Annotated in this window: 211 protein-coding genes, 2 pseudogenes and 1 other annotated feature (2 of these 214 running past the window's edge); of the genes and pseudogenes, 119 read left to right on the top strand and 94 right to left on the bottom strand. The window is 52.8% G+C overall.

The window, feature by feature from the left end; genetic code table 11:
- Together purU and MRY16398_RS15745 are read right to left on the bottom strand one after the other, a co-directional pair.
- On the bottom strand, positions 1-224 hold the start of the coding sequence (purU, locus tag MRY16398_RS15750; protein WP_039079171.1) for a formyltetrahydrofolate deformylase. The gene continues 619 nt to the left of window position 1, outside the view; only the first 224 of its 843 coding nucleotides appear in the window; it begins with the start codon at positions 222-224; its stop codon lies beyond the left edge, outside the window.
- A 36-nt stretch (positions 225-260) separates the two neighbouring features.
- The gene (locus tag MRY16398_RS15745; RefSeq protein ID WP_072039740.1) at positions 261-731 is read right to left on the bottom strand and encodes a YchJ family protein; all 471 of its coding nucleotides are present in this window, start codon (positions 729-731) and stop codon (positions 261-263) included.
- Between the two features lie 111 nt (positions 732-842).
- Between MRY16398_RS15745 and rssA the strand changes: the two genes are divergently transcribed.
- The 3 genes from rssA to galU all read left to right on the top strand — a co-directional run bounded on the left by rssA (position 843) and on the right by galU (position 3,970).
- Positions 843-1,754: a patatin-like phospholipase RssA gene (gene rssA, locus MRY16398_RS15740; RefSeq protein WP_039079169.1), complete on the top strand. Its 912-nt coding sequence runs from the start codon at positions 843-845 to the stop codon at positions 1,752-1,754.
- A gap of 93 nt (positions 1,755-1,847) precedes the next feature.
- On the top strand, positions 1,848-2,861 hold the full coding sequence (rssB, locus tag MRY16398_RS15735) for a two-component system response regulator RssB (protein ID WP_039079168.1): 1,014 nt from the start codon (positions 1,848-1,850) through the stop codon (positions 2,859-2,861).
- Between the two features lie 197 nt (positions 2,862-3,058).
- The gene (gene galU, locus MRY16398_RS15730; protein WP_039079167.1) at positions 3,059-3,970 is read left to right on the top strand and encodes a UTP--glucose-1-phosphate uridylyltransferase GalU; all 912 of its coding nucleotides are present in this window, start codon (positions 3,059-3,061) and stop codon (positions 3,968-3,970) included.
- A 267-nt stretch (positions 3,971-4,237) separates the two neighbouring features.
- Here the strand turns inward: galU and hns are convergent, their stop codons facing one another.
- Positions 4,238-4,651, bottom strand: coding sequence for a histone-like nucleoid-structuring protein H-NS (gene hns / locus MRY16398_RS15725; protein ID WP_125124754.1), 414 nt, complete (start codon positions 4,649-4,651; stop codon positions 4,238-4,240).
- Positions 4,652-5,202: 551 nt separating this feature from the next.
- On the opposite strand from hns, the gene tdk reads away from it, so the two are divergent.
- Positions 5,203-5,817 (top strand): thymidine kinase, encoded by a 615-nt coding sequence (tdk, locus tag MRY16398_RS15720; protein WP_039079165.1) that lies wholly within the window; start codon positions 5,203-5,205, stop codon positions 5,815-5,817.
- Positions 5,818-6,341: 524 nt separating this feature from the next.
- Here tdk and adhE read toward each other — a convergent pair.
- Positions 6,342-9,023, bottom strand: coding sequence for a bifunctional acetaldehyde-CoA/alcohol dehydrogenase (gene adhE, locus MRY16398_RS15715; protein WP_039079164.1), 2,682 nt, complete (start codon positions 9,021-9,023; stop codon positions 6,342-6,344).
- 473 nt (positions 9,024-9,496) lie between these two features.
- Between adhE and MRY16398_RS15710 the strand changes: the two genes are divergently transcribed.
- The 6 genes from MRY16398_RS15710 to oppF all read left to right on the top strand — a co-directional run bounded on the left by MRY16398_RS15710 (position 9,497) and on the right by oppF (position 16,511).
- Positions 9,497-10,144, top strand: coding sequence for a YchE family NAAT transporter (locus MRY16398_RS15710; protein ID WP_039079163.1), 648 nt, complete (start codon positions 9,497-9,499; stop codon positions 10,142-10,144).
- Between the two features lie 781 nt (positions 10,145-10,925).
- Complete coding sequence (gene oppA / locus MRY16398_RS15705; protein ID WP_039079162.1) at positions 10,926-12,557, top strand: oligopeptide ABC transporter substrate-binding protein OppA; 1,632 nt, start codon at positions 10,926-10,928, stop codon at positions 12,555-12,557.
- A gap of 84 nt (positions 12,558-12,641) precedes the next feature.
- On the top strand, positions 12,642-13,562 hold the full coding sequence (gene oppB / locus MRY16398_RS15700; protein WP_039079161.1) for an oligopeptide ABC transporter permease OppB: 921 nt from the start codon (positions 12,642-12,644) through the stop codon (positions 13,560-13,562).
- A 14-nt stretch (positions 13,563-13,576) separates the two neighbouring features.
- Complete coding sequence (gene oppC, locus MRY16398_RS15695) at positions 13,577-14,485, top strand: oligopeptide ABC transporter permease OppC (protein ID WP_039079160.1); 909 nt, start codon at positions 13,577-13,579, stop codon at positions 14,483-14,485.
- 11 nt (positions 14,486-14,496) lie between these two features.
- Positions 14,497-15,510 carry an ABC transporter ATP-binding protein gene (gene oppD / locus MRY16398_RS15690; protein WP_039079159.1) on the top strand — a complete coding sequence of 338 codons (1,014 nt, stop codon included), beginning with the start codon at positions 14,497-14,499 and terminating at the stop codon, positions 15,508-15,510.
- Entirely contained in the window at positions 15,507-16,511 is a 1,005-nt protein-coding gene (gene oppF / locus MRY16398_RS15685; protein ID WP_039079158.1) for a murein tripeptide/oligopeptide ABC transporter ATP-binding protein OppF, read from the top strand. Before oppD ends, oppF begins: the two co-directional genes overlap by 4 nt.
- A gap of 37 nt (positions 16,512-16,548) precedes the next feature.
- Here the strand turns inward: oppF and MRY16398_RS15680 are convergent, their stop codons facing one another.
- Together MRY16398_RS15680 and cls are read right to left on the bottom strand one after the other, a co-directional pair.
- Positions 16,549-16,878: an HI1450 family dsDNA-mimic protein gene (locus MRY16398_RS15680; RefSeq protein ID WP_039076909.1), complete on the bottom strand. Its 330-nt coding sequence runs from the start codon at positions 16,876-16,878 to the stop codon at positions 16,549-16,551.
- A gap of 34 nt (positions 16,879-16,912) precedes the next feature.
- Complete coding sequence (gene cls, locus MRY16398_RS15675) at positions 16,913-18,373, bottom strand: cardiolipin synthase (protein WP_039076985.1); 1,461 nt, start codon at positions 18,371-18,373, stop codon at positions 16,913-16,915.
- 144 nt (positions 18,374-18,517) lie between these two features.
- Between cls and MRY16398_RS15670 the strand changes: the two genes are divergently transcribed.
- The 3 genes from MRY16398_RS15670 (at position 18,518) to MRY16398_RS15660 (ending at position 19,730) form a co-directional block, all read left to right on the top strand.
- The gene (locus MRY16398_RS15670; RefSeq protein ID WP_125124753.1) at positions 18,518-18,691 is read left to right on the top strand and encodes a YciY family protein; all 174 of its coding nucleotides are present in this window, start codon (positions 18,518-18,520) and stop codon (positions 18,689-18,691) included.
- Between the two features lie 65 nt (positions 18,692-18,756).
- A complete protein-coding gene (locus tag MRY16398_RS15665) occupies positions 18,757-19,374 on the top strand; it encodes a LysE family translocator (protein ID WP_039076986.1) in 618 nt (205 codons plus the stop codon).
- A 17-nt stretch (positions 19,375-19,391) separates the two neighbouring features.
- A complete protein-coding gene (locus tag MRY16398_RS15660; RefSeq protein WP_039076910.1) occupies positions 19,392-19,730 on the top strand; it encodes a DMT family transporter in 339 nt (112 codons plus the stop codon).
- A gap of 55 nt (positions 19,731-19,785) precedes the next feature.
- Here MRY16398_RS15660 and MRY16398_RS15655 read toward each other — a convergent pair whose 3' ends face one another.
- Entirely contained in the window at positions 19,786-20,082 is a 297-nt protein-coding gene (locus MRY16398_RS15655) for a YciI family protein (RefSeq protein ID WP_125124752.1), read from the bottom strand.
- Positions 20,083-20,301: 219 nt separating this feature from the next.
- On the opposite strand from MRY16398_RS15655, the gene tonB reads away from it, so the two are divergent.
- Positions 20,302-21,024 (top strand): TonB system transport protein TonB, encoded by a 723-nt coding sequence (tonB, locus tag MRY16398_RS15650; RefSeq protein WP_107224638.1) that lies wholly within the window; start codon positions 20,302-20,304, stop codon positions 21,022-21,024.
- Between the two features lie 28 nt (positions 21,025-21,052).
- Here the strand turns inward: tonB and yciA are convergent, their stop codons facing one another.
- From yciA to MRY16398_RS15630, 4 genes are all read right to left on the bottom strand, one after another.
- Positions 21,053-21,454 (bottom strand): acyl-CoA thioester hydrolase YciA, encoded by a 402-nt coding sequence (gene yciA, locus MRY16398_RS15645; RefSeq protein WP_107224635.1) that lies wholly within the window; start codon positions 21,452-21,454, stop codon positions 21,053-21,055.
- Between the two features lie 126 nt (positions 21,455-21,580).
- Positions 21,581-22,120 (bottom strand): septation protein A, encoded by a 540-nt coding sequence (locus tag MRY16398_RS15640; protein WP_039076913.1) that lies wholly within the window; start codon positions 22,118-22,120, stop codon positions 21,581-21,583.
- A 41-nt stretch (positions 22,121-22,161) separates the two neighbouring features.
- Positions 22,162-22,905: a YciC family protein gene (locus MRY16398_RS15635; RefSeq protein ID WP_125124751.1), complete on the bottom strand. Its 744-nt coding sequence runs from the start codon at positions 22,903-22,905 to the stop codon at positions 22,162-22,164.
- Between the two features lie 33 nt (positions 22,906-22,938).
- A complete protein-coding gene (locus MRY16398_RS15630) occupies positions 22,939-23,334 on the bottom strand; it encodes a YkgJ family cysteine cluster protein (protein WP_125124750.1) in 396 nt (131 codons plus the stop codon).
- Positions 23,335-23,615: 281 nt separating this feature from the next.
- Between MRY16398_RS15630 and ompW the strand changes: the two genes are divergently transcribed.
- A complete protein-coding gene (gene ompW, locus MRY16398_RS15625; protein ID WP_039076916.1) occupies positions 23,616-24,251 on the top strand; it encodes an outer membrane protein OmpW in 636 nt (211 codons plus the stop codon).
- Between the two features lie 56 nt (positions 24,252-24,307).
- Here ompW and MRY16398_RS15620 read toward each other — a convergent pair whose 3' ends face one another.
- The 6 genes from MRY16398_RS15620 to MRY16398_RS15595 all read right to left on the bottom strand — a co-directional run bounded on the left by MRY16398_RS15620 (position 24,308) and on the right by MRY16398_RS15595 (position 31,362).
- Positions 24,308-24,562, bottom strand: a complete 255-nt coding sequence (locus MRY16398_RS15620) for a hypothetical protein (RefSeq protein WP_232034336.1) — start codon at positions 24,560-24,562, stop codon at positions 24,308-24,310.
- A gap of 269 nt (positions 24,563-24,831) precedes the next feature.
- On the bottom strand, positions 24,832-25,638 hold the full coding sequence (gene trpA / locus MRY16398_RS15615) for a tryptophan synthase subunit alpha (RefSeq protein ID WP_039076918.1): 807 nt from the start codon (positions 25,636-25,638) through the stop codon (positions 24,832-24,834).
- Positions 25,638-26,831, bottom strand: coding sequence for a tryptophan synthase subunit beta (gene trpB / locus MRY16398_RS15610; protein WP_079497527.1), 1,194 nt, complete (start codon positions 26,829-26,831; stop codon positions 25,638-25,640). The genes trpA and trpB overlap by 1 nt, the downstream gene beginning before the upstream one ends.
- Positions 26,832-26,842: 11 nt before the next feature.
- Positions 26,843-28,201, bottom strand: coding sequence for a bifunctional indole-3-glycerol-phosphate synthase TrpC/phosphoribosylanthranilate isomerase TrpF (trpCF, locus tag MRY16398_RS15605; RefSeq protein ID WP_125124749.1), 1,359 nt, complete (start codon positions 28,199-28,201; stop codon positions 26,843-26,845).
- A 3-nt stretch (positions 28,202-28,204) separates the two neighbouring features.
- Positions 28,205-29,800: a bifunctional anthranilate synthase glutamate amidotransferase component TrpG/anthranilate phosphoribosyltransferase TrpD gene (gene trpD, locus MRY16398_RS15600; RefSeq protein WP_039076921.1), complete on the bottom strand. Its 1,596-nt coding sequence runs from the start codon at positions 29,798-29,800 to the stop codon at positions 28,205-28,207.
- Positions 29,800-31,362 carry an anthranilate synthase component 1 gene (locus MRY16398_RS15595; protein ID WP_125124748.1) on the bottom strand — a complete coding sequence of 521 codons (1,563 nt, stop codon included), beginning with the start codon at positions 31,360-31,362 and terminating at the stop codon, positions 29,800-29,802. The genes trpD and MRY16398_RS15595 overlap by 1 nt, the downstream gene beginning before the upstream one ends.
- Positions 31,363-31,384: 22 nt before the next feature.
- Positions 31,385-31,479, bottom strand: a sequence feature (Trp leader region).
- A gap of 158 nt (positions 31,480-31,637) precedes the next feature.
- Here MRY16398_RS15595 and rnm point away from each other — a divergent pair.
- The 3 genes from rnm (at position 31,638) to rluB (ending at position 34,127) form a co-directional block, all read left to right on the top strand.
- Positions 31,638-32,519: an RNase RNM gene (gene rnm / locus MRY16398_RS15590; protein WP_039076923.1), complete on the top strand. Its 882-nt coding sequence runs from the start codon at positions 31,638-31,640 to the stop codon at positions 32,517-32,519.
- Entirely contained in the window at positions 32,516-33,136 is a 621-nt protein-coding gene (locus tag MRY16398_RS15585; RefSeq protein ID WP_039076924.1) for an L-threonylcarbamoyladenylate synthase, read from the top strand. Before rnm ends, MRY16398_RS15585 begins: the two co-directional genes overlap by 4 nt.
- A gap of 97 nt (positions 33,137-33,233) precedes the next feature.
- Positions 33,234-34,127, top strand: coding sequence for a 23S rRNA pseudouridine(2605) synthase RluB (gene rluB / locus MRY16398_RS15580; RefSeq protein WP_039076925.1), 894 nt, complete (start codon positions 33,234-33,236; stop codon positions 34,125-34,127).
- Between the two features lie 177 nt (positions 34,128-34,304).
- On the opposite strand, the gene cobO is transcribed toward rluB, so the two are convergent.
- Entirely contained in the window at positions 34,305-34,895 is a 591-nt protein-coding gene (gene cobO, locus MRY16398_RS15575; RefSeq protein WP_071194082.1) for a cob(I)yrinic acid a,c-diamide adenosyltransferase, read from the bottom strand.
- Positions 34,892-35,650, bottom strand: coding sequence for a YciK family oxidoreductase (locus MRY16398_RS15570; RefSeq protein ID WP_125124747.1), 759 nt, complete (start codon positions 35,648-35,650; stop codon positions 34,892-34,894). The genes cobO and MRY16398_RS15570 overlap by 4 nt, the downstream gene beginning before the upstream one ends.
- A gap of 229 nt (positions 35,651-35,879) precedes the next feature.
- On the opposite strand from MRY16398_RS15570, the gene sohB reads away from it, so the two are divergent.
- Positions 35,880-36,926, top strand: coding sequence for a protease SohB (gene sohB, locus MRY16398_RS15565; protein ID WP_039076928.1), 1,047 nt, complete (start codon positions 35,880-35,882; stop codon positions 36,924-36,926).
- Positions 36,927-36,971: 45 nt separating this feature from the next.
- On the opposite strand, the gene MRY16398_RS15560 is transcribed toward sohB, so the two are convergent.
- Entirely contained in the window at positions 36,972-37,223 is a 252-nt protein-coding gene (locus MRY16398_RS15560) for a YciN family protein (RefSeq protein WP_039076929.1), read from the bottom strand.
- Between the two features lie 399 nt (positions 37,224-37,622).
- Here MRY16398_RS15560 and topA point away from each other — a divergent pair, with 399 nt between their 5' ends.
- The 6 genes from topA to acnA all read left to right on the top strand — a co-directional run bounded on the left by topA (position 37,623) and on the right by acnA (position 45,124).
- Positions 37,623-40,220 (top strand): type I DNA topoisomerase, encoded by a 2,598-nt coding sequence (gene topA / locus MRY16398_RS15555; protein WP_039076930.1) that lies wholly within the window; start codon positions 37,623-37,625, stop codon positions 40,218-40,220.
- A gap of 186 nt (positions 40,221-40,406) precedes the next feature.
- Complete coding sequence (gene cysB / locus MRY16398_RS15550) at positions 40,407-41,381, top strand: HTH-type transcriptional regulator CysB (RefSeq protein WP_039076931.1); 975 nt, start codon at positions 40,407-40,409, stop codon at positions 41,379-41,381.
- 316 nt (positions 41,382-41,697) lie between these two features.
- Positions 41,698-41,859 carry a YmiA family putative membrane protein gene (locus MRY16398_RS15545; RefSeq protein WP_075203587.1) on the top strand — a complete coding sequence of 54 codons (162 nt, stop codon included), beginning with the start codon at positions 41,698-41,700 and terminating at the stop codon, positions 41,857-41,859.
- A gap of 1 nt (position 41,860) precedes the next feature.
- Positions 41,861-42,031 (top strand): hypothetical protein, encoded by a 171-nt coding sequence (locus MRY16398_RS30630; RefSeq protein WP_165158723.1) that lies wholly within the window; start codon positions 41,861-41,863, stop codon positions 42,029-42,031.
- Positions 42,032-42,169: 138 nt separating this feature from the next.
- Entirely contained in the window at positions 42,170-42,268 is a 99-nt protein-coding gene (gene ymiC, locus MRY16398_RS30950) for a small membrane protein YmiC (protein WP_334312449.1), read from the top strand.
- Between the two features lie 180 nt (positions 42,269-42,448).
- On the top strand, positions 42,449-45,124 hold the full coding sequence (gene acnA, locus MRY16398_RS15540) for an aconitate hydratase AcnA (RefSeq protein ID WP_125124746.1): 2,676 nt from the start codon (positions 42,449-42,451) through the stop codon (positions 45,122-45,124).
- A 49-nt stretch (positions 45,125-45,173) separates the two neighbouring features.
- On the opposite strand, the gene ribA is transcribed toward acnA, so the two are convergent.
- Positions 45,174-45,764: a GTP cyclohydrolase II gene (ribA, locus tag MRY16398_RS15535; protein WP_039076933.1), complete on the bottom strand. Its 591-nt coding sequence runs from the start codon at positions 45,762-45,764 to the stop codon at positions 45,174-45,176.
- A gap of 187 nt (positions 45,765-45,951) precedes the next feature.
- On the opposite strand from ribA, the gene pgpB reads away from it, so the two are divergent.
- The 5 genes from pgpB to yciH all read left to right on the top strand — a co-directional run bounded on the left by pgpB (position 45,952) and on the right by yciH (position 49,593).
- Positions 45,952-46,716 (top strand): phosphatidylglycerophosphatase B, encoded by a 765-nt coding sequence (pgpB, locus tag MRY16398_RS15530; protein WP_071194085.1) that lies wholly within the window; start codon positions 45,952-45,954, stop codon positions 46,714-46,716.
- Positions 46,717-46,857: 141 nt separating this feature from the next.
- Positions 46,858-47,166, top strand: coding sequence for a LapA family protein (locus MRY16398_RS15525; RefSeq protein WP_039076935.1), 309 nt, complete (start codon positions 46,858-46,860; stop codon positions 47,164-47,166).
- Positions 47,167-47,172: 6 nt separating this feature from the next.
- Entirely contained in the window at positions 47,173-48,342 is a 1,170-nt protein-coding gene (lapB, locus tag MRY16398_RS15520; RefSeq protein WP_039076936.1) for a lipopolysaccharide assembly protein LapB, read from the top strand.
- A 187-nt stretch (positions 48,343-48,529) separates the two neighbouring features.
- Positions 48,530-49,267: an orotidine-5'-phosphate decarboxylase gene (pyrF, locus tag MRY16398_RS15515; protein WP_125124745.1), complete on the top strand. Its 738-nt coding sequence runs from the start codon at positions 48,530-48,532 to the stop codon at positions 49,265-49,267.
- Positions 49,267-49,593: a stress response translation initiation inhibitor YciH gene (gene yciH / locus MRY16398_RS15510; protein WP_110294973.1), complete on the top strand. Its 327-nt coding sequence runs from the start codon at positions 49,267-49,269 to the stop codon at positions 49,591-49,593. The genes pyrF and yciH overlap by 1 nt, the downstream gene beginning before the upstream one ends.
- A gap of 112 nt (positions 49,594-49,705) precedes the next feature.
- On the opposite strand, the gene osmB is transcribed toward yciH, so the two are convergent.
- The 3 genes from osmB to yciZ all read right to left on the bottom strand — a co-directional run bounded on the left by osmB (position 49,706) and on the right by yciZ (position 51,213).
- Positions 49,706-49,924: an osmotically-inducible lipoprotein OsmB gene (gene osmB, locus MRY16398_RS15505; protein ID WP_039076988.1), complete on the bottom strand. Its 219-nt coding sequence runs from the start codon at positions 49,922-49,924 to the stop codon at positions 49,706-49,708.
- 258 nt (positions 49,925-50,182) lie between these two features.
- The gene (gene yciT, locus MRY16398_RS15500) at positions 50,183-50,941 is read right to left on the bottom strand and encodes a DNA-binding transcriptional regulator YciT (RefSeq protein ID WP_039076939.1); all 759 of its coding nucleotides are present in this window, start codon (positions 50,939-50,941) and stop codon (positions 50,183-50,185) included.
- 89 nt (positions 50,942-51,030) lie between these two features.
- Complete coding sequence (yciZ, locus tag MRY16398_RS15495; RefSeq protein WP_039076940.1) at positions 51,031-51,213, bottom strand: protein YciZ/DeoL; 183 nt, start codon at positions 51,211-51,213, stop codon at positions 51,031-51,033.
- Positions 51,214-51,407: 194 nt separating this feature from the next.
- Here yciZ and MRY16398_RS15490 point away from each other — a divergent pair, with 194 nt between their 5' ends.
- Positions 51,408-52,277, top strand: a complete 870-nt coding sequence (locus tag MRY16398_RS15490; protein WP_071194089.1) for a crotonase/enoyl-CoA hydratase family protein — start codon at positions 51,408-51,410, stop codon at positions 52,275-52,277.
- Here the strand turns inward: MRY16398_RS15490 and pdeR are convergent.
- From pdeR to fabI, 4 genes are all read right to left on the bottom strand, one after another.
- Complete coding sequence (gene pdeR / locus MRY16398_RS15485; protein ID WP_039076942.1) at positions 52,274-54,265, bottom strand: cyclic di-GMP phosphodiesterase; 1,992 nt, start codon at positions 54,263-54,265, stop codon at positions 52,274-52,276. The genes MRY16398_RS15490 and pdeR overlap by 4 nt on opposite strands.
- A 310-nt stretch (positions 54,266-54,575) precedes the next feature.
- Positions 54,576-56,510, bottom strand: a complete 1,935-nt coding sequence (locus MRY16398_RS15480; RefSeq protein ID WP_108701375.1) for an exoribonuclease II — start codon at positions 56,508-56,510, stop codon at positions 54,576-54,578.
- A 139-nt stretch (positions 56,511-56,649) separates the two neighbouring features.
- On the bottom strand, positions 56,650-57,807 hold the full coding sequence (locus tag MRY16398_RS15475) for a carboxymuconolactone decarboxylase family protein (RefSeq protein WP_125124744.1): 1,158 nt from the start codon (positions 57,805-57,807) through the stop codon (positions 56,650-56,652).
- Positions 57,808-58,049: 242 nt separating this feature from the next.
- Positions 58,050-58,838, bottom strand: coding sequence for an enoyl-ACP reductase FabI (fabI, locus tag MRY16398_RS15470; RefSeq protein ID WP_039076945.1), 789 nt, complete (start codon positions 58,836-58,838; stop codon positions 58,050-58,052).
- Positions 58,839-59,600: 762 nt separating this feature from the next.
- On the opposite strand from fabI, the gene MRY16398_RS15465 reads away from it, so the two are divergent.
- On the top strand, positions 59,601-60,782 hold the full coding sequence (locus MRY16398_RS15465) for a fimbrial protein (protein WP_172600659.1): 1,182 nt from the start codon (positions 59,601-59,603) through the stop codon (positions 60,780-60,782).
- Between the two features lie 179 nt (positions 60,783-60,961).
- Here the strand turns inward: MRY16398_RS15465 and sapF are convergent, their stop codons facing one another.
- From sapF to pspF, 6 genes are all read right to left on the bottom strand, one after another.
- The gene (sapF, locus tag MRY16398_RS15460; protein WP_039076947.1) at positions 60,962-61,768 is read right to left on the bottom strand and encodes a putrescine export ABC transporter ATP-binding protein SapF; all 807 of its coding nucleotides are present in this window, start codon (positions 61,766-61,768) and stop codon (positions 60,962-60,964) included.
- Between the two features lies 1 nt (position 61,769).
- On the bottom strand, positions 61,770-62,762 hold the full coding sequence (gene sapD / locus MRY16398_RS15455; protein ID WP_039076948.1) for a putrescine export ABC transporter ATP-binding protein SapD: 993 nt from the start codon (positions 62,760-62,762) through the stop codon (positions 61,770-61,772).
- Entirely contained in the window at positions 62,762-63,652 is an 891-nt protein-coding gene (gene sapC / locus MRY16398_RS15450; protein ID WP_039076949.1) for a putrescine export ABC transporter permease SapC, read from the bottom strand. Before sapC ends, sapD begins: the two co-directional genes overlap by 1 nt.
- Complete coding sequence (sapB, locus tag MRY16398_RS15445; RefSeq protein WP_071194092.1) at positions 63,639-64,604, bottom strand: putrescine export ABC transporter permease SapB; 966 nt, start codon at positions 64,602-64,604, stop codon at positions 63,639-63,641. The genes sapC and sapB overlap by 14 nt, the downstream gene beginning before the upstream one ends.
- Positions 64,601-66,244, bottom strand: coding sequence for an ABC transporter substrate-binding protein SapA (gene sapA / locus MRY16398_RS15440; RefSeq protein ID WP_125124742.1), 1,644 nt, complete (start codon positions 66,242-66,244; stop codon positions 64,601-64,603). The genes sapB and sapA overlap by 4 nt, the downstream gene beginning before the upstream one ends.
- 98 nt (positions 66,245-66,342) lie before the next feature.
- On the bottom strand, positions 66,343-67,323 hold the full coding sequence (pspF, locus tag MRY16398_RS15435; protein WP_039076952.1) for a phage shock protein operon transcriptional activator: 981 nt from the start codon (positions 67,321-67,323) through the stop codon (positions 66,343-66,345).
- Between the two features lie 166 nt (positions 67,324-67,489).
- On the opposite strand from pspF, the gene pspA reads away from it, so the two are divergent.
- The 10 genes from pspA (at position 67,490) to tyrR (ending at position 74,472) form a co-directional block, all read left to right on the top strand.
- Complete coding sequence (pspA, locus tag MRY16398_RS15430; RefSeq protein WP_039076953.1) at positions 67,490-68,158, top strand: phage shock protein PspA; 669 nt, start codon at positions 67,490-67,492, stop codon at positions 68,156-68,158.
- Between the two features lie 67 nt (positions 68,159-68,225).
- Entirely contained in the window at positions 68,226-68,450 is a 225-nt protein-coding gene (gene pspB, locus MRY16398_RS15425; RefSeq protein ID WP_071194093.1) for an envelope stress response membrane protein PspB, read from the top strand.
- Entirely contained in the window at positions 68,450-68,809 is a 360-nt protein-coding gene (gene pspC / locus MRY16398_RS15420; protein WP_071194094.1) for an envelope stress response membrane protein PspC, read from the top strand. Before pspB ends, pspC begins: the two co-directional genes overlap by 1 nt.
- Positions 68,810-68,826: 17 nt before the next feature.
- A complete protein-coding gene (pspD, locus tag MRY16398_RS15415; protein WP_039076956.1) occupies positions 68,827-69,045 on the top strand; it encodes a phage shock protein PspD in 219 nt (72 codons plus the stop codon).
- Positions 69,046-69,136: 91 nt separating this feature from the next.
- Complete coding sequence (gene pspE, locus MRY16398_RS15410; RefSeq protein WP_125124741.1) at positions 69,137-69,457, top strand: thiosulfate sulfurtransferase PspE; 321 nt, start codon at positions 69,137-69,139, stop codon at positions 69,455-69,457.
- A gap of 112 nt (positions 69,458-69,569) precedes the next feature.
- Positions 69,570-70,967 (top strand): YcjX family GTP-binding protein, encoded by a 1,398-nt coding sequence (locus tag MRY16398_RS15405; RefSeq protein ID WP_079497544.1) that lies wholly within the window; start codon positions 69,570-69,572, stop codon positions 70,965-70,967.
- Positions 70,964-72,025, top strand: coding sequence for a YcjF family protein (locus MRY16398_RS15400; protein ID WP_125124740.1), 1,062 nt, complete (start codon positions 70,964-70,966; stop codon positions 72,023-72,025). Before MRY16398_RS15405 ends, MRY16398_RS15400 begins: the two co-directional genes overlap by 4 nt.
- A gap of 96 nt (positions 72,026-72,121) precedes the next feature.
- Positions 72,122-72,424 (top strand): type II toxin-antitoxin system HigB family toxin, encoded by a 303-nt coding sequence (locus tag MRY16398_RS15395; RefSeq protein WP_125124739.1) that lies wholly within the window; start codon positions 72,122-72,124, stop codon positions 72,422-72,424.
- Between the two features lie 5 nt (positions 72,425-72,429).
- Positions 72,430-72,789 carry a helix-turn-helix domain-containing protein gene (locus tag MRY16398_RS15390; RefSeq protein ID WP_079497513.1) on the top strand — a complete coding sequence of 120 codons (360 nt, stop codon included), beginning with the start codon at positions 72,430-72,432 and terminating at the stop codon, positions 72,787-72,789.
- A gap of 141 nt (positions 72,790-72,930) precedes the next feature.
- Entirely contained in the window at positions 72,931-74,472 is a 1,542-nt protein-coding gene (gene tyrR / locus MRY16398_RS15385) for a transcriptional regulator TyrR (RefSeq protein ID WP_039076990.1), read from the top strand.
- A gap of 42 nt (positions 74,473-74,514) precedes the next feature.
- On the opposite strand, the gene tpx is transcribed toward tyrR, so the two are convergent.
- Positions 74,515-75,021 carry a thiol peroxidase gene (tpx, locus tag MRY16398_RS15380; RefSeq protein ID WP_039076959.1) on the bottom strand — a complete coding sequence of 169 codons (507 nt, stop codon included), beginning with the start codon at positions 75,019-75,021 and terminating at the stop codon, positions 74,515-74,517.
- 117 nt (positions 75,022-75,138) lie between these two features.
- Between tpx and ycjG the strand changes: the two genes are divergently transcribed.
- Positions 75,139-76,113: an L-Ala-D/L-Glu epimerase gene (gene ycjG, locus MRY16398_RS15375; RefSeq protein ID WP_125124738.1), complete on the top strand. Its 975-nt coding sequence runs from the start codon at positions 75,139-75,141 to the stop codon at positions 76,111-76,113.
- Here the strand turns inward: ycjG and mpaA are convergent.
- Positions 76,095-76,808: a murein tripeptide amidase MpaA gene (gene mpaA, locus MRY16398_RS15370; RefSeq protein ID WP_039076961.1), complete on the bottom strand. Its 714-nt coding sequence runs from the start codon at positions 76,806-76,808 to the stop codon at positions 76,095-76,097. The two genes, ycjG and mpaA, sit on opposite strands and share 19 nt — an antisense overlap.
- A 187-nt stretch (positions 76,809-76,995) precedes the next feature.
- Between mpaA and MRY16398_RS15365 the strand changes: the two genes are divergently transcribed.
- Together MRY16398_RS15365 and MRY16398_RS15360 are read left to right on the top strand one after the other, a co-directional pair.
- Positions 76,996-78,612: a peptide ABC transporter substrate-binding protein gene (locus tag MRY16398_RS15365; RefSeq protein WP_125124737.1), complete on the top strand. Its 1,617-nt coding sequence runs from the start codon at positions 76,996-76,998 to the stop codon at positions 78,610-78,612.
- Between the two features lie 204 nt (positions 78,613-78,816).
- Entirely contained in the window at positions 78,817-79,005 is a 189-nt protein-coding gene (locus MRY16398_RS15360; RefSeq protein ID WP_071194313.1) for a YdiH family protein, read from the top strand.
- A 55-nt stretch (positions 79,006-79,060) separates the two neighbouring features.
- Here MRY16398_RS15360 and MRY16398_RS15355 read toward each other — a convergent pair whose 3' ends face one another.
- Together MRY16398_RS15355 and MRY16398_RS15350 are read right to left on the bottom strand one after the other, a co-directional pair.
- On the bottom strand, positions 79,061-80,281 hold the full coding sequence (locus MRY16398_RS15355; protein WP_071194104.1) for a GGDEF domain-containing protein: 1,221 nt from the start codon (positions 80,279-80,281) through the stop codon (positions 79,061-79,063).
- Between the two features lie 143 nt (positions 80,282-80,424).
- Entirely contained in the window at positions 80,425-81,792 is a 1,368-nt protein-coding gene (locus MRY16398_RS15350; RefSeq protein WP_232034335.1) for an MHYT domain-containing protein, read from the bottom strand.
- A gap of 456 nt (positions 81,793-82,248) precedes the next feature.
- Here MRY16398_RS15350 and MRY16398_RS15345 point away from each other — a divergent pair, with 456 nt between their 5' ends.
- The 3 genes from MRY16398_RS15345 (at position 82,249) to ynaL (ending at position 84,988) form a co-directional block, all read left to right on the top strand.
- Positions 82,249-83,445: a methyl-accepting chemotaxis protein gene (locus MRY16398_RS15345; protein ID WP_039076964.1), complete on the top strand. Its 1,197-nt coding sequence runs from the start codon at positions 82,249-82,251 to the stop codon at positions 83,443-83,445.
- A gap of 133 nt (positions 83,446-83,578) precedes the next feature.
- Positions 83,579-84,562, top strand: coding sequence for a zinc transporter ZntB (gene zntB / locus MRY16398_RS15340; RefSeq protein ID WP_039076965.1), 984 nt, complete (start codon positions 83,579-83,581; stop codon positions 84,560-84,562).
- A 276-nt stretch (positions 84,563-84,838) separates the two neighbouring features.
- Entirely contained in the window at positions 84,839-84,988 is a 150-nt protein-coding gene (gene ynaL / locus MRY16398_RS31420; protein WP_272879234.1) for a proline-rich small protein YnaL, read from the top strand.
- A gap of 32 nt (positions 84,989-85,020) precedes the next feature.
- Here the strand turns inward: ynaL and ttcA are convergent, their stop codons facing one another.
- The 4 genes from ttcA to nifJ form a co-directional block, all read right to left on the bottom strand.
- Entirely contained in the window at positions 85,021-85,956 is a 936-nt protein-coding gene (gene ttcA, locus MRY16398_RS15330; protein WP_039076966.1) for a tRNA 2-thiocytidine(32) synthetase TtcA, read from the bottom strand.
- Between the two features lie 144 nt (positions 85,957-86,100).
- On the bottom strand, positions 86,101-86,196 hold the full coding sequence (locus MRY16398_RS30460; RefSeq protein ID WP_139153700.1) for a YoaK family small membrane protein: 96 nt from the start codon (positions 86,194-86,196) through the stop codon (positions 86,101-86,103).
- Positions 86,197-86,678: 482 nt separating this feature from the next.
- Positions 86,679-86,891 carry a KTSC domain-containing protein gene (locus MRY16398_RS15325; RefSeq protein WP_125124735.1) on the bottom strand — a complete coding sequence of 71 codons (213 nt, stop codon included), beginning with the start codon at positions 86,889-86,891 and terminating at the stop codon, positions 86,679-86,681.
- A 123-nt stretch (positions 86,892-87,014) separates the two neighbouring features.
- On the bottom strand, positions 87,015-90,539 hold the full coding sequence (gene nifJ / locus MRY16398_RS15320) for a pyruvate:ferredoxin (flavodoxin) oxidoreductase (protein ID WP_125124734.1): 3,525 nt from the start codon (positions 90,537-90,539) through the stop codon (positions 87,015-87,017).
- A gap of 558 nt (positions 90,540-91,097) precedes the next feature.
- On the opposite strand from nifJ, the gene MRY16398_RS15315 reads away from it, so the two are divergent.
- From MRY16398_RS15315 to MRY16398_RS15305, 3 genes are all read left to right on the top strand, one after another.
- Positions 91,098-91,568 (top strand): Hsp20 family protein, encoded by a 471-nt coding sequence (locus MRY16398_RS15315; RefSeq protein ID WP_039076969.1) that lies wholly within the window; start codon positions 91,098-91,100, stop codon positions 91,566-91,568.
- Between the two features lie 224 nt (positions 91,569-91,792).
- On the top strand, positions 91,793-91,999 hold the full coding sequence (locus MRY16398_RS15310) for a hypothetical protein (protein WP_039076970.1): 207 nt from the start codon (positions 91,793-91,795) through the stop codon (positions 91,997-91,999).
- Positions 92,000-92,293: 294 nt separating this feature from the next.
- Complete coding sequence (locus MRY16398_RS15305) at positions 92,294-92,560, top strand: putative hemolysin (protein WP_072039689.1); 267 nt, start codon at positions 92,294-92,296, stop codon at positions 92,558-92,560.
- On the opposite strand, the gene hslJ is transcribed toward MRY16398_RS15305, so the two are convergent.
- Complete coding sequence (gene hslJ, locus MRY16398_RS15300) at positions 92,554-92,982, bottom strand: heat shock protein HslJ (RefSeq protein ID WP_110294985.1); 429 nt, start codon at positions 92,980-92,982, stop codon at positions 92,554-92,556. The genes MRY16398_RS15305 and hslJ overlap by 7 nt on opposite strands.
- A 112-nt stretch (positions 92,983-93,094) precedes the next feature.
- Positions 93,095-94,084, bottom strand: coding sequence for a 2-hydroxyacid dehydrogenase (locus MRY16398_RS15295; RefSeq protein ID WP_079497506.1), 990 nt, complete (start codon positions 94,082-94,084; stop codon positions 93,095-93,097).
- Positions 94,085-94,292: 208 nt separating this feature from the next.
- On the opposite strand from MRY16398_RS15295, the gene MRY16398_RS15290 reads away from it, so the two are divergent.
- Complete coding sequence (locus tag MRY16398_RS15290; RefSeq protein ID WP_125124733.1) at positions 94,293-96,935, top strand: YdbH family protein; 2,643 nt, start codon at positions 94,293-94,295, stop codon at positions 96,933-96,935.
- Complete coding sequence (locus MRY16398_RS15285; RefSeq protein ID WP_039076974.1) at positions 96,932-97,126, top strand: YnbE family lipoprotein; 195 nt, start codon at positions 96,932-96,934, stop codon at positions 97,124-97,126. The genes MRY16398_RS15290 and MRY16398_RS15285 overlap by 4 nt, the downstream gene beginning before the upstream one ends.
- Before the next feature lie 6 nt (positions 97,127-97,132).
- Here MRY16398_RS15285 and azoR read toward each other — a convergent pair whose 3' ends face one another.
- Entirely contained in the window at positions 97,133-97,738 is a 606-nt protein-coding gene (azoR, locus tag MRY16398_RS15280; protein WP_039076975.1) for an FMN-dependent NADH-azoreductase, read from the bottom strand.
- Positions 97,739-97,940: 202 nt separating this feature from the next.
- On the opposite strand from azoR, the gene hrpA reads away from it, so the two are divergent.
- A complete protein-coding gene (gene hrpA / locus MRY16398_RS15275) occupies positions 97,941-101,843 on the top strand; it encodes an ATP-dependent RNA helicase HrpA (protein WP_125124732.1) in 3,903 nt (1,300 codons plus the stop codon).
- A gap of 155 nt (positions 101,844-101,998) precedes the next feature.
- Here hrpA and MRY16398_RS15270 read toward each other — a convergent pair whose 3' ends face one another.
- Genes MRY16398_RS15270 through MRY16398_RS15250 form a run of 5 tightly spaced genes read right to left on the bottom strand, consistent with a single transcriptional unit; the run spans position 101,999 to position 107,253 of the window.
- Positions 101,999-102,658, bottom strand: a complete 660-nt coding sequence (locus MRY16398_RS15270) for an O-methyltransferase (RefSeq protein WP_039076977.1) — start codon at positions 102,656-102,658, stop codon at positions 101,999-102,001.
- 15 nt (positions 102,659-102,673) lie between these two features.
- The gene (locus MRY16398_RS15265; RefSeq protein WP_125124731.1) at positions 102,674-104,062 is read right to left on the bottom strand and encodes an efflux transporter outer membrane subunit; all 1,389 of its coding nucleotides are present in this window, start codon (positions 104,060-104,062) and stop codon (positions 102,674-102,676) included.
- The gene (locus MRY16398_RS15260) at positions 104,059-105,141 is read right to left on the bottom strand and encodes an HlyD family secretion protein (RefSeq protein ID WP_125124730.1); all 1,083 of its coding nucleotides are present in this window, start codon (positions 105,139-105,141) and stop codon (positions 104,059-104,061) included. The genes MRY16398_RS15265 and MRY16398_RS15260 overlap by 4 nt, the downstream gene beginning before the upstream one ends.
- A gap of 25 nt (positions 105,142-105,166) precedes the next feature.
- Complete coding sequence (locus MRY16398_RS15255) at positions 105,167-106,822, bottom strand: MFS transporter (RefSeq protein ID WP_125124729.1); 1,656 nt, start codon at positions 106,820-106,822, stop codon at positions 105,167-105,169.
- Positions 106,822-107,253 carry a MarR family winged helix-turn-helix transcriptional regulator gene (locus MRY16398_RS15250; protein WP_039076981.1) on the bottom strand — a complete coding sequence of 144 codons (432 nt, stop codon included), beginning with the start codon at positions 107,251-107,253 and terminating at the stop codon, positions 106,822-106,824. The genes MRY16398_RS15255 and MRY16398_RS15250 overlap by 1 nt, the downstream gene beginning before the upstream one ends.
- A 215-nt stretch (positions 107,254-107,468) precedes the next feature.
- Here MRY16398_RS15250 and MRY16398_RS15245 point away from each other — a divergent pair, with 215 nt between their 5' ends.
- A complete protein-coding gene (locus tag MRY16398_RS15245; protein ID WP_125124728.1) occupies positions 107,469-108,266 on the top strand; it encodes a YdcF family protein in 798 nt (265 codons plus the stop codon).
- 198 nt (positions 108,267-108,464) lie between these two features.
- Positions 108,465-109,904 carry an aldehyde dehydrogenase gene (gene aldA, locus MRY16398_RS15240; RefSeq protein ID WP_039076983.1) on the top strand — a complete coding sequence of 480 codons (1,440 nt, stop codon included), beginning with the start codon at positions 108,465-108,467 and terminating at the stop codon, positions 109,902-109,904.
- A gap of 577 nt (positions 109,905-110,481) precedes the next feature.
- On the opposite strand, the gene MRY16398_RS15235 is transcribed toward aldA, so the two are convergent.
- Together MRY16398_RS15235 and gap are read right to left on the bottom strand one after the other, a co-directional pair.
- The gene (locus tag MRY16398_RS15235) at positions 110,482-111,372 is read right to left on the bottom strand and encodes an alpha/beta hydrolase (RefSeq protein ID WP_409349130.1); all 891 of its coding nucleotides are present in this window, start codon (positions 111,370-111,372) and stop codon (positions 110,482-110,484) included.
- 139 nt (positions 111,373-111,511) lie between these two features.
- Positions 111,512-112,513, bottom strand: a complete 1,002-nt coding sequence (gap, locus tag MRY16398_RS15230) for a type I glyceraldehyde-3-phosphate dehydrogenase (RefSeq protein WP_039079140.1) — start codon at positions 112,511-112,513, stop codon at positions 111,512-111,514.
- Between the two features lie 182 nt (positions 112,514-112,695).
- On the opposite strand from gap, the gene cybB reads away from it, so the two are divergent.
- From cybB to MRY16398_RS15215, 3 genes are all read left to right on the top strand, one after another.
- Positions 112,696-113,226, top strand: coding sequence for a cytochrome b561 (gene cybB, locus MRY16398_RS15225; protein ID WP_039079139.1), 531 nt, complete (start codon positions 112,696-112,698; stop codon positions 113,224-113,226).
- A gap of 216 nt (positions 113,227-113,442) precedes the next feature.
- Entirely contained in the window at positions 113,443-114,768 is a 1,326-nt protein-coding gene (locus tag MRY16398_RS15220; protein WP_125124727.1) for an MFS transporter, read from the top strand.
- Between the two features lie 365 nt (positions 114,769-115,133).
- Positions 115,134-115,370, top strand: a complete 237-nt coding sequence (locus MRY16398_RS15215) for a DUF1272 domain-containing protein (RefSeq protein ID WP_039079137.1) — start codon at positions 115,134-115,136, stop codon at positions 115,368-115,370.
- 4 nt (positions 115,371-115,374) lie between these two features.
- On the opposite strand, the gene MRY16398_RS15210 is transcribed toward MRY16398_RS15215, so the two are convergent.
- Positions 115,375-115,854 carry a tetratricopeptide repeat protein gene (locus tag MRY16398_RS15210; RefSeq protein ID WP_125124726.1) on the bottom strand — a complete coding sequence of 160 codons (480 nt, stop codon included), beginning with the start codon at positions 115,852-115,854 and terminating at the stop codon, positions 115,375-115,377.
- 180 nt (positions 115,855-116,034) lie between these two features.
- Between MRY16398_RS15210 and MRY16398_RS15205 the strand changes: the two genes are divergently transcribed.
- Positions 116,035-116,691, top strand: a complete 657-nt coding sequence (locus MRY16398_RS15205) for an MgtC/SapB family protein (RefSeq protein ID WP_079497497.1) — start codon at positions 116,035-116,037, stop codon at positions 116,689-116,691.
- A 61-nt stretch (positions 116,692-116,752) separates the two neighbouring features.
- Here the strand turns inward: MRY16398_RS15205 and MRY16398_RS31185 are convergent, their stop codons facing one another.
- On the bottom strand, positions 116,753-118,303 hold the full coding sequence (locus MRY16398_RS31185) for a methyl-accepting chemotaxis protein (protein WP_039079134.1): 1,551 nt from the start codon (positions 118,301-118,303) through the stop codon (positions 116,753-116,755).
- A 625-nt stretch (positions 118,304-118,928) separates the two neighbouring features.
- Between MRY16398_RS31185 and MRY16398_RS15195 the strand changes: the two genes are divergently transcribed.
- From MRY16398_RS15195 to MRY16398_RS15180, 4 genes are all read left to right on the top strand, one after another.
- Positions 118,929-119,204: a metal/formaldehyde-sensitive transcriptional repressor gene (locus MRY16398_RS15195; protein ID WP_039079133.1), complete on the top strand. Its 276-nt coding sequence runs from the start codon at positions 118,929-118,931 to the stop codon at positions 119,202-119,204.
- A gap of 32 nt (positions 119,205-119,236) precedes the next feature.
- Positions 119,237-120,355, top strand: a complete 1,119-nt coding sequence (locus tag MRY16398_RS15190; protein ID WP_039079132.1) for an S-(hydroxymethyl)glutathione dehydrogenase/class III alcohol dehydrogenase — start codon at positions 119,237-119,239, stop codon at positions 120,353-120,355.
- A gap of 154 nt (positions 120,356-120,509) precedes the next feature.
- Positions 120,510-122,207: a methyl-accepting chemotaxis protein gene (locus tag MRY16398_RS15185; protein ID WP_071194121.1), complete on the top strand. Its 1,698-nt coding sequence runs from the start codon at positions 120,510-120,512 to the stop codon at positions 122,205-122,207.
- A gap of 171 nt (positions 122,208-122,378) precedes the next feature.
- The gene (locus MRY16398_RS15180; protein ID WP_108701359.1) at positions 122,379-122,819 is read left to right on the top strand and encodes a lysozyme inhibitor LprI family protein; all 441 of its coding nucleotides are present in this window, start codon (positions 122,379-122,381) and stop codon (positions 122,817-122,819) included.
- A gap of 114 nt (positions 122,820-122,933) precedes the next feature.
- Here MRY16398_RS15180 and MRY16398_RS15175 read toward each other — a convergent pair.
- From MRY16398_RS15175 to MRY16398_RS15165, 3 genes and pseudogenes are all read right to left on the bottom strand, one after another.
- A pseudogene (locus MRY16398_RS15175) lies at positions 122,934-125,315 on the bottom strand (glucose/quinate/shikimate family membrane-bound PQQ-dependent dehydrogenase).
- Positions 125,316-125,572: 257 nt separating this feature from the next.
- Entirely contained in the window at positions 125,573-127,870 is a 2,298-nt protein-coding gene (locus MRY16398_RS15170) for an FdhF/YdeP family oxidoreductase (RefSeq protein ID WP_125124725.1), read from the bottom strand.
- A 141-nt stretch (positions 127,871-128,011) separates the two neighbouring features.
- Positions 128,012-128,935 (bottom strand): LysR substrate-binding domain-containing protein, encoded by a 924-nt coding sequence (locus MRY16398_RS15165; protein WP_039079126.1) that lies wholly within the window; start codon positions 128,933-128,935, stop codon positions 128,012-128,014.
- 292 nt (positions 128,936-129,227) lie between these two features.
- Here MRY16398_RS15165 and hglS point away from each other — a divergent pair, with 292 nt between their 5' ends.
- Entirely contained in the window at positions 129,228-130,571 is a 1,344-nt protein-coding gene (hglS, locus tag MRY16398_RS15160) for a 2-oxoadipate dioxygenase/decarboxylase HglS (RefSeq protein ID WP_125124724.1), read from the top strand.
- 42 nt (positions 130,572-130,613) lie between these two features.
- Positions 130,614-132,122 (top strand): carboxylesterase/lipase family protein, encoded by a 1,509-nt coding sequence (locus tag MRY16398_RS15155; protein ID WP_125124723.1) that lies wholly within the window; start codon positions 130,614-130,616, stop codon positions 132,120-132,122.
- Here the strand turns inward: MRY16398_RS15155 and MRY16398_RS15150 are convergent.
- On the bottom strand, positions 132,119-132,961 hold the full coding sequence (locus MRY16398_RS15150) for a LysR family transcriptional regulator (RefSeq protein ID WP_107223069.1): 843 nt from the start codon (positions 132,959-132,961) through the stop codon (positions 132,119-132,121). The two genes, MRY16398_RS15155 and MRY16398_RS15150, sit on opposite strands and share 4 nt — an antisense overlap.
- Before the next feature lie 111 nt (positions 132,962-133,072).
- Between MRY16398_RS15150 and MRY16398_RS15145 the strand changes: the two genes are divergently transcribed.
- From MRY16398_RS15145 to rimL, 4 genes are all read left to right on the top strand, one after another.
- On the top strand, positions 133,073-134,242 hold the full coding sequence (locus MRY16398_RS15145) for a pyridoxal phosphate-dependent aminotransferase (protein ID WP_125124722.1): 1,170 nt from the start codon (positions 133,073-133,075) through the stop codon (positions 134,240-134,242).
- Positions 134,243-134,254: 12 nt separating this feature from the next.
- The gene (locus tag MRY16398_RS15140; RefSeq protein ID WP_039079121.1) at positions 134,255-135,034 is read left to right on the top strand and encodes a transporter substrate-binding domain-containing protein; all 780 of its coding nucleotides are present in this window, start codon (positions 134,255-134,257) and stop codon (positions 135,032-135,034) included.
- A gap of 400 nt (positions 135,035-135,434) precedes the next feature.
- On the top strand, positions 135,435-137,090 hold the full coding sequence (locus tag MRY16398_RS15135) for a glucan biosynthesis protein D (RefSeq protein WP_039079120.1): 1,656 nt from the start codon (positions 135,435-135,437) through the stop codon (positions 137,088-137,090).
- A gap of 47 nt (positions 137,091-137,137) precedes the next feature.
- Positions 137,138-137,689 (top strand): 50S ribosomal protein L7/L12-serine acetyltransferase, encoded by a 552-nt coding sequence (gene rimL, locus MRY16398_RS15130; RefSeq protein WP_125124721.1) that lies wholly within the window; start codon positions 137,138-137,140, stop codon positions 137,687-137,689.
- Here rimL and ydcK read toward each other — a convergent pair.
- Positions 137,684-138,664 (bottom strand): YdcK family protein, encoded by a 981-nt coding sequence (ydcK, locus tag MRY16398_RS15125; RefSeq protein ID WP_125124720.1) that lies wholly within the window; start codon positions 138,662-138,664, stop codon positions 137,684-137,686. The genes rimL and ydcK overlap by 6 nt on opposite strands.
- A 137-nt stretch (positions 138,665-138,801) precedes the next feature.
- Here ydcK and tehB point away from each other — a divergent pair, with 137 nt between their 5' ends.
- Complete coding sequence (gene tehB / locus MRY16398_RS15120) at positions 138,802-139,395, top strand: tellurite resistance methyltransferase TehB (protein ID WP_107223070.1); 594 nt, start codon at positions 138,802-138,804, stop codon at positions 139,393-139,395.
- Here the strand turns inward: tehB and pepT are convergent.
- On the bottom strand, positions 139,392-140,621 hold the full coding sequence (gene pepT / locus MRY16398_RS15115) for a peptidase T (protein ID WP_125124719.1): 1,230 nt from the start codon (positions 140,619-140,621) through the stop codon (positions 139,392-139,394). The two genes, tehB and pepT, sit on opposite strands and share 4 nt — an antisense overlap.
- A 117-nt stretch (positions 140,622-140,738) precedes the next feature.
- On the opposite strand from pepT, the gene MRY16398_RS15110 reads away from it, so the two are divergent.
- Both MRY16398_RS15110 and MRY16398_RS15105 read left to right on the top strand, forming a co-directional pair.
- Complete coding sequence (locus MRY16398_RS15110; RefSeq protein WP_039079115.1) at positions 140,739-142,334, top strand: ABC transporter substrate-binding protein; 1,596 nt, start codon at positions 140,739-140,741, stop codon at positions 142,332-142,334.
- Positions 142,335-142,494: 160 nt separating this feature from the next.
- Complete coding sequence (locus MRY16398_RS15105; protein ID WP_039079114.1) at positions 142,495-143,157, top strand: DUF3313 domain-containing protein; 663 nt, start codon at positions 142,495-142,497, stop codon at positions 143,155-143,157.
- A 37-nt stretch (positions 143,158-143,194) separates the two neighbouring features.
- Here the strand turns inward: MRY16398_RS15105 and MRY16398_RS15100 are convergent, their stop codons facing one another.
- Together MRY16398_RS15100 and MRY16398_RS30625 are read right to left on the bottom strand one after the other, a co-directional pair.
- Entirely contained in the window at positions 143,195-144,091 is an 897-nt protein-coding gene (locus tag MRY16398_RS15100; protein WP_125124718.1) for a DMT family transporter, read from the bottom strand.
- 11 nt (positions 144,092-144,102) lie between these two features.
- On the bottom strand, positions 144,103-144,264 hold the full coding sequence (locus tag MRY16398_RS30625; protein WP_172600658.1) for a hypothetical protein: 162 nt from the start codon (positions 144,262-144,264) through the stop codon (positions 144,103-144,105).
- Here MRY16398_RS30625 and MRY16398_RS15095 point away from each other — a divergent pair.
- Positions 144,263-145,132: an AraC family transcriptional regulator gene (locus tag MRY16398_RS15095; protein ID WP_125124717.1), complete on the top strand. Its 870-nt coding sequence runs from the start codon at positions 144,263-144,265 to the stop codon at positions 145,130-145,132. The genes MRY16398_RS30625 and MRY16398_RS15095 overlap by 2 nt on opposite strands.
- Here MRY16398_RS15095 and MRY16398_RS15090 read toward each other — a convergent pair.
- Positions 145,112-146,278: a benzoate/H(+) symporter BenE family transporter gene (locus MRY16398_RS15090; RefSeq protein ID WP_039079111.1), complete on the bottom strand. Its 1,167-nt coding sequence runs from the start codon at positions 146,276-146,278 to the stop codon at positions 145,112-145,114. The genes MRY16398_RS15095 and MRY16398_RS15090 overlap by 21 nt on opposite strands.
- A gap of 90 nt (positions 146,279-146,368) precedes the next feature.
- On the opposite strand from MRY16398_RS15090, the gene MRY16398_RS15085 reads away from it, so the two are divergent.
- The gene (locus MRY16398_RS15085; protein WP_079497484.1) at positions 146,369-146,941 is read left to right on the top strand and encodes a helix-turn-helix domain-containing protein; all 573 of its coding nucleotides are present in this window, start codon (positions 146,369-146,371) and stop codon (positions 146,939-146,941) included.
- 309 nt (positions 146,942-147,250) lie between these two features.
- The gene (locus tag MRY16398_RS15080; RefSeq protein WP_039079157.1) at positions 147,251-149,215 is read left to right on the top strand and encodes a peptidase U32 family protein; all 1,965 of its coding nucleotides are present in this window, start codon (positions 147,251-147,253) and stop codon (positions 149,213-149,215) included.
- Between the two features lie 55 nt (positions 149,216-149,270).
- On the opposite strand, the gene MRY16398_RS15075 is transcribed toward MRY16398_RS15080, so the two are convergent.
- Positions 149,271-149,564: a hypothetical protein gene (locus MRY16398_RS15075; RefSeq protein ID WP_125124716.1), complete on the bottom strand. Its 294-nt coding sequence runs from the start codon at positions 149,562-149,564 to the stop codon at positions 149,271-149,273.
- 457 nt (positions 149,565-150,021) lie between these two features.
- Between MRY16398_RS15075 and MRY16398_RS15070 the strand changes: the two genes are divergently transcribed.
- Complete coding sequence (locus MRY16398_RS15070; RefSeq protein ID WP_125124715.1) at positions 150,022-151,989, top strand: methyl-accepting chemotaxis protein; 1,968 nt, start codon at positions 150,022-150,024, stop codon at positions 151,987-151,989.
- 70 nt (positions 151,990-152,059) lie between these two features.
- Here MRY16398_RS15070 and MRY16398_RS15065 read toward each other — a convergent pair whose 3' ends face one another.
- From MRY16398_RS15065 to MRY16398_RS15055, 3 genes are read right to left on the bottom strand one after another with little or no spacing between them, the layout of a single operon-like run.
- Positions 152,060-152,188: a DUF2474 domain-containing protein gene (locus tag MRY16398_RS15065; RefSeq protein ID WP_071194133.1), complete on the bottom strand. Its 129-nt coding sequence runs from the start codon at positions 152,186-152,188 to the stop codon at positions 152,060-152,062.
- Complete coding sequence (gene cydB / locus MRY16398_RS15060; RefSeq protein WP_079497482.1) at positions 152,188-153,198, bottom strand: cytochrome d ubiquinol oxidase subunit II; 1,011 nt, start codon at positions 153,196-153,198, stop codon at positions 152,188-152,190. Before cydB ends, MRY16398_RS15065 begins: the two co-directional genes overlap by 1 nt.
- A complete protein-coding gene (locus MRY16398_RS15055) occupies positions 153,198-154,604 on the bottom strand; it encodes a cytochrome ubiquinol oxidase subunit I (RefSeq protein ID WP_039079106.1) in 1,407 nt (468 codons plus the stop codon). The genes cydB and MRY16398_RS15055 overlap by 1 nt, the downstream gene beginning before the upstream one ends.
- Before the next feature lie 152 nt (positions 154,605-154,756).
- Between MRY16398_RS15055 and MRY16398_RS15050 the strand changes: the two genes are divergently transcribed.
- The 7 genes from MRY16398_RS15050 (at position 154,757) to MRY16398_RS15020 (ending at position 162,411) form a co-directional block, all read left to right on the top strand.
- The gene (locus MRY16398_RS15050) at positions 154,757-156,166 is read left to right on the top strand and encodes an aminotransferase-like domain-containing protein (protein WP_039079105.1); all 1,410 of its coding nucleotides are present in this window, start codon (positions 154,757-154,759) and stop codon (positions 156,164-156,166) included.
- Between the two features lie 347 nt (positions 156,167-156,513).
- Positions 156,514-157,656: a putative ABC transporter substrate-binding protein YdcS gene (gene ydcS / locus MRY16398_RS15045; protein WP_071194136.1), complete on the top strand. Its 1,143-nt coding sequence runs from the start codon at positions 156,514-156,516 to the stop codon at positions 157,654-157,656.
- Between the two features lie 17 nt (positions 157,657-157,673).
- Positions 157,674-158,687, top strand: coding sequence for an ABC transporter ATP-binding protein (locus tag MRY16398_RS15040; RefSeq protein ID WP_079497480.1), 1,014 nt, complete (start codon positions 157,674-157,676; stop codon positions 158,685-158,687).
- Entirely contained in the window at positions 158,687-159,628 is a 942-nt protein-coding gene (locus MRY16398_RS15035) for an ABC transporter permease (RefSeq protein ID WP_039079102.1), read from the top strand. Before MRY16398_RS15040 ends, MRY16398_RS15035 begins: the two co-directional genes overlap by 1 nt.
- Complete coding sequence (locus MRY16398_RS15030; protein WP_039079101.1) at positions 159,618-160,424, top strand: ABC transporter permease; 807 nt, start codon at positions 159,618-159,620, stop codon at positions 160,422-160,424. The genes MRY16398_RS15035 and MRY16398_RS15030 overlap by 11 nt, the downstream gene beginning before the upstream one ends.
- 25 nt (positions 160,425-160,449) lie before the next feature.
- Entirely contained in the window at positions 160,450-161,874 is a 1,425-nt protein-coding gene (patD, locus tag MRY16398_RS15025; protein ID WP_125124714.1) for an aminobutyraldehyde dehydrogenase, read from the top strand.
- Positions 161,875-162,183: 309 nt separating this feature from the next.
- Positions 162,184-162,411, top strand: coding sequence for a hypothetical protein (locus MRY16398_RS15020; protein WP_052249252.1), 228 nt, complete (start codon positions 162,184-162,186; stop codon positions 162,409-162,411).
- A gap of 196 nt (positions 162,412-162,607) precedes the next feature.
- On the opposite strand, the gene MRY16398_RS15015 is transcribed toward MRY16398_RS15020, so the two are convergent.
- A complete protein-coding gene (locus MRY16398_RS15015; protein ID WP_039079099.1) occupies positions 162,608-163,048 on the bottom strand; it encodes an ECs1072 family phage-associated protein in 441 nt (146 codons plus the stop codon).
- Between the two features lie 307 nt (positions 163,049-163,355).
- On the opposite strand from MRY16398_RS15015, the gene MRY16398_RS15010 reads away from it, so the two are divergent.
- From MRY16398_RS15010 to MRY16398_RS14990, 5 genes are all read left to right on the top strand, one after another.
- Positions 163,356-163,652: a hypothetical protein gene (locus MRY16398_RS15010; protein WP_039079098.1), complete on the top strand. Its 297-nt coding sequence runs from the start codon at positions 163,356-163,358 to the stop codon at positions 163,650-163,652.
- Between the two features lie 130 nt (positions 163,653-163,782).
- Complete coding sequence (locus tag MRY16398_RS15005; protein WP_125124713.1) at positions 163,783-164,040, top strand: hypothetical protein; 258 nt, start codon at positions 163,783-163,785, stop codon at positions 164,038-164,040.
- A 148-nt stretch (positions 164,041-164,188) separates the two neighbouring features.
- Entirely contained in the window at positions 164,189-164,389 is a 201-nt protein-coding gene (locus tag MRY16398_RS15000) for a hypothetical protein (protein WP_172600657.1), read from the top strand.
- Between the two features lie 251 nt (positions 164,390-164,640).
- Positions 164,641-164,814, top strand: coding sequence for a GhoT/OrtT family toxin (locus tag MRY16398_RS14995; protein WP_064572403.1), 174 nt, complete (start codon positions 164,641-164,643; stop codon positions 164,812-164,814).
- Positions 164,815-164,918: 104 nt separating this feature from the next.
- Positions 164,919-165,092, top strand: a complete 174-nt coding sequence (locus tag MRY16398_RS14990; protein WP_064572402.1) for a GhoT/OrtT family toxin — start codon at positions 164,919-164,921, stop codon at positions 165,090-165,092.
- A 61-nt stretch (positions 165,093-165,153) separates the two neighbouring features.
- On the opposite strand, the gene MRY16398_RS14985 is transcribed toward MRY16398_RS14990, so the two are convergent.
- Genes MRY16398_RS14985 through MRY16398_RS14975 form a run of 3 tightly spaced genes read right to left on the bottom strand, consistent with a single transcriptional unit; the run spans position 165,154 to position 171,684 of the window.
- Positions 165,154-167,325, bottom strand: a complete 2,172-nt coding sequence (locus MRY16398_RS14985; protein WP_125124711.1) for a virulence factor SrfC family protein — start codon at positions 167,323-167,325, stop codon at positions 165,154-165,156.
- A complete protein-coding gene (locus MRY16398_RS14980; protein ID WP_039079094.1) occupies positions 167,322-170,303 on the bottom strand; it encodes a virulence factor SrfB in 2,982 nt (993 codons plus the stop codon). The genes MRY16398_RS14985 and MRY16398_RS14980 overlap by 4 nt, the downstream gene beginning before the upstream one ends.
- Positions 170,304-170,307: 4 nt before the next feature.
- A complete protein-coding gene (locus MRY16398_RS14975; protein ID WP_125124710.1) occupies positions 170,308-171,684 on the bottom strand; it encodes an SrfA family protein in 1,377 nt (458 codons plus the stop codon).
- A 280-nt stretch (positions 171,685-171,964) separates the two neighbouring features.
- Here MRY16398_RS14975 and MRY16398_RS14970 point away from each other — a divergent pair, with 280 nt between their 5' ends.
- The gene (locus MRY16398_RS14970) at positions 171,965-173,563 is read left to right on the top strand and encodes an ABC transporter substrate-binding protein (protein ID WP_125124709.1); all 1,599 of its coding nucleotides are present in this window, start codon (positions 171,965-171,967) and stop codon (positions 173,561-173,563) included.
- Positions 173,564-173,574: 11 nt separating this feature from the next.
- Positions 173,575-173,808 (top strand): DUF2526 family protein, encoded by a 234-nt coding sequence (locus MRY16398_RS14965; protein WP_039079091.1) that lies wholly within the window; start codon positions 173,575-173,577, stop codon positions 173,806-173,808.
- A gap of 1 nt (position 173,809) precedes the next feature.
- Here the strand turns inward: MRY16398_RS14965 and MRY16398_RS14960 are convergent, their stop codons facing one another.
- Together MRY16398_RS14960 and MRY16398_RS14955 are read right to left on the bottom strand one after the other, a co-directional pair.
- Positions 173,810-174,259: a DMT family transporter gene (locus MRY16398_RS14960; RefSeq protein ID WP_071194147.1), complete on the bottom strand. Its 450-nt coding sequence runs from the start codon at positions 174,257-174,259 to the stop codon at positions 173,810-173,812.
- Positions 174,259-174,774 (bottom strand): GNAT family N-acetyltransferase, encoded by a 516-nt coding sequence (locus MRY16398_RS14955; protein WP_039079089.1) that lies wholly within the window; start codon positions 174,772-174,774, stop codon positions 174,259-174,261. Before MRY16398_RS14955 ends, MRY16398_RS14960 begins: the two co-directional genes overlap by 1 nt.
- A gap of 38 nt (positions 174,775-174,812) precedes the next feature.
- Between MRY16398_RS14955 and MRY16398_RS14950 the strand changes: the two genes are divergently transcribed.
- From MRY16398_RS14950 to MRY16398_RS14935, 4 genes are all read left to right on the top strand, one after another.
- Entirely contained in the window at positions 174,813-175,385 is a 573-nt protein-coding gene (locus MRY16398_RS14950) for a helix-turn-helix domain-containing protein (protein WP_039079088.1), read from the top strand.
- A gap of 70 nt (positions 175,386-175,455) precedes the next feature.
- Positions 175,456-176,493 (top strand): NADP-dependent oxidoreductase, encoded by a 1,038-nt coding sequence (locus MRY16398_RS14945; RefSeq protein ID WP_125124708.1) that lies wholly within the window; start codon positions 175,456-175,458, stop codon positions 176,491-176,493.
- Between the two features lie 259 nt (positions 176,494-176,752).
- On the top strand, positions 176,753-177,409 hold the full coding sequence (locus tag MRY16398_RS14940) for a GntR family transcriptional regulator (RefSeq protein ID WP_125124707.1): 657 nt from the start codon (positions 176,753-176,755) through the stop codon (positions 177,407-177,409).
- A 198-nt stretch (positions 177,410-177,607) separates the two neighbouring features.
- A complete protein-coding gene (locus MRY16398_RS14935; protein WP_125124706.1) occupies positions 177,608-179,539 on the top strand; it encodes a methyl-accepting chemotaxis protein in 1,932 nt (643 codons plus the stop codon).
- 52 nt (positions 179,540-179,591) lie between these two features.
- On the opposite strand, the gene pqqU is transcribed toward MRY16398_RS14935, so the two are convergent.
- Positions 179,592-181,706 (bottom strand): TonB-dependent receptor PqqU, encoded by a 2,115-nt coding sequence (pqqU, locus tag MRY16398_RS14930; protein WP_071194150.1) that lies wholly within the window; start codon positions 181,704-181,706, stop codon positions 179,592-179,594.
- 258 nt (positions 181,707-181,964) lie between these two features.
- Between pqqU and yncE the strand changes: the two genes are divergently transcribed.
- Positions 181,965-183,026 (top strand): 7-bladed beta-propeller protein YncE, encoded by a 1,062-nt coding sequence (yncE, locus tag MRY16398_RS14925; protein WP_125124705.1) that lies wholly within the window; start codon positions 181,965-181,967, stop codon positions 183,024-183,026.
- Between the two features lie 61 nt (positions 183,027-183,087).
- Here the strand turns inward: yncE and ansP are convergent, their stop codons facing one another.
- The gene (ansP, locus tag MRY16398_RS14920; RefSeq protein ID WP_039079082.1) at positions 183,088-184,584 is read right to left on the bottom strand and encodes an L-asparagine permease; all 1,497 of its coding nucleotides are present in this window, start codon (positions 184,582-184,584) and stop codon (positions 183,088-183,090) included.
- A 477-nt stretch (positions 184,585-185,061) separates the two neighbouring features.
- Between ansP and MRY16398_RS14915 the strand changes: the two genes are divergently transcribed.
- From MRY16398_RS14915 to MRY16398_RS14885, 6 genes and pseudogenes are all read left to right on the top strand, one after another.
- The gene (locus MRY16398_RS14915) at positions 185,062-186,078 is read left to right on the top strand and encodes an LLM class flavin-dependent oxidoreductase (protein ID WP_125124704.1); all 1,017 of its coding nucleotides are present in this window, start codon (positions 185,062-185,064) and stop codon (positions 186,076-186,078) included.
- Positions 186,075-187,196: an amidohydrolase gene (locus tag MRY16398_RS14910; protein ID WP_125124703.1), complete on the top strand. Its 1,122-nt coding sequence runs from the start codon at positions 186,075-186,077 to the stop codon at positions 187,194-187,196. Before MRY16398_RS14915 ends, MRY16398_RS14910 begins: the two co-directional genes overlap by 4 nt.
- Positions 187,197-187,259: 63 nt before the next feature.
- Positions 187,260-189,521, top strand: a pseudogene (locus MRY16398_RS30620) (NtaA/DmoA family FMN-dependent monooxygenase).
- A gap of 10 nt (positions 189,522-189,531) precedes the next feature.
- Positions 189,532-190,041, top strand: coding sequence for a GNAT family N-acetyltransferase (locus tag MRY16398_RS14895; RefSeq protein ID WP_107223090.1), 510 nt, complete (start codon positions 189,532-189,534; stop codon positions 190,039-190,041).
- A 9-nt stretch (positions 190,042-190,050) separates the two neighbouring features.
- Entirely contained in the window at positions 190,051-190,974 is a 924-nt protein-coding gene (locus MRY16398_RS14890; RefSeq protein WP_079497464.1) for an amino acid ABC transporter permease, read from the top strand.
- Positions 190,958-191,731 (top strand): amino acid ABC transporter ATP-binding protein, encoded by a 774-nt coding sequence (locus tag MRY16398_RS14885; protein WP_125124701.1) that lies wholly within the window; start codon positions 190,958-190,960, stop codon positions 191,729-191,731. Before MRY16398_RS14890 ends, MRY16398_RS14885 begins: the two co-directional genes overlap by 17 nt.
- 48 nt (positions 191,732-191,779) lie before the next feature.
- On the opposite strand, the gene MRY16398_RS14880 is transcribed toward MRY16398_RS14885, so the two are convergent.
- Together MRY16398_RS14880 and MRY16398_RS14875 are read right to left on the bottom strand one after the other, a co-directional pair.
- Positions 191,780-193,090, bottom strand: coding sequence for an MFS transporter (locus MRY16398_RS14880; RefSeq protein ID WP_125124700.1), 1,311 nt, complete (start codon positions 193,088-193,090; stop codon positions 191,780-191,782).
- Positions 193,091-193,671: 581 nt separating this feature from the next.
- The gene (locus MRY16398_RS14875) at positions 193,672-194,868 is read right to left on the bottom strand and encodes an L-talarate/galactarate dehydratase (RefSeq protein WP_039079073.1); all 1,197 of its coding nucleotides are present in this window, start codon (positions 194,866-194,868) and stop codon (positions 193,672-193,674) included.
- A gap of 316 nt (positions 194,869-195,184) precedes the next feature.
- Here MRY16398_RS14875 and MRY16398_RS14870 point away from each other — a divergent pair, with 316 nt between their 5' ends.
- From MRY16398_RS14870 to pptA, 4 genes are read left to right on the top strand one after another with little or no spacing between them, the layout of a single operon-like run.
- The gene (locus MRY16398_RS14870) at positions 195,185-196,198 is read left to right on the top strand and encodes a LacI family DNA-binding transcriptional regulator (RefSeq protein ID WP_039079072.1); all 1,014 of its coding nucleotides are present in this window, start codon (positions 195,185-195,187) and stop codon (positions 196,196-196,198) included.
- Positions 196,199-196,202: 4 nt separating this feature from the next.
- On the top strand, positions 196,203-196,733 hold the full coding sequence (locus MRY16398_RS14865) for an AAA family ATPase (protein ID WP_039079071.1): 531 nt from the start codon (positions 196,203-196,205) through the stop codon (positions 196,731-196,733).
- Positions 196,734-196,765: 32 nt separating this feature from the next.
- On the top strand, positions 196,766-197,383 hold the full coding sequence (locus MRY16398_RS14860; protein ID WP_107223093.1) for a glutathione S-transferase family protein: 618 nt from the start codon (positions 196,766-196,768) through the stop codon (positions 197,381-197,383).
- Positions 197,384-197,438: 55 nt separating this feature from the next.
- The gene (gene pptA, locus MRY16398_RS14855; protein WP_039079069.1) at positions 197,439-197,669 is read left to right on the top strand and encodes a tautomerase PptA; all 231 of its coding nucleotides are present in this window, start codon (positions 197,439-197,441) and stop codon (positions 197,667-197,669) included.
- A 151-nt stretch (positions 197,670-197,820) separates the two neighbouring features.
- On the opposite strand, the gene MRY16398_RS14850 is transcribed toward pptA, so the two are convergent.
- Positions 197,821-198,393, bottom strand: a complete 573-nt coding sequence (locus MRY16398_RS14850; RefSeq protein WP_079497459.1) for a flavin reductase family protein — start codon at positions 198,391-198,393, stop codon at positions 197,821-197,823.
- Positions 198,394-198,587: 194 nt separating this feature from the next.
- Between MRY16398_RS14850 and MRY16398_RS14845 the strand changes: the two genes are divergently transcribed.
- Entirely contained in the window at positions 198,588-199,682 is a 1,095-nt protein-coding gene (locus MRY16398_RS14845) for a malate/lactate/ureidoglycolate dehydrogenase (protein WP_125124699.1), read from the top strand.
- A gap of 36 nt (positions 199,683-199,718) precedes the next feature.
- On the opposite strand, the gene MRY16398_RS14840 is transcribed toward MRY16398_RS14845, so the two are convergent.
- On the bottom strand, positions 199,719-201,509 hold the full coding sequence (locus tag MRY16398_RS14840; protein WP_125124698.1) for a sensor domain-containing diguanylate cyclase: 1,791 nt from the start codon (positions 201,507-201,509) through the stop codon (positions 199,719-199,721).
- A 243-nt stretch (positions 201,510-201,752) separates the two neighbouring features.
- Between MRY16398_RS14840 and MRY16398_RS14835 the strand changes: the two genes are divergently transcribed.
- The 4 genes from MRY16398_RS14835 (at position 201,753) to nhoA (ending at position 206,029) form a co-directional block, all read left to right on the top strand.
- Positions 201,753-202,454, top strand: a complete 702-nt coding sequence (locus MRY16398_RS14835; protein ID WP_125124697.1) for an ABC transporter ATP-binding protein — start codon at positions 201,753-201,755, stop codon at positions 202,452-202,454.
- Positions 202,451-203,413 carry an ABC transporter substrate-binding protein gene (locus MRY16398_RS14830; RefSeq protein WP_125124696.1) on the top strand — a complete coding sequence of 321 codons (963 nt, stop codon included), beginning with the start codon at positions 202,451-202,453 and terminating at the stop codon, positions 203,411-203,413. Before MRY16398_RS14835 ends, MRY16398_RS14830 begins: the two co-directional genes overlap by 4 nt.
- Before the next feature lie 42 nt (positions 203,414-203,455).
- Positions 203,456-205,111: an ABC transporter permease gene (locus MRY16398_RS14825; protein ID WP_125124695.1), complete on the top strand. Its 1,656-nt coding sequence runs from the start codon at positions 203,456-203,458 to the stop codon at positions 205,109-205,111.
- 75 nt (positions 205,112-205,186) lie between these two features.
- Positions 205,187-206,029, top strand: coding sequence for an N-hydroxyarylamine O-acetyltransferase (gene nhoA / locus MRY16398_RS14820; protein WP_125124694.1), 843 nt, complete (start codon positions 205,187-205,189; stop codon positions 206,027-206,029).
- On the opposite strand, the gene MRY16398_RS14815 is transcribed toward nhoA, so the two are convergent.
- Positions 206,011-206,601: a TetR family transcriptional regulator gene (locus MRY16398_RS14815; protein ID WP_125124693.1), complete on the bottom strand. Its 591-nt coding sequence runs from the start codon at positions 206,599-206,601 to the stop codon at positions 206,011-206,013. The two genes, nhoA and MRY16398_RS14815, sit on opposite strands and share 19 nt — an antisense overlap.
- A gap of 112 nt (positions 206,602-206,713) precedes the next feature.
- On the opposite strand from MRY16398_RS14815, the gene MRY16398_RS14810 reads away from it, so the two are divergent.
- A complete protein-coding gene (locus tag MRY16398_RS14810) occupies positions 206,714-208,216 on the top strand; it encodes an MFS transporter (protein ID WP_125124692.1) in 1,503 nt (500 codons plus the stop codon).
- Here MRY16398_RS14810 and MRY16398_RS14805 read toward each other — a convergent pair.
- The 3 genes from MRY16398_RS14805 to yddG form a co-directional block, all read right to left on the bottom strand.
- Positions 208,200-208,676: an RES family NAD+ phosphorylase gene (locus MRY16398_RS14805; protein WP_039079059.1), complete on the bottom strand. Its 477-nt coding sequence runs from the start codon at positions 208,674-208,676 to the stop codon at positions 208,200-208,202. The two genes, MRY16398_RS14810 and MRY16398_RS14805, sit on opposite strands and share 17 nt — an antisense overlap.
- The gene (parS, locus tag MRY16398_RS14800; RefSeq protein WP_071194172.1) at positions 208,676-209,122 is read right to left on the bottom strand and encodes a type II RES/Xre toxin-antitoxin system antitoxin; all 447 of its coding nucleotides are present in this window, start codon (positions 209,120-209,122) and stop codon (positions 208,676-208,678) included. The genes MRY16398_RS14805 and parS overlap by 1 nt, the downstream gene beginning before the upstream one ends.
- Positions 209,123-209,187: 65 nt before the next feature.
- Entirely contained in the window at positions 209,188-210,069 is an 882-nt protein-coding gene (gene yddG / locus MRY16398_RS14795) for an aromatic amino acid DMT transporter YddG (protein ID WP_125124691.1), read from the bottom strand.
- A 332-nt stretch (positions 210,070-210,401) separates the two neighbouring features.
- Between yddG and fdnG the strand changes: the two genes are divergently transcribed.
- From fdnG to fdnI, 3 genes are read left to right on the top strand one after another with little or no spacing between them, the layout of a single operon-like run.
- Positions 210,402-213,449 (top strand): formate dehydrogenase-N subunit alpha, encoded by a 3,048-nt coding sequence (gene fdnG / locus MRY16398_RS14790; protein ID WP_125124690.1) that lies wholly within the window; start codon positions 210,402-210,404, stop codon positions 213,447-213,449.
- 11 nt (positions 213,450-213,460) lie between these two features.
- Positions 213,461-214,342, top strand: a complete 882-nt coding sequence (fdxH, locus tag MRY16398_RS14785) for a formate dehydrogenase subunit beta (protein ID WP_079497449.1) — start codon at positions 213,461-213,463, stop codon at positions 214,340-214,342.
- Entirely contained in the window at positions 214,335-214,991 is a 657-nt protein-coding gene (gene fdnI / locus MRY16398_RS14780) for a formate dehydrogenase-N subunit gamma (RefSeq protein ID WP_125124689.1), read from the top strand. Before fdxH ends, fdnI begins: the two co-directional genes overlap by 8 nt.
- Positions 214,992-215,074: 83 nt before the next feature.
- Here the strand turns inward: fdnI and MRY16398_RS14775 are convergent, their stop codons facing one another.
- The 3 genes from MRY16398_RS14775 to ppk2 form a co-directional block, all read right to left on the bottom strand.
- A complete protein-coding gene (locus tag MRY16398_RS14775) occupies positions 215,075-215,398 on the bottom strand; it encodes a CcdB family protein (RefSeq protein ID WP_125124688.1) in 324 nt (107 codons plus the stop codon).
- A complete protein-coding gene (locus tag MRY16398_RS14770) occupies positions 215,398-215,589 on the bottom strand; it encodes a hypothetical protein (RefSeq protein WP_039079051.1) in 192 nt (63 codons plus the stop codon). The genes MRY16398_RS14775 and MRY16398_RS14770 overlap by 1 nt, the downstream gene beginning before the upstream one ends.
- 169 nt (positions 215,590-215,758) lie before the next feature.
- Positions 215,759-216,577, bottom strand: coding sequence for a polyphosphate kinase 2 (gene ppk2 / locus MRY16398_RS14765; protein ID WP_039079050.1), 819 nt, complete (start codon positions 216,575-216,577; stop codon positions 215,759-215,761).
- 245 nt (positions 216,578-216,822) lie between these two features.
- Here ppk2 and araJ point away from each other — a divergent pair, with 245 nt between their 5' ends.
- Positions 216,823-217,998 carry an MFS transporter AraJ gene (gene araJ, locus MRY16398_RS14760; RefSeq protein ID WP_039079049.1) on the top strand — a complete coding sequence of 392 codons (1,176 nt, stop codon included), beginning with the start codon at positions 216,823-216,825 and terminating at the stop codon, positions 217,996-217,998.
- 41 nt (positions 217,999-218,039) lie between these two features.
- Here the strand turns inward: araJ and MRY16398_RS14755 are convergent, their stop codons facing one another.
- Together MRY16398_RS14755 and MRY16398_RS14750 are read right to left on the bottom strand one after the other, a co-directional pair.
- Positions 218,040-218,477, bottom strand: a complete 438-nt coding sequence (locus MRY16398_RS14755) for a VOC family protein (protein ID WP_125124687.1) — start codon at positions 218,475-218,477, stop codon at positions 218,040-218,042.
- 183 nt (positions 218,478-218,660) lie between these two features.
- Complete coding sequence (locus MRY16398_RS14750; RefSeq protein ID WP_125124686.1) at positions 218,661-220,376, bottom strand: ABC-F family ATP-binding cassette domain-containing protein; 1,716 nt, start codon at positions 220,374-220,376, stop codon at positions 218,661-218,663.
- 324 nt (positions 220,377-220,700) lie between these two features.
- Between MRY16398_RS14750 and MRY16398_RS14745 the strand changes: the two genes are divergently transcribed.
- Positions 220,701-221,006, top strand: a complete 306-nt coding sequence (locus MRY16398_RS14745; RefSeq protein WP_232034334.1) for a glutamine synthetase — start codon at positions 220,701-220,703, stop codon at positions 221,004-221,006.
- Positions 221,007-221,106: 100 nt separating this feature from the next.
- On the opposite strand, the gene MRY16398_RS14740 is transcribed toward MRY16398_RS14745, so the two are convergent.
- From MRY16398_RS14740 to MRY16398_RS14725, 4 genes are all read right to left on the bottom strand, one after another.
- The gene (locus MRY16398_RS14740) at positions 221,107-222,804 is read right to left on the bottom strand and encodes an NAD-dependent malic enzyme (protein ID WP_039079046.1); all 1,698 of its coding nucleotides are present in this window, start codon (positions 222,802-222,804) and stop codon (positions 221,107-221,109) included.
- Positions 222,805-222,980: 176 nt separating this feature from the next.
- The gene (gene sra / locus MRY16398_RS14735) at positions 222,981-223,115 is read right to left on the bottom strand and encodes a stationary-phase-induced ribosome-associated protein (RefSeq protein WP_039079045.1); all 135 of its coding nucleotides are present in this window, start codon (positions 223,113-223,115) and stop codon (positions 222,981-222,983) included.
- A gap of 167 nt (positions 223,116-223,282) precedes the next feature.
- On the bottom strand, positions 223,283-224,332 hold the full coding sequence (locus MRY16398_RS14730; protein WP_232034333.1) for a mannuronate-specific alginate lyase: 1,050 nt from the start codon (positions 224,330-224,332) through the stop codon (positions 223,283-223,285).
- A gap of 84 nt (positions 224,333-224,416) precedes the next feature.
- Positions 224,417-225,961: a methyl-accepting chemotaxis protein gene (locus tag MRY16398_RS14725; RefSeq protein WP_039079154.1), complete on the bottom strand. Its 1,545-nt coding sequence runs from the start codon at positions 225,959-225,961 to the stop codon at positions 224,417-224,419.
- 605 nt (positions 225,962-226,566) lie between these two features.
- Here MRY16398_RS14725 and MRY16398_RS14720 point away from each other — a divergent pair.
- Positions 226,567-227,784, top strand: a complete 1,218-nt coding sequence (locus MRY16398_RS14720) for a diguanylate phosphodiesterase (protein WP_125124683.1) — start codon at positions 226,567-226,569, stop codon at positions 227,782-227,784.
- A 281-nt stretch (positions 227,785-228,065) separates the two neighbouring features.
- Complete coding sequence (locus tag MRY16398_RS14715; protein WP_079497440.1) at positions 228,066-229,625, top strand: sensor domain-containing diguanylate cyclase; 1,560 nt, start codon at positions 228,066-228,068, stop codon at positions 229,623-229,625.
- A gap of 3 nt (positions 229,626-229,628) precedes the next feature.
- Here the strand turns inward: MRY16398_RS14715 and MRY16398_RS14710 are convergent, their stop codons facing one another.
- Both MRY16398_RS14710 and MRY16398_RS14705 read right to left on the bottom strand, forming a co-directional pair.
- Positions 229,629-230,054 (bottom strand): GNAT family N-acetyltransferase, encoded by a 426-nt coding sequence (locus MRY16398_RS14710; protein ID WP_071194184.1) that lies wholly within the window; start codon positions 230,052-230,054, stop codon positions 229,629-229,631.
- Positions 230,055-230,137: 83 nt separating this feature from the next.
- A protein-coding gene (locus MRY16398_RS14705) for a lipase family protein (RefSeq protein WP_232034332.1) crosses the window boundary here: on the bottom strand, positions 230,138-230,686 show its end. The gene runs 711 nt beyond the window's last position; the window shows 549 of its 1,260 coding nt (coding positions 712-1,260); the start codon falls outside the window, past its right edge; the stop codon is at positions 230,138-230,140.

The raw sequence follows: 230,686 nt of genomic DNA, 5'->3' as shown, positions 1-230,686 counted from the left end.
GAACCTTCCGGCAGCGCGCTGTCCAGGTCGGCCAGCAGGGTAGAGTCGTTAAAAATACCTTCCAGCTCGGTACGCATGAAAAAGCGACCGGTGCGGTGGTCAACAAACTCATTGTTTTGCACGATATTGAGTTCGTGTTTGTAACAAATGTTAGTAATCCGCGCGATGAGACCTTTTTGGTCAGGGCAAATGGTGCGTAATACTTTACGTTGTAATGAATGCATTGCCGGGTAAATCCTGTTGATGGTGTTTGCTATGAGTTATCGCTGGGCGTATTGCCCGCAGCACTTTTTGAATTTCTTACCGGACCCGCATGGGCACGGATCGTTACGGCCAAATTGCGGACGTGTGCCGTCAATATAATACCACCGGCCGTTCTCCTTTAAGAATCTGGAACGTTCAATAATTGCTCCCGCTTTGCCATCCTCATTGAAACGGGCAATAAAACTGACGTAACCTTCTGTGTCGTTTTTCCCGCTGGCATGTTCGAACACCGTCAAACCCAGCCACTGGGTACGGTTGAAACCGGCTTCAATGTCCGGACGAAACGTGGCGGCATGGCAAGTCGGGTGCCAGGTGCTGACCAAATAGTCGGCGTCTTTCATCACAAATGCGCTATAACGGGAGCGCATAAGATGTGATGGATCTGGCGCAACCTGTGAGCCAGACAGATAAGGCTGGCAACATAGGCTATACTCGACTGCGCTACCGCAGGGACAGAGTTGAGACAAAATCGGCTTCCTGTACAAAAATAACGGCACTATAAGCCAGAGTAGCGTTATGTTAACTGAGCTGTAGCTTCGTGGCTACGCCAGTCGTTCCGGGGGACAAAAATCCAGGTAATGAGAACGGTTAAAATTGGGTTGGCGCTGGGATCAGGGGCCGCCAGAGGCTGGTCACACATTGGTGTGATAAACGCATTGCAACACGCAGGGATCAAGATTGACGTCGTGGCGGGGTGCTCTATTGGTTCCCTTGTGGGCGCCGCGTACGCCTGCAATAAACTCCCCAGACTGGAAACGTGGGTACGCTCTTTCAGTTACTGGGACGTCCTCAAACTTATGGATCCGTCGTGGCGACGCGGTGGATTATTACGCGGCGAACGTGTTTTTAACCACTATCGGCAAGTCCTGCCCGAAACGCTGTTCACTGATTGCCAGTTGAAATTCGGTGCTGTAGCAACCAACCTCAGCACCGGGCGAGAGCTATGGTTTACCGAAGGCGATCTTCATCTGGCGGTGCGCGCATCGTGCAGTATGCCGGGTCTTATGTCACCCGTTGCCCATAATGGCTATTGGCTGGTTGATGGCGCGGTGGTGAATCCCGTTCCTGTCTCCCTGACGCGCGCGCTGGGGGCGGATATCGTTATTGCCGTCGACTTGCAGCATGACGCGCATTTGATGCAGCAGGATTTAGTGTCGACGACGTTGATGGAAGAGGCGCAAGAAGGTGTTGAGAGTGATGAGTTGCGCTGGCATGAACGTCTTCGGGACAGGCTAAGTAAAATGAAGGCCCGGCGCACTGTTGTTGCACCTACGGCAATGGAAATCATGACCACCTCCATTCAGGTGCTTGAGAATCGACTTAAGCGCAACCGAATGGCTGGCGATCCCCCCGATATTTTAATACAGCCACTTTGCCCGCAAATTTCGACACTTGATTTTCATCGGGCAGAGGCGGCAATCGCAGCGGGGCAACTTGCCGTTGAAAAGAAAATCGATGAACTACTACCGTTGGTAAGGACAATAGTCTAAGTATGTTTTTTTTATTCGAGTTCAGCAAATTCTGACAGGCGATTATTGATAGATCATGCCACTATTTATTTATCGTCGGGCAGGGGAGATAAGATGACGCAGCCGTTAGCAGGAAAACAGATACTGATCGTTGAAGACGAACCCGTCTTCCGCTCGCTGCTGGATTCCTGGCTCTCCTCTCTGGGAGCGGAAACACTGGTCGCAGATGACGGTGTCTCAGCGCTCGAACAGTTGGACAATGCTTCCCCTGATCTCATGATTTGCGACATTGCCATGCCGAGAATGAATGGCCTTAAGCTTGTCGAACATTTGCGCAATAAAGGCGACCAAATGCCGGTGCTCGTCATTTCTGCAACCGATAACATGGCAGATATTGCGAAGGCGCTGCGTTTAGGGGTACAAGACGTTTTACTTAAGCCGGTTAAAGATCTTAATCGTCTAAAAGAGACCGTATTCGCCTGTCTCTATCCCAATATGTTTAATTCGCGTGTCGAAGAAGAAGAACGTTTGTTCCAGGATTGGGATGCACTGGTTGAAAATCCCCAGGCCGCGGCCAAACTTTTACAGGAATTACAGCCGCCGGTTCAGCAGAAGATGTCGGGTTGCCGGGTTAATTACCGCCAGCTCGTGTCTGCCGATCAACCCGGTCTGGTGCTTGATATTGCGCCAATATCGTCACACGATCTGGCTTTTTATTGCCTTGATGTGACACGCGCAGGCAATAATGGTGTTCTGGCAGCATTATTACTGCGTGCATTGTTCAACGGCTTACTTCAGGAACAATTGTCACATCAGCATCAAAAACTCCCCGAAATGGGTAGCTTGCTTAAGCAGGTAAACCAGTTACTGCGCCAGGCAAATTTGCCCGGACAGTTTCCTCTGCTGGTTGGGTATTATCACAGCGAATTAAAGAACCTTATTTTAGTGTCGGCAGGCCTTAATGCGACATTAAATACTGGCGAACACCAAATTCAAATCAGTAACGGCGTACCGTTGGGTACTTTAGGAAATACGTATCTGAACCAATTGAGTCAACGGTGCGATGCCTGGCAATGTCAGGTATGGGGGGCCGGTGGCCGTCTGCGTTTAATGTTGTCTGCGGAATGAGCAATCGCAACGTATTACGCAGATAGCTTTACCTCCTTTTTAAAGCGAGTGGTACTATCGCCACAGTTTTGCGTATTAATCCTAATTAAACGTTATAGCGTCCTTTTCAGACCAGGTCATTACGATGGTACTGATATACTCAGATGCGAATTAATTCATGAACATGCTCAAAGCGTGAACAGACCAGGAGATTTTCAATGGCTGCCATAAATTCGAGAGTGACTAAAGCAGTTATCCCGGTTGCGGGATTGGGAACCAGGATGCTGCCTGCGACAAAGGCGATTCCTAAAGAAATGTTACCGTTGGTTGATAAGCCATTAATTCAGTATGTCGTGAATGAGTGTATCGCTGCGGGTATTACCGAAATTGTTCTGGTTACGCATTCGTCGAAAAATTCTATCGAAAACCATTTCGATACCAGCTTTGAGCTTGAGGCCATGCTGGAAAAACGCGTGAAACGTCAGTTGCTGGAAGAAGTTCAGGCTATTTGCCCGCCGCACGTTACCATTATGCAGGTCCGTCAGGGGCTGGCTAAGGGGCTTGGACACGCGGTGCTGTGCGCGCATCCGGTTGTAGGAAATGAACCGGTGGCGGTTATTCTTCCTGACGTTATCCTGGACGAATTCGAATCCGATCTTTCCCAGGATAACCTTGCGGAAATGATCAAGCGTTTCGACGAAACCGGAGCCAGCCAGATTATGGTTGAGCCGGTTGCCGATGTGACTGCGTACGGTGTTGTTGACTGTAAAGGCGCTGAACTCAAACCGGGTGACAGCGTACCGATGGTCGGTGTGGTTGAAAAACCGAAAGCGAATGTCGCGCCGTCTAATCTCGCTGTTGTAGGCCGTTACGTTCTCAGCGAAGAGATTTGGCCGCTGCTGGCGAAAACGCCTCCGGGAGCAGGCGATGAGATTCAGCTGACCGACGCTATCGATATGCTTATCGAGAAAGAGACCGTTGAAGCTTATCACATGAAAGGCAAAAGCCATGACTGCGGTAATAAGCTGGGTTATATGCAGGCTTTCGTAGAATATGGTATTCGCCATAACGTACTTGGTGAAGAATTTAAAGCCTGGCTGGAAGACGTTGTCGGTGTCGCTAAAGCGTAACCTGATTTAGTCCCAGGGAATAAAGCCGGATTGATGATTATCACTCCGGCTTTTTTATTGCCTGTAGACACCTTTGGCGTGCCAGACCAGGCGCCAGGAGAAATCTTTGTCCAAAGTGGGAATATCGATAGGGGAACGTTGGTGAGCAAATAGTATCAGCAATGCACGTTTATCTTCATCGTTACAGAATATTGCTCAGCAACAATGGCTAAAAAAATGGTCAAAAAAAATCCCGCCATCGGCGGGATTCTTCATAAAGGCTTAGGATTATTCCTGGATCAGGAAATCTTCCAGTTGTTTACCTTGTTCGTCCATCGCTTTTTTGATTACTGCTGGGGTACGGCCCTGGCCAGTCCAGGTTTTAGTTTCACCGTTTTCGTCAACGTAGCTATATTTAGCCGGACGTGCAGCGCGTTTAGCTTTAGTTCCGGTTTTAGCTGCGACCATGCTGTTCAGCAGTTCATTCGGATCAATACCATCAGCAATCAGCATTTCACGATATTGTTGCAGTTTACGAGTACGTTCTTCGATTTCAGCAGCTGCAGCGCTTTCTTCTTCACGACGCTCGTTAACTACCACTTCTAATTTTTCCAGCATTTCTTCGAGCGTTTCCAGAGTGCATTCTCTTGCCTGCGCACGAAGAGTACGGATGTTGTTCAGAATTTTAAGTGCTTCGTTCATTGTAGTAATCTCAAACTTATATTGGGGTGGTTTGTTGAGCTAATAATAGAGCGTTAATTTGAGTAGTGCAATAGGTGAGAATGTAAGGAATTCAAATTTCCTCTTTATTTACCACATTTTTAAAAACCGCTAACTTAAATTTTTCTTGAAGAACCGCACAAAAAAGCCATATAGAAAGCATTATCACCCGAACGGCTCAGGTGTTTAATCAGCGCTTTTAACTGATTAATCTCATACGAATTATAGTTTCGATGGATAAATATCAACCTTTTTTATTAGGGTTCACAACAGCGTCGTTTTGCATAAAACATTAATAATTTCTTGAGCCTGGCGCTGAAACTTCTTGTTTTTTATACCCAGAAAAGGCGCGGTGCGCTTATTGTCTGTTTCTTTGTCAGCAACAGCTTACGAGAGAAAAATAGCGTGAAGTATATCGCTGAAATCATGTCCGCAATGTAAGTAAAGTGTACGCCCGGCATTCTAGGTGGCATGTTAAAATATGATACAATCCTGCCGAGGAATATCACACTTTGATTGGGGTCTTGCGGGCAATGGCGCAACTTTATTTCTACTACTCAGCGATGAATGCCGGAAAATCCACGGCTTTACTGCAGTCTTCCTACAATTATCAGGAACGTGGCATGCGCACGCTGGTCTATACCGCGGAAATTGATGACCGCTTTGGGGCAGGGAAGGTAAGTTCACGTATTGGCTTATCGTCGCCGGCGCGTCTTTTTAACCAAAATACATCCCTTAAGGATGAAATTAATGCTGAGCACCAGCGCGAACCTATCCACTGCGTTTTAGTTGATGAAAGTCAATTTCTAACCCGCCAGCAGGTATATCAGTTGTCTGACGTTGTCGATGAACTTGATATTCCCGTGCTCTGTTATGGATTAAGAACCGATTTCCGTGGCGAGTTGTTTATTGGTAGCCAATATCTTCTGGCGTGGTCAGATAAACTGGTTGAACTAAAAACGATCTGTTTCTGCGGACGTAAAGCCAGCATGGTGCTACGCCTTGATCAGGCGGGTCGGCCATATAATGAGGGTGAGCAAGTCGTTATTGGCGGTAATGAGCGCTATGTATCCGTTTGCCGTAAACATTATAAAGAGGCCCTCACAGAAGGCTCTCTGTCCGCTATTCAGGCGCGAGTAAGAGGATAGTTCAACTGTAGCTACGTGCGCTGCTGATTGATTACGGGCTCAAAAACAACGCTTAAAAGCCTCAGGATTTGCGCCCGGGACAATAAGAGCGTCGTGTAGTGCATATCACCTTTATGCGGCGCTAACTGCTTCTACAGCGATATCAGGGCACACGGTCTGGTGGTTGGATACTCAGTGTGCCTCTCCGCATTCCCTTCGTTTATCCCCGCCACCTGTCTGCTCAGACGTATCTGTGCGTATGAAAATACTCGCATAGCCAATATCAGCCAGCCAGTGACCTCTGTGGGATGTTTACGCTTACGGCTGTGGACTTAAGTCGATTCGACAGAGATAGTCTGCTGTTAGCAGAAGAATGAGGCGGATTTAGCGCGGTTAGAGATTACATCAAGGTATGTTGAAACTATAAAAAAGCCCCATCAAAGAATTGATAGGGCTTTTGTCGTTAACCTGCCGGAAAGTTCAACCGGTCATATTGCTTTACTGACAGGCGTTACCCATCAGGCAGGTTATCGTAGCCAGGACAATTAAGCGGTTTTCTTCGCTTTTTTGTCTGCTTTATCCGCTTTTACTGCTTCGGCTTTCACTTCTGCTGGCGCGCCTTCTTTGAACTCACGTCCGTAGTAGGTATCCAGCAGGATTTGTTTCAGCTCAGAGATCAGCGGGTAACGTGGGTTAGCACCGGTACACTGGTCATCGAACGCATCTTCGGACAGTTTGTCAACGTGAGCAAGGAAGTCAGCTTCCTGAACGCCTGCTTCACGGATTGACTTAGGAATGCCCAGTTCAGCTTTGATGGTTTCCAGCCATGCCAGCAGTTTCTCAATTTTCGCAGCAGTACGGTCACCAACAGAAGTCAGACCCAGATGGTCAGCGATTTCTGCGTAACGACGACGAGCCTGCGGACGGTCGTACTGGCTGAATGCAGTCTGTTTCGTCGGGTTGTCATTCGCGTTATAGCGGATAACGTTGGAGATCAACAGAGCGTTCGCCAGACCGTGCGGAATATGGAACTGTGAACCCAGTTTATGCGCCATGGAGTGACACACACCCAGGAAGGCGTTCGCAAACGCGATACCCGCGATGGTAGCAGCACTGTGTACACGCTCACGTGCAATCGGGTTTTTAGAACCTTCATGGTAAGACGCTGGCAGGTTTTCTTTCAGCAGTTTCAGCGCCTGCAGAGCCTGACCATCGGAGAACTCAGACGCCAGTACAGAAACGTAAGCTTCCAGTGCGTGGGTTACTGCATCCAGACCACCGAATGCACACAGTGATTTCGGCATGTCCATGACCAGGTTTGCGTCAACAACTGCCATATCCGGGGTCAGAGCATAGTCTGCCAGCGGATATTTCTGACCAGTGGCATCGTCAGTTACAACTGCGAACGGCGTCACTTCTGAACCGGTACCGGAAGTGGTGGTGATAGCAACCATTTTCGCTTTCACACCCATTTTCGGGAACTTGTAGATACGTTTACGGATATCCATAAAGCGCAGCGCCAGTTCTTCGAAGTGAGTTTCCGGATGTTCGTACATGACCCACATGATTTTCGCCGCATCCATCGGGGAACCACCACCCAGCGCGATGATCACGTCAGGTTTGAAGGAGTTCGCCAGCTCTGCGCCTTTACGTACGATAGTCAGCGTCGGGTCAGCTTCAACTTCGAAGAAGACTTCTGTTTCTACGCCAGCCGCTTTCAGCACAGAGGTGATCTGGTCTGCATAACCGTTGTTGAACAGGAAGCGGTCAGTCACGATCAGCGCGCGTTTGTGACCATCAGTAATCACTTCATCCAGCGCGATTGGCAGAGAGCCACGGCGGAAGTAGATAGATTTCGGAAGTTTATGCCACAACATGTTTTCAGCTCGCTTAGCAACGGTTTTCTTGTTGATCAGGTGTTTCGGACCAACGTTTTCAGAGATGGAGTTACCACCCCAGGAACCACAACCCAGAGTCAGGGAAGGTGCGAGTTTGAAGTTATAAAGGTCACCGATACCACCCTGAGAAGCCGGGGTGTTGATCAGGATACGTGCGGTTTTCATTTCCGCGCCGAATTTCTGCACGCGAGCCGGCTGGTTATCCTGGTCAGTGTACAGGCAAGAGGTGTGACCGATACCGCCCATGGCAACCAGTTTCTCTGCTTTTACTACCGCATCGTCGAAATCTTTCGCACGGTACATTGCCAGAGTCGGAGACAGTTTTTCGTGAGCGAACGGCTCGCTTTCGTCAACAACAGTCACTTCACCGATCAAAATTTTGGTCGTTGCAGGAACCGTGAAGCCTGCCAGTTCAGCAATTTTGTATGCCGGTTGGCCAACGATGGCGGCATTCAGCGCGCCATTTTTCAGGATAATGTCCTGAACGGCTTTCAACTCTTTACCCTGCAGCAGGTAGCCGCCGTGGGTAGCAAAACGTTCGCGAACAGCATCGTAAACAGAATCAACAACCACTACTGACTGTTCGGAAGCACAGATAACACCGTTGTCGAAGGTTTTAGACATCAGCACAGAAGCGACAGCACGTTTGATATCAGCGGTTTCGTCGATAACAACAGGTGTGTTGCCTGCGCCTACGCCGATAGCCGGTTTACCGGAGCTATATGCTGCTTTCACCATGCCCGGGCCGCCAGTTGCGAGGATCAGGTTGATGTCAGGGTGATGCATTAATGCGTTAGACAGTTCAACAGAAGGTTGGTCAATCCAGCCAATCAGATCTTTTGGCGCGCCGGCAGCGATAGCCGCCTGCAGAACGATATCAGCCGCTTTGTTTGTTGCATCTTTAGCGCGCGGATGTGGAGAGAAAATGATTGCGTTACGAGTCTTCAGGCTGATCAGCGACTTGAAGATTGCCGTAGAAGTTGGGTTAGTTGTTGGAACGATACCGCAGATGATACCGATAGGTTCAGCGATGGTGATGGTACCAAAAGTGTCATCTTCCTCAAGGACACCGCAGGTCTTCTCATCTTTATAAGCGTTGTAGATATATTCAGAAGCAAAGTGGTTTTTGATCACTTTATCTTCGACGATACCCATGCCGGATTCGGCAACGGCCATTTTAGCGAGAGGGATACGGGCATCAGCGGCAGCCAGGGCGGCGGCGCGGAAGATCTTGTCAACTTGCTCTTGAGTAAAGTTGGCATATTCACGCTGGGCTTTCTTCACGCGTTCAACGAGTGCGTTAAGTTCAGCGACATTAGTAACAGCCATAATGCTCTCCTGATAATGTTAAACTCTTTTAGTAAACCAGCTGTCCGAAACGACAGTATAGACAGACCGGGTGCAGGTTGCGTAAATTACAGAAAAACAAGTAGTTAACGCCTTGCCCAACCTAACTGATTTACTGAAAGAGCCTCAACGAAACATCATTCAAACTGATGGTTCTACTCCCTGACGACGTCTCCAAGAGTACTCACTTCTGAGTACCGATTACGTGATCTAAATCAAGTTACAGCAAAGCTGACACCTTTCAGCAGGCTGTTTTTGGGCATTTGTATCAAATGTTAATGATAAAAGGGCGGCGCCAACTAACATTATCATAATTAGTACAAATGCATAACATGCCGGGATGTAAGGAAGATGACAGGATTTATGGTGAGTTGTGCTGCAAATAATCGTATATTTAGCAGGGTCTTATTGTTTCTATACTTTCTTCTTTGCCTTGCAATGCTGCGGAGCACTCTGTGACTCAAACACTGTTTGACTTTCCTACCTGGTCTAAGTTTTTTATCGGCCTGTTCGCGCTGGTCAATCCTATTGGAATTATTCCTGTCTTTATTAGTATGACCAGCTATCAAACGGCTGGGGCGAGGAACAAAACTAATCTCACCGCGAACCTTTCCGTTGCCATTATTCTCTGGACGTCGCTTTTTCTGGGAGACGGGATTCTTCAGTTATTTGGTATTTCGATTGACTCGTTTCGTATCGCCGGGGGGATCCTGGTAGTCACCATAGCGATGTCGATGATCAGCGGCAAACTGGGTGAGGACAAACAAAACAAGCAAGAGAAATCAGAAACGGCGATCAGAGAGAGTATCGGCGTTGTGCCGCTGGCTTTACCTTTAATGGCAGGGCCGGGGGCCATCAGCTCGACTATTGTCTGGGGCACGCGCTACCACAGCGTGGAGTACCTCGCGGGATTTTCAGTGGCAATAGCTCTTTTTGCTTTTTGTTCCTGGGGCGTGTTCCGCATCGCTCCCTGGCTGGTGCGCCTGCTTGGGCAAACCGGGATTAACGTGATTACCCGTATCATGGGTTTATTGCTGATGGCACTCGGTATTGAATTCATCGTTGCAGGCGTTAAAGGGATATTCCCGGGTTTACTACACTGATTGCTGCCTGGTGAAATAATGCTGCGCAGGGCGTTCGAAACGCAGCATTATCAGCAAATCATATAACTAAAGTCAGAAAAAACCATAAATATAATAAATCAACATGATTTAAATAAGTGCTTTTATTTCAGTGCATTACATTTCGTTACATTGCCAGATGGCGAGAAATTAATCCAACGACACTGTTATTTCCCTCACACGATACTCTGGGGCTTGCTGTCAGATAATTGAAATGATATTAGTAATTTCGTCGCTCAGACAGACAAATGTGCTAGATAATAATCGAATGTTGATTTTTTGTGCAAAAAACGCGCAATCGTATTGCGAATGTAACAACACCGATGAATTGCTGTCTATCTGTATGATTTAAAATACTAATTTTTTATTTAAGCATGGTTGCGCGCTCTTGCAACACGGTTGTAAAGCCGAATAAAAGAGAATTAGTTAACAAATTTGCAAATTGTATTGGCGACGTAATGGGCCATTTGGTACTTTCCGGCCCTGTATTTATCTTAAGAATCTACGCAGATGAGAATTATTTTCAAATACAAATCTCATCCTGCAAATGCAAGAGAAACAGGCGTCTCGACAGGGGAGACGTGTAACAAAATCGACGTAAGGGCGCCATCCGAGCGGCTCGTAAGAAATAAAGTCGGTGATAGCAAGCAGTAAAACGATGCCTGACAGCAGCCAAAAGCTCCTGCGCTGTACAGGCCCCCTTTAGGGGACAAAACAGGCTGGCATTAATGTCAGTAATTATAATGAGTGGAGTATCAACACAATGTCCATCATCACAAAAAAAAGTCTCGTAGCGGCGGGCGTTCTCTCCGCGCTAATTGCAGGTAACGTAGCCATGGCGGCGGATGTTCCTGCTGGCGTTCAACTGGCAGAGAAGCAAACGCTGGTTCGTAATAACGGTTCGGAAGTACAGTCTCTTGATCCGCATAAAATTGAAGGCGTGCCGGAATCAAACATCAGCCGCGATCTGTTTGAAGGCCTGTTAGTCACAGATGTTGAAGGCCATCCAAGTGCCGGCGTCGCTGAAAAGTGGGAAAACAAAGATTTCAAAGTCTGGACCTTCCATCTGCGTAAAGACGCGAAATGGTCCGACGGCTCGCCGGTTACGGCACACGACTTCGTATATAGCTGGCAGCGTCTGGCAGATCCAAAAACTGCATCCCCTTACGCCAGCTACCTGCAATATGGTCACATTGCGAATATCGATGACATCATTGCCGGTAAAAAACCGACCTCAGACCTGGGCGTAAAAGCGCTTGATGACAATACCTTCGAAGTCACGCTGAGCGAACCGGTTCCTTATTTCTACAAACTACTGGTACACGCCTCTGTGTCGCCCGTTCCTAAAGCCGTTGTCGAGAAATTCGGTGATAAATGGACGCAGCCCGCGAATATCGTGACTAACGGTGCGTACAAACTGAAAGATTGGGTTGTCAACGAACGTATCGTGCTTGAGCGTAATACCAATTACTGGGATAACGCGAAAACGGTAATTAACCAGGTAACTTACCTGCCTATTTCCTCAGAAGTGACTGACGTTAACCGCTACCGCAGCGGTGAAATCGACATGACCTATAACAACATGCCGATTGAACTGTTCCAGAAACTGAAACAAGAAATTCCAAAAGAAGTCCACGTCGACCCGTACCTGTGTACTTATTATTACGAAATCAATAACCAGAAAGCGCCGTTTACTGACGTTCGTGTTCGTACCGCGCTGAAACTGGCTCTGGATCGTGACATCATCGTCAATAAAGTGAAGAACCAGGGCGATTTGCCAGCCTACAGCTACACTCCGCCATACACTGACGGTGCGAAACTGGTTGAGCCGGAATGGTTCAAATGGTCACAAGACAAACGTAACGCAGAAGCGAAAAAACTGCTGGCTGAAGCAGGTTACACGGCTGACAAACCGCTGACTTTCAACCTGCTGTACAACACCTCTGACTTGCATAAAAAACTGGCTATCGCGGTTGCTTCTATCTGGAAGAAAAACCTGGGTGTAGACGTCAAGCTGGAGAACCAGGAGTGGAAAACCTTCCTCGACAGCCGCCATCAGGGCACCTTTGACGTGGCGCGTGCAGGCTGGTGCGCGGACTATAACGAACCGACATCCTTCCTGAATACCATGCTGTCTGACAGCTCCAACAACACCGCGCACTATAAGAGCCCGGCCTTTGATAAGCTGATTACCGACACGCTGCAAGTCACCGACGAAGCGCAACGTACGGAGCTTTACACCAAGGCTGAACAGCAGCTCGATAAAGACTCTGCGATTGTCCCGGTGTATTACTACGTGAACGCCCGTCTGGTGAAACCGTGGGTGGGTGGTTATACCGGTAAAGACCCGATGGATAATATCTACGTTAAAAACTTGTATATTATCAAGCATTAATGGCAATGAGTGGGGCAGGGTAATCCTGCCCCACAGTGTCTTATTTCATCGCACTACAAAGGCACAGGCCAGAAGGTACGGGCAATGTTGAAATTTATCCTACGTCGCTGTCTGGAAGCGATTCCGACGCTATTTATTCTTATTACTATCTCATTCTTTATGATGCGTCTTGCGCCGGGTAGTCCTTTTACCGGTGAGCGTACGCTGCCGCCAGAGGTCATGGCGAATATCGAAGCGAAATATCATCTGAACGATCCGATTCTGACCCAGTACGCCAGCTATCTGAAACAGCTCGCGCACGGTGATTTTGGGCCGTCATTTAAATACAAAGATTACACGGTGAATGATCTGGTCGCGGCCAGCTTCCCTGTTTCTGCGAAATTAGGCGCTGCGGCGTTTTTACTGGCGGTGATTTTTGGCGTGAGTGCGGGCGTCATTGCCGCGCTGAAACAAAATACCAGATGGGACTATTCCGTGATGGGGCTGGCGATGACCGGGGTTGTGATACCGAGCTTCGTTGTCGCTCCGCTGCTGGTGATGATTTTCGCCATCACGCTTAAATGGTTACCCGCCGGGGGATGGAATGGCGGCGCGCCAAAATTCATGATCCTGCCGATGGTCGCATTATCTCTGGCCTATATCGCCAGTATTGCGCGTATAACGCGTGGCTCGATGATTGAAGTGCTACATTCAAACTTTATTCGTACCGCACGTGCGAAAGGCTTACCGATGCGCCGCATTATTTTCCGCCATGCGCTGAAACCCGCATTGTTGCCCGTGCTCTCCTATATGGGGCCCGCCTTCGTCGGTATTATCACCGGCTCAATGGTTATCGAAACGATTTACGGTTTACCCGGTATTGGCCAGTTGTTTGTGAATGGCGCATTGAACCGTGATTACTCGCTGGTATTAAGTTTGACCATACTGGTAGGGACGTTGACTATTGTATTTAACGCGATTGTCGATGTGCTGTATGCCGTTATCGATCCGAAAATTCGTTATTAACACTGGAGTACGCCATGATGTTAAGTAAAAAAAACAGCGAGGCGCTGGAAAACTTCAGTGAAAAACTGGAAGTAGAAGGTCGCAGTCTGTGGCAGGATGCACGACGTCGCTTTATGCACAACCGTGCAGCGGTCGCCAGCCTTGTCGTCTTGTTCTTTATCGCGCTTTTCGTGGCCCTGGCGCCGATGCTATCGCAGTTTAGCTATTTCGATACGGACTGGGGCATGATGTCCAGTGCGCCTGATACAACCTCCGGGCACTATTTCGGGACGGATTCATCCGGCCGTGATCTCCTGGTGCGCGTAGCCATTGGTGGGCGTATTTCGCTTATGGTCGGTATTGCTGCCGCGCTGGTTGCGGTTATCCTGGGAACACTTTACGGATCACTGTCCGGTTACCTCGGCGGTAAAGTGGACTCTGTGATGATGCGTCTGCTTGAGATCCTCAACTCATTCCCGTTTATGTTCTTCGTTATCCTGCTGGTGACTTTCTTCGGGCAAAACATCCTGCTCATTTTTGTGGCTATCGGTATGGTTTCCTGGCTGGATATGGCGCGTATCGTCCGTGGTCAAACGCTGAGTCTGAAACGCAAAGAGTTTATTGAAGCGGCTCAGGTCGGTGGGGTATCGACGGGCAATATTGTCATTCGTCATATCGTTCCCAACGTGCTGGGTGTCGTGGTGGTGTATGCCTCGCTGTTGGTGCCGAGCATGATTCTGTTCGAATCGTTCCTGAGTTTCCTTGGCTTGGGAACGCAAGAGCCGCTAAGCAGTTGGGGCGCGTTGCTCAGCGATGGCGCGAACTCGATGGAAGTTTCCCCGTGGCTGCTGCTGTTTCCGGCAGGCTTCCTGGTGGTGACGTTATTCTGTTTCAACTTTATCGGCGATGGGCTGCGTGATGCTCTCGACCCGAAAGATCGTTAAGGAGTGCTGTTATGAGCAAGCATGAAACCTCATTGGCGCCACAGGCGCAGCAGCATTCGGGCATTCTTCTGGATGTTAACGATCTGCGTGTGACGTTTAAAACCCCGGACGGTGACGTTACGGCGGTAAACGACCTGAACTTTAGCCTGCGTGCCGGTGAGACTCTCGGCATTGTGGGTGAATCGGGTTCGGGTAAATCTCAGACCGCATTTGCACTGATGGGCCTGCTGGCATCGAACGGGCATATTGGTGGTTCGGCGAAATTCAATGGCAAAGAGATTCTGAACTTGCCTGAGCATGCGCTGAACAAATTGCGTGCCGAGCAGATTTCCATGATCTTCCAGGACCCGATGACCTCACTGAATCCGTATATGCGGGTCGGTGAGCAGTTAATGGAAGTGCTGATGCTACATAAAGGCATGGGTAAGGCCGAAGCATTTGAAGAGTCGGTCAAAATGCTCGACGCCGTGAAAATGCCGGAAGCGCGTAAGCGTATGCGCATGTACCCGCATGAGTTTTCCGGCGGGATGCGCCAGCGCGTAATGATTGCTATGGCATTAATGTGCCGGCCAAAACTGCTCATTGCCGACGAACCGACTACCGCACTGGACGTGACCGTACAGGCGCAGATCATGACGTTGCTCAATGAGCTTAAACGTGAATTCAACACTGCCATTATCATGATCACCCACGATCTCGGCGTGGTAGCGGGCATCTGTGACAAAGTGCTGGTGATGTACGCCGGGCGTACTATGGAATACGGCGTGGCGCGCGATGTGTTCTACCATCCGGCACATCCCTATTCGATCGGTCTGCTCAATGCGGTACCGCGCCTCGACGCCGAAGGTGAAGAGTTGCTGACCATCCCTGGTAACCCGCCGAACCTGCTGCGGTTGCCCAAAGGGTGTCCATTCCAGCCGCGTTGCCCGCATGCGATGGAAATCTGTAACAGTGCTCCGCCGCTGGAGGAGTTTGCCCCAGGACGTTTGCGCGCCTGCTTTAAGCCGGTGGAGGAACTGGTATGAATGCCGTCACAGAAGAAAGAAAAGTACTCCTGGAAATTGCTGACCTGAAAGTCCATTTCGACATAAAAGACGGTAAGCAATGGTTCTGGCAGCCATCCAAAACACTGAAAGCGGTAGACGGCGTTACGCTGCGTCTGTATGAAGGGGAAACCCTCGGCGTGGTGGGCGAATCCGGTTGCGGGAAGTCGACCTTTGCCCGAGCGATTATTGGGCTTGTCAAAGCAACTGACGGCAAAGTGGCCTGGCTGGGCAAAGACTTGCTCGGGATGAAGCCTGATGAATGGCGCGACGTGCGCAGTGACATTCAGATGATTTTCCAGGACCCGCTGGCATCGCTGAACCCGCGTATGACCATTGGTGAAATCATCGCGGAACCGCTGCGTACTTATCATCCGAAAATGCCGCGTCAGGAAGTGCGTGACCGCGTCAAAGCCATGATGATGAAAGTGGGCCTGCTGCCAAACCTGATTAACCGCTACCCGCATGAGTTTTCCGGCGGCCAGTGTCAGCGTATCGGTATTGCCCGTGCGCTGATCCTCGAACCGAAGCTGATTATCTGTGACGAACCGGTTTCTGCACTGGACGTGTCAATCCAGGCACAGGTGGTCAACTTGCTGCAAAAACTGCAGCGGGAAATGGGGTTATCGCTGATCTTTATCGCCCACGATCTCGCGGTGGTGAAGCACATCTCCGATCGCGTGCTGGTCATGTATTTGGGACACGCGGTGGAGTTGGGCACCTATGACGAGGTGTACCACAATCCGCAGCACCCTTATACCAAAGCGCTGATGTCTGCTGTGCCAATCCCGGACCCGGATCTGGAAAAGAACAAGCAGATTCAGTTGCTGGAAGGGGATTTGCCTTCACCAATCAACCCGCCGTCGGGCTGCGTGTTCCGTACGCGTTGCCCGATTGCCGGACCCGAATGCGCGCAGACGCGCCCGGTGCTGGAAGGTAGCTTTCGCCATGCGGTCTCGTGCCTTAAGGTTGACCCGCTCTAAATGAAAAAGGCTGACGAAAGTCAGCCTTTTCTTTTTACTACTCGCGCCAGAGAATGTGGCACAACTTATGATCTTTCTCACGACAGAGCAGTACGCGGGCAAAGACATCGTTGATTTCGCCACCGTCGCTATCCGCGAGGCCAATCACCACCTCGGCGAAAAAGTCCGGGTTCAGATCGTAATCAACATGCTCTTGCCAGTCTTCGCTGGGATCAAACAATTCCGCACCGCCACGCTCTTCAAACTGAAGATTGAACAGAATGATATCTGCCGGGTCGAGATTATCCGCCGCAAGTTCGAGAAAAATATCGTAAGCCTGCTCCAGCGTTTCGTCTTCGCTCAGGCGGTTGTTCAGATCCATTTCCATAATGACTACCTGTTTAATATCATTTGGGCACGTTTTACAGCAATGGGCTAAAGAAGTAAAACAGTCGTTCTGCAATCCGGTGCCAGAACGGACGTTTAACCCACAGACGTGCGTCCAGCAAGCGAGACCGCGAAATATAATCATCCTGCACGGCCGCCAGATCGCTGCCAAAGCCGGTATCGTCGATAACCAGTGTAATCTCAAAATTAAGCCACAGACTGCGCATATCAAGGTTCACTGTTCCCACCAGGCTTAACTCGCCATCGACCAGCACGCTTTTCGTATGCAGAAGGCCGCCTTCAAACTGATAAATTTTTACCCCCGCAGCCAGCAGTTCGGTGAAAAAGGCCCGGCTGGCCCAGCCAACCAGCACCGAGTCATTCTTACGCGGCAGGATAATGCTGACGTCAACGCCTCGTTGCGCGGCGGTACAAATGGCATGCAGAAGGTCATCGCTGGGGACGAAATAGGGAGTCGTCATAATCAGGTATTCGCGCGAGGCATAAACCGCGGTCAATAATGCCTGGTGAATAAGGTCTTCCGGGAATCCCGGACCAGAGGCGATGGTGTGGATTGTGTGCCCGCTGGCCTGCTCAAACGGCATGATATTGGCATCCGGTGGCGGTGGGAGGATGCGTTTCCCGGTTTCTATCTCCCAGTCGCAGGAGTAGACGATCCCCATCGCGGTAGACACCGGGCCTTCCATCCTTGCCATTAAATCGACCCATTGACCGACGCCTGCATCCTGTTTGAAGAAGCGAGGGTCCACCATGTTCATACTGCCGGTATAGGCGATGTAATTATCGATAAGGATCATCTTGCGGTGCTGGCGCAGGTCCATCCGACGCAGAAACACACGCATCAGATTAACTTTTAACGATTCGACCACTTCAATACCTGAATTGCGCAGCATGCCGGCCCACGGACTGCGGAAAAACGCCACGCTGCCTGCTGAATCAAGCATTAAACGGCAATGCACGCCGCGGCGGGCCGCCGCCATCAAGGATTCGGCGACTTGATCGGCCATTCCTCCTGGCTGCCAGATATAAAACACCATCTCGATGTTATGGCGGGCTAGCTGAATGTCGCGGATCAATGCCTGCATCACGTCATCTGAGGAGGTGAGCAACTGGAGCTGATTACCTTTCACCCCCGCAATGCCCTGACGCCGTTCGCAGAGTTTGAACAGAGAAGTGGCGACACTGCTGTTTTCAGTCGCGAAAATATGGTGATACGTCTTAAGGTCTTTTAACCACTTGGCAGTGGATGGCCACATCGCGCGAGCGCGCTCGGCGCGGCGCTTACCAAGATGTAGTTCCCCAACGGACAGATAAGCGATAATCCCCACCAGAGGGAGAATATAAATAATCAGCAGCCATGCCATGGCAGAAGGGACCGCACGGCGCTTCATTAGAATGCGCAGCGTCACACCAGCGATGAGCAGCCAGTAGCCCAAAAAGATCAGCCAACTCACAACCGTGTAGAAGGTTGTCATAACAAAAAAATCCTTTTGAAAATCTGATATAAGGAGTTTACGCATAAGGACTCATCTGGCAAACAAAAACGGCGCTGAAAAGGACTGGTCTGGTGACGTCCAGGGTTTATAATGGGCGTTCTTTTTTAGGAAAGAGTCATAGAAATGAAGCGTAGTAGAACGGAAGTGGGGCGCTGGCGTATGTCCCGGCAGGCCAGTCGTCGCAAGGCGCGCTGGTTGGAAGGGCAGTCTCGTCGCAATATGCGTATCCACGCGATAAGAAAGTGTATTCTTAATCGGCATCGCAACGCGTTAGTTTTTGATTTTTACGGGTTCTGATGGTTCTGGGCACCTTTATGGTGCCCATTGTTTTTTATCTCTTACTCAAAAAGGGTGGATGCTGCATGACTGTTATTGATAGTTTGATTGCTTTTACCCTTGCGGCGACACTGCTGACGCTCACTCCGGGTCTCGATACCGCACTAATTTTACGTACTGCCGCGGTGGAGGGACGGAGTCAGGCATTTAAAGCAGCCTTCGGCATTAACACCGGTTGTCTCATATGGGGGGCTGCCGTTGCCTTCGGCCTTGGGGCATTAGTTGCGGTGTCGGAACTGGCATACTCTATTCTCAAATATTGTGGCGCTGCCTATTTATGCTGGCTGGGCGTGAATATGCTCATTCGCCCGCGTACCGCTGTTTTCTCTGTTGCGGGTGAAGATAAAAAGCAGAACTGGTTTATTCGTGGCATGTTAGGCAATGTACTGAATCCGAAAATGGGTATTTTCTACGTCTCTTTTTTGCCACAGTTTATTCCGCATGGGCAGCCGCTTATTATTTGGACATTTGGCCTTGTGATGATTCATGTGGTGCTGGGAACCATATGGTCAACAACGTTAATCGCGGCGACGCGCCCACTGTCATCATTTTTACGTAAAGAAGCCGTTATACGCTGGATGGATCGCACAACCGGCGTTGTGTTTTTGCTTTTCGCAACCCGCCTTGCGCTAAGTAAACGTTAATTCGCCTTTGGATAACCATGAATAAAGAAGCCATTATTTTTCTCGCCCTGGCGATTGTCAGTGAAGTCATTGCGACCACTGCGCTTAAAAGTTCCGATAGTTTTACCCGCCTGGTGCCCAGCATCATCAGTATTGTTGGCTATTGTATTGCATTCTGGTGTCTGACCATCCCAATGCGCACTATACCTACCGGAGTGATTTACGCCGTCTGGTCCGGGGTAGGGATTGTATTAATTGGTACAGTGGGCTGGATTATTCACGGACAGAAACTGGATTTTCCGGCGATGCTGGGGATGGGGTTAATTATTGCCGGCGTGGTTATTATTAATTTGTTCTCAAAAACGATTACCCATTAAAAACGGATAAAACAAAGGGGTATTATGACGCTTACCCCTTTGTTATTTCCGACAGTCAGAACACTTTCTTAAACGGCTTAACGATGACGTGCTGATAAACACCCGCCGCGACGTACGGGTCCGCGTCGGCCCAGGACTGCGCCGCTTCCAGAGATTCAAATTCTGCGATAACAGTTGAGCCGGTAAAACCCGCCGCACCCGGATCGTTACTGTCTACGGCTGGCATAGGGCCTGCCGTTAATAAACGACCTTCGTCATGCAGCAATTGCAGACGTGCCAGATGAGCCGGGCGCACGGAAAGGCGTTTTTCGAGGGAATCAGCAACGTCCTGTGAGAAAATTACATAAAACACGGGTAGGGCTCCTTCATGATGAGAAAACAACTACGTTATGTGAATCCATAAGTGCCTGCAACGCAAAGATGATGGCGCGTGAATATCCTCTTTCAGAGTGCGCTTTTTTTAACCGTATGCGCGCAAAATCTGGGTCAGACACGATGGCTGGTTGAATATGATTGCTATTTGCATTTAGAATCTAGCTTTGCTTTTTCAACTGAAACGATTATGACTTCAATGGCCCTTGATTTACCCCGTCGCTTTCCCTGGCCGACACTGTTGTCCGTCGGTATGCATGGCGCTGTCGTGGCGGCCATCTTGTATGCCTCGGTACATCAGGTTATTGAATTACCGGCACCCGCTGCGCCGATTACGGTGACCATGGTGACACCGGCAGAGCTGGAGCCGCCGCAGGCGGTGCAGCCACCACCAGAACCCGTTGTGGAGCCGGAACCCGAGCCAGAACCCGTTCCCGAGCCGCCAAAAGAAGCGCCGGTGGTGATCCACAAACCTGAACCGAAGCCAAAACCTAAACCGAAGCCGAAACCGGAGAAAAAAGTCGAGCAGCCTAAGCGTGAAGTAAAACCGGCAGAACCCCGCCCGGCGGCACCGGTAGAAAGTAACGCTCCGCCGCGCCCGGCGATGAATAACGCGCCAGCCATAGCCACCAAACCTGTGCCGTCGGTCCCGGCAGGCCCGCGCGCATTAAGCCGCACCCAGCCTCAATATCCGCCGCGTGCACAAGCCTTACGTATTGAAGGACGTGTTCGCGTGAAATTTGACGTACTACAGGATGGCCGTATCGACAACGTGGAAATTCTTTCAGCACAGCCGGCGAACATGTTTGAGCGTGAGGTGAAAACGGCCATGCGTAAATGGCGTTATGAACCGGGTAAACCGGGCACCGGCATCACGGTTAATATTATCTTCCGTATGGACGGTGGCGCGACAATGGATTAAGCAAGGAAGCCTCCCGATGGAGGCTTTTTTATGCCTGCACGGGAAGCGGTCGCGGTTTACCGTCGTTATCCACGGCAACATATATAAACAGTGCCTCCGTGGCTTTATAACGTTGACCAATAGGTTCTGAGGCGACCTTTTTAATCCAGACTTCGACGTTGATGGTAACCGACGTATTACCGCGTTTCACACAACGCGCATAACAACACACCACATCGCCCACGGCGACAGGGCGCAGGAAACTCATGCCATCGACGCGGACAGTGACGACGCGTCCGTGGGCGATCTCTTTAGCAAGGATTGCACCGCCCATATCCATCTGCGACATCAGCCAGCCGCCAAAAATATCACCGTTCGCATTGGTATCTGCCGGCATTGCCAATGTGCGCAGAACAAGTTCGCCCTGCGGTGCATCCTGAGTGTTAGACATGGTTATCTCATCAATAAAGAAGGGGGAATTCTGGCGGGATGCTACTATGGATTTATGGCTGAAAACAATTAGATAAGCTGATATGTAGAAAAAAAACCGGGCACAGCCCGGTTTTTTATGTGCCACTCACGGTTTATCGTCCTGCGGCATGTGACGATAGATATAAACACCGCTTAATACGGTAAAGATAAGAGTCAGTGCCGTTAAGCCAAACACTTTGAAATTCACCCAGATATTTTGTGGCAGCCAGAAGGCGATATAAATATTGGCCAGACCACAAAGGATGAAAAACAGCGCCCAGGCAAGGTTGAGGCGCTCCCATACTACCGGTGGCAGGGTGAGTTCTTTACCCAGCATGCGCTGGATAAGTGGTTTTTTCATTACCCACTGGCTAAACAGCAAGGCACCGGCAAACAGGGCGTAGATAACCGTGACTTTCCATTTAATGAATTCGTCATTGTGGAAGAAAATCGTCAGTCCACCGAAAACGGCCACCAGTACAAATGTAATCAGCGCCATTTTTTCGACTTTACGGTAACGCACCCAGCTATAAATCAGGACAACAGCCGTAGCGATGATCAAAGCTGTCGTTGCTGCATAAATGTCATACAGCTTGTAAAAAGCGAAAAACACCACCAGTGGGAGAAAATCAAGAAACTGCTTCATTCTACGGTTCCGTTAAATTGCCTGCTATCGCAGGCGAAAAATCACTGACGTATCAGCATATACAGGCGAAACAGATAAATGAGCAAAGCGACAGATATCATGTTGCTCACCGTGTTTGCGACCACCGCACCGACTTCCGGCGTAAGAAACGCTAAATTATGTGCAAACATCAGCAGTGCGATTTTTGCCAGCAACCAGCCGATGACCGCAGGCGCGACCAGACGCATATTGTTCCAGCCCAGACGCATACTGCCGCGCATCGCCGAGAAGACGCCCGCGCGATCCTGAACCATCATCACCGGTGCGAACGCCAGCAAAATAGCCAGTAATACGCCGGGTACGAAGATGAACATCATGCCGATTTGCACCATAAAGGTTGTCAACATGAACAGGATAAACAGCGCGGGCAAAACCGGCGCACTGGCACCGATAGCACGAAGCGCGCTAACGCGTTGCCCTGCCGAGATCATCCGGATCATCATCAACGTGCTGCCCGCCAGGATGGCATTCCCGATCAAACCGGAGAAGGTGGCTGCCGCTGATAAGCGTAACAATACCTGCTGCTGTTCCGGCGTCATATTGCGCACCAGGTCAAACAACCCGGTGCTTTCCGCCAGATAATCACCTTCACCCAGGATCGAAAGCTGGGCGTCACTGGGCGAAAAGACGCGCCCTAACAGCACTGTAATAAATGCACATAGAAGTGCAATCAGTAAAATGGTAACAAACTGATTACGAAAAAAATTCCCCGTGTCACGGTAAACGGATTCTGCCGTGATAGACATGCACTCTCCTTGAGTTCTGCAATGTTAAATTCATCACAATTGTACCCTGAAAGCGTCATCGGTGGCAGCCTCCGTGGATGTATGGAAAAGCATATCTTTGTAAAGCGGTGGTAATCCGTAATACGCACGGGCGCGATCGCAGGCCTCATTGGCCTCGTCATTCTCGCCCGACATCATAAATTCGCGGCAAGGATATGGTCGTTGCTCATAAATACGGCAACGCGCTGACTCACCCGGAATGCCTTCCAGCGCGACACAATGGCTTCGCTTCTGATTGGTTCCGCGCATACAGCGTAAAAAAGGGGTGACAGGCTCAGTCAGTTGAGCCGGTACGGAACCGCCAGCGTCATCCGCCTCGGCCCAGTAGAAAGAGACACGAAAATAAGCACAACAGGCTCCGCACGACATGCACGGGTTGAGATCACTCATGGCACACCTGCAATAACTACGCATCAATTCAAATTGTGAGTTCATTAAAGTAGACCCATGAACACGCGTCGGCAAGAGGGAACGATGACGATTTTTTTAGCAAGTTTAAACGGCAAAATTGATGTGAATACAAAAACTAAAAGTGTGAACTGGCAGTCAAAATTAACTCAGATCAATAAATGTTAAATTAACGAATGTAATGTGATCCAGATTGGATCACGATGTACTTATTTATAGGTATATTCACGGCGCCTATGAAAAACCACATACATGGAGTGGATATGAATAAATTAGCCGTGGCAGCATTGATCCTCAGCAGTCTTTCCGCAGGTGCGTATGCGCATGAAGCGGGGGAATTTTTCATGCGTGCCGGTTCCGCGACTGTGAGGCCGACGGAGGGATCGGATAATGTGTTAGGGAGTCTGGGAAGTTTTAACGTCGATAATAATACCCAGCTCGGACTGACCATGACGTATATGGCAACGGACAACGTTGGCGTGGAATTGCTGGCAGCGACCCCGTTTCGTCATAAAGTAGGGACCGGCCCAACCGGTAATATCGCAACCGTTCACCACTTGCCCCCAACGCTGATGGCACAGTGGTATTTTGGTGATGCCGCAAGTAAAGTCCGCCCGTATATTGGTGCGGGTATCAACTACACCATGTTCTTTGATGAAAAATTCAACGATACGGGTAAATCGGCTGGACTTTCTGATTTGAGCCTGAAAAATTCCTGGGGCGCGGCAGGACAGGTAGGGGTGGATTATTTAATTAACCGTAACTGGCTGATTAATGCCTCAGTCTGGTACATGGATATTGATACGGACGTTCGCTTTAAAGCGGGAGGCGCGCAGCAAAGCGTGAGTACGCGTCTCGATCCGTGGGTATTTATGTTTGCTGCTGGCTATCGCTTCTGATAGCTGCTACAGAAAACTGGCCGCATAAGGGTGGCCAGTTTTTATCAACGAGAAATTCAGGTGAGTTTTTTCAGCACACCGTACGATCCCCAATTGATGACTATTGCGGCAATAACCCCTATAAGCCATGGAATACGTGAACCGGCAAAATAGTAATGGCCTATATAACTGCCAAGAGTGAAACAGGTGAAAATCGTCGCAATTGTAAACCAGCCTCTTATCAATGCGGCTTTATTAAGCATATGGACATCCTTCCCATTAAAGACATCAGCGTCTGACGGATGATGAATACCTATGTAGTTTACTGTCATCCGTGTCCCACATATCCGCGACATTATTAAGCCTTAGCGTTATGCAGGCAATGCAGAATTGACCCGCGATAGCCGTCGCGAGTCAGGATTGTGTTGTAGTTAACAGTCAGCCACCGGATGAAGAAACGGGAAACGACAGGTCGCTGAAAACGAATAATAAGACAGACGCATCAGCAGAGAATGAGTGCTATTTGTGAAATGGGACTGTGCAGACGCTGTGTCAGTTAGCGGAAAAAAACGCCCGGCGGCGGGCCGGGCGTCAGGAGGCATTACTGACGAGTGCCAGCTTTCATCGCCCGGACAAACGCGCCAAGTTCTTCGAGCATCACGGCAGGTTTATCAAGGTTCTTCTCAATAATTTTGACGATAGCGGAACCTGATATTGCCCCGGCAGCGCCCGCATCAATGGCTGCGGTCACCTGGTCAGGCGCAGAGATACCAAACCCTTGCAATGGCGGCGCAGCATGATACTCGGTCAGTTTTTCGACCAGGTGGTGGAGCGGCAACGCGGCACGGTTTTCCGCCCCGGTAACCCCGGCACGGGAGAGCAGATAGGTATAACCGCGACCGTGCGAGGCGATTTGACGCAGCAACTCGTCATCGGCGTTTGGCGGGCAGATGAAGATCGGCGCGACATTATGCCGCAGCGCGGCCTGACGGAACGGCGCAGACTCCTCCACTGGCACATCGGCGACCAGCACTGAGTCGACACCCGCTTTCTCGCACTGGGCATAGAACTCATCTATACCTCGGCTAAAGACGAGGTTGGCGTACATCAGCAGGCCAATCGGGATCGTCGGATGTTTCTGGCGAATCGCGGCCAGCATTTCAAAACACTGGCTCGGCGTGACGCCTGCGGCAAAGGCGCGCAGCGTGGCGTTTTGAATGGTCGGGCCATCTGCCAGAGGGTCTGAAAACGGGATCCCTAATTCCAGTGCATCGGCGCCAGCTTCAATCAGCGTATCGATGATTTTCAGTGATTGCTCAGGTGAGGGATCGCCCAGCGTGACAAAGGGAACAAATGCGCCTTCCTTGCGTTCCTTCAATTGTTTAAAAAGTGTCTCGTAGCGTTCCATCAGATTTCCCCTCGCGCTTTCAAAATATCGTGTACGGTGAAGATATCTTTATCTCCACGGCCAGACAGGTTAACCACCAGCAGTTGCTCTTTTTCCGGGTTCTCACGCATCATTTTCAGCGCATGGGCCAGGGCGTGGGAGGATTCGAGTGCCGGAATAATCCCTTCGTGGCGGCACAGCGTCTTAAAGGCTTCGAGTGCTTCGTCATCGGTAATAGAGACATAATCCGCACGACCGGTGCTGTTCAAATAAGCGTGCTGTGGCCCCACGGACGGGAAATCCAGCCCCGCAGAGATAGAGTACGACTCCTCGATCTGGCCTTCATCGGTCTGCATCATTGGGGATTTCATTCCGAAATAGATCCCCACGCGGCCATGCTTAAGCGGCGCGCCGTGTTCACCGGTTTCGATACCGTGTCCGGCAGGTTCGACCCCAATAAGGCCAACACTGGTTTCTTCAATGAAATCGGCAAACATGCCGATCGCATTGGAGCCGCCGCCCACGCAGGCGATGACGGCATCCGGCAGGCGGCCTTCTTTTTCGAGGATCTGCACTTTGGTCTCTTCACCGATCATCCGCTGGAATTCACGCACAATGGTCGGGAAGGGGTGCGGGCCTGCGGCGGTACCGAGCATGTAGTGCGCGGTATCGTAGCTGCCAGACCAGTCGCGCAGCGCTTCATTACAGGCATCTTTCAGGGTGGCGGAACCGCTGTGTACCGGGATCACCTCTGCGCCCATTAAGCGCATACGGAAGACGTTTGGTGACTGACGCTCCACATCTTTCGCGCCCATGTAGATGCGGCATTTCAGGCCGAGCAGGGCGCTGGCGAGCGCCGATGCCACACCGTGCTGCCCGGCACCGGTTTCGGCGATGATTTCCGTTTTACCCATCCGTTTGGCCAGCAGCGCCTGTCCTAATACCTGGTTGGTTTTGTGTGCGCCGCCGTGCAGTAAATCCTCACGCTTCAGGTACAGGGTGGTATTCGTCCCTGCGGTAATGTTCTGGCATTTAGTCAGTGCGGTCGGGCGACCGGCGTAGTTTTTCAGTAAATCGGTGAATTGCGCCTGAAATTCAGGATCTTTTTGCGCGCTGACAAAGGCTTCTTCCAGCTGACGCAGTGCAGGCATCAGGATTTGCGGCACATACATGCCACCAAACTCACCAAAATACGGGTTTAATAATGTCGTCATGGTTTTCTTCCTTAATAAGCGCGTAAAGTTCGGAATACCGAGGCCACTTTATCGGCGTCTTTTTTCCCGGGTTCAGACTCTACGCCTGAATTGAAATCGAGTCCGGCACAGCCGGTTTTGGCCGCTTCTACGCAGTTATCTGCGCCAAGTCCGCCTGCCAGCAGTACGTTGTCCAGCGTTTGCCCTGACAGCAGGCTCCAGTCAAAACGCTTACCGCTACCGCCCTGGCCGTTATCAAACACATACTTATCGACATGGTTCAGGTCGCGGGCCGGCAGGGTGTCGCCCACGCTCAGCGCCTTCCAGATTTGTACGCTATCCGGCAACTGCTTACGCAGTGTGTCGATATAGTGCTGGTCTTCACTGCCGTGTAACTGTACGGCGACTAACCCCAGTTGCTCCACGTTGGCCGACACGGTTTCGACAGGCGCATTACGGTACACACCAACGTACTGGAGCGGTGCGCCCGCCATAACCGTGCGGGCCTGGGCGACGTTGACGGCACGGGGGGAAGAGGCGACGAAAATCAGACCGCCATAAATCGCTCCCGCTTCATAAGCGACCAGCGCATCTTGCGGACGCGTCAGGCCGCAGACTTTATTTTCGCCAAGCAAGACGCGTTTAACGGCGGCGTCCAGATCGTCATGAGACATCAGCGCGGAACCAATCAGGAAACCATTAGCGAAATGGCTCAGTTCACGCACCTGGGCGTAAGTGTTAATCCCTGATTCGCTGATAACCGTTACCCCTGCGCCCAGGCGCGGAGCCAACTGACGTGTACGATTCAGATCGATAGACAGATCGCGCAGGTCGCGGTTATTGATGCCGACCACTTTTGCCCCAAGCGCGATAGCGCGCTCCAGCTCTTCTTCATTGCTGACTTCGGTCAGTACACCCATGCTCAGGCTGTGGGCGACGGCAGAGAGCTGGCGGTATTGCTCATCATCCAGTACCGAGAGCATCAGCAGGCAGGCATCGGCCTGGTAAAAGCGCGCCAGATAAATCTGGTAAGGGTCGATAATGAAGTCCTTACACAGAATCGGCTGATGCGCGATCTGGCTGACAACAGGCAGGAAATCAAAACTGCCCTGGAAATATTTCTCGTCGGTCAGTACGGAGATGGCCGATGCATGGTGTTTGTAAACCCCGGCGATACGCGCCGGGTCGAAATCATCGCGAATCACCCCTTTTGACGGGGATGCTTTTTTGCATTCCAGGATAAACGCGGTGCGCGTACCCTGCAGGGCGTCGTAGAAGCGACGAGTGCTCGGCACCACGTCATTCTGAAAACTGGCCAGCGGCTGCTGCTCCTTGCGGGCGGCTACCCAAATCGCCTTATCCGCGACGATTTTTGCTAATACGGTTTGCATTCTTTACCCTCTTGCCGCAAGTGCGGTGACTTTGTCATAGGCGGCGCCGCTGTGCAGCACCTGCATAACTTTTTGCGCGTTAGCTTGCAAATCCTCTTCACCATGTAAACGCATCAACATGGCGACATTTGCAGCGACGGCGGCCTCATGGGCGGCTTCACCTTTACCTTGTAGTAAGCGTGTCAGAATGTCACGGTTTTCTTCCGGTGTTCCGCCTGCCAGTTGCTCCTGGTGATAGGGCGTCAGACCGAAATCAGCAGCGGTAAGCTGGTAGCTTTTGATCTCGCCGTCACGCAATTCAGCCACCACCGTCGGGGCATGCAGTGACACCTCATCCATCCCACCGCTGTGCACAACGGCCGCACGTTGATAGCCCAGAACACGCAGGGTTTCGGCAATGGGTAACACCAGTTCCGGGCTGTAAACACCGATCAACGCCAGCGGCGGGTGCGCCGGGTTAATCAATGGCCCCAGGACGTTAAACAAGGTGCGCGTTTTAAGCTGCTGGCGCACCGGCATCGCGTGGCGGAACCCGGTGTGATACTTCGGTGCAAATAAGAAACAGACCCCCAGTTCATCCAGCGCAGTGCGGGATTTATCCGCATTCATATCAAGATTAATGCCGAAAGCTGCCAGTAAATCGGATGAGCCGGAACGGCTGGAAACGCTGCGGTTACCGTGTTTGGCAACCTTAAGCCCGCAGGCCGCCGCCACAAAAGCGCTGGCGGTGGAAATATTGATACTGTTGCTGCCGTCGCCACCGGTGCCCACGATATCGGCAAACGGGTAGTCCGGGCGTGGGAACGGCGCGGCATTTTCCAGTAACGCGGTGGCCGCCCCGGCGATTTCATTGGGGTGCTCACCACGCACTTTCATACTGACCAGCGCTGCGGCCAGTTGTTCAGGCTTCAGCTCGCCGCGCACCACGGCAGAGAAAAGCTGGTGGCTTTCCTGTTGGCTCAGGGTTTGCGCCTGATACAGTTTTTCCAGTACTGGTTGCAGGGTATTGGTCTGCTCCAGTTTCTGCAGCGCCCAGGCCAGGGTTTGTTCCAACAAGCGGGCGCCTTGCGAAGTCAGAATGGATTCCGGATGGAACTGGAAGCCACACACGCGATCCGCATCATGACGCACGGCCATCACCATGCCATTAAAATGCGCGTTGATGGTTAACCCTGCCGGAATGTTGCTGCCCACCAGTGAATGGTAGCGCGCCACAGGCAGCGGGTTCGCCAGCCCGGCAAACATTGCCTGACCGTCATGTTCAATGCTTGAAGCTTTACCGTGCAGGATTTCGCCTGCCTGACCGACATAGCCGCCATAGGCTTCTACAATTGCCTGATGTCCCAGACAGATGCCGATAATCGGCAATTTGCCGCGCATGCGGGTCAGCAACTCAGGCATGCAGCCTGCTTCTGACGGCGCCCCTGGCCCTGGCGAGAGCATCAGCACCGGGTTTTTCATGGTCGCCAGGCGGTCAATCAGGGTTTGTGCCGGAACATGGTTACGGTAAATCACCACGTTATGCCCGCTGGCGCGCAGCTGATCCGCCAGGTTATAGGTAAATGAGTCGATATTGTCGAGCAGCAGAATGTCAGCCATCAGAATGTCTCCTGAGCGTTATGCGCTTTAGCAATGGCGCGCAGAACCGCGCGGGCTTTATTACGTGTTTCATCGGCTTCTGATTGCGGCACTGAATCCAGTACCACGCCAGCGCCTGCCTGAACGGTGGCGACACCGTCTTCAACCCAGGCAGAACGAATCACGATGCAGGTATCCAGGTCGCCGTGGGCGGTGAAATAGCCCACCGCGCCGCCGTAACTGCCACGGCGGGAGCCTTCTGCATCGGCAATAAGCTGCATGGCGCGTACTTTTGGGGCCCCACTGAGCGTGCCCATGTTCATACAAGCGCGATAAGCGTGGAGCACGTCCAGGTCCTGTCGCAGTTCACCGACCACACGCGAAACCAGATGCATTACGAAGGAGTAGCGGTCGACTTTGGTCAGATCTGCCACATAGCGACTGCCTGGAGTACAAATGCGCGCCAGATCGTTACGCGCGAGGTCAACCAGCATCAGATGCTCGGAAAGCTCTTTATGGTCGGTACGCATTTCGAGTTCAATACGGCTGTCCAGGTCACGATCCAGGGAACCGTCGGCGCGACGTCCGCGTGGGCGAGTCCCGGCGATCGGGTAGATTTCAATCTGGCGTGAGGTGGCGTCATATTTGAGAGAGCTTTCCGGCGAGGCGCCAAACAGGGCGAAGTCATTGTCCTGCATAAAGAACATGTACGGGCTTGGGTTGCTCTTTTTCAGCACTTCATAGGCGGCCAGCGGTGACGGGCACGGCAGGGTGAAACGACGAGACGGCACGACCTGAAAAATTTCACCGGCACGAATCGCTTTTTGCATGTGGCGCACAACCGCGCCGTACTCTTCATCGCTCTGGTTGCATTCGCAGCGCATATCGCTGACAGATTCAACCGGCAATGGCCCTGGCGGCACATTTAATTGTTCATGCAGGGTTTCAATTCGTTGAGTCAGTCGCGCTTTTTCGTCAGCATCGGCGGAAAACAGGCTCACCTGAATGCGGGTGTGACGCTTCTGATGGTCGATCACCAGTAAGGTTTCTGCCAGATAAAAGCAGTAGTCCGGGCAGCGACGGTCATGGCTCAGTGCAGGTAAATCTTCGAATCCGGCCACCAGGTCGTAGGCAAACAGGCCGCCGAAGAACATGGCTTCACGCTCATCGGCAGGGACATCGACCAGCACCTGTAACAGACGGAAGGCATCGAAAACAGAGAGTGAACACAGGCGTGCGTCTTCGTCGAGCAGGGTGCTGACGGGCGGAAAACGTAAGACGCGAGCATCTGCCCGGACGGTGTTTTCTACACCAGCCGGAAGCGCGGCATCCAGCAGCGGTAACAGAGACGCGCCGTTTTGCGTTAACGCCTCAATAGTGACAGTGTCACCCAGTGCGGTAATGCGCAGCGCGCTATCCACCAGCAGCAGGCTTTTTAAATCGTTTTTGCTGTCGATATCGGCGGATTCAAGCAACAAGGTTGCCGGGCGTGCACCACACAGTTGATGGAATAACGCGGTCGGGTTCTCCCGGTACAGCGCGTTGCTGGTGAGCAATTCGAGTGTCGGTTTTTGTGTTTGCATAGTTGCTCTCATAAATGTGTTCAAAAAAAAGCCCGCTCAGTTGGCGGGCCGGGTATCGGTGTGCTGAATACGCACGTGAAACACTGCCCAATGTCAGGGAGTGCGCCACCAGCGGTTTACGGAAATATGCATATTCATCAGTGATACCTCGTGGAGTGAACTTGCGTACTAGTTAACTGGTTCGAGCGAGGAAAGTCAACCCTCGATTTCAGAAAATCGCCGCAGAACGTTATGATAGGGCACAGTTATTGTTTTATCGGCCACGGGAGCCGCTTTTGAGCGACACGAATTACGCAGTGATTTATGACCTGCACAGCCACACTATTGCCTCCGATGGCGTCCTGACACCACAAGAACTGGTCCACCGTGCGGTTGCAATGCGCGTAGGGACCCTGGCGATTACCGATCACGACACTACCGCCGCCATTCCCGCTGCGCGTGAAGAAATTGAACGTGCCGGGCTGGCACTCAAACTCATTAGCGGTGTGGAGATTTCCACCGTCTGGGAAAACCACGAGATCCACATCGTGGGGCTGAATATGGATATCGAAAACCCGACGCTGTGTACATTTTTACAGGATCAGCATGAACGACGCCAGCAGCGCGGCAGACTGATTGCCGAGCGGCTGGAAAAGGCGCATATTCCGGGCGCATGGGAGGGCGCGCAGCGACTGGCGCAAGGGGCTGCCGTCACGCGTGGCCATTTTGCCCGCTTCCTGGTGGAGTGCGGCAAAGCCACCAATATGGCCGATGTATTCAAAAGGTATCTTGCGCGCGGGAAAACCGGATATGTTCCACCGCAGTGGTGTACAATAGAACAAGCTATTGAAGTGATTCATCATTCTGGCGGAACGGCGGTCCTGGCCCATCCGGGTCGATATGATCTCTCCGCTAAATGGTTGAAAAGACTGCTGGCGCATTTTGCCCAAAGCGGCGGAGAGGCGATGGAAGTTGCCCAATGCCAGCAGGCTCCCAATGAGCGTAAACAACTCGCCGAGTATGCCCGCCAGTTTGGTTTACTGGCCTCGCAGGGATCGGATTTCCATCAGCCATGTCCATGGATTGAGTTGGGGCGCAAGCTTTGGCTACCGGCTGATGTTGAGGGCGTCTGGTGCAAATGGGAGCAGCCGCAAAACAGTGAAGAGAGGGAAGTATGAGTCAGTTTTTTTATATTCATCCGGAAAATCCTCAACCGCGTCTGATTACCCAGGCCGTTGAGATTGTCCGTAAAGGCGGGGTGATTGTTTACCCTACCGATTCCGGGTATGCGTTAGGCTGTAAAATTGAAGACAAAGGGGCGATGGAGCGTATTTGCCGTATCCGTCAATTGCCGGATGGCCATAACTTTACCCTGATGTGCCGCGATTTGTCTGAGCTATCGACCTATGCGTTCGTCGATAATGTGGCTTTTCGTCTGATCAAAAATAACACCCCAGGTAACTACACCTTTATCCTGAAAGGAACGAAAGAGGTGCCGCGTCGCCTGTTACAGGAAAAACGTAAAACCATCGGTCTGCGTGTCCCGGCGAATCCAATTGCGCTGGCGTTACTCGATACCCTTGGCGAGCCGATGCTCTCTACCTCGCTGATGCTACCTGGCAGCGAATTTACCGAGTCCGATCCGGATGAAATTAAAGACCGTCTGGAAAAGCTGGTGGATTTGATTATCCATGGCGGGTATCTGGGGCAACAACCGACAACGGTGGTCGATCTTACCGACGATGCCCCGGTTGTTATTCGTGAAGGCGTCGGCGACGTTAAACCTTTCCTATAATGAAGCAAGCCGCTATACTACGCGGCCATTTCACAGGCGCCGCAGTGGCCTGATGACCTTATTCGACGCCTGTGAAGGCGACACCCGAGGAAGCTCTATGAGCGAAAAGTTACAGAAAGTGCTGGCGCGAGCTGGCCACGGCTCCCGCCGTGAAATCGAAACCATCATCGAAGCAGGCCGCGTCAGCGTAGACGGCAAGATTGCCACGCTGGGCGATCGCGTTGAAGTGACCCAGGCGCTGAAAATTCGCATCGACGGTCATCTTATCTCGATAAAAGAGTCCGCTGAACAAATCTGCCGCGTGCTGGCGTATTACAAACCAGAAGGTGAGCTGTGCACGCGTAACGATCCGGAAGGCCGTCCGACCGTTTTTGATCGTCTGCCAAAACTGCGCGGCGCTCGTTGGATTGCGGTTGGACGTCTTGACGTCAACACCTGTGGTCTGCTGCTGTTCACCACCGACGGTGAACTGGCGAATCGCCTGATGCACCCAAGCCGTGAAGTGGAACGTGAATACGCGGTGCGTGTATTCGGCCAGATTGAAGAGGCCAAGGTGCGTGAACTGTCACGTGGCGTTCAACTGGAAGATGGTCCGGCAGCATTCAAAACCATTAAATTTAGCGGTGGTGAAGGGATCAACCAGTGGTATAACGTGACCCTGACCGAAGGGCGTAACCGCGAGGTGCGTCGCCTGTGGGAAGCGGTTGGCGTGCAGGTTAGCCGTCTTATTCGTGTGCGCTATGGCGACATTCCACTGCCGAAAGGGTTGCCGCGCGGTGGTTATACCGAACTGGATCTGGCCCAAACCAACTACCTGCGCGAGCTGGTAGGGTTGCCGCCGGAAACCGCATCAAAAGTGGCGGTCGAAAAAGATCGTCGCCGCATGAAAGCCAATCAGATTCGTCGTGCGGTGAAACGCCACAGCCAGGTGTCAGGCAATCGTCAGGCACCGGGTAGCCGTCGTTCCGGTGGGCGTAACAGCAACGGCTAATTTCCTGACGTTTCCGGTTACCTTGCCGGAAACGTCCTCTCGTTCCCGCATATTATAATTTCCGCCATACTGCGCTGGAAAAGCGTGACACTGTCACATGTGTGGGCGAGTGTGATGGTTGAACAAATCACTGGCATGGCAGCAGTGCCGCATTGTTACGCTGCTGCCAGCGGTGTCTTAATAGTCGATACCGATCTGTGCCTTGACGCCCGCTTCGAAAGCATGTTTTACCGGGCGCAGTTCACTGACCGTATCGGCAATCTCCAGGATATCGCGATGACAGCCGCGACCGGTGATGATCACCGTCTGGTTTGCCGGGCGCTTTTCCAGCGCATCAAGAACGGTTTCCAGCGGCAGGTAATCGTAAGCCACCATATAGGTCAACTCGTCGAGCACCACCATATCCAGCGATTCGTCCGCCAGCATACGTTGCGCATGTGTCCATACCTCAAGGCAGGCGGCAGTGTCGCTCTCGCGGTTTTGCGTGTCCCAGGTGAACCCGGTTGCCATCACCTGAAATTCGACACCGTGCGGTTCCAGTAAATTACGTTCACCATTAGGCCAGGTGCCTTTAATAAACTGAATGGCACCGACCTTCTTTCCGTGGCCGACGGCACGTGCGGCGGTGCCGAATGCAGCGGTGGTTTTGCCTTTACCATTGCCGGTAAAAACGATAATGATGCCGCGCTCTTCCTGCGCTGCCGCCACGCGGGCTTCGACCTTGTCTTTCACCCGCTGCTGGCGTTGCTGGTAACGTTCTTCACTCATTGTGATATCCCCGGTTTTCGTCCTGGCTGAGCATCAAAACTCATGCCTGTTTTGCGACGGCTGTCATCGCCCATCAGCCATAGATAGAGCGGCATAATATCGGCTGGCGTTTTTAATTTCTGCGGATCTTCGCTCGGGAAGGCACTGGCGCGCATCTGCGTCCGGGTACCGCCCGGGTTGATGCAATTGACCCGTAAACGGTTTTGGTACTCCTCAGCCAGCACTTGCATCATGCCTTCGGTGGCAAATTTAGAGGCGGCATAGGCCCCCCAATTTGCACGGCCCTGGCGGCCAACGCTTGACGATGTGAAGACCAGCGAGCCGCTTTCCGCTTTGAGTAATAAAGGAAGGAGCACCTGGGTCAAATAGAAAGTGGCGTTGACGTTAACCTGCATTACGTTATCCCAGACGGCTGGCTGCTGTTCGCTCATTGGGCAAACATCACCCAGCACGCCAGCGTTATGCAGCACACCGTCCAGTCTCGGGTAGTGTTGCGTTATCTCGTTAGCGAGACGCTGACAATCATCGGGTGTACAGGTGGCCATGTCCAGTGTGTAGAGGCTGGCGGCCTGGCCGCCTTCGGACGCTATTTGCCCGGCAACGGCCCGGAGTTTGTCTTCGTTACGCCCCAGTAAAATGACGCGCGCGCCGTAGCGGGCATAAGTCAGCGCCGCTTCTTTGCCGATGCCGTCACTGGCACCGGTGACCAGAATAATGTGGTTTCGCAACAGGTCGCGTTGTGGCTGGTAATGCACGCTAACTCCTTGGTCTCAACCCGTTTTTAAATCGTGTTGGCTTTATGCCTGAAACAGAAAGCGATTTCAATCAGTCTGGCAGAGAGTCTCCCGTGCGTTGGGATAATGTATAGCGGAATGTGCTGAAACTGGTCGACTGAATATCCGAAAGGGTGGCAATGCGAGACGCGCCAGAAAGGCTCATGTACACTGAATGCGATTGTTAAGTGGCTGAACCAAGGTGGAATGCGTGGAATTACTGTCTGAATATGGTTTGTTTTTAGCCAAAATTGCGACTGTTGTGGTTGCGATTGCGGTGGTCGCAATTCTTATTGTTAATCTGACACAGCGCAAACGTCAGCGGGGGGAATTACGTATTACCCGCATGAGCGAAGACTATAAGGAAATGCAGGAAGAGATGGCTGTGGCGTTGCTGGACAGCCAGCAGCAAAAGCTGTGGCATAAAGCCCAAAAGAAAAAAGCCAAACAGGATGCAAAAGCGGCAAAGGCCAAAGCAAAATCTGGCGACATGGCCTCAGCGGGCAAACCACGCGCCTGGGTGCTGGACTTTAAAGGCAGCATGGATGCCCATGAAGTGGGCGCGCTGCGCGAAGAGGTAACCGCAGTGTTGACGCTGGTGAAGCCAGAAGATCAGGTGGTTCTCCGTCTGGAAAGCCCCGGTGGCGTTGTTCATGGTTACGGGCTGGCTGCGTCGCAGTTGCAGCGTCTGCGCGATAAGCAGGTTCCGCTCACCGTCGCGGTTGATAAAGTCGCCGCCAGCGGCGGTTATATGATGGCCTGCGTGGCGGATAAAATTGTTGCGGCGCCGTTTTCTATTATTGGATCGATTGGCGTTGTGGCGCAGATCCCCAACTTCAACCGCTTCCTGAAAGGTAAAGAGATTGATATCGAACTGCATACCGCCGGGCAGTTCAAACGCACGCTGACTCTGTTGGGTGAAAACACCGAAGAGGGAAGGCAGAAATTCCGCGAGAGCCTCAATGAAACGCATGACCTGTTCAAAGGCTTTGTGCATCAAATGCGCCCGCAACTGGATATAGAACAGGTAGCGACCGGCGAGCACTGGTATGGTTCTCAGGCACTGGAAAAAGGGCTTGTCGATGCGGTCGGTACCAGTGACGAGCTGCTGCTGGGGCTGTTTGAGAGCCATGAGGTCATTGGCTTGCGCTATCAGCAGCGCAAAAAGCTCATCGACCGCTTTACCGGAAGTGCTGCAGAAAGCGCAGACCGGTTGCTGATGCGCTGGTGGCAGCGCGGACAGAAACCGCTGATGTAAGGCGAGTACAAACAAAAACGCGAGGCCATGGCCTCGCGTTTTTGTTTAATCGATCAGATGGTATTTTTCAGACAGTTCATGCGCCAGATATTTGAACATATTGAACACCGCAGTGCTTTTCCCGGTCGGCAGCCCCTGTTCATCAAGAAAATACTCGCCGCTGAACACCAGCACCCCGTTGCGCTGGCTTACGCCGGTTGCTTCAATGCCGGACAGTGTGTCTTCATGATCGCGGATAAGTTGGTTTGCCAGCTCAAGCAGAGACTGACGATCGATAGGTTGCTTAGTTGGCTCCATTTCGCCCCCTCCTTAAAAATTTAACAAGTTTACGCCCCACGCGGCCCAGGGGCAAATTTTCCCTGCGCAGGCAAGGGGTTTCCCGTTACGGTAGTGCTGGCGTGATTCGAATTTGCATGCTAATAAAGTTGCGTAACAAATTTTATCAGGTACAGTGTGACCCTTTCGTCAATCTGGCAACAGATTTGCTTGACATTCGACCGTAAAATCGTCGTGCTGTATCGTAGACTAGCGAAAAAGCCTGTTAACTCAATCATCTGCTAGCGATTACTTTCGCTTATGGTCAAGAAAAGGGTTGATATCCATTGTCGCCACCGCAATATCATTGGCTCGTCGCCAGCGGAAGGTGAATCAATGTGCGACGTATTCCTGGAAGAATTTTATTAGGTAAAGGTGAATATGGGTAAAGCTCTCGTCATCGTTGAGTCCCCGGCAAAAGCCAAAACGATCAATAAGTATCTGGGTAATGACTACGTGGTGAAATCCAGCGTAGGTCATATCCGCGATTTGCCGACCAGTGGCTCAGCACCTAAAAAGAGCGCTGACTCTGCCTCCACCAAAACGGCTAAGAAGCCTAAAAAGGATGAACGCGGCGCTCTCGTCAATCGCATGGGCATTGACCCATGGCACAACTGGGATGCGCACTATGAAGTGCTGCCCGGAAAAGAGAAGGTGGTTTCTGAGCTGAAATCGCTCGCTGAAAAAGCCGACCATATCTATCTCGCAACCGACCTTGACCGCGAAGGGGAAGCCATTGCATGGCACCTGCGGGAAGTGATCGGTGGCGATGAAACGCGCTATAGCCGCGTGGTGTTTAACGAAATCACCAAAAATGCGATTCGCCAGGCGTTCGAAAAGCCGGGCGAGCTGAACATTGATCGTGTGAATGCCCAGCAGGCGCGGCGCTTTATGGACCGCGTAGTGGGTTACATGGTTTCTCCACTGTTGTGGAAGAAGATTGCCCGTGGCCTGTCCGCTGGCCGAGTACAGTCGGTTGCTGTGCGTCTGGTAGTTGAGCGTGAACGTGAAATTAAAGCCTTCGTTCCGGAAGAGTACTGGGAAGTTGACGCTAATGCCGCAACGCCGGGTGGCGATTCTCTGCCACTCCAGGTGACGCACGAAGGGGATAAACCTTTCCGTCCGGTTAACCGCGAACAAACGATGGCGGCAGTTAGCCTGCTCGAAAAAGCCCGTTACACGGTCCTTGAGCGCGAAGACAAGCCGACCAGCAGCAAGCCAGGCGCACCATTTATTACTTCCACATTGCAGCAGGCGGCAAGTACTCGTCTTGGCTTCGGCGTGAAGAAAACCATGATGATGGCCCAGCGTCTGTACGAAGCAGGTTACATCACTTATATGCGTACTGACTCCACCAACCTGAGTCAGGATGCGGTCAGCATGGTGCGTACCTTTATTGGTGATAAGTACGGCAAAAAATATCTGCCGGAAAATGCCAACCAGTACGCCAGCAAAGAGAACTCCCAGGAAGCGCACGAAGCGATTCGTCCCTCCGATGTTGGGGTTGAGGCTGACGCCCTTAAAGATATGGAAACTGATGCGCAGAAACTGTATCAACTGATCTGGCGCCAGTTTGTCGCCTGTCAGATGACGCCGGCGCAATACGACTCCACCACTATTACCGTGGGCGCGGGTGATTATCGCCTGAAAGCACGCGGTCGCATTTTGCGTTTCGATGGCTGGACGAAGGTGATGCCAGCGCTGCGTAAAGGCGATGAAGACCGTACGCTGCCAGCGGTAAACACGGGTGATGTCCTGTCGCTTATTGATCTGACACCTGCTCAGCACTTCACCAAACCGCCTGCGCGCTTTAGTGAAGCGTCGCTGGTTAAAGAGCTGGAAAAACGTGGTATTGGCCGTCCGTCAACGTATGCGTCGATCATTTCGACCATTCAGGACCGTGGCTATGTGCGCGTGGAAAACCGTCGCTTCTATGCGGAAAAAATGGGTGAAATTGTTACCGACCGTCTGGAAGAGAACTTCCGTGAGTTGATGAATTACGATTTCACCGCGCAGATGGAAGACCGTCTCGACCAGGTGGCAAACCACGAAGCGGAATGGAAGAAGGTGCTGGACAGTTTCTTCGGCGATTTCTCCCGCCAACTTGACCAGGCGGAAAGAGATCCGGATGAAGGCGGCATGCGCCCGAATCAGATGGTGCTTACCAGCATTGATTGCCCGACTTGCGGTCGTAAGATGGGGATCCGTACCGCCAGTACCGGGGTGTTCCTCGGTTGCTCCGGTTATGCACTTTCACCAAAAGAGCGCTGCAAAACCACCATTAACCTGGTGCCGGAAAACGAAGTATTGAACGTGCTGGAAGGCGACGACGCGGAAACCAATGCGTTGCGCGCCAAACGCCGTTGTACAAAGTGCGGTACGGCGATGGACAGCTACCTGATCGATCCGAAACGTAAACTACATGTTTGCGGTAATAACCCGACCTGTGACGGTTATGAAATCGAAGAGGGCGAGTTCCGCATCAAAGGTTATGACGGTCCGGTGGTTGAGTGTGAAAAATGTGGCTCTGAAATGCACCTGAAAATGGGACGTTTCGGTAAGTACATGGCCTGTACCAACGACGACTGCAAAAACACGCGTAAGATCCTGCGTAATGGCGAAGTCGCGCCACCGAAAGAAGATCCGGTTCCGTTGCCGGAACTGCCGTGCGAAAAATCGGACGCGTATTTCGTTCTGCGTGACGGCGCAGCCGGGGTTTTCCTCGCGGCTAACACCTTCCCGAAATCGCGCGAAACGCGTGCACCGTTAGTGGAAGAGTTATATCGCTTCCGCGACCGTTTGCCGGAAAAACTGCGTTATCTGGCGGATGCGCCGCAACAGGATCCGGAAGGGAATAAGACCATTGTCCGTTTTAGTCGTAAAACGAAACAGCAGTATGTTGCGTCGGAAAAAGACGGCAAAGCGACAAACTGGTCGGCGTTTTACGTTGATGGGAAATGGGCAGAAGCCAAAAAATAACGCTGTAAATTAATAGCTTAAATTGAGGGCCGGTTATCCGGCCCTTTTTTTTATAACATGGTTATTATTTTTTGTTCGAATCTATACATAGAAGATATAAATGATATAGTGGTTATAGTTAAATCCTTTTTTATTATGAAATCGTCTTAAGCGATTGCCCGTTTGCGCGAATTTGGATGGTCTTTCATGAAATTACAGCAGCTTCGCTATATCGTTGAAGTGGTGAACCATAATCTCAACGTCTCCTCAACGGCAGAAGGTCTTTATACCTCTCAGCCAGGCATCAGTAAGCAAGTTCGCATGCTTGAAGATGAACTGGGGATACAGATCTTTGCCCGCAGCGGTAAACACCTCACGCAGGTAACGCCAGCCGGACAGGAAATCATCCGTATTGCCCGCGAAGTTCTCTCTAAAGTTGACGCCATTAAATCGGTGGCGGGGGAACATACCTGGCCGGATAAAGGCTCGCTCTATGTTGCGACCACCCATACGCAGGCGCGTTATGCGTTACCGAACGTGATTAAGGGATTTATCGAACGTTATCCCCGGGTCTCGTTACATATGCATCAGGGGTCGCCAACGCAAATTGCGGAAGCTGTCTCCAAAGGTAATGCGGATTTTGCTATCGCTACCGAAGCACTGCATCTCTATGACGACCTGGTGATGCTTCCGTGCTACCACTGGAATCGCTCGATTGTGGTGACCCCGGATCATCCTCTGGCAGGTAAGCCATCGGTGTCGATTGAGGAGCTGGCGCAATATCCGCTGGTGACATACACCTTTGGTTTTACCGGGCGTTCTGAGCTGGATACCGCCTTCAACCGGGCAGGGCTGTCGCCGCGTATTGTTTTTACGGCGACCGATGCGGACGTTATCAAAACCTATGTGCGTCTGGGGCTTGGTGTAGGGGTCATTGCCAGTATGGCCGTCGACCCGATTTCCGACCCGGATCTGGTAAAACTGGATGCGCAGGAAATTTTCAGCCACAGTACGACCAAGATCGGTTTTCGTCGCAGCACGTTCTTGCGCAGTTACATGTATGATTTCATTCAGCGCTTTGCGCCACACCTGACGCGTGATGTGGTTGACGCCGCCGTGGCGTTACGTTCGAACGAAGATATTGAGGCGATGTTTAAGGACATTAAACTTCCGGAAAAATAATGTTAGCGGGGTAGCCTTTTATAGCAAAAGGAGCCCCTTAACCTTCCCTAAGTCGAATTATTGTTATCATCCTCTTATTTCCATCTGATACTTTTGCCTGATTGATTTTCCCTCCTGTTACATAATCTGTCATAAATTTGCGACAAACATAGAAACTAAATTGCCCCTTCGCAAATTTTTCACTTCAATAATTTATTTGCGGTCAAAAGATTAAATATTCTTTGAACAGGATGCGTAAATTCACTAGCTTTTCGACTAAAGTTTCTTTAGGATTTATCTCATCCATGATTAATTGTACCGATTGTTGGTGCCTAAAATGATAAGTGATGTCGATTGTACGAGGTTAGCAATGCCATCAGGAAGCGAAGAACCGCAAAGGGACCCGCAGCTCAAGCGTAAAGCGTGGCTGGCGGTATTTCTGGGTTCTGCCGTCTTTTGGGTCGTGGTAGCGTTAATTATCTGGAAATTCTGGGGTTAAAATGGCTGTGACAGGTCGCTCTGAGCCAGTGAAGCAAGTGTGTCATCCGCATGACAAACCGAAAGCAGCGAAACCGCAAGCTTCAACTACTGTTCCGGCGTCCTGGAAATTGACGCCTCAGCAGCAAGCGTTTATTGACATCTTCGCGGAAGACGAAGTGCCAAAACAATAATTGTTATCATTAGAATTAGCGAGGTAATTAACTCATGATTCTGATGTGTACTTGTGTACTGTTAAATAAATACACCACAGCAATAATAAATTGCGTCTCAACGCAGCTTCAATGAATACATTCTTTGGTGTGTATATGATGAATAATCGCCGTTCTGTAAAATACTGGTCATGGATGAGCGCGTTTTCTTTTTCCCTGTTGTTTTGGGGAGAGCTCATCAGGATATGGTTATCCTAATCAATTGAAAAACCTCGCTCAGGCGAGGTTTTTTGCTTTAATCTCCAGCACTTGCCCACCTGACCTCAAGATTTAGCCTTTTGAGTTGTTATAAAAACGTTACGACATGTTTGTGTTATCTTTAATACAGACCCTGATAAGCATCAGGGTTTCGCTATCCCTGTTATTAAGGAGGAGCTTATGTCGTCTACCCTACGCGAAGCCAGTAAGGACACGTTGCAGGCAGAGAATAAAACGTATCACTACTACAGCTTGCCGCTGGCCGCAAAGGAACTTGGGGATATTGCGCGTCTACCCAAGTCGCTAAAAGTATTACTCGAAAATCTCCTGCGCTGGCAGGATGACGATTCTGTCACAGAAGAAGATATCCGTGCCCTTGCGGGATGGCTGAAAACAGCCCATGCCGACCGTGAAATTGCTTACCGTCCCGCCCGCGTTTTGATGCAAGACTTTACCGGCGTCCCGGCGGTGGTCGACCTTGCCGCCATGCGTGAGGCGGTTAAACGCCTCGGTGGCGATACCGCTAAAGTGAATCCGCTTTCCCCCGTTGATCTCGTTATCGACCACTCCGTCACTGTCGATCATTTTGGTGATGACGACGCTTTCGAAGAGAACGTCCGCCTTGAAATGGAACGTAATCACGAGCGCTATGTTTTCCTGCGCTGGGGACAGCAGGCGTTCAGCCGTTTTAGCGTCGTGCCGCCGGGAACCGGAATTTGCCACCAGGTCAATCTGGAATATCTGGGCAAAGCGGTATGGAGCGAATTACAGGACAAAGAGTGGGTGGCGTATCCGGACACCCTGGTGGGAACCGACTCGCATACCACGATGATCAACGGTCTCGGCGTGCTGGGGTGGGGTGTCGGTGGGATTGAAGCGGAAGCGGCTATGCTGGGCCAACCCGTCTCCATGCTGATTCCTGATGTGGTCGGATTCAAACTGAGCGGTAAATTACGCGAAGGGATCACCGCCACAGACCTCGTTTTGACCGTAACCCAGATGCTGCGCAAGCATGGTGTAGTGGGCAAATTCGTTGAGTTTTACGGTGATGGCCTGGACTCGCTTCCTCTGGCTGACCGGGCGACTATCGCCAATATGGCGCCGGAGTATGGCGCGACCTGCGGCTTTTTCCCGATTGATGGCGTAACGCTTGAGTACATGCGTCTTAGCGGACGTAGCGAAGAGCAGGTTAGCCTCGTTGAGGCTTATGCCAAAGCGCAGGGGATGTGGCGTAACCCAGGCGACGAGCCCATCTTTACCAGCACGCTTGAGCTGAACATGGATGATGTTGAAGCCAGCCTGGCCGGGCCGAAACGTCCCCAGGACCGTGTGGCTTTGGGAGATGTGCCTAAAGCTTTTGCTGCCAGTACTGAACTGGAACTCAATACCGCCCAGAAGGATCGTAAGCCAGTAGAGTACGTGTTCAAAGGTGAAAAACATGAGCTTCCTGATGGCGCGGTAGTGATCTCTGCGATTACCTCTTGTACTAACACGTCGAATCCAAGTGTCCTGATGGCTGCGGGGTTGCTGGCAAAAAATGCGGTCAAGGCCGGGTTAAAACGTCAGCCATGGGTGAAAGCCTCACTGGCGCCGGGCTCGAAAGTGGTTTCTGATTACCTCGCTCAGGCGAAACTAACGCCGTATCTCGATGAGTTGGGATTCAACCTCGTCGGGTACGGCTGTACTACCTGTATCGGTAACTCGGGGCCGCTGCCAGAACCTATCGAGCAGGCCATCAAGCAGGGGGATCTCACGGTTGGCGCGGTGCTCTCGGGCAACCGCAACTTCGAAGGGCGCATCCATCCTCTGGTGAAAACCAACTGGCTGGCATCACCGCCGCTGGTGGTCGCTTATGCGCTGGCGGGTAATATGAACATCAATCTGACCACGGATCCGCTGGGTCACGATCGTAAAGGCGATCCGGTCTATCTGAAAGATATCTGGCCATCCAGCCAGGATATCGCCCGCGCTGTCGAGCAAGTCTCCACCGATATGTTCCGTAAAGAATACGCAGAAGTTTTCGAAGGGACAGCGGAATGGAAGGCGATTCAGGTGGAAAGCTCGGACACCTACGACTGGCAGGGTGATTCAACTTATATTCGACTGTCTCCGTTCTTTGAGGATATGGAAGCGAGTCCGAAACCGGTTGAGGATATTCACGGTGCGCGCATCCTGGCGATGCTCGGCGACTCCGTCACCACCGACCATATCTCACCGGCGGGTAGCATCAAAGCCGATAGCCCCGCAGGTCGTTATCTACAAAGCCACGGCGTCGAGCGGCGGGATTTCAACTCGTATGGCTCGCGTCGCGGTAACCATGAAGTCATGATGCGCGGCACATTTGCTAATATTCGCATTCGTAACGAAATGGTCCCCGGCGTGGAAGGGGGAATGACCCGTTATTTACCGGGTGAAGAAGTGGTTGCTATCTATGATGCCGCGATGCGCTACCAGCAGCAGGGGACGCCGCTTGCGGTCATTGCCGGTAAAGAGTACGGTTCCGGCTCCAGCCGTGACTGGGCGGCGAAAGGACCGCGCCTGTTGGGCGTGCGGGTGGTGATTGCGGAGTCTTTCGAACGTATCCACCGCTCAAACCTGATTGGGATGGGCATCTTACCGCTGGAGTTCCCGCAGGGCGCAACGCGTAAAACGCTGGGGCTGACCGGGGAAGAGAAACTGGATATCGCCGGGCTGAATCAGCTTACACCCGGTGCGACCATTCCGGTGACATTAACCCGCCCTGACGGTACGCAGGAGGTGGTGAATTGTCGCTGCCGTATCGATACGTCCACAGAGCTGACCTACTACCAGAATGACGGCATTCTGCATTATGTGATCCGCAATATGCTGCATTAAACGTCCGCTATGCCGGGTGGCTGCGTGACAGTTACCCGGCATATTCAGGTTATTCGCTTAGCAGATGACCCATCTTCGCGGCTTTGGTATCGAGATAGTGCGCATTTTTCGGGTTACGCCCGACAATCAGCGGCACGCGTTCAACGATATTGATTCCGGCCTCGGTGAGGATCTCGACTTTGAGTGGGTTATTGGTCAACAGACGTACTTCATCCACACCCAGCAGTTTGAACATATCGGCGCACAGGGTGAAGTCGCGTTCGTCGGCGGCAAATCCTAACTGATGGTTTGCTTCCACGGTGTCGTAACCCTGATCCTGCAGCGCATAGGCGCGAATCTTGTTGAGCAGGCCAATATTACGACCTTCCTGGCGGTGGTACAGCAACACGCCCCGGCCTTCCTCGGCAATGTGCGTTAATGCCGCTTCGAGCTGGAAACCGCAATCGCAGCGCAAGCTGAACAGCGCGTCGCCCGTCAGGCATTCCGAATGGACTCGTGCCAGAACCGGTAACTGCCCGGAAATATCCCCAAAGACAAGTGCAACATGATCCTGCCCGGTTGCCAGTTCTTCAAAACCCACCATCAGGAAATCGCCCCATGGGGTTGGCAGTTTGGCTTCTGCCACGCGTTTAAGCTGCATGTGATTCTCCAGATTTATGCTGGCCGTCAGACGATTGGCCTTTTGTATAACGTCATTTTGCCACAATGCGCTTTACATCACTAACCACCTCCTGACGCATTGCTGTTAAAACGCACAAATCTGGCACTTTTCCCGAAAATGTTATTTATCAGTTATGATTGTGAAGTTACAGATCAAAGGAGAAGAGATGTTTTCTATTGCAAAGCGCACGACAGTCGGTGCGGGAATACTGTTAATTATGCCGGTTGTTGTATGGATATCAGGCTGGCGCTGGCAGCCTGGAGAAAGCAGTGGATGGCTGCGCGCAATGTACTGGATGACGGAGACCGTGACCCAACCCTGGGGCATTATCACCCATGTGATTCTCTGCGGCTGGTTTTTGTGGTGCCTGCGTTTTCGATTAAAAGCGGCACTCATGCTGTTTGCTATCCTGGGCTGTGCGATCCTTGCGGGCCAGGGGGTGAAATCCTGGGTGAAAGAACGGGTACAGGAACCCAGGCCATTTGTGGTCTGGCTTGAAAAAACACATAATATTCAATCCGATGAGTTTTACAGCCTGAAACGTAAAGCGCGAAGCCAACTCGTGGAAACACAGTTAATCAACCAGGCGGCTATTCCTGAGTTTTTACGCAAACACTGGCAAAACGAAACGGGGTTTGCCTTCCCCTCAGGCCATACCATGTTTGCTGCAAGTTGGGCGCTCCTTGGTGTCGGTTTGCTTTGGCCTCGTCGTCGTACCTGGACCCTTGTCGTGTTACTGCTGTGGGCTACAAGTGTCATGGGAAGCCGATTACTGCTGGGCATGCACTGGCCTCGCGATCTGGTTGTCGCGACACTCATCTCCTGGATGCTGGTGACAATCGCCACCTGGCTTGCGCAACGCCTGTGTGGACCGTTGACGCCACCCGTCGAAGAGAAGCAGGAAATCGCCGAAAGGGAGCAGGAAAGTTGAAATTCTGCATTTAGACCCTAAATCAGTATGAGGTGTCACGCATTTCCGTTTCCCGCCAGACGCTAAAATGGTAGTTTATAAGGCTGGATGCAGTCAGTTGAACATAACTTATTCGCTCATAACCACATAACGGGAAGTAATGTGAAATATTTACTCATTTTCTTATTGGTGCTGGCGATTTTTGTCGTTTCGGTCACGCTTGGTGCACAAAACGATCAGCAGGTGACCTTCAATTATCTGCTCGCCCAGGGCGAATATCGCATCTCGACATTACTGGCCGTTCTTTTTGCTGCTGGTTTTGTCATTGGTTGGCTGATTTGTGGTCTGTTCTGGCTGCGCGTACGTGTTTCTCTGGCGCGTGCGGAGCGGAAAATTAAACGACTTGAGCATCAACTCGCGCCTGCTACCACGGCTGCTGTGAATCCCGGTACGCCGGTAGTAAAGGAATAATCGTATATGTTGGAGTTGTTGTTTCTGCTGTTACCTGTTGCGGCTGCATACGGCTGGTACATGGGGCGCAGAAATGCTCAACAAACTAAGCAGGACGAAGCAAACCGGCTATCGCGTGATTACGTAGCCGGTATGAACCTGCTTCTGAGCAACCAACAAGATAAGGCGGTGGACCTGTTCCTCGACATGCTCAAAGAGGATACCGGCACTGTCGAAGCCCATCTTACCCTCGGAAACCTGTTCCGCTCGCGCGGCGAAGTCGATCGCGCTATCCGCATTCACCAGACCCTGATGGAAAGCGCGTCGCTCTCTTATGACCAGCGATTGCTTGCCGTTCAGCAACTGGGCCGTGACTACATGGCCGCAGGGATGTATGACCGTGCGGAAGATATGTTCAATCAACTTGTTGATGAGACAGATTTTCGTATCAGCGCGCTCCAGCAGCTCTTGCAAATTTATCAGGCGACCAGCGACTGGCAGAAAGCCATTGATGTTGCGGAGCGGCTGGTTAAGCTTGGTAAAGATAAGCAGCGAGGCGAAATTGCCCATTTTTACTGTGAACTGGCGTTACAGCAAATGGGGAATGACGATATGGACAAGGCGATGGCCTTGCTGAAAAAAGGAGCGGCCGCCGACCGCGATAGCCCGCGCGTGTCGATCATGATGGGACGCGTGTTTATGGCAAAAGGGGAATACGCCAAAGCGGTAGAGAGCCTTCTGCGTGTCATCGACCAGGATAAAGAACTGGTCAGCGAAACGCTGGAAATGCTGCAGGTGTGTTATCAGCATCTGGGCAAACAGGACGAGTGGGCCGCGTTCCTCCAGCGCTGTGTCGAAGAGAACACCGGCGCAACAGCGGAATTGATGCTGGCGGAAATTATGGAAAACCGCGAAGGGCAGGATCCTGCGCAGATGTACGTCACGCGTCAATTGCAGCGCCACCCAACGATGCGTGTTTTCCATAAATTGATGGATTACCATCTGAACGAAGCGGAAGAAGGGCGCGCAAAAGAGAGTCTGATGGTACTGCGCGACATGGTAGGCGAACAAATTCGCAGCAAACCGCGCTATCGCTGCCATAAATGTGGTTTTACCGCCTTTACGATGTACTGGCATTGCCCGTCCTGCCGTGCCTGGTCGACCGTTAAGCCTATTCGCGGTCTCGACGGGCAGTAGTATTAAAAAAAAGCGTACTTTAGTTACAACATACTAATGGTTTTTTTCACCCGTCAGGTTTAGCACCGCAGTCTCATCGCCTGGCAGTGGGTGAATGGAGCCTGTCAATTCCGCTGTAGCACAGGTAGAATGCTCGCCGTTTATTATTCGCGCCTGAGCGGGTGCCCTCATCAAAGAAGGTCTCATCATGACGTCTACTGCTTCATCTATTTCCCGCGCGTTAACGTCTTCTCCGGTCGTGGTCGCGCTTGACTACGATAACCGTGATAAGGCTCTGGCCTTTGTTGACCGCATCGATCCCCGTGACTGCAGGCTGAAAGTCGGCAAAGAGATGTTCACGCTGTTTGGCCCGCAACTGGTTCGCGACCTGCAACAACGCGGTTTTGACGTGTTTCTGGACTTAAAATTTCATGACATTCCAAACACGGCAGCGCACGCGGTAAAAGCAGCGGCAGATTTAGGTGTGTGGATGGTGAACGTACATGCTTCTGGCGGTGCACGAATGATGACCGCCGCCAAAGAGGCGCTTCTCCCTTTCGGTAACGATGCGCCACTTCTTATTGCAGTAACGGTACTCACCAGTATGGAAGCCAGCGATCTGCAAGGATTAGGTATTACCGCTACCCCTGCTGAATACGCAGAACGTCTGGCGGGCCTGACGCAGCAATGCGGTCTGGACGGTGTCGTCTGCTCAGCGCAAGAAGCGGTGCGCTTTAAAGCGGCTTTTGGTCAACAATTCAAACTGGTGACGCCGGGTATTCGTCCGCAGGGCAGTGAGGTGGGCGATCAGCGTCGCATTATGACCCCGGAGCAGGCGCTGGCAGCCGGTGTAGATTATATGGTGATTGGTCGCCCGGTCACGCAGTCTGCTGATTCTACTCAGACTCTGCGCGATATTAACGCATCTCTTGGCCTGGAGGCGTAATGAGCGATAACAATAGTCGTCTGGTCTATTCCACCGAAACCGGGCGAATTAATGAAGAAAAAGCGCCCGTTGAGCGCCCGAAAGGCGATGGCGTTGTGCGTATACAGCGTCAGACCAGTGGCCGTAAAGGGAAGGGGGTATGCCTGATCACCGGTGTTGAAGGTGATGACGCCGCGCTTGCAACCTTAGCCGCTGAGCTCAAAAAGAAATGTGGCTGCGGCGGCTCAGTAAAAGATGGCGTTATTGAAATTCAGGGCGATAAACGTGATTTGCTTAAATCGTTACTGGAAGCGAAAGGGATGAAAGTTAAACTGGCAGGCGGGTAAGATTTCTGCCTAAGAGAAAGGCCGCGATTTTCATCGCGGCCTTTTTAATACTGCTTATTCAGACCTGAAAGAAAGTATCTTTATTCTGTTTTAAGTGCCGTGATGAAGCGAATTATTTACCAACCTGGTGACCGATAATACCACCAACCGCCGCGCCACCCAGTGTACCCAGCGTGCTACCATCGGTTAAGACAGCACCACCTAAAGCACCCGCGCCGGCACCGATTGCGGTATTACGATCGCGTTTAGACCAGTGACCGCAAGCACTCAGAGACATTGCCAGGGTTACAGCCAGCAGAGCGGCTGCCATTTTTTTGCTTGTTAACATCATCATACTTTCTCCTGAATAGTTGATTCACGGAAAGTGTTCTCTTTAAGTATAGTGCCTTTAGCCTGTACTAAAGACTTTCCGTAAAACCTTATGGCGCAGGTGTTACTAAATTCACGCGTGTGATAGTTACGTCCTGTTATATCGCTGAATATAATTTTACGTCTGAACATTTTTACCGGCAGGGTAAATAGTCTTAATTGGCGGGTCAGAATAGTCTCAGATATGAAGGAGATAGCCCGACTGAGCGGGCTGTTTCTATTAAAGCGAAGCGGCTGTGTTGACGATATCGACCAGAAGACCAGATTCCTGCAACTGGCGCTGAGCATCTGCGGGGATACCCGCATCGGTGATTACACGATTAAAGCAGTTGCCCACGCCCAACGTGTATGGATGCACCGCGCCAAATTTTGAGCTGTCGGTCAGGACAATGGCTTCGTTGCCTTTTTCCAGCACCGCGTTAACCACGTCAGAGCGCATCATATCTCTGCCGGTAAAACCGGTATCAGGCAACCAGCCATCAATACCAATAAATGCCTTGCTGAAATGCACTTGCTGAACGTATTGCCGGGTAAGGGGGCCGACGACGCTTTCACTCTTCTTCTGATAGATACCGCCCAGCAGAATAACGTCACACAGGGCATCTTTAAGGAGATGTGCGATATAGCTGCTAACGGTAATGATAGTGATGCCACGTTGCTCACCAAGACGACGGGCCAGCAGCGCGTTGCAGCTACCGTTTTCGATAAATACCGTTTCGCCGTCACTTACCAGCGATGCGGCGTAGTCAGCAAGCTCACGTTTTACGGTGTAGTTATTCATCATGCGCGTTTCGACGTCGTCGCTATCCAGCGGAACGGCAAAACCGTGCGTACGACGCAGGTAACTCTGTTTTTCAAGGGTATTGAGGTCCTGTCGGATGGTCACTTCGGAAACCCCTGTCATTTTTGACAGATCCGAAACGCTCATTCGCCCTTTATCGATTACCGTCTGCAGTATTAATTGTTGTCGGGAATTCATGTCCACTACTTTCAGAGTCGTTACGTCTATTAATAAAAAGCTATAACGGCGCCACCTTCCTGTGGTCCGCTAACGCGAGAGGGTATCAGTCAGACTTCCCAGGGTGTTTTAGGGGTGCCTGCAGGTGCGGATTTATCCGCGTTATCAAGGTGCTGTAATTCAGCCTTCAGAATTTCCAGGTTACGAATGGCGGATTGGTAATCGCCCGCAACCAGAATGTCCAGCACGGTATCGAGCCGTCCGGTCAGTTGCTTTACATCAATGTCGGCCATGTCTTCACCTTTATGTTTGAAAATTAACAAAATGAATGATGCAGAAAACAGTGTAAAAAGAGAAGGGGAAAAGCGAAATCTCAAAATATTATAAGTACTAATTATATATTCATTAAGTTACATACAGCTAAGGTTGCTGCTGGATTAGTCTTGCTCTGCGCACACTGCGCTTTTATTTCCGGAGGAGTAAGTCTATGACAGTTATCAACCAGGCTACGTGTAAACTTTTTACGGATAATGAACGTTTTACGCAACTTTCGGGCTACTACGAAGAAGAACGCCGCACTGTATGGATGATGTTGCGCGCTCAGCCTCGGCCCTGTTTTAACCATGTATTAATCGAAGAGATCATGAACATCTCCTGGCTTGTCCGGCAAGCGGGATTTGCCGTCGATTTTTGGGTAACGGGCTCGCTGGTACCCGGCATGTACAACGTGGGGGGCGATCTGAACTTCTTTGTTGAGTGCATTCAAAATGGCCGCCGGGAAGCACTGCGTGCCTATGCCCGTGCTTGCGTCGATTGCGTACATGCGGCGTCTCGAGGGTTCGATACTGGCGCGATTTCGCTGGCCATGGTCGAAGGCAGTGCATTAGGCGGCGGCTTTGAAGCGGCGCTGGCGCACCATTTTGTCCTGGCGCAACGCGATGCTCGCCTCGGATTTCCGGAAATTGCCTTTAACTTGTTCCCGGGCATGGGCGGTTATTCGCTGGTGGCCCGTCGCTCAGGGATGAAACTGGCGGAGGAATTGATCTACAAAGGCGAGTCTCATACTGCGGAGTGGTATGCGCAACAGGGTCTGGTGGATGAGCTTTTTGAGCCCGGACAAAGCTATCTGGCTGTACGTACGTTTATTGATACGCTGCAACCCCGGCTCAATGGTATCCGCGCGATGTTGCGCGCGCGTCAACGCGTAATGCAGCTTCCTCGCAGTGAGCTCATGGACATTACCGAAGACTGGGTTGATGCCGCCTTCTGCCTGCAACCGAAAGACGTGGCCTATATGGAACGTCTGGTGCAGTTGCAGAACCGGCATTCATCCACCAGTTTAAGTAAAGCAAGCTAGCCCTTTTTCCGCGCCTGATAGCGCTTATACCATCGCTCGAATACGGCAGCGGGCATGGGTTTAGCAAATAAAAATCCCTGCCGTTCGTTGACGCCGTTCTTGGTAAGGAAGGCGTCTTCTTTCGCATTTTCAACCCCTTCGGCTATCACCTGTAAATTCAGCGCCTGTGCGACCGCAACAATCGCCCGCACCAGCGACTGCGAAACAGACTGCTTATGGATATCCTTAACGAAGGATTGATCGAGTTTTATCGCATCTATAGGAAAACGCGCCAGTTGTGAAAGGGAAGAGTAACCGGTACCAAAGTCGTCGAGATGTACCTGAGAGCCCAAATCACTGAACTGCTGAATCACTGACAGCGCAAGATCCGCATTTTCAATCAGACAACTTTCTGTCAGTTCAACGTCTATCGGGCAATATTCAAAATTCAGATCATGCAAAGCCTGTTTTAAATCGCTGAATATCGACTGGTCTGCTAACTGCCGTGCTGAGACGTTTACCGCCACACGCAAATTGATGCCCTTATCACGCCACTTCGCGACCTGACGCACGACATCGAGCATAACCCAGCGCCCCAGGGGCACAATCAGCCCTGATTCTTCTGCATAGGCAATAAAATCCTGCGGCGGAATTAACCCACGTTCCGGCGACTGCCAGCGCACCAGGGCTTCCAGGCTGCGCACTTCACCACGCCAGGTGACTTTGGGCTGATAGTGAATCACCAGTTGGTCATTATCGAGTGCTTTACGCAGGTTAGTATCAAGCCATAAATACTCGAAAACCCGCTGATTCATCTCGGGAGTGAAAACACAGAATTTCCCACGTCCGTTTTCTTTTGCGATATACATCGCGGTATCGGCGTTACGAATAATGCTTTCGCGATCGTTACCATGCTGTGGGGCAAGGGAAATCCCCAACGAACAACCGGTGTAAATCTCGATTAGGCCAATCCGGAAGGGCTGGCGCAGACGGGTGATAATACGCGAAGCCATCGCCTCCAGCGCGCTTTGCGACGAATCTGTCGCCAGGACAATAAACTCATCACCTCCCAGGCGCGCCAGAGTCTGGCCTTCGTCCAGACAGCTTAAAATCGCCAGGGCCACGGCCTGTAAAAGTTGGTCGCCGAACATATGGCCATAGGCATCGTTTACTTTTTTGAAATTATCCAGGTCCAGGTAAACGATACCAATTTGCGTGTCGCCACGATTATCAATCGCGTTGCTGATTAACTCATGAATAGCATTACGATTGGGCAACCCGGTAATGGTGTCGGTATTCGCTAAAACCCGTAAACGCTCTTGTGCCCGACGTTCTTCGGTAATATCGGTGCCAGAACAAATAAGGAAGATTTCGTTTTTTCCGCTGCCGCTGTGTACGAATTTATTGCGAAATAAGAACAGACGTTGCCCCTTTCGCGTTTTAATCCAGCGTTCGACTTCGTAAGAAGCGCCGTTACGGAAAAATTCAGAGATATTGCGTTTAGAGGCTTCGGCTTCGTTATGGCTCATAAAGAGTTTAAAAACGTTTTGCCCTATAACCTCTTGCTCTTTTAAACCCGTATATTCTTCACAAAGTCGATTAAAGCGCTGGATATTGCCATGGCGATCGAGGATGACGATTACGGAATTGGCTTCGGAAACAACCTGTTCAGCAAAGGAGAGCCCTTGAACCAGATCCCGTGCCACAGATGACGTGTCATTCCACGCCGACGCGGTTCCGGCCCACTCGGTTTTATTGATTTTGCGGCCAACTAAATGAACGGGAACATTATCGCCAAATAAAGATATATGCATAGTCAGGCTGGAAGTAATAACGGTCATTTGTCGTAGCTGTGTTGCCTGCTCATCATTAAGTGTCACCACCTGACTTGACTCAGAGTCTTCATCAGGAGCGAAATGTAATGCGTTGCTGTCAGCGGTCAATCGCCAGAATGGGCTGCTGGAACCCAGGTAACGAAACAGTAGATTCTGTTCCTGATCGTCTCTCATGCTGTCTCCCAACCCACCAAAAAGCGCAACGGTTACTCATCTAATGACGGATTAACCCCCTTTTATTAAGGGGTAATCAGGGATGAAGGTATTGTTTTTATTTACAATCTTATAATAAAACGAGTTCCGTACAAAAGAACAGCGGATGCGAAAAAATGGATAGAACGCCGTAAAAATGTGCAAAGTTATTTTATTGTGGTCGCTTTTAATGCTTTTTGTGAGGATTTGAAAAAAAATGAGGGTGGTATCGCTTTCAAAAAGAAATTTTTGCTCCCTCTGAATGAAAGAGGGAGCAAAACAACGTGGTTTATCAGGCGGCTGGGCGCGCGATAATACTACGGGTTTCCATACGAACTTCCGCAATGGTGACATCAATAACGTCAGTCACTTTATAAACGGTTTCGCCCTTAATTTGCACGGTCCCGGTTTCCTGGCTGCATACTAATTCATCGCGTACTGCATGCAGGAACGGTGCCGGGATAAACGCAATGGCGCCGTTATCCACCAGACGAACACGCATGCCGCCACGGCTGATATCGATAATCTCGGCACTAAATCGGGTTTCGGTACCGGCTTTATTCTGCAAGAAACGGGCATACAGCCAGTCACCAACATCGCGTTCCGCCATGCGATTAAGACGACGACGCTCAGCCATCTGCACGGTAGCTTCGGCCTGTGGGCGTTCTGCGGTTTCACCTTTGATTACCGCTTTCAGCAGGCGATGGTTGATCATATCGCCATACTTACGAATAGGGGATGTCCAGGTGGCGTAAGCTTCGAGACCCAGACCAAAATGTGGACCTGGATCGATGCTGATTTCCGCAAAGGACTGGAAGCGGCGAATGCGACTGTCGAGGAAACCGGACGGCTGTGCGTCCAGCTCGCGACGCAGCTTACAGAAGCCATCCAGCGTCAGCACTTCTTCCGCATCCACGTGCATTCCGTGGCCTTTCAGTAGCGTGGCAAGCTGTTCACTGTTCGCCGGGTCAAAGCCCAAATGCACGTTATAAATGCCAAAGCCGAGCTTGTCTCGCAGTACGCGAGCCGCGCAGATATTGGCGGCAATCATTGACTCTTCCACAATACGGTTTGCGATTCGACGCGGCTCGGCAACGATATCCAGTACTTCGCCTTTTTCGCCAAGAATGAAGCGATAGTCTGGGCGGTCTTTAAACACCAGCGCATGGGTCTGGCGCCACTGAGAACGAGCCTGACATACGCGCTGCAGCAGACGAATTTGAGTAGCGATAGCCTCGTTTTGTGGCTGCCAGCTACCGCTGTTTTCCAGCCAGTCAGAGACCTCGTCATAAACCAGTTTGGCTTTTGACGTAATCGTCGCGGCGAAGAATTCGATATTGTCTTCGATAGCGCCTTGCGCATCCAGCGTCATGCGGCAGGCCAGTACCGGGCGAACTTCATTAGCGCGCAGTGAACACAAGTCATCAGACAGTTCACGCGGCAGCATCGGAATGTTGAAGCCTGGCAGGTAGTTGGTAAAAGCACGCACTTTGGCGATGTTGTCCAGCTTGCTGCCTTCTGCGATCCACGCGGTTGGGTCGGCAATCGCAACGGTCAGTTGCAGTTTGCCTTCGGCGGTCTCTTCAACATACAGCGCATCATCCATATCTTCGGTGCTGGCGCTGTCGATGGTAACAAAATCCAGCGAGGTCAGATCGATACGCTCAAGGCCTTCATCCAACATGGCGGTCGCAACACCATTTGGTGCTTCTTTTTCAAGATTATGACGTGCCAGGGTGACCCACCATGGCACAAAATGGTCGTCACCGAAGGTGATGAATTGCGTCAGCTCAGCATAAAAGCTGCGATCGCCTTTGAGCGGATGACGGCGCATTTCAGCAACCGCCCAGTCACCATCTTTGAAATCGTGCGTCACGCCACGTTCAGCGCGGCAGGGGATAACATCTTTAATTAACGGATGGTCAGGAACGATAGAAAGACGGTCATCTTTCTTCTGCACCCGGCCAACAAAACGGCTCAGGAACGGCTCAACCAGCTCTTCAGGTTCAGCGGATTCGCGTTCCTTTTCTGTGTGGATCACAGCGATAATTCGATCGCCGTGCATCACTTTTTTCATCTGCGGCGGCGGAATAAAGTAGCTTTTTTGCGCATCGACTTCGAGGAAACCAAAGCCTTTTTCCGTGGCTTTAACGACACCTTCCGCACGGGGTGTTTGGGAATGAAGTTGCTGTTTTAGCTGCGCGAGCAGCGGGTTGTCCTGAAACATAATTTTGTATTTTCGTGGCTGAAAGAGCGGCTGACAGTTTTACGCGAATCTGCCTGTTGCAGCAAGCGCTGTTTCAGCAAAATGCCCGTCCCTGACTTAGCAGAAAGCCACATGCCGGGTAAGGGCGCTTGTAGCAGAATCAGGCGATGTCACCGAGGGCAATTTTCAGACGGTTTAACCAGCCGCATAACGCGCACCAGATAAGCAATCCAATGGCTGATGCTTCGTTAATGCCATTCTCTTTCAACTGAGCAAAATGCGCCGGGCTAAAACGGTCGGGCGCGCAGGTCAACATCTGAACAGCTTGCACAATGGCACCTTCTTTCTCGCGAGTTTGTCCGAGGCATTTCAGTACCCGATCACCACTCCGCACCGCTTCGGCAAGGTCATCATCACCGTGCCAGCGTTGCCAGGCTTCGCTAAAGCAATTTACGCTACCATTTATACGTGCAGTGTAGAGAGTGACCAGTTGTGTAATGTTGTCGTCCACCAGCGCCGGGAGCGCGCCGCTATAAATTTCACCCATCGCATCCAGTGAGGGGTACTCATGCGCCAGTACGGGCGCGAGAAGCTGAAAAGCAGGCAACGGTTGCCAGTTGGCAAGTGACTCCATCTGACGTGCGCTGGCGGTGCGTAAATCCACCGGCGCAATGCCTGGTGTCCACTGTGCTTGCGTTGCATCAAACAAGGCATGTTCGGCCTCTTGCTGCATTTCCATGCCGGGGATCCAGCGCACAGGCTGTCCCTGTAGCGCCTGAAAAGTGGCGATGGCGCGCGCCTGAAAACCAATAAAACCGATAACCTGGCCCATCAAAATAATGTCGTATTCTGTTAATCCCACGTCATCAAGCTGCTGGCGGGCACGGGCGTCAATAACGCCAGGTGACAGCGCGAGCTGGCGGGCATATTGCGTAATTTGCGCCAGACGTCGATTGCTCTCCCGCGAAGAGTCCGGGCCGGGAAGGGGGGCCAGACGTGCGGCATAGTGATTACACAGGCGCTGCACGCCATATACCTGAGCGACAGTCAGTGCAGTACTCAGACGGTCGTAGGCGCTGAATGTATGCAGGCGATTGACCGTTACGCGCTGGGGAAACAGGAATTTGTACAGTGTTCGTGCTGGCGTCAGCCAACTGTTGCACGCCTGAATTAATGCATCGGGCAGGGTGAGGTTTAACAGAAACGGGTCGTCAACAGTGGCTGCTTCGGGAACTAAGGGTAGCGCCTGAGCCTGACGGGCGCTCGACTGGGTTTCATGATACCAGTGGCTTTTGCCGGAAACACGGCGTTGTTCCATGGTCGTTCCTTGGTCTAAAAGTGGCGATCCGGACTCGTCGTTATGCTGGTACGCGGATCTTTTTCGCTGTTTTATCCTGGCGTAAGCGGTGGAAGGGATGAAAGAATGTTACGTGATAATAAATATCAGAAAGATATATATAACGTTAAAGCGCACAGGCTGCAGGATGTGGGGGACAAGCGGGAATACAAAGGGGAAAAGGGGTAATGAAATGCGCCCCCTGTGGCAGGGGGCGAGGGCGATTATTTCAGTTCCAGCTCGTTCATTGCAGCGATGTTGAAACCGCCATCAACGTGAACAACTTCACCGGAAATACCTGCGGACAGGTCAGAACACAGGAACGCAGCGGTGTTACCGACATCTTCAATGGTAACGGTGCGGCGAATCGGGGTAACTGCTTCGCAGTGGGAGAGCATTTTACGGAAATCTTTGATACCAGATGCCGCGAGGGTGCGGATCGGGCCAGCAGAGATACCGTTAACACGAACACCTTCCGGGCCCATCGCGTTCGCCATGTAACGAACGTTCGCTTCCAGAGAGGCTTTTGCCAGACCCATAACGTTGTAGTTAGGAATAGCACGTTCTGCGCCCAGGTAGGACAGAGTCAGCAGTGCGGAGCCTGGGTTCAGCATTTCGCGGCAGGACTTAGCCAGTGCCACAAAGCTGTAGGAGCTGATGTCATGTGCGATTTTGAAGCCATCGCGGGTTACGGCATTTACGTAGTCACCGTCCAACTGGTCGCCCGGCGCAAAACCGATGGAGTGAACGAAACCGTCAAATTTCGGCCATACTTTAACCAGTTCACTGAACAGGGCTTCGATGCTGGCATCTTCCGCAACGTCACACGGCAGTACGATGCTGGAACCCAGTTGAGCGGCAAACTCTTCCACACGGCCTTTCAGTTTGTCGTTCTGATAAGTGAACGCCAGTTCAGCGCCTTCGCGGTGCATAGCTTGCGCGATACCGTAGGCGATGGAAAGTTTGCTGGCAACACCCGTTACCAGAATGCGCTTACCGGTAAGAAAACCCATAGCTTTAATCCTTATAGTCATTGCTTTTATTTACTTTAACAATCAACAGCTTATGATTGCCATTTCAACATAAATCAAAACGAAATCGAATTATCCCAGCAGCCGCCGTCGGTGTCACGTTTTTTCCGTGATGGCAGGACACGCCCAAGGATATGTATAAGACTGACTCATTAACAGTTCGATACCGCAAAAGTATATCATCACTCTGTCATTTCGGGTCATCCAACCAGCGGGAAAAAATGGAAATATAAGCGGAGCGATATGAATGAGACATCTGGGTGATATCTGTCCATGTTCTTTTAAAGGGCAATGATATTTTATTGGGATATGAAACGTTTTAATTTATCAAGCATACTTTTTCACGAGACGCTTTTGTGAAGAATATGTCGTTATGTTACTGGTTTCTTCTCATTCACCTCTAATTTGTAGCATTGTGACACTGAACTGGCTGTGAAGTAAGTCAAAGCTGATTTTGCTCAGCTTTTCTGATGACGTTTAACCTTCAGCAACAATGGAAAAAATACACTCTTTACATAAACCGGGTTTTAATGCTTATCATATTCAAAGATTAATATGTTTGATAATTTTCGCTTAATGCATTCTTTATGTGAATCACATGACCTTGTTCTATGTAAAAAACTAATTAAAAAGATCTGTTTTTTTGTTTGGGTGTCATCATTCTGGATGGATCTAATATCTATCCATGATGAACTATTGTATATTCACCTCAATGGATGGTACCTGAAAAGCAAGGAGTTCACTATGAGAAAATTTATAACAGTAATAAATGTGATGCTGATGTTAACTGGGAAGACAGTTTATGCGGAAAATATTGATATTACCGTAGATGGTACAGTGATAAGGCCTTACAGTGTCAATCTCACAAATAAAGTCACGTTGGGGAGTGGGTTGTCGAATTGCGCAATGATCGGCAGTGCTAATACGATTGATATGCGAGGGGTGTGGGCAAATAAAACCGATGGAAATCCAAATGTGAGTTATTATATATCTATAAGTAAGGCAGACAGTTCAGCTGTCGAAGTTTGTTCGGGACAATATGCGAATTATCGCATTTACAAAACGTCGGTTGACGGTATTGGTATCTCCTATAATGATGCTGATTCACGCTCAGTATCTAAAGGATATCCAATAACACCAATAGCGATGACTAAATATGAAGTAAATGTAAACTCGACTAGCGTCCATGTATGGGTGGACGTACGTCTGTGGCGTTATTCGGCGGCAGCAGATTCACTACCATTCGGTTTATTAAATATTCAGGGGCCAGCTATCGCACAGGGGGTTGGAGCTAGCTCGGCTGGCGATGTGATAGATCGTTGTAGTTCTCTTTCAACAGGAACCAACCCCAGATTATGTCTAACGGACATCATTAAATATCCGCAAATTACAACATCCGTCTATTCCGGTACCTGTGAATTTGTCAATGCGTCAAAAACCGTACAAATGGGCAAGCGTAATATCCCGGCGAATGCGGCCGAGGGATATGGCACCGCATGGGTGGATGCCAGTTTTCAGTTACGTTGCCCGGATGCCTGGGGCTATTATTCAAACCCTTCCAGCCCTACGACTATAACAAGAAACAGTGCCGTGATGGTCACCGTTAAGCCGCGTGATGGTGTGGTTAATGCCTCCAAAGGCATTTTCAAACTCGACGGCTCCGGGGCGCAGGGCGTAGGCATTCAGCTTGCCTGGGGAGATTACGGCAGCCAGGGTGAGACACCAGCGAAACCGGTACAGCTCAATACGCCGACTAATGCGAGCGGCATAAGCAGTAATTTTGCCGCCGGACCTTACGCCAAAGGCAGTAATGCCGTGTCGGGGGACGGTACGATAAAAATGGCCGCCCGGTATATTCGCACAACGGGTACAGTACAACCAGGACCGGCGAATGGCCTGGTAGAAATCCTGGCCAATTATCAATGATGTATGGCAGAAGAAAAATCGGTCCGCCGGAACGGGCCGATAACGCTGCACAACCCCTTTCAGACTAATAAAGATGGTCAGACATATTTACCTGATAAAATCCGGGCAAATAACCAATAGCGTCAAATGAAAATCATCATGGTGCTATTTGCCGGGCGCGAAGAGCGCCCTACGCAGTATCAGCGATCCTGCCGCCAGGCATCGGCGGTCAGCGCCTCGCCAAAATGTCCGGCAATCAAGCGCTTAGTCAGATCGTGAAGCGGCGAAGCCAGCACGCTCGCGGTACTCCCGCGTTCAACCACTTCACCCTGATGCATCACCAGAACCTGATCGCTGATATGTTTCATCATACCGATATGCTGGGTCACATAAATATACGAAATACCCTGTTTTTCCTGTAATTCCAGCATCAGATTAATCAGTTGCGAGCGCATTGACATATCCAGCGACGCCAGCGCTTCGTCGGCAATAATCACCTTCGGGCGCAATATTAAGGCGCGAGCCAGCCCCAGACGCTGTTTTTGCCCCGGCGCGAACATGTAAGGATAGTAACTGGCGTGATCGGGCAGCAGGCCAACCATGCGCAACGTTTCATAGATGCGTTTTTGCCGCGCCTCCGGCTCCAGGTCTGTGTTCAGACGTAGCGGGAAATCGAGGATCTGCGAGATGCGCTGACGCGGGTTTAGCGAGGTCGACGGGTCCTGGAAAATCATGCGGATACGTTGACTACGAAATGAATAGTCGCCGTAATGCAGAGGATGATCGTCAATCAATAACTCACCGGTGGACGGTTCCACCATGCCTGCCAGCATCTTTGCCAGGGTCGATTTGCCAGAGCCATTCTCGCCGATAATGGCCAGCGTTTGCTTCTCACGCAGGGTAAAACTGAGCGATTTAACCGCTTCCACGGTTTGTGGACGAAACCACCCGGTACGATAGCGGAACGTCTTACTTAGATTGCGCACTTCGAGCAGCGTTTCAACCATCTCACTCTCTCTCCATATTCAACGGGAAATGACAGGCATACAGATGGTTTTTCGCACCACTCAGACGCGGTCTTTCTACACATTTACGCTGGGCATAAGGACAGCGCGGCCCAAGGCGACAGCCGATCGGCAGATGTTCGAGCAACGGAATGGCACCCGGCATGGTGTTCAGGCGGCTTTTATGCGGCATGGCACTGCCAAAATCAGGAATGGCGCGAATCAACGCCTGGGTATAGGGATGATGCGGTGTCGTCACCAGTTCTTCGCTTGGTGCGGTCTCCACGGTTTGCCCACAGTACATGACATTAATGCGGTCGGCCCATTTACTCAGCATCTGCAAGTCATGACTGATCAACAAAATGGTGGTGTTGTTGTTCTGGTTTAGTCGAGTTAACAGACGGAAGATTTGCGCCTGCGTTGTCGGCTCCATGGCGTTTGTCGGTTCATCGGCAATCAGCAGGCGTGGTTGGTTGGCCAGTGCAATAGCGATCATCACTTTCTGGCATTCCCCTTCGGTCAGCTCATAGGGGAAACTGCGCATCGCGTCTTTATGATCTTTAATGCCCACACGGTGCAGCAGCTCGATAGCGCGCTGTTTGCGCCAGCCAAAACGACGGAAGAAGCCGCCTTTCCACGTCCAGCCGGGGATATTTTGCATCAACTGTTTGCCAATTCGTTCAGACGGGTCGAGACACGACTGCGGCTCCTGAAAAATCATGGAGACGTTATGGCCAAGCAGCTTGCGGCGCTCGCGCGCGGAAAGCCGCATCAGATCGATATCATCAAAACGCATACGGTCGGCGGTCACCCGCCAGTTCTCTTTCGTCACCCCGCAAATGGCTTTGGCGATAAGGCTCTTACCGGAGCCGGATTCACCCACCAGACCGCGGATTTCCCCTTCGGCCAGCGTCAGACTGACCCGGTCAACGGCCTTAACCCAATCGTCACCGGTCTTCACTTCAATGGTCAGATTGCGAATATCCAGCAGTGGCATTATTCCACCCCCGCATTAATCGCGCGGCGAATACCATCGCCCAGCAGATTGACTAACAAGACGCTCAACATAATTGCAGCACCCGGTAGCATTACTGTCCAGGGGGCAACATAAATGAGTTCCAGTGCATCACCGAGCATGGCGCCCCATTCCGGGGAAGGGAGCTGTGCGCCTAAATCGAGGAAGCCCAGCGCCGCGATATCCAGAATGGCCATCGATAGCGAACGGGTAATTTCGGTGACCAGCCCGGCGGTCATGTTTGGCAGCACGGCAAACCACAGAATATTCAGCGTGGATGCGCCATCAAGACGTGCGGCAATAACGTACTCCTTTTCCAGTTCATCATGCACCAGGCTGTAAACAGACCTCACCATGCGCGGCAGAAGCGCCAGCCAGACGGCAAACATGGCATGAGAAAGGTGCGGCCCGGCGAAGGCCACCACAATGATGGCCAACAGCAGCGACGGAATAGAGAGCAGGGTGTCGAGAATATGGTTGAGTACCGCTGAGCGCAGACCATGGGTCGCCCCGGCGAAGACGCCCAACACCAGCCCAACGAGCGTGGCGGCGAGCGTCACCACAAACGCGCCCCCGACAGTGGGGGCCGCGCCGCTCAGTAAACGGCTTAACACATCGCGCCCCAGGTCATCGGTGCCGAGAAAGAAAGAGACCTCGCCATAGCGTGACCAGGACGGCGGCAACAATTGGTAGCCCAAAAATTGCTGATCAATGCCGTAGGGCGCAAACCAACCACCGAACACGCATAACACCGCCAGCGCCGCACAGCCGTACAGGCCGATCATTGCCGGCGTGTCGCCATAGAATTTTCGCCACGCGGTGAGCAGGGTGCTGGGCGGGCGCTTTTCGCTATAGACGCTATCGTAAGGCATACCATTCCTTATGTTTCAACGGGTTCGCCAGTGCGCCCAGAATGTCAGAAAGCACGTTCACGATGATAACCAGTGAGCCTATCACCATTACCCCGGCAGAAATTGCCGCATAATCTTGCTGGCGGATTGCGTTGATGACCCAGCGCCCCAGGCCTGGCCAACTGAACACCATTTCGGTAATCATCGCCAGCGTCAGCATGGTCGAAAACTGCAATCCCAGGCGTGGGATGACCGGCGGCAGGGCATTATGCAGAACGTGGCGGCGCAAAATAGTCAGGCGGGACATACCACGCGTGGCGGCGGCCTTAATATAATTTTTGTCGAAAACGTCGATGGTGCTGATACGCATTAAACGAATGACTTCGGTGGTTGGAGCAACCGCGAGTGTCAGAACCGGCAACACCATATGACGGATGGCGCTGATAATCATCTCGTCACGCCACGGCGAATCAGAAAGCCATGCATCGAGGATAGCGAACCCGGTAACAGACTTCACTTCGTAGAGCAGATCGAAGCGGCCAGAAACCGGCAGCCAGCCCAGAGTCAGCGAGAAGAACAGTGTTAAGAGCAGCGCCAGCCAGAATACAGGAATGGAGAAGCCGAGTAGGGCGATGGCGCTTATCAATTTATCCTGCCATTTATTGCGCATAATGCCTGCCATCATGCCTATGGGAATACCCACCAACAAGGCAAAGCCAAAGGCGAGGATGCACAGTTCCATGGTTGCCGGGAAAACCTCTTTCAGTTGTTCAGAAATCAACTGACCATTGATGCTCGACACGCCAAAATCCCAGTGCAGTAGCCCGTTAAACCAAAAAACCCAGGCGTTCCACAGCGAGGCGCCCTGCAATGGCGCATGGGGGGTGAAATAGCTCAAACTAAAGCCGATAAAAGTCAGCAGAAAGAGCGTCACCAGCAGGAGCAACAGGCGGCGTAAGGTAAAAATGATCATGGTTTTTTCACCTCTTCTTCTTTTTCCCGCGTCACCCCGGCAAACGAGGCGCTGCCAAACGGGCTCAGCACCAGCCCTTTAATATCGTAGCGATAGGCCTGCAGACGAAGCGATGAGGCGAGCGGCAGTACCGGCAGTTCCTGCGCCAGAATATTTTGCGCCTCATCGTAGGCATCAATGCGCGAGGCAAGCTGCTGCGACGCCAGCGCTTTTTGCAGGACGCTGTCAAATTCGCGGTTACACCAGTGGGCGAAATTGGTTTGGGAATCGATAGCCGCGCAGCTCAATAACGGACGAAAGAAACTGTCCGGATCATTACTGTCGGTTGCCCAGCCAGAGAGGGTGAGGTCATGGTTCATGTCCATCAGACGCGCCTCCTGGAAACGGCCTTCAACGGGAACAATCACCACCTTCACGCCAACCTGCGCCATATCGGCCTGAATCAGTTCTGCTGTTTTAAGCGGACTGGGGTTCCAGGCCTGCGAGGTGGTCGGCACCCATAAATGCAGCGTCAGGTTTTCCAGCCCCAACTCTTTAAGACGCTTTCGCGCTTTCTCCGGATCGTATTCGGTAACCCTGGCTTCACCGTCATAAGCCCAGGACGCGCGTGGTAAAATCGATGCCGCCGTTTCAGCCGTGCCGTAATAGATGGACTGCATCAGGCGCTGGTTGTTAATCGATAAGGCCAGCGCATGGCGAACTTCCGGGTTATTGAGCGGCGCTTTGTCAGTATTAAACGCCAGATAGGCGATATTCATGCCCGGACGCAGGGTCAGGCGCAGGCGCGGATCGTCACGCAAAATGGTTAACTGGCTCGCGGCAGGCCAGGCCAGCACATCGCACTCACCGGTCAATAATTTCGAGAGTCGGCCAGTACCACCGGAACCCAGATCCACCACCACTTGTGGCATCAGCGGTGTGCCACGCCAAAAATGGGCGTGACGTTGTAACCTGACATACTGCCCGGCGCGGTACTCTGCTAACTGGAACGGTCCGGTGCCGACGGGCTGGCGATCAAGAAGTTCCTGACGGTCGGATTTTGCCAGCATTGCTGCATACTCCGCAGACATCACCGAGGCGTAGTGGGTCGCCAGATGCCATAAGAAGGAGGCGTCTGGCTGGCGCAGACGAAACTCGACGGTGTGGTTATCGAGCTTACGCACGCTTTGCACAGAATCAGCGAATTGCAGACTGTCGAAATATGGGAAGTTGGTGCCGTTAACGTTATGCCAGGGGTTGTCGCGATCAAAAATGCGCTGAAAGGTAAAAACGACATCGTCTGCGTTGAAATTACGTTTGGGCTTGAACCACTGCGTCGTCTGGAAAGCAACGCCATCACGCAGGTGGAAGCGGTAGGTCGCACCGTTATCCATCACTTCCCAGCTTTCCGCCAGTTCGGGCACCAGGCGGTAGGTATAGGGGTCAACGTCCAGCAGGCGGTCATAAAGTTGCGCTGCCAGCGTATCGACAATCAGGCCGCTGCCCGCTTTCTGTGGATTAAACGTGCTCACTTGCCCGTTGACGCAATAAACGAAGCCACTGTCGCGAATATCGGCAGTCGCCGCCTGCGGTGAAGCAGAGTGCGCAATACCGGCCCACAGGCTCGCGGTGATTAGCAGGAAAGGGGAAAGCAGACGCATGTTTTATTCAACGATTTTAGGTTCATGTGCAAAGTGTATCGCACTTGCCATAGCTTCGTACAAATGTCTGATAACGACTGCTGTTATTGTCAGCGATTTCAGCTTATCTGGTGCTTTTTCAGCAGCGCCCGCAACTGGTGATAGGTCAACCCCAACAGCTCCGCCGCCCGTTTCTGATTAAATTTTGCCTGCTGCAAGCTGTTTACCAGTAACTCGCGTTCCTGCTGATGCTGGAACTGGCGGAGGTCGACAGGCAGCGTCGGTAAACCGCCCGACTCAGGCAAAACCGCTTCAACGATTGGCGTCTCGTTGTTAAAGGGGTCAATGATGATCTCATCAAGTGGCGTTTCGCTTGTCCCGTGCCGGTAAACCGAGCGTTCAACGACGTTTTTAAGCTCGCGAATATTCCCCGGCCAGTTATAACGCATCAACGTTTCGCGCGCGCGCTCTGTAAATCCGGCAAACAGCGGCAATTTAAGTTCGCGGCACATTTGGATAGCAAAGTGATCGGCCATCAGCATGATATCGCTCTGGCGCTGGCGTAACGGGGGAAGTTGCACCACATCAAAGGCCAGACGGTCCAGTAAGTCGGCGCGGAAAGTGCCTTTATAAACCATCTCCGGCAGGTTGGCGTTGGTGGCGCACACCAGGCGTACATTCACCTGCAGAGGCTGGCTGCCGCCGACGCGCTCCAGCTCACCGTATTCAATCACGCGCAGCAGTTTTTCCTGAACCAGCATCGGGGCGGTGGCCAGCTCATCAAGAAACAGGGTGCCGCCGTCGGCGCGCTCAAATCGACCTGGATGACGTTTTTGCGCACCGGTGAAGGCGCCCGCTTCATGACCAAACAGCTCGGTATCAAGCAGATTTTCATTGAGGGCAGCGCAATTGAGGGAGATAAACGGCCCTTGCCAGCGGCTCGACAGATAGTGCAGACGGTTGGCGATTAACTCTTTCCCTGTGCCGCGTTCACCGATGATAAGTACTGGTTTATCGAGCGGCGCCAGACGCGAAACCTGTTCCAGCACCTCAATAAAGCTGTTGGACTCGCCCAGCAGATTGTCTCTTTGTTCAGCCATGATGAATTTCGCCACTTGTTAGCGTTATTCACCACTCTAAACTAAAAATGCACAACGGTAAAATAGAGTGTTTCTTTTAAAATCAATAAATTAAAAAATTGGCACGAAGATTGTAATACCGGAGAGCAGGGCAAGGCCCGATTACAGAAATTAAGAGGAACAGATTATGGGTATTTTTTCTCGTTTTGCCGACATCGTGAACGCCAACATCAACTCGCTGCTGGAGCGCGCCGAGGATCCGCAAAAGCTGGTGCGTCTGATGATTCAGGAAATGGAAGACACGCTGGTCGAAGTACGTTCAACCTCAGCCCGTGCGCTGGCAGAGAAAAAACAGCTCGTACGCCGCGTTGAGCAGGCGACCGCGCAACAGGTTGAATGGCAGGAAAAAGCCGAGCTGGCCCTGCGCAAAGATAAAGACGATCTGGCGCGTGCGGCGCTGATCGAGAAGCAGAAAGTGACGGCGCTTATCGATACGCTGGAGCAGGAAGTGGTGCAGGTTGATGAAACTCTCGCCCGGATGAAAAAAGAGATTGGCGAGCTGGAGAGCAAACTCAGCGAAACGCGCGCACGCCAGCAGGCGCTCTCTTTACGCCACCAGGCGGCGAGCTCGTCCCGCGATGTGCGTCGCCAGCTTGATAGCGGCAAGATTGATGAAGCGATGGCCCGTTTTGAGTCTTTCGAACGTCGTATTGACCAGATGGAAGCCGAAGCGGAAAGTCATGGTTTTGGTAAACACAAAACGCTGGATCAGCAGTTCTCTGAACTGAAAGCGGATGACGAAATCAGCGAACAACTGGCGCAGCTGAAAGCAAAAATGAAACAAGATAATCAATAACATTTTTGCAAGACATTGCAGGCGGCATCGGGAGATGTCGCCCCATTATCACCTGTAAGGAGTACACATGAGCGCGCTTTTTCTGGCCATTCCCCTGACGTTATTCGTTCTGTTTATTTTGCCGGTCTGGTTATGGCTCCATTACAACAACCGTACCTCACGCGGTGAACTACCGCAAAGTGAGCAGCAACGGCTGATGCAACTGACCGACGATGCACGGCGAATGCGTGAACGTATTCAGGCGCTGGAAGACATTCTTGATGCAGAGCATCCGAACTGGAGAGATCGCTGATGGCAGGTTTAAACAGCAATAAAAAGTTATGGCGTATCCCGCAGGAAGGCATGGTGAAAGGGGTGTGCGCCGGTGTTGCGCACTATCTGGATGTACCGGTGAAGTTGATCCGTTTGATAACAGTGTTGGCCATGCTGTTCGGGCTGTTTTTCCCGGTTGTGGTGGTCTATATCGTTATGACCTTCGTTCTGGACCCGATGCCGGAGAGCGCAGTGGATGCCGAAAACACCCCAACCAGCAGCCAGCTTCTGGATGCCGTGGACGCGGAACTGGAAGCCGGTGAGCGTCGTCTGCGCCAGATGGAGCGTTATGTCACCTCCGACACGTTCTCTCTGCGCAGTCGTTTCCGACAGCTTTAATGAAGAGGTATCAGGCAATGGCAACCTGGCGACAGGCTACACAGAAAGTTAAACCGGGGATGAAAATCGCCGGGAAAGTTGTCCTGCTGGCCGCGTTGCGCTATGGCCCGGCAGGAGTTGCAGGCTGGGCGGTGAAATCGGTGGCGCGACGCCCGGTAAAAATGTTGTTGGCTTTTGCGCTTGAACCGTTGCTCAATCGCGCGGCGAGCCGATTCTCGAAACGCTTTATGAAGTAACCCGTGCGCAAAATGCGATAACAGCGCTACAACCGGGTTGTAGCCGGGCGTATAGTTGGCGAAGGAATTAACAAAACCAAAGGAAGGAAAGATGTTAAAACAAACGGTTATCGCCGCTGCGCTCGCTGCCAGCACACCCACTTTTGCCGCGGAGCACTGGATCGACGTACGGATCCCGGAGCAGTATCAGCACGAACATATTCAGGGCGCACTGAACATACCGCTCAGTGATATTCAGGCCGGAACCTTCTCGCCACTGGCAAAAGAGGACACCCTGTACCTGTACTGCAATTCCGGGCGTCAGGCGACGCTGGCCCAGGAGGCATTACAGCAAATGGGTTACCAGCATGTCATCAATATGGGCGGTATAGCCGGTCTGAATAAGCCTGTCGTTACCTCCAAATCCAAATAAACCTTCTGGCGGCGGGGCATTCGCCTCGCTACCGTTGATATCTGCCGAAGTGCACCTCATCTCATATATCCTATGAATAAATTTTCTGATTTCATGGCGGCACGGAATGACGATTGAACGCTGGAAAAATGAACTTAATGCCCTGGTAAACCGGGGAATGGATCGCCATCTGCGGTTAGCCGTTACGGGGCTAAGTCGCAGCGGAAAGACGGCGTTTATCACCGCAATGGTGAATCAATTACTTAACGTTCACGCAGGCGCGCGGCTTCCCTTGTTTAGCGCGGTACGTGAAGAGCGACTGCTTGGTGTTAAACGCGTTCCTCAACGTGATTTTGGTATTCCGCGTTTTACCTATGACGAAGGGCTTGCACAGCTCTATGGTACGCCACCCGTCTGGCCAACCCCGACACGCGGTGTCAGCGAGATTCGACTCGCGCTGCGCTTCCGGTCGCAGGAGTCGCTGCTGCGCCATTTTAAAGAGACCTCCACGCTGTATCTGGAAATTGTCGATTATCCAGGGGAATGGCTGCTGGATTTGCCGATGCTGGCTCAGGATTATCTAAGCTGGTCACGACAGATGCGCGGCCTGTTACAGGGACAACGTGGCGAATGGTCGCAGAAGTGGCAGGCCTTGTGTGAAGGGCTGGATCCTTTAGCGCCTGCCGATGAAAACCGTCTGGCAGACATTGCCGCTGCCTGGACAGATTATTTGCATCAGTGCAAACGCGAAGGGCTGCATTTTATTCAGCCGGGGCGTTTTGTTCTGCCCGGTGATATGGCCGGCGCACCTGCATTGCAATTTTTCCCATGGCCCAATGTGGACGAAACGGGGGAAGCCAGACTGGCGCAGGCGGGCAAACACACTAACGCGGGCATGCTGCGCGAGCGGTTTAACTACTATTGCGAACATGTGGTGAAGGATTTTTATAAAAATTACTTCCTGCGTTTTGACCGCCAGATTGTGCTGGTGGATTGCCTGCAACCGCTCAACAGCGGGCCACAAGCCTTTAATGATATGCGTCTGGCGCTGACGCAACTGATGCAAAGCTTTCACTACGGTCAGCGGACGCTGTTTCGCCGTCTGTTCTCGCCGGTTATCGATAAGCTGCTATTTGCCGCCACAAAGGCGGATCATGTCACGCTCGACCAGCATGCCAATATGGTGTCGTTGCTCCAGCAACTGATTCAGGATGCGTGGCAAAACGCTGCGTTTGAAGGGATCAGCATGGACTGCGTTGGTCTGGCCTCTGTCCAGGCGACACAGAGTGGCTTGATTGATGTTAATGGCGAGAAAATTCCTGCATTACGTGGCCATCGGCTGAGCGATGGTTCTCCCCTGACATTTTACCCCGGTGAGGTGCCGGCGCGTCTGCCAGGCCAGGCATTCTGGGAAAAACAAGGGTTTCAGTTTGAGTCCTTCCGCCCTCAGGCGCTGGATGTGGATAAGCCATTGCCGCATATCCGTCTGGACGCTGCGCTGGAATTTTTATTGGGAGATAAATTGCGATGAGTGAACCCCTCAAACCGCGTATCGATTTTGCCGGGCCGCTGGAAGCGGAGACCGTCATGCAGGTCAAGGCCGCGCAAACATTCAGCGACGATCTGGCTGATAACTTCGCGCCAGTCAATCCCGACGAGATCCGCGAAGAAGGCCCGGCAGAAGCCGCAGTAGAAGCGGCGCTGTACCCGAAACGCAGCCTGTGGCGCAAAATGGTGCTCACCGGGATGGCGCTGTTTGGCGCAAGCGTTGTCGGTCAGGGCGTGCAATGGGCGATGGATGCCTGGCAAACTCAGGACTGGGTCGCCATGGGCGGGTGTGCCGCTGGTGCATTGATTGTCGGTGCGGGCGTTGGGTCTGTGGCGACGGAGTGGCGTCGGCTATGGCGATTGCGGCAGCGAGCCCAGGCACGAGACGAGGCGCGGGAACTGCTTCACAGCCACGGTACAGGGAAAGGGCGCGCATTTTGTGAAAATCTGGCGCGCCAGGCCGGGCTAGACCATGCGCATCCTGCACTCCAGCGCTGGTATGCTGCGATTCATGAGACACAAAATGACAGGGAAGTGGTCTCGCTGTATGCCCATATCGTCCAGCCTGTATTGGATAACCAGGCGCGGCGTGAAATCAGTCGCTCCGCGGCTGAGTCAACATTAATGATTGCCGTCAGTCCGCTTGCGCTGGTGGATATGGCGTTTATCGCCTGGCGCAATCTGCGTCTGATTAACCGCATTGCGACGCTTTATGGTATTGAGCTGGGGTATTACAGTCGACTGCGTCTGTTTCGCCTGGTGCTGCTCAATATTGCCTTTGCCGGCGCCAGTGAAATGGTGCGTGAAGTGGGCATGGACTGGATGTCGCAAGACCTTGCCGCACGTCTTTCCGCCCGTGCCGCGCAGGGGATTGGCGCTGGCCTGTTGACTGCCCGATTAGGCATCAAAGCCATGGAACTGTGCCGCCCGTTACCGTGGCTTGGTGATGACAAACCGCGTCTTGGCGATTTTCGTCGCCAGTTGGTGGTGCAGCTCAAAGAGACGGTGCAAAAAGGCAAAGCGTCGAAGCGAGATGGATAGTTCTCTCTTGCCGTTAAGTTTACTGTGGTTGTTTTTACAGAAGTCCCATTTTGGGATAAAATGGATAGGGTCCCACGATGGGACAGGGATAATTCAATGAAGATCATATCCATCAAAGCGCTCAGAGATTTTTGGACGACACATCCGGATGCGGAACAGCCCTTAAAAGCATGGCACGATGAGGTTCAGCAGGCTGAATGGAAAACGCCTGCAGACATTAAATCTCAATACCGTAGTGCAAGCATCCTCAAAAACCGGAGGGTCGTGTTCAACATTAAAGATAACGACTACCGTTTAATTGTCTCGATTGCGTATCAACGAGGCTGGGTGTTTGTGAAATTTATAGGCACACATCATGAATATGATGTTGTCGATGCAGACAACGTTGAACGAGGGTAATCTGTATGCAAATCAAGTTAATCAAAACGGAACAGGATTACGAAGCCGCGTTAAAAGCGGTTGCCCCTATGTTCGACAATGAACCTCAAATGAACACACCTGAGGGTGATTACTTTGAGGTGATGTGTTTGCTTATCGAAGAGTATGAAAAAAAACATTATCCAATCGATCCTCCTGATCCGATTGAAGCCATAAAATTCAGGATGGAGCAGCAAGGATTGACCGTCAGCGATCTGGAGTCTGCAATTGGCAAATCGAACCGGGTATACGAAATTCTGAACGGTAAGCGCAATCTGACGTTACCGATGATTCGAAAACTCCACTGTCAGTTTGGCATTCCCCTGGAAAGCCTTGTTGGACTATAAATTGCGCGCTGCGCGTTTAACTTTACGGCATAGCGCCCACTTTTCCGCCATGCTGTCAATATTTCTTGACAGACATCTTCCTGCCAGAGAGGAACTGACATATCATCCCGGCATTCGTTGATTATCTGGGGTGATATTTCCATGCGTCTTGAAGTCTTTTGTGAAGACCGACTCGGTCTGACACGCGAACTGCTGGATTTACTGGTGTTACGCGGCATTGATTTACGCGGAATCGAGATAGACCCTGTCGGGCGCATCTACCTGAATTTTGCTGCTCTGGAGTTCAATACATTCAGCAGCCTGATGGCAGAGATCCGCCGTATCCCTGGCGTAACCGACGTGCGCACCGTGCTGTGGATGCCTTCCGAGCGTGAGCATCGTGCGCTGAGCGCGGTGCTGGAGGCGCTGCCGGAACCCGTTTTATCGCTGGATATGAAAGGGAAGATTGAACTGGCGAACCCGGCGAGTTGCCAGCTATTTGCGCTGGACCAGAGCAAACTGCGCAATCACAACGCGGTACAGCTCATTTCCGGTTTCAATTTCACGCGCTGGCTGGAAAGCAACCCGCATAACTCTCATAGCGAACATGTTGCCATTAATGGGCAAAATTTCCTGATGGAAATCACCCCGGTCCATCTGGAAGGCGAATCCGGCGAACCGGTTCTGACCGGCGCGGTGGTGATGCTGCGTTCCACCGTCCGAATGGGACGTCAGTTACAAAACCTTTCGCAACAGGATCTGGGCGCTTTCAGCCAGATTGTCGCCGTCAGTCCGAAGATGCGCCAGGTGATGGAGCAGGCCCGGAAGCTGGCAACACTTACGGCACCGCTACTGATTACCGGTGACACGGGGACGGGTAAAGATTTGCTGGCCCGAGCTTGTCATATGGCCAGTCCGCGTGCGGCGAAACCCTACCTGGCGCTGAACTGCGCGTCGATTCCGGAAGATGCCGTCGAAAGTGAACTGTTTGGTCATGCCCCGGAAGGGAAAAAGGGTTTTTTTGAACAGGCGAATGGCGGTTCTGTGTTGTTGGATGAAATCGGCGAAATGTCGGCGCGAATGCAGGTTAAACTGCTGCGTTTTCTCAATGACGGGACTTTCCGCCGGGTTGGGGAAGACCATGAGGTACACGTCGATGTGCGGGTGATTTGCGCCACCCAGCGCAACCTGGTGGAGCTGGTGCAAAAGGGGATGTTCCGCGAAGATCTCTATTATCGCCTGAATGTTCTGACGCTGAATCTACCGCCGTTGCGGGAGCGTCCGCAGGATATCATGCCGCTGACCGAACTCTTTGTTGCCCGTTTTGCCGATGAGCAGGGCGTTCCCCGGCCTAAATTGTCGGCCGATCTGGGTAACGTTCTGACCCGTTATGGCTGGCCGGGCAACGTTCGTCAGTTGAAAAACGCGATCTACCGTGCGCTTACCCAACTGGAAGGCTACGAGCTACGCTCACAGGATATTCTGCTGCCGGACTTTGATGCCGCTACCCTGCCTGTCGGCGAAGATGCGATGGAAGGGTCGCTTGATGAGATCACCAGCCGCTTTGAGCGCTCGGTACTGACACAGCTTTATCGCAGTTTCCCCAGCACGCGTAAGCTGGCAAAGCGCCTTGGCGTCTCGCATACGGCGATCGCGAATAAACTACGGGAATATGGTTTGAGCCAGAAGAAGGGTGACGAGTAATACGAATTGCCCGGTAAACAGCGCGTTACCGGGCAGACTTTATTAGCCTTTCAGCACTTCAAGTGCGGCAGCATAGTCAGGCTCGTTGGTGATTTCATTCACCAGTTGGCTGAAAATGACATTGTCGTTTTCGTCAATGACCACCACAGCACGTGCCGCCAGACCTTTCAGCGCGCCTTCGGAAATGCCCACACCGTAGTTTTCCAGAAACTCAGCGTTACGCAGCGTGGAGAGGGTGATCACATTGCTCAGACCTTCCGCACCGCAGAAGCGAGACTGGGCGAATGGCAGGTCAGCGGAAATGCACAGAACGACAGTGTCGTTTACGCCTGTTGCCAATTCGTTAAATTTACGCACAGATGCGGCGCATACGCCGGTATCAATGCTCGGGAAAATGTTCAGAACTTTACGTTTTCCTGCAAACTGGCTTAATGCAACGTCAGACAGGTCTTTCGCCACGAGAGAGAACGGTGCGGCTTTGGAACCGACCTGCGGAATCTTACCGGCAACGGAAACTGGATTACCCTGGAAATGGACAAGCTGTGACATATATATCTTCCTGTTTACATATAGTTAACTTCGTCGCTAGTGTATTCTGAAAGCAAGGACCACGGCAAACCTAATTTCACATCTATAATCGTGGAAAAGGCGGCAGAGGAGAAAGGGATGAGAAGCGTTAAGGTTTATGATGAAACCTGGCCGTTACACACGCCATTTGTCATTGCTCGAGGTGCGCGCAGCGAGGCTCGGGTAGTGGTTGTTGAACTGGAAGAAGACGGCGTCAAAGCCGTAGGTGAATGCACGCCATATCCCCGTTATGGCGAGAGCGAGGCTTCGGTGATTGCGCAGATTATGTCGATCCTGCCGCAACTGGAAAATCGTTTGACCCGTGAAGAACTCCAGACACTGCTTCCTGCCGGTGCGGCGCGTAATGCCGTCGACTGTGCGCTTTGGGATCTGGAAGCCCGGCGACAGGGAATGACGCTCGGGCAGTATGTGGGAGTGACATTGCCCGCCACAGTCACTACTGCGCAAACCGTGGTCATCGGTACGCCTGAGCAAATGGCCGCCAGTGCCTCGGCGCTGTGGGAGACGGGAGCAAGGTTGCTTAAGGTGAAGCTTGACGATCATTTGATCAGCGAAAGGCTGGTGGCAATACGTGCCGCTGCACCGGAAGCCACGTTGATCGTTGATGCCAATGAGGCCTGGCAAAGTGAAGGTCTTGCTGCCCGTTGCCAGCTTCTGGCCGATCTTGGCGTGGCAATGCTCGAACAGCCTCTTCCGGCAGGCGATGATGCCGCGCTGGATAACTTTATCCATCCTTTGCCCATCTGTGCCGATGAAAGTTGCCACACGCAACGGGATCTCGCCGCGCTGGCGGGGCGCTATGAGATGGTTAATATCAAGCTCGATAAAACCGGCGGGTTGACAGAAGCGCTGGCGTTAGCCCGTGCGGCGCACGAACAGGGTTTTGGCCTGATGCTGGGCTGCATGATCTGTACTTCACGCGCCATTGGCGCGGCACTACCGTTGGTGGGTGAGGTTCGCTTTGCCGATCTCGACGGCCCTACCTGGCTTGCGGTAGATGTCGAACCGTCGCTGCAATTCACCCCTGGTCAGCTTCATCTCTCCACATCATGACGCAGTAGCGCTGTCATCGCGCTGAGGTATTTCTCGCTGGCTTCATCGGCTGAAACTGGCGGGAATTCCAGTGTGATGCAGTGCAAATTCATATCTGCGCACCAACTACCGAAAGAGCCGGGTGTTTCGTAGCCGACACTGGTGACCAGCGGTAAATTAAACGCCTGCGCCAGCCACTGACCAAAGGCGCTGTTGCGTGGATCTTCCACACAGGCCAGCGGATCGTGAAACGACACCACCCAGGCGGGGCGGACCTGGTGAATCAACTGGCACAATGCTTTAGTTTCGGGTTCGGAGCCGGGGGCATCACCTGTCGATAACACTACATCACGCGCTTCGGCGGCGCTGTTCCAGCGGTAAACCGTTTCGCCGGGTTTCCAGTTTGCGGCCGGAAAATTACGATTTAAATCCACGCCGCTGGCATTCGCACGCAGGCCAAGCTGGCAACCATCCGGATTGACGGCCAGCACAACATGGTGTCGACGAAGTTCTGGTTTCAATGTCCGCAAGGCGCAGGAAAGCGTCACAATAGAAGAATTTTCATCACCATGGGTTCCCGCAATGATAAGCCCGCTGGCATGTGAAGCTTCGGTTGCCGGAAACCAAATGAGCGGGGCACCTAACAGAGAGTGTCCGTAATATTCGCTACCGGAAGGAAAGGCGCCCCGTTCCGGGCGTGGGCGTGAAGCAGGCATAGTCATCCTTATTCTGGTTGGCTTATTGCAAGTGTTGGGCATATTTCTCGCCTGGGCAAATTATTGCTGTATTCAGGCAAAAAGGAATAGCCGTCAACTTTCCATCGACGAAAATTTGCATTCGCTCTTTCTAAAACAAATAATTACCTCATCTTTCGTTTTGCTTCAAAACATAAAAGGGGATCTCATGAAGCATCCTGTCTCGTTGCTCAGTTGTGCGCTTTTACTCTGTGGTTTTTCCTCATCGCCCTGGGCTGCGGATGTTCCGCAGGGCACGGTGCTGGCTCAGAAACAGGAGTTGGTTCGCCATATTAAAGACGAACCCGCATCGCTTGACCCGGCGAAGGCGGTAGGGCTGCCGGAGATTCAGGTCATTCGCGATCTGTACGAAGGCCTGGTCAATCAGAATGAGAAAGGCGACATCATCCCTGGCGTGGCCACCAAATGGCAGACCAGCGATAACCGCGTCTGGACATTCTCCCTGCGTAATGATGCAAAATGGTCCGACGGCACGCCGGTCACCGCACAAGATTTTGTTTATAGCTGGCAGCGCCTGGTCGATCCGAAAACAACGTCACCTTTTGCCTGGTTTGCGGCGCTTGCAGGAATCACCCACGCGCAGGATATCGTTGATGGCAAGGCGACGCCGGATAAACTTGGCGTGACGGCGGTCGATGCCCATACGTTGCGGGTGCAACTCGATAAGCCGTTGCCATGGTTTGCGAACCTTGCTGCGAATTTTGCGTTTTACCCGGTGCAGAAAGCCAATGTTGAAAGCGGCGCTGACTGGACGCGTCCAGGCAACCTGGTCGGCAATGGCGCTTATGTGCTGGAAAACCGGGTGGTGAATGAGAAAATTGAACTCAAACCGAATACCAATTACTGGGATAACCGTAAAACCGTCATTCAGAAAGTGACATTTGTACCGATCAATCAGGAAACGGCGGCGACAAATCGCTATCTTGCCGGGGGAATTGATATCACGGAGTCCTTCCCGAAAAATCAGTACCAGAAATTGCTCAAGGAGATTCCCGGCCAGGTTTACACCCCGCCGCAGCTCGGCACCTATTACTATGCCCTTAATACGCAAAAAGGGCCGACAGCCGATCCGCGCGTACGTCTGGCGCTGAGTATGACCGTAGACCGCCGCGTGATGGCTGAGAAGGTGCTGGGTACAGGGGAAAAACCGGCCTGGCGATTCACACCGGACGTTACCGCAGGCTTTAAACCACAGCCTTCGGCGCTGGAAAAGATGAGCCAGGCGGAGCTCAATGCCCAGGCGAAAACCCTGCTCCAGGCCGCGGGTTATGGCCCACAACGTCCGCTGGAATTGACGTTATTGTATAACACCTCCGAAACGCATCAGAAAATCGCGATTGCGGTGGCATCGATGTGGAAAAAGAATCTGGGCATTGATGTCAAACTGCAAAACCAAGAGTGGAAAACGTATATCGATAGCCGTAATACCGGCAACTTTGATGTTATCCGCGCCTCATGGGTGGGGGATTACAATGAACCGTCTACCTTTCTGTCGCTGTTAACATCTACCCATAGTGGCAACATCGCGCGTTTTAACGATCCGGCATATGACAAGGTCATGAATCAGGCTGCGCAGGAGACACAGGCCGAAGCTCGCAATGCGGATTACAATACGGCTGAGAAGATCATCGCGGAAAAAGCACCCATCATTCCTATCTATCAATACACCAATGGTCGCCTGATTAAGCCATGGCTTAAAGGCTATCCCATCACTAACCCGGAAGATGTGGCGTATACACGCACAATGTATTTGATTAAGCACTGAGTTTTCTGACGGGTATAACGTCTTTCGACATCTCCGCTGGCGCTTATGCAGCGCCAGCGCCGCATTTTCCCCGTTTACCCATAGGCCGACGCCTGCCATCGAAGGAATGTGAAGCGTGGAGACGAACGCGCATACGCCTTTGGTCAAAAAATGGTCGAAATAATGTGTTATAGTGATTATGTTTTAACCACACATGAGGATTATATGCACACCGAATTAGACCCCACTCAGTTGGCAATTGAATATCTCCGTCGCGATAAAAGCGGATTGACGCCTGCGCAATACCTTAAGAAATTAAAACAACTCAGGCTGGAATTCGCGGATTTGCTGACGCTCTCGCATAGCGAGCTAAAAGAAGAGATCGATTTTGCCTGGCGGATGGGCATCCACTAAATAACGCCCATCGTTGAAAAGCGCCCTCGCAAGGGCGCATTTTTTTGTCACGAATTCAGGCTGCCAGCACTTTATTACGCCCACTGTTTTTTGCACGGTACAGCGCTTCATCCACACGCTTAAACAGATCGTCCAGCGATTCTCCCGCCAGATGGCGAGCCACGCCAATACTCACAGTACATCCCGGAAGTTGGGGAATATTGATACTGGCGACGGCCTGGCGTAACTGTTCAGCGATGCCAACAGCGGTTTCCTCTGTCGTATGGGGCAACAGCAACAGAAACTCTTCGCCGCCCCAGCGGAAAACATAATCTCCGTGACGGCAATGTTGCTCAAGCGTGCGGGAAAGTTGTATCAGGACTTCATCACCTTTCTGATGCCCGTATTGATCATTGATGCGTTTAAAGTGGTCGGTATCGACCAGCAACAGGCTGAAATCGAACGCGGTCGGCATAATCTGTTCAGTCAGATGGTAGAACTGTCGGCGATTGAGTAAACCGGTGAGTAAATCGCGGTGCGCGGCATATTCCAGTTCCTGCTCAAGGCGTTTCTGCTCAGTGATATCATGAATAATGCATAGCATCAGTCGGTCATTATAGATTTCAACCGGGCCAGCATAGGTCTGAACATGGCGGGTTGAGCCATCAGCCAGCTTATGTACAAAATTGAGCGGCTTATGGCCGCCAGGCAGATGGGCGATTTCAGCCATCACTGGCAAAATACCACGTCCGAGGGTGTTGATCTCCCAGGTGTGTTTTTGGCACATCTCATCGTACGAGTAGCCGTAAAAACGCAGTGCAGCGAGATTGGCATCAACGATCAGGCCATCTCTGGCGGGGTCGATAAGCAGGATAGGTGCGGAGTTGGTATAGAAAAAACGGGCATAAAAGCCCTGTTTGCGATGGCGGTATGTTGTTGAGCGGCTGGCTTTAACTCTGGCGGATGTTCCCGAGGATAATCCTTCAAAAAATATCACTTCACCTATGCCACTGATTTCGCGCAGGGAGGCTTTACAACTTAAACTCACCTCTTCGCCATCAATGTGAACAGTCCAGACTTCGATAATATTGTGTTGATTCCTGAGACCTGGCAGGTACATGGCCAGGCTGTGATGTGCATATGCTGAATATGTCCCGGTTCTCAATTCCCGTACTGAACGCTCAGCGGTCAATTTCTTCGCCACTGCGTTGGTGAAGAGCAATTCTTCTGTCTCAGGTGAAATCACCCAAACGGGTGTTGTCAACAGGTTTAGCGCATCCAGGCGATCTGTAAGCATGGATTTATCCCCTTATCGTGCGCGTCGCTTTAGTCTTTGTAACTTATCGAATAATAGCGTTTTCGGCAGTTTTATTATCAGACTTGAGGAAAATCTAACGCAAAAAAATGTGAATTGATATGTATCGTTGCAATAAGCAAATTTTACTTTTGATTGATTGATATATCAGAGAGGAAAAAAGGAGTGTTTGCCGCATTGTGAGTTATTGCCGGATGCCAGACTTCCCAGCCATTACGCCCATTTTGTTTGACACGATACATCGCGGCGTCCGCTTTAAATTTCAGATCCTGAACGGTGTCACCGTGCAGGGGATAAAAACTGATGCCCACACTTAATGACACGTTTATGACATGCCCTTGTTCGTAAAATGGAAAATGAATAGTGTCTACCAGTCTTTTTGCCAGTATGGTGATTTCCTCATCTATACAGTCAGGTACCAGCAAAATAAACTCATCGCCCCCAAGGCGCGCCAGCGTCATTTTTGCATTGACGCAGGTCGAAAGTCTTACGGCGACGGACTTCAATAATAAATCGCCAATGTGGTGTCCAAAGGCATCATTGACCTGCTTAAAACGGTCAAGATCCATAAACAATACGGCAAATCGCTGCCGCTGGGCTGCTGCGCTGGCAAGGCAAGCATCCAGTAAAATATCGAATTGGATCCGATTTGCCAGGTTGGTCAAGGGGTCGAAATGGGCCTGCATCTCCAGTTGATGGTTTAACTGACGCAGGCTCTCGGTGAGTCGCGAGGTGCGGATCTGGGAGTCAATAAGTGAAATAAACAGCATTATTCCCAGTACAATCAGCGTGGAGGTCGAGACCCAAATTGAAAGGCCGGCTTCGCTCACGCTGGTATGTGTAGAGTAATAGGCAGTACTGCGAACAATAATTCCAGCGCTGTCTTTACCATTGCTAAACTCAACGGCGCTCATCGCCACATAATGCATGGCGCATATCGTGATACCGAGAACGAGACCAGCGAAAACCCGATAGATAAATGCGCCGTGATGGTTGACCTGGCGAACAAAGGCAAGCCATAGCGAAAAACAGGAGGCAAAAAAAGCAATGGTTACAGAGAGGATGAGACGCGGCGTGTTCCAGTAGAGAGTGACGTAATCGGTGAGGGCGGCCATACCGAGAGCATGCATTCCCACTATGCCCAGACACAATAAACAGGTCGCCAGGATAAGACGTTTAAAGGGCAGTATCTCTTCGCTGACAACAACGTTGATGGCCAGTGTTGCGGCAATTAAGGCAACAACGAATGAAGCAATGGTTAACACCAGGTCGTAATGCATCACGATAGGCATGCGCATTGCCAGCATACCAACAAAATGCATTGACCAGATTCCCATGCCTAGTGTCGCACCGCCACAGAGTCGCCAGAACAGCGCGCCGCGAACGGTGGATGAAAAAATTTTGCTGGCGCTATCCAACGCCACAAATGAGGCAATGAACGCCACAACAAAAGAAATACCGATAAGTATGGGGTCCCACGATACATAAAGCATTATGCATTTCACGCCCGCTGAAAAGGAAAAAGTTAATTCTAATTTTTATTCTAGCAGCTAACCTGGCGAATTTATGTTGTTGGAAGTATTTATTATTTATACTGCTATTTAAGTTGAATTAAAAGTAAATTATTATTATCGGCATTCACATAAATAACTTTAGGGTTATGAATCATTTTAGCATGGCTTAAATATAATTTAAGCCGCGTGATGGATTAAATTTTTGAGATATAAAGCTGCTTTTTGTATGGCGGATTACCTCCTGATATGACAAGTTATTTAGATATCTTAACTTTAAAATTTGCTGTATCTCTGGGTTTTTGGATTTTAATGTCGCCCATAAGTTAAATTTAAGTGAAGGTAAGCTAAACATGTCTTACGATCAAATTCGGGGTGAAAAAGTTATTTTCGAATGCTATAAGAATATTATCCCTCGCGAAGTATTGTTGGTGCCCCATGCTTAAAAATATTAGTGTAAGAAGCTTTATATTATCATTCCTGATTGTCTCTTTTTTCATCATCGACCTTTTAGTGATCGCCATCTCAAAAAATATGGCCTTATTTACAGCAATTAGCGTGGTTTCGGTAGCAACATTGAGTTTGCTTTGGCTGTATATGACGTATTATTTAGTCACGCCAATTAATACGGTGAAGAAAAGTATCGAAGAGGTGACCGCTGGCAACCTGTCGATTACGATTCCCGAATTTGGCAACAATTGTGCCGGGCGCTTAATTCCAGGCATTAATAGCCTTTCTGCAAGTATCGCAACGCTGGTTAATGAAATCCGTCTCTCTTCACAGAACGCAATGGATCTCTCCGATCAACTGGCATCGCGAAGCGGCGAACTGTCGGTTAAAACTGAAGAGCAATCTGCGGCACTGGTGCAGACAGCGGCCAGTATGGAACAGATAGCCAGTAGTACCCAAAATAATGCCGAAAACACGCGGCTTGCCAGTACCCGGGCGAACGATGCCAGTGCGAATGCGCGAAAAGGCGGCGACTTGATGGGGCAGGTGGCGAAAAATATGCAGTCCATTACTGACTGTGCGGGCCAAATGGCAGATATCATCTCCCTTATTGATGGCATTGCTTTTCAGACAAATATTCTCGCGCTGAACGCTGCTGTGGAAGCGGCAAGAGCGGGGGATCACGGTAAAGGCTTCTCTGTGGTAGCAGGAGAAGTCAGAGGCCTGGCGCACCGCAGCGCCGAAGCGGCCAAAAATATTAAGTCGCTGATTGCCGTCACCACGGAAAACGTCACGCAAGGGGCGACAGTCGTCAACCAGGCCGAACAAAATATGCATGAAATTGTCTCCGGTGCGAGTGTGGTCAGCAAGTTAATGGGTGAAATTGCCGTATCGACCCTGGAGCAAGAAAAAGGCATTTCGCAGATTACACTGGCACTGTCTGAGCTGGAAAAAGTGACGCAGAGTAATGTCACTATGGTAGAAGAACTGGCTGGTTCTTCTGACATTCTGAAAAACCGGGTTATCGAACTGCAGGCTCGTACCTCTAAGTTCCGTCTGGCGGACAACCAGGTAACAGACACTGGTCCCGTTACGACACCCTCAAGCGTTCCTTCCGAAAATCGTAGAAATCGTCAGGCAAGCCCTGCTATCGGTAACCAGGAAAATTACTGGCATTCGTTCTAATTTTCAGGTCATCCCGCCTCTGGCCCGCTCATGCGGGCTTTTTTTAATATTTGTAACGAATTCAGCATGATGGTTGCTTAACGGGCGCAGAGAGCTAGACTGACAACAGCACTTATGTTGATTGGGAGGCGCTGTGGAAGCGATCAAAGGAACGGATGTTGATATTCCGGATGCGGTTTTCGCCTGGCGTCTGGATGGAAAGGGCGGAGTCAAACCGCTGGAACCGGATGATGTGATTGATGCACAGCATCCTTGCTGGCTGCACCTGAATTATACCAATCAGGAGAGCGCGCAATGGCTCGCATCAACGCCGCAGTTACCTAATAGCGTGCGTAACGCGCTGGCCGGTGAAAGCCTGCGTCCACGTGTCAGTCGCGTAGGGGAAGGTACGCTTATCACGCTGCGCTGCATTAACGGCAGCACAGACGAGCGCCCGGACCAGTTAGTGGCCGTGCGTGTTTATATGGATGAACGGATGATTATCTCAACGCGTCAGCGTAAGGTGCTGGCGCTGGATGATGTCGTGAGCGACCTGGAGGAAGGGACCGGGCCGACGGACTGCGGCGGCTGGCTGGTGGATGTTTGTGATGCATTGACCGACCATGCCAGCGAGTTTATTGAAGAGCTACACGATAAGATTATCGACCTTGAAGACAATTTGCTTGATCAGGAGATTCCCCCCAGAGGTTTCCTTGCATTACTGCGTAAACAGTTGATCGTGATGCGTCGCTATATGGCGCCACAGCGAGATGTTTTTGCCCGTCTGGCCAGCGAGCGGCTGCCGTGGATGACCGACGATCAGCGTCGTCGTATGCAAGATATTGCAGACCGACTGGGGCGGGGACTTGATGAGATTGATGCCTGTATCGCGCGCACGGCGGTGATGACGGATGAAATCACGCAGGTGATGCAGGAGTCGTTAGCGCGCAGAACTTACACCATGTCGTTGATGGCAATGGTCTTCCTGCCCAGCACCTTTTTGACCGGGTTGTTCGGTGTCAATTTAGGCGGAATACCCGGCGGTGGCTGGCGATTTGGCTTCGCACTTTTCTGCATTATGTTGGTCATCCTGATAGGGGGTGTTACCTGGTGGTTGCATCGTAGTAAATGGCTGTAAAATTTCACTTTTTTAACAAAAATTGAACATAAAAACGCCGTTTACTTTGAGCGATATCAATAAATGCTCTACGCAACCAGTGCAATATTGCACTCGCAGGTGAATGCAACGTCAAGCGATGGGCGTTGCGCTCCATATTGTCTTACTTCCTTTTTTGAATTACTGCATAGCACAATTGATTCGTACGACGCCGACTTAAAAGAGTCGGCTTTTTTTTGCCTCTCAGTTTGTCCGGTCTACCCTTAAAGGATGGCAACGCGAAAGAAGGAGGCGAAAATGCGTACATTAACCACACTGCAGATGAGCGACCCACTTCCAACAGATCCGGTTCCAGTGCCTGACCCTATACCAAAACCGCAGCCCATTCCCGACCCGCCGTTCGACCCGGACCCTCGTCCCATTGTCGATCCACCGCCGCACAGATAGAAAAAAGCCCTCTGTGAAAGAGGGCTGATGGCTTACTTGATTTCAAGTATATCGAGGCGGCTGGCAGCGAAATCGCCGTCGTCTTCATCAGGCTGCCAGCCTGCTGGCCGTAAAGGGATCTCTTCGCGGTCAAAGGCGAGGTCGCCACCGTCCACTACCGCAGAACCGTGATGAATAGATTTGAAATCAAACAGGGTGGTATCGCTCAGATGCGAAGGCACGACGTTTTGCATCGCACTGAACATCGTCTCAATACGCCCAGGATAACGTTTATCCCAGTCGCGCAGCATATCGGCAATAACCTGACGTTGCAGGTTCGGCTGTGAACCGCACAGGTTGCAGGGAATGATAGGGAATGCTTTTGCTTCGGCAAAACGCTCGATATCTTTTTCGCGGCAGTAAGCGAGCGGGCGAATCACGATATGTTTGCCATCATCGCTCATCAGCTTGGGCGGCATGCCTTTCATTTTGCCGCCATAGAACATGTTCAGGAACAGCGTTTGCAAAATGTCGTCACGGTGATGGCCCAGCGCGATCTTAGTGGCACCCAGCTCAGTGGCCGTACGGTACAAAATGCCGCGACGCAGGCGTGAGCAGAGCGAACAGGTGGTTTTCCCTTCCGGAATTTTCTCTTTTACGATCCCGTAGGTGTTCTCTTCGACGATCTTATATTCGACACCCTGCTGGTCCAGGTAAGCTGGCAGAATGTGTTCCGGAAAGCCCGGCTGTTTCTGATCGAGGTTGACCGCCACAAGGCTGAAATTGATCGGCGCGCTTTGTTGCAGATTGCGCAGAATTTCCAGCATGGTATAGCTGTCTTTACCGCCGGAGAGACAGACCATGATGCGGTCGCCTTCTTCAATCATATTGAAGTCGGCAATCGCTTCGCCCACATTACGGCGCAGACGTTTTTGCAGCTTGTTCAGATTGTATTGTTCTTTTTTGGTAATTTCTTGATTTTGCGACATGAAAAAAAGGCTCAATTCAGGTGTTCAACGTCAATCAGGCATGCCTGACCAACAGATATGGGCGCTAAAGCGAGATTGTAGCAATGCTTGACGGCGAATACAGGATTTTTATCGCGGAGACGATGGCAGGAATGAATGCCGCTATTAGCCCGGCGTAGCGTAGCCACCGATAATAAACCAACTGAGAAATGCGACAGCGACGATAAATACGATGATGGGGAAAGCAATACCCAGCCTCATAACTGTTCTCTAATGCCAGAGGTGAAAAAGCAGAAGAGCACATTACCCAAACCGGATCGGCTCTGCAAATGTTATAACGCGAAAAACGACTATTGCTTAACGGCTCTCACCAGAATGACCGTTGTGAGCACTTATTGAGTCGTTCAGCGGTAAGAGGAAAGGGCATTGCCGTTACGTTGAGAGAACATAACGGCGGACAAAGACAGGTATTCAGGATCTGCGGTTAGTCAGCACAAGGCTGAACTTCTTCCATTGGTTTTCGCGTTGACGCTGCAGGCTCCAGTGAATCTGCATCGTGCGGCGAGTTCTGCTTAATTTCATTCAATCGTTCTCAATGGCTAAGGAGTCGTCAGACCAATGTTCAGGTCTGAACATGAGTATGGCGCACTTATTTGACAGTTTTATATCAGCGGCGTCTGTTTGGCAGGATTTTCAGACAATGCGCCACTTTTTTACGCGTATTGTGAGGTTTTGCCTGTCTTTCAGGCCACTTTCTTTTCCGGAAATTTGCCTTTCACTACGCCATCGTAATAGTGGCCTTTCGATACAACCGTCAGAAATACTGTGAAAATTCTTTCCGGCACGCCGTGGTACTGCCAGGTGCTTTTATCGTGAAAACAGACTTCCAGCGTGTTTGTGCATTCATCATAGCCAATGGACGCAATACGGGAGGATTTTACGGGATGGTGTCGCATGCTGGGTGTCCTTTACAACTCGGCGCGGGGAAGGTTTATCATCCACCAGATGCGCCGTCTGTTGCAAGACGCACAGAAATAAAAAGCCTGCAAATATGCAGGCTTTTTGTTCAACTTATCTTGTTATTCCGTCGAGCTTTTTTCCGATTTTCCTGCCATTTGGGCGAGGAAGTCATAGCGTTTTTGCAGATCGGCGGCGGCATCTTTCCAGAGCTGTTCTGCCACTTCCGGTTGCTGGGCGTTAAGCCGCCTGAAGCGTTGCTCGTTGAGCAGCGTTTCGGCCAGCGCATCAGACGGTGGACGGGAATCGAGCGCCAGCGGCAATTTGCCTTCATCCGCACGGCGCGGGTCGAAGCGATACAGTGGCCAGAAGCCGGTTGCCGTAAGTTGACGCATCTGATCATGGCTTAACGCCAGATCATAGCCATGCTCCTCACAGGGACTATAGGCAATGATCAACGACGGTCCAGGGTAGGCTTCCGCTTCCTGAATCGCTTTTACCGTCTGGTTGAGCTGCGCGCCAAGTGAAATCTGCGCGACATAAACATGGCCGTACATCATCATACTGACACCAAGATCCTTACGTGCCTTACGCTTGCCATGTTCACCAAACTTGGTGACCGCTCCAAGCGGCGTGGCTTTGGATGCCTGACCGCCGGTGTTGGAATAACATTGCGTATCGAGCACCAGGATATTGACGTTCTCGGTGAGGCTGAGCACATGATCCAGACCACCAAAGCCAATGTCATAGGCCCAGCCGTCGCCGCCAATCAGCCAGATCGATTTCTCGACCAGCGCATCAGCATCGGTTAACAGCTCTTTGGCCTCCTCGACACCGGCCAGTGCCTGACGCAGCGAGGCAACCTGTTCACGACGCTCTTCCGGTGTCGCATCGGCATGCAGCGCATCGTTGAGTTCGCCTGGAATATGCGCGGCGAACTGTTCCAGCAGGCGCATCACGCGTTTGCGGTGCTGATCGACCGTCAGGCGGAAGCCCAGACCAAACTCGGCGTTATCCTCAAACAGGGAGTTCGCCCATGCCGGGCCACGTCCTGCCGCATCAGTGGTATACGGTGTGGAAGGTAAGTTACCGCCATAAATCGACGAACACCCGGTGGCGTTAGCTATCAGCATGCGATCGCCATACAGTTGGGTTAACAGCTTGATGTACGGCGTTTCGCCGCAGCCGGAACAGGCGCCGGAGTATTCAAACAGCGGGCTGATAAGCTGCGAGGTGCGAATATCGATACGTTCCAGTTTGCTGCGGTCAATTTCCGGCAGATTGAGGAAGTAGTCGAAATTCACTTTCTCTTCTTCAACGTGCTCCAGACGCGACATCATATTGATGGCTTTGATTTCCGGGTTCTGACGATCTTTGGCCGGGCAGACTTCCACGCACAGGTTACACCCGGTGCAATCCTCTGGCGCCACCTGCAGCACGTACTTCTGTCCACGCATATCACGAGATTTCACATCCAGTGAATGCAGGCTTGCCGGAGCCTGTTCCATCGCTTCGGGTGAAACCACTTTGGCGCGAATGGCTGAATGTGGGCAGGCCGCAACGCAGTGGTTACATTGCGTACAGAGCTCCTCTTTCCAGACAGGGATCTCTTCGGCGATGTTGCGTTTCTCCCAGCGAGTGGTGCCCATCGGCCATGTACCGTCTGGCGGCAGCGCAGAGACGGGCAGGGCGTCACCCAGGCCTGCCAGCATGGCGGCCGTAACGGTTTTAACGAAATCGGGGGCGGCATCGGAGACTACGGGTGGGCGGGGCGCGCTGGTCGGATTCACCTGTTGTAGCGGAACCTCAAACAGCGATTCGCGCGCCATTGCCAGAGCCTGCCAGTTGCGCTCAACCAGTTCCTGACCTTTGTTGCTGTAGCTTTTGGCAATGGCCCCTTGCAACTCCGCCAGCGCGCTGTCGCCTGGCAGGATGCGGGTCAGATGGAAGAAGGCCATCTGCATTACCGTGTTGATTCGTGCGGCCAGGCCACATTCGCGGGCAATTTTCGCGGCGTTAATGACGTGGAAATGGGCTTGCTTTTGGTTCAGCACAGCCTGTACTTCCTGCGGCAGTCGATCCCACACTTCGTCGGCACTGTACGGGGTGTTGAGCAGGAAAATGCCGCCAGGTTTCAGACGCTCCGCCATCTGATATTTATCAATAAACTGCAATTGATGGCAGCCAACGAAATCCGCCTGCGAGACCAGATAGGCTGAGCGAATCGGGTGCTCACTGACGCGCAGGTGCGAAACTGTCAGGCCGCCCGCTTTTTTGGAGTCGTAAACAAAATACCCCTGTGCATACCACGGCGTTGAATTACCAATAATCTTAATGTTGTTCTTGGTGGCTGAAACACTCCCGTCACTGCCAAGTCCATAAAACAGGGCTTCCAGTCGGGATTTTGATGGCAACGTATTTTCCGGCAATGGCAGTGACAGGTTTGTCACGTCATCATAAATGCCGACGGTAAAACGCGGTTTAGGTTTGCTGGCGCGCAGTTCATTGAAGACGGACAGAACGCAATCCGGGCCAAACTCTTTGGATGATAATCCGTAGCGCCCACCGATAACCCGGGGCAGGGTTTCGCGTTCACCGCTATTAAAGGCTTCTGCGAGCGCGGTCATCACGTCCAGATAGAGAGGTTCTGCCAGCGCACCAGGCTCTTTTGTGCGATCGAGTACGGCTATAGTTTTTGCCGACTCCGGTAAGACGGCAAGCAGATGCTGCGCGCTGAACGGACGGAACAGGCGCACTTTCAGTACACCGACTTTCTCACCGCGAGTGAGCAGTTCGTCGACGACTTCTTCACAGGTACCAATTGCCGAACCCATCAGGATAATGACGCGCTCAGCCTGAGGATGACCGTAATACTCAAACGGCTTGTACTGGCGTCCGGTGGCGGCGGCAAACGCATCCATAGCCTGCTCAACGTGGTCATAGACGGCGTTGTACCAGGGGTTAGTCGCTTCACGTGACTGGAAATAGGTATCCGGGTTGGCGGAGGTACCGCGAATGACGGGGTGTTCAGGATTGAGCGCACGGGAACGGTGGGCATCAATCTCGTCCTGTGGCATCAGGGCGCGGATCGTATCGTCAGAGAGCGGTACAATCTTGTTAATTTCGTGCGAGGTACGAAAGCCATCAAAGAAATGAATAAACGGCACACGGCTTTTGAGCGTCGCGATATGTGAAATCAGCGCAAAGTCCTGCGCCTCCTGCACACTCCCCGCACAGAGCATCGCGCAGCCAGTCTGACGGACAGCCATCACATCGGAATGATCGCCGAATATTGAGAGCGCATGGGTAGCTACCGTACGGGCCGCCACGTGCAACACGAACGGCGTGAGCTGACCGGCGAGTTTATACAGCGTCGGGATCATCAGTAACAGACCCTGCGACGAGGTAAAGGAGGTAGAAAGCGCGCCCGTTTGCAATGCACCGTGTACCGCAGCAATGGCCCCGGCTTCGGATTGCATCTCCACAACGCGTGGCGTATCACCCCAAACGTTATTTAGCCCATTCCCGGCCCAGGCGTCTGCCTGCTCAGCCATGGTTGAACTGGGGGTAATAGGATAGATGGCGATAACTTCACTGGTACGGAACGCCACCGAAGCGACCGCGCCATTACCGTCAATAGTGATCATATGGAAACTCTCATTGCTTAAATGTCAGTTTTAAAGCGGCTTTATGCTTGCATCGCGACTCTCTGGTGCACCAGTAGGGCAGTTACAAGCATTTTTTTATTAAATAGATTTATTACGTTCGTTCTGGTGTATGTTCGCTTCGCTTTCAGGGTTATGGCTCATAGTCCGTTCTTTTTTCAGACCTGCAGCCGCCCCTCATCATGCTTTCAGTCAGTATAGACAGCCAGGAAGCAAAGGTTTTTGATCTCATGGGCTTTAGCGAAAGTTATAAGCCTGAGGAATATATTGCATTCCGTCGTTCGGGCGCTGGTCGTAACCTGTTGAGCATGTCGCGTCATGTCCACTCCCGGAAAATAGCGCAATTTTGTGATCGCCATTTTCCCTTGAGTAGCACTAATTCGTTTTGCGAGGAGGGTAGGCGAACGTCTGTAACGGGCCGCAGAAAAAAATTTTTCTTCAGGGCTTGAAAAACCGTTTACGGCGCTTATTTTTATCAGCGGACAAGCCACGCTTGCCTTTAACTTGAACTTTTGAATCCAACATTCAGGAGGTTAATTTATGGCACTCAGAACCTTGTCAGCACTTCCGGGCTTTTCTGATTCTGTCTTTGCTGACCGATTCAACCGTATCGACAAACTTTTTAGTCAGTTAACCGGGGATTCGCCTGTTTCGGCGTTACCGGCCTATGACCTCAAAAAAGTCGACGAAAATAACTACCTTCTAAACGTAAGCGTTCCAGGCTGGAAAGAAGACGAGCTGGAAATCGAAACCGTAGGCGGCACGCTGCATATCTCTGGTAAACGTGCGGTAAATGACTCTCAGGATGAACAAGGGTGGATTTACAGAGGCATACGCCGTTCTGATTTTCGGTTAAGTTTCTCGCTGCCAGAGCATGCTAAGGTCAGCAATGCGAAACTGGAAAGCGGGCTTTTAGAGGTGAATATCTACCAGGATATTCCTGAACATGAAAAACCCAGGAAAATTGCCATTGAGAACAGTCAAAAAGTGATTGAGCATCACGCCGGATAATTTCCGTTAATAGTTTGCCTGTCTTAGGCCCGCTCTGGCGGGCCTTTTTTGTACACGCAATCTGCCTTTTATCAGGGTATCCGCAGGGGCCTGTTGGCGCGCAATGTCTTTTCTGCCAATGCAGTTGCTCACAGCTTCCTGGATACGTTTAAACATCGCATACAGCTTTTTACTTTTGCTCCCGCAATATAGCCGCTGCAAGTTATCAACTTACAGGGTCATTGATGATGGGTAAGACGTTAAGAACGGCGTGGTTTTTACTGATTTTATCATTGGGCTCGGCGGCAGCTTACACAGAACAGCCTCCGGTTCTTCTGCAAGGGCATAATAATATTGTCCGACATTCCTCAGGAGAGGGTGATCTTGCCGAAAATCCGGATGAACATGTCCGGGAATCGATGGAGCAGTTCTTCCGTAAGGCACAACGCTAAAAAGGTGTGCGAGTAAACGTCTTCGAAGCCTGTCCATCTGACAGGTTTTTTTATTTCCAGCCTGCACAATGGCGCACGATTATCTCGTTATACATCAATTTTGACTGCGTCTTATCTCTAAATCCGTTTCAGGCATAACGTCAATTACTCTATTGCGATGTGCTATTTTGCGTTTGCGCAAAAAAATAGCATCAAAATGTTTCCAGAGCGCATAAAGGTGCAGTTTCGGTCTCGACGTAACGGACTGTGCTGCCTATGATGCTTAGGTTTTGCTAAATCATTGGGGGATGAGAAATGCGTTCAGCGTTTTGGGTAGGGTGTGCTGTTTTATTACTCTCTGCATGCAGCAGTGAACCCGTTCAGCAGGCAACGGCCGCACATGTGGCGCCGGGGTTACGTGCGTCAATGTCCAGCAGCGGTGAGGCGAATTGCGCAATGGTCGGTGGGTCATTGTCTGTCGCACGCCAACTGGATGGATCTGCAATCGGGATGTGCGCACTCCCTAACGGCAAACGTTGTAGCGAACAGTCGCTTGCCGCCGGAAGTTGTGGCGCTTACTGAGCCTGATCGGCCTGGGTATAAATTAACGTTTGATCGGCAGTTGTCAGCGTAAGCTGACCATCGGTCAGATCGACCTGGGCACCTTCACTGAGCATTTTACCGATGATGTTGTCCAGTGCGTTGCGCTGGGCATCAGCACACATCATCCGCGTCATGGCCATCTTTTTCACCGTCAGCGTGCCTTCGGACAATTTCCCCTGACCCGTAAAGCGATTGCACATACTGCCAGAGACAACCATTTTATTGTCAAAATGGATGTCTGCCGGATGCTCGCCTTTCTCGACAGCTTGTCCGTTGACCGTATCGAGCACGAAACGATGCTGTGCAAGCTGCGTCTCGTTTACTGAATTCTTGCTCACACCATGGCTTACACAGCCGGATAGCAGCACGCCAAAGGCTAACAGGGTAATGATCCTTTTCATTGGGTCCTCAAAGAAAATCAACGTAACGGCAGGATAGTAACAGACTGCGGTAATTGAGTGTTGGCAGGAATTGTCTTAAAGGGTTCCCTTCGGATGAAGGGAACCGCAGTGTTTACACCAGTGCGTTCGGGCAGGTTTCGCCGTTCTCAAGCTGGCGCAGATTATTCAGTGTGGTTTCTGAAATGCTGATCAGCGCTTCTGCCGTCAAAAATGCCTGATGGCCGGTAAAGAGCACGTTATGGCAGGCTGACAGTCGACGGAAAATGTCGTCCTGAATGACGTCATTAGATTTGTCTTCAAAGAAGAGATCGCGTTCGTTCTCGTACACATCCATCCCAAGCGAACCGATTTTCTGGTTTTTCAACGCTTCAATCGCTGCCTGCGAATCAATCAGACCGCCACGACTGGTGTTAACGATCATGACGCCATCCTTCATTTGATCGAAGGCCGCGTGGTTAAGCAGGTGATAGTTTTCCGGCGTCAGCGGGCAGTGCAGGGAGATAACATCGGACTCGGAAAAGAGCGTCGTAAGGTCGACATATTCTACGCCTAACTCGAGTGCGGCAGCGCTCGGGTACGGATCAAACGCCAGCAGTCGCATGCCAAAACCTTTCAGGATCCGCAGCGCGGCAACGCCAATTTTCCCGGTACCGATAACCCCCGCCGTTTTACCGTACATGGTAAAGCCCGTCAGCCCTTCGAGTGAAAAGTTGGCGTCGCGGGTACGCTGATACGCGCGGTGAATACGACGGTTCAATGCCATCATCATCCCGATAGCGTGTTCTGCCACGGCTTCCGGGGAATATGCCGGGACACGTACCACGTGGAGTCCCAGCTCTTTTGCCGCATCCAAATCGACATTGTTGAAGCCGGCACAACGCAGTGCGATGAATTTAACGCCATGCTTTTTCAGCTCTTCCAGAACTGGGCGACTGCCATCATCGTTAACGAAAATACAGACGCCTTCGCAGCCATTAGCCGTTTTTGCCGTTTTCTCTGTGAGTAGAAAGTCAAAAAATTCAATCTCGTAGCCGAACTGCTCGTTTACGTGCTGCAAATACTTTTTATCGTATTGCTTTGTGCTGTATACCGCGAGTTTCATAAGACTTTCTCCATTAGGTTTGTCACCACATTAACATGGTTAAAATAATTGTGTAAATACTAAAAAATAATTGATAAACAGAGACATATAAAACAGTTTAAAACATCTACGCTTAAAAGGGGCAGCGACTTCACCTGTCAGGCTAAACATGCCACAATAATGGCCAGAATCGGCTTAATTATACGCAAAATCAGGATATTAACTGCCCATGAAGGGTAAATACAAAGCCGCAATCGCATTGCTACTGCTGTTTATTCTGCTGCCGTTGACGCTGCTGCTGACGCTCGCGTATTGGGTGCCGACGCTTGCAGGCATCTGGCTGCCCGCAGGCACACGTATAGTCTTCGAAGAAAGCCCACGTTTTACCCGTCACTCGCTGCAAATCCCGGACCTGCATTACCTGATTGAAGATTGTCCTGTGGCGCTGGTCAAAAATGCGCAACTGACGCACCCGAGCCGCTGGAAACTGGATATAGGGTCGCTGGACATCAACACCTCCTGTTTAGCGAAACTTCCCGAGACAGAACCGTCGCCTGGTGCGCCGACAACGCTGGCCGAATGGCAATCCATGTTGCCGAAAACGTGGGTTAACATTGACCGTTTCACCGTCTCGCCCTGGCAAGAGTGGCAAGGAAAAATCTCGCTGGCGTTATCCAAAGAGAATCAGGATCTCCACTATGACGGCGACCAGGTCTCCTTTAAGGCTCGTCTGCGCGGGCAGATGCTCACCCTGACACAAATGCAGTTACGTCTGATCGAGGGCGAACCGCCTGTCACGCTGGGCGGCGAGTTTGTCCTGCCAAATGTACCGAACGGCATACCGGTTAATGGTCATGCCCAGACCACGCTCACGCTGCCAACGGAACCGTCGCTGGTCGATGCCGATCTGGAGTGGCGCAATAATGAAGGGCAACTCATTATTACCGCACGCGACAATCCGGAACCTATTTTGGATCTGCCCTGGCAGGCGACACGTGAACGGTTAACCATCAGCGATGGCCGCTGGAACTGGCCTTATCAGGGTTTCCCACTAAGCGGACGCGTCGGATTACGTATTGATGGCTGGCAGGAGGGGTTGCAGAAAGCAGAAATCAGCGGGCGTCTGAACGTTCTGACGCAGGGCGATGCCGGAAAAGGGAATGCGGTACTCACCATAGGGCCGGGGCGTCTCAATATGGTGAACAGCGATATGCCACTGCAACTGACGGGTGAAGCTAAACAGGGAGAGATGATCTTCTACGCCGTGCTGCCTGCGCATCTTACGGGCGGGCTTAGCGACCCGACACTGGCATTTACGCCCGGCGCGCTGTTGCGCTCAAGCGGACGCGTGATCGACGCGCTCAATATTGATGATATTCGCTGGCCACTGGCGGGCGTCAAAGTTACCCAGAAGGGCGTGGACGGGCGCTTGCAGGCCATTTTGCGTGCCCATGAAAATGCGATGGGGGATTTTGTTTTACACCTTGACGGCCAGGCGCGTGATTTTCTACCAGATGATGGTTTGTGGCAATGGCGTTACTGGGGGACGGGTAACTTTACCCCAATGAACGCCCGCTGGGATGTCAACGGGCGCGGCGAATGGCGTGATAAAACCATTTTGCTCAGCGATTTATCTACCGGTTTCGACCAGTTGCAGTACGGCACGATGCATGTAAGCTCGCCACGTCTGGTATTGAATGAGCCGGTACGTTGGCTGCGCGATGAGGATCACCCCTTTTTTAGTGGCGCGTTAACCCTGGATGCCGGAAAGACTACCTTCACTGGCGGGAGCGTGCTGCCACCTTCAACGTTAACGTTTAGCGTAGAAGGGAGCGAACCCACCATCTTCCAGTTCAAAGGCGATTTACGCGCTGAAAAAATTGGCCCGGTACGGGTAAACGGGCGCTGGGACGGTGAGCGCCTGCGCGGACAAGCCTGGTGGCCGCGCCAGTCGCTGACGGTGTTCCAGCCGTTGGTGCCGCCAGACTGGAAGATGAATTTATTGGACGGTTCTTTGTATGCCCAGGTGGCCTTTTCTGCCGCCGCCGGGCAGGGTTTTGAGGCGGGTGGGCACGGGGTGTTGCGTGGCGGCAGCGCCTGGATGCCGGATAACCAACTTTCCGGTGTCGATTTTGTTCTACCTTTCCGTTACCGCGAAGGTAACTGGCAACTGGGTACACGCAGGCCGGTTTCGTTGCGTATTGGCGAAGTGGTGAATCAGGTGACGGCACGCAATATTGCCGCCGATTTACAGGGCAGTTATCCCTGGAGTGAAGAAAATCCCTTACAGTTGAGTAACGTCAGTATTGATGTACTGGGCGGCAAGGTCACGATGAGTCAGTTACGTTTACCGCAACACGATCCGGCTCTGCTCCGCTTGCGCAATATCTCATCAAGCGAGTTAATCAGCGCCATTAACCCTAAACAGTTTGCGATGTCCGGTCCTTTTGACGGCGCGCTACCGTTATGGCTCGATAACAACGGCACATGGATTATCAAAGACGGCTGGCTGCATAACCCCGGCCCCATGACTTTGCGCGTGGATAAAGACACGGCAGACGCGCTGGTGAAAGACAACATAGCAGCCGGTGCGGCTATCAACTGGCTGCGCTATATGGAGATTTCACGCTCCTGGACGACGCTCAATTTGGACCGTCAGGGCGTGCTAAAAATGAAGGCGGCCATTAAAGGCACCAGTTTTGTGGAAGGAAAAAGTAATACGGTGAACCTGAACTATACCCACGAAGAGAATGTCTTTGCGTTGTGGCGCAGTTTGCGCTTCGGCGACAATCTTCAGTCGCTGCTAAAACAAAAGGCAAAGCTGCCTGCGGTTCCCTGTGCGAACGGAAAAGAGTGTGAGGATAAACAATGAAAACCCTGCCAGTGATAATGATGACGATGATGCTGGCTGCCTGTACGCCGAGGATTGAAGTGGCTGCGCCAAAAGAGCCGATCACCATCAATATGAATGTGAAGATCGAGCACGACATCAATATTAAAGCGGATAAGGAAGTGGAGACATTGCTGGAGAAACAGAACCCTCCTGCGAGTGCAGGAGGGTAATAACACTTAGGCTGCGACCAGGCTGTCGATCGCCGCTTTTGCGTCGGTTTGCGCTTTGGTGGCAACTTCCGGACCGTAAGCAATACCTTCTGCAAACACGAAGTTCACGTCGGTAATACCGATAAAGCCCAGGAACAGTTTCAGGTACGGTGCAACCAGATCGCTTGGGGTATCTTTGTGAATACCGCCGCGGCTGGAAACAACAACAACGCGTTTACCGGTTACCAGACCTTCCGGGCCTTTCTCGGTATAACGGAAGGTGACGCCAGCACGAGCCACCAGGTCAAAATAGTTTTTTAGCTGTGTCGGGATGTTGAAGTTGTACATCGGGGCATTAATGACGATCACATCATGCGCTTGCAGTTCAGCAATCAGCTCGTCAGAAAGGGCCAGCGCTTCCTGCTGACGCGGTGTCAGCGGGGCATCTGAAGGACGCAGCGCGCCAACCAGTTCGCCATCCAGTACCGGAATAGGGTTTGCCGCCAGATCGCGAACGGTGATCTCATCAGCGGCGTGTTTTGCTTTCCACTGATCAACGAAATAGTCAGCCAACTGACCAGACTGAGAGTACCCTGCCAGAATACTGGATTTAAGAACTAATACTTTGCTCATGGGTGTATCCTTGTTATTTGATATGGGGGCGCGTGCCCCGTTACTGAATGACACTCTATTCACAAAATTGCTGCATGAATAGCGCAATATATCGAATCCTCTATTCAAATTTCTTGAACAAGAAATGATTTATTACGATGTGGTATCCTACAAGTATTAAGCCAAAGAGATTTTTCCCGTCAGTGCGCTGACCGATAACACTATGACAGAACAAAAGAAATTGACCTTATCCGATCTTCATCAGCAGTTAGACTTGCTGATGCTGCGCGATCGGTTGCGTTTTGCCCGCCGCCTGCAGGGGGCAAAGAAAGTTAAAAATCCTGAAGCACAGCAGGGCATTTTTCAGGCGATGGCTCAGGAGATGAACGAAGCCGCAGGGAAGGTGATGCTGCGTGAAGCCTCACGTCCCGCCATTACCTATCCCGATAACCTGCCGGTAAGTCAGAAGAAACAGGCGATCCTTGAGGCTGTACGTGACAATCAGGTCGTGATCGTTGCGGGTGAAACCGGCTCCGGGAAAACCACCCAGTTACCAAAAATTTGTATGGAACTGGGGCGTGGGGTGAAAGGGCTGATTGGTCATACCCAGCCGCGCCGCCTGGCGGCACGCACCGTCGCAAACCGCATTGCCGAAGAGCTACAAACCGAGCCGGGCGCTTGTATCGGCTATAAAGTCCGTTTTAGCGATCATGTCAGCGACAACACCCTGGTGAAGTTGATGACTGACGGCATCCTGCTGGCTGAAATCCAGCAGGATCGCCTGTTGATGCAGTACGACACCATTATTATCGATGAAGCGCACGAGCGCAGTCTGAACATTGATTTCCTGCTCGGCTACCTGAAAGAGCTGCTACCCCGGCGTCCGGATCTGAAAATTATCATTACATCGGCGACCATCGATCCGGAACGTTTCTCGCGCCACTTTAATAATGCGCCGATCATTGAGGTATCCGGTCGTACTTATCCGGTGGAAGTGCGCTACCGGCCTATTGTTGAAGAAGCGGACGATACCGAGCGCGATCAGCTACAGGCCATTTTCGATGCGGTGGATGAACTAAGCCAGGAAGCGCCGGGCGATATCCTGATTTTTATGAGCGGTGAGCGTGAAATCCGCGATACCGCCGATGCGCTGAACAAGCGCGATCTGCGTCATACGGAAGTGTTGCCACTCTACGCGCGGCTGTCTAACAGTGAGCAGAACCGCGTTTTCCAGTCACACAGCGGGCGACGCATTGTACTGGCGACTAACGTTGCGGAAACGTCGCTGACGGTGCCGGGGATTAAATATGTGATTGACCCCGGTACTGCGCGTATCAGCCGCTACAGTTACCGTACCAAAGTACAACGCCTGCCGATTGAGCCGGTTTCCCAGGCGTCTGCTAACCAGCGTAAAGGGCGCTGCGGGCGTGTTTCCGAAGGGATCTGTATTCGTCTCTATTCAGAAGACGATTTCCTCTCCCGTCCGGAATTTACCGACCCGGAAATCCTGCGTACCAACCTGGCGTCCGTTATTCTGCAAATGACCGCGCTGGGGCTGGGCGATATTGCCGCGTTTCCTTTTGTTGAAGCGCCGGATAAACGCAATATTCAGGATGGTGTGCGTCTGCTGGAAGAACTCGGTGCTATCACCACTGACGAACAGGCCACTGCTTACAAGTTAACCCCGATGGGGCGTCAGCTCAGTCAGTTGCCGGTAGACCCGCGTCTGGCTCGCATGGTGTTGGAAGCGCAAAAACACGGCTGTGTACGCGAGGCGATGATCATCACCTCGGCGTTGTCTATTCAGGATCCGCGTGAACGTCCGATGGACAAGCAGCAGGCGTCCGATGAAAAGCACCGTCGTTTCCACGATAAAGAGTCTGATTTCCTTGCGTTCGTGAATTTGTGGAACTACCTTGGCGAGCAGCAGAAAGCCCTCTCGTCAAATCAGTTCCGCCGCCAGTGCAAGCTGGACTACCTCAACTACCTGCGCGTGCGCGAGTGGCAGGATATCTATACCCAACTGCGCCAGGTGGTGAAAGAGTTGGGGATCCCGGTGAACAGTGAACCGGCAGAGTACCGCGAAATCCATATCGCATTGCTGACCGGGCTACTGTCGCATATCGGGATGAAAGATGCCGATAAACAGGAGTTCACTGGTGCCCGCAATGCGCGTTTCTCTATTTTCCCTGGTTCCGGTTTATTTAAAAAGCCGCCGAAATGGACCATTGTGGCTGAACTGGTGGAGACCAGCCGCCTGTGGGGGCGCATCGCGGCGCGTATCGATCCAGAATGGGTAGAGCCTGTCGCCCAGCATCTGATCAAGCGTTCTTACAGTGAACCGCACTGGGAACGTTCGCAGGGCGCGGTGATGGCGACGGAGAAGGTGACGGTTTACGGTTTGCCGATCGTGGCTGCCCGTAGCGTGAACTACAGCCAGATTGATCCGGCCCTGTGCCGCGAGTTGTTCATTCGCCACGCGCTGGTGGAAGGCGACTGGCAGACGCGCCATGCGTTTTTCCGCGACAACCTCAAACTGCGCGCCGAAATCGAAGAGCTTGAACATAAATCCCGTCGCCGCGACATTCTGGTCGATGACGATACGCTGTTTGAGTTCTATGACCAGCGCATCAGCCATGATGTGATTTCTGCCCGCCACTTTGATAGCTGGTGGAAGAAGGCGAGCCGTGAAACCCCGGATCTGCTCAACTTTGAAAAGAGTATGCTGATCAAAGAAGGGGCGGAGAAGGTCAGCAAGCTGGACTACCCGAACTTCTGGCATCAGGGCAACCTGAAACTGCGTCTTACCTATCAGTTTGAACCGGGTGCGGATGCCGACGGCGTGACGGTGCATATTCCGCTGCCGTTGCTCAATCAGGTTGAAGAAAGCGGCTTTGAATGGCAAATACCGGGGCTGCGTCGTGAGCTGGTCATTGCCCTGATTAAATCGTTACCCAAACCGGTACGACGCAACTTTGTGCCAGCGCCAAACTATGCGGAAGCGTTTTTAGGCCGCGTAACGCCGCTTGAACTGCCGCTATTAGATGCGCTGGAGCGTGAGCTTCGGCGTATGACGGGGCACACGATTGATCGCGATGACTGGCACTGGGATCAGGTTCCCGATCATCTGAAAATCACCTTCAGGGTGGTAGATGAGAAGAACAAGAAACTGTCAGAAGGGCCGTCATTAAGTGCACTGAAAGCGTCGCTGAAAGGAAAAGTGCAGGAGACTCTGTCTGCGGTGGCAGACGACGGTATCGAACAAAGTGGGCTGCATATCTGGAGCTTCGGCCAGCTTCCGGAAAGTTACGAGCAGAAACGCGGCAACTATAAGGTGAAGGCCTGGCCCGCGCTGGTGGATGAGCGCGACAGCGTAGCCATCAAGCTGTTTGATAATCCGCTTGATCAGCAACAGGCTATGTGGAGCGGCTTACGCCGTCTGCTGTTGTTGAATATTCCTTCGCCCATCAAATATTTACATGAGAAGTTGCCGAACAAAGCCAAGCTCGGGCTGTACTTTAACCCGTATGGCAAAGTGCTGGATCTGATTGATGATTGTATCTCCTGCGGCGTCGATAAGTTGATTGACGAGGCGGGGGGGCCAGTCTGGACGGAAGAGGGCTTTACGGCGCTGCATGAGAAAGTCCGTGCTGACTTGAATGAAACGGTGGTTGAGATAGCCAAACAGGTCGAGCAGATCCTCACGGCGGTGTTCAATATTAACAAGCGTCTGAAAGGGCGTGTGGATATGACCATGGCGCTGGGGTTGTCGGATATTAAGGCGCAAATGAGCGGGCTGGTCTACCGTGGTTTTGTTACTGGCAATGGTTTCCGCCGTCTGGGTGATACGCTGCGCTATCTGCACGCCATTGAGAAGCGTCTGGAGAAGCTGGCGGTTGATCCGCACCGCGACCGGGCACAAATGCTGAAAGTCGAGCAGGTTCAGCAGGCGTGGCAGCAATGGCTGAACAAGCTACCGCCAGCGCGTCGTGAAGATGAAGAGGTCAAAGCGGTTCGCTGGATGATTGAAGAGCTTCGCGTCAGTTATTTTGCGCAGCAACTCGGCACACCGTATCCGGTTTCCGATAAGCGCGTGTTGCAGGCGATGGAGCAGGTGAGCGCGTAGTTTTTTCTTGCATCCCGAATGCGGCGCAGATTTTCTCCCTCTCCTGTGGGAGAGGGATCCCCACAAAAAATGCGAGCACTAATGGTCCCCTCTCACTGAGGGAGAGGGCCTGGGTGAGGGCATCAGGCCGCACGATGCCCTCCGGGAACTAACGCTTACGCATTCACCCACGCCAGGGTAAATCCATCCCACCCTTTAACGCCTACGGTCTGTATCGCGGTCGCGGTCAGCCGTGGGTCTTCGCCCAGCATCTCAATAAAGGTTCTGACGCCCTGAACCCTTGCGTCATCACTCTGTGGGTTGGTCACTTCACCGTCGCGAACCACATTATCACCAATGATTAACGTACCGGGGCGGGAATAGCGCAGCGCCCAGCGCAGGTAATCCGGGTTGCTCGGTTTGTCGGCATCAATGAAAATCAGATCAAACGGCGGATGTTCGCCCAGTTGTTCAAGGGAATTGAGTGCAGGGCCTTCAATAAGTTTTACTCGCTCAGCCACTCCTGCCAGTTGCAAATTCTGCCGGGCAATACTGGCGTGATGCGCGTCGGCTTCCAGCGTCAACAATTCCCCGTCGGTTGGTAATTCGCGCGCCATCCAGATGGTGCTGTAGCCACCGAGAGTCCCTATCTCAAGGATACGTTTAGCCCCCGTCATGCGCACAAAAAGGGCCAGTAACTGACCCTGGTTGGCCGCCACATCAAAGGCGGGAAGCCCTGCCTGCTGGTTATTCACCAACACCTGCTCAAGGATGTCATCTTTTGGGATGAGTTTTTCAATCAGATAGTTATCAACATTGGACCACTGTTTCTGCATAACATAACTCCCTGGTTAATCGCGCACTGCGGGCGTGGACCATCCACCGCCGAGTGCGCGATATAAATCGATTTGTGCCAGTAACAGGTTACTTTTGGCCTGAACGACGCTGAGCTGCGCGGAGAAGAGCGTGCGTTGGGCATCAAGCTCATCAATATAGGACGAGTAACCATTGCGATAGCGGTTTTGCGCAATGCGTAATGCCTCCTGCGCGACCAGCGTCTGCGCCTGCAATTCCGCCAGTTGTTCCTGCAAATGCGTTATCGCATCCAGACTGTCGTTGACCTCTTTAAAGGCATTTCTTACCGTCTTTTCATAGCTATACAGCGCCTGGTTTCGTTGTGACGCTGTCACGTCTACCTGCGCATTCAACGCCTGACGATTAAGCAACGGAGCCAGAATACTGCCGCCGACACTCCATAGCTGGAGCGGGTTATCCAACAAGCCGGGCAGGGTTCTGTCCTGAATGCTGCCTGTGGCGGTGAGATTAATGGATGGCAGCAAACTGGCGCGCGCGGAAGCCAGCGTGGCATCGGCGGCGATCAACTGTTGCTCCGCCTGGGCAATATCCGGGCGACGATTAAGCAGTGACGATGGCAGGTTTGACGGGATGCTCAGCGGCGTGAGTTGATCGAGCTCATTTTGCCGGGCGATGCTGCCAGGGTTGGCGCCAATGAGCAGACTAAGCGCATTTTCCTGCTGGGCGATTTGGTGGCGTAAACCGGGAATTTGTGCCCGCGTCGCGCGCATCTCAGAATCTGACTGCATCAGTTCCAACCGCGAGCTGTATCCCGTTTCATACTGACGCTGCGCCAGCCTGAACGCTTCTTCCCGGGCTTTTAAGGTCGATTCTGTTACCCGTAATTGATTATCAAGCGAAAGCAGACTGACATAGCCGGAGGCAACCGAGGCGGCGACGGTTAAATCAGCCGCTGCGGCTGCGGCTTTTTGTGCCGCCAGCGAGGCCTGTGCGGCATCGCTGGTAGTGCGATGAACGCCCCAGATATCCACATCGTAACTGGCCGTGAGCGTGCCTTTATACAAGGTGCTGTAGATAGGCAGGCCGGTGGCCGCAGACTGGCTGCGGGCGCGCGTGCCGCTCACACCGGCACTGAGCGAAGGAAAAAGACTGCCCTCTGCGCCGTAAACCCGTGCCTGGTACTCATTGACCCGCTCACGGGCAATCAGCACGTCACTGTTATAGCGCAGCGCCTGGTCTACATAACCGTTGAGCGCATTATCGTGAAAATTGCGCCACCAGACCTTTTCGACCGGGCTCGACGGACCAACGGCACTCCGCCAGGCCGCCGGGATCTGTAACGTGGGTTTCGCCGGTTTTACGTCAACGGACTGACACGCCGTCAGCAGCAGACAGGTGAGTGCCACGAGAGGACGCACAGTCATTGCTTCGCCTCCCGGGTATCGATATGGACCTGAACCGACATGCCGGGGCGCAGGCGGGCGACGTCTTCTTCTTTGCCATTCACTTCAATGCGCACCGGGATACGCTGGGCGATTTTCACAAAGTTGCCCGTGGCGTTGTCCGGTGAGATGGCGCTAAATTCCACGCCAGTCGCCGGAGAGATACTCTCCACACGACCTTCAAACGCTTTACCATCGAGCGCATCGACGGTGAATCGTACCGGCTGACCAGGATGAACATTCGCCAGTTGCGTCTCTTTAAGATTGGCGATAACCCAGTGTTGGGCGGGGACCAGCGACGTCAGGTGCGTACCGGCGGTGACATATGCCCCCAGTCTGACGCTAATTTGTCCAAGCTGGCCGTCGCGCGGGGCGACAATGCGGGTGTTTTGCAGGTCGATATCTGCCAGTTCTAGCGCCGCTTTGGCATTTTCCACATCCGCTTCCAGGGAACCGCGATTAACGATAGCGGTTTGCAGATCCTGACGGGAGACGTCAAGGGTGGCCTGTGCCTGCGCAATACTGGCATTGCCCTGCGCCGCGCTGGCGAGAGCCGCGTCGCGTTCACGAACAGAGAGCGAACCGTCTTCACTCAGGGCTTTTACGCGTTTAAGGTTCGCCTGCGACTGGATATTCTGCGCTTTCGCACTGGCCAGCGCTGCCTCGTTACGCTGAATCACCGCCTCGGCACTTTTCCGTTGCTGAATATTGTTATTCAGCGCGGCGATTTTCATTGCCAGTTGCGCCTGTGCCTGATGGACGCGCTGACGATAAATACGATCGTCAATCTGCATCAGCAGCTCGCCTTTTTTCACCCTGGCAAAATCCTGAACATTCACCTGCGTAATATAGCCGTTCACCTGAGGACTGATGAAGGTCGTCAGACCGCGCACGTAGGCGTTATCGGTAAACTGGGTTTGCCGGGTAAAAGGGGGCAACTGCCAGGCATAAAGAATCACCAGTACGCCAACAATGCCAATAGCGGCAGCGGCGAAAATTGATACAACACGCAGGTTACTGCGGGTATTTGCCCGCTCTTTGGCGGCATCCTGCTGGCTCATAGATACTCCAGTAAAGTTAACACTCTTATTTTTTGGTTCCGGTTGCCTGTCTTAATACGATACGCGCGGTGATACGCAGGCGTAGCAGTCGCCAGAATATCCACACCAGGGTGGCTGCCGCGACGGAGGCGGTTAACAGATAAGTATCGTTATAAGCGAGAATATTCGCTTCCAGGGTCGAGACGTTTTGCAGTTGGGTGGCGGCCTGTACGCTCAGTAACGTACTGTCACCGATCATGCTCTGGTACATCTGGCTGTAGAGTTGCAGCCGTTCGTTGACCAGTGGGTTAAGCGTGGTGAGCTGGTCGGCAAGCAGGCTGGAGTGGTATTTCTCACGCCAGGTCTGGAATGTCCCCAGAATGGCAGAGCCCAGTAGCCCGCCAATATTCTGGCTCATCCCAAACAGTACCGAAAAGCTGACCAGATTACGCGGTTCGGCTACCACACCGCCGATCCCGGCCAGCATGGCGGGCGCGAGAAAGAAGGCGCTGCCAAAACCGAGTAAAAACTGGCTTATCAGCAGTTGGTCCGGGCGCGTCAGGCTGGTTGACTGGCTGTCCATCAACGAGGCAATGATCATCAATACCAGCGAGGTAACGATAGGCCAGGACAGGCGTTGGGGCTTGATCGTCAGACAACTGGCGATAATGCCGCAGATAATCCCGGCAAGAATAGACCACGCAAGGTTGGTCATCTGTTCGTTCTGCAAACCGACATACTGCAACCAGCCAAACACACCGGTGTTTTGCTCTGCCAGCACGATACGGATTAACAGCATGATTAAACCAAGCCGCACAATGCTGCCGCTGGAGAGCCAGCGCGTATTTAAGAGCGGGTTGCTGCGGTTATGCTCGAACACAATGGCACTCACGATTAGCACCACCGCCAGCGCCAGTGACCAGCCAATCCACGGCGCTTCAAACCACCAGTCGAGACGACCCAGCGACAGTACGGCGCAAATCAGCGCCATACCGGGCGCAAGCAAAAAGAAGGTAATAAAATCCTTCTTTTCAAAGACTTTTTTGCGATCGCCGGGCGGAAGTTTGAGCATCATCACGCAGGCGAGGGAGATCAGCGCCAGACCCAGTTCGAAAAAGTACAGGCCACGCCATTCATCAAGTTGCAGGAGTTCGGTGGAAAACAGCCTCGCGATGGGAATGGCCAGCGACGAACCGGTGATGCCGATCGTCAGGGCTTTCAGTCGATGACGGGCAGGCCATGCCTGAATTTGATAATAGATCCCAAGCGAACTGAGCGCGGCAGCGACCATGCCGTGGGCCGCGCGCACCAGTAAGGCTGAACTGAGATCATTAACGAAGAGGTGAAAGAAGGTCACCAGCACGTACAGCACCAAAAACCCTTCGGTAAAGGCGCGCAGCCCAAACTGCTGGCGGAACTTGACCAGCAGCAGGTTAATAGACACATTCGTCATTACGTAGACGGCGGGCAGCCAGGCAATTTCCGTCGACCAGGCGGCAAAGGTACCTTGCAGGTTTTGCAGATTAGCGGTGACCATGGCATTACCCAGCGCCCCGGTCATACAGACCAGCAGGCCGACGATGCCATAGGCGATGCGTTTCGGCGTGCTGTGAAACGGGGTCGAGGGTGATCCCAGCAGCATCGGCTTTTCGTGGGGCGCCCATTCTCGTGGCGCATACGGATCGCTTTTCGGCAGGCGCATTACTTCTTCTCAACCTCAGTGAGCAGTTTTTCCAGCACCCGGCGGGTTTGTGCCTGCTCCTCAGGGCTGATGACCGATAAAATTTCTTCGCGCAGGCTATCTGCCACGGTCTTTACCTGATGGTAAAGCGCCATGCCTTGCTCTGTTGCGACCAGCAGGCGTTTGCGCTTGTCCTGATCGGTCAGTACGCGCTCTACCAGTTGCTGTTCCACCAGGCGATTAATCAGCGGCACCAGTGTGGCGTTCTCAATGCCCAACTCCTGTGCGAGTTCACTCTGCGACAGCGGGGTTTCATTACGCGCGATCGCGGCGACCGCAACCCAACTGGCCTGACTCATGCCCAACCCTCGCAGGCGACGGTCAACCGCCAGGCGCCAGTGATGGGCCGTGAGATAGAGCAGGTGAGAGAAAGTGAGGTCGCGGTTATCCATATCGTTTTCTGATGATTAGTTAGATATCTAACGAGTTTATCGTTCACGTCGTGAATATTTCAAGTGTATTAGAAAGCTCAGGTTTTGTTGGAAAGCGCTTAAAGATAACAATGCCCAGGGAAGGGTCGGCATAATGGACGGGATCGTAGGGTGCTTTACGCTGTAGTTACGCTTCACTAAGCTGTACTGAGGCTTAAAAATGGAGGGCTCTTTCCATGATGAATTTTCCCCGCCTGGCTGAACAGACGCTTGCGGCTGCCAATACGCTGGGTCAGTGGCTGGCGCAAAATGATTTTGTTAGCAAGCCGATCCCCGTGCGTGCCGATGCGGTCATCATTCCTGGCCATTCAGTGATTCCAGTGATTGATGCCGCCTGTGCTATAGCTTCGGCTCAGCATATTCCGCTGATCATTAGCGGCGGCATTGGGCACTCCACGCCATTCCTTTACGCCGCGGTTTCCCGGCACTCTGCCTACAATTTAATCCCCACCACGGGGCGCAAAGAGGCGGAAATCATTGCGGATATCGCAGAGAAATTCTGGAAGATTAAGCGCAAAACGATTTTTGTCGAAAAACAGTCGACGAATTGTGGCGAAAATGCCCGGTTCTCGATGGATATGATGTTGTCGCACGGCATGAACGTCAAAACCGTATTGATTGTGCAAGATCCCGCGCTGCAGCGCAGAACGATGGCGACATTTACCCGGGCAAGCCAGGGCTGCGCCAGTGCCCCCCACTGGCTGAGTTACTCAGGGATTACCCCTGAGCTGATGAATACCGCTGATGGTCTGGCTTTTGTATCCCCGAAAGAAGGGCTATGGCCAGTTGATCGGTATTTATCACTGATTCTGGGCGAAGTGCCGCGCTTAAGAGATGACGCGCAGGGCTATGGCCCGGCAGGACGCGATTTTATTGTTCACGTTGATTTACCCCCGGCGGTTGAGGAAGCGTGGCAGGTTCTTCAGTCCGATGCGCTACTTTACGAAACGCTGCGCCGGCGTTCGCTGGTTTAAACGATGCCCGTTTGCGTCGACGCTGGCGCAAACGGGCAATCAATGTTGGTTTGATGTTATTCCATTGTTGCGTTTATGCTTTTCTTTTATGAGTTGACTCACAAAACTCGCTCTCCACCCTGGGAAACAGACCGTGCACTTGTAGATTTTTAACAATGAGTTCACTTGTTAAAAACAATGTCATTACAGGAGCAGGTCATGACAGCACCCGTACAGCACCCTATGTATATCGATGGTCAATTTGTTACCTGGCAGGGCGATGCCTGGATTGATGTCACCAACCCGGCAACGGAAGCGTTGCTCTCGCGTATCCCGGACGGGACCGCGGAAGATGCGCGCAAAGCGATTGATGCCGCTGATAAAGCGCAGCCTGCGTGGGAAGCATTGCCTGCCATAGAACGTGCCGGGTGGTTACGCAAAATTGCCGCGGGTATTCGTGCCAGAGCGAGCGAAATCAGTGCGCTGATTGTTGCCGAAGGCGGCAAAATCCAGCAACTGGCGGAGGTGGAAGTCAATTTCACCGCCGACTATATCGATTATATGTCGGAGTGGGCGCGTCGCTATGAAGGTGAAATTCTCCAAAGCGACCGTCCCGGCGAAAATATCTTTGTCTTTAAACGTCCGCTGGGTGTTACCACCGGGATCCTGCCATGGAACTTCCCGTTCTTCCTGATTGCCCGCAAACTGGCGCCAGCGCTGATTACCGGCAACACCATTGTCATCAAACCGAGTGAATTTACCCCTAATAACGCCATCGCTTTTGCGCAGATAGTGCATGAAGTGGGATTACCCAAAGGGGTCTTTAACCTGGTGCTGGGCCGGGGTGAAACCGTGGGCCAGGAGCTGGCGGGCAACCCAAAAGTGGCGATGGTCAGCATGACGGGCAGCGTGGTCGCGGGTGAAAAAATCATGGCCGCGGCGGCGAAAAATATCACCAAAGTCTGCCTCGAACTGGGCGGCAAAGCCCCGGCTATCGTTCTTGACGATGCCGATCTGGAATTAGCGGTGAAAGCCATTGTTGATTCCCGCGTGATCAACACCGGACAGGTCTGTAACTGCGCCGAACGTGTTTATGTGCAGAAAGGCATTTACGACCGTTTTGTTAATCGCCTGGGCGAGGCGATGAAAGCGGTGCAATTTGGTGATCCGGGCCAGCGCAATGACATCGCAATGGGGCCGTTAATTAACGCCGCCGCCCTGGAGCGCGTGGAATCCAAAGTCGCCCGCGCGGTGTCGGAAGGGGCGCGTGTGGTGCTGGGCGGTAAAGCGGTAGAAGGTAAAGGCTATTTCTACCCGCCAACGCTGCTGCTGGATGTGCGTCAGGAGATGTCCATTATGCATGAAGAGACATTTGGTCCGGTGCTGCCGGTTGTGGCATTCGATACGCTGGAAGAGGCGCTGGCGATGGCCAATGACAGCGATTACGGCCTGACGTCCTCTGTCTATACGCAAAACCTGAATACCGCGATGAAAGCCATTAAAGGGCTTAAGTTCGGCGAAACCTACATTAACCGTGAGAATTTTGAAGCGATGCAGGGCTTCCATGCCGGCTGGCGTAAGTCGGGGATTGGCGGCGCGGATGGTCGTCATGGGTTGGAAGAATATCTGCAAACCCAGATGGTCTATCTGCAGGCATAACGGGATATCCCCGGTGGCGCTTCGCTTACCGGGGCTACTCAGGGATACGCAACCACACCGCACACATTTCGCGAGTGGCGCGATCGCGTAGATACTGTGAACGTCTTCTACCTTTTTAGCCACGACTCTTTTTCCCGCATGACAATCACAGCGACATCTTTGGCCCCCCTGGCGCAGAGCGTGCAGCGAGGGGGTTGAGTCCCCGCTGAAATCGGTGAGACGAAGACCCGATGACAAGGTCAGGCCGCCAGGGATGGCGGACTGAGGTTTGTCGAGACAGGACGTCGAGTCAAACCGACCGCAGGCAGCGGGGCGGGAGGCGAACGCAGTGCGAAGCACCGATTTTTTGCGGGGCCGCGGGGATTGTAAAGGGGAACGCGGTGTTCCCCTTTACCCGTTCACGTGTCCGAAGGTGACATTTCGCTATGAATATACGGTGAACGGAACCCACCACCTGCGCTGCATATACCCCTCACCCTGACCCTCTCCCACAGGGCGAGGGGACAATTTCGTGCGGCCTGAACGTTTGGTAGCCAGGATAAGGCGGTTCACCGCCGCATCCGGGACATCACACAACTCACACCTTCGTTTCAATCCAGTTCATCATCAGATCCGGCCATACCGCGGCAGGTAACCCCTGCGCATCGCGGATACCAAAACCATGTGCACCCTGCTCGAAAAGGTGCATCTCAACCGGCACGCCAAGACGACGCAGCGCGCTAAACATCACCACACTGTTTTCTACCTTTACCGCCGGGTCATCCACCGCGTGGAGTAAAAAGGTCGGCGGCGTATTACTGTCCGCGCGTTCTTCTAACGAATAATGATGAATCTGCTGCTCCGCAGGCGTATCGCCAATAAGTTCATGGCGAGAGCCGGGATGGTCAATCTCCGCCCGCATGGTGATAACCGGATAAACCAGCGCCATAAACGCCGGACGGGCACTAAATCCATCAATGTCATCCAGAACCGGAGAGACCTTTTCGGCGTAGCGTGTCCCAAGGCTGGCGGCGGCATGGCCCCCTGCGGAAAACCCCATTACGCCAAGGCGCTCCGGGTCAAGCTGCCATTCCTGCGCCCGCGCCCGCAGGGTTCGCATCGCGCGCTGAACATCGGCAAGCGGGGCGTTGGCACCTTCGATATGACCGTCACCCGGAAGGCGATAGGTCATCACAAAGAGTGTGTAACCCCGGGCGTTGAAGAAGGGCGCCAGGGCGCTGCCTTCTTTATCGAGTACCACGCGGCGATACGAACCGCCCGGCGTCACGAGGATACCAACCCCATTGGGTTTTTCCGGCGCGTAAACGGTGATTTGTGGCGCACGAACGCCGGTGACAGAACGGTCAAACGCTGACGGGCCAGTATGATTTTCTTCCAGTTGAAAAACCGTCGGGCTGGCAATGGCGCCGGGCGCTTCGCCCTGCGGCCAGACCGGAAATGTCGCGCAACGATCTACCGCGTCTTGCATAAGGGCAACTAACTCTTGCGTACTGATGTGCTTCACGCCGTATCTCCACAAATTGAAACGGTGGTTTATATCACAGGCATCAGCCAGAAAATGTGGGCGAGGTGGGAAAAGCGGGTGGCAAAACCACCCGCTTCATAACTTAGAGTTGGCGGTATTTTTCCAGAACGCGAACCAGTTGGGTGACGAAGCCATATTCGTTATCGTACCAGGAGACCGTTTTGACTAACTGCAGGTCGCCCACCTCGGTGATTTCGGTCTGCGTGGCGTCAAACACCGAACCGAAATGGCTGCCAATCACGTCAGAAGAGACAATCTCCTCGTCGGTATAGCCGAAGGATTCGTTATTCTCGGTGGCTTTCTTGAGCGCCTGATTAACGTCGTCCGCGGTGACTTTTTTGCCGAGAACGGAGACCAGCTCTGTGACGGAACCGGTTTTCACCGGTACGCGTTGAGCATGACCTTTCAGCTTACCGCTCAGGTCAGGAATGACCAGACCAATCGCTTTAGCTGCCCCTGTGGTATGCGGAATAATGTTTTCCGCAGCGGCACGGGAGGCACGAAGATCCTTCCCGCGAGGTCCATCTACCAGTGCCTGGGTGCCAGTATAGGCATGGATAGTGGTCATCGTACCCACCTTAATGCCAAAACTGTCGTGCAGCGCTTTTGCCATCGGGGCAAGGCAGTTAGTGGTGCAGGAGGCAACGGAAATAATGGTGTCCTGGGGGGTGATCGTGTCGTCATTGACGTTAAAAACGATGGTTTTCATCTCGCCGGCCGGGGCAGAGATCAACACTTTTTTCGCCCCTGCTTCCAGATGCGCCTGTGATTTTTCGCTGGAGGTATAGAAACCGGTACACTCCACGATGATCTCAGCGCCTGCGCTGCGCCAGGGAATGTGTTTTGCCTCTTTTTCTGCATAAACGGTGATTTTTTTACCGTCGACGATCAACGAATCTTCTGTGAAGTCCACGCTCCAGCGGAACGGGCCGTAGTTTGAGTCGTGCTTTAACAGATAAGCCAGCACTTTCGGGGAGGTCAGATCGTTGATAGCAACAACTTGTGCATCGCTGCCCACTTCGAGCAAACGGCGCAATACCAGACGACCAATACGCCCGAAACCATTAATGCCAATTTTACTCATCACTCTTCTCCATCGGGTTCAAAAAAAACACTTCACCAGGCATAGCCTGGGTTACACACAACGGCAAATGACAGCTTCTCATCCAGACGTAAGCGATTGATAATTGATAAAGAAAAGTTAATGAATTTTTAAGAAAAGCCCGGTATGTTGGCTTTTCTTCTGTTTCGTTTCAGGATTTTCATATGCGCAGCAACTATTCCGGGCTTCAAATTGCTATACACTGGCTGGTGTTTCTTCTGGTCATTGTCACGTATTGCGCCATGGAGTTTCGTGGTTTTGCGCCGCGCGACTGGCGTCCCTATTTCAATATTGTCCATGTCTCCTGTGGCATCACTATTTTGGTATTGATGATCGCACGCCTGTTGGTTCGCCTGAAAAGCCCGACACCGCCCATCGTGCCGAAACCGTCACCGATGCTGACCGGACTGGCGCATCTTGGCCACCTGATCATTTACCTGCTGTTTATCGCTCTGCCGATTCTGGGCCTGTTAATGATGTATAACCGCGGCGGTAACTGGATTGCTTTTGGTTTGTCGATGCCACACGCAGCCGAAGCCAACTTCGATCTGGTTGATATGCTTAAGGAATACCATGTGACGCTGGCGATGTTTGGTTATTATGTCATCGCCCTGCATGCTTTGGCCGCGCTTGCACACCATTATTTCTTCAAAGACAATACGTTATTGCGCATGATGCCGAAGAAACGTGTATAAATATAAATGCGATAGCGGTGTCATCATGCCGTTATTTTTAAGCCTCGCCTGGTTGCGGGGCTTATTTTTTGCTTAAAAGAAATGTGATCGTCTTTGGTTTTTCACCGAGAAAGCAGGGCGGCTATCACATTTTGGGCGTTAGTTGCTGTGCGAAATTCGAACTGTCAGTGTAGATAGTATATCTATTATAGAAACACTGTCATAAATGGAGGGGCTATGACACAGCCTGCACAGCAATCTCTCGAACGGACGGTTTTGTCGGAGGATGCCACTACGTCACGCAAATTACGTAAAGTTCTGCTGGCCACGGGCGTCGGCCATTTCGTCGAATGGTTCGATTTTGGTCTCTACGGAACACTCGCGGCCATCATCGGTTTACAATTCTTCCACGCGGAAAATCCCAGCGTGGCGCTGTTGTCATCGTTCGCCGTCTTTGGCGCGGGCTTTGTCATGCGCCCACTCGGTGGTCTGTTTTTTGGTTCTCTTGGCGATCGGAAAGGGCGGCAAAAAGTCCTTGCTACCGTCATTCTTCTGACCTCGGGCGCGACCTTTGTGATGGGGTTGTTGCCGACCTATCAGCAGATTGGTATTACGGCCACCGTGTTGCTGGTAATAACCCGACTCGTGCAGGGCTTTGCCGCCGGTGGTGAAAGTTCCGGTGCAACAACCTACCTGGCAGAATACGCGCCCGTTAACAAACGCGGCTACTTTACTTGCTGGATAGATAACTTTGGCTTTATGGCATTTGTGGCAGGCTCTGGGCTGGTCTTTCTGTTGACGGCATTTCTGGGCGAAAGCGCCATGAATGACTGGGGCTGGCGAATCCCGTTCCTTATCGCCGGGCCATTAGGCTGGGTTGGTCTTTATCTGCGAACGCATCTGGAAGATTCACCCGAGTTCCTGGAAGCGAAAAAACAGGGGCAAACGGACGCCACACCGCTGCGCTCTGCGGTGACTCACGCCTGGGCGGCGCTGCTTTTCTGCGTGGGATTTGTGGTCATCAAAGCGGTCGGCCACTGGACGCTGCAAACCTTTATGCCCGGTTACCTTTCGACAGAGCTGCACTATTCGAAGCTGGATTCGTATGCCATCACCACGATAGGCCTGTTTTCGGTCGCGGTACTGGTACCCTTTATGGGCTATTTATCCGATAAATTTGGCCGTAAGCCGTTGATGCTGACGGGATGTGCCGGTTTTATTCTGCTGAGTTACCCGGCGATGATGCTCATGGCCAACGGTGATATGTTCTCAGCGGTGCTGGCAATGGTGATGCTCGGCGCGTTTATCGCGGCCTTTGACGGTGCCTGCAGCGCGGCGATGGCGGAGCTCTTTCCCACCAGTGTACGTTATGGCGGGTTGTCCATTGCCTACAATTTCGCTGTCGCCTTCTTTGGTGGTATTACGCCGTGGTTCTCTATCTGGCTGATAACCTCGACGGGGGACAAATTCTCTCCGGCGTATTATGTGATGGCCGCTGCGTTGATTACCTTCCTGACAGTCCTGCGCGCCCGCGAATCGGCTGGCTTGCCCCTGAAACGTTAATCGGTCGCCCGGTAGCCATGTTGCTACCGGGTGTTTATCTCTTGTGCTAAAAGCGATCAAAAAGCGATCATTCGATCGGTTTTGTCGATCAATGATATATTTTTATTTGATTAATCCTTTCAATGGCATAGACTCAATTCTGTTCTGCCTGTTAGGCCAACACCAGAAAAGGCAGAACATGTTGCCCTGGCAAGACCTACGCGGTCTTTCAGCTAGCTCAAGGATGGCGTAATAGTTCTTGCCAGGGCGACACCCTTAAATCCAGCCATGATATTTTACCGTGGTCGTGCTTTATTTATGTCGGTATGTTATTCAATGAGATTGAACAGACCCGACGTTGATAACGCACCTTAAAGGAACACGTTATGCTGGAATTGAGACCTGGCTGCGAATGCTGCAATACCGATCTTCCCCCCGATTCCACCCAGGCGCGCATTTGCTCGTTTGAATGCACATTTTGTGAGGATTGCGCGCAGAAGATGGCAATGCGCTGCCCGAACTGCGGCGGTGAATTGGTCAGCCGACCCCGCAGGCCGGCGGCAAAACTGGTGAATAACCCGCCATCAACAACCCGCATTTTTAAACCGCAGGGGTGCGCTTAATTATTTACGCACAGGTAAGATTCCGGGCGTAATAATGCAGCGCTTTTTGATAGCGTTTAATATTCTCTGTCGGTGGATGTTGTGCAAGGAGTTCCAGCATCATCGACATCGCCTTATCGTGTTCGCCAAGGTTATGCAGGCACAGGGCATAAAAGGGGATAATTTCCGTTGCCTCAGGCCAGGTCGCCAGTGTTTCGGCAAAACGGGCTTTGGCTAAAGTGTATTTCCCCAGACACCGGTAAGTGCAGGCGAGGCCAAATAGCGCTTCAAACTTGTCTTCTCCTTCAAGGCCTGCCTCTAAAGCGGCTTGATAATATATTTCCGCTCTATCCTCAACGCCCTGGTTGTCCCAGGACCAGGCAATATTGAGCAGCGCGCGTGCCTTTAATTCCTCAATATTAATCAGGCTTTCAAGTAATTCACGGCTTTTTTCATAATCGCCCCCTTTACGCAGAGCAATGGCGGTGTGCAGGTTTTTTTCCATAGGTTCTGTTTAAAAGCCTCATCCAGATTTACGTCATCCCCGACAGTAAAATGAATAACAGGAAAGAGAAAGAGGATTTTCCTCGATACACGGCGTCATTGATGCTGACCTTGCGTTCGCGCTGAGATGTGCTTTGGTTGAATAAAGTGACAGTCGTGAGGATAAATAAGGAAGCGAAAAATGGTGACTGATTTATTGCTACGCGTGGCACTGGCGGGGTTACTTGGCGGGCTTATTGGTCTTGAACGTCAGTTGCGCGCGAAAGATGCTGGATTAAGAACGCATGTTCTTGTCGGGATTGGTAGCGCGCTGTTTATGATTGTCTCCAAATATGGTTTTGAGGATATTTTGCAGGAAAATCATGTGGCCCTGGATCCCAGCAGGGTGGCGGCACAGGTGGTCAGTGGCGTGGGTTTTCTGGGGGCCGGGACCATTATTATTCAAAAGCAGATCGTCAAGGGGCTGACCACAGCCGCAGGGATGTGGGTCACATCAGCCATTGGGCTGGTTATTGGCAGCGGAATGTATGCCATTGGCATCTATGGCGCATTTATGACGCTTTTCGTGCTCGAAGTCTTCCGGCAGTTAAGTCATCATTTTTTGAGCAAGCATTATGGCGTGCAGATAAAACTGAAACCGGAAAGTGTACCCATCGTTTTGGTCGCGTTGCAGGAGAGGAACGTTAAATTTGCCTTTCGCTCCCTGAAAAATAGCCAGACGGGAGATAAAACAAGTGAATTATTTCTCGTGTTAACGCTACGCCCCGGTACGCCAATAAGCGATATTGGCGCGGATTTATCCCGCATTGAAGGCGTGAAATCGCTGGCGGTTAAATGAAAACCGGCTTATGGCGAAAACGCCTGTGCGCCAGGATGGCGATCCTGGCGCACAATAAGACTTAAACCACGCGGAACGTTCCTACCGTTTGTGTCAAGGTTGACGCCTGTTCCTCCAGAGAGGCTGCAGCCGCTGCGGCTTGTTCAACTAACGCGGCGTTTTGCTGCGTCACGTCATCCATCTGGTTCACCGCCACTCTGATATGTTCAATGCCGGAAGATTGTTCTCCGGATGCTGATGAGATTTCGGTCATCAATGAAGAGACTTCATGAATAGAGGCCATGATTTCATCCATTGTGGAGCCGGCCTGACCGACCAGCATCGAGCCTTCAGATACTTTGGCACTGGACGCTTCTATCAACTCTTTTATTTCCTTAGCCGCGGTCGCGCTTCGCTGCGCAAGTCCCCGGACTTCACTGGCGACGACAGCAAAACCACGGCCTTGTTCTCCCGCTCTTGCCGCTTCAACTGCCGCATTTAATGCCAGAATATTCGTCTGGAAAGCGATCCCCTCGATGGTCGCGATGATCTCAACGATTTTTTGCGAACTGTCGGAAATAGAACTCATTGTATTAATGACATTGTGCACTACCTTGCCACCACGCTCCGCGACAGATGAGGCAGTGGCTGCCAGCGTACTGGCATGCTGCGCGTTAGATGTGTTTTGGCGCACCGTTGCCGTTAGTTGTTCCATGCTGGCCGAGGTCTCAATAAGTGATGCGGCTTGCTCCTCAGTCCGGCTCGATAAATTCGTATTTCCGATCGCCACTTCTCTGGCGGCCTCGTCAATTGACGCTGCTGAATCCTGAATTTTTTCGACAAGTGAACGTAACTGCATCTGCATGGCATCGAGCGCGCTAAGAAGTTGCCCGGTTTCATCACGGGAGTGTCCTTTAATCGAAGACGTTAAATCACCTTGCGCAATGGACTCTGCGGTTTTTACGGCAATCTGCAACGGTGCAGTAATGATACGCGCAACAATAATGCACAGTGCCACAGCAATAATCACGCTCAGGAGGGCGCCAAAAAGAAGAATTGAGCGGGTTTGCGTCTCAGTAGACTTCACGGTGTCTTGCCTGACGAGTAGTAATGCGCTTTCCGCATTAATCATCTCATCAATTATGCCCCGCATAGTGTCCATCTGACTTTTGCCTGTATTCGCTTCGAAACTGGCATTAAAGTCATCAATACTCATCTTTTGGTTCACGACTTCCCGGCGCTGGTTAATAATTTTCTCGGCGACGTCGTGTAACCACAGCGAATACTGTTCAGAAAGGTGTTTTAGGCGCTCTTGCTGAGCGGGATTGTCGGCGGTAAATTCTTTAAGTGCGTCCCAGTGGCTGGAAAATGATTTCATGCCGATGTTGTAAGGTTCCAGCATCTCCTCTTTACCCGTGAGCGCAAAACCGCGTAAGCCGGTTTCCATATTTACCAGGCTTAATGTCAGTGCTCTGTTCTCATCAATGACTTGATAAGTATGCACATTCCAGTTGTTTGCGTTAACCAGAGTGGAAAAATTATAATAAAATACGCCACTTAGCACCAATAAGACCAAAATAATCAAGCTAAAAGCCGATGTTAACTTCCGACGGATGTTCATATTCTTAACCATATCTTCCTGCTCCAGCGTGAAACCAAAAATAATGCGACTGTATAAGTTTTCAATAAAAGTATTATCGTCATGGGGTTTTAATAATTTATATTTCGTGAGAAATAAATGAGTCTGGCGTTACACATAGCTATATATCAATAAGTTGAAGGCGACGGAATCTTTTAAAAATGAGGGTTATTGACATTGCTGCTTGTTATTATTTAGTGAAGCTTAATTAATGCAAAGCATGTCTAAACTTCTTCCGATAATATATTTATTTTATTCTTCACTCACACATCTTGCCGTTTCGCAAGATATATTCCTGTGCGTATGTAGGACGCAACAAAATTGCACATGCATTGCTTAAAAATATATCGGTTATAGATGACGCTATATCAGGGCGTTTATCCTGGGTCGGGATAATTATCTGGCCAGCGGGAAAAAGCAGGGGGAATGGGTTCACTTTTGGCCTTTCCGATGGTGCTGACGATGCAGGCCAATCCCCATACAATTCAACCAGTGAGTCATTAAGACGCGAAGGGTAGCTTGTGTGCTGGTTTTTTTATTTGTTAACGCAACACATTAATTTTACAGCAAGACATCGAATCATGTACCATACCCCCCTATAGTATAAAAAGGAGTGGCTATGCCGCATTCACCTGAAGATAAAAAACGTATCCTCACACGGGTTCGTCGTATCCGTGGGCAGGTCGACGCACTGGAGCGCGCGCTGGAAAACGGCGATCCCTGCATTGCTATCCTGCAACAGATCGCTGCCGTACGCGGTGCAGCTAACGGTCTGATGGGGGAAATGGTGGAGATACACCTGAAAGATGAACTGGTCAGTGGTGATACTACGCCCGATCAGCGCGCCGCCCGTATGGCGGAAGTCGGTCATCTTTTACGCTCTTATCTAAAATAAATTCTAACGTACACCTAAAAAGGAAGTGTCTGATGAAATCACGTGCTGCTGTTGCGTTTGGGCCGGGTCAACCGCTCAAAATTGTTGAGATTGATGTCGCGCCGCCGAAGAAAGGCGAAGTTCTGGTACGCATCACCCACACCGGCGTTTGCCATACCGATGCCTTTACTCTTTCAGGTGATGATCCGGAAGGCGTATTCCCGGCGGTCCTGGGCCACGAAGGCGGCGGTATTGTTGTGGAAGTCGGTGAAGGGGTGACCAGCCTGAAACCCGGCGATCATGTTATTCCGCTGTACACGGCAGAATGTGGCGAGTGTAAGTTCTGTAAATCCGGTAAAACTAACCTTTGTCAGGCCGTTCGCGCCACACAGGGTAAAGGCCTGATGCCAGATGGCACCACCCGTTTCTCCTACAATGGTGAACCGATTTACCACTACATGGGCACCAGTACGTTTAGTGAGTACACGGTGGTTGCAGAAATCTCCCTGGCAAAAGTCAACCCGCAGGCGCCGCTGGACAAAGTCTGCCTGCTCGGCTGCGGTGTGACCACCGGTATTGGTGCAGTACACAACACGGCGAAAGTGAAAGAGGGCGACACCGTTGCGGTGTTCGGCCTGGGCGGGATTGGTCTGGCGGTTATTCAGGGTGCGGTTCAGGCCAAAGCCGGTCGTATTATTGCCGTGGATACCAACCCGGATAAATTCACCCTGGCGAAAGAGATGGGGGCCACCGATTTCGTCAATCCTAAGGATTACGAAAAACCGATTCAGGAGGTGATTGTTGAACTGACTGACGGCGGTGTTGATTTTAGCTTTGAATGCATCGGCAATGTGGATGTGATGCGCGCGGCGCTCGAGTGCTGCCATAAAGGCTGGGGCGAAAGCGTCATTATCGGTGTGGCCGGTGCGGGCCAGGAGATCAAAACCCGTCCGTTCCAGTTGGTAACCGGTCGCGTCTGGCGTGGTTCAGCATTTGGTGGCGTAAAAGGGCGTACCCAGTTACCGGGAATGGTCGACGATGCGATGGCAGGCAAGATTCGTCTCGACCCGTTTATTACCCATCGACTCCCGTTAGATCAGATCAACGACGCCTTCGATCTCATGCATCAAGGCAAATCCATTCGTACCGTCATTCATTTCGGCGACAAATAAGTACACGACTGGCCAGCGGTTACGCCGCTGGCATTTTCAATGTCTAAATCTGTGACCCGCCTGACATTTTTCCCCTTAACATAAATCCCACAATTGCCGATACCTTTCTTACAGGCGTGTTTTACGCATCTTATATAAAAGAGAGTCGATAGCCATGGATAACACAGCAGCGATGCACAGACAGCAAAGCATTGGATTTATGCACAATATTCGATTGGTTCCCTTATTTTCCGCTATCCTGAGTGGCATTTTGCTGTTATTTGCGCTGAGTTCCGGGTTAGCAGGGTATTTCTTGATGCAGGCTGACCGAGACCAGCAGGATGTTACGCAAGAAATCCAGGTTCGTATGGGGTTATCTAACAGTTCCAATAACTTACGTATAGCGCGTATCAGCCTGATCCATGCCGGGGCGGCCAGCCGCATTGCGGAAATGGATGATATGAGAAAGAACATTGCGGATGCGGAAAAACGTATCAAGCAAGCGCAAGATGGCTTTAATACCTATATGGCCCGTGCGGTGAAAACGCCGGAAGATTTAGCGCTCGATGGCGAATTGACCACGCGCTTTAACGCCTATTTCGACGGTATGCAGCCGATGCTGAAATATGCCAAAAACGGCATGTTTGAAGCGATCATCAACCATGAAAATGAGCAGGCGCGCGTTTTAGACAGCGCATTTAATGAATACCTGCTTAAAGCCATTCAGATTCGTAGCGATCGCGCTGCTCGCCTCGGTGAACTGGCTCACCAACGCACTCAGCTTGGGCTGATCTTTATGGCAGGGGCTTTTGCTATCGCGCTGTTCTTAACGGTCATAACCTTTACCGTATTACGTCGTGTGGTCATTAATCCGCTGCAGCGCGCTGCCAAACGTATTGAACATATCGCGGCCGGAGACCTTACCGTCGCGGAAGAGGTTACCGGACGCAGTGAGATTGGTCGTTTGACCCACGATTTGCAGTTGATGCAGCACTCCCTGGTCAAAACCGTTACCACTGTGCGTGATGGCGCGGAAGAAATTTATCGCGGGACCAGCGAGATCTCTGCCGGGAACACCGACCTTTCTTCACGTACTGAACAGCAGGCTGCAGCGATTGAGCAGACCGCAGCCAGTATGGAAGAGCTTACAGCGACCGTGAAACAGAATGCGGACAATGCGCATCATGCCAGCAGCCTGGCGCGTGATGCCTCCGGTAAAGCGACGAAAGGCGGTGAGATTGTTGATGGCGTGGTACAGACCATGGGCAATATCACCTCCAGCTCGAAGAAAATCTCTGAAATTACTGCGGTCATTAACAGTATCGCCTTCCAGACAAATATTCTCGCGTTGAACGCCGCGGTTGAAGCTGCGCGTGCCGGTGAGCAAGGCCGCGGTTTTGCAGTGGTAGCCAGCGAAGTCCGTACACTGGCAAGCCGCAGTGCGCAGGCAGCGAAAGAGATTGAAGCACTGATCAGCGAGTCAGTGAGTTTGATTGATAAAGGCTCAAGTGAAGTCGTGGCCGCAGGTGAAACGATGGATGAGATCGTGACGGCGGTGAAACGCGTTACCGATATCATGCTGGAAATTGCCGCTGCGTCGGATGAGCAGAGTAAAGGGATTACTCAGGTAAGCCAGGCTATCACCGAGATGGATAATGTCACCCAGCAGAACGCCTCACTGGTAGAAGAGGCAACGGCGGCGGCAACGTCTCTGGAAGAGCAGGCTGCGCGTCTTACCGAAGCGGTTGGCGCGTTTCGCGTGCATGCCGGTGGCACAAGTCGTCCGGTGAAATCTTCATCAACCCCGACGAAACCCGTCAGTACTCAGCGCCCTGCGATGGCACATGGCAGCGAGAACTGGGAAACGTTCTAATGGTATGAGGGCCGTAAGGTTCGTCGTAGAGGCCGTGGTGAATATCGCCACGGCTTTTTTTATGAATGAATTGGGCGTGAATCGCAAGGATGTTGTAAATTACCGGCAATATGACGTGAGACTACGTTGTAATAAATAGCGAGCAGGTATTTGTGACAGGAGTCTTTAGTAATGAATAAGCTACTTATTTTTATACCACTTTTATTTATATCCTATGGTTTATCGGCGGCCTCCACTGGCAATATAACCACCTCAAAAATAGTGGACCAATGTTTCGATAAGTACGGTGAAAATAATGTTGAGTGTTTAGAGGAGATGAGTGACAAATCTGAACATCAACTTAAAAAAAGCTATCAGAAAAAATTAAAAGAAATCAACAGTTTTGATTATACAAAATGGTGGATGGCAGATGAAAACCGAAGAACTGGCATGGCTGACGCCTTAAAGAAAAGTCAGGTGCAATGGTTGAAATATCGTAGTGATTACTGCAATGCGGCGACGACCGCTGCACAAGGCACGCACTATCTCGGCGCTGCTTTTACAAGTTGCGAAATTAATATGAACAAAAGGCGAATTGCTGAAATTGAAATGATCAAACTGGATACAGAATAAGCTCATTTTTTGTTAGAGATCCCACAACTTGCCAGCATAAAAAAATCTTAGTTAAAACTTCATGTTGAATAACAAACCCGCCATTGCGGCGGGCTTGTTGATAACGCGGCCAGTTTACGGCTTATCTGGCAACGCGTAAGCAATAATATAATCACCGCGATCCGGGGACTGACGTGCGCCACCCGCATTGATAATGATGTACTGTTTGCCCGTTTTTGGCGAAACATAGGTCATCGGGCCAGACTGGCTGCCGACCGGCAGACGCGCCTTCCAGATTTCTTTCCCCGTTGCGGTATCAAACGCACGCAGATAGAAATCCTGGGTGCCTGCGAAGAACAGCAACCCGGACTGGGTAGATAGCGATGCGCCCAGCGTCGGCATCCCGACCGGGATCGGCATATGCATGCGGATACCCAGCGGACCGGTATCCTGAACGGTACCCACGGGAGCCTGCCACACTATTTTCCCGGAGGTCAGGTCGATAGCGGACATTGTCCCGAACGGCGGTTTCTGGCACGGAATACCCAGCGGTGACAGGAAACGTTCGCGCATTGCGCCAAACGGTGTGCCATCCATCGGTACAATACCCATCTCAATCCCACTGGCGTTTTTCGCTACGTTTTCACGCGGCACCATATAGTTTGCCAGGCCCAGACGCATATCGTTCACAAACATCAGGTTGTTAGTCGGATCGACCGAGACGCTGCCCCAGTTCATGCCGCCCAGCGACCCCGGATATTGCAATGCGCGATCCAGCCCCGGCGGAGTGAAGACACCCTGATGACGCATCCCTTTAAAGGCGATACGGCACATCAGCAGATCGACAGGCGTTGCTCCCCACATGTCGGACTCTTTCAGGGTTTCATTACCGATCATCGGCATGCCCACCGAGTACGGCTGAGTAGGGGAATAACGTTCGCCTTTCACATTACCAGCCGGAACCGGGCGTTCCTCAACCTTCGCCACCGGCTCACCGGTTTCGCGGTTGAGCATAAAGATCATGCCCTGTTTACTGGTCTGTACCAGTACCGGCGTGGTCCCGCCTTTGCCATCCGGTAAGTCATAGAGCAGAGGCTGTGAAGGTAAATCAAAATCTCACAGATCGTGGTGGGTGGTCTGAAAATGCCAACGTACATCGCCGGTTGTCGCATCAACCGCCACAATCGACGAGCTGTATTTATCATCCAGCGCGGTACGTTCACCCGCCCAGAAATCTGGCGTGGCGTTGCCGGTTGGCAGATAGATCAGGTTCAATTTGGCGTCGTAAGACATCGCCGACCAGACGTTTGGCGTACCGCGTGTCCAGGTTTTCCCCTCAGGCGGCAAGCCTTTCATGTCCGGGTTACCCGGATCCCACGCCCATGCCAGTTTGCCTGTATGGACATCATAGGCGCGAACCACGCCCGGCGGTTCGCCGGTGGAGAAGTTATCCGCCACGCGGCCACCGATCACAACAATATTGCCGGCCACCAGCGGCGTGGACGTTTGCTGATAATAACCCGGTTTGATGTCGCCCATGCCGATGCTCAGATCAACGGTACCGTTATCACCAAAGTCTGCGCAGGGTTGCCCGTTATCGGCATTCAGTGCCACCAGACGTGCATCGGTGGTGGGCAGAAACAGCCGACGTTCGCACGTAGCAGGCTGAGTCTGTACCGTTGGAGAGGCGGCAGTGTGCGGCTCTTCGTAATATCCTAAGCCACGACAGCGCTGCCAGTTTGGCGCTGTCGCTTTTGCGTCGTAGCGCCATTTCTCTTTACCGGAATCCACATCCAGCGCCAGCACTTTGCTGTATGGGGTACAGACATATAACGTGTCACCAATTTGCAGCGGCGTGTTCTGATCTTCCGCGCCGGAGCCATTGCTCTGCGGAATATCCCCGGTATGTGCTATCCAGGCGACTTGCAGCTTGTCGACATTCTGTTTGTTGATCTGGTCAAGCGCCGCAAATCGATCGCCATGGGTGGTATTGCCCCAGTGTTTCCAGTCGTGCTGTTCACTGCCAGGCTGAACCGGTTTAACGGTAATCGACTCGGTTGGGGAGATCACATTCCACGTTTTAAACATTCCGCCAATACTGACCAGAAGTAAAACGGCGAGGATCGCCGCGACGCTAAACGCAGATTTGTTAACCGGTTTTACCGTCTGCCGGGCGCGCATAAATGGCCACAGCAGTGCCGCCAGAAATGCCAGCACGGCAAAGGTAAACAAGCGTGAGAACAGGGGCCAGAATGCCCAGCCGGCATCGTAAATTGCCCAGATGATGGAAACAATAAAGCCCAGCGCATACAGAATGAGGCCGCCGGGACGATTTCGCAGGATAAGTATTGCGGCAACCAGCATCACAATCCCCATCGCAGTAAACCAGACGCTGCCGCCTAATGTGATGAGTTTGATGCCAGGAATGCCGATGGCCAGACCGATGACGAGCATCAGAATGGCAAGGAGCCAGCGCAGAAGGGTAACCAGCCTGCGTGGGGTGCTGCCAGGTGCCATATCCATCTCCTTAAACACACCGTTTATCCGGTACGCAATGATAAATCCTGTACCAAATGGATAACGGTTTTAGAGGGTTATCGTTTTATTGCAGATGTTATCGAGGGAATCCGCGTGAAAAACTCACTGTTTGCATGGTAAGCGAACCATTTGGTGAATTTGCAAATATGATAAATCTGTTAAATTGCTTGATGCAATTGTTAATAAATTAGATCGCATTATTTGAGAATTGGCCCGCACAGGGCGGGCCTTGCTGTTCAGGCGATACGCAGCGTATCGGCGCTTTGCGACGGGGTAATCGTGACAGGGATGGATTTAGAGGTTGGTGTGCCGGTACCGTCACCGTAGCGGGTCAGGGGAACCAGTGGGTTCGTTTCCGGGTAATAGGCTGCGAGATTACCGCGAGGGATAGCGTACGCAACGAGACGGAAACCGGTAACCTGACGCGTAATGCCGTCGGTCGACAGGGTGGTGATATCGACGCGGTCGCCATCGCTCAGCCCCAGGGCCAGAATATCATCCGGATGCATAAACAGGACGTCGCGCTGACCATAAACGCCGCGATAGCGGTCATCCAGACCATAAATCGTGGTGTTGTACTGATCGTGGGAGCGTAGTGTTTGTAACACAAAGGGTGCGCTGATCTCCGGGCAGACGGCATCCGGCAGCGGCGCGCTGCTGAATTCCGCTTTCCCGGATGGTGTGGCAAAGGTGAGAGATGCCGCCGCGTTCCCCAGCCAGAATCCACCGGGTTCTTCGCAGCGGGCGTTGAAATGAGTGAAGCCGGGGATGGTAGCGGCAATATGATCGCGAATCAGGTTGTAATCATCGGCTAAGGCCAGCCAGTCCAGCTTGCTGTTGCCCAGTACCGCATGGGCGATACCGGCCACAATCGCGGTTTCTGATTTTTGCGTGTCTGCCAGTGGTTTACCGATGCCTTCTGAGGCGTGCACCATGCTAAATGAGTCTTCGACGGTCACGAACTGACGGCCTGTCGCCTGCATGTCTTCTTCGGTTCGTCCCAGGGTCGGTAAAATGAGCGACTGCGCACCCGGCATCAGATGGGTACGGTTGAGTTTAGTACTGATGTGCACAGTTAAACCGCAACGTTTCAGCGCCTCGCAGGTCAACGTGGTATCCGGCGCGGCGGCAGCCAGATTACCGCCCAGCGTGATAAGCACTTTCACTTCATCACGCAACATAGCCTGAATCGCGGCCACGGTGTGATGTCCCGGAGCGCGTGGGGGGTCGAAACCAAAGTGACGCGCCAGGCTGTCGAGCAGGGCGGCAGACGGTTTTTCATCAATTCCCATTGTCCGGTTGCCCTGCACATTACTGTGTCCGCGCACCGGGCACAGTCCTGCGCCCTGTTTGCCCAGATGGCCGCCGAGCAACTGCAAATTGACGATTTCACGTACCGTGTCCAGCGAGTGTTTATGCTGGGTAATGCCCATCGCCCAGGTGCAAATAACACGCCTGGCGCTCTGCCAGACGGCGGCGGCGTCACGTAATTGCTGCTCACTCAAACCGGATTGCGCTTCAAGGGACTGCCAGGACGTGGCATCGATTTGCGCAAACCAGGCCTCAATGCCGTTAGTGTGTTGCGCGATAAAGGCATCATCAAAGATACCGGCTTCGCCGTTCGCCAGGCGCTGACGGTGGGTTTCCAGTAAGGCTTTTGCCATCCCGCGTACGGCGGCCATATCGCCACCCAGATTGGGCTGGTAATAGGCAGAACTGATCGCGCCCGCCATCGAGGTGACCACTTCCAGCGGTTTTTGCGGGTCAGCAAAACGTTCCAGACCACGTTCACGCAGGGTATTAAAGGTGACGATACGCGCGCCGCGATCGGCAGCATGACGCAGGCTGTGCAGCATACGCGGATGGTTGGTGCCGGGATTCTGCCCAAAAACGAAAATGGCATCGGCCTGTTCAAAATCGGTGAGATGAATGGTGCCTTTACCGACGCCAATGCTGCGTTTTAGCCCGGCGCCGCTGGCCTCGTGGCACATGTTTGAACAGTCGGGGAAATTATTCGTGCCGACCATCCGGCCAAAGAGCTGATAAAGGTACGACGCTTCATTACTGGCGCGACCCGAAGTGTAGAGTTCCATCTGGTTCGGGTGGTCCATCTCACGGATATGGCGACCAATCAGGGCAAAGGCATCATCCCAGCTCACCGGTTCGTAGTGATCGGTTTGGGGATTATAGCGCAGCGGTTCGGTGAGTCGGCCCTGATATTCCAGAAAATAGTCGCTCTGGCGGTTGAGAGCGCTGACGCTGTGGTGCGCAAAAAAGCTGGCGTCAATCTGGCGGCGTGTTGCCTCCCAGGTCACTGCTTTCGCGCCGTTTTCGCAGAAACTGAAAGTACTTTTATTGTCATCACCCCAGGCACAACCGGGGCAGTCGAAACCACGGGCTTTATTCATGCGCAGCAGGTTGCGCAAGTTTTTAAGGGCATTTTTGCTGTCGATAACGAAGCGGGTGGTTGCTTCAAGAGAACCTAATCCACCGGCAGCGGCGCGATAGGGTTTTATGGCAGTTTTGAATTTCATGTGTTCTTCCGGACAGCGGATTGCGCTTATGCAAATACTACGCTGCGTAACAGCAATCCTTAATCAACAACTATCTTTTATCACACAATTAACAATAAGTTTACCATTTGCGCAACTGCCCGTGCCTGCCGCGCGTGCAGATTAATCCGGCACGGTTTTACGAATAGCGGCGATCAGCGTTTGCACGCCGATGGAGAGGGGGGCATCCACGCGGGTAAGAATGCCAATAGGATCGCCCATACCCGGCGGAACAATGGGGAGCGCGGTGAGTGAACCTTCGCGTAAATCGTTTTTAACTGCGCCGGAAGGTACAAACCAGACATAATCAAAATTGACAGTCAGTTGTCGCGATAGTGACGCAGACAGCGTTTCAATACAGCCGGTCGGCAGTTTGCAGCCCTGACTTTGCAGCAAATCCTCCGTGTTCTGGCGTGGCACCGTACCGGTAGGCAGCACAACGACGGGCCACTCCAGCACCCGGCTCAGTGTTATCGTGGTTTGCAACAGCGGATGGTTGGGGCGTACCACCAATTTGAGCGACTCAAGGAACAGCATCTCATAGGTCAATCCGCTCATCAGTTCCGGGTCTGACATACGACCAATGCCGACATCCAGCTCACCCGATTTCAGCCCGGCCAATAACATCGGATTGTTAGTGGTGGCCACCTGAATGGTGATATCGGGTTGCTGCTTATGGACCTGGCCAATTACCGACGGCAGAATGCCCAGCGCCGCAGTAGGTAACGCGCCAACACGGATCACCGCATTGTTCTGCTCGGGTTTGTAGTTGAGCGACTGCCCTGCGGTATTGAGCGCATCAAGTACCCGGACTGCATGTGTTAAAAACTGCTCGCCCACCAGGGTAAGTTGCGCCCCCAGACGACCACGTTCAAACAGACGTGTGCCGGTGAGTTGTTCCAGTTCATTGAGCGTCTTGGACAGTGCTGGTTGACTAAGGTTGAGGGTCTCTGCCGCACGCCCCAGGGTTCCCTGCTGAGCGACGGCGACGAATGTATGCAGATGGCGCAAGCGTATGCGCTGATTGAACAAACCGTTTTTTTCCATAAGATGATGTAAAAACGAAGCGATGTCCGTGGCAAGTAAAGTTGCTTAATTATGTTAACTTGGTAGCAAAACATTCTTAACATTTAATCTCGTTGAGTTACAAACAAATTTTCCCGGCAGTGTGATGTCAACCGCATGTCTGTGAGGGTTTAAGCATAATTTTTGGTTATGCAAATAGCCGGAAATACGGCATTTTTGGTTTTATGCCGCGATCACACTTCGTAAATTATCTCCCACAGGCCAGCAAGGGCTTCTCTACACTCCAGGTAATACACACTGGAGACATGACAACATGGCGAACACCATCACGGCTGATGAAATTCGGGAACAATTTTCGCAAGCAATGTCAGCGATGTACCAGCAGGAAGTTCCGCAGTACGGCACCTTGCTGGAGCTGGTTGCGGACGTCAATCTGGCAGTCCTTGAGAATAATCCCCGCTTGCATGAACAACTGGTTAACGCAGACGAACTGGCGCGGCTGAACGTCGAACGTCATGGGGCGATTCGTGTTGGGCGCCCGGATGAGTTGGCGACGCTACGACGGATGTTCGCGATTATGGGTATGTTTCCGGTGAGCTATTACGACCTGTCGCAGGCGGGTGTTCCGGTACACTCCACCGCCTTTCGCCCCATTGATGATGCGGCTCTGGCGCGTAATCCCTTTCGCATCTTTACGTCGTTATTGCGCCTTGAGCTGATTGAGGATGTGCAGCTTCGCGATAAAGCCGCCGCCATTTTACAACGCAGGGATATTTTCACCCCGCGTTGCCATGAACTCATTGCCCTGCATGAACAAACCGGCGAGTTCACTGCCTCTCAGGCGAGTGAGTTTGTGAAAGAAGCGCTGGAGACCTTTCGCTGGCATCGTCATGCCACCGTGGACGCCCTGACATACCATGCGCTGCACAATGAGCACCACCTGATCGCTGATGTGGTCTGCTTCCCTGGTTGCCATATTAACCATCTGACGCCACGCACCCTGGATATTGATCAGGTACAGGCGCTGATGCCGAAATATGGAATCGAGCCCAAAATCCTGATTGAAGGGCCGCCACGCCGTGATGTGCCGATTTTATTGCGCCAGACCAGCTTCAAAGCGCTTGATGAAGCGGTATTGTTCGCCGGTGAGCAGCAGGGGACACATACTGCCCGTTTTGGTGAAATCGAACAACGTGGCGTGGCCCTGACGCCAAAAGGCCGGGCGCTGTATGATCGGCTACTTAACGAAGCGGGAACCGGAAAAGACAATCTGACCCATCAGTTACACTTACAGGAGATGTTTCACGCTTTCCCCGACAGCGAAATGCTACTGCGCCGCCAGCAACTGGCCTACTTCCGTTATCGCCTGACGCCCTCCGGCGAGGCTCACCGGAAGGCGATTCGTCCGGGCGACGATCCGCAGCCGCTTATTGAGCGCGGTTGGGTTGTTGCGCAACCTATCATCTATGAAGATTTTCTCCCCGTCAGCGCGGCCGGGATCTTTCAGTCAAACCTTGGCAATGAAACGCAACAGCGTAGCCACGGCAACGCCAGCAAACTGCGTTTCGAAGAGGCGCTTGGTTGCGAAGTGCTTGATGAGTTTACCCTCTACGCGCAAGCGGAAGAGCGCAGCAAACGACGTTGCGGTCTGTTGTAAAAAAGGTACTCTGCTACGGATGTGAATAAACAGGATGTTGTCATGGAAAATCCCTCCGCCCCGATAGCAGAAACCCGCCACGGCACGCTTTTGGGCACACTGGATGATGATTGCCTTAGCTGGCGCGGTATCCCTTACGCGGCGCCGCCCGTTGGTCCACTACGCTGGCGGGCGCCACAGCCGCCAGCGCCCTGGCAGGGGATCCGCGTTGCTGATACATTTTCTGCCGCCAGTTGGCAAAACAGTGAAACCTGCACGCAGATCGCCGGTGGCGATCCGGGAAGGCTTTCCGAAGATTGCCTTTATCTGAATATCTGCGCGCCTGCCGCGCGTAGTGGGTCACTCCCGGTGATGGTCTGGCTGCACGGCGGCGGTTTTACGATGGGGGCGGGCGATCTGCCGCCCTATGATGGCAAAGCACTTGCCCGGCGCGGCGTGGTGCTGGTTACGCTCAATTATCGCCTTGGCCATCTCGGCTTTTTTGCCCATCCGGCCCTGCAAGGAGAAGAGGAGGAAACCCTCTGTAACTTCGGCCTGCTCGATCAAATTGCGGCGCTGCATTGGATTAAAGAGAATATCCACGCTTTTGGCGGTGATGCCCGCAATATTACGCTGTTTGGCGAATCCGCCGGGGGGCGTAGCGTGATGTCGCTGATGGCCTCGCCGAAGGCAAAAGGGCTGTTCCATAAAGCCATTATCCAGAGTAGCTATACCTTGCCGGATACCCCGCTTGAGCGTGCGCTGGAAAAAGGGATTGCCGTTGCAGAGCATCTCGGCGTGCCTGACGCCACGGCAGAGACGCTGCGTGCGATCCCGGCTGAGGCATTCTGGCCGCTCGCTTCCCCGTTAAAAATTGCCCCCGCGCCGATTGCCGGAGACAGCGTCTTACCCGTGCCAGCGCTGGACGTTTTTTTCAACGCAACGCAGCATCCGATGCCGGTTATTGTGGGGTCGAACAGCGATGAAGCCAGCGTAATGGCCGAGTTTGGCGTCGACCTTGCCGGGCAAATTGATAAGTTACGGCGCGAGCAGCGTTTTGGCCTGGGGATCATTAAGCTGCTTTACCCTGGGGTAAAAGGGGATGCGGAACTGGGGCGTCAGGTCTGCCGGGACATGGCTTTCACATCGCTCGGGCTGGTGGTGATGCAGGCGCAACAGCGCATCGGGCAGCCGTGCTGGCGTTACTGGTTTGACTACGTTGCAGAGGCCGAGCATGACACCTACGCCAACGGCGCCTGGCATGGAAACGAAGTGCCGTATGTGTTTGATAACCTCATGCTGACGGAACCGGCGCGCCATTACGTCAATGAGCGAGACCTGGCGTTTGCGGCAAAGGTTGCGGATTACTGGGTAAGTTTTGCTCGCGAGGCCAGCGTCACCTGCGATGTGCTGCAGGGGCCTGTACGCTGGCAGTCTTGCGGCAAAGGGCGCGACAGATTGCTACGCATGGGACTGAATAAACATGCGGGCTTTCGCATGACCAATCGCTTTATGCGCGCACGCCTGATGCTGTTTAAACGGGTCATGAGGCATCACGTCAAACTTGATTAATTATTCAGTAAACTCGTACGAAATGCCGCCAGCCCGGCGGCATTATTCTGTGAATCTCTCAGTACCAGACGATAGCTCGCACCCGTCTTAACGCTTTGCGCATAGGGGCGCATCAGCCGTCCGGCACGAATATCCTCCGCGACCAGGGTTTCATCGGCAATCGCCACCCCCAGCCCCTGGATGGCCGCCGTGATCGCCAGATCCATGGTGTCGAAGTGTTGATTTTTTTTCATAACCCACGCTGCGCTGTCCTGTTTCGCCAGCCACAGTGACCAGTCCGTTTTATCTCTGGTCGGATGCAGAAAGGTCACATTACTGAGCCTTTCATCGGCTGTTAATTGCGTGCTCATTACCGGCGTCAGCGCTTCATCAAACAGCAGATCGCCCGCGCTGAAATGGGTGCCAAAAACAATTGCCGCATCATACGGCTCGGTTTTGAAGTTAACGCCATGGTCAGTGGTGGTGGTCAGTGCTACCTGCACGTCCGGGCAGGTCTGCTCAAGCTGGATAAGCCGTGGAACCAGCCAGCGCATCGCACAGGTTGGCGCTTTCAGACGAACGACCGTTTGTTGCGCGCGCGCCTGTGCGGCAAGCGTTTGCAGGTGTTCAAAAGCCGAACGCAATTCCGGCAGCAGGGCGCTGCCCTGAGGCGATAACCGCAAACCACGCGCATGACGTTCAAACAGCGGGAAACCAAACCATGCTTCCAGCGAAGCAATCTTACGGCTTACCGCGCCCTGCGTCAGACATAACTCTTTTGCCGCATGGGTAAGGTTTAAATGGCGGGCTGTGACCAGAAAAGCGTCAATAGCGTTCAGTGGCAGCGTACGGTTCGGCATGGCAACTCCAGCTATGCAATTTATTCATGGCTATTATGACAACAAATCGATTGTGGACTCAACGCGCTTTTATTTGAATGGTTATGCACTTTTAATGAGAAAGGATTAAGAATGACTCTGCGTACACCGGTGAAAACCCGCTCTAAATTACCCGACGTGGGTACGACCATTTTTACCGTTATTGGCCAGCTTTCCGCACAGCATGATGCGATTAACCTTTCTCAGGGCGCGCCCAATTTTTCCTGCGACCCGCAACTGATCTCCGGCGTGACCAGGGCGATGCAGGCCGATCATAACCAGTACGCCCCGATGACGGGTTTACGCCCGCTGAAAGCACGCATTGCGCAGAAAATTCACGACCTGTACGGCACGCAGTATGACGTGGACAGCGAAATACTGATTACCGCCAGCGCCAGTGAAGGTCTCTATTCGGCCATCAGTGGTCTGGTTCATCCGGGCGATGAAGTTATCTATTTCGAGCCGTCGTTTGACAGTTATGCGCCGATTGTCCGTCTGCAAGGGGCAACCCCCATCGCCATTAAACTGACGGTCCCTGATTTTGCGGTGAACTGGGAAGAAGTTCGCGCGGCCATCACACCCCGCACGCGCATGATCATCATTAACACGCCGCATAACCCGAGTGGCCAGGTCTTTTCCGCTGATGATTTGCAACAACTGGCGGCGTTAACGCGTAACACGGATATCGTGATTCTGTCTGACGAAGTGTACGAGCACGTGGTCTTTGATGATCAGCCGCACCACGGTATGGCGACCCATCCGCAACTTGCGGAGCGCAGCGTGATTATCTCGTCCTTCGGTAAGACCTATCATGTGACGGGCTGGCGCGTGGGTTATTGTGTCGCGCCCTCTGAGTTGATGGATGAGATTGTGAAAGTCCATCAGTTTTTAATGTTTTCCGCCGATACGCCAATGCAGTACGCTTTTGCCGAGCATATGACCGATCCCCAGACCTGGCTGTCGCTGTCGGCGTTCTACCAGCGCAAACGCGACTTGTTGCAAACCCTGCTGGCAGAATCGCCATTTCGCTTATTACCGAGCGCGGGCTCGTTCTTCCTGTTGGCGGATTACAGCCATTTCAGTGACGAGAGCGACAGCGAGATGGTCAAAAGGTTAATTACCGATTACGGCGTTGCCACCATTCCGTTATCGGCGTTTTACACTGATGGCACTGATAACAAATTGATTCGCCTCTCTTTTGCCAAAGATGAGGCCACACTCAGAGCAGGCGCGCAGGCCCTGTGTCGTGTTAAGCCACGCTAAGGAGCGTTAATCGTGAAATTGAAAGCACTCTTTCTGGGCATGGGCATGCTTTGCTCATTATCTTCTTTCGCCGCCACCCAGTTACGCTACGGCCTGGAAGCGGAATATCCGCCATTCGAAAGCCGTAATGCGTCCGGCGAACTGGAAGGCTTTGATATTGAGCTGGGCAATGCCATCTGTAAAGCCGCAGAACTGAAATGTACCTGGGTTGAAACCTCGTTTGATGCGCTGATCCCAGGCCTTGTGGCGAAAAAATTTGACGCTATCAATTCAGCGATGAATATCACCGAGCAGCGTCGTCAGAGCATTGATTTCACCCAGCCTATCTATCGCATTCCCTCTCAGTTAGTGGGCAAATCGGGTGATGGGATGGAAGCGACAGCCGAAGGTCTGAAAGGCAAAACCATCGGTGTATTGCAGGGTTCCATTCAGGAAACTTATGCAAAAGAGCACTGGGAAAAGCACGGTGTCACCGTGGTGTCTTATAAAGATCAGAATATGGCATGGGGTGATTTGCTAAATGGCCGCATTGACGCCTCGCTGGTCATGTCGGCGGCCGGGCAGGCAGGTTTCCTGAGCAAACCGCAGGGTAAAGGTTTTGGCTTTATTGGCAAACCGGTATCAGACGATACGATCCTCGGCAGTGGCATCGGCTTTGGGTTACGTAAAGGTGACGAGGCCACCAAAAAGCAACTTGACGCCGCAATTGATAAAGTACGCGCCGACGGCACCATCAAAACCCTGGCGGAGAAATATTTCCCGGGTATTGATGTTAGCGTCAGCGCTAAATAACAAGCCCACCTTTTCTGACCCCAGCCGTCGATGTCCGGAAGGGGTCTTTTTATATCCGAAATCATCTCGTGTTCCGATCCGATACGCCATGGGTGCTTAATGCGGCAATGGCGTATGCGCCGTTACGTTTGCGCTATGACCAGGCGCGAAAAAGAGTGGCGATACATTTAGCAACGTAATGGGATGTTTTCCGCTCCGCCAAAATTATACCTTTCTTTACACCGTTTTCAGGTCGATCCCATCGACAAAAATATTTCAAGCTTTGCGCAGAATATCACCCGTCAACAATTGGATTCTCAATCAATTTTGTCTAGAGTGTGCGGTCATAACCGTTAGCTTTTGCCGTGGTTTTGTTTTGTACAAAACCGCTTCTCACGACCATAAGGACGTATTATCAGGCATGAACCGCAGACGTTTCATTAAGGCATCAATGGCGCTGGCCGCAGCGTGCGGGACTTCCGGCTTTGCTTCTCTGTTCTCCCGTGCGGCGTTTGCTGCTGATTCCGATATCGCCGATGGTCAGAGTCGCCGTTTCGATTTTTCCGTATTGCAGTCCATGGCACATGACCTGGCGCAACAGCCGTGGGGCGGTGCGCCGCGTCCACTGCCGGATACGCTCGCAAACATGACGCCACAGGCCTACAACGCCATTCAGTACGATGCGCAACATTCATTGTGGAACAATGTTGAGGGTCGTCAGCTTGACGTGCAGTTTTTCCATATGGGGATGGGTTTCCGTCGCCGTGTGCGCATGTTCTCGCTTGATCCCGCAACCCAACAGGCGCGTGAGATTCATTTCCGTCCTGAATTGTTTAACTACCATGATGCAGGCGTCGATACGAAGCAGCTTGAAGGGCAGAGCGATCTGGGGTTTGCCGGTTTCCGCGCCTTTAAAGCGCCTGAACTGGCTCGTCGCGATATTGTCTCTTTCCTGGGCGCCAGCTATTTCCGTGCGGTAGACAGTACTTACCAGTACGGGCTCTCTGCACGTGGTGCGGCAATCGACACCTTTACAGACACACCGGAAGAGTTCCCGGATTTTACCGCCTTCTGGTTTGAAACGGCGAAAGCCTCTGATACCTCTTTTACGGTCTATACGTTGCTCGACAGCCCGAGTCTGACCGGGGCCTACAAATTCGTGATCCACTGTGAACAGAGCCAGGTGATCATGGAGGTGGATAACCACCTGTATGCGCGTAAAGACATCAAACAACTGGGTATCGCGCCGATGACCAGTATGTTTAGCTGCGGTAACAATGAACGTCGCGTGTGCGACACCATTCATCCGCAGATCCATGACTCCGACCGTCTGGCCATGTGGCGTGGGAACGGGGAGTGGGTTTGCCGCCCTCTGAACAATCCGCAGAAACTGCAATTCAACGCTTTTTTGGACAACAACCCGAAAGGCTTTGGTTTACTGCAACTTGACCGCGACTTCTCTCACTATCAGGACGTAATGGGCTGGTATAACAAACGCCCAAGCCTGTGGGTCGAGCCGCGTAACCAATGGGGTAAGGGCAGCGTTGGATTAATGGAAATCCCGACCACCGGTGAAACCCTGGATAACGTGGTCTGTTTCTGGCAGCCGGAGAAACCGGTTCGTGCGGGTGATGAGCTGGCATTTCAGTATCGTCTGTACTGGAGCGCAATGCCGCCGGTACGCTCGCCGCTGGCGCGTGTCTATGCCACCCGCACCGGTATGGGCGGCTTCCCGGAAGGGTGGGCGCCTGGCGAGCATTACCCGGAAAAATGGGCGCGCCGTTTCGCCATTGATTTTGTCGGTGGTGACCTGAAAGCCGCTGCGCCGAAGGGGATTGAACCGGTTATCACCTTGTCTAACGGGGAAGCCAAACAGGTTGAAATCCTGTATGTTGAGCCTTTCGACGGCTACCGTATTCTGTTCGACTGGTACCCAACGTCCAACTCCACCGACCCGGTTGAAATGCGCCTCTTCCTGCGCTGTCAGGGGGATGCGATCAGCGAGACCTGGTTGTATCAATATTTTCCGCCTGCGCCGGACAAGCGCAACTATGTGGATGATCGCATCATGCGCTAAATCGGTAACCTCCCTCGGGGAGGGAGGTTCTGATACGAGGAGATGTCATGGATTCCACCGACAGCCTGATCGTCGTCAATGACCATCTGGCACTGCATGCCATTGATGAGCGTTTTGTTCACGATCTGCACCAACTGATCGTTAAAAACCGCGAATGGCTACAGCATTTTCTGGACTGGCCGCAGTATGTGCGCTCGGTTGACCAGACCCGGCAAACCGCGCAAAGCAATATTATTCTGCATCAGCGCGGCTACGCCAAAATGTTCCTGATCCTCGAAGATAACGTGCTGGTGGGTGTGCTCTCCTTTAACTCCATCGAGCCGACCAACAAAACCGGCTATATCGGTTACTGGCTCGATAAAGACAAAGAGGGAAAGGGGATTGTCTCCGCCTGCCTGCAGGCGTTTATGGCATTTTACGCTCGTCGGGGTGATGTCCGCCGTTTCGTCATTAAATGCCGTGTCGCGAACGAGGCAAGCAACCGTGTCGCGCTGCGTAACGGCTTCATCCTCGAAGGGTGTCTGCGGCAGGCGGAGTTCCTGAACGGCAGCTTTCATGACCAGAATATCTACGGGCAGATTATCGATCGCTCATCATAGCAGCCCGGCCAATGGCGTGCGGGTAATATACTGTGCGCCATTAATCACCTTCTGACCACGCAGCAAAATACTTTCGCCATCCGGTGCCTCAACCACCGCGTCATCGGTGATTTCAATATGATTCTCGATCAGCACATTGCCTTTGATACGCGCATTTCCCAGGATAACAACTTTTTCATCCAGCAAAATCGGTCCGCCGATTAAATGCGCATTGCCACCGACAAGAACGTGGTGTTTGAGCACACAGTTGCCTTCGATGGTGGCATTTTCCGCAACCTGAGCACTGTAGCGCAACGTAGGAATGGCATCTTCATCACTTCCGGCCACAACGCGCGCTTTGCCGTAAACTTTGGCACAGTCGCACACCCAGACGTCATTTTGCTCATTGCCTTCCAGCAGGGCGAAATCAAACACCTCGGCGCGATGTTCTATAAACGCGAACTTAACGATGGCATCGCCATAAATTTGCGCCTGGTGGACCACGCGCGAATGGGTAACCGTGGCGCGGTCATAAATTTGCAGTATTTGTTGATTATCCGGCGTAAGGCCCTGCGCGGCGATGATTTCACAGCCGTGTAAAATACGCGCGTTACCGAACAGGTGGCAGGCACCACGCACAGTGGATGTCTGCACAGTGACGTTGTCACTTAATACGACACCATGACTTAGCTCTGCCGCATCAACCCAACTGTTACCGCCAATTTCAACGTCATGGCAAACAAGACAGGGTTGCGTCAGACGGGCGTCATCACGCACATGACTGTTGGCAAACACCATGCTGTTCACATCATAAATCCAGCAATTTCCTTCTTGTGAGAGGGTGGTTTCATCTTCCACCCAGCCACCAACGGTGCCGGCCGTTACATCACCAAAATCACGCAACGCAATAATCTGGCGCAGCGAGACCTTCTGTTTTTCGCCGTTAATCTGATAACTGAACGCACGGCGCTCATCACTGAGTCGGTATTTAGTCATTGTTTGCTTCCATTAATTCCCCACGATAAACGTAGCAAACTTTGCGATACTGGCTATTCAGAATGAAAAAACATAAAATGCATTTAAAATACATCTTATAAGTTTGCGCTTATATAGGGAAAAAATAAGGAACAACCATGACCACGTTTGACGACAGCTATTTTACTGAAAAATATGGACTGACCCGCACTCACTCAGAGGTACTGCATGCCATGCAGTTTGTGAAGCCGGGCAAAACACTGGACCTGGGCTGCGGCAACGGGCGTAACAGCCTCTATCTGGCGGCCAATGGGTTTGATGTGACGGCATGGGATAAAAACGCCGCGAGCATCAATAATATCGACACCATTCGTCAGGCCGAAGGGCTCAACACGCTGCAAACCGCGATTGTGGATTTGAACGCACTCAGCTTTGAGGGTGAATACGATTTTATTCTCTCGACCGTGGTGATGATGTTTCTTGAGCCGCAAACCATTCCGGGGCTTATCGCCAATATGCAGCGCTGCACCAAAGCGGGAGGTTACAACCTGATTGTGGCGGCGATGGACACGGCCGATTTCCCCTGCACCGTTGGTTTCCCGTTTGCCTTTAAAGAGAATGAATTGCGTGATTACTACGCAGGGTGGGAACTGGAAAAATACAATGAAGACGTCGGTGAGTTGCACCGCACCGACGCCAATGGCAACCGTATCAAACTGCGCTTTGCGACCTTACTGGCGCGTAAAGCTTAACGCGCCGCCAGCAGGCATAACTGTAGCGCGACCTGGTATGAGGCCTCGAACGATTTCACCGGCAGAAATTCAAATTGCGAATGAAAATTGTGCGCGCCGGTAAAGAAATTCGGGGTTAATAACCCTTTTGCAGACAGCGCCGCGCCGTCTGTGCCGCCGCGCATGGGGGTGGGTTTGGGAGTGATGCCAAGCGTGGTCATCGCCTCGAACAGTAAATCAATTGCGCGTTTGTCTTCGCCGATGGCGTTACTGATATTGCTGTAAATATCGCTGATGCTGTATTCCACTTTCGCGGTGGGGTACTGCGCGGCGATTTTTTTTGCGACATCGGCAATCTGCTGTTTCCTGCGCTCAAAGCTCGCTTTGTCGAAGTCACGGATGCTGGCGCTAAGATGCGCGTGTCCCTGAACAGCTTCCATCCCATTGAACCACACATAGCCTTCGCGGCCTTCGGTATGTTCCGGCGTTTGCTGGCGGTCAAAGTGGCTGATGTAATCCATGGCCATCAGCAGTGGGTTAACCAGCACACCTTTTGCCGACATCGGATGCGCGGTGACGCCGGTAAAATGGATAGACGCCGAGGCGGCATTGAAGTTTTCAAAAACAATCTCGCCTTTTTCGCAGCAGTCGATAGTCCAGGCGAAATCGACATCAAAGCGTTTTAAATCCAGTGCCTTCGCCCCACGCAGGCCGACTTCTTCATCCGGAACAAACGCCACGACAATATCCCCGTGTTGCTGTTCTGCCGTCAGGTTTTCCAGCAACGTCATCACAACCGTGACAGCGGCTTTGTTATCTGCCCCCAGTACGCTGGTGCCATCGCTAAAGATGATCTCTTCATCAAGGTAGGCGTTAATTTCCGGGTGTTCCTCCACTCGCAGCCAGATATCTTTGCTGGTGTTCAGACAGAGATCTTCTCCCTTGAAACGCAGAATTTGCGGATGAATATCCGGCGACAAACCCACGTCTACGGTGTCGATATGGGTGATAAAACCAATACGCGGCGCGCCCGGCACCGTGCCTTTTTTCACCGCAGTGACCGTGGCGTGTTCATCCAGCACAATCTCATCCAGGCCCAGCGTTTGCAGCTCTTGCGCCAGTGCGCGCGCCATGTCTAATTGCCCGGGCGTGGTCGGTAATGTCGTGGCGGCAGCGTCACTTTGGCTGGTGATAGCAAGATAGCGAAAGAAGCGTTGCGTTAATTGACTGGCGAGGGGCGATGTCATAGTGATTCCTTCTTTATTTGACTTATCAGGTGCTTGCAATATTACTTTAATGTTATTTATGGAAGCGCAAACAACAAGCACTATTTGGCTCATGGAAAGAAAACGACAGGAAAATCTATGACTAGAAAACAGACAACAGTTGCGCTGGCCTTGCTGGCCCTGGCAGTGAGTTCCTCTGTGGCGGCAAAAACCCTGGTCTACTGTTCAGAAGGATCGCCAGAGAATTTCAACCCGCAACTCTATACCTCAGGCACCAGCGTCGACGCCAGCGCGGTTCCGGTTTATAACCGGCTCGTCGATTTTAAAGCCGGGACGACCGAACTCCAGCCAGGGCTGGCCGAGAGTTGGGAGGTCAGCGAAGACGGCAAGGTGTATACCTTCCATCTGCGTAAAGGGGTGAAGTTTCAGAGCAATAAATTCTTTACGCCGACGCGCGATTTTAATGCCGACGACGTCATTTTCTCTTTCATGCGGCAAAAAGACCCGCAGCATCCTTACCATAATGTCTCTAACGGCAACTACTCCAATTTCGAAAGTCTGGAATTTGGCAAGTTGATTACCGCTATCGATAAAGTGGACGACAACACCGTGCGCTTTACGCTGGCACATCCCGAAGCGCCCTTTGTGCCTGACCTGGCCTGGTATTTCGCCTCTATCTTATCTGCTGAATACGCCGATGCGATGCTAAAAGCCGGGACGCCGGAAAAAGTGGATATGGAGCCAATTGGTACCGGCCCGTTCAAACTGGCTCAGTACCAGAAAGATTCCCGCATTCTGTTTACCGCCTTCCCGGAATACTGGCAGGGCAAAGCAAAGATCGACCGTCTGGTGTTCAGCATTACGCCAGATGCCTCAGTACGTCTTGCCAAGCTTGAGAAAAATGAATGTCAGGTGATGCCGTTCCCGAACCCGGCGGATTTGCCGCGTCTGAAAGAGAACAAAGACATTACGCTGATGAGCAAATCGGGGTTGAATACCGGTTTCCTTGCCTTTAACACGCAAAAAGCGCCGCTTGATAACGTTAAAGTGCGCCAGGCGCTGGCGATGGCCATCAATAAACCGGCCATTATCAATGCGGTATTCCAGGGCACCGGAACCGCCGCGAAAAATCTTCTGCCCCCTGGCGTCTGGAGTGCGGACAGCGAATTGCAGGATTACGCTTACGATCCGCAAAAAGCCAAAGCTTTATTGAAAGAAGCCGGGTTGCCAGAGGGCACCACCATTGATTTGTGGGCGATGCCGGTTCAGCGGCCTTACAACCCGAATGCCAAACGGATGGCCGAGATGATTCAGGCCGACTGGGCGAAAGTCGGGGTCAACGCGAAAATTGTCACATATGAGTGGGGGGAATATTTAAAACGGGTGAAAGGGGGCGAGCATCAGGCGGCGCTGATGGGGTGGACAACGGCGACCGGCGACCCGGATAACTTCTTCGGCCCGCTATTTACCTGTCAGTCTGCCAATGGCGGTTCTAACTCGTCGAAATGGTGCTACCAGCCGTTTGATAAAATCATCGCCGAAGCGAAAACCATTACCGATCACGACAAGCGCGTGGCGCTGTATAAAGAAGCCCAGCAGATGATGCACGATCAAATGCCTGCGGTGATGATTGCCCATTCCACTATTTTTGAACCGGTACGAAATAACGTGAAAGGCTATGAAGTCGATCCGTTCGGTAAACATATTTTCTACCAGGTCGATATCAATAAATAATCAGACGCGCCGGTGCCTTGCGCCGGCGTAAGCGTCCTTTATTAGAACAGTGAGTATTATATTTTTCTGAAATTTGAGCGTGACAGCTTTTTTCCACCATCGCTGTAGCCAGTTGTTTGCTATAACTTTTAGTGCATATACAAACTCAAAGGGACCTTCCATGCGTACTGTATTTAAAGTTGCCGTGCTTGCCGGCCTGCTTGCGTTATCAGGCTGTGCGTCAAAAGTGACTCAACCTGAACAATATTCCGGCTTCTTAAAAGACTATTCCAACTTACAACAAACAACGTCCGCAAGCGGTAAGCCCGTATTGCGTTGGGTTGATCCTTCATTTGATCTGAGTAAATACGACAGTATTGTCTACCATCCGGTAACCTATTACCCGGTAGCAAAACCGACCAGCCAGGTGAGCCAGCAAACGCTCGACGGGCTGTTGACCTACACGAACACCAAATTGAAAGCTGCCGCCGCACAGCGTAAACCGCTGGTGACCTCTCCGGGGGCGCATAGCCTGATTTTCCGTGGCGCCATTACCGGCGTGGACAGCAGCAAGCAAGGCCTGCAATTCTACGAAGTGATCCCGGTTGCGATGGTGATTGCCGGTACGCAGGCCGCTACAGGTCACCGGACTATGGACACCCATCTCTATTTCGAAGGTGAATTGATTGATGCACAGACCAATAAGCCGGTGATTAAAGTGGTGCGTCAGGGCGAGGGTAAAAGTCTGAGCAATGCCAATGCGCCGATGACGGTAGATACGCTTAAACAGGTCATTGATAACATGGCGACCGATGCCACCATGTTTGATGTTTCCAAAAAATAAAAACAGGCGCGCCATCCCAGAGGATGGCGCTTTTTTTTCAGGCTAACTTCCGTATAAACGACAGCGTTCCCGGTCGCGAAAACATCACTAAATTTCCCGTCAGAATCAGCAGCAGGCCGACAACCCCGTTCATATGCCAGACATAACCTTCATAGACCGTTGAAATACTCAGCGCGACCAGCGGAAACAGCAGAGTACTGTAGGCTGCGTTGCTGGCACCGATACGGCCAACCAGGGTGAAATAGGCGCCAAAGGCAATGACCGATCCAAAGAGGGCGAGATAGACCAGCGCACCCAGATAGCTGAAGGTCCACTCAGGGGTAAAATCATCGCCGCGAAACAGGGCTATTGCGCCCATAATAATTGTCCCGTAGAGCATCGCCCAGGCGTTGGTGGTCATGGTTTCCAGCCCATTGCGTTGGTGGCGCATACTGATCATATTGCCAAGGGAAAAGCCAAATGTACCCAGCATCGAAAGCCCAATACCCAGTAACAGCGTGCTGTTCAGACCGCTGGCCAGCAAATCATCCCAGAATAGCGTCACAATGCCCGTCAGCCCCAGAAAAGCCGCATGATAGAAGCGCGAAGGGGGCTTCTGACCGAAGAACAGAAAACTGTTAACCGCATTAAACAAGACGGCCATTGAGAAAATGACCGACTCCAGCCCGGTGTTAATCCACGCGGCGGCGTTGTAAAAACAGAGGAAGTTGAAGCCAAACACACAGCATCCTTGCAGGATGCAAAAAAGATGATCCCGCAGGACAAGTTTGCGCAGCCGCCGCAGGGCAATCAACACCACCATGATGGTGAGTGATGCGAGCGCAAAGCGCCAAAAAATAGAGACCGGCGCTGCGACCGGCCCCTGTTGCAGAAAAATGGCAATCCATGTCGTGCCCCATATCACCACCACCAGACAATATAAAAAAATGTTCATTGCGATCCCCGTTACGCCAACAGGTTTCCAGTCTTGCCAAAAAATGCCTCTCCGGCTTGCATAAACCCGCCGGTCACTTGCAAATTCTTGCGTTTTTTTGGCGAAACACTGGTATCGGGCAGGCGCAATTCATAGACTGAGATTCTGGTGACATTTTTGTTAATTGCGTCCATGACTGTTTATAAAGCCTTCGAAAATCTGCAACATCACAATGCCGTTCTGCATGACTCGGTTGCGCTGCATTCTGGTATTCAACTGGCGGCATGGTCTAATAAGCGCGATAACATCACCCAGTATTGTGATCACCACACCCTAAGCCTGTACATTGCCGACGGTTACGAGAGCTACCATAAAACGTCGCAGGGCTGGAAAAATGGCGGAGGGCCGGACAGGTTTTGCCTGATGCCAAAAGAGAGCGAATCCAGTTGGGATATCCGTGATGATTTGTCGTTTGTGCATCTTTATTGCACTGACGAACATCTGCGGGACATTGGAGAGAAGGTGTGGGATCGCAGTCCGGCGTCGTTTACCCTTGATGAGAAAACCTTCGCCCAGGATGAGCGCATTACCGCGCTCTACCGCCAGTTCTTACTTGGCAGCGACTGGCATCAGCAGGCGAATCAGCTCACGCTCAGTACGGCTTCTACGCTGCTTCTCACCCATCTTGTCCAGCATTACAGCAATGTGCAGTGGCGTTTGCCCACCGTTAAAGGCGGTCTTGCGCCTGTGGTACTGCGTCAGGTGCTGGACTGGATAGAGGCGAATCTCGCCCAGCCGCTGTTGCTGAGCGATCTGGCGGCGCAGGCAGCGTTAAGTGAATACCATTTCGCGCGGATGTTCCGCCAGTCGATGGGGGTTGCGCCGCATCAGTATGTGATGCATCGCCGGATAGTGCAGGCGAAAGCGCAACTGTTAAATACCGGGCTGCCGCTGACGACAATCGCGATGGCCTGCGGTTTCAGTTCTGCCAGCCATTTCAGTAACCGCTTCCGCGCCGTTTTTGGCATGACGCCGTCGCAATTACGCGCGGCGCGCCAGTGACAGTGCGGCATAGCAGACGCCCCCTGCAACCAGCCCCCAGAAGGCTGACCCCACACCCAGCAGTGTGACGCCGCTGGCGGTAACCAGAAACGTCACGATGGCGGCATCACGCTCTTTTTCCTGGGACAGCGCCTGGAACAGGCTGCCGCCTATCGTACCGAGTAAGGCAAGCCCTGCAAGCGTCTGGATCCAGCTCAGCGGTAAGGCTGCCAGCAATGCGGTGATCGAGCCGCCAAATACGCCCGCTAGCAGATAGAATACACCCGCCGCCACCGCAGCCTTCCAGCGCTGTGCGGCGTCGGGGTGCGCATCCGGGCTCTGACAAATTGCCGCCGTAATGGCGGCGATGCAGATAGAGAAAACCCCAAACGGCGAGAAAAGCAGCGCCAGCCCTCCGGTAAAAATGATCAGCGGCGACACAGCCGCACGGTAGCCCGCCGCCTGCATTGTCGCGAAGCCTGGCGCATTTTGTGACGCCATCGTGGCGAGAAAAAAGGGTATGCCGATACTGATAAACGAGGTCCAGTTGAAGACCGGACGGGTAAATTCCGGTACCACAAAGGCAACGTCGAGTTTCGCAGTGACAATATCGCCGCTAAGCCAGGCGACCAGAGCGCCAATAATCAGTGTCGCCACAATGGCATAGCGTGGGGCGAGGGCTTTACAGACCAGCCAGGCCAGTAGCATACTGCCGCACAGCACAAAATGGCCCTCAACGTTGTGAAACGCCTGCAAGCCGAAACGCAACAGGATCCCGGCGAGCATAGCTGCCGCGAGGGTATGCGGAATAATTTTCATCAGCCGGGCGAACAACCCGGTCACGCCGCAAAGCACAATCAGCGCATTAGCAAAAATAAACACGCCGATGGCTTCGGCAAGCGTCAATCCTTGCAAGCTCGTCGCCAGCAATGCGGCACCGGGCGTGGACCAGGCGGTCAGTATTGGCATGCGATACCACAGCGACAGCGCGATGGTGCTGACACCCATGCCTAAACCGAGCGCCGTCATCCAGCCGGCAATTTGTGTGGCGCTGGCCCCCGCTGCGGCAGCAGCCTGCCAGATAATAGCGGCAGAACTGGCATAGCCGACCAGTACGGCCACAAAACCCGCCAGAAGCGTGGTAAAAGGAAACACGTGAGTGCGCATGATCTTTCCTCGTGCGTTATAGCGTCCAAAGAATGTACCATTGTGCGTTATAGCGTACAAGCATGCGCAGCGAGACTGACAGGAGGAAAAATGGATCTAACACATTATCTGGCGAGCACCTTAAAAAATCTCCGTCAGGCACGCGGCTGGAGCCTCTCACGTCTGGCTGACGAGACGGGCGTGTCAAAAGCGATGCTCGGGCAAATTGAACGTAATGAGTCCAGCCCCACGGTGGCTACGCTGTGGAAAATCGCCACCGGTCTCAATGTGCCGTTTTCGTCCTTTATTGCGCCGTCGGAAAGCGAAACACCCCATTCCTTCGATCCGCAGCAGCAGGCTATGGTGGTCACTCCGCTGTTCCCCTGGGATGAAGCGCTGCATTTTGATCTCTTCTCGATAATCCTGGCGCCGGGCGCCCTGAGCGAATCAACGCCGCATGAGCAGGGGGTCATTGAACATGTGGTGGTGATTGGCGGGGTGCTGGAGATGTGTATTGAAGGGCAGTGGCGAACCCTGACGGCGGGTAGCGGGATTCGTTTCGCTGGCGACCGTCCCCATGCCTATCGTAATAGCTCAGCACAGAGCGCGCATTTCCACTCGCTTATCCACTACCCAAAAGAAAAAACCGCAAGCAAGCTTGCGGCAAAGAACGACGACGAGTAAACAACAACGTACAACGTGACGAGGAATGTCCGATTACGCGTCCTCTTCCAAATGGCCTCTTTGGGCCTGCCCAGGCCACTCTGTCACTTACTCATGTAAGCTCCAGAGGTTGCCGCTTGCCGCCGCGACGCCATTTGAACGCTTTCGCGTAATAGTGGTTACCTTAACCTGCGCCGTTACGGCTGGAAAATAGCAATTTCATCAATGCTTTGCCGCCTGGCGGAAATTGGCCTTCGCCACAGGTGGTGAAAAGCCGGGGATGTGACTACAATAGCCGCCATTTTGCACATAATGGATAACGACGATTGTATGCGCCTGCAACCCCATCATCTTGAACTCTTAAGCCCTGCCCGTGACACCGCGATCGCTCGCGAAGCCATTTTGCACGGTGCGGACGCGGTCTATATCGGCGGCCCGGGGTTCGGTGCCCGCCATAACGCCAGCAACAGCTTGCAGGATATTGCCAGCCTGGTGCCGTTTGCCCATCGCTATGGCGCGAAAGTGTTTATCACACTGAACACCATTCTGCATGATGATGAGCTGGAGCCTGCTCAGCGCCTGATTACCGATCTGTACGAAACCGGGGTGGATGCCCTGATTGTGCAGGATATGGGGATCATGCAACTCGACATCCCGCCGATTGAGCTGCATGCCAGTACCCAGTGCGACATCCGCAGCGTAGAAAAGGCGAAGTTCCTCTCCGATGCCGGTTTTAGCCAGATTGTATTGGCGCGTGAGCTGAACCTGCAGCAGATCCGCGATATTCACGCCTGTACTGACGCGACCATCGAGTTCTTTATTCATGGCGCGCTGTGCGTGGCCTATTCCGGGCAGTGTTATATTTCCCACGCCCAGACGGGGCGCAGTGCCAACCGTGGGGACTGCTCGCAGGCCTGCCGCCTGCCGTACACCCTGAAAGACGATCAGGGGCGCGTCGTGGCCTATGAAAAACATCTGCTGTCGATGAAAGATAATGACCAGACCGCTAATCTTGGTGCGCTAATTGATGCCGGCGTACGCTCCTTCAAGATTGAAGGGCGCTACAAAGACATGAGCTATGTAAAAAACATTACCGCGCATTATCGCCAGATGCTGGATGCGATTATTGAAGACCGAGGCGACCTGGCGCGGGCATCGGCGGGGCGCACAGAGCACTTCTTTATTCCGTCCACCGATAAAACCTTCCATCGCGGTAGTACTGATTATTTTGTGAATGCGCGTAAAGGCGATATCGGTGCGTTTGATTCGCCGAAATTTATCGGTCTGCCGGTCGGTGAAGTGCTGAAAGTAACCAAAGAGTACCTGGACGTAGAAGCCAGCGAACCGTTGGCAAACGGCGATGGTCTGAACGTACTCATCAAGCGCGATGTTGTCGGTTTTCGCGCCAACACGGTAGAAAAAACTGGCGAAGGTCGTTACCGCGTCTGGCCGAATGAAATGCCCGCGGAGATGTATAAAGTGCGCCCGCACCATCCGCTGAACCGTAACCTGGACCATAACTGGCAACAGGCACTGACCAAAACCTCCAGTGAACGTCGCATCGCCGTGGATATTGAAGTGAGCGGCTGGCAGGAACAACTGGTGCTGACCCTGACCAGTGAAGATGGGGTCAGCGTGACCCATACTCTCGACGGGCAATTCGATGAGGCGAACAACGCGGAAAAAGCGATCAATAGCCTGAAAGAGGGCGTGGCAAAACTGGGTCAAACCATCTACTACGCGCGTCATATCGCTATCAACTTGCCGGGTGCGTTGTTTGTGCCGAACAGTATGTTAAATGCGTTTCGTCGCGACACCGTTGAAATGCTTGATGAGGCGCGTCTGGCGAGTTACCAGCGCGGCAGCCGTAAAGCTGTCTCTGATCCGGCACCGGTCTATCCTGATACCCATCTGACTTTCCTGGCGAACGTTTACAACCATAAAGCGCGTGAGTTCTATCAGCGTTTCGGTGTGCAACTGATTGATGGCGCATATGAAATGCATGAAGAGAAGGGCGATGTGCCGGTGATGATCACCAAACACTGCCTGCGCTTTGCCTTTAACCTGTGCCCGAAACAGGCCAAAGGGAATATCAAAAGCTGGAAGGCAACCCCAATGCAACTGGTGCATGGCGATGAAGTGCTTACGCTGAAATTCGATTGTCGGCCATGTGAAATGCATGTGGTTGGGAAAATCAAAAATCACATTCTGAAGATGCCGCTCGCCGGGAGTGTTGTGGCATCGGTAAGCCCTGAGGATCTGTTGAAAACGCTGCCTAAGCGCAAAGGCGTTTAAGACAGCACATCCCGCACAGTCGCGGCAGGGTATGTGCCGCGACTGTATTTACATTTTAGCGTTTATCATCCGGCAACGGCGGTTTTTTACCGTCTTTGGGCGGCTGTTTGCCGTCATGCTTTGGCGGCTGGCCGTCGCGGTGATGCGCGCTGTCATCATGCTTCCACGCTTTCCCGTCATTATTCCTGTGCTCCCGCGTATGTTGCGGGTTTTTGTCGTCATGACGCGGCGGCTGACCGTCGTGCGTTAGCGGATATTTTTGCGGTGGGACAGGCGCGTTGTCTGCGGCAAACACATAAGACGACAAACTCATGGCCACAATGGCAGACAGTGTCACGATCTTTTTCATACTCACTCCTTCTCTCATTTATCTGAGTGACACGGATTTCAACAACAAATCGTGGAGAGAGTATGAAGACATCTTTAATTAAGAATATTCCTTCCATAGTAACTGTAAAAAATAAACGAATATGTTACCTGATAGACAGTAATTTTATTATTTACTGCAATTTATGCGTTGCATCACACTATTAACATAATTTTCACAGGTCAAATAATGATACTCGCATCTCATTTTGTTAGTCTTTGATTTTTATAGTTTTAATTTCATTATGCCCGTGTGGACTTTATTGGGTTTCGTTAAAGATTTCACTTAGTTTGACGATAATTACACTGTGATCAAAATATATTCGTGGAATTTCCCGGCACTGTAAAAATCATAAACTTGATGTATAGCCTGCTAAGTTCCATAAATTCACCAGACGCTCCACCCTATAAATGATCTCATAATACATAAAAGGTGAAATATGTTATCTATGGCGAAAAGGTTTTTAACCGCACCCTTAGGTCGCAGCCGCTCACAGCCTGCGAATGGTACCTATGATTGCCAGAATATGCCTCAGTCATTATCAGCAGCGGGTTTAAGCAATAAAGCCAGCGGTATCCTCATGACATTCGTCCCCCCTGGTGCCGACTATTCAAGCGTGAGCCAGGCGTGGCAACGGTTTTCTTCTCCAGCCTTAACGGTTATTACGCTTTCTTCCAGTGGCGCATTGAGCAGTAGCTGTCGTGATACGACCTATTGTGATGCGGCGGGGCAACAGGGTAGCTGGTTAATGCTGCCCAAAACACTCATTGCCGGGCACGAAACCCATATTATTGATTTACATGTTAAAGATACCCGAACAGCAACAGATCGCATCATTGCAATTCAGAACGAGCTGGAGCGGTTACAGGTACGCATGCCGCTCTCCTCCGACCATACCTTTGCCATGGTGTACTGTGACGGGCTCTCTGCCTCCGAAGGCTTTCTGATGCAGGCCTGGTATAATTGTGGGCGTTTTCCCTGCCTGGCTATCGGCGGTTCAGCAGGCGGCAAACTCACCTTTGACGGCACCTGGATAAGCGTGAATGGCAAAGTGCTGCAGGGCAAAGCGGTGATTATCTTTTGCAAAATGGCACCGGGAAAATCCTTCGCACCCTTCAAAAGCCAAAACTTCAAACCACGCAATAAAAGCTGGCTGATTGCTCAGGCGGATCCGGTCGCCCGGACGGTGACGTCAGTCTTTAATGAACAGGGTGAACAGAAGCCTTTCACTGCTGTTCTGGCCGAACTCCTGCAATGTGGTGAGCAGCAGGTGGCCGAAAAACTAAAAGGGCTCACTTTCGGGGTTAAAGTCGGAGATGAATATTTCATTCGCTCTGTCGCAAAAATCGATGCTGAAGGCGTTCATTTTTTCTGTGATCTGGAATTTGGCGATCGCTTGCATTTACTGGAAGAAACCGACTTTAAGCAAGCGACACTGCATGACTGGAAAAACTTTATTACCGGACGAGGTAAACCGGCGGCCATTCTGATGAATGACTGTATTTTGCGCCGTCTTGGCAGCGAATCACACTTACACAATGCCCATTTCTTTAAAGGCTTGCCCGCTGCCGGTTTTTCCAGCTTTGGGGAGATCCTCGGCGTTCCCATTAATCAGACGCTCTCCGCGCTGGTCTTTTTCAATCATGACGTGAAAGCCATGGCGCATTTCCCGGTGGAATATGCACGATATGCCGGGCATTACGCACAGCGTGCGCTGCGCCGTTGGGAGGCACTGAATGATTTTCAAAGCGGTGTGATTAATCGTGTTGTGGCATATCAACAAAAATTGGGTCCCCTGATGACGGCATTACCGATGCTGGAAGCCGCGACGCAGACACAAAACGACACCTTAGGAATGGCAGAAAATAGCATTCGTTCGATCAGCGATATTGCGCTCAAGAGCCAACAGGCGCAAAACCGGCTGGTGGAAGGGCTGGATGACCTGGAGAAAATCTCAGCGGGGATTAATGAGATAACCAGCGGGATCAGTAACATTGCTTTTCAGACAAACATTCTCGCGCTCAATGCGGCGGTGGAAGCTGCGCGGGCGGGTGAAGCAGGGCGCGGATTTGCCGTGGTGGCAAGTGAAGTCCGGCGGCTGGCGCACTCGTCCAAAGAGCAGGCAGACGCGACGGCCGCCAATATCAACCAGGCGGTAAATACGATTTCCCGCATCCGTACCGTTGCCAATAATACCGTGGAGACCGCCAGCAATATGGCTCAGCACTCCATTTCCGCGGCTGACACCATCGCGGCCATGAGCAGTAAAACCAATAACGAACGGGATAATATTGTGAAGCATCTCAGTAGTCTGCACGCCCTGACATCCGGCATGGATGCGATGCAGGAAGCGGTGGCGCAGCTGACAGTGTTGCAAAAACTCTCTACCCGCCACGGCCAGCACTAAAAAAGCTGCCCTGATGTTCAGCATCAGGGCAGCTTTGCAAGCCGCTTGTATACGTCGCCGGGTCATAAAACTAGTGCGACTTAAACCCCGCGGCGGTCATCAGTACGCGGAAAAACAGGCCGACCAGCGCAAGGGCCAGCACACTGCCGCCCCACAAAACGACCAGCCACATCAGGCGCTTCCATAAGGGTTGTTGCATCAGTGATATCCCTCCCCATGCTGAACTTTGCCGCGAAATACGTAGTAGCTCCAGAAGGTATAGACAAGAATAATCGGGATAATCAGCAGCGCGCCAACCAACATAAAGCCCTGGCTTTGTGCGGGGGCTGCCGCCTGCCACAGGGTGATGGACGGCGGGATAATATGCGGCCAGATACTGATGCCAAGCCCGCTGAATCCGAGGAAGATCAGCCCGAGCGTCAGCACAAACGGTAATTTTTCGCTCTGTGGATGATTCAGGCTGCGCCATTGCCACAGGCTCAGCAATACGACTAATACAGGGACGGGCAGCAGGAAAAACAGATTTGGCAACGTAAACCAGCGGCTGGCGATGGCCGGATGGGCGAGCGGTGTCCAGAGACTGATTACTGCAATTACCAGCAGCAGGGCCAGTAAGAGCCGCTTTGCGAGCTGGCGCATCCGCGTCTGCAAGCTGTTTTCGCTCTTCATCACCAGCCACGTCGCCCCCAGCAAGGCATAGGCGACCACCAGTCCGAGGCCACAAAACAGAGTAAACGGGCTCAGCCAGTCGAAGGGGCCCCCGGCGAAGGTGCGCCCGCTAACCGGAAAACCGTTAATCACCGCCCCAACAACGACCCCCTGTGTGAAGGTAGCCAGAATCGAGCCGCCTAAGAACGCTTTATCCCAGAAAGGACGGTGCGCGGGTGTCGCTTTGAAGCGAAACTCAAAGGCTACGCCGCGAAAAATTAACCCCACCAGCATCAGCGTGAGCGGGATGGTCAACGCATCGATAATCACCGCATACGCCAGCGGGAAGGCGCCAAACAGCGCCGCACCGCCGAGCACCAGCCAGGTTTCGTTGCCGTCCCATACCGGGGCGACGCTATTCACCATCACATCGCGGTCTTCGGCGTTTTGCGTCGCGGGAAAGAGAATGCCAATCCCCAGATCAAAACCGTCCATCACGATATACATCAGGGTGGCAAAGACGATAATCACAAACCAGATAAGCGAAAGATCGATACCCATTACGGTTTCTCCTGCAGACTGTCGTGAGTATTCACCGCAGAAAGCGGCCGGGCGGGGCGTCCATCCTGTTCACTGGCAAAGGATTCATTCGCCTGAGGCCCTTTTTTAATCAACCGCACCATGTAGCTGTACCCCACGCCAAACACCGAACTGTAAACGAGGATAAAACCCAGCAGGCTGATGCTCATGTGCAGCGTGCCATGGGCGGAAACGGCATCGGCGGTGCGCTGCAAGCCATAGACCACCCACGGCTGGCGGCCCACCTCTGTGGTCACCCAACCGGCAAGAATCGCCAGCAAACCCGATGGCCCCATCAATAATGCGAACCACAGAAACGGGCGCGAGTGATAGAGGCGCTGCTTGCGGCGCAGCCACACGGCGACAACACCCAGCAATATCATCAACAGACCAAGCCCCACCATCAGGCGAAACGACCAGAACACCACGGTCGAATTAGGCCGGTCTTCTTTGGCGAACGATTTCAGCGCGGGAACCTGTTTGTCCAGGCTGTGGGTGAGGATCAGGCTACCCAGCGCCGGAATCGCCAGCCCATAGCGGGTGCGCTCTTGTTCCATATCCGGCCAGCCAAACAGCAACAAAGGCGTCGGCTCGCCGGGTGGGTTTTCCCAATGGCCTTCTATCGCCGCAATTTTGGCGGGCTGATGCTCCAGCGTGTTCAGCCCGTGCATATCGCCGATCAGCGCCTGGATAGGGGCCACAATGAGCGTCATCCATAGCGCCATGGAAAACATGGTGCGAATGGCCGGTGAATGATTGCCCTTAAGCAAGTGCCAGGCGGCCGACGCGCCAACAAACAGCGCGCTGCTAAGGAACGCGGCAACGGACATATGCAACAGGCGATACGGGAAGGAGGGGTTAAACACCACCGCAAACCAGTCGACAGGTACCACCTGGCCATTCACAATTTCATAGCCCTGCGGCGTTTGCATCCAACTGTTGGAGGCGAGGATCCAGAAGGTGGAAATGATCGTCCCCAGTGCCACCATGCAGGTGGCGAAGAAGTGCAGCCCTGGGCCAACCTTATTCCAGCCAAACAGCATCACCCCTAAGAACCCGGCTTCGAGGAAGAACGCGGTCAGCACTTCATAGGTCAGTAACGGGCCGGTGATGCTACCAGCAAACTGGGAAAATCCGCTCCAGTTGGTGCCAAATTGATAGGCCATCACCAGACCGGAGACCACGCCCATGCCAAAATTGACGGCGAAGATTTTCGACCAGAAGTGGTAGAGCGAACGCCACACTGGATTGCCGGTTTTCAACCACAGTCCCTCCAGCACCGCAAGGTAGCTGGCAAGACCGATGGTGATCGCCGGAAAAATAATATGGAAGGAAACCGTAAAGGCAAACTGGATCCTTGCCAGATGAAACGCATCTAAACCCAACATACTTAACCTCTGAAAAATGGCTCTCCCGCAAATGGTAAAGAGCGGCGGAGAGGATTATCAGAGGCAGAAAAGCCAAATTTATCTATAACAGTTGGTAAAAATGTGCTTTTTAAGCGTGCTGATATAGAATGAATGCAGGGAAGGAGAGAGCGATGAAAAAATACCAGCGCCTGGCGCAGCAAATCATTTCGCAAATTGAACTGGGCGTCTGGCGACCCGGCGACAGGCTGCCCTCGTTGCGTGAACAGGTGACCAGCAGCGGGATGAGTTTTATGACCGTCGGCCACGCTTATCAGTTGCTCGAAAATCAGGGCTATATTACCGCCCGGCCTCAATCGGGCTATTATGTGGCGCCGCGCTCTCATCGTCCGCAAACCTTACCGCCCGCCACCTTAAAGCAAGACGAAGCGGTGGATATCAATACCTATATTTTTGATATTTTGCAGGCCAGCCGCGATGCCTCGATCTTGCCCTTCGGTTCGGCGTTTCCGGATCCGCGGCTGTTTCCTCTGCAACAACTTAATCGCTCATTAGCCAATGTCAGTAAAAGTGCGACTGCGGTCAGCATCATTGAAAACCTGCCGCCGGGAAATTCCGGGTTGCGTCATGCCATCGCCCGTCGCTACGCCCAGCAGGGGATGACCATTTCACCAGATGAAATCGTCATTACCGCCGGGGCGCTGGAAGCGTTAAACCTGAGTTTGCAGGCTGTAACAGAGCCAGGTGACTGGGTGATTGTCGAAAATCCCTGCTTTTATGGTGCGCTACAGGCGCTGGAGCGCCTGCGCTTAAAAGCGCTGTCGGTGCCGACGGATATTAATGAAGGTATCGATTTACAGGCGCTGGAGCAGGCGCTGAAATCCTACCCCGTTAAAGCCTGCTGGCTAATGCCTAATAGCCAGAATCCGCTCGGTTTTACCCTGAGTGCAGAGAAGAAAGCGCAACTGGTGGCGTTGCTGATGCAGCACAACGTGACCTTGATCGAAGACGATGTCTACAGCGAGCTCTATTACGGGCGGGAAAAACCGCTACCTGCAAAAGCCTGGGATACCCAGGACATGACGCTACACTGCTCATCGTTTTCCAAGTGTCTGGTTGCCGGGTTTCGTATCGGGTGGGTCGCAGCCGGGAAACATGCCCGCCGGATCCAGCAGTTGCAGTTGATGAGCACCTTATCCACCAGTTCGCCCATGCAAATGGCGCTGGTCGATTACCTTGGCACGCAACGCTATGACGCGCATCTGCGGCGTCTGCGGCGCGCCCTGGCTGAACGCAAGCATCAGGCATGGCAGGCTCTGGTGCGTCATCTGCCTGCGGAGGTGAAAATTCACCGCAGCGACAGCGGTTATTTTTTATGGCTGGAGTTGCCGCCAGAGCTGGATGCCGGAGAATTAAGTCAGCGTGCCCTGGCCCATCAGGTCAGCATCGCGCCGGGCAAAATGTTCTCCACCTCCAGAGAACCGACGCCGTTCTTTCGCTTTAATGCATCCTGGCAATGGGGCGAGCGGGAAGAACGCGGCGTTATTCTGCTTGGCAAAATTATTCGCGAAATGATGAAATAAAAACGCAGGCGGTTGTTCTTATTTTCTGAATAATATTTTCTCAAATTAAAAATATCTCTGTGGAAATTTAAGCCGCAGAGGTCATTATTTTCTGTACTTGCCCATCAGGCATTCATACGAAATGTGAATGGCAACATAAATTAACCTTTCTCTGCTAACTCCTTGTCTATACTCCAGAAGATGCACCGCCAGCATTTTCGCAATAAATGTAATGCGCTGTATGTCACAACCTGGCGAAATTTCTCATTGACGGGATTCAGCCTTTCGGCGCTCCGTCTACCTTTAAATCAGGAGATATTTTTACGGCAAGGCGGCCGCTCATTTTCATTACGACAGGAGTAAAACATATGAGCAAGAAATTTGCCCCGAGCTGCCTGTGTGCGCTGGGCATGACCCTCATGACAGCACACGCCGCCGAGCCGACGGAAGTAGGGAAAGGAGAAGGGCGTCTGGATATTATCGCCTGGCCGGGGTATATCGAACGTGGCCAGACGGACAAGCAATATGACTGGGTTAGCCAGTTTGAAAAAGAGACGGGCTGCGAGGTCAACGTAAAAACGGCAGCGACCTCCGATGAGATGGTCAGCCTGATGGCTAAAGGCGGTTATGATCTGGTGACCGCATCCGGCGATGCCTCGCTGCGTCTGATCATGGGCAAACGCGTACAGCCCATTAATACCGCGCTCATCCCGAACTGGAAAACCCTCGATCCGCGCATTGAGAAAGGTGAATGGTTTAACGTCGGCGGTAAAGTGTACGGCACGCCCTATCAGTGGGGGCCAAACCTGCTGATGTATAACACCAAAACATTCCCGACGCCGCCAGATAGCTGGTCGGTCGTCTTCGTGCAGCAAAATCTGCCGGATGGCAAAACCAACAAAGGCCGCGTGCAGGCCTATGACGGGCCGATTTATATCGCCGACGCCGCGCTGTTTGTCAAAGCCACTCAACCGCAGCTTAGCATTGAAGACCCCTACCAGCTAACCGAAGCGCAGTATCAGGCGGTGCTGAAAGTGCTGCGCGATCAGCACGCCTTAATCCACCGTTACTGGCATGACACCACTGTTCAGATGAGCGACTTCAAAAACGAAGGCGTCGTGGCGTCCAGCGCCTGGCCGTATCAGGCCAACGCCCTGAAAGGGGAAAACCAGCCCATCGCCACCGTGTTCCCGAAAGAGGGGGTAACGGGATGGGCAGATACCACCATGTTGCACGCGCAGGCGAAACACCCCAATTGCGCCTACAAATGGATGAACTGGTCGCTGACCCCGAAAGTACAGGGTGACGTCGCCGCCTGGTTTGGCTCACTGCCGGTGGTGCCGCAAGGCTGTAAAGCCAGTGATTTGCTGGGTGAAAAAGGCTGTGAGACCAATGGTTACAGCTTCTTTGACAAGATTGCGTTCTGGAAAACGCCTGTTGCGGAGGGGGGCAAATATGTCCCTTATAGCCGCTGGACGCAGGATTACATCGCCATTATGGGTGGACGTTAATCGGTCAGGAGTGATGTATGACCTATGCTGTTGAATTTGAAAATGTCTCGCGGCTGTATGGTGATGTTCGCGCCGTCGACGGTGTCAGTCTGGCGGTAAATGACGGGGAGTTCTTCTCAATGCTGGGGCCATCTGGCTCCGGCAAAACCACCTGCCTGCGTCTTATCGCCGGTTTTGAGCAATTGAGCGGCGGCGCTATTCGTATTTTTGGCCGTGAGGCCAGCGAACTGCCCCCCTGGGAGCGCGACGTCAATACTGTTTTCCAGGATTACGCGTTATTCCCCCATATGTCGATCCTCGATAACGTGGCGTATGGCCTGATGGTCAAAGGCGTGGACAAGAAAACACGCCATGCCAGCGCGCGCCAGGCGCTGGAAAAGGTGGCGCTGGATTTTGTTCACGCCCGTAAGCCATCGCAACTTTCCGGCGGCCAGCGCCAGCGTGTGGCTATCGCCCGGGCACTGGTTAATCAGCCTCGCGTTTTACTCCTTGATGAACCGCTGGGGGCACTGGATTTAAAATTACGCGAGCAGATGCAATTTGAGCTGAAAAAGCTCCAGCAGGATCTGGGGATCACTTTTATTTTTGTCACCCACGACCAGGGTGAAGCGCTGTCGATGTCCGACCGGGTGGCGGTGTTCAACAATGGCAAGATTGAGCAGATTGATACGCCGCGTGAACTCTATCTGCGCCCACGCACGCCTTTTGTGGCGGGTTTTGTCGGCACGTCTAATGTTTTTGACGACAGGCGCGCGGGCGCGTTGTGTGCGATGAACGGCGTTTACTCTCTGCGACCCGAGCATATTCGCCTTAATCAGCCGGGGGAAATTCAGGTCCAGGGGGTGGTACAAGCGGTACAGTATCAGGGGGCGGCTACCCGTTTCGAACTGAAACTTACCGACGGCGAAAAACTGCTGGTCAGCCAGGCGAACATGTCCGATGCGCTGTTGCCTGATACCTTAGCACCGGGGCAAACGGTGCTGGCGTCGTGGTCGCGAGAGGCGATGGTGCCGTTACAGGGAGCGGGGTGATGGAGATGAGCCTTTCCCGTTCACCCCAGCGTAAACCGGGCAGCCGCCTGAGTGGCCTGTTCTGGCGCAAACCGGCGCTGGGGTTGTTCCTGTTGTTGCTGGGGCCACTGATGTGGTTCGGCATTGTGTATCTGGGGTCGTTGCTGACGCTGCTATGGCAAGGCTTCTACACTTTTGATGATTTCACCATGTCGGTAACGCCGGATTTCACCCTGGCGAACCTGCAGGCGCTGTTCAATCCCGCCAATTACGACATCATCTTACGTACCTTCACCATGGCGGTCGCCGTGACGCTGGCAAGCGCTATTCTGGCCTTCCCGATGGCATGGTATATGGCGAAATACACCAGCGGAAAATGGAAAGCCTTTTTCTATATTGCGGTGATGCTGCCCATGTGGGCGAGTTATATCGTCAAAGCTTACGCCTGGACGCTGCTACTGGCGAAAGACGGTGTTGCCCAATGGTTTCTCGGTCATATGGGGCTGGAACCTGTACTCGGCGCGCTGCTGACGCTGCCTGGCATCGGCGGCAATACGTTGTCGACCTCCGGTCTGGGGCGTTTTCTGGTCTTCGTCTACATCTGGCTGCCGTTTATGATCCTGCCGATTCAGGCGGCGCTCGAACGGTTGCCGCCGTCGTTATTGCAGGCGTCAGCGGATCTTGGCGCCCATCCCCGACAGACCTTTCGCCATGTGGTTTTGCCGCTGGCAATCCCGGGTGTGGCCGCTGGCTCTATCTTCACCTTCTCCCTGACGCTGGGTGATTTCATTGTGCCGCAACTGGTGGGGCCGCCGGGGTTCTTTATCGGCAACATGGTCTATTCGCAACAAGGGGCAGTCGGCAACATGCCAATGGCGGCAGCCTTTACGCTGGTCCCCATTGTATTGATTGCCCTTTATCTGGCGTTCGTGAAACGTTTGGGAGCGTTCGATGCACTCTGACCGCGCACCGTTATTTCTCAAAATTGCCGCCTGGGGTGGGGTTATCTTTCTCCATTTCCCGTTATTGATAATCGCCATCTATGCTTTTAATACCGAGGATGCCGCGTTCAGCTTTCCCCCGCAGGGCTTTACGCTGCGCTGGTTTAGCGTGGCGGCGGCGCGGGGCGATATCCTGGATGCCGTGACACTGTCACTGCAAATTGCGGCGCTGGCGACTCTTATTGCCTTAATCCTTGGCACGCTTGCTGCAATGGCTCTCTGGCGCAGTGAGTTTTTTGGCCGGAACGCCATCTCACTGTTGCTGCTGCTGCCGATCGCCTTGCCCGGCATTATTACCGGGCTGGCGCTGTTAACGGCATTTAAAACGGTGGATCTGGAACCCGGTTTTTTCACCATCGTTGTTGGTCATGCCACGTTTTGCGTAGTGGTGGTTTTCAACAACGTGATAGCCCGATTTCGTCGCACGTCGTGGAGTCTGGTTGAAGCCTCAATGGATTTGGGCGCCACCTCATGGCAGACGTTTCGTTATGTGGTGTTGCCCAATCTCGGTTCGGCGCTGCTGGCCGGGGGAATGCTGGCGTTTGCCTTGTCGTTTGACGAAATCATCGTCACGACCTTTACCGCAGGGCATGAACGCACCTTGCCGCTCTGGTTGTTAAATCAACTGGGGCGCCCGCGTGATGTACCAGTAACCAATGTGGTGGCGCTGCTGGTGATGCTGGTAACGACCATCCCGATTTTGGGCGCCTGGTGGCTGACCCGTGACGGTGAAACCGTAGCCGGAAGCGGCAAATAACTGACAACTCTGAAAGGATAGCGCTATGCAACATCAATTATTTATCAATGGAGCACTGGTCGACGGCGAAGGCGAGAAACAGGCCGTGTTTAACCCGGCCACCGGCGAGGTGTTGCTGGAGATTGCCGAAGCCTCGCCTGCGCAGGTAGACGCGGCGGTGAAGGCGGCCGATGAGGCCTTCAAAACATGGGGACAGACCACGCCAAAAGCGCGCGCCGAGTGCCTGCTGCAACTGGCGCAGGTGATTGAAGACAATGCCGAAACCTTTGCAATGCTTGAGTCACTGAACTGTGGCAAACCCTTGCATTGCGTGCTGAGCGATGAAATTCCGGCGGTCGCGGATGTCTTTCGCTTCTTCGCAGGTGCCGCGCGTTGCCTGAACGGACTGGCCGCCGGGGAGTATCTGGAAGGGCATACCTCAATGATTCGCCGCGACCCGGTTGGCGTTGTGGCCTCTATCGCCCCGTGGAACTACCCGCTGATGATGGCGGCCTGGAAGCTGGGGCCTGCGCTCGCGGCAGGTAACTGTGTGGTGATTAAGCCGTCAGAAATCACGCCGCTGACGGCGCTCAAACTTGGCGAGCTGGCGCAGGATATTTTCCCGCCAGGAGTACTGAATGTGCTGTTCGGTCGGGGGAAAACCGTTGGCGATCCGCTGACCGGACATGAAAAAGTGCGCATGGTCTCGCTGACTGGCTCGATTGCCACCGGTGAGCACATTATCGGTCATACCGCCTCTTCGATTAAACGTACCCATATGGAGCTGGGCGGCAAAGCGCCGGTTATTGTGTTTGATGACGCCGATCTGGATGCGGTTGTCGAAGGCGTTCGTACTTTTGGTTTCTACAATGCCGGGCAGGACTGTACCGCTGCTTGTCGCATTTATGCCCAAAAAGGGATTTACGATGCGCTGGTTGAAAAACTGGGGGCCGCGGTGGCGAGTCTGAAAATGGGCCCGCCGGATGATGAAACCACCGAGCTGGGCCCCCTGAGTTCCGAAGCCCATTTAGCGCGTGTCAGCAAAGCGGTGGACGAGGCGAAAGCATTAAGTCATATCCGTGTGGTGACCGGCGGCAGCAAGCGTGAGGGGGCGGGTTTCTACTTCCAGCCCACATTGCTGGCCGGGGCAAAGCAAGACGATGCGATAGTGCAACGCGAAGTCTTTGGGCCGGTCGTCAGCGTGACGGTATTTGATGATGAAGAGCAGGTGCTGGACTGGGCCAATGATTCGCAATATGGCCTGGCATCGTCCGTGTGGACCAAAGATGTTGGCCGCGCGCACCGCCTCAGTGCGCGTCTGCAATATGGCTGCACCTGGGTCAATACCCACTTTATGCTGGTCAGTGAAATGCCCCACGGTGGACAAAAACTTTCGGGGTACGGCAAAGATATGTCGATGTACGGGCTGGAAGATTACACCGTGGTTCGCCACGTGATGATCAAACACTGAGCTTTTAACCCGGTTTAGCGTGAGCGTGGGAGTTACCGTTTCTGTAGCCGTTTATTCACAGGTACAGAATAATTGAGGTAACTCTCACGCTTTATAATTTCTTGTGTGTCAAAAAACGTAAAGATGGTATATTCCTGACAATGCTTAACGCGCCTTACCCGCGTAGCGTGACCAACATTAAAATAAAACCTACAAATGTACTACTGCATATCACGGTTGGGATTGTCACATTAATTTAATTAGTGCGACAAATTATCATCATATCCCGCCATTGATAATGTTGCTTTTTTAGTCTCTGGGGGAAACAAAATGAGTAAAGTCGTTGTGGTACTGCTGCCTGGCGGTATCCCTGAGTATTTGACGGTTAATGATAGCGACACCACCGTAACCTGGTCCGTAAACCAGACAGCAGAAGGCGCGTCCGGTCTGACGTTGCCTATAGAAACTTATTTCTGTGAAGGCGAGGAGCTTCATTTTGCCCGCTATGAACCTGCGTTAAGTAGCGCAATGACCGGGCAGTATTTTTTAAACGCCTGAAAACCATGCCGGTTAATAGTGCAATTGGCAGGTAATCGCGTTTCATAAACGTTTTAAATAAACTTAGCAGGCTATGTGAAATAGAGCATGACCGGTGATGCGACGGCAGGGATGCACGGCGTAAAGCGTATTTCATATTAAACACGTGAAAATAAAAAAGGGCGCAGCGGCCCTTAATATTCAAATGATTCGCAGGCTAGCGTTTCAGGATGTTTTCATTATCCCGTGGAGCCCAGTCTTTTTCTGAGAAATCATATATAGAATAAGACTGATCGCGTAACCCATTGGCGCGTAACATTCCCCGGACATCCGCTGGCAAATTCTCATCACGAAAAAGCTCAGCTATCACAAACATTGCGTCGCTAAAGGAGAGCTGTTTAATTTCAAAGGGTTTCCAGCCAGTACGCTTGAAAATAAGATGCCACAGAGCTTCTTCCCCGGCCAGTGCCACATAAGGACTGGCATACTTCTCCCGATGACGAGACAGCAGGACTTCCAGAGTAAAAATATGTGCGACGCGTTGCTTCGCAGCAGATCCCCTGGCCGTCGTTTCGTTCGTCAGTTCCTCGTGCGTTATGTCATTGTTTTCACACACTCTGGTCTCGATGGCTTGCCATAGATCGTCAAACTTTTGCATTACTGTTACCCTGTAAGAATTAGTTACGGCATTGAGACAATACCAGAGAAATCAGCCATCCGCCAAAGTAAGCATCCGGTGAATTTATGACAAAAATGAAAGCATCCCGTTCTCTTTTTTTATGTCAATTTCACGCCAGGCTTAATCTTATGATTTATAAAAAACTTAACGTAAATCAAAGAGGAAAAATATATAACTCACGGACTGAGTGGCCTGAGAAAACAACCGGATGTTGCTTGCGATCAATATTGTCGTGGGGGTAGCGTCCTACATTGAAAGTTCATTCCCTCCTTAATGAGACGCCTCAATGAGAATCACACCGTGGGTGTTGATCGTGCTGGCTGTAACCAGTGTGCTGAGTATTGAAAACAGTCTGGCTAAAACACAGATATTGAGTGATGCACAGGTTAAACAAAAGGTGATTGAGGAGTCCATTGCAGCTTACCCGGGGCCATGTGCCTGCCCGTTTAATCAGGCCAGAAATGGCAGTAGCTGTGGTAAGCGCAGCGCATGGAGCAAACCGGGTGGCTATGATCCTGTCTGCTATGCCAGTGAGGTGACACCGCAGATGATCAAAGACTGGCGTGAAGAACATAAACAATAGATGGCTCATGCAGTAGTGTCAGTTTTTGTGACCGAGCGCTTAAGCCCGCCATCCTGATGTTCAGTACGTTTTAATGCCGTTTACTCTCGCTGTTATATAGTGGCGCCAGTGAGATATTCAGGACGTTAAAATGTTCGAATTTGCATGCGATAAATGCGGAAAAACCGTGATTATCGAAGATTTGGCAGCCATCGCCAAAGATAAGGCGAGGGGAATAACCTATTGTCCCCATTGCCACGCCAGCATTGCAGACGAAAAAATTGTCGCTCATGCAAAAATCAGGGCGACTGAAATGATTCACGCCGCTCTCGATTCCCTTCAGGCGAGACGTAAGGCCTCCGGCACCGGGGCGACCACCATCATCAGAGAACTTCAAACGCATTCTTAAACGCCTTTTTCTTTCGTTGAATTATCAGAGTCAGCCTGTCATGTCCTTTGAAGGTAGACTGAGATGCCACAGTGTATGTTTAAGGGTTGAACAAGGGAGGTTTACATGGTCAGGCGTGCTTTCGTGAGTTTTTTCCTGCTTTGCGTATTTGCCGCAACCGCTGCTGATGGTGGGAATGGGGGTGACGGGGGAAACGGTTCTGATGGCGGCAACGGATCGGCTGGTGCGGCTGGCGTCAGCGCTGCGGGCCGCGCGGGTTGTCCGGGTGGCACAGATCCAGATCGGTCGGGAAAATTTTATCTTCCGGGTACAAAAGAGCAATGCAATCCCGGCAAGCAGGATGCAATGAAAAGCGCCAGGCAGTAGTGTTGAAGCGGGCTGATTTGCATCCAGTGATGGCCCGGCTTCGCAACGCGGGCATTACGAATACGGGTAAAGGGCAGTAACGAGAAGCGACGGTCACGCGTTGCCAGTCCGTAAAATCAGGGTCACGTCAATTTCCCCCTTCGTGATAAAGCGCACGATTAGTGAAAAAACTTGATAAATGTCAATAAAAGCGGCATATTGCGCCCGTTTTGTTATCACAGGGTTAGTGTGGCTATGTCGCTTTATCAAAAAATGCTGGTTTTTTACGCAATCATGGCGCTGCTTTGCGCAATTATTACCTGGTTTTTATCCAGCGACCGTAAACGGATCCGTTTTCTGAGCGCGTTTCTGGTGGGCTCAACGTGGCCGATGAGCTTCCCGGTGGCCTTACTGGTCTCACTGTTTTGATCTTTTGATAAAGAGTGACGCAAGGCGTGACCAGTTAGACAAAAATAACCTTAAAAAATGTGCAACATAGTCTGCGTATGTTTTCCATGGAAAGGAGGCGGACGATGGACTTGTTCATTAAGATGTTAATGTTTTATGCCGTGATGGCATTACTGACGGGCGTAGCGACCTGGTTTTTATCCAAAGAGACTCGCCGGATCAAAACGCTCAGCGCGTGCTTAGTTGGCGCAACATGGCCGATCAGTTTCCCGGTTGCCCTGGTGTTCTCATTTTTCTAGCATACTGAGCGCGTGTAAAGCGATAAGGCCCGACCCACCGGTTATGGTGGCCGGGTCTTTTTTATGGCAGCAGCGTTTTGAGTTTCTTGCGCGCGGTGGGAGAAATATCATGCGGATGGCTATAACCCATGTTTTCCACTGACCGGGTATAGAGAGCGACCAGCCAGTCGTAAACATAGCGCGTTGCAGCATGAACAGGTTGTTCGCCTAAACGCGTTAACCGTTCCGTCGAGCCAGAACTCGCGGAGGCGAACACAGCGCTGCCTTTCTGCACGCGGCTGGCAGGGCGCTGCGCTTCCGGAACATCGGCATAACCCAGCCAGGCGACAAAATTACCAATGGCGGCGTACAACTGCGCCGCAGAAGCGGTATCGCGCTGCATAATCTTCTGCAACTGCTCCGGCATATTCAGTCGGTAGCTACTGATGATGATGATTTCCGCCATCTGCCGCACCGTGGCGGACGAGAGGCCAAGCCGGGCGGCGTTCTCATCATTACGACTCCACTGACGCAAGTGGTTGATCCACATCGCGTGCGCCTGTTGGCCCGCATCACGCGCCACTTGAGGCTGTTCGCTGCTCTCTGCCGCCTCGCCAAACAGGTCGATGGCATCGTTAAACAAGCCGCTGACCTGTTCTTCGCGCGGTTGCTGAACCTTCCACAGAGAGTCAAATTGCTGCATATCCGGCAGCAGGCCTTCCAGCAATTCGCCATGACGCGCCGCATGGGTCTGCAACTCACGCACGACCGCTTCTGCGCGGGTACGCTGAGCGGCATTCTCTTTTGCGGGGGCGATAAGCCAGGCCTGCATCAGATCGCGCAGCGCCAGTTGATGACGTTCACGCAGGGATTTGAAGCGATGCTGACGCAGCGCCGGGGCGGTTGCCTGGGCGAGCCACTCAAGAACCCGTTGTAAACTGCTGGCATCCAGCGCCTGCAGCGTCCCCCAGTGCTGGCCCGGTTTCCCGACCAGTTGTTGCACCACTTCATCAAGATTCTGTCCGCTGGTAAAACGGGCATCGTGCGGGGTGATGGTCCAGACCAGGCCAGGCAGTGCGGTCTCGTGGCCCGATTGCGTCTCCTTCACCCAGTTCAGTAACGCTTTCGCCGTTGCCGTCGTGGTTGAGCGATGCGCCGTGGCATTGCAAATCAGTAAGACATCCGGCTGTAATTGCTGACGATAGCTCTCCAGCAGCCAGCGGCATTTACTGTTCCACAGCGGATGTCCCTCCTGCGGCGCCGGGGTGGGGATATCCAGAATATCCACACCGTTCAGTTCACTGTTTTCGACCGGAAGCACCAGCTCTTTGGTTAACAGCGCCAGCGTCGAAACAGGAATACTGACCGCATTCTGTAATTGATCGTCCGACCACGGATGCACCACCACCTCACCGGCAATGGCTTCATTGTCCTGTTCCGTAGGGGTGAGAAAACCTTCGGTCGGCAGGGCGAAGTTATCGACTAACAGGCTCAACGGCGCCGCCAGTTCCCGGGCGTTTCCGGTCTGGTGCAGCGTATGCGCCAGCGATAGCCATTGTTGTGTTAACTCCTGTTGCTCACCCCACAGCAGTGCCCAGGCACTGGCGCGAGCGCTCAAGTCCAGCGATGGCAGAAGGCAGGCGAACTGATACCACAGCGCGTCGTCCATATGCTGTTGCGATGACGGCACCACCGAGCGCCAGAAACGGGCAATTCCCCCGACATCTTCCGCGCTAATGCCCGGAACCGGGTTTGGCTGGCGCAGTGCGCGCCATTTTGCCAGACGGCTTTCAATAACCGTCTTGTCGACGACACGCACTTCCGGCATGGCCTGCGCGTGCGCGATGAAGACCTGCACCAGTTCCGCCTCGCTAATCAGACGTAAGCGCAGGGGAAAATTATCATCAACACGCGGATTTTCGCGGCTGAAACGCAGCGCCATACTGGTCAACATATGGCCGGGGTTGAGATGGCTGAAATAATCCAGCGTCTTCTCACCCAGCAAGACATGTAAACGTCCGTTGCCGCTGTCGCACAGCGCGGCAAGTAAATGGGTTTTGGCTGCCTGAGCATGCCCGTACAGCCCAACGGTGCAGGGCATTTTCGCGGCGCTTTCCAGCGCAGATTCCTGCGCCGTTAGCGCCGTTAAGCGCGCCAGTAGCGCGTCCGCGTCATCATCCAGCAACGGTGAAATCTGACGGTTTTCATTGATCCATGCACTGATCGCCTGGGTCGTGCTCATACTTGCACTCATTTCAGATACACACTCCCGCTGTCGATCCAGTAATGGCTGCCACTGTGGCGGCGATCGGCCAGCGTATTCAATTTGAAGGTTAACGCATCGGCGGGAACCGGCGTACCATCCTGCAGCCAGGCTTCGCTCAGAATAAACGATTCCGGCCCCTGGTGTTTATTGCCGCCGCTAAATTGCAGCCGCACATTCAACACCCCGTCGCCGGCGATGGTTTTCGCCAGGTCAGAAGAGTTAATGCTCAGCGTGTAGAGCGGGGTGGCAGGCCAGCGGGCGTTTGCCAGTTGACGAAAACCGAGCGTGACATTACCACGCAGCGGGAAATGCAGACGGGCATCCAGCTTCGCGCCCGGTTTATCCAGATCGATATCGTGATACCAGATATTCTCATCGCGCAGGGTGTTGACCACGTTATCCAGCACGCCGAGATAGCGCACGGTCGAGTAGGCGCCGATGTCAGCGGCTTTAAAGTTAAAGCGCGGCAGGCGCAGATCCAGCGCCAGGCTGCACAGCATTGCCCCTACCGCCGCGGTCGATTTCGGGTTGCCGATTTTGCCTTGCTGGCTGAACGGATACCACTCATGCACGCGGTACTTATCAAGCCAGATCATGCGGTTAACCGGCACCGGCTGCAAATGGCGAATCAACGCCTGCACACCCGGCAGACAGCCAGGACGTCCGGTAATCAACAGGACATCACAACAGTAATGACTGATGGCCTCGCAGACCGCGTGCAGCGGCGAGGCAAGAGTAAATTGCCCGGCTAGCATCGCGTCCTGTAATTCGCGGAAGTTGACCTGAATCGGCACGCTCAGCACATCAAACTCCGGCGAGCCGGCAGGGAGCGCATGGTCGATCGCCTGTTTGAGGTAGTTCATCACGTTGCGCGTTGGCAACTGGCTCAACAGTTCGCCGAACGTGGCATACAGTCCGGCAAGCGGATCGTTAACATCACTCTCTTCCCACGCCGCCAGAATGGCATGGCCAATGGGCATGAACAGTTGCAGGGTGGTTTGTTGGCGCAACACCGCCTGCGTATCAATACGCCCGGAGTCGCCAAACAGGGTTGCCAGCAACGAGGCGGCATCCGTAATCCCGGCTTTTTGCAATTGGGTTTGCATCGCAGGCAGCACGCAGCGCTGAATCACATCCAGCAGCACATCGTCACCCGCCACTTTAAACCCTTCACGGAACAGCAATTGCGGGGTGATTTTAACGTTGCTGCCGGTACCATCATCAAGTTGATAATGGGTGATCGCCATATCGGTTGTGCCGCCGCCGATATCCACCGAGGCAACGCGCAGGGAGCGTCCCGGCCGCGCGCCTGGAGCTTCGGCCCGATCGGGACGGGCGAGGGAGGCAAAAAAAGTTTCGGTTTGCCCGGCGTAGCGGGAAATCGCCTCGTTATACAGCCAGACGAGTTGACCGCAACTGGCTTCGTCCCACTCCATCTGGATATGCGGAACCGGCACCACGCTTTTTTCCTGCTGCTTGCGATGCGCAAAGTCATCATCTTGAGGATGCCAGCCCATGGCTTTCCAGACCAGCGCAATGGCTTCGAACATCCGGCGGCGGAAAATTTCACGTTCCTGCTTCGGCATCGCCGACGGCAGGGTCAGAATAATGGTACGCAACTGACGCGGCGAGGCGGGAAAGCCCAGACGCAAACGGGTGGCGACGCTATTAATCTGCCCGAGCGCCTGTGCCAGCAGCTCGCACAGCATATGTGTCATCAACGTGCTGCGACTGTATTGTGGCGAAAAGACGGGCAGGCGCTCATCGACGGGCAGGGTATACAGCGGCTGACCTTCATCGTTCATCAGGTTCATCAGCGGAAACGCGGTTGCCAGAGGTTCGCGCTGCGTTTTACTGTTCATCTGGCTAAAACGCCAGTCCTGCAATACCGGGGTTTCATCCCAAAGGTAACGGCGCGGGCTGGAAATTCCGCTGTTGCCTTCGGTTCCCAGACGCTGCATCGCCAGTTTGCGGGCCTCGTCGCCGACACGCACAATAGAAGGCCAGATAAACGCGTCTTCGCGTCCGCTTTCTACCGAGAAATGCTGTTTGCCAAAGCGTGCTTCGGAGAACTCCAGGCGGCTGGTGAACAGGGGTTCATTGAGGAATTGCGGCTCACTTAAGGAACGCACCTGCAGCTCGGCGGTCTGGCGCAGGCCATCGTTGGCATCGCCATGATCTTCAATAATGACGCCACAGGTGTGGGTGTTGCCGACATCGAGAATTAAATCCACCGGGATAGCCGGGGTGCTCAGCGTGTGGGTGACAATTTTCACCTCAGGCACCAGAAGCTGTGTTCCCAGAAGGGTAAGCAGGTTCAGCCAGTGCGCCTGATATTCAAAGCTGCGCAACGCCTGGGTAATTTCACGCTCACTGCGTTGTTCATCCTGATTGATGTGCTGAAGAAACGCTTCCCGTAACCAGCCATCTACCCAGGTCTGATCGAGGAAATCCGCCACTTCGTCATCACGCCAGGCCAGCGCGAAGCGTGTGCCGTTAAGAATATCGTTCTCTTGCGGTGCCAGCGCTGACGGGGAGTTGCCGTTGATCTGGCTGTCGAGGGCCAGGGTTACGCGGTGGGTATTCCCGGCGCCATCCGGTTCACTCAGTTTACGAATTTGTACCCGCGCCCAGTTTTCTGGCCCTTCGACGAAGGTACGCGGCGGGTTGAAGCGTAAGAACGGTATGGGCAGCCACACGCCATCGAGCACCGCCAGCGACGCGTGCAGCGACTGGGTGCTTTCCGGTTTGACCACCTCGGGCATGCCGCCATTGTGCGCCGGTAGGGTATAGCGTTCATTGACCAGATCGTAATCCAGGCGCAACAGTGGACCGTTCGCCGTCTTACGTACAAAGCGACCGCTTTGTGCCGACTCCTGTGGCGTCAGGCCAAAATCGAGAAACTGGACGCCACTGTTGGCGATAAGTGTGACGCTCTGTTTGTAATCACAAAGATTAACCAGCATAAAATCAGGCACCTGTTTTTCTGAAGGTCACCGCAACGGGCGTGGTATTCGCTTCAAAGCGCGCACTGCATTCCGCGATATCATTGGTTCCGGCTTTGCAGGAAATCTCCGGCATTGGGTAGCGGGAACCGTCGGTGCAACGTGCCGTGCTGCGACTCTTGATCATTAAAACCCCGGTTTCGTGCAGGCCGGAGTACAGGTCGGCGCGACAGCTCAAATTATTGCCCTGAATAACGCGCGCCGTGCCTTTATTGTTCTGGATCTGAAAACGCATAGTGACATCTTTGCCGGTGGCCTGGTCTTTCACGTCCATCACGACGCGCCAGTTACCATTCAGGAAACGGGTTGAGCCCGTTTTCACTTCCAGCGCGTCCATGACCAGCGCATCTTTCGGGATAGCGGTGATCACCAACGGTTTTTTCTCATGTACCACGGGTTCAGGTGTTTCCACTTTGGGCGCTATCACCTCGGCCTGATGGAGCGGCAGATTTGCATTCAGCGTTGGGGTGTGACGCACAACGGCGACCGGCGCAGGTTCGGGGCTGGCCACCACAGGCGCAGACTGTACGATTTTCGGGGCGGGGGCTTCATGTTGCTGATTTAACCATAATGGCACCGCAACCGCCGCAGCCACGGCGGCCGCAATCGGTAAAACCCACAGGCCGTAGCGGCGACGTTTTACCGCGACAGGGGCTGGCGTCGGTTCCGGCTCGGGAACGGGCTCAGGTTCAGCAACCGGCGAGGCCATTTGCATTACCGGTTCGTCTTTCGCTACGGCTGTGCTGATTCCCGGCACAGGCGCGAGCAGCGGTTCGTCGGCGTGGCTTATCGTGACCGTGGCAACAGGCTCTTCGGCAGGTTCCGGTTCTGGCTCAATAACGGCAAGCGGCTCCGGAATATCTTCTTTACGCAGGCATTCCAGCACATCTTCTCTGGCACTCTCATTGAGATTAACAAAGCCCCAGAAGGTGATGACCGGCTTACCGTCAACAAGAAAAACGTGGTTTTCACCGGGAAACTGCAACGCTTTTTCCAGCAGTGAACCAAACAGTTGCTGTGCTGTTTTTGGCGACTGCATGCATTTGCGGCTGAGGGTCGCGGCGCTGTCCAGGGTGCTTTCCAGGTAACGTAAGGCACGAAAGCGCGCATCTTCATCGGCGGCTTTCCAGGCCTGGGCGCGGCCTTCAACAGGGGAGTACCAGTCAACGCGGTCGCCTTCATCATTCACCTGCGGTATGGCAAGGCAGTCAACCAGCGCCTGCTGCTTACGCAGACGCAGGGCTTCACGAATTTGTAACGCCGAATCAAATACGGCCTGACCGCCGCCGCCCACGGCTTGAAAATCATCAAGATCGCCGCTGCGCAAGAGTGTTTTTGCCACGTTTTCATCCCATAGACTTTTTCACGCATCTACTGTACGCAATGTCATCACAAACAAACGGCAGAAGAGAGCGCAAAACCATTGAATTCTCGACGCATTGAGACCATCTCATAAACCTTGACGGCAAGAAGTTCGTTTAAGTTGAATGATAAATTTAATTTTGCTGGAAAATTCAGCAAAAACAACTGGATTAGAATAACCTGATAGTGATTCGTTATTTGCCAGTTCACTTCTGCTGTGCTGAGATTAATACTCCAAATAATAAATAAGGCCCGAATCTATGTTCGCAAGGAAATCCCTGCTCGCGCTGGCGCTGAGCACGCTGTTACCTGCAGGCGCCGTGTGGGCGGCAAACAATGACACCCTTGTCTATTGCTCCGAAGCCTCGCCGGAATCGTTTAACCCGCAAATCGCCAGCTCTGGCCCATCGTTTGTTGCCAGTTCACAGGTGCTGTATAACCGCCTGGTGAACTTCGATCCGGTGAAAAACACCCCGATTCCGTCACTGGCCACCGCCTGGACAATCTCGCCGGACGGGAAAACATACACCTTTACGCTGCGTCAGGGCGTCAAATTTAACAGCAATAAATACTTTAAACCGACCCGCGATTTTAATGCGGATGACGTTATTTTCTCCGTCATGCGTCAGAAAGACCCTAAGCATCCTTATCATAATGTTTCGAAAGGAAATTACGAATATTTCAGCGATGTTGGGCTGGATAAACTGATTCAGGATGTCAAAAAGGTTGATGACTATCACGTTCAGTTTGTTTTGAGCGAGCCTAACGCCGCGTTTCTTGCCGACTGGGGAATGGACTTCGCCTCCATCCTCTCTGCGGAATATGCCGACGCCATGCTGAAAAAAGGGACGCCGGAGAATGTCGATAACTGGCCGATCGGTACGGGCCCGTATGTCTTACAGCAATACAAAACCGACGCGCAAATCCGCTATCTCGCAAACCCCAACTATTGGGACGGCGAGGTGCCGACAAAACACCTGATTTTTGCCATCACCCCGGATGTCCAGACGCGTCTGGCGAAACTGCAAACCAACGAGTGTCAGATTATCCCGGCGCCTGCGCCGGTTCAGTTTGAGCAGATTAAGGGCAATAAAGATCTGACCCTGCACACTATCGATGCGCTGAACGTCGGCTATCTGGCGTTTAACACCGAGAAAAAACCGTTTGATAATGTCCTGGTGCGTCAGGCGTTAAATTACGCTACTGACAAAAAAGCGATTGTCGATGCGGTCTTCCTGGGGGCGGGTACCGTGGCGAAATCGCCGCTGCCGCCGAACATGCTGGGCTACAAAAAAGATCTGAAAGATTACGGCTACGATCCGGAAAAAGCCAAAGCACTGCTGAAACAGGCCGGGCTGGAGAAGGGCTTTGAAACGACCCTCTGGTCCATGCCGGTACAGCGTCCGTACAACCCGAACTCACGTCGCATTGCGGAGATGATCCAGAGCGACTGGGCGAAAGTGGGCGTGAAAGCGAAAATTGTCTCTTATGAGTGGGGCGAATACCTGGCCGGGATGCGTCGCGGTGAGCATGATACCGCGCTGTTTGGCTGGATGTCGGATAATGGCGACCCGGATAACTTTGCCGACACCCTGTTAAGCTGCGCCAGTGTGAAAAGCGGTTCGAATGCCGCACGCTGGTGCGATAAAGCGTATGATGGCCCGGTACTGCAGGCTAAACTGACCAGCGATCCGGCAAAACGCGCCGGGCTTTATGGTCAGGCGCAAGAGGTCTTCTATCAGCAGGCGCCGTGGATTGCGCTGGCGAACGGTAAAACCTTCTATGCCACACGCAGTAACGTCACGGGTTATAGCGTGAGCTTAATGGGCAGTGATTTTTCGAAAGCAAAACTGAATTAACAGGGGTAGGCATGTCACATCTGGATGAGGTAATCGCCCGCGTGGACGAAACCATTGCACAAAGCGTGATTGCAAATATGAACGAGCTGCTGATTGCACTGAGCGACGATAGCGCGCTGAGCCGGGAAGAGCGTTATACCCAGCAACAGCGCCTGCGTCACGCCATCTCGCAGCATGGTCGTCAGCATAAAGAGGATATGGAAGCGCGACGCGAGCAGCTCACCAAAGGTGGCAGTATCCTGTAAATCAGAACTGGCGTCTGGCAACCAGCCAGGCGCCAATCACCAGCAGAACCGCACCGCATACCGGGCCAATCAGGGCTTTGAGTGCCACCCCCTGGCTTCTGACCACATCCATCACCAGCCCTCCAATCAACTGACTGGCTACCAACACGGCAATGGTGGTGGCGGCCCCCACGTACTGATAGCCGCTGATACTGGCGAAGACAAAAAACGAACCGAGCAGGCCAGGGATCAACGTCCACCAGCGGACGGTTGCCGCCAGTTCGCTAAAGCCGGACAGGCCGTGTTTTACCAACAAGATACTGACAAACAGAACGATCCCCACCAGCGAGTTCAGCAACATCGCGATCAATATAGTGGATGACGACTGGGTGATGCGCACCATCAGAGTATTTTGCACCACCAGGCCAATGCCAGCGGCAACCAGAAAGCAGAGGGTAAGGGTCTGATTCATCAGATGGCGTCCGGGTCCTGGCGCTGATCCAGTTGCAACTGCATAAACGTCAGATCCAGCCAGCGGCCAAATTTGGTGCCCACCTGCGGCATCTGCGCAGTGACGGTGAAACCCAGTTTCTCATGCAGATGGATAGAGGCATGGTTCTGCGACTCGATGCCAGCAACCATTACATGTTTGCCAACGCGTTTAGCCTCGTCAATCAGTCGCGCCATCAGCGCCTGACCGATTTTCTTACCCTGGTGATCCGGATGGACGTAGACAGAATGCTCGACCGTGTGACGGAAACCGTCGAACGCGCGCCAGTCGCCAAACGACGCATAGCCAGTGACAACGTCACCTTCTTCGCTTACCAGTACGGGATAACCCAGTAGCGCACGTGCTTCGAACCAGGCAATCCGGTTATCCACGTCAACAGTTTTGTCATTCCAGATGGCCGCAGTGTGCACGACGGCGTGATTGTAGATCTCTGCAATTGCCGCGCAATCGTCTTTACTGGCGTAACGAATATTCATGGTTGAACCTCAGTGATTGTTCACTATAGTATTACGATATGAATACTATTACAGACAACATAAATCAACGGATCAGTGCGCGAATTCGCGTTGAACGGGAATCCCGAGGCTGGTCGCTTAGCGAACTGGCCGAGCGCGCTGGCGTCTCGCGCGCCATGATCCATAAGATTGAACGCGGGGAAAGTAGCCCTACGGCGACACTGCTTGCCCGCTTATCCGGGGCGTTTGGCATTAGCATGTCTACCCTGATTGCGCGCGCTGAGATGCAAGAGGGTAAGCTGTTGCGCTTTGCCGACCAGCCCGTCTGGCGCGACCCACAGACGCATTATTTGCGCCGTCATATCTCGCCGCGCAGCGATCTGCCCATCGACCTGGTACAAATCGATTTACCCCCTGGCAGCAATATCCCGATGCCAGCCTCTTCTTACGCACTTGCCAGGCAATTGATCTGGCTGCAGGAGGGGGAGCTGGTCTTTATGGAGGGTGATACGCGCCATGAAATGAAAGCGGGGGATTGCCTGGAGCTCGGCCCGCCTAACGACTGTCGCTTCATTAATGAAACTGACACATCCTGTCGCTACCTGGTAGTGCGCCTTAATCCAGGTAGTTAACAATGGATGTGCATCTCCTGTTTTCCACGACTAGTATCAATAGAACTTTTCATGGGAACAGGAGAGCAACATGAAACAACAGCATGACCGCAACCGCCGTTGGGTTCTGGCCTCAAGGCCAAAGGGCGCACCGACAGTCGACAATTTTCGGCTTGAAGAAGATACCATTGCCACTCCAGGCGAAGGCCAGGTGCTGCTGCGAACCGTCTACCTTTCACTTGACCCCTATATGCGCGGCAGGATGAGCGATGCGCCATCTTACAGTCCGCCGGTGCCGGTTGATGGCGTCATGTGCGGCGCTACCATCAGTCGCGTCGTACAGTCACAGCATAACGATTTCCACGAAGGCGACTGGGTGCTGGGCTACAGCGGCTGGCAGGATTATGAGATTTCCGGCGGTGAAGGGCTCGTCAAACTCGGCGAAAATCCTGAACATCCATCGTGGTCGCTTGGCGTGCTCGGGATGCCGGGTTTCACTGCCTATATGGGGTTATTGGATATCGGGCAGCCAAAAGCGGGAGAGACGCTGGTCGTCGCTGCGGCTACAGGGCCGGTAGGGGCGACGGTCGGCCAGATAGGTAAAATCAAAGGGTGCCGGGTTGTGGGCGTTGCTGGCGGCAGTGAAAAATGTCGCCATGCGGTGGATACACTTGGTTTTGATGCCTGTCTCGATCACCATGCCAGCGATTTTGCCGAACAACTGGCGAAAGCCTGTCCACAAGGCATCGATATTTATTTCGAAAATGTCGGCGGCAAGGTATTTGATGCGGTATTGCCATTATTGAATACCGCAGCACGAATTCCGTTGTGCGGGCTGATTAGTGGTTATAATGCGACCTCTTTGCCGGATGGTCCGGATCGTGTCCCGTTATTAATGGGGACGCTCCTGAAAAAAAGAATTCGCTTGCAGGGGTTTATTATTAGCCAGGATTATGGTCACCGCATCAACGAATTTCAGCGTGACATGTCGCAGTGGGTTAAAGAGGGGAAAATCCATTATCGCGAGCAAATCACTGACGAACTTGAAAGCGCGCCAGAGACCTTTATTGGCTTACTTGCCGGGAAAAACTTCGGTAAAGTTGTGATTCGCGTCGGCGAGGATAACTAAAAATGGTGGTGACGGTGAAAACCGTCATCATAATACGTGCAAAATTTTTAAAAACGTCTTTAATTATACAAGCATAAGGAATCGACGACCTTATCGGTAACGGTTCCTGGTAGTTGTGCATAAAAAATAATATTTTGTTCTAACTTTACGCGTCAATCCAATACCAGGCATGCTTATACATAATATATCTTCGTAAATTATGTTCACCGACACGCTACCAGGCTGAAAATAAATAAGAATTTGGACGGGACACAATCACATGCTTGATTTGGAAAAAGCGCAGCGGACGAGCCTTACTATGCAGGTAGAAGCCAGTCTAAAGAGTGCGCTTATTATTGGTGCGCTTAAACCTGGCGCCCGGCTCATCACGAAAGAAATTGCAGATCAATTAGGAACCAGTATTACGCCTGTCAGGGAAGCATTACTGCGTCTTGTTTCCGCAGGGGCACTTCATGCTACTCCTGCGCAAGCATTCCTTGTTCCGGACGTGGGTAAGGCGCGATTCATAGAAATTAGTGATATCCGCAAAAAACTTGAAGGCATGGCAGTTCGCGCTGCCTGCAAAAATATGACGGCAGGTAAAATTCATGAATTGCGTATTCTTGCCGAGGCTTTTAGTGAGGCGGCAAAAACAGGAAATACTGAATTGACTTTGCAGTCGAATCGCGTATTTCGTTTTGCCGTATATCATTATGCGGAAATGCCCACGCTTGCCGCAATAATTGAACAATTATGGGTTCGGATTGGCCCATGCTTTAATTATCTTTATCCTTCATCACCTGAGTTATCGCGTGGATATGATTATGGCGATTTATTATCCGCATTCGAGAAAGGCGACGAAAACGGTTGCGAAAAAGCAATATACCGCACCATTGATGATGGCGCAGGCATACTGTTAAAGCAGTTCAATAGCTGAGTGATAGTTTAGTCTTGAAATCATTCAGTGCAATTTGATGATTTTTAAATGCTCCCCACCAAAAATTTGGCAAAGGGGAGCATCATCATCACGTTTTTTGTCTTCAGCGATTTTCCCTCTTAACTCCCTGGGCTGCCTGCCGATAATCGATGAGTGCTAAGTTGAGCGCTAACATTGATGTGACGCAAGGAGTTTGGGATGTCTTTTAGCCAGGGGTTGAAAAATATAACTATCAGTAAAAAGCTGTCAGTCGGGTTTGGGATTGTGCTTTTTCTGGTTGCCATTGCTACCGTTCTGAGCGTATTGCGGTTTAAAGAGATCCGCGACGTCTACGCAAAAACCAACCTGATTTATAGCGTTAACATTGAGGTCTTTCAGGCCAAGATTAACCGCCTGAAGTATCTTTATGGTGATGAGAAAGCCGGTCCGATCATGTCCGACTACGTAAAACATGCGTCGCAGCTCACCGCCAGTGCAAGTGAAATGTCATGGAATGATGACGAGAGCGCGCTGTTGCATACGCTATCAGGCCATCTGGCGAACTTTGAAGCAGGGTCTGCGGAAATGCAGCAGGCGACGAAAGCCATGAAATCCGTTCGCGAGACCCTGGACCTGCTCGGAGCAGACGATAAGCATGCACGCTTTAGTACACTCATCTCCACACCTGTGGCTGATAACGCATTAAGCGCCCGGATTTTTGATCAACTGATTGCCATCGGTGGGGTGCGCGATGCTGCGTTAATGGTGCGTTTTAGCCCGACGAAAGAGACGCGCGATATTCTCGATGATCGCTTCAACAAAGCGCAGGCTGGGGTACAAACGCTTTCAGGCGAGCTTCCGGCTGAGCTGGTTTCTCCGATGCAGGCATTGTGGGATGAAACCGCTCGTTATCGCGACCTGAGCATCAACTATTTTACTGCGGTTCAGGCGATCAAAACGGCTGAGGATAAAGTTAAAGTCGCTGGCGATGACAGCAGCGCTGACATCAAGAAACTGATTGCGCGGGTGAAAACCTATAACGATGCACTGGCGGATAACTCCAGTACCACAGCGGCCATTATCGGCATTATTGCCATTCTGATTGGCGTAATTGTCTCTTGGTGGATTATTCGTCAGATCACCCGTCCTGTTGTCCATAACCTGGCGCTGGCCGAGCGTATCGCCAGTGGCGATCTCAGTTCGCAGATCACCGCACAAAGCGACGATGAACTGGGCAAACTCACCGCTGCAATGGGGCGTATGAATAGCCGTCTTCGCGAGATGATTTTTGACGTTCGTAATAGCGTGGCGCAGGTTTCCCATGCGGCAACGGAGATTGCCGAAGGCAATACCGATCTCTCTTCCCGGACAGAGCAACAGGCCGCCGCCGTCGTGCAAACGGCGGCCAGTATGGAAGAGTTAACCGCGACGGTGAAAAACAACGCGGATAACGCGCGTAATGCCAGCAGGCTTGCGGCGCAGGCTTCGAACACGGCCAGTGAAGGTGGCAACGTGATGCGTGATGTGGTGAAAACGATGAGTGATATCCACAATAGCTCAAACAAAATTGCCGACATTACCGCGGTCATCAACAGTATTGCCTTCCAGACCAACATTCTTGCACTTAACGCGGCGGTAGAAGCAGCCCGTGCGGGAGAGCAGGGACGCGGCTTTGCGGTGGTCGCCAGTGAAGTGCGTAGCCTGTCTCAGCGCAGTTCCCAGGCGGCGAAAGATATCGAGCAACTGATTACCGAGTCGGTGTCACGCATCAATACCGGCAGTGAACTGGTGGCTAAGGCCGGGGAAACGATGGGGCAAGTGGTGCAGTCGGTCACCCGTGTTAATGACATCATGGGTGAAATTTCTTCTGCCTCTGAGGAGCAAAGCCGCGGGATTGAACAAATTGCCCGCGCGGTGGGTGAACTGGACAGTACCACGCAGCAAAACGCCGCCCTGGTGAGCGAGTCGTCAAGCGCAGCAGGTTCTCTTGAAGAGCAGGCGTTACGCCTGGAACAACTGGTTGCGACATTCCGTCTTGAGTCGGGCGCGACGCCGGTAAAATCATCGACGCCTGCCAGGCCGCAGCCGCCAGTCTCAACGCCGCGTAAACCGGCTGAGGTGACCAGCGACGACGGCTGGACGACCTTCTGATAGAACAGAGGCCCGCTTTGCAAAAAGAGGGCCTCTGGTTATTCAACCGCCATCACTCAAAGCGATAGGCAACCGATAAACCTACGCCATAATTGCGCCCCGGCGCCGGTTCGTAGTAACGGTTATTGGATTCGTTAACAATCACCGATCCCACATATTCACGATCAAACAGATTATCCACGCGCCCGAACACATCCATCATCCAGTTACCGTAGTTAAATTTGTAGCCGGTGTTCAGGCCGACCACCGTCCAGGACGGTGCGGTTGCCGTGTTTTCGTCATTAGCGGCGATATCACTCATATAGTGCACATCCGCACCCGCATACCAGCCTTGTTCGGGGACATAGCCCAGTGATGCAAAGCCCATATTGCGCGCGATACCGGGGATCCGGTTGCCGTTGCAATTACTGTCCCCGCAGACGTCGCTGCGGTAGGTCGCATCCAGATACGTCCACGCCAGTTTTGCCCGCCAGTTTCCGGCGAACTGCTGATCGAGCGCCAGCTCCGCACCCTGACGGCGCGTTTTGCCGGCGTTTTTATAAGTGGTGCGTCCGCCGCTACTGGTATCGGTGACAATTTCGTTATCGGTATCGGTGCGAAAGAGTGCTGCACTGAGTAAGCCATAACCCACGCGAGTTTTGCTGCCGATTTCGATGGTATCGTTTGTCGATGGCTTAAGGGCAAAATTGAGTCCACTTTGCCCGCCAGAACGGTAAGAGAGCTCGTTAATGGTAGGCGTTTCAAAACCACGCCCCGCCGCCGCATAGAGATTCCAGCTATCGGTCAGCGCATATTTCAGCGACCCGGCAGGCAGCCATTTGTGATAGCTGGCATCACCGCTGTCATCGCCGTTGCTCGCCGTAATATAGTGATCGTTTGAGTCAAACCAGACCGAGCTATAACGCAGCCCCGCATCCAGCGACAGCTTATCGGTCAACTGCCAACGGGTTTGCACATAAGGGTCGACGTTCCACATCAGGTTGCGTTCGTTACGACGCAAATTCCCTTCACGACCATAATCCGGCGCGCCATTGACCATCACAAAGTTTTCATAGCCTTTGCGCTGTTCGCTCATGGTTTCGTAATTCAACCCGCTGGTGATAGTCACCGGTACCAACAGTTCGCCGCGATGGGTCCAGCGAGTATCGATCCCCTGGTAATGGCGGGTCAGGTCGATTACGCCCCCGGCGTGCTGTGGGTTCAACTGGGGGCCGCGAGGAATTGACTGGTACTGGGTGGTTTCACGCTCCCCGGCGTACATCATGACACTCACATCGTCCTGCGCGCTGAGCTGGCGCTCATAACGCAACCCGGCCTGTGTCTGTTTAACCGTTTTGCGCGTGTCGTACTGCACGGCACGCGGTGACTGGCGCGGGTTATCGTGCCACTCCTCTTTTGTGAGACCGCCCGGATCGTTCGCCTTGATGTCCACGCTATTGAAAATCAGCGTCAGCTTACTGGCCTCGTCGATACGCACACCCAGTTTGGCGTTGGCGAGATTTTTACGCGCACCGCTGCGATCGCGATAACCGTGGGTGACAAAACGGGTCGAGGAGACCGTGTAATCTACATCGCCCGGCTGTGTGCCATCGCCCACCGCACCGCTGGCTTTAGTGCCATAGCGCCAGCTTCCGTAACTGCCGTAATAACTGCTGGCTTCAAGTTCCGTTGGCTGATGGCCCGTCTGGGTGGTCACATTCACCACACCGCCAGATGCATTGCCGTACAGAGCAGAGAAGGGGCCGCGCAGGACGTCGATACTCTCGACACTGGTGAGATCGATATTCGAGGTTTGTCCCTGTCCGTCCGGCATGGTGGCAGGAATACCGTCGACATACATGCGGATACCGCGCACGCCGTAGGTCGAGCGGGAACCAAAACCGCGAATGGAGAGCTGTAAATCCTGCGCATAGTTCTGGCGATTTTGCACCTGTAAGCCAGGCACGCCGCCCAACGATTCCGAGAGGTTTATTTGAGGCGTGGCCTGACGAATATCGTCGCCGTTCACGACACTGATAGCCGCCGGGGTGTCGAGTTCTGAAACTGTGCGGGGTGTCGCGCTGACGATCATCGTTTGTTCATTGTCGGCCGCCAGCACGGCAGGCGCGTAGATGACCGGAAGTAACAGCGCTGGAAACGCTGTTCTTGAAAGGGCAAAAATATTCATAAATTGACCAGAATAAGAAACGAACCAAATGGGAACATGGCGTAATGTTAATATCTTTAACAATTCATGAAAACTTTAAGGGCACATTACGTTAACAAAAAGTGTAGACGTTACCGCCGATGACAGTAAAAACAGATTTACTGCTCCACATTGCACGCAATAATGATTACTATTCTCAATTAATAAGGCAGGGCTATGACCCTGGCGTCATGGAAGCATGTGAAGCAAAACTATATTTGTTTATCAAAGGGAGTCGTCATGTCTTTACGTCATTTATCTGCGCCACGTCTGCGTCGTTCACTGTTGTTAGGTTCACTGCTGCTCGCCGGGACATTTCACGCCCAGGCCAGCGAAGAGATGCTGCGTAAACCGGTCGGTAAAGGTGCCTACGAAATGGCCTGGAGCCAACAGGACAACGCGCTGTGGGTGGCTACCTCACAGAGCCGTAAAACCGATAAAGGCGGCGTGGTCTACCGTCTGGATCCACTTTCACTGGACGTGACGCTGGCTGTCCATAACGATCTCAAGCCGTTCGGTGCCGCCATTAACTCCCGGACGCAAACCCTGTGGGTGGGGAATACCACTAATGGCGCCGTCACTGCCATTGACGCGAAAACGGGCGATGTGAAAGGGCGCCTGGTACTTGATGACCGTAAGCGCAGTGAAACTGTGCGTCCGCTGCAGCCGCGTGAACTGGTGGTGGATGAATCGACTAACACCGTTTACATCAGCGGTATCGGCAATGAGAGTGTGATTTGGGCGGTAAATGGCGAAACCATGACGCTCAAATACACCATTACGGGGACCGGTAAATTCAGTACGGGTCTGGCCATCGATGCGGCGGCAAAACGCCTGTATAGCACCAACGGTGACGGGGAATTGCTGACTATCGACACCGCCAGCCACAAAATTGTGGCGCGTAAGAAATTGCAGGATGACGGTAAAGAGCACTTCTATCTGAACCTGAGCCTGGACACCGCAGGCCATCGCGCCTTTATTACCGACTCCAAAGCGCCTGAGGTTCTGGTCGTTGATCTGCGTAATGGGGCTGTACTGCAAAAGATCGCCGCGCCGGAATCCCTGGCGGTGCTGTTTAACCCGACGCGTAACGAGGCGTATGTCACCCATCGTCAGGCGGGCAAAGTCAGCGTGATTGATGGCAAAACCTATAAGGTGGTGAAAACCTTCGATACGCCAACGCATCCGAACAGCCTGGCGCTTTCCGCCGATGGTCAGACGCTCTATGTCAGCGTGAAACAGGCGGCCAGCAAAGAGAAAGAGGCCACTGAGCCTGACGACATCATCCGTATTGCCCTCTAAGCACGCATAAAAAAAGCCAGCCGGTGGAATACCTGGCTGGCTTTTATTTTTACACGTCAGATTATTTCGCGGTTTCTTCTACAAGCTCAGTGGGAGCAGCGGTAGCGTCAGCCACGACCGGCGCGGTGCTGTGAATTTCCGCTACGCGTTTACGCACACCGAACCAGCCAATCACCAGCAGCACAATCAGCAGTGGGAGACAACCTATGGTCAGGGTGCCGTTCGGGTAGTCAAACGCCATCAGAACCAGCACAGAGAAGAGGAACATCAGCGTTAACCAGGAGGTGAACGGTGCCCCAGGCATTTTAAAGCTGACTTCCGCCGCTTTACCTTGTTTGATGGCTTTGCGCAGACGCATCTGGCAGAGCACGATAAAGCCCCACGACGCGATAATGCCCACAGACGCCTGGTTAAGAACGATTTCAAACACCTGTGCCGGAACCAGATAGTTCAGGAACACGCCCACAACGTAGACCGCCAGGGTCGCGAGGATCCCCGCGTACGGTACGTGCTGTTTGTTCATTTTGGACATGAACTTAGGCGCGGAACCCCCCATCGACATGGAACGCAGGATACGCCCCGTGCAGTACAAGCCAGAGTTCAGGCTCGACAGCGCAGCGGTCAGGACCACGATATTCATCACGTCGCCCATGTACGGCACGCCCAGTTTGGAGAAGAAGGTCACAAACGGACTCTGCCCCGGCTGATACGCCATCCACGGCAGCAACAGAACCAGCAGCACCACGGAACCAACGTAGAACAGGCCGATACGCCAGATAACGCTATTGATCGCTTTCGGTACGGTTTTTTCCGGGTCTTTACATTCACCGGCTGCGGTACCGACAAACTCGATAGAGGCAAAGGCGAAGACCACACCCTGGATCAGAACCAGCGCAGGGAGCAGACCGTGGGGGAAGAAGCCGCCATTATCGGTGATCAGATGGAAACCCGTCGCGTTGCCGTCCAGCGGTTTACCGGATCCCAGGACGATAGTCCCGACAACCAGGAAAGCGACAATGGCCAGTACTTTGACCAGCGCGAACCAGAATTCCATTTCAGCGAACCACTTCACACCGATCATATTCATGGTCCCGACGATGGCAAGCGCACCAAGGGCAAATACCCACTGCGGTACATCGCCAAACGCACCCCAATAATGCATATATAACGCAACGGCGGTGATATCCACGATGCCGGTCATCGCCCAGTTTACGAAATACATCCAACCGGCGACATAGGCCGCTTTTTCACCCATAAATTCACGGGCATACGAGACAAAACTGCCGCTGGAAGGGCGGTGTAATACCAGCTCACCCAGCGCACGTAAGATGAAGAAAGAGAAAAGACCACAAACCAGATAAACGATCGCCAGTGATGGCCCCGCCATCTGCAGACGCGCTCCGGCGCCTAAGAATAACCCCGTTCCGATTGCGCCGCCGATAGCGATCATCTGTACGTGGCGGTTGCCCATCGCTTTGTTATAACCCTCTTCGTGAGAGTTTAACCAGCGTCGTTTCGCGGCCTGATGCTCCGCCGCGTTGTTGTTGGTTGTTTTCATTGCGTTACCCGTTGACCTGTCTGAATCTTTTGGAACTTCCTCGACCCCACAGAGCAGCAAGACAATCGTTTGCTCTGTTGGGAAAGCGTTCTGTCTTTTCAATCATTCTACGTATGAATAAGACACAACATGGCGCAGCATCCTACCTGCATTTTTTTGGCGACGCAAAACATACCAGACGAAAAAACGATGGGTATGAGTTGAATTTGTGACGTAAGTGTTACTTGACAGTTTAACTGATTCAATATGGCGAAAAAGACGGCAGAAATGACTAAGCATGCAAAAGGAAAGACGATGTCGGCGAGGTTGCACGGCACAGGGGAATGCGGCCTTATTCATAAGCGCAAATAATGACTACCGTCCCTCTGCGGGGGCTACTTTGCAAATTTTTTGCTTATTTAATGTAAATTAATTGTTTCACAAGGCCGTAAGCCCATTCCAATAATGCAGACATGTTACCCAATAAGAGCGTGCTGCATGTCTTATCGTCTGAGTTTGCTGGATAAAAGCCCGATTGCGGAAAATGAAACCGCACAGGATGCGCTGAACCGTACGTTACAACTGGCGCAACAGGCAGAAAGAGGCGGCTTTCACCGCTTCTGGATTGCGGAACATCACAATACGTCCCAACTCGCCAGCCCATCCCCTGAACTGCTTATCGCCTGGATTGCAGGACAAACGCAGCGGATCCGCATCGGCTCCGGCGGCGTCATGTTGCAACACTACAGCCCTTATAAAGTCGCGGAAAACTTCAACGTGCTGGCTTCGCTGGCTCCTGGCCGTATCGATATCGGTATCGGTAAAGCGCCAGGCGGACTGCCTCTGTCCACACGCGCATTACAGCGAGGATTGCACCCGCAAGATAAGGGGAGCTTTGCCGACCAACTCGGTGAGCTGGATAACTGGCTTAACGCGAAGCAGGCTACTGCCGATGCGGAATCTCTGGCCGCCACACCGCTTCCCACAGAACGTGCGCAGGGGTTTCTGCTCGGCGCGAGCCTTGAGAGCGCACAACTGGCGGCGAAACTCGACTGGAATTTCGTTTTTGCGGCCCATCTCAATGGCGACAGAACATTGCTACGTGACGTTGTCACGCAGTGGCGAGCGCTGAGCCAGCGCGACCTGATTGTCGCCGTGCAGGTGATTGTTGCCGACACGCAAAACGATGCCGAACGGCTGGCGCAGCAGGTGGAGATTTGGGGTGTTGAACTGGAAAACGGTCAACGGGTCAGCGTTGCCAGCGAAGCCCAGGCTCAGGCCTTCGCACGTCAGGCAGGAAGCCCGGCGGTACGAATTTTCCGCCGGGAACCGTCGCTGATTAAAGGCACCGCAGAAACTGTGCTGGCCGGGCTGGATGCGCTGGCAGCGGAATTTGGCGTGGATGAGTTCATTCTTGATAACCCGTTGGTTGACCCCAATGCGCGTATTGCTTCATTGCGCCTGCTGAGTGAATCCTGGCGGCAAAGCACGGTTATCCAGGAGGTGGCGCAATGAGTTTTGTTCAACAACTGATTGACTGGCGGCGTGAGTTGCATCAGTACCCGGAACTGTCTTTACAGGAGTTTGAAACCAGCCGCCGGGTAAGCCACTGGCTGGAAAATGCCGGGCTGCGCTTAGTCCCCACCACCTTGCCTACGGGCGTGGTCGCGGAGGTGGGCAGTGGCGACAAGGTGATTGCTCTGCGCGCGGACATTGATGCCTTACCGATTGAAGAGGCGGTCGACGTACCTTATGCCTCGCGCAATAAAGGGGTGATGCATGCCTGCGGCCATGACATCCATACCAGTGTCATGCTTGGTGCGGCACTGTTGCTAAAAGAGAAAGAATCCGCTTTACCGGGACGCGTGCGGCTGATCTTCCAGCCTGCGGAAGAGAATTTCGGCGGCGCAAAGCGGCTCATTCAGGCAGGCTTGCTAAACGGTGTCAGCGCTATTTTTGGCATGCACAATGAGCCTGGCCTGCCCGTGGGCACGTTCGCCACGCGCGGCGGCCCGTTTTATGCCAACGTTGACCGCTTTGTCGTGCAGGTCGGCGGTAAAGGGGCGCACGCCGCGCGTCCCCATGAAGGTAATGACGCCATCCTGCTCGCCAGCCAGCTTGTGGTCGCGCTACAAACCATCGCCAGCCGGAATGTGGATACCCTGGATTCGGTGGTACTGAGTGTTACCCGGATGCAGGGCGGCAATACCTGGAATGTGCTGCCGGAGCAGGTCGAACTGGAAGGCACGCTGCGTACCCACCGTAGTGAGGTGCGTGAAAAAGTGAAGGAGCGCGTCAATGATATCGCTGCCGGACTGGCCCGCGCCTTTGATGCAGAGATCACCGTGCGCTGGTTCGAAGGCCCATCGGCGCTGGTTAACGATGAACGCTGGGCCGCCTTTACCCGCGACGTTGCGGACTGGCACGGCTATGACACGCAGGTAGCACAGTTGCATATGGGCGGGGAAGATTTTGCCGTCTATCTCGAACATATTCCCGGTGCGTTTGTCAGTATTGGCAGCGCCAGTGAATATGGCTTGCACCATCCGTCGTTTAATCCTGATGAAGCATTAATTGAAGACGCCGCGCGCTATTTCGCGTTGCTGGCTGAAAAAGCCTTACTCCAGCCATAACGGAATAAAACAACCTGGGGCGACAGCTCCGGGGAACCTGTTGCCTGAAAATGAGGATGGATTATGTCACAAGCTCGTCAACTGCGCCTTGGCACCATATTGCATGGCGCATCCGGAAATATGTCCGCGTGGCGACACCCGGCAGCCAAAGCCGACGCCAGTATTAATTTTTCTTTTGTTCAGGAAACGGCATTAAAAGCCGAAGAGGGAAAATTCGATTTTTTATTTGTCGCCGATGGCTTATATATTAATGAAAAATCCATTCCTCATTTTCTAAACCGTTTTGAACCCATCACCGTATTATCGGCACTGGCGAGCGTCACCCGCCATTTAGGGCTGGTTGGCACGTTGTCGACCTCCTATAGCGAACCTTTTACCGTGGCGCGTCAGTTTGCCAGCCTCGACCATTTAAGCAACGGGCGCGCGGGCTGGAACGTCGTCACCTCGCCGCTGGAGGGCTCGGCAAAAAACTTTTCTCGCCAGCAGCACCCGGAACATGCGCTGCGTTATCGCATCGCCGATGAATATCTGGACGTGGTGAAAGGACTTTGGGACTCCTGGGAAGAGGATGCCTTTGTTCGCGATAAAGCGACAGGGCAATTCTTTGACCCGCAAAAACTGCATACGCTTAATCATCGTGGCGATTTTTTTCAGGTCGCCGGGCCACTGAATATTGGCCGCACGCCACAAGGACGACCCATTATATTTCAGGCGGGCGCATCTGATGATGGCAAGAAATTAGCGGCACGACACGCTGATGCGATTTTCACCCACCACGAGACGATCGACGAGGCCAAACATTTTTATCGCGATGTCAAAGCGCAACTGATTAATAATGGCCGTCGCGAAGATGAATTACATATCTTCCAGGGCGTCAGCGTGATTGTTGGTGATAATGCGCAGGACGTCGAGCAGCAATATCAGACCACCGCAGCGCTGGTCTCCATTCAGGATGCGCTCAATTACCTTGGCCGTTATTTCGAACACCATGATTTTAGTCAGTACCCGCTGGATGAACCTTTCCCGGACATTGGCACTCTGGGGCAAAACAGTTTTCGCAGTACCACCGATGAAATCAAACGTCATGCCCGTGAGCGCCACTTAACGCTGCGTCAGGTGGCGCTGGAGGCGGCCTCACCGCGCCCGCGTTTTTCCGGCACCCCGGAGCAGGTGGCAGACGGCCTGCAACAGTGGTTCGACGAGCGGGCAGCCGACGGTTTTATCATCCAGGGCGGTACGCCGGATACTTTCCCACGCTTTGTCGACACCGTGGTGCCGATTTTGCAGGCTCGCGGTCTGTTCCGTAAGGCCTATCCCGGCACGACCCTGCGCGAAAGTCTTGGTTTACAACAACCTGCGAATCAATTCACAAAACAATAAAGAGAATACGCTATGCAGAAATCATCGCTCCTCCTCGCAGTGACACTGGCGTTCGCGCCGCTGGTCTGGGCCAATGACGTCACGATTAACGGCACCGGCGTTAGCCTTGAAGCTAACAAAACGCCCATTAACACGCCGCGCAATGCCGACGCGGTGGCCCGCTTGCCGAAAGATTATCATCTGGCGGTACCGGGAAAATTTACGGTGGCGGTGGCCGCCCTTAACTCGCCGCCGCTGACGGTCTTTTCTGATGACAACAAAACCCTGCTCGGCAGTGAGGTAGATATCGCCCGTCTGGTTGCCGACAGCCTCGGTCTGGAACTGAACGTGGTGCCGACCTCCTGGGAGGACTGGCCGCTCGGGGTCACCTCCGGCAAATATGATGCGGCAATCAGCAATATCACCGTCACCAAAGCGCGCAAAGAGAAGTTTGATTTCGCCACCTACCGCAAAGATTCCCTCGGCTTTTACGTGAAATCCAGTAGCCCGATCAAAGCCATTGAGAAGGCAGAGGACATCGCCGGGCTGCGTATTATCGTCGGCTCCGGCACCAATCAGGAGGCCATTCTGCTGGCGTGGAATGCGGAAAACGAAAAGAAAGGGCTTAAACCGTTCACCCCGGTCTACACCAAAGATGATGCCGCCCAGACGCTGGCACTGCAGTCCGGTCGTGCGGATGCCTTCTTTGGCCCGAATGTGATTGGCGCCTGGAAAGCCGCGCTGACCAATAAAACCCGTCTGGTAGGCAGCGTGGACGGCGGCTGGCCGAAAGCGGCACATATCGCGGTCACGCTGAAAAAAGGCAGCGGCCTGGTGGAGCCGGTACAGATTGCGCTTAATGGCGTCATTAAAAATGGCGATTACGAAAAAGTGCTCAATCGCTGGGGTGAGGGCGTTGAGAAGATCCCGACCTCAGAAATCAACCCCGCCGGATTGGGCGACTAAGGAGGCGCAGATGAGCGAACGTTTCCGTGATATCTCCCCCGACGCACCGGAATTGCAGCCCGTGATAGCCGGTCTGTTTGGCGAATATGCCGCCCGTTATGGCGATTATTTTTCTAAAGATGCCGAGGTGGAACTGACGGAGTGGTATCTGCCGCCGCAGGGGCTATTCATTGTGCTGGAGCGTGACGGGGCGATTATCGCCACCGGCGCGTACAAACCGAAAGATGCCCACACGGCGGAAATCAAACGCATCTGGACACAACACACCCTGCGCAAGCAGGGGCTGGCCAGTAGAGTGGTGGCCGAACTGGAACGGCGCGCGGTGCTGGCGGGCTACAGCCGCATCTTTCTGACCACCGGCTTTCGTCAGCCGGAAGCGGTGCAGCTCTATCTTCGCCAGGGTTATGAAGCGCAGTTCGATCTGACGCGCGACCCGGAGGAGTACAGCCAGCCACCGTTCGATGGCCGCCTGCGGTTTACCAAGACCTTAGCGGTCGACACGCTCAGTAAAACTGCCTGAGGGATAAACATGAAAACGACAGAGTCTATCAAAGTTGTCCCGGCACGCTACCCAATGCGGATCGTCGGGGCTGTTATCGCGTTGATCGTACTGGCGATTGTAGTCCAGTCCGTCGCCTTTAACCCACGCTGGGAGTGGCGCGTTTTTGCCCGCTGGTTCTTTGATCCCGTGATCCTGGAAGGTCTGGGTCAGACGCTGTTATTAACGCTACTCGGTACGGCATTAAGCGTTATCTTTGGCGGCGTGCTGGCGCTGGCGCGGTTGTCCAGCTCCTGGCTATTGAGCAGCCTGGCGTGGAGCTATATCTGGCTGTTTCGTTCACTGCCGCTGATTGTGGTACTGATTATTCTCTACAACTTCTCTTATCTCTATGACACGCTGACGATTGGCATTCCGTTTACGCAACTGAGCTGGGCGCACTACGAAACGGTGAATGTGCTGGGGCAATTTTCCACGGCGGTGGTTGGCCTGACGCTGGTGCAAAGCGCCTATACGGCGGAAATCATTCGTGGTGGTTTTTTAGGGGTCGATCACGGGCAGTATGAGGCCGCCGCCGCATTAGGGCTTCCTGCCTGGCGACGCACCCTACGCATTATTCTGCCGCAGGCGCTGCGGACCATTTTGCCGTCCGGTTTTAATGAAATTATCAGCCTCGCTAAGGGAACGGCGATGGTCTATGTGCTGGCGATGCCGGAGCTGTTCTACACCATTCAGATGATCTACAACCGCACCCAGGAGGTGATCCCGTTACTGATGGTGGGTGCCGTGTGGTATCTGGTGATCACCAGCGTGCTGTCGGTGATTCAGCATCTGGTTGAACGCTGGCTGGCGCGCAGCGAACGTCGCTCCGCCGTCAATTCCCGCCGGGTGCGGGCTACGACACCTGCCCGTGTCGCGCAACCACAGGAGCCGATTCATGCCAGCCTCTCTTAATGGTCATATTTCGATTACCGGGGTCAGCAAATATTTTGGTCGTCATAAGGCGCTGGATGATGTGTCGCTTGAGATCCCGCCAGGCACCGTGACCGTGATTCTCGGACCTTCCGGCTCCGGCAAATCGACGCTTTTGCGCACCATTAATCATCTGGAGCGTGTCGATGAAGGCTTTATTCAGATTGATGGCGACTATATTGGCTATCGCCGCAAAGGGGATAAGCTCTATGAACTGAAAGAGCGCGAGATCCTGCGCCAGCGGGTAAACGTGGGCTATGTGTTTCAGAACTTCAATCTGTTCCCGCACCTCACGGTACTGGAAAACCTGATTGAAGCGCCGATAGCCCATCAGCGGCTCAGTCGCAAAGAGGCCATTGAGCAGGCGTATCAGTTGCTCGATGTGGTAGGGCTGCGCAATAAAGAGGATGCCTGGTCACGCCATCTTTCTGGTGGGCAGCAGCAGCGTATTGCCATTGCCCGCGCGCTGGCGCTGCGCCCACGGGTAATGCTGTTCGATGAACCCACCTCTGCGCTGGATCCGGAACTGGTTGGCGAAGTGCTGGATGTCATCAAAAAGCTGGCCCGTTCCGGTACAACCCTGGTGGTGGTTACGCACGAAATCGGTTTTGCCCGCGAAGTCGCGGATCAGGTGGTGTTTATGGTAGATGGCAAAATTGTGGAGCAGGGCGACAGCGACACGGTGCTCAACCATCCGCAGCATCCAAGGACAAGGCAGTTTTTATCGAAGGTGTTGTGAGAGACGAACATGCTGCTTCGCCGGATGCGAAGCAGCGTACGTTCATTTTCAGGCGGCGGAAGGCGTAAGTTGAATACGCTCCAGCGAACCGACAATAAACAGATAAGAGAACAGGCCAATTAAGCCCATCGATCCCACATACAAAATGGCGTAATCAAACGACTGGGTACTGGAGAGAATCACCCCAATCACCAGAGGCGTAATAATACTGGCCAGGTTGCCGCACATATTAAAGACGCCACCCGCAATGCCCAGCACTTCTTTCGGCGAGGTATCGCTCAGTACGCACCAGCCTAAATTACCGAAGCCTTTGGCGAAGAAGGCCAGGCTCATGGCGGCAATGACCACCACTTCTGACTGGGTGTAGTTTGCCACCACAATCACGCAGGAGAGCAACATGCCGCAGATAACCGGGAATTTGCGCGCAGTGGTCAGGCTGTAACCGCGTTTTAATAACCAGTCAGAAAACACACCGCCCATCAGGCCGCCAATAAACCCGGCGATCGCCGGAATACTGGCAATAAACCCGACCTTGAGAATCGACATCCCTTTTGCCTGATATAAATAGGTCGGAAACCAGGTCAGGAAGAACCAGGTGATAGACGTTACGCAGAACTGACCGATATACACGCCGATCATCATGCGATTCACACAGACGCTTTTGATCTGGGCAAGGGAAATCTTTTCCGATTTCTTCGCATTACCCAGCTCCGGTTCGCCGCCGCCTTCGCGGATATAATCCAGCTCCTGCTGGTTGATTTTCTTGTGCTGTAGCGGGTCGCGAATCTTCGCCAGCCAGACAATTCCCAGCACCACGCCGATAGCGCCGATGTAATAGAACACGTAGTGCCAGCTCATGTTATGCAGGATAAGTGTCATCAGCGGCGTGACAATCCCGAGCGAGATGTACTGTGCGGCCTGATAAACCGCTGTCACGAAACCGCGCTCTTTATTGGGGAACCACTGTACGCTCAGGCGGCTGTTCGCCGGAAAGGCCGGTGCTTCAATCGCCCCCATTAGCAGGCGCAAAATAACCAATACAATTAACGGACTGGCAAAAAGATAAATTGTTCCCTGAAACATGGTGACGATTGACCAGCCAATTAACGCGCAGCCATAAACAAGGCGCGAACCATATTTATCCAGCAGCCATCCGCCGGGGATTTGCATAATGACATACGAAATGCCGAATGCCGAAAAGGCCAGTCCGAGTGCTTCTGGCTCAAAGCCTAATTCTTTACTCATGATAGGGGCGACCACTGAAAGGGTCGCGCGGTCAGCATAGTTAAATACCGTAGCCAGAAATAAGAAAATAAGAATACCGTGGCGCACGCTGGTGCGCTTAATAACATTACTCATAATCGATTCCTCGACGAGGTTTCCCCCGACGTGTGTATTAAACGGGAATGACTCCGTCGGTTATTTACTTCGTGGCGTTGACCGAACGGACAAGCAGGCCGGCCAGCGGCAGCACGCTGTTGCTATGGCAGAGCGGGTACGTTGTCTCTCGGCATAAGATGGCGCCAGTACAGGCACTCAAGGTCATGGAACACTCCTTTTCTTTATGTATGTTTGCGCTAACATTTATATAAAAATACCCAGAGAGGATCCATAATAAATGTATAAATGTGCCCTCACGATCACATATATTCTGCAATTGCATTATTTATGGGGAAAATTAAAAGATCTTAATCGGCTGCTGTTTTTTTAAAGGTAAATGGATAAGCGTAATAAATATATTTAAAAGTAACGAGCAGGGATAATGCCAGGATGTTGACGCAACCTGTGACTGTGACGGGTTATTTATATTGCGTGCGCGAGAAATAAAAAACGCTGCTCCGTCGGGAGTACAATAATATGGCGAAACAGCGGGGCATAACTATGCCAGTCTTCATGCTGCAATAAATAAAGACGGGAATATTTCCCGTCTTTATGACCTGTTACGGACGTTTGCCAAATTCACAGCTTAGCTGAGTCCAGGCGCGCGCTTGTTCACTCAGCGTGAAGCCCAGTCCATGACGGTCGGAGACGTACATGCGGCCATCGCGCAGTTCAAGCTGCTCATTAAACAGCGGGTTCAGCCATTCGAAGTGCTCCAGCCACGGCTCAAGCGGGTAGGCGGCAGAGAGGTGCAGGTGCACTTCCATGGCAAAGTGCGGGGCCAGTTTACGGCCATGCTTCGCGGCCAGATCCATGATTTTCAGGAACGGAGAGATACCGCCAACGCGTGGGGCATCCGGCTGAACGAAGTCGCTGGCGTTGCCCAGAATAAGCTGTTCGTGTTCGCGGAAACTGGTCAGCATTTCGCCGGTCGCGATGGGCGTATCCAGTGCGGCGGCCAGTTGGGCGTGGCCTTCCACGTCGTAGGCGTCCAGCGGCTCTTCAATCCAGATCAGATTGAACTGCTCCATTTTACGCCCCATGCGAATGGCGGTCTCGCGGTCCCATTGCTGGTTCGCGTCAACCATCAGCGGGAAATCATCGCCCAGTGCTTCACGCACGGCGGTCAGACGACGGATATCCTCTTTGGTGTCCGGCTGACCGACTTTCAGTTTGATACCCCCGATGCCATTTTCACGGGAGATCACCACGTTTTTCAGAACCTGATCCAACGGTGTGTGCAGGAAGCCGCCGGAGGTGTTGTAGCACTGTACGGAATCACGGTGCGCACCAAGCAGTTTTGCCAGCGGCAGACCGGCACGTTTTGCTTTCATATCCCAAAGCGCGATGTCGATAGGGGAGATGGCCTGTACGGCCATACCGCTACGGCCTACGGATGCGCCAGCCCACAGCAGTTTGCTGTAAATTTTGTCGATATCGTTCGGGTCTTCGCCCAGCAGATTATCGGCAATTTCTTTGGCGTGAGCATAAATACCCTGGCCGCCTGCACGTTTCGAGTAGCTGAAACCGACGCCTTCGAAACCGTCACGGCTGCGAATTTCCGCGATGATAATGGCAACTTCGGTCAGCGGTTTCTGACGACCGGTCAGCACTTTCGCATCACTTACGGGGGTAGCCAGCGGCAGGAACGCGAGGGAGAGTTTTACCCACTCGATACGGTCGCCGGTTTCGGCGGCAGTTTTAACACCCTGCGCTTTGGCATAGGTTACAGCAGCGGAATTCGCACTTACGGTCATGATTGACTCCTGTGAACGGTAATAATGTTTGCGCTAACATTTTTAATTCAGTTGAGAATAGACCGCCAGCATTTTGCCGTCAATATGTACAATTGATCACAATAAGAGACGTCAAAGAGAGGTTTTATTTGTGCTGGCTCACACTTCAAAACAGTTTGTGAAATTGTCTAGCTTTAAATGATATCGCTAACATTACGGTGTGATTCTGTTTTTAATCTACTGATTTTAAAGCTGATTAAAATAATGAGAGAGAAGCGAATTAAGCTAACAAATCGCTTATAATCCCTGTCACAAAAAGAAGCCGTTGTGAGTTTACATGTCGAAAACCTCTCGTCCTGTGCCCCCCAGGGCCCCCACATTAGAAGATGTCGCCCGCGCGGCGGGGTTGTCATCAATGACCGTCAGCCGGGCACTGAACACCCCGCAACTGGTGCGTCCTAAAACCGTGGAAAAAGTGCTCGCGGCGGTCAAGGCTACCGGCTACATCCCCAACGCGCTGGCGGGGGGGCTGGCGTCCCGGCGCAGCAAACTGATTGCCGTTGTGGTCCCGCAAATCAATAACAGCATGTTTGTCGATACCATTCAGTCGATAAGCGATGAGCTGGCGGTACGCGGTTATCATATGCTGCTGTGTGTGGCGGGTTACGCCCAGCAAACGGAAGCAGAGCTGGTGGCTACGCTCTTATCACGTCGTCCGGACGGTATTGTCCTCACAGGGATCCACCACTCAACGGAATTAAAGCGTGTGATCCTCAATGCCAGCGTACCGGTGGTAGAAATCTGGGATCTCACCCCCACACCATTGGATATGCTGGTGGGCTTTTCCCATGAAAAAGTGGGGGAGGCAACGGCGGATTATTTGCTGCGTAAAGGCTATAAACGCCCCGGCTTGCTGTGGACGGTAGATAATCGTGCGGCGCTGCGTAAAAGCGGACTGTGCGAGGCGCTGGCGCGTAATGATATTCGCGAGCCCGCTTTTGTGGATGTCTCGCTCCCGGCGCGTTTTGCCTCGGGGCGGCAGGGGCTTCGCGATTTGCTGAAAAAGGGTAGCTTCGATGTGATTGTTTGCAGTTCGGATACCCTTGCTCAGGGGGCGATTGTTGAAGCACAGGCCAGCGGATTACGGGTGCCACAGGATCTGGCGGTGATTGGCTTTGGCGATCTGGATTTTGCCGCCGATACCCATCCCTCCATCACAACGGTCAGCGTCGACCGGCAGGTTATCGGTCAACGTGCCGCTACGCTGCTGGCGGATCGCATCGAAGGGCTGCCTCAGCAAGAAACTATTGTGGATATTGGATTTCATTTTGTAGAAAGAGATTCGGCATAACGCTATGAAAATTAATGTGATCGGCACTAGTGGTAGCGGTAAAAGCACGCTTTCGCGGCGGCTGGCCGCGCAACTTAATGTGCCGTATATCGAAATGGACAGGCTTTACTGGCTGCCGGAGTGGCAAGGGCGCAGTGATGAGGACTTCTACGCATTGTTAGAAGAGACGCTGAATGCCACGCCAGGCTGGGTACTGGACGGCAATTACAACCGATCGCGGCCGATCAAATGGCGGGATGTCGATCTGGTTATCTGGCTGGATTACGGTTTCTGGCGTACCCTGCGCCAGGCGGTGCTTCGGGTGATTCGCCGGGCATGGCAGGGAAAAGAGCTGTGGCCTGGCACCGGCAATACGGAAAGTTTCCGTCGCGCATTTTTAAGCCGCGAGTCAATCCTCATCTGGACATTAAAAACCTGGCGCCATAACCGGGTACGTTACGCGGCCGATATGGCCAACCCGCAGTATCAACACATCCGCTTTGTGCGTCTTACCAGCCCACAGCAGGTCGACACCTTTCTTGCCAGTTTGACGTAGACTTACTGTTCACTCGCAAGAAAGGAGGTCATATGATCACCGTTTATGGCGCACCCGGCTGGGGTTCAGCCATCAGTGAGCTGATGCTGACGCTGGCGGATATCCCTTATCAGTTTGAGAATGTTGAAGGGTTCGATTCGCCGGGGCATAACCAGGAAAAATTGCTGAAACTCAACCCGCTTTGCCAGGTGCCTACGCTGCAACTTGACGATGGCAGCATCATGACGGAATCGGCTGCCATTGCGTTAATGATCCTCGATGAACACCCGCATCTGGCGCCGCCGACGGGCACGCCTGAACGTAATCAGTTCTGGCGGCTGTTGGTCTGGCTGGTGGCAAATGTTTACCCGACATTCACCTATGCCGACTATCCCGAACGCTTCGTTCCCGGTGCGGCGCAAGAACTGCGCGACCACTGTATCGCGTATCGTAAATCACTCTATATCTGGCTGGAACAGCAGTTACATGCCACGCCGTACGCGTTTGGCGAACAGCTAACGTTGTTAGATATCTATATCTGTGTAATCAGAACCTGGGGGCCACGGCATGACTGGTTTAAGGAAAACACGCCGAAAATCAGCGCGATTGCCGATGCGGTTTGCGCGCAACCCAGGCTGCAGTCCGTTTTGCGCCGTAACGACATTATTTGATAACTGACGTTTTTTCAGTGTGGTAGGTTGGTTGTCCCACTATAAGGAGCACACCATGCCACATGTTGATATCAAATGTTTTCCCCGTGACCTGAACGATGAGCAAAAAACCGCGCTGGCGGCCGATATCGCCGATGTGATCACCCGTCATTTAAGCAGCAAAGACAGTTCCATCAGCGTCGCGTTAACCGAAATCGACCCGGATGCGTGGAAAAGCGAAGTATGGGATACGGAAATCGGGCCGCAGATGGACACACTCATTAAGAAGCCCGGTTATCAGATGTAATGGCTTGCGGGGAAATGTCTGCGCACGCTTTTCCCCTCACCCCAACCCTCTCCCCAAAAGGGGCGAGGGGGGACGTAGCAGTGATAAGGCGTTTACGCCGCATCCTGGAATTGTCCCCGGTGGCGCTGCGCTTACCGGGGCGAGTTTCAGGTTAACCTGGAACTTTTATCGATTTGCCGCTGGTGACGAAATTGCCGCCGCCCAGATGGTGGATGGTGTTCAACTGGTCATTATCAAACTGCCAGTGGCCGTTGCTAAAGGCGCGTTCATCCGCAGCGGCCGAGACAACCTCACCAAACAAGGTGTCATACTTTTCCATTGCGGCAGTAGGCGGCAACAGGCGGCATTCCATCCACGCCAGACATTTTTCCTCTACGACCGGCAGCCCCAGTACCGGGCCAGCGATGGCCGGAATACCGTAACAGTTGAATTTATCCTCTTCGCGACCGCTAATGCTGCCCACCGCCCAGGTCCAGCGGGTGGCCGCCACGCCCGGCACCACAATGCCGAACATACCGCTGCGTTCAATCAGTTCACGCGACCAGGCGCTTTTGTCCACCACGATCGCGATGCGGGCGGGGGAAAATTCAACGGGCATTGACCAGGCCGCCGCCATAACATTGCGACGGTCGATACTCTCATCACGACTGGTAATCAGTATGGTCGGGCCGTGATTCAGCAAGCGGCTGGCGTGATCCAGCGCCACCGGACGGAAAAAACTCATAAGCCACTCCTTCGTTCTGTCGTGCAGGAATTAAAGCACAGATGCCCGGTACTAACACCGTGCATTGCATGTTTATCCCGCACAGAAACAATCTTCAGGTCATTATTCTCTGTGCCCGTACAGTTATTGACCTCAGGCAAGCTCACATGCAGCATGGAAATGCAGACAACAACATAATAAATGGAGAATTATCAATGGATACAGGGTTTCGTCTTCATCCCCAGCGCTTACACCATTTTATCGAGAAAATCCTGCACTATGCGGGCAGCGAACCACAGGAAGCTCGCCTGGTTGCGGACCATTTGCTGGCGGCAAATCTTGCCGGACACGATTCTCATGGCGTAGGGATGATCCCGAGCTATGTTCGCTCCCTTGAACAGGGCTACCTGCAACTTAACCGCCATGCCAGCGTGGTGAAAGATATGGGCGCGGTGGTCACCCTGAACGGCAATCAGGCTTTTGGTCAGGTCGCCGCGCATGAGGCTATCTCACTGGGCATTGAAAAGGCCCGACAACATGGCCTTGCCGCCGTTGCGCTTCACAATTCCCATCATATTGGACGTATTGGTTACTGGGCCGAACAGTGTGCCGCAGCCGGTTTTATCTCCATCCATTTTGTCAACGTCGTCGGCGATCCGATGGTGGCCCCGTTTGGCGGAAAAGACAGCCGGTTCGGAACAAATCCTTTTTGCGTGGTTTTCCCCCGGGAAGGGCAATCGCCCCTGTTGCTGGACTACGCAACCAGCGCCATTGCATTTGGAAAAACGCGCGTGGCTTACCACAAAGGCGAGCCGGTGCCCGATGGTTGTCTTATTGACGCGCAGGGGCTTCCCACTAACGACCCGGCGGTTATGCATCGTTCGCCGCTGGGGGCACTGGTGACGTTTGCGCAACATAAAGGCTATGCGCTGGCGGCACTGTGCGAAATTATGGGGGGAGCCTTATCCGGCGGACAGACCACCCATCAGGGCTCTTTGCAGGCCAGCGTCGATGCTATTTTCAACTGTATGACCACCATTATTTTAAACCCGGACATGTTTGCCGCGCCGGATATGCAGCAACAAACGCAGGCTTTCGTTGAATGGGTGAAACAGTCGCCGCATAGTAATGACGAGCCGATTCTGGTGCCAGGCGAGTGGGAGGAAAACAACCGCCGTCTGCGTAAGGCGCAGGGGATTCCGTTGGACCCGGGAAGCTGGCAGGGGATTTGTGCGGCGGCAGTGCGCGCCGGGATGCCGCAGGACGAGGCCGATCGCTTGCAGGCAGACTGTGAGCAAGTGACACTGTAACGAAATGGCTGCGCGCACTGCCGCGCAGCCGTCATATCAGGAGGTCTGCGGTGCGTTGGCGTTACGGGCGACCACAATCTGGCCTCGCCCCTGTTCTTTCGCCATATAAAGCGCAAGGTCCGCTGCCCGGATCAGATTTGCCGCCCGCGCATGCTGCGGCCAGGTAGCCAGACCGATCGAGATTGAAACCTGCCCGATATCATGCGACTCATAAAATATGCGATGGTCCAGTACGCTTTGCAGTAACCGTTCAGCCAGTTTTTTGGCATCGGTCTCGCTGGTATCCGGCAAAATAATCAGAAACTCCTCGCCACCGTAGCGGAAGGCAATCCCGTTATCGCCCACCGTATCCTGTAACAACCGGGCAATCTCGCGCAGCACTTTGTCACCCGCTTCGTGTCCGTGGCTATCATTAAGCTTTTTAAAGTAGTCGATATCGATCATCAGGCAACTCAGCGAGGTTCCGTTTGCCATCGACTGATCAACCAGGCTGCGAAGGGTCTCATCCAGATTATGGCGATTACGCAACCCGGTCAGCGAATCATGGGTCGCTTTTTCTGTCAGGGTATCGCGCAATATCTGGTTTGCCAGCGCAAGCGCGATGGTCTCTGCCATCAATTCCAGATAGGCGTAGGTCGGCTCTTTCTGCTGCTCATTATCAAAGGTGAGCAGGCCGATAATCTTGTTTTGCGCGATTAACGGAACACAGATGGCCCGTGCGGCCACCTCCGGCACAAGATGTTCGCAGGGCATATCTACCGAATCGTGCGACGGACAGTGCAGTTGTCCACGTTTTAATGCCCAACAGGCATCGGGGGTAAAGGGGGCATCCTCGCCGGGCGGCAGGAGCCAGCGGGCCGCGCATTTCATGCGGTTTGTCCGCGAATCCAGAATGTAGAGTCGCCCCCCCATGTCGGGGATGATTTTCGGCGCGAAACGGCCGACGACCCTGACAATGCCCGCATGGGAATCACAGCCCTGTAGACGTTGCGTCATCCTCGCCAGCAGTGTGCGCGAAGCCCACTCGGCATCACGTTCTTGCTCCAGACGCTGTCGGGCCAGACCGTTCTCACGAAAAATATGGATGGCCTGCGCCATATCGCCAATTTCATCTACCTGCGCCAGTACCGGTGTTTCCACCGCATAATCCTGTGTCGCCAGCCGGTTCACCACGTCGCTCAGCGTGACCACCGGGCGCAAGATGCGGTGTTTGATAATAAACCCAAGTACAAACAAGAAAAGCAGGGCGGTTATCGCCACCATCACCTCAGACACCGTGCGTAGCCGTTGCGATAGCGCCGTCGCCTCGGCAATGACGCTTGCAGTGCGTTGATCCGCCAGGCTGCGAAAATGGGCAAAACGGTATTCGGCCTGAGCAAGTTGGTCTTCATACTGCTGACCAAAGATGATATTCATGCCTTCATTAATATTGCCCGCTTCCACAGCGGCTATGGCAGCACGCTGCTCATCTTCAAGTTGATCAAAGACTTTAAGGCCATCCCGGAGGATCAATATTTCTGCTGACGTTGCGCCGTTATCGTGTAAACCCAGCAAATGGTTTTCGAACTGGATATCGGTCTCCAGCATTTGTCGCCAGGCCTTGATGTTCTCCGGCTGCCGCTTCACCACTGCCTCACGCGCAAGGTCACTCAACGCATACGCTTCTCGTTCAAGATCATCGGTCAGCGTATCGAAAAGGCGAATCTGGGCGACAGCTTCCCGTTCGGCTCGGTCCGCACCTGATGCGCTGAACAACGCAAAGCCGGAAGAGAGTGTCAGAACAACGGTTGCGATGTATGCAAAATTTGTGATCGTTGCGATACGCACGTAATCACCTTTTTATATTAGGGAAAATCAAGAGAGATCTTCTAAGAGTTTACTATTCTTCTATATAAATCAAGACGCAACATTACCGTAATTTATACGTCACATTTCCTGCCTATAGTCAGCCGCATCAAATCCCAAAGAGGATAACAATATGTATGCTCCCCTGACGTTCGTGCAGGTGGACGCGGCCCGTTGGATGAAGACCACGGGTATCAGACGCTTTCTCATTGTGGGAGAGCGCTAATGGACGCGTTCACAGAAATCCGCCTGGAAGGTGTGTCGTATGCCTTTGGCAGCAACACCGTTCTCAATCAGATCGATCTCCTTATTCCCGCAGGCACTATCGTGGCTTTGCTCGGCCCCTCAGGCTGCGGCAAAAGTACGCTGTTGCGTTTACTTGCCGGATTAACACAACCTGCTGACGGCACCATTACCTTCGGTTCGCGTCTGGTGGCGAAGGCCGGATGGGCGTTGCCGCCGGAGTCCCGTGATATTGGCATGGTTTTTCAGGACTATGCGCTGTGGCCGCATATGACGGTGGAAGAGAATATCGCTTTCCCGTTAAAGATGCGTAATGTCCCGCGCGCTGAACGTGAAAACCGTGTCCTGCAAGCGCTGGCGCGCGTTGGCCTTAGCGAGTTTGCTAAGCGCAAACCCTCCGGGCTCTCGGGTGGCCAGCAGCAGCGAGTGGCGCTGGCACGGGCCATTGTCGCCGAGCCGCGCGTGTTGTTGTTTGATGAACCCCTTTCCAATCTCGACAGTGAGCTGCGCGAATCTTTGTGCCGTGAGATGGCCTCGCTGCTTCGCCAGCTCGGCATCACCGCCGTTTATGTCACCCACGATCGCCGTGAAGCCGAGATCCTCGCTGACCGTATTGTTCATTTGTCTGCCGGTCGTGTAGACGCCATTCGTTCTATTACAACAACCTCAGGGGAAATTGCATGAAAATATCTTTGAAACAAGGAGTTGCTTTAGCCATGGTGTTATCGTCCGCTATGATGTCCAGCGCTCATGCGCTCACCGTTTATACCGCCGGTCCGGGCTCTCTGGCGAAAGGTCTTTCCAGCGGATTTGAGAAAAAAACCGGGGTGAAAGTGGATATCTTCCAGGCCACAACCGGCAAAGTCATGGCGCGCCTTGAAGCTGAGCAGGCCAACCCGCAGGCGGACATTCTGATTTCCGCCTCCTGGGACACCGCAGAAGATCTGCATAACCGTGGCTGGTTGCTGCCTTACCAAAGCGCCAACGCCGAAAAGGTGCCTGAGATGCTCAAAAGTACGGATTATGTCGCCCAGGGCGTTTCCGCGCTGGGTATCGTCTGGAATACCAAAAGCGGTACGCCAGAGCCGAAAGAGTGGAAAGATCTGACGGCGGCTGCGTTTAAAGACAAAGTCACTACCCCGGATCCGGCCCTGTCTGGCGCATCGCTGGACCTGCTGATCGGTCTGCAAAACGGCATGGGCGAAGGCGCCTGGACACTGTTTGATGAACTCAAGAAAAACGGCATGGTGGTTAGCGGTCCGAACGCCCAGGCGGTCACACCGGTGATGCAAGGTGCAAAAGCAGCGGTGTTTGGCGCGGTTGACTATGTTACCTATGGCAACATTGAGCAGGGTGAATCACTGAAAGTCATCTTCCCGGCCAGTGGTACCGTGATTGCGCCACGTCCCATGATGATCCTCAAATCCACACAACATGAAGCTGACGCTAAAGCGTTTGTGGACTATGTGCTGTCGCCGGAAGGACAGAAACTGGTGGCCGATGCCTGGCTGATGCCGGCGCGTACCGATGTGCAGGCCAAACGTCCTCTCTTTAACGAGTTGAAAATTCTGCCGACCAAAAACGACGGCACCAGCGAGCGCGGCGCCGTGCTCAAGCGCTTCAACACACTTTTCGCTCAGTAATCATCATCTGACGGGGGCAACCCCGTCTTCTGGATACTCGCCGTGAACCAACGATTAATCTCGCTTGTGACCGTGGCCGTGCTGATGGTTCTGGTCGCGTTGCCGTTGCTGTTTATTGTTCTGCAGGCCGTTTTCCCGCAGTTTAGCGCTGGCTCTTTGCAGGGCGCGTTTTCCGGGTTACGCCCGCTGTTTTCTGAACCACAACTCCCGGCAATGTTTGCCGGAACGCTGCAAATTGCCGCAGGCGTTGCGCTGCTGAGCGCCTGTATTGGCCTGCCGCTGGGGGTGGCGCGTGGACTGTTCGATTTACCCTGTCCACGGATGTGGGATCTGCTGTTTCTGATCCCGTTTCTGACGCCGCCCTATATTGCGGCGCTCTCCTGGATGCTGGTTTTGCAAACCAATGGTTATCTTGCTCAGTTATTGGGGTTCGATTTCAATGCATTGCTATTCAGCAAAAGCGGGATCGTGCTGGTCATGACACTCAATATTTTTCCGGTCGTTTATTTCGCGGTATCCCGTAGCCTGCTTGCCAGCGGGCAGCGTCTGGCGCTGGTTGCCCGCGTGCATGGCGCAACGACCAGGCGTGCCTTTTGGCATGTCACGCTGCCTATGTTATCGCCTTCGCTGGCGGCAGGCATGCTGCTGGCCTTCACCCTGGCGATTGAAGAGTATGGCGTACCTGCCGCGTTGGGCACCCGTTCCGGCGTGGTGATGCTGACCGTTGGTATTGAAAAAAAACTGGCCGACTGGCCCATCGACTTGCCGGGCGCCTCCATGCTTTCGCTGATTCTGATCGTGATTGCGCTCAGCGCCTGGTGGTTACAGGGCAAGTTGACCGGTGGAAAGGACGTGACCAGCGTGACGGGTAAACCCACGGAAAATATGGGGGCGAAACTGGGTATCGCGACCGTGCCGGTGGTAGGGGCGATGGCATTTGTCGGCTTTCTGGCGGTGCTGGTGCCGGGGCTGTCCATGGCGATCACCGGCGTGATGTCGACCCTGTCGGGCGGCTTATCACTGGCAAACGCCACGACTGCCCATTATGCCGCGCTGTTTGCTCAGCAGGGCGATGCCTTAACAGCCCTGGGGACCAGTTTGTCACTGGCTTTTGCGTCGGCATTGGTCACCGGTTTTGTCGGGCTGCTTGCCGCCTGGCTTGTGGTGGTTCAGCGCATCAAAGGGCGCAGTGTTATAGACGCCCTGTCGCTGATGCCCGCCGCGCTACCGGGTATTGTGGTCGGGGTAGGGCTGATTCTCTTGTGGAACCGCACGTTCTGGCCCGTCTCGCCGTACAACACCTGGGCTATTTTGCTGCTCTCGTACTGTTGCCTGTTGCTGCCCTGGCCGGTGCGCTATGTCGGGAGTGCGCTGCGTCAGTTAGGCGGGAATCTGGAGCCAGCCGCCCGTGTTCATGGCGCCAGCCCCCTGCAGGCATTGCGTTTTATTGTTCTGCCACTGGTCTTTCCGGCCATGCTGGCGGCGATGCTGATGGTTTTTGCTATCGCGTCGCGTGAGCTGGTGACATCGCTGCTGCTGGCCCCGGCAGGAACGCAAACGGTGGCGGTTTTTATCTGGCGGCAGTTTGAACAGGGATCGGTTGGGCAAGGCATGGCGATGGCGACGCTGGCGCTCATTACCGGGCTCGCATTGATGCTGACCGCGCTGGCGATTATGCAGCGGAGCACACAACGATAAATCCACGGCACAAAATCCCCTGTGCCCTGAAAAAAATGAGATATAACAGAAGGACATCTATTGCAGGAGCTTCTTATGACCTCGTTTTTGGACGACTATTTCGCCCGTATTGGCTATACCGCTGTCCCCGCTGTGAATCTGGAAACATTGCGTACATTGCATCTGCAGCATAACAGCAGCATTCCGTTTGAAAATATTGAGGTCGTTCTGCCTCGGGAAATCGAACTGAGCGATGAGGCCATCTTTAATAAACTGGTGATTGCCCGTCGTGGCGGCTACTGCTTTGAACAAAATGGCCTGTTTGAGCGCGTATTGCGCGAAATCGGCTTTGAGGTGCGCAGCCTGTTGGGGCGTGTGGTGCTGGCAAATCCGCCGCAGATGCCGCCGCGCACGCACCGTGTCGTGCTGGTGACGTTAGGGGACGAGCAGTGGATTGCGGATGTCGGCTTTGGCGGGCTCACGCTCACTGCGCCTGTACGCCTCAAGGCGGATATTGAGCAGGAGACGCCGCATGGTCTGTACCGTCTGCAACAGGCCGGGCCGGACTGGATTTTGCAGTTTCGCCACCACGATCGCTGGCAGTCTATTTACCAATTTGAGATGGGGCAGCAGTATCAGGCCGATTTTGTGATGGGGAATTTCCACTCGGCGCACTGGCCACAATCGCACTTTCGCCACCATTTGCTAATGTGCCTGCATCAGCCGGACGGCGGGAAATTGACGCTGACTAACTATCACTTCACCCACTGGCGCAACGGGCATGCGGTGGAGGAGAAGACCTTACCGGATACCCAGGCGTTGTATGACATCATGCAGCAACGATTCGGCCTGGGTACGGATGATCCGCATTATGGGTTCAGCGTTGAAGCGCTCGACACCGTGATGTCGCGTTTCGATCTTCATGGGGAAGGGGCGTAAAACAGCTCGCGATGAATCATGGCATCCAGGTGTCGATCAAACGCCGCATCGTCGACATCTGGCATGCCAAGCACATAGATGCCGTCAAGCCCGCAGACCAGGGCAATTAAGCGCCAGGCGATGTTTTCCGTCGAATCATGGCGGATAAACTCACCCGCTTTCACGCCCGCATCAATAATATCGACCACCTTTTCATGCCACATTTCCATCGTCAGCACATAAGCGCCTTTTAACTCGTGCTCTTTGTTTGCCAGCAGTTGGGCTTCCCGCCACAGACGGATATAGGGATCGAAGCCATCTTCATTGCTGCCAAGCATGGCATGCAACCGTTCGCGCCAGCTTGCGGATTCGGGTAACAGATCCACATCCAGCAGTTCGCCCATCACCCGCACAAACGCCTGCGCTTTTAGCTCTGCGCCCGAGCTGAAATGGTGATGTACCTGGCCCGTGGCGACACCGGCTTCGCTGGCTATCCTGCGCACGGTCATCCCGGCAAATCCGTCGCTTAACGCAACGCGTATCGCCGCCTGCAGGATCAATTCCCGGCGCTCGTCCCGACTCAAATAGCCCATATATCCCCCTAAACGTGAAGGAAACGGAGTCTAACAAAAAGCTGGACAGTTGTTCAACTTTCCGTAGGATCGCCATTCTGGACGCGTGTCCAACATAAGTTATGAGGAAATTATGGTTCGTCAGTGGTTAACATTGGTCATTATCGTGCTGGTTTATATTCCGGTCGCTATTGATGCCACCGTCTTGCACGTGGCATCACCGACATTGAGTGCAGAGCTGGCAGCCAGCGGTAATGAGTTATTGTGGATCATCGATATCTATTCTCTGGTGATGGCGGGCATGGTGTTGCCCATGGGGGCACTGGGAGACCGCATCGGTTTTAAACGCCTGTTGCTGACGGGCAGCGGTCTTTTTGGGCTGGCCTCCTTTCTGGCGGCCATGTCTGCCAGCGCGGAGCAGTTGATTGCCTCGCGCGCCATTCTCGCCATCGGCGCGGCGATGATTGTTCCGGCGACACTTGCCGGTATCCGCAACACATTTTCAAAAACAGAACATCGCAATATGGCGCTTGGCGTCTGGGCCGCGGTGGGCTCCGGCGGCGCCGCGTTTGGCCCATTGATTGGCGGCTGGTTGCTGGCTCATTTCAACTGGGGCGCCGTGTTTCTGGTCAATGTGCCGATCGTGATGGTGGTGATGGCGTTGACCGCGCGTTATGTGCCTCGCCAGCCGGGGCGGCGTCAGCAACCGCTCAATCTCAGCCAGGCGGTGATGCTGATTGCGGCCATTCTCATGCTGGTATGGAGCGCCAAAACGGCGCTCAAAGGTAGCGTTGCCGCCTGGGGGGTGGTCGCGGTGTTCTTCGTAGGAGCGACACTGCTGGCCGGATTTGTGCGTCGGCAACTGGCGGCGCCTGTCCCGATGATCGATCTGCGCCTGTTCACGCATCGCATCATTCTGAGCGGTGTGTTAATGGCCGTGACAGCCATGGTTGCTCTGGTCGGTTTTGAGCTGCTGATGGCGCAGGAGTTACAGTTTGTTCACGGCTTTACGCCGTTTGCCGCCGGACTGTTTATGCTGCCGGTGATGCTCGCAAGCGGGTTCAGTGGTCCGATAGCCGGTATGCTGGTCTCCCGCCTCGGCTTACGCCAGGTGGCATCCGGCGGCATGGCGCTGAGTGCCTTTAGCTTTTTGGGACTGTCGATTACAGACTTTTCCACCCAACAAACCCAGGCCTGGATCCTGATGGCGCTGCTGGGGTTTAGCGCGGCCAGTGCGTTACTTTCTTCTACAGCGGCCATCATGGCTGCAGCCCCGAAAGAGAAAGCGGCCGCCGCAGGGGCTATTGAAACCATGGCATACGAACTGGGGGCAGGGCTTGGCATCGCGCTGTTTGGTCTGATTCTCACCCGCAGCTTCTCGTCTTCGATTACGCTACCCGCGGGGTTAAATGACACGCAGGCAGCGCTGGCGTCGTCATCAATTGGTGAGGCATTCCAGTTGGCGAAAGAGGTCTCACCCCCCCAGGCGGAAGGGATTATGCATGCGGCCAGAAGCGCGTTCGTCTCGTCGCATAGCGTGGCATTAAGTACCGCCGGCATCATGCTGATGGTGCTGGCGGTCGGCGTGTGGCTGAGCCTTAAAGGTGTTGACAGACAGGCTAGCAAGGACGGCTAAGACGGGGATCCAGCATAAAGGGTTCGGACTTTACGCTTTTGAGGACTTTCGCCGCCTGTGGGTGTTCGGGGTTAAACAGCGCGTTCCATTCGCCGGTGATGGTACTGGGGACGCGCAGTACCAGCCCGTTTTGCTTTGATGCCAGCCACTCATCGCCGATGTGTTGCGTGGAAACAGGCGGCGGGTCAGCTTTCCAGTCTTCGGGCAGGGCGGTCAAATCCAGCGTCGCGATAAGATTACGTGGTACATCGAGGGTTAAGAAACAGTAGCCCTGGGCGATATCTTCAATCTCAAGATGTACCAGTGTTTCCAGCACGCAGAGAGCTTTTGATTCACCCAGGTAGACGCATTCATGCCCCGGTGAATTCCAGCGTCCGCCAAAGGTTCGCGCGCCGTAACCGTCGAAGGCGGTCAGCGCATAGCGTTCTTTGACCAGACGCCAGAAGGTGACAGTTTCCATTAGCCGATCACACCATGCTCAAGGCGACCAATCAATGTCAGTACCGCTTCCGCACCGGCGGGTGTCGAGAGAAGCTCTGCGGGTTTTTTACCGCCAAGGCCTTTCGCGGGTTTATTGAGCCAGGTGGCCATACGCTCGCTGTCACCTTCAAATAACTCACGAGCGGCGCTGATCACTCGTGCCAGCGTGTAGACGCGCGCACTCTGTTCTGGTGAAAAGCGTTTTTCCGCGCTGTTAAGCCTGCGGCTATAGGTATTACGATCAATGCCAGCCATTCGGCACAGCGTGATTTCATCAAGAGAGACGGCGCCAGCGATATCACGCAACACACCTGCACTCAGACCGGCATTAATGCTGTCATGAGCGGCAATCGCCGTGGCGGGCAGCCCCAGGATGCTGAGCAGGTCGTGCGGGATCGCGCGTACGCCCGGTGTATAGAGTTGCATTTTTCTGCTCCATCTGTTCATTTGATATTAATTTTAGTTCAAATGAACAAGGGGGGCAATGATCACTACTGATGCCGTGTCGCCCACCAACAAAGCAGGGATCCGCCGCACACCATAAACGCGCCCTGCCAGAAGGAAAACGAGAGCGGGGCGCTCAACACGGCGGCTGCCAGCGCCGAGGAGAGTACCGGTGTGAAGTACGACGCGGCAGCGAGTACGGCAACGTGGCCGTGTAAAATGCCGGTATTCCAGGCCGCGTAGCCGAAGCCCAGCGCGACGGCGGTCATTGCCAGTTTGATCACCACAGGAAGTGTAAAATGCATGGCGGGTTGATCGGTCAGGGCAAATTTTATCCATAAGGTTGCCGCCGTCAGCAAAATAAAGAGCGTAATGCCATTCGACCCTTTGGCATATTTACTGGTGACGGTACAGTAAGCTGCCCAGATAAATGCACCGGCAAAAGCAAGAGAATAACTTAACGGGCTTGAGAGAATATTTTGTGTAATATCGTGAAGATTCAATCCCTGTTCGCCGCCCAATACCCAGCTCACCCCCATGACAGCCAGAATGAGACCCGGAATGACCCACAGAGTAGCTTTTTGTCCATTAAACAGGATCGCAAATAGAATGGTTAAGCTCGGCCATAAATAGTTAACCATGCCGACTTCTATCGCCTGCTGGCGTGTTGCGGCAAACCCCAGTGACAGGGCGAGGCAGAGTTCATAGCTGACAAATAAAACGCTGCCCATCAGTAAATAGCCGCGAGGGAAACGGCGAATATCGGGAAAACCGACCGTGAGAATAAGTAAAATGCCGCTCAGGGTATAAATCATCGCCGCACCGCCGACCGGACCTAAGCCTTCGCTAACTGCGCGAATCAGACCCACCATCGTACTCCACAACACGATGGCTAACAGCCCGGTCAACGTGGCTCTCTTCTTATTCATGTAACTCTATTCCCTTAAAAAACAGCAAAGAGGGAATTTATAGCACTTTACTTAGCATGCCTACTAATAAATCACGATGCAATATCACCCCTTTAGGGGTAATTAAATGCGCCAGAAAAGACTATTAAGAAGTTGCTGCGTTGCAATATTGATTTGCCGCAAATTACGCAGGGATATAGCTGTTAGTTTTCCTCGCCAGTACACCCGTCATATTTCAAGTTGCCGATGTGTTGGCTGCGTTCGCTTTTCGTAAGCACCAGGGAATCCGTTCTCTTGCCGCCTTTGCGCAACTCGAATTATTCAGGGGCTCTCTTCATATAACGAGGAACACAATGGACATCAGCCGCAGGCAGTTTTTTAAAATCTGCGCGGGTGGTATGGCCGGGACAACCGTTGCTGCGTTGGGATTTGCCCCCAAAGCGGCACTGGCGCAGGCGCGAAATTATAAGCTCCTGCGTGCGAAAGAGGTTCGAAATACCTGCACATACTGCTCCGTAGGTTGCGGGCTATTAATGTATAGCCTGGGTGATGGGGCGAAAAATGCCCGTGAATCGATTTATCACATTGAAGGTGACCCGGATCATCCGGTTAGCCGCGGCGCGCTGTGCCCGAAAGGGGCGGGCCTGCTCGATTATGTTCACAGTGACAACCGTCTGCGCTACCCGGAATACCGCGCCCCGGGGTCTGACAAATGGCAGCGCATCTCCTGGCATGACGCCTTCGAACGTATTGCCAGACTGATGAAAGATGATCGTGACGCCAACTTTGTAGAGAAGAATGCGCAAGGTGTAACGGTCAATCGCTGGCTCTCTACCGGGATGCTGTGCGCCTCGGCAGCCAGCAATGAAACCGGCATGCTGACGCAAAAATTTGTGCGCTCTCTCGGCATGCTGGCGGTAGACAACCAGGCACGCGTCTGACACGGACCAACGGTAGCAAGTCTTGCTCCAACATTTGGTCGCGGTGCGATGACCAACCACTGGGTTGATATCAAAAACGCGAACGTCGTGATGGTGATGGGCGGTAACGCCGCTGAGGCACATCCGGTGGGATTCCGCTGGGCGCTGGAAGCAAAAAACAGTAACGATGCGACGCTGATTGTCGTCGACCCGCGCTTTACGCGTACGGCGTCGGTGGCGGATATCTATGCGCCAATCCGTTCCGGTACCGACATCACTTTCCTGTCGGGCGTACTGCTGTACCTGATCGAAAACAATAAGATCAACGCCGAATACGTCAAACACTACACCAACGCCAGCCTGCTGGTGCGGGACGATTTTGCCTTTGATGACGGCTTGTTCAGCGGCTATGACGCGCAAAAACGCCAGTACGATAAATCCTCCTGGCACTATCAGTTCGATGAAAACGGCTATGCCAGACGGGATGAAACGCTGACCCATCCGCGCTGCGTGTGGAACCTGCTAAAAACGCACGTTTCCCGCTATACGCCGGAGGTGGTGGAAAATATCTGCGGTACGCCAAAAGAAGACTTCCTGAAAGTCTGCGAAGTGCTGGCCTCCACCAGCGCGGCAGACCGGACCACCACCTTCCTGTATGCGCTGGGCTGGACGCAGCACACCGTGGGCGCGCAGAACATCCGCACTATGGCGATGATCCAACTTCTGCTCGGCAATATGGGCATGGCTGGCGGCGGCGTTAACGCGCTGCGCGGTCACTCCAATATTCAGGGCTTAACAGACTTAGGGTTGCTGTCGACCAGTCTGCCGGGCTATCTGACGCTGCCGTCAGAAAAACAGGCAGATCTGCAATCTTATCTCACGGCAAATACACCGAAAGCCATGCTGCCCGATCAGGTGAACTACTGGGGTAACTATCCGAAGTTCTTCGTCAGTCTGATGAAATCTTTCTATGGCGATGCCGCGCAGAAGGAGAACAACTGGGGCTTTGACTGGCTGCCGAAGTGGGACCAGGCCTATGACGTTATCAAGTATTTCAACATGATGGATAAAGGCAATGTCACAGGCTACCTCTGCCAGGGCTTTAACCCGGTGGCGTCTTTCCCGGACAAAAACAAAGTGGTGCGCAGCCTGAGCAAGCTGAAATACATGGTGGTTATCGATCCGCTGGTCACGGAAACCTCTAATTTCTGGCAGAACCACGGCGAAATGAATGATGTGGATCCGATGGCCATCCAGACCGAAGTTTTCCGTCTGCCATCGACCTGTTTTGCCGAAGAGGAGGGTTCAATTGCCAACTCCGGGCGCTGGCTACAGTGGCACTGGAAGGGGCAGGATGCGCCGGGTGAAGCGCGCAATGACGGTGAAATTCTGGCCGGGATTTACCATCGCCTGCGCGAGATGTATCGAAGCGAAGGCGGCAAAGGTATTGAGCCGCTGCTCAAAATGCGCTGGGCGTATAAGCAACCTGAAAGCCCCGAGCCTGAGGAAATAGCAAAAGAGAACAACGGTATTGCGCTGGCGGATCTCTACGACCCGGCGGGGGCGTTGATTGCGAAGAAAGGGGAGTTACTGAGCGGTTTTGCGCTGTTGCGAGACGACGGAACCACCGCGTCTTCCTGCTGGATTTATACCGGTAGCTGGACCGGGCAAGGCAACCAGATGGCTAACCGCGATAACGCTGACCCGTCAGGGCTAGGCAATACGCTGGGCTGGTCCTGGGCGTGGCCAATGAACCGCCGTGTGCTTTACAACCGCGCTTCGGCGGATATCAACGGTCAACCCTGGGATCCGAAACGCATGCTGATCCAGTGGAACGGCAGTAAATGGGCGGGTAACGATATCCCGGACTTCAACACTGCACCGCCGGGCAGCGCGACCAATCCGTTCATCATGCAGCCGGAAGGGCTGGGACGCCTGTTTGCGCTTGATAAGCTGGCAGAAGGGCCGTTCCCGGAACACTACGAGCCGATGGAAACGCCGCTCGGCACGAACCCGCTGCACCCAAACGTGATCTCCAGTCCGGTCGTCCGTCTGTACGAAGACGATGTCGCCCGTCTTGGCAAGAAAGACAGGTTCCCCTATGTCGGCACCACTTACCGCCTGACGGAGCATTTCCACACATGGACCAAACATGCGCGCCTGAACGCTATCGCGCAGCCGGAACAGTTTGTCGAGATAAGCGAAGGGCTGGCGAAAGCCAAAGGCATTGCCAACGGCGACCGCGTGAAGGTCAGCAGTAAGCGTGGCTTTATTCGCGCAGTGGCGGTGGTTACGCGTCGTCTGCGCACGCTGCACGTTAACGGCCAGCAGGTGGAAACCATTGGCATTCCGCTGCACTGGGGATTTGAAGGGGTGGCGCAGAAAGGCTACATCGCCAATACCCTGACACCCAACGTCGGCGATGCGAACTCGCAAACGCCGGAGTACAAGGCGTTTCTGGTCAACATCGAGAAAGCGTAAGGAGCGACGATATGGCAATGGAAACACAGGACATTCTCAAGCGCTCCGCGACAAATCCCATCACCCCCGCGCCACGTGCGCGGGATTATAAAGATGAAGTGGCCAAGCTGATTGATGTCTCTTCCTGCGTGGGCTGCAAAGCCTGCCAGGTGGCCTGCTCTGAGTGGAATGATATCCGCGATGAAGTCGGGCACTGCGTCGGGGTGTACGACAACCCGGCGGATCTGAGCGCCAAATCCTGGACGGTGATGCGCTTTAGCGAAACCGAACAGAACGGCAAGCTGGAGTGGTTGATTCGCAAAGACGGCTGCATGCACTGTGAGGATCCGGGTTGTCTGAAAGCTTGCCCATCCGCCGGGGCGATCATCCAGTACGCCAATGGGATTGTTGATTTCCAGCAGGAAAATTGTATCGGCTGCGGCTACTGCATTGCCGGGTGCCCCTTTAACGTCCCGCGCCTCAATAAAGAGGATAACCGGGTCTATAAATGCACCTTGTGTGTGGATCGCGTGAGTGTCGGCCAGGAGCCGGCCTGCGTGAAAACCTGCCCAACCGGGGCCATTCACTTTGGTACCAAAAAGGAGATGCTGGACGTCGCGCAGGCGCGCGTGGAGAAACTCAAAAAACGCGGCTATCCGAATGCGGGGGTCTACAACCCGCAAGGCGTTGGCGGCACACATGTGATGTATGTGCTGCACCATAATGACCAACCGGCGTTGTACCACAACCTGCCGAAGGATCCGGTCATCGACACGTCCATCAGCCTGTGGAAAGGGGCGCTGAAACCGCTGGCTGCCGCCGGATTTATCGCCTCGTTTGCCGGGTTGATTTACCACTACATCGGCATTGGGCCGAATAAAGAAGTCGATGACGACGAGGAGCATCATGAGTGATTCGAAAATAATTGTGCGCACCCGGTTTATTGATCGCGCCTGTCACTGGACGATGGTTATCCTCTTCTTCCTGGTGTCGCTGTCGGGGATATCGTTTTTCTTTCCGACGCTACAATGGCTGACGGAGACCTTTGGTACACCGCAGATGGGGCGCATCCTGCACCCGTTCTTTGGCGTTGCGGTCTTCCTGCTGCTGATGGTGATGTTTGTGCGCTTTGTGCATCACAACATCCCGGACAGGCAGGATATTCCCTGGCTGAAAGGGATTGTGGAGGTACTGAAAGGCAACGAGCACAAGGTCGCGAAAGTCGGCAAATATAACGCCGGGCAAAAGATGATGTTCTGGACCATCATGAGTATGATTTTTATCTTACTTGTATCCGGTATCATCATCTGGCGCCCCTGGTTTGCCCAATATTTCCCGATACAGGTGATCCGCTATAGCCTGCTGATTCACGCAACCTCTGCCGTTATCCTTCTTCACGCCATCCTGATTCATATGTATATGGCGTTCTGGGTGAAAGGCTCAATTAAAGGGATGATCGAAGGGAAAGTGAGCCGCCGCTGGGCACGCAAACATCATCCGCGTTGGTACCGTGAGGTCGAAAGACAGGAAGCCAAAGAAGAGAACATGCACGGGCTCAGATAGCGTTCGCCGGGTATACCAACTGCGTATTTACCCGCTTACCCGGCCTGGCGCGTTCACAGGCGTCAGGCTGGGGAGGGGGGCGGTCAGACATTGGTGATCAACGCGTCGATGGCATTGACGACGTCTCGCCTGGCCGACCTGAGGTTACAAATAAAATCTTTATGATGAATCCGCGACGTTTCCAGATTTGTCAGCATCGGGGAATAAAGCGTTAGCGATTCAAACTCGACATTAATTTTGGGTGCGACATTGAGATGCCATAAAGGCAGCTTTGGGTTTCGCATAAGAGGAATGATGACTCGGGTAGAAAAATCATCATAACAATCGTCCTGAACAATCATATAATATGGCAATATTTTATTGGTTTGCGAAGAAGGATTTCGATATACATTAAATTGTCTCAGCATTAAAGCACCCTAAAATATTCGTCATCCGTAATAGTTCCATGTTCTGCAACAAACTCATTCATCGCTCGAATAAATTCCTTTTCATTTTCAGATAGCTTCGTACCATTAGGCTTTCCTTTTGGTTTCGCCTGTGGCGCGTTGCTTCTGGCATGTGAACGAGGCGCCGCACTATGTACGGAATAATTTTTCATCAGTTCATCTCCCTTGTGTTTATGTAAACATTATCAATCCCCCCGCACAAAAAACAATACTGAACCCCCTGGTAATTCCCTTTCTGCGAGAACAATTCCAGAAAAAAAGAAACACGTGAAATAAAGGCAACTGCATCGGCAGCGGTAACCGATGCAGGAAGACACTTATTCAGAACGGTTCGGGAATAATACGGAAAGGATAATGGGTGGGTTTAACTTTACCTATTTTGCGTTTCGGGAACTCCACCGGATCGTCCGGAATATCCTCATAAGGGATCTGCGTTAGCAGGTGGGTAATGATATTCAGCCGTACACGTTTTTTGTCTTCGGAGCGGGCGACAAACCACGGTGCCCATGAGGTATCGGAGGCTTCGAACATCGCGTCTCGCGCAACAGTGTAATCATCCCAGCGGTCGAAGGATTTGATATCCATGGGGGATAGCTTCCAGGTCTTGCGGCCATCGTTCACGCGGTCGCGCAGACGGCGTTCTTGCTCTTCCGGCGTCACCTCAAGCCAGTATTTCAACAAGATAATGCCGGACTCAACCATAGCGCGCTCCATCATTGGGATGCTTTCCAGAAATTTATCTACTTGTTCCATTGTGCAAAATCCCATCACGCGTTCAACCCCGGCGCGGTTGTACCAGCTACGGTCAAAGATAACAATTTCACCTGCCGCCGGCAGATAGGGAACGTAACGCTGCAGATAAAGCTGGCTTTTTTCGCGCTCAGTGGGGGCGGGCAGGGCGACAACGCGGAAGATACGTGGACTGACGCGTTCAGTAATGGCTTTGATGGTGCCGCCTTTGCCCGCGCCATCACGCCCCTCAAAGACGATGCAAACTTTGAGCCCTTTGCTGACAACCCAGCGCTGAAGTTTTACCAGTTCAACGTGAAGCCGGCGTAACTCTTTCTCATATTCCTTGTTTTTAAGCGGCGCCGCAGGAGGTGCGTCAGCGATGGTGCTGATGTTTTTCTTCTTTCCCATGACTCTCTTCCTCTTTCAAATAAATAACGAGACGCCTAAGAAGTGTAATGGTCGGTTCAGGTGCGCGCGAAAATTACTCGTGTCATTGTATTTCAGGGGGTTCCGATATATCGCACAGGGTATGAAAACATTCACAGCCTGAGCTGAATGTATGGATGAATATGCCAGCAGGAGAGTTTGAACTGGTTCACACTTAACGAATGGTCGATAATGCTTGTTGCATTCTATTAACATGTGGTTGTGGTATGAAAAAGACGATTTTTTCGTTAGCACTGGGCACTTTTGGCCTTGGCATGGCGGAATTTGGCATTATGGGTGTGCTGACCGAACTGGCGAAAGATGTAGGGATCTCCATTCCGTCGGCGGGCAATATGATCTCCTTTTATGCTTTTGGCGTGGTGATCGGCGCGCCGATTATCGCCGTGTTCTCCAGCCGTTTTTCCTTGAAAACCATTCTGTTGTTCCTGGTCGCCATGTGCGCGGTGGGGAATACAATTTTTACCTTTTCATCGTCATATACCATGCTGGCCATCGGCAGGCTGGTGTCGGGGTTCCCTCATGGCGCGTTCTTCGGCGTTGGGGCAATTATTCTGTCTAAAATCGCTCCTCCGGGAAAAGTGACACTGGCCGTTGCGGGTATGGTCGCCGGGATGACGGTAGCTAACCTTGCGGGTGTACCGCTGGGAACCTGGCTTGGTCATGCCTTTAGCTGGCGCTACACCTTCATGCTGATTGCGCTGTTTAATTTGCTGGTGCTCGTTTCCATTCTCCTCTGGGTTCCTCAACTTTTTGATAAATCCGAAACCCGTTTTACCGAACAGTTTCGCTTTCTGAAAAAGCCAGAGCCGTGGTTTATCTTCGCCGCCACCATGTTTGGCAACGCGGGCGTCTTCGCCTGGTTCAGCTTTGTTAAGCCATTTATGCTGAACGTGTCCGGCTTTTCGGAAATGTTCATGACGGTCATCATGATGCTGATGGGGCTGGGAATGGTGTTGGGTAATCTGTTAAGCGGCAGATTGTCGGGACGATATAGTCCGCTGCGTATCGCAGCCACCACCGATCTGGTGATTGTACTGTCTTTGCTGCTGCTGTTTGCTTTCGGCGAAAACAAAGTCGCCTCTTTAACGATGGGTTTTATCTGCTGCGCGGGTCTGTTCGCTCTGGCGGCACCGCTACAAATTTTGCTTTTACAGAATGCCAAAGGCGGTGAATTACTGGGTGCGGCAGGGGGGCAAATTGCCTTTAACCTCGGCAGTGCCATCGGCGCTTATTTTGGCGGCCTGATGATCACGCTCGGTCTGAGTTGGGATTACGTCACGCTGCCCGCCGCAATCCTTTCGTTCTCGGCCATGTCAGCGCTGCTTATGTACGGGCGCGTAAAGGCGAAGCGGGTTCGGGCTGACGTTAGCGCACTGGCCTGAAAAAAAACGCTCTCAAGGGAGCGTTTTTCGTCACATCACAATTAATCGCGCAGCCACGGCGTAATGCTTAAGCCCACCAGAATGCCTTCCGGGCTGAGAAAGCGGGTGATGCTTTGTCCCCAGGGCTCAAGGCGGTTATCCACGAGCAGGGCGTAGCCTTTCTCGCGCAGCACACGGGTTGCGCTGTCAAGATCGGCGACTTCGAACTCAATCCAGCTTTGCGGCGCGGGAATATCGGCAGGCCATACTTCTGTGCCAAAGCAGGACTGTGCCGCCTGATGCAACGGCCAGAGTGCAAAATGTTTTGCGTCGTCCAGCGCGCCATGTTCGGCTAACAGGTAATCTTCATTGCCCTCCATGGGCTTAATGGGAAGACCTAACGTCTCCTGGTAAAGTGCTTTACTGTCGCCCACGTTGCGTGGGACTGGGCCAAAACCTGCAATAAACAACACATCCAGGCCACGGGTCGAAATATCCATATCTGTTTCACCTCAGTCGGTATGCGGAAAAATATCAATAAGACAGCGCACGTATAACGGCATGCAAAAAAATATGCGGTTATGCGGGGCCATTTTTAGCGCTTACATTGCTTTTTACAACAGATAACGCCTCTCTCGCCATGAGAAAAAACAGGCGCAAAAGCGCCTGTTTAAGTAGGTGTCTTACATCAGTAACCGGTTGATTCTGGCTATCTCCTCTCGCCACTGCGCCTGTAGCAACGGTTTTTGATGCGCCGGTTTACGCGCCAGATCCTGCTCAAGGCGGGTTTCCAGAGCAATTAACTGCTCCAGTAACGCATCGCTTTCATCAACCAACTCCGTTGATGCCGCTTTTGCTGTTACCGGCGTCTCATCTCCCTGTTGTTGCTGGCGCAGACGTTCGTAGACCACCTCGACGTCGTGCCATTCGCTAAACTGCCCCTGTTCAACCAGCCAGAAGCGGTTACAACTCTGGCCAATCAGCTCACGATCGTGGCTGACCAGCAGTACACCGCCCGAGAACTGTTGCAGCGTTTGCATCAGTGCCTCTTTACCGCTCATATCCAGATGGTTAGTCGGTTCATCGAGCATCAGCAGGTTGTAGCGTGCCAGCGACAGGCCAACAAATAGCAGCCGGGAGCGCTCGCCGCCGCTGAGCGTTGCCACTTTTTGTCCGTGACGAGCCCAGGCAAACCCGGCGCTGATTAACGTCATTTTGCGCAGTTCCGCCGAGGGCGCGAACGGTTCCAGCGCGTCCAGAAGCGTCGCGTCATCGGGCAGTTGCTCCAGCGTCTGATCATAGTACCCGGCATGCAAACGTGGATGAACCGCCATCCCAGGAGCCGCGATATCACCGGTCAGTTGACGCCAGATAAGCCGAAGCAGGGAGGACTTCCCACAGCCGTTTTGCCCGATAATGGCAATTCGGTCGCCGGTTTTCACGCGCGCCAGCGGCACGGAAAAGAGCGGTGGTAAACCCGGCGCGGCGCTGACGGGGAGATGTTCCATCTCCAGCAAACGGTCGGCAATCAGCGGTTCGCCCTGGAGTGTTAAACGCCACAGACTTCCTGCCGTCAGTTGCGTCTGGCTCTCTTTGAGGCGCTCTACCTGCTTTTCCATTTGCTTTGCTTTGCGCGACAGATCTTCATTGTCGTAAACACGCCCCCAGGTCGCCAGCCGTTTGGCGCTGCTGGTAACCCGGTCAATCTCTTTTTGCTCTGCTTTGTGGCGCAATGCATCGCTGGCATCCCGCTCCTGCAGCGCCTGACGCGCGGCAGAGCAGGGAAGTGCGAAGTAATGCAGCCGGTTATCGCGAAGGATCCAGGTGCCATTGGTCACGGCATCCAGTAGCGCCCGGTCGTGAGAAACCAGCACAAAGCTACCAGACCAGCGCTGTAGGAATCGCTCCAGCCAGAGCATGGTTGGCAGATCGAGATGGTTACTGGGCTCATCCAAGAGCAATAAATCAGGATCGGTGATTAACGCGCGGGCCAACAATAGCCGGGTATGTTGCCCGCCACTGAGGGTTGCCGCAGGTAGGGCTATCTCATGTTCACTGAGTCCCATTCCGGCTAACAGCGCTTGCGCACGCCAGCGCTGAACGTCACGTTCGCCCGGCGCAAGTCGGGCCAGCACGGCGTCAAGCAGGGTGAGATCCAGCAGCGTGTCGGGCAGATGTTGCTCAACGCGCGCCATCAGGCAGTGATTCGCCACTGAAACGCTGCCCGCAGAGGGCAAAACGGTGCCATCAAGAACTTTCAATAGCGTACTTTTGCCGCAGCCGTTGTCGCCAATGAGACCAAGCCGGTCGCCTTGTTTCAGGGTAAAGGAGATATCAGAAAATAACGGACCAAATGCCGTTTCAACACGTAATGATTGTGCAGACAGTAATGTGCTCATTGCTTACTCAAGAGTTACAGGCATAGGCATGCCTCGTCAAACATCGCTGACGATAACCCGGTAAGCCCGAGGAAGGGTGTTAGTTAGCTTCGCTCAAGCCGAAGTTATCGCAGCACGATACCGATAACGCTTGAGCTGGTGCGATCACCAAAGGCATGTGAAACGAGAAAACGTTCACAGTACGACATAATTATCCTCCTTTTATTTATCCGGTTAATGGGTAGCAGCAGTGTAGCGAGGTTTTACCGAGGATGCCAGCATCGGCGTCATGGGCATTTACAGTTTTTTTATGCCGGTAAACCTGCGCTCAGGAGCCCAGTCATCATGCACAATGATTACTATCGACTGGCCGGCGCCGATGCTAATCCCTATCTGGTTATGGCGACAGTACTGATCGGTATGCTGTATGGTCTGGAACAGGTTAACGATACCGAGCTGCCGGATATTCTCAATAACGCGCCACTGCTACCGCTTTTTCAACAGGACGCCCTCACTCTCTTCGCCCAATGCGACTACCTCAAGGCGGCGCTGGGCATTGAATTTTCCCGTTACTGGATCCATAGCCGATTGATGGAATTAAGCGCTTTCGAAGGCATCGTGACGGCCGAAGAAACGCATTTCCCGTCATGACTCAGTGCATCTTGTGAACAGGTCGTAGTGCCGGAAAAAACAAAAATAGCGGCGGATAAAAGGAAAGAAACCCGGCAACATCGCGCTGCCGGGTGAGTCATCAGATAGAGGTTCGACGATAGTTGCGATATTCCGGCAACCAGAAGTTATCGTCAATTGCCTGCAACAGCGCCTCTTCGGACGTTTTCACAGCAACACCTTCTTGTTGGGCGACTTTTGCCACCGCGAAGGCGATTGCGCGGGAAACGATATGGATATCTTTCAGCTCCGGTAAGACCAATCCTTCACCGTTAATGACCAGCGGAGAGTATTTCGCCAGTGTCTCACTGGCGGACATCAGCATATCGTCGGTAATGCGCGATGCGCCGGAGGCAATCACACCCAGACCAATACCCGGGAAGATATAGGAGTTGTTGCACTGTGCAATAGGCCAGGTTTTCTCGTTCCAGGTTACCGGCGTGAATGGGCTACCTGTGGCGACCAGCGCCATACCGTTCGTCCAACTGATAATGTCCTGCGGTGTCGCCTCAACGCGCGAGGTCGGGTTTGACAACGGCATGACGATCGGACGCGGGCAATGCTTGTGCATTTCACGGATGATCTCTTCCGTAAACAGCCCCGGCTGGCCGGAAACACCAATCAGAATATCCGGCTTAACGTTACGCACTACGTCGAGCAGCGACAGCGCATCGGTCTGCGCATCCCAGTTCTGCAGATTTTCGCGCTTTTGTACCAGCTTGTTCTGGAACGGCAGCAGGTTCGGCATCTGGTCGGTGAGCAGGCCAAAGCGATCCACCATGTAGACTTTCTGACGGGCATCGGCTTCGCTTAACCCTTCACGCTGGGTCTGGGCAATAATCTGCTCGGCAATACCGCACCCGGCAGAACCCGCGCCGAGGAAGACAATCTTCTGGTTGCTGAGCTGGCTACCCGCCGCGCGGCTGGCTGCGATCAGCGTACCGACCGTCACGGCGGCGGTTCCCTGAATATCATCATTGAAGCAGCAGATTTCATTGCGGTAGCGATTAAGCAATGGCATCGCGTTTTTCTGGGCAAAATCTTCGAATTGCAGCAGCACATTCGGCCAGCGATGTTTCACCGCCTGGATAAATTCATCAACAAACGCGGTGTACTCATCGCCGGTAATGCGCGGATGGCGCGAGCCCATATATAGCGGGTCGTTAAGCAACTGCTGATTGTTGGTACCGACATCCAGAACCACGGGCAGTGTGTAGGCCGGACTGATACCACCACACGAGGTATAAAGGGAGAGTTTACCAATAGGAATGCCCATACCGCCGATACCCTGGTCACCCAGGCCGAGAATACGTTCACCGTCAGTGACCACAATCACTTTGATGTTATGGTTCGGCACATTTTGCAGTATGTCATCCATACTGCCGCGGTCTTGCAAGGAGATAAACACACCGCGCGCGCGACGGTAGATTTCCGAGAAACGTTCACACGCCCAGCCTACGGTCGGGGTATAAATGACCGGCATCATCTCATCGAGATGGTTCTCGACCAGACGATAAAAGAGGGTTTCGTTGGTGTCCTGGATATTTCGCAGGTAAATGTGCTTGTCGATATCCGTCTTAAAGCCCTGGTACTGTAACCAGGCGCGTTCAGCCTGTTCTTCAATGGTTTCCACCACGGCTGGCAACAGCCCCAGCAGGTTGAAGTGGCTTCTCTCTTCTACACTAAATGCGCTGCCTTTATTGAGTAGCGGGAACTCAAGTAATACAGGCCCGGCATAGGGAATATACAGCGATCGGTTTTTATTATGCTTCGTATGCATTTTACAGCTCCTAAGTCGACGATTCCGGCGCGAATGCCTGTTCGCGCGGGTACAGCGGCGCGCGCCAGTATAAAGCATACATATGGTAAATACTTCTTGTTCACGCGATTTGGGAGATGAATTTTACGAGGTGTAATGCCACCCCGGGCGGGGCGGCATGAAAGGGGAAATGTACGTTATTCAACGCGACGATGACGACCAGAACGGTGCGTCACGGTCACTTCCTGATCGTCCTTATTCACCACTTTCCTGATATTAGAGACTTTGTAATCCAGCCCCATAATATGACGTGCCTGACGGTTCGATTTCATGCTTACTCCTTAATCCAGTTGATGTTTCAAGGACAAGCCCGGCGCGATGACTGGGCGAAATATAACCTGATCCAGTGCGACTACAGGGTAGCCGCAAAAGTGATGGTCCCCTAATCCGCCAGCGAGTGCAATGATCGATGTCCGCTTTCGGAACAGTCCGGCTGCGGTTAATGGGCGGCAAAAAGCCAGCTCAGATCGCCGCCCAGTCGGGTGCTGTGCAGCGGGCGCAGGGCGGAAATTCGCTGATTTGTCCGGGCATCGCAGGTTTGCAGCGCACACCAGCCCTCAAGCCAGGCAATGCTGGAGGCCTGCTGAGTAAAAGCGCTGTCCTGGGGGATACCGGTCTTACGGGTGAACACATCCGGATTGTCGAACCCGGACAAAATGCGCCGGGCCAGTCGCTGCAACGCGTTATCATTTTCCGCCGTCACCTCAACACCATTACTGCGCGCGAACAGGGCAATCATCACCAGCGGCTGAATGGCATAGTTGTGATAGGAAAAAGCGCGCTGCTTGCGGCGCAGTTCATTGGGTAAGAAACCCTCGCTATCCACCTGGTTTGCGGCGGTGCGGTACATCGCCAGCGACTGGTCAAAGAGATCGCGTCGGTCGGTGACAATCGCCGTCGCCATAATCGCCCAGGCCGCCCAGTAGCTGTGGTTGTTAACGCGTTTTAATGGCAGGTCACGCCAGTCCGCCACGGTCAAATCGGCCAGATGACTGAGCCAGTGTTCAACGTCGGCTGCTTTTTGCTGCTGTCGGTCTAACGGATGCGCAGGGGAGAATTTCAACCGCAGCCAGGACGATGAGAGCGTTGCCAGTGCCCACTTTCGCATCGATTTCCCGGTGTGGTTTTTGGCAACAGCGGTTAATGCGCCGGCACGCGCCCAGGCATCCAGGCCATTGACCACGCAATCTGCCCGCGCCGGGTTGCCATCGCGGGCGAATCCCGTCACGACCTGGCTGACCACTTTTTCAAGTTCAGTGATCGCCTTTGTCTGCTCATGGAATGCCTGGTCGGCTTGTGGATTCAGCGTGGCGCGAGCGCTGTCCGACCCCTCATATTTACTGGTGAAATCTAATGCCCCGGTAAAGGGGGCCGGAAATGAAGGGCAGGTAAAACGGGAAGCAGCATGGTGTTGCGGTGGTTGCTGGTAACCTGCCGGGGGTTGCAAACTGGCCCCGGCAGATGTCGCCGTGACGGCGGCAATAACCAAACACAACCTTCTGACCAAAGCGAACATGGGTAACCTTGCGCGTCAGCATAGTGAGACACTGACTATAGCATGGTCATGAAATAATTAGCCTTCGCTACTCCCGAACACATGCACGGCGCGATGCAGACGCGCTGCGCGCTCAGAGAGATTTTCTGCCGCACTGGTCACGTTTTCCACCATACTGGTGTTGTTGTGCGTCATCACCCCGACGCGGGAAACGGATTTATTGATAAGCTCCAGGGCCTGCGTCTGTTCATGCGTTGCGGTGCCAATCTCTTTGATCATCGTCGACATCGTCATGACGTTATCAATCATCGCCGTCAGGTGGGTTTCGGTGTTTTCCACCATCTCAACGCCGTTTTTGACATTCGCCACGTTCTGTTCGATAAGTGCCTGAATCTCCCGCGCTGCCGAGGCTGAGTGCTGTGCCAGGTTGCGAACTTCCGCCGCAACAACCGCAAAACCACGCCCTGATTCGCCTGCTCGCGCCGCTTCTACCGCGGCGTTCAGCGCCAGAATATTCGTCTGGAAGGCGATGCTGTCAATCACGCCGATGATATCGACGATTTTGCTGTTATCCTGGGAAACGGCCTGCATCATCGAGATTGTTTTCTTCATGATGGCGCCGCTGTTTGTCGCACTGACGCTGGTTTCATCTGCGCGGGTCATCGCCTCAGCGGCGGTTTCAGCGGTCTGCCTTACCGCGCTGGCAATCTCCTCAACGGCGGCGGCAGTCTGGTGCAGGTCCGCAGAGGTTTCTTCTGTGCGTTTTTGCAGGGACTCGCCTTCTTCGCTAATGCGCAGGCTAATGTCACGAATGCCATTGATCTGCGCGGAGACATCACCGACCAGTGAATTGAGGTTAAGGCCTGACTGATTGACCAGGCGCATCAGTAAACCAATTTCATCCACGCGATTAAAATGGCGATAATCGGCTTTACGCCCGGAGACCACTTTTTGCATCTGGGAGAGGATAACTTTCAACGGACGACAAATTTGCGCCTGTAAATAAACCGACAACAGGGCCATTATTCCGATTGTCGTACCGACTTTTTCTACCAGATTAAAGGGGGCAAATTGCATCGCCACGAATAATGCGGCGGCGATAAAAAGGCCAAAGTTAGCCCGCCGCGTTACACTCATGCGCTGGAAAATGGATAAAAAAGAGAGCAGGCCACGTCGTACTACCAGGCCTTTATAAAAACGATGTCCGCCTAATTTATTATCATTGACTAACTGGTAAAGTTTTTCACTGGCGGTAATTTCCTCGCGCGCTGGAATATTACGCACTGAAATATAACCAGTAAGTTGCCCTTGTTGATAAACAGGGGTGACGTTTGCACGAACCCAATAATGGTCGCCATTCTGACGGCGGTTTTTCACCATGCCGGTCCAGCTATCGCCTTGCTGAATGGTAAACCACAGATCGCCAAACGCGGCGGGGGGCATATCCGGGTGACGAATAAGATTGTGAGGTTCACCGACAAGTTGGTCCTCAGTAAATCCGCTGGCGTCTATAAATGCTGTGTTTGCATAAGTTATATGGCTATGCGTATTCGTTGTCGAAAGCAGTGTCGTACCTTCGTTAAGCAAATACTCTCTCTGTGTAACAGGAGTGTTACGCTTCATAAATAACCCCACAATAAACTGCGTACAATAAACAGGATTTTTTCTGTCGGTGAAGGTGTTTTTTTTATTAACCCGACAGAGAGTTTTTTTGTTATTACTTGCACATTTTCCACGAACAGCCATACAACTGAAAGTAGCTGCGATAAATATTTTTTAAGCCATGCTTACGGTAATTTATTTAAATATTGTTATGATTTTGCAAAAGAAAAATGTCATGATGTTTTTCACCAGGATGAAAAACAAGACTTAATGCAAATTAAAGGCGGGAAATACAGGAAAGCATAGAAAATAAGCGATCAAAAATAGAAACATTAACATAGCAGACTAATATATTCGCAAAACCGTAATATTTTTGTCATTATCAGATCAAAATCTTCTGGTGGATATATAGTACATACTAAAGTGTAGCTAAAAGTCTGCTGGTGAGCGGTTAAAATGTTTATCTGTAGGTTAGGCAGTTTCTCAAGGTGGGTGGGCTAGTCCACGATAACAGGCACAGAAAAGGCTTTAATCAGTGAACGGAATTTGAGCTTCCTTGTTACACTATTACCATTGCGTCTATTCATGCAGTTTTTGTGTGGATATTTTTTTGAGGGAAGTACTCAGTGTTAGCGACTTTGATCTATCGTAGCCGGCTTAATTATGCGTTGGATCCTTCGCAACTGGCTGGGCTTGTACAGCAGGCAAGCCTACGGAATACGGCACTGCAGGTGACGGGTGTGTTGCTGTTTGATGGCAGACAGTTTTTACAGGTACTGGAAGGCCCCATCTCTGCAGTCAACGCGGTTTTTGAACGTATCAACAAAGATGTTCGTCATGCACACGTCGTAGAGCTGATGCGTGATTTTGCGCCACATCGCCGCTTCCTTGACCAGGGGCTGGTACTGTTTGACCTGAGAAATACCAGACCGAGCGCAGTACTGCGCATGGTGATTAAATTTGGCAGATTAAAATACCACCTTGCGCGCAATGATCGCGTCTATAAATTTATTCGCAATTTTGTCGCGTCACCGCTTCCGTCAAAACACGTTTTAAATTACCCCGCTGAACGCTGGCGATTGAATACCACACTTCCGCCGTTTGAGCTGGCGAACGTTCCCATACTACATAATCAACCCCGTCAGTTTGCGTTTCAGCCCATTGTTGACCCCGCGCGCGGCAATATATCCTCACTCGAAGCGTTAATCCGTGGGCCGGATGGTGGAAGCCCGCAGGACTATTTTTCAACCATTCCCGAACATAAATTGCACGAGGCGGACCTGGCGTCAAAAGGCTGGGCACTGGCGATGGCGCGCCGTCTGGGGATTGGAAATCACAAGGTGGCCATCAACTTGTTGCCGATGTCACTGGTAAAGATACCCGGCGCCGTGAACATTTTGTTGGATCACATTAAACGCAATCAACTCGATCCTGAGCAGGTCATTGTTGAGGTGACAGAGGATGAGATGATTTCCAGCTATGACGAATTTACCTCCGCTATTCGTCAGTTACGTGCGGCGGGAATTGGCCTGGCGATCGACGATTTTGGTTCCGGGTTTGCAGGATTGTCTCTGCTTGCCAAGTTTCAGCCGGACAAACTCAAGATTGACCGCAGCATCGTCACCGATATCCATATGCACGGCCCGAAGCAGGCTATCGTCAAAGCGATTATCGATTGCTGTGCTGAGATGCAAATTACCGTAGTGGCCGAAGGCGTGGAGAAAGTGGAAGAGTGGTGCTGGCTGGAAGCCGCCGGGATTGAGCGTTTTCAGGGTTTCCTGTTTGCCCGCCCGATACTCAACGGTGTCTCATCTATTAACTGGCCGCAGCGCATAAAACGTTAAGCGGGGGGCGACATAAAGAGATGGGAGAATACGATCAGGTCATTCTCGTTTTTATGTCGCCAGTGTCATCTTCATGGCTGAATAGCCAACGTGAAGCAGCGCCGGATATATCCTTTTAATAACGTCATCTAACAGGTTTTATTTCATTATAAAAAGACACTTCACTCGCTGATGATAGCGCGAGATATCTCAGTTCATCCTTAGCGCAACATGATTTTGCTTATAAATCATCGTATTTTCATGCTTAACTTAAAGAACGGGATGTGAAGCACGGGGAAAAAATGAACATCAATAAACATATTTCAGGCGCACTGGCTCTGGATTCCTCCCTTGGACGTAGCATCACTTTTTTCATGACCGCATTATTACTGGCGGGGGTGATGACCAGTAGCTGGACGCTGACCCGCTCCTGGAATCGTGCCGTAGAGGATATGGAACGTAATGCTATCAACTTGTCCGTTTCCCAGGCGCGTCAGGCAGAAGATACCGTTTTACAAACAGAGCTGGCGCTGCGTGATATTCGCCGGACCATACCGGCAGACAGTATTTCGACATTGAATGCCGGTCGCTTCGATGTGCTGTTAGCTGAGCTGAAAGAGCGCTTGCCACAACTGCACGGATTGTTCATCTATGATGCGCAGGGAAACATGAAAGCCACGGCGCTTGGCCGGCTCCCGATGGTCACCAACAGCAGCGACCGCGAATATTTTAACTATCATCAGCGTAACGGGCATAACAACATTCATATCGGACGGGTAATTTCGAGCCGTTCAACAGGCGATCTGGTGATTCCCGTATCCATGCGCATCAGCGATTCCGCAGGCGGTTTTGCTGGCGTAGTACTCGCCACCATCCGGGTAGATTACTTCCGTCACTTTTATAGCTATTTCGAACTGGAAAACCGGGATCTGCTGGCCTTAATGATCACTGACGGTACGGCGCTGTATGTCCGTCCTTTCCCGGATGATGTCATTAATCGCAACCTTTCAGCGAGCCCGCTCTTTACCCGTGAACTGGCGAAAAAAGATCGCGGTAATGCAACCTGGGTTTCGGCGCTGGATCACGTCGAGCGCATCTATGGCTTTGCGCGCCTTGAACGTTATCCGCTGGTCGTGGCCGCCGGTTATGACAAACCGGCACTCTGGTCACGCTGGCTCAAGGACAGTTTGCCGGACCTGGTGCTTAATGCCATGTTGCTGCTCGGCACCTTACTCATGGGAATTATCGTTTTTCGCCAGGTGCGAATGAATGTGCGTAATCAGACCGAACTGGCGGAACTGCGTGATGAGCTGACCAGCATCAACCACACGTTGCAACTGATGGCGCTGGCCGACGGTTTAACCGGGCTTGCCAACCGCCGTCAGTTCGATCTGTTTTTGAGCCAAAGCCTGAAAGCCTCTTCATTGAGTAAAAAGCCGGTTTCACTGGTGATGCTCGATATCGACTTTTTTAAACGCTATAACGACTTCTATGGCCATGTGGCGGGCGATAACTGCCTGCGCGCGGTGGGCGAAGTCATCCAGAAGCTCAAACTGCGTAATTCCGATTTGATTGCCCGATACGGGGGCGAAGAGTTTGCGATCATTTTGCCGGATACCGGGCCAGAAGCCGCGCTGTTTGTTGCTCGTCAGGCGGTGACGGCGGTGCGCAGCGCAAGAATTCCGCACGTCGAATCGGGGGCGACAAACAAAGTCGTCACCATCAGTGCGGGCTGTTTTTCCCTGATCGGCAGCGGTAATGAAGATGACGCGAATCGCCTGAAAGAGGGGGCAGATAAGGCGCTGTATATGGCAAAAATTCAGGGCAGGGACCGGGCGCTTGCCAACCCGGAGGCCCTCTAAAGATTACAGGCTGGCCAGCGTCTTGGTGAGGTAATGGCGCTGGATGCCTTTTTCCGGAAAGTCATCCAGCGTCATCTGCAGTACATAACCCTGCTTTTGGTAAAACGCTAATGCCTGAAAGCTGAACGTATCCACCAGTGATTGCTGGCAACCCTGTTTTACCGCTTCTTTCTCTGCGGCCTTTATCAGTTCTGTACCCAGCCCGCTACCGCGCAGGGTTTCGCTAACCCATAAATAGCTGATACACAGCCATTCGCTTTTACACGTGCCAATCAATCCGCCGGTCATTTTACCGTTTACATCACGACAAAAGACGCCAACAGGTCCCCATTCACGATTGCGGAGAAAGGGACGATTAAACTCCCGTAAACCGTCCAGTAACTCGTTTTGTTCTTGCTCAGTGACTTCCGTCGTTACGCGTAAAAACATAAGGCATCCTTTTTAGGGTGTTACCAGTTGGGGCCGTATTGTAGAGCGCCGCCATTCTCTGAGAAACGGCGGCGCTTAAAAAATCAGTTGTTATACAAGATATCCTTTAGTGCGGGCTGGGCCTTGCCCGGTACAACCAACGTCCCACAACTGTCCGGTCGTGGTTTACCCGCCAGCACGGCCTGAACAAAGGTGAGTTCATCTGCAAACGCGGTATTCACAATGCCGTTATGGGTGATGCCCTGATAGGTTTTCCATTCAAGCGGGTTACCTGCCGCGCACAGTGCCGCCACGGCGGCATACTGGTGATAGGGCGACAGCGTGCGATCCGCCAGACCGGTCGCCAGAAACAGCGGCGCGGGAAAGCGTGCTGATGGCATATCCGTGACGGGTTTTAACACAGAGGTGATACGCTCGCTGCCGCCAATAAACGCATTGTTGGCATTCAGGTGCAGGCGGCGTTGAACATGCCCGAGTTCAGGCATGCAAGAAACCCTGGCCCGTGCCAGCAGCTTTGCCCCGTTGTCTGTCACCAGCGATTCAGGCGCTGGCGCATCATCCGCCAGCGAACCTCCGATCAGGCGTAACATTTCCAGGCGGGGTGGTGTGCCATGAATTCGCCCGTCACCCGC

Source organism: Phytobacter sp. MRY16-398, from assembly GCF_003925915.1.
Lineage (GTDB): Bacteria > Pseudomonadota > Gammaproteobacteria > Enterobacterales > Enterobacteriaceae > Phytobacter > Phytobacter diazotrophicus.
The sequence above is the reverse complement of the archived record's forward strand: the minus strand, read 5'-3'. Positions and strand labels throughout refer to the sequence as shown.

Bases quoted from the DNA above. Each gene is read 5' to 3' on its own strand.
- pspD (WP_039076956.1), top strand. From the start codon at position 68,827: ATGGCAACCTGGCGACAGGCTACACAGAAAGTTAAACCGGGGATGAAA.
- MRY16398_RS15310 (WP_039076970.1), top strand. From the start codon at position 91,793: ATGATGGGTAAGACGTTAAGAACGGCGTGGTTTTTACTGATTTTATCA.
- MRY16398_RS15255 (WP_125124729.1), bottom strand. From the start codon at position 106,822: ATGCGCCTGCCGAAAAGCGATCCGTATGCGCCACGAGAATGGGCGCCC.
- rimL (WP_125124721.1), top strand. From the start codon at position 137,138: ATGGATTCCACCGACAGCCTGATCGTCGTCAATGACCATCTGGCACTG.
- yciZ (WP_039076940.1), bottom strand. From the start codon at position 51,213: ATGGCCGACATTGATGTAAAGCAACTGACCGGACGGCTCGATACCGTG.
- MRY16398_RS14945 (WP_125124708.1), top strand. From the start codon at position 175,456: ATGAAACAACAGCATGACCGCAACCGCCGTTGGGTTCTGGCCTCAAGG.
- MRY16398_RS15345 (WP_039076964.1), top strand. From the start codon at position 82,249: ATGCTTAAAAATATTAGTGTAAGAAGCTTTATATTATCATTCCTGATT.
- MRY16398_RS15085 (WP_079497484.1), top strand. From the start codon at position 146,369: ATGGATCTAACACATTATCTGGCGAGCACCTTAAAAAATCTCCGTCAG.
- MRY16398_RS15070 (WP_125124715.1), top strand. From the start codon at position 150,022: ATGTTATCTATGGCGAAAAGGTTTTTAACCGCACCCTTAGGTCGCAGC.
- parS (WP_071194172.1), bottom strand. From the start codon at position 209,122: ATGCAACTCTATACACCGGGCGTACGCGCGATCCCGCACGACCTGCTC.
- hglS (WP_125124724.1), top strand. From the start codon at position 129,228: ATGGCGAACACCATCACGGCTGATGAAATTCGGGAACAATTTTCGCAA.
- MRY16398_RS15635 (WP_125124751.1), bottom strand. From the start codon at position 22,905: ATGTCTATCACGGCAGAATCCGTTTACCGTGACACGGGGAATTTTTTT.
- MRY16398_RS15680 (WP_039076909.1), bottom strand. From the start codon at position 16,878: ATGGAAATGGATCTGAACAACCGCCTGAGCGAAGACGAAACGCTGGAG.
- ydcK (WP_125124720.1), bottom strand. From the start codon at position 138,664: ATGACTAAATACCGACTCAGTGATGAGCGCCGTGCGTTCAGTTATCAG.
- sapD (WP_039076948.1), bottom strand. From the start codon at position 62,762: ATGCCACTGCTGGATATTCGCAATCTGACCATTGAAGTGAAGACCGGT.
- MRY16398_RS14875 (WP_039079073.1), bottom strand. From the start codon at position 194,868: ATGACCGTAAGTGCGAATTCCGCTGCTGTAACCTATGCCAAAGCGCAG.
- MRY16398_RS14845 (WP_125124699.1), top strand. From the start codon at position 198,588: ATGGATACAGGGTTTCGTCTTCATCCCCAGCGCTTACACCATTTTATC.
- ymiC (WP_334312449.1), top strand. From the start codon at position 42,170: ATGAATAATCGCCGTTCTGTAAAATACTGGTCATGGATGAGCGCGTTT.
- MRY16398_RS15105 (WP_039079114.1), top strand. From the start codon at position 142,495: ATGCGTACTGTATTTAAAGTTGCCGTGCTTGCCGGCCTGCTTGCGTTA.
- ansP (WP_039079082.1), bottom strand. From the start codon at position 184,584: ATGAAAACAACCAACAACAACGCGGCGGAGCATCAGGCCGCGAAACGA.
- MRY16398_RS15265 (WP_125124731.1), bottom strand. From the start codon at position 104,062: ATGACTGTGCGTCCTCTCGTGGCACTCACCTGTCTGCTGCTGACGGCG.
- azoR (WP_039076975.1), bottom strand. From the start codon at position 97,738: ATGAGCAAAGTATTAGTTCTTAAATCCAGTATTCTGGCAGGGTACTCT.
- cysB (WP_039076931.1), top strand. From the start codon at position 40,407: ATGAAATTACAGCAGCTTCGCTATATCGTTGAAGTGGTGAACCATAAT.
- MRY16398_RS14835 (WP_125124697.1), top strand. From the start codon at position 201,753: ATGGACGCGTTCACAGAAATCCGCCTGGAAGGTGTGTCGTATGCCTTT.
- pspA (WP_039076953.1), top strand. From the start codon at position 67,490: ATGGGTATTTTTTCTCGTTTTGCCGACATCGTGAACGCCAACATCAAC.
- MRY16398_RS15205 (WP_079497497.1), top strand. From the start codon at position 116,035: ATGGTGACTGATTTATTGCTACGCGTGGCACTGGCGGGGTTACTTGGC.
- trpD (WP_039076921.1), bottom strand. From the start codon at position 29,800: ATGGCTGACATTCTGCTGCTCGACAATATCGACTCATTTACCTATAAC.
- MRY16398_RS15015 (WP_039079099.1), bottom strand. From the start codon at position 163,048: ATGCAAAAGTTTGACGATCTATGGCAAGCCATCGAGACCAGAGTGTGT.
- topA (WP_039076930.1), top strand. From the start codon at position 37,623: ATGGGTAAAGCTCTCGTCATCGTTGAGTCCCCGGCAAAAGCCAAAACG.
- pdeR (WP_039076942.1), bottom strand. From the start codon at position 54,265: ATGAGAGACGATCAGGAACAGAATCTACTGTTTCGTTACCTGGGTTCC.
- MRY16398_RS15545 (WP_075203587.1), top strand. From the start codon at position 41,698: ATGATAAGTGATGTCGATTGTACGAGGTTAGCAATGCCATCAGGAAGC.
- pspC (WP_071194094.1), top strand. From the start codon at position 68,450: ATGGCAGGTTTAAACAGCAATAAAAAGTTATGGCGTATCCCGCAGGAA.
- MRY16398_RS15360 (WP_071194313.1), top strand. From the start codon at position 78,817: ATGCACACCGAATTAGACCCCACTCAGTTGGCAATTGAATATCTCCGT.
- MRY16398_RS15005 (WP_125124713.1), top strand. From the start codon at position 163,783: ATGTTCGAATTTGCATGCGATAAATGCGGAAAAACCGTGATTATCGAA.
- MRY16398_RS14910 (WP_125124703.1), top strand. From the start codon at position 186,075: ATGAGTTTTGTTCAACAACTGATTGACTGGCGGCGTGAGTTGCATCAG.
- MRY16398_RS15215 (WP_039079137.1), top strand. From the start codon at position 115,134: ATGCTGGAATTGAGACCTGGCTGCGAATGCTGCAATACCGATCTTCCC.
- MRY16398_RS31185 (WP_039079134.1), bottom strand. From the start codon at position 118,303: ATGGTTAAGAATATGAACATCCGTCGGAAGTTAACATCGGCTTTTAGC.
- MRY16398_RS14940 (WP_125124707.1), top strand. From the start codon at position 176,753: ATGCTTGATTTGGAAAAAGCGCAGCGGACGAGCCTTACTATGCAGGTA.
- MRY16398_RS15165 (WP_039079126.1), bottom strand. From the start codon at position 128,935: ATGGAAAAAAACGGTTTGTTCAATCAGCGCATACGCTTGCGCCATCTG.
- ppk2 (WP_039079050.1), bottom strand. From the start codon at position 216,577: ATGGGAAAGAAGAAAAACATCAGCACCATCGCTGACGCACCTCCTGCG.
- tyrR (WP_039076990.1), top strand. From the start codon at position 72,931: ATGCGTCTTGAAGTCTTTTGTGAAGACCGACTCGGTCTGACACGCGAA.
- MRY16398_RS15220 (WP_125124727.1), top strand. From the start codon at position 113,443: ATGACACAGCCTGCACAGCAATCTCTCGAACGGACGGTTTTGTCGGAG.
- hrpA (WP_125124732.1), top strand. From the start codon at position 97,941: ATGACAGAACAAAAGAAATTGACCTTATCCGATCTTCATCAGCAGTTA.
- mpaA (WP_039076961.1), bottom strand. From the start codon at position 76,808: ATGCCTGCTTCACGCCCACGCCCGGAACGGGGCGCCTTTCCTTCCGGT.
- MRY16398_RS15075 (WP_125124716.1), bottom strand. From the start codon at position 149,564: ATGAAAAAGATCGTGACACTGTCTGCCATTGTGGCCATGAGTTTGTCG.
- MRY16398_RS14830 (WP_125124696.1), top strand. From the start codon at position 202,451: ATGAAAATATCTTTGAAACAAGGAGTTGCTTTAGCCATGGTGTTATCG.
- MRY16398_RS15100 (WP_125124718.1), bottom strand. From the start codon at position 144,091: ATGAACATTTTTTTATATTGTCTGGTGGTGGTGATATGGGGCACGACA.
- MRY16398_RS15395 (WP_125124739.1), top strand. From the start codon at position 72,122: ATGAAGATCATATCCATCAAAGCGCTCAGAGATTTTTGGACGACACAT.
- MRY16398_RS14740 (WP_039079046.1), bottom strand. From the start codon at position 222,804: ATGCATACGAAGCATAATAAAAACCGATCGCTGTATATTCCCTATGCC.
- tonB (WP_107224638.1), top strand. From the start codon at position 20,302: ATGGCCCTTGATTTACCCCGTCGCTTTCCCTGGCCGACACTGTTGTCC.
- MRY16398_RS14810 (WP_125124692.1), top strand. From the start codon at position 206,714: ATGGTTCGTCAGTGGTTAACATTGGTCATTATCGTGCTGGTTTATATT.
- MRY16398_RS15640 (WP_039076913.1), bottom strand. From the start codon at position 22,120: ATGAAGCAGTTTCTTGATTTTCTCCCACTGGTGGTGTTTTTCGCTTTT.
- MRY16398_RS15585 (WP_039076924.1), top strand. From the start codon at position 32,516: ATGAGTCAGTTTTTTTATATTCATCCGGAAAATCCTCAACCGCGTCTG.
- MRY16398_RS14985 (WP_125124711.1), bottom strand. From the start codon at position 167,325: ATGAGTGCAAGTATGAGCACGACCCAGGCGATCAGTGCATGGATCAAT.
- MRY16398_RS15090 (WP_039079111.1), bottom strand. From the start codon at position 146,278: ATGCGCACTCACGTGTTTCCTTTTACCACGCTTCTGGCGGGTTTTGTG.
- MRY16398_RS14980 (WP_039079094.1), bottom strand. From the start codon at position 170,303: ATGCTGGTTAATCTTTGTGATTACAAACAGAGCGTCACACTTATCGCC.
- MRY16398_RS15365 (WP_125124737.1), top strand. From the start codon at position 76,996: ATGAAGCATCCTGTCTCGTTGCTCAGTTGTGCGCTTTTACTCTGTGGT.
- MRY16398_RS14725 (WP_039079154.1), bottom strand. From the start codon at position 225,961: ATGAAGCGTAACACTCCTGTTACACAGAGAGAGTATTTGCTTAACGAA.
- MRY16398_RS15295 (WP_079497506.1), bottom strand. From the start codon at position 94,084: ATGAAACTCGCGGTATACAGCACAAAGCAATACGATAAAAAGTATTTG.
- fdnI (WP_125124689.1), top strand. From the start codon at position 214,335: ATGAGTGATTCGAAAATAATTGTGCGCACCCGGTTTATTGATCGCGCC.
- MRY16398_RS30625 (WP_172600658.1), bottom strand. From the start codon at position 144,264: ATGGACGCAATTAACAAAAATGTCACCAGAATCTCAGTCTATGAATTG.
- MRY16398_RS14965 (WP_039079091.1), top strand. From the start codon at position 173,575: ATGTCACATCTGGATGAGGTAATCGCCCGCGTGGACGAAACCATTGCA.
- ycjG (WP_125124738.1), top strand. From the start codon at position 75,139: ATGAGAAGCGTTAAGGTTTATGATGAAACCTGGCCGTTACACACGCCA.
- MRY16398_RS14715 (WP_079497440.1), top strand. From the start codon at position 228,066: ATGAACATCAATAAACATATTTCAGGCGCACTGGCTCTGGATTCCTCC.
- trpCF (WP_125124749.1), bottom strand. From the start codon at position 28,201: ATGCAAACCGTATTAGCAAAAATCGTCGCGGATAAGGCGATTTGGGTA.
- MRY16398_RS14860 (WP_107223093.1), top strand. From the start codon at position 196,766: ATGATCACCGTTTATGGCGCACCCGGCTGGGGTTCAGCCATCAGTGAG.
- MRY16398_RS15270 (WP_039076977.1), bottom strand. From the start codon at position 102,658: ATGCAGAAACAGTGGTCCAATGTTGATAACTATCTGATTGAAAAACTC.
- MRY16398_RS15490 (WP_071194089.1), top strand. From the start codon at position 51,408: ATGACAGTTATCAACCAGGCTACGTGTAAACTTTTTACGGATAATGAA.
- MRY16398_RS15150 (WP_107223069.1), bottom strand. From the start codon at position 132,961: ATGCCGAACCGTACGCTGCCACTGAACGCTATTGACGCTTTTCTGGTC.
- MRY16398_RS15630 (WP_125124750.1), bottom strand. From the start codon at position 23,334: ATGAGTGATCTCAACCCGTGCATGTCGTGCGGAGCCTGTTGTGCTTAT.
- MRY16398_RS15665 (WP_039076986.1), top strand. From the start codon at position 18,757: ATGACTGTTATTGATAGTTTGATTGCTTTTACCCTTGCGGCGACACTG.
- MRY16398_RS15390 (WP_079497513.1), top strand. From the start codon at position 72,430: ATGCAAATCAAGTTAATCAAAACGGAACAGGATTACGAAGCCGCGTTA.
- MRY16398_RS15465 (WP_172600659.1), top strand. From the start codon at position 59,601: ATGAGAAAATTTATAACAGTAATAAATGTGATGCTGATGTTAACTGGG.
- MRY16398_RS14865 (WP_039079071.1), top strand. From the start codon at position 196,203: ATGAAAATTAATGTGATCGGCACTAGTGGTAGCGGTAAAAGCACGCTT.
- MRY16398_RS15210 (WP_125124726.1), bottom strand. From the start codon at position 115,854: ATGGAAAAAAACCTGCACACCGCCATTGCTCTGCGTAAAGGGGGCGAT.
- pyrF (WP_125124745.1), top strand. From the start codon at position 48,530: ATGACGTCTACTGCTTCATCTATTTCCCGCGCGTTAACGTCTTCTCCG.
- yddG (WP_125124691.1), bottom strand. From the start codon at position 210,069: ATGAATAAGAAGAGAGCCACGTTGACCGGGCTGTTAGCCATCGTGTTG.
- sra (WP_039079045.1), bottom strand. From the start codon at position 223,115: ATGAAATCGAACCGTCAGGCACGTCATATTATGGGGCTGGATTACAAA.
- sapF (WP_039076947.1), bottom strand. From the start codon at position 61,768: ATGGTTGAAACGCTGCTCGAAGTGCGCAATCTAAGTAAGACGTTCCGC.
- MRY16398_RS14995 (WP_064572403.1), top strand. From the start codon at position 164,641: ATGTCGCTTTATCAAAAAATGCTGGTTTTTTACGCAATCATGGCGCTG.
- MRY16398_RS15170 (WP_125124725.1), bottom strand. From the start codon at position 127,870: ATGAAATTCAAAACTGCCATAAAACCCTATCGCGCCGCTGCCGGTGGA.
- trpB (WP_079497527.1), bottom strand. From the start codon at position 26,831: ATGACGACATTATTAAACCCGTATTTTGGTGAGTTTGGTGGCATGTAT.
- MRY16398_RS15595 (WP_125124748.1), bottom strand. From the start codon at position 31,362: ATGCAAACACAAAAACCGACACTCGAATTGCTCACCAGCAACGCGCTG.
- gap (WP_039079140.1), bottom strand. From the start codon at position 112,513: ATGAGTAAAATTGGCATTAATGGTTTCGGGCGTATTGGTCGTCTGGTA.
- hslJ (WP_110294985.1), bottom strand. From the start codon at position 92,982: ATGAAAAGGATCATTACCCTGTTAGCCTTTGGCGTGCTGCTATCCGGC.
- ttcA (WP_039076966.1), bottom strand. From the start codon at position 85,956: ATGTCGCAAAATCAAGAAATTACCAAAAAAGAACAATACAATCTGAAC.
- ompW (WP_039076916.1), top strand. From the start codon at position 23,616: ATGAATAAATTAGCCGTGGCAGCATTGATCCTCAGCAGTCTTTCCGCA.
- MRY16398_RS15190 (WP_039079132.1), top strand. From the start codon at position 119,237: ATGAAATCACGTGCTGCTGTTGCGTTTGGGCCGGGTCAACCGCTCAAA.
- MRY16398_RS15285 (WP_039076974.1), top strand. From the start codon at position 96,932: ATGAAAACCCTGCCAGTGATAATGATGACGATGATGCTGGCTGCCTGT.
- pgpB (WP_071194085.1), top strand. From the start codon at position 45,952: ATGTTTTCTATTGCAAAGCGCACGACAGTCGGTGCGGGAATACTGTTA.
- MRY16398_RS14970 (WP_125124709.1), top strand. From the start codon at position 171,965: ATGTTCGCAAGGAAATCCCTGCTCGCGCTGGCGCTGAGCACGCTGTTA.
- sapB (WP_071194092.1), bottom strand. From the start codon at position 64,604: ATGATCATTTTTACCTTACGCCGCCTGTTGCTCCTGCTGGTGACGCTC.
- rssB (WP_039079168.1), top strand. From the start codon at position 1,848: ATGACGCAGCCGTTAGCAGGAAAACAGATACTGATCGTTGAAGACGAA.
- ydcS (WP_071194136.1), top strand. From the start codon at position 156,514: ATGAGCAAGAAATTTGCCCCGAGCTGCCTGTGTGCGCTGGGCATGACC.
- araJ (WP_039079049.1), top strand. From the start codon at position 216,823: ATGAAAAAGACGATTTTTTCGTTAGCACTGGGCACTTTTGGCCTTGGC.
- MRY16398_RS15260 (WP_125124730.1), bottom strand. From the start codon at position 105,141: ATGAGCCAGCAGGATGCCGCCAAAGAGCGGGCAAATACCCGCAGTAAC.
- MRY16398_RS15110 (WP_039079115.1), top strand. From the start codon at position 140,739: ATGACTAGAAAACAGACAACAGTTGCGCTGGCCTTGCTGGCCCTGGCA.
- MRY16398_RS14770 (WP_039079051.1), bottom strand. From the start codon at position 215,589: ATGAAAAATTATTCCGTACATAGTGCGGCGCCTCGTTCACATGCCAGA.
- MRY16398_RS15480 (WP_108701375.1), bottom strand. From the start codon at position 56,510: ATGTTTCAGGACAACCCGCTGCTCGCGCAGCTAAAACAGCAACTTCAT.
- MRY16398_RS14870 (WP_039079072.1), top strand. From the start codon at position 195,185: ATGTCGAAAACCTCTCGTCCTGTGCCCCCCAGGGCCCCCACATTAGAA.
- osmB (WP_039076988.1), bottom strand. From the start codon at position 49,924: ATGATGTTAACAAGCAAAAAAATGGCAGCCGCTCTGCTGGCTGTAACC.
- pepT (WP_125124719.1), bottom strand. From the start codon at position 140,621: ATGACATCGCCCCTCGCCAGTCAATTAACGCAACGCTTCTTTCGCTAT.
- MRY16398_RS15030 (WP_039079101.1), top strand. From the start codon at position 159,618: ATGCACTCTGACCGCGCACCGTTATTTCTCAAAATTGCCGCCTGGGGT.
- MRY16398_RS15660 (WP_039076910.1), top strand. From the start codon at position 19,392: ATGAATAAAGAAGCCATTATTTTTCTCGCCCTGGCGATTGTCAGTGAA.
- acnA (WP_125124746.1), top strand. From the start codon at position 42,449: ATGTCGTCTACCCTACGCGAAGCCAGTAAGGACACGTTGCAGGCAGAG.
- nhoA (WP_125124694.1), top strand. From the start codon at position 205,187: ATGACCTCGTTTTTGGACGACTATTTCGCCCGTATTGGCTATACCGCT.
- ynaL (WP_272879234.1), top strand. From the start codon at position 84,839: ATGCGTACATTAACCACACTGCAGATGAGCGACCCACTTCCAACAGAT.
- aldA (WP_039076983.1), top strand. From the start codon at position 108,465: ATGACAGCACCCGTACAGCACCCTATGTATATCGATGGTCAATTTGTT.
- MRY16398_RS14960 (WP_071194147.1), bottom strand. From the start codon at position 174,259: ATGAATCAGACCCTTACCCTCTGCTTTCTGGTTGCCGCTGGCATTGGC.
- pspE (WP_125124741.1), top strand. From the start codon at position 69,137: ATGTTAAAACAAACGGTTATCGCCGCTGCGCTCGCTGCCAGCACACCC.
- cybB (WP_039079139.1), top strand. From the start codon at position 112,696: ATGCGCAGCAACTATTCCGGGCTTCAAATTGCTATACACTGGCTGGTG.
- MRY16398_RS15035 (WP_039079102.1), top strand. From the start codon at position 158,687: ATGGAGATGAGCCTTTCCCGTTCACCCCAGCGTAAACCGGGCAGCCGC.
- fabI (WP_039076945.1), bottom strand. From the start codon at position 58,838: ATGGGTTTTCTTACCGGTAAGCGCATTCTGGTAACGGGTGTTGCCAGC.
- adhE (WP_039079164.1), bottom strand. From the start codon at position 9,023: ATGGCTGTTACTAATGTCGCTGAACTTAACGCACTCGTTGAACGCGTG.
- MRY16398_RS14950 (WP_039079088.1), top strand. From the start codon at position 174,813: ATGAATACTATTACAGACAACATAAATCAACGGATCAGTGCGCGAATT.
- MRY16398_RS30630 (WP_165158723.1), top strand. From the start codon at position 41,861: ATGGCTGTGACAGGTCGCTCTGAGCCAGTGAAGCAAGTGTGTCATCCG.
- MRY16398_RS14750 (WP_125124686.1), bottom strand. From the start codon at position 220,376: ATGAGCACATTACTGTCTGCACAATCATTACGTGTTGAAACGGCATTT.
- MRY16398_RS14755 (WP_125124687.1), bottom strand. From the start codon at position 218,477: ATGGATATTTCGACCCGTGGCCTGGATGTGTTGTTTATTGCAGGTTTT.
- oppD (WP_039079159.1), top strand. From the start codon at position 14,497: ATGAGCAAGCATGAAACCTCATTGGCGCCACAGGCGCAGCAGCATTCG.
- fdxH (WP_079497449.1), top strand. From the start codon at position 213,461: ATGGCAATGGAAACACAGGACATTCTCAAGCGCTCCGCGACAAATCCC.
- MRY16398_RS14915 (WP_125124704.1), top strand. From the start codon at position 185,062: ATGTCTTATCGTCTGAGTTTGCTGGATAAAAGCCCGATTGCGGAAAAT.
- MRY16398_RS15065 (WP_071194133.1), bottom strand. From the start codon at position 152,188: ATGCAACAACCCTTATGGAAGCGCCTGATGTGGCTGGTCGTTTTGTGG.
- pspF (WP_039076952.1), bottom strand. From the start codon at position 67,323: ATGGCTGAACAAAGAGACAATCTGCTGGGCGAGTCCAACAGCTTTATT.
- pptA (WP_039079069.1), top strand. From the start codon at position 197,439: ATGCCACATGTTGATATCAAATGTTTTCCCCGTGACCTGAACGATGAG.
- yciH (WP_110294973.1), top strand. From the start codon at position 49,267: ATGAGCGATAACAATAGTCGTCTGGTCTATTCCACCGAAACCGGGCGA.
- MRY16398_RS14990 (WP_064572402.1), top strand. From the start codon at position 164,919: ATGGACTTGTTCATTAAGATGTTAATGTTTTATGCCGTGATGGCATTA.
- MRY16398_RS15055 (WP_039079106.1), bottom strand. From the start codon at position 154,604: ATGTTGGGTTTAGATGCGTTTCATCTGGCAAGGATCCAGTTTGCCTTT.
- MRY16398_RS15475 (WP_125124744.1), bottom strand. From the start codon at position 57,807: ATGGAACAACGCCGTGTTTCCGGCAAAAGCCACTGGTATCATGAAACC.
- MRY16398_RS14745 (WP_232034334.1), top strand. From the start codon at position 220,701: ATGCACAATGATTACTATCGACTGGCCGGCGCCGATGCTAATCCCTAT.
- MRY16398_RS15180 (WP_108701359.1), top strand. From the start codon at position 122,379: ATGAATAAGCTACTTATTTTTATACCACTTTTATTTATATCCTATGGT.
- MRY16398_RS15250 (WP_039076981.1), bottom strand. From the start codon at position 107,253: ATGGATAACCGCGACCTCACTTTCTCTCACCTGCTCTATCTCACGGCC.
- tdk (WP_039079165.1), top strand. From the start codon at position 5,203: ATGGCGCAACTTTATTTCTACTACTCAGCGATGAATGCCGGAAAATCC.
- yciA (WP_107224635.1), bottom strand. From the start codon at position 21,454: ATGTCTAACACTCAGGATGCACCGCAGGGCGAACTTGTTCTGCGCACA.
- MRY16398_RS15350 (WP_232034335.1), bottom strand. From the start codon at position 81,792: ATGCTTTATGTATCGTGGGACCCCATACTTATCGGTATTTCTTTTGTT.
- MRY16398_RS15670 (WP_125124753.1), top strand. From the start codon at position 18,518: ATGAAGCGTAGTAGAACGGAAGTGGGGCGCTGGCGTATGTCCCGGCAG.
- MRY16398_RS15290 (WP_125124733.1), top strand. From the start codon at position 94,293: ATGAAGGGTAAATACAAAGCCGCAATCGCATTGCTACTGCTGTTTATT.
- nifJ (WP_125124734.1), bottom strand. From the start codon at position 90,539: ATGATCACTATTGACGGTAATGGCGCGGTCGCTTCGGTGGCGTTCCGT.
- galU (WP_039079167.1), top strand. From the start codon at position 3,059: ATGGCTGCCATAAATTCGAGAGTGACTAAAGCAGTTATCCCGGTTGCG.
- pqqU (WP_071194150.1), bottom strand. From the start codon at position 181,706: ATGAATATTTTTGCCCTTTCAAGAACAGCGTTTCCAGCGCTGTTACTT.
- yncE (WP_125124705.1), top strand. From the start codon at position 181,965: ATGTCTTTACGTCATTTATCTGCGCCACGTCTGCGTCGTTCACTGTTG.
- MRY16398_RS14850 (WP_079497459.1), bottom strand. From the start codon at position 198,393: ATGAGTTTTTTCCGTCCGGTGGCGCTGGATCACGCCAGCCGCTTGCTG.
- MRY16398_RS15245 (WP_125124728.1), top strand. From the start codon at position 107,469: ATGATGAATTTTCCCCGCCTGGCTGAACAGACGCTTGCGGCTGCCAAT.
- MRY16398_RS14710 (WP_071194184.1), bottom strand. From the start codon at position 230,054: ATGTTTTTACGCGTAACGACGGAAGTCACTGAGCAAGAACAAAACGAG.
- yciT (WP_039076939.1), bottom strand. From the start codon at position 50,941: ATGAATTCCCGACAACAATTAATACTGCAGACGGTAATCGATAAAGGG.
- MRY16398_RS14890 (WP_079497464.1), top strand. From the start codon at position 190,051: ATGAAAACGACAGAGTCTATCAAAGTTGTCCCGGCACGCTACCCAATG.
- MRY16398_RS14805 (WP_039079059.1), bottom strand. From the start codon at position 208,676: ATGGAAACTGTCACCTTCTGGCGTCTGGTCAAAGAACGCTATGCGCTG.
- pspB (WP_071194093.1), top strand. From the start codon at position 68,226: ATGAGCGCGCTTTTTCTGGCCATTCCCCTGACGTTATTCGTTCTGTTT.
- MRY16398_RS15145 (WP_125124722.1), top strand. From the start codon at position 133,073: ATGACTCTGCGTACACCGGTGAAAACCCGCTCTAAATTACCCGACGTG.
- MRY16398_RS15010 (WP_039079098.1), top strand. From the start codon at position 163,356: ATGAGAATCACACCGTGGGTGTTGATCGTGCTGGCTGTAACCAGTGTG.
- tehB (WP_107223070.1), top strand. From the start codon at position 138,802: ATGACCACGTTTGACGACAGCTATTTTACTGAAAAATATGGACTGACC.
- MRY16398_RS15135 (WP_039079120.1), top strand. From the start codon at position 135,435: ATGAACCGCAGACGTTTCATTAAGGCATCAATGGCGCTGGCCGCAGCG.
- MRY16398_RS14775 (WP_125124688.1), bottom strand. From the start codon at position 215,398: ATGCTGAGACAATTTAATGTATATCGAAATCCTTCTTCGCAAACCAAT.
- patD (WP_125124714.1), top strand. From the start codon at position 160,450: ATGCAACATCAATTATTTATCAATGGAGCACTGGTCGACGGCGAAGGC.
- ribA (WP_039076933.1), bottom strand. From the start codon at position 45,764: ATGCAGCTTAAACGCGTGGCAGAAGCCAAACTGCCAACCCCATGGGGC.
- MRY16398_RS15095 (WP_125124717.1), top strand. From the start codon at position 144,263: ATGACTGTTTATAAAGCCTTCGAAAATCTGCAACATCACAATGCCGTT.
- MRY16398_RS15560 (WP_039076929.1), bottom strand. From the start codon at position 37,223: ATGGAGCCAACTAAGCAACCTATCGATCGTCAGTCTCTGCTTGAGCTG.
- MRY16398_RS14885 (WP_125124701.1), top strand. From the start codon at position 190,958: ATGCCAGCCTCTCTTAATGGTCATATTTCGATTACCGGGGTCAGCAAA.
- MRY16398_RS15040 (WP_079497480.1), top strand. From the start codon at position 157,674: ATGACCTATGCTGTTGAATTTGAAAATGTCTCGCGGCTGTATGGTGAT.
- oppA (WP_039079162.1), top strand. From the start codon at position 10,926: ATGTCCATCATCACAAAAAAAAGTCTCGTAGCGGCGGGCGTTCTCTCC.
- trpA (WP_039076918.1), bottom strand. From the start codon at position 25,638: ATGGAACGCTACGAGACACTTTTTAAACAATTGAAGGAACGCAAGGAA.
- MRY16398_RS30460 (WP_139153700.1), bottom strand. From the start codon at position 86,196: ATGAGGCTGGGTATTGCTTTCCCCATCATCGTATTTATCGTCGCTGTC.
- MRY16398_RS15305 (WP_072039689.1), top strand. From the start codon at position 92,294: ATGCGTTCAGCGTTTTGGGTAGGGTGTGCTGTTTTATTACTCTCTGCA.
- oppF (WP_039079158.1), top strand. From the start codon at position 15,507: ATGAATGCCGTCACAGAAGAAAGAAAAGTACTCCTGGAAATTGCTGAC.
- MRY16398_RS15195 (WP_039079133.1), top strand. From the start codon at position 118,929: ATGCCGCATTCACCTGAAGATAAAAAACGTATCCTCACACGGGTTCGT.
- sapA (WP_125124742.1), bottom strand. From the start codon at position 66,244: ATGCGTCTGCTTTCCCCTTTCCTGCTAATCACCGCGAGCCTGTGGGCC.
- MRY16398_RS15315 (WP_039076969.1), top strand. From the start codon at position 91,098: ATGGCACTCAGAACCTTGTCAGCACTTCCGGGCTTTTCTGATTCTGTC.
- cydB (WP_079497482.1), bottom strand. From the start codon at position 153,198: ATGGGTATCGATCTTTCGCTTATCTGGTTTGTGATTATCGTCTTTGCC.
- MRY16398_RS14815 (WP_125124693.1), bottom strand. From the start codon at position 206,601: ATGGGCTATTTGAGTCGGGACGAGCGCCGGGAATTGATCCTGCAGGCG.
- MRY16398_RS15325 (WP_125124735.1), bottom strand. From the start codon at position 86,891: ATGCGACACCATCCCGTAAAATCCTCCCGTATTGCGTCCATTGGCTAT.
- MRY16398_RS14895 (WP_107223090.1), top strand. From the start codon at position 189,532: ATGAGCGAACGTTTCCGTGATATCTCCCCCGACGCACCGGAATTGCAG.
- MRY16398_RS14955 (WP_039079089.1), bottom strand. From the start codon at position 174,774: ATGAATATTCGTTACGCCAGTAAAGACGATTGCGCGGCAATTGCAGAG.
- MRY16398_RS15185 (WP_071194121.1), top strand. From the start codon at position 120,510: ATGGATAACACAGCAGCGATGCACAGACAGCAAAGCATTGGATTTATG.
- rluB (WP_039076925.1), top strand. From the start codon at position 33,234: ATGAGCGAAAAGTTACAGAAAGTGCTGGCGCGAGCTGGCCACGGCTCC.
- MRY16398_RS14935 (WP_125124706.1), top strand. From the start codon at position 177,608: ATGTCTTTTAGCCAGGGGTTGAAAAATATAACTATCAGTAAAAAGCTG.
- MRY16398_RS15400 (WP_125124740.1), top strand. From the start codon at position 70,964: ATGAGTGAACCCCTCAAACCGCGTATCGATTTTGCCGGGCCGCTGGAA.
- MRY16398_RS15235 (WP_409349130.1), bottom strand. From the start codon at position 111,372: ATGCAAGACGCGGTAGATCGTTGCGCGACATTTCCGGTCTGGCCGCAG.
- MRY16398_RS15620 (WP_232034336.1), bottom strand. From the start codon at position 24,562: ATGACAGTAAACTACATAGGTATTCATCATCCGTCAGACGCTGATGTC.
- oppB (WP_039079161.1), top strand. From the start codon at position 12,642: ATGTTGAAATTTATCCTACGTCGCTGTCTGGAAGCGATTCCGACGCTA.
- rssA (WP_039079169.1), top strand. From the start codon at position 843: ATGAGAACGGTTAAAATTGGGTTGGCGCTGGGATCAGGGGCCGCCAGA.
- cobO (WP_071194082.1), bottom strand. From the start codon at position 34,895: ATGAGTGAAGAACGTTACCAGCAACGCCAGCAGCGGGTGAAAGACAAG.
- MRY16398_RS15355 (WP_071194104.1), bottom strand. From the start codon at position 80,281: ATGCTTACAGATCGCCTGGATGCGCTAAACCTGTTGACAACACCCGTT.
- MRY16398_RS15155 (WP_125124723.1), top strand. From the start codon at position 130,614: ATGGAAAATCCCTCCGCCCCGATAGCAGAAACCCGCCACGGCACGCTT.
- MRY16398_RS15050 (WP_039079105.1), top strand. From the start codon at position 154,757: ATGAAAAAATACCAGCGCCTGGCGCAGCAAATCATTTCGCAAATTGAA.
- tpx (WP_039076959.1), bottom strand. From the start codon at position 75,021: ATGTCACAGCTTGTCCATTTCCAGGGTAATCCAGTTTCCGTTGCCGGT.
- MRY16398_RS15020 (WP_052249252.1), top strand. From the start codon at position 162,184: ATGAGTAAAGTCGTTGTGGTACTGCTGCCTGGCGGTATCCCTGAGTAT.
- oppC (WP_039079160.1), top strand. From the start codon at position 13,577: ATGATGTTAAGTAAAAAAAACAGCGAGGCGCTGGAAAACTTCAGTGAA.
- cls (WP_039076985.1), bottom strand. From the start codon at position 18,373: ATGACAACCTTCTACACGGTTGTGAGTTGGCTGATCTTTTTGGGCTAC.
- hns (WP_125124754.1), bottom strand. From the start codon at position 4,651: ATGAACGAAGCACTTAAAATTCTGAACAACATCCGTACTCTTCGTGCG.
- MRY16398_RS14880 (WP_125124700.1), bottom strand. From the start codon at position 193,090: ATGAGTAATGTTATTAAGCGCACCAGCGTGCGCCACGGTATTCTTATT.
- MRY16398_RS15080 (WP_039079157.1), top strand. From the start codon at position 147,251: ATGCGCCTGCAACCCCATCATCTTGAACTCTTAAGCCCTGCCCGTGAC.
- lapB (WP_039076936.1), top strand. From the start codon at position 47,173: ATGTTGGAGTTGTTGTTTCTGCTGTTACCTGTTGCGGCTGCATACGGC.
- sapC (WP_039076949.1), bottom strand. From the start codon at position 63,652: ATGCCTTACGATAGCGTCTATAGCGAAAAGCGCCCGCCCAGCACCCTG.